We start from the raw sequence: 230686 nt of genomic DNA, 5'->3' as shown, positions 1-230686 counted from the left end.
TCAGATTAAGGTCTTTCTAGGAGGGAAAGACCAGCAGAACTATGTTGGTGCTTTTTATGTTCAAAAGACCAGTATACGTAACAACTGCGAGCTTTCGGTAAACGCGACGGGGATGGATTTTGGTTCCAATATCAAAGAGCGTCGTCACCATCGATATGAACAAATAACCTTGGCTGAGTTGGCGGTCGACATCGCGGCTCGTCACGGGCTGGGGTATAAATCGGATCTCACTGAAGAATTGCATGATATTGATCAGGTAAATGAGTCGGACATTAATTTATTGAACAGAATCGCAAAAGATCATTCTGTCATTTTTAATATAAAAAACTCGATTCTGTACCTAATGAAGCAAGAAGAAGCACCGCCAGAAGTGATGTTGGATATAGATCGCTGTATCGATAGCCAGATCAGTCATTCTAATACGACCTTCTATCGGCGTTGTTCCGTTAAATATCAGGATACTAAACGGAACAAAATGGTCACGGTAAGTGTCGGAAAAGGAGAACCTACCTTGGTAAAACAAGGCCACTTTACCAGTGAGGACGAGGCGAAACTCGAAGCGATCAATGCGTTGAAACGAGCGAATCAGGGTACCGCTCAAGGCAATGCGTCAGTGCCCGGTCAGATCATGTATGCAGGAAGCCGCCTTATGTTAGGCGATGAAAAATACACGATCACCCGCGTGGAGCAGTCAATCAGTAACAGCGGTTGGGTGACTTCGTTAGACTTCAAGAGCAATAACCAAACTGCGCTTTAATGCGGAAAAGTGGAGATGGGCAGTGATGCGTATTTATTGATCTTGAGAAGACAGTTTCTTAAGAATCCCCAACACCCCGTTAGTACGAGAGCTGGTTAGGTAACTGCCTAAGTTAAACTGGGTCAGCTCTTGTACTAAATCCATTGCTTGGATATCTGCTTTGCTCTTGCCTTGAACTAGGCTGAGCACAGCAACTAAGACACCACGCATCAGTTTAGCGTCACTGTCCGCTTTAAAGTGGCACAACCCGTCAATGTGTTCCTCGATTAGCCAAACGGCACTTTCACAGCCTTTCACTTTGTGTTCTTCAGATTTATCGTCGTCTGTTAGGCGCTCAAGCTGCTTGCTTAGGGCAACCAGTTCTTTAAAGGTGGCTTCTTTGCTGGTGCAGGCTTGAAGACGAGATTGGATGGTTTGGCTATCAAGTAAGTGAGTCATGTTTGGGTAAGTCGTTCGTTTTGTAGGGGCTTAATCTGCAAGTAAATCAATGGCTTCTAGTAAGACTTCGCAAAATCGTTTTGCTTCTTGTTTGGTATTATAGCAAGCGAATGACGCTCGTAAGGTACTGCCAACGCCTAATTGCTCCATTAAAGGGTGGGCGCAATGGCTTCCCGCTCGAACGCCAATGCCCTTGCTGTCTAAGTAGCTATTGAGATCAAGCGTGTGAACGTTGGGTACGGATAAAGACACTAAAGTCGTGTTGCTAGACGGAGAGTAGATTTCGATTCTTGGGTCGAGACACAGTTCGTCATAAACCGTCTTGGCTAGCATCTGTTCCCATTTTAACAACTCTGGACGGTCTTGTTTGGTCAAATAGTCGCACGCGGCGGCAAGCCCAATCGCGCCTTCTATATGAGGCGTACCGGCTTCGAGACGATAGGGAAGAACGTTAAATTCCGTCGCTTGGTAAGCAACATGACGCACCATTTCACCCCCTGTTTGATAGGGCAGCAGTGTCTCTAAGGCGCTTGATTTACCGTATAACACACCGATGCCTGTTGGCGCGTACATTTTATGGCCTGAAAAGACGTAAAAGTCGCAATCTAGAGCGGTTACGTCGACTTCATAATGCGCCACGGCTTGTGCGCCATCAACAAGGGTATAAGCGCCTACTTTCTTTGCTTCATTGAGCATGTTGGCAAGTGGCGTAGACGCGCCGATGGCATTGGATATATGGGTCGATGCGAATATCTTCGTTTTATCGGTAAAGTAATTGGCGTATTCGGCTTCCCATTCACCCGTTGAGGTCAAAGGCAGCACTCGAAGACGTGCGCCCGTGCGAAAGGCCAATTGCTGCCAAGGAACAAGGTTCGCGTGATGTTCAAGACTGGTAATCAAGATTTCATCATCGACTTCTATTAAATGCTCCAGTCCATACGCCACCATATTGATGCTTTCTGTGGTGCCTTTTGTCCAAATTACATGACTGTTTTCTGGTGCATGAAGAAAGGCGGCGACGGTATTTCTGGCGCTTTCAAACGCAGACGTCGCACGGTCACTTAAAAAGTGAGCGCCTCGGTGTACATTCGCGTTGCTGTATAGGTAATAGTCCTGAATGCTTTGTAAAACGGGAAGCGGCTTTTGGGTCGTGGCGGCATTGTCTAAGTAGACGATAGGGTGATCATCGGTTGTAACGTTTAAAATGGGAAAATCGGATCGAATGTTGCTGGAAGAAAACGCCATATTGCCCCTATTTTAGCCTTTACCCGGAGATAGAAAAATCAGTATAAAGCGCGATTGTATCTTGTTCGTTGTTTTTTATGAATTAATTGTGCGTTCTTAACGATACGCCGATTTGTGATGTTTGTACAAAGGTCTCAATCAGCCTAAATAAAAGGATAAATACACGCTTAAACGCAGGAACACGCTTGCGTTTTGAGTGGCTACGGTCAATGATTGATAACAGATCTAAAAATTGCAAATCTAAAGGTACACAGCGTGGCAGACTTTCTATACAAAGGGGTCGTGGATTGGTTTTTAAAACAGGTTGCGGAAGGTGAACTCGCAGCCGGGCATAAAATGCCCTCTCTACGGTCATTATCGAAGCAGCTGAAACTCAGTTTAAATACCGTTATTCATGGATACGATATCTTAACCGAAGAGGGCTGGGTCGAATCTCGGCCTAAATCTGGCTATTTTGTTTGTCACCGCTCTACCTCTAAGAACGCGCACGTATTAGCGGGAGATCGGGTCAAAAGACTCACCGACGAAAACGCTAAATTAATCTGGTCAGCTTTGTCCCATCGTGCCGCGTTAGTGGATCAAAGTGATGCCTTTCTATTGCCCGGACCACGCACAGCAGAAGCTGAGCTGCCTGTTCCAGGGAAAGGCCATCTTGCTGTGCGAGAAGCAGTGGCGGATCACCTAAAGCGTTTAGGGATTAAAACACGTTCGGGGAATGTTTGGCTGGCGCGATCGGCCGTCAGTATCTTTAACCAAGTGGTGCAAAGCCTGACGAAAACAGGCGATCAAATTTTAGTGATTACGCCTTGTGACCCACGCTTGCTAGGCGGTTTGCAGAGCTTGCATCGCGATGTATTGTGTCTACAAGCGGGTGATCGAGGTGTGGATTTGGACGAAGCGATTCGTTGCATTAGAGACAACGACATTCGTCTGATTGTCTTCCCGAGTCAGTTTGCTTTTCCCGCAGGACAAGAAATATCGAACTTAAGTCTACGTCGTTGGCTTACGATTATTAATGAAATCAATATCCCAGCGGTGGAGTGGGATTTGGCCTCTCATCTTGGGTATAAAGCGTCTCCTTTGATGAGCTATAAATCGTTGGATACCGAAGACCGTGTGATTTACATCGGTGGTGTCGAGTCAAAAGGTTCTGATCGCAACGCGGCATGGTGTATCCCGAGCCGTTATACGATTTTGGAAGGGGCCTTTTTAAGTGCTGACTTTGCCTTAAACGATTCGCAGCAACAAGCCTTGAGCGACGCCTTATTGGGTACGCAAAAGCATTCATTGAGTAAACGCAGTCGTCAAATTTGGTCATTGTCTGAAAAAGCCAAAGCTATTTTAGAATCAAAGCTAGGTGACAGCATTCGGTTTGCCTACTCCAAAGGCGGCATGGCGCTTTGGATGCAAATGGAGAAGAAACCAAGTGAATCCGATATGGCGATTGTTGCGGCGAAACATCGCCACGCCATTGTGCCGGGAAACCTGATGGCGTTTGAAGCCGACGCGTCCGATTGGTTAGCGATCAACGTGACTTACCCGCAAATGGAAGAACTCGCGGTGATGTTGGCGGCCTTTATTAAAGCTAATGACCAATCCCTTCTTGCGGATCCTGAGCCTGTTTCCGAAGAAGCCGAGCTTGATATAGCGGTAGAACAGGAACAACTCGCTACAGAAAGTGATTCTGATGCTGACGAGGCGTCTATACTTTCAGAAGACGGTATCTCAGAAGGCGATATCTCAGAAAGCCGTGTTGCGGAAGACGGCTCAAGCGAGACAGATGCATTTGAAGCCGATGCGCTTGAGAGCGACGTATTTGAGACGGATACACTTGAGACAAGCAGCATTGAAGATGACACAGCGGGCGTAGAAAGAGCAGAAGACGATATTGCAGAAGGCCAAAGTGTAGAAAATGAAAGCTGCGTTGAAGACGCACTTGAGCCACAAGACGCCGATGAAGCGCTTTTAGAAGAGACAATCGAAGAGTCTCTAGAGGCGTCTTTAGAAGCTCCTGAAGTGGCGCTAGAGGAAGCGTCGTTGACCTCAGAGGAAAGTGAAGCTAGCTCCGAGCAAGTCGCTGATCACGGCTCGGAACAAAGCTCTGAAACAGACTCTCTCGATGTATCAGAAGAAGATACAGAAAGAGCAGAGCAGGCCGATGAAGAAGGCATGACCGATACAGAAAAAAGTCGGGATGCTGCAAAAGAGCCTTTGTATAACCCGATGTTGGATCTTATTAATCACGACTTTGGCTAACAAGCTAAGACGTTAAGAAGCTAAGAAGGAAACGCGCGATGACCTCTTTGGATTTAGAATTTGTTCGGGCTCAGTTCCCCGCCTTTCGTGAGCCAAGCCTACAAGGGCAGGCATTTTTCGAAAATGCGGGAGGCTCGTATGCTTGCCAACAAGTGATAGATCGACTGACGACTTACTACAGAGAGACCAAGCTTCAGCCGTATCATGTGCACCCTGCCTCGCAGAAAGCGGGCGACGCAATGGACATCTCCTACAAGCGCTTTGCTGACTACCTGAATGTGGATGAGCGAGAGGTGCATTTTGGTCCGTCAACGTCGCAAAACACCTATGTGTTGGCTCAGGCGTTCGCTTCTCTTCTTACATCGGGCGATGAGATCATTGTGACGAACCAAGACCATGAAGCGAACAGTGGCGTTTGGCGTCGGTTAGCCAGTCAGGGCATTGTCGTAAAAGAGTGGCAAGTTGACCCAAAAACAGGCTTATTGTCTACGTCTGACTTGGATCGTCTTATTACCGAAAAGACTAAATTGTTGGCCTTTCCGCATTGTTCCAACATTGTGGCGCATATTAACCCTGTTAAAGCGATCTGCGCACAGGCAAGAGCAAATGGCATTGTCACCGTCGTCGATGGCGTGTCTTATGCGGGTCATGGTTTTCCTGATGTCCGCGAGTTAGGCGCGGATATTTACCTCTTTTCCCTTTATAAAACGTACGGCCCACACCTAGGTGTCATGGTAATACGTAACGCTGTCGCTGAACGTCTGGGAAATCAATCGCACTATTTCAATGCTTCCTATCGCAATAAGTGGTTTGTGCCCGCAGGGCCGGATCATGCTCAGGTGGCCGCTGCACAGGGAGTACTGGATTACTTTGACCTGTTGCATGACCATCATTTTCAAAATGAGGCTTCGGTTCTAAAGCGCGCTGAACGAGTACGCGCCTTATTGCACGATGCAGAAGTTGCCTTGCTGCAACCGCTGCTGGATTTTGTTGATCAACACCCTAAATTGCGTTTACTTGGCCCTGCGGATGCATCACAACGTGCCGCGACTGTGGCATTGATGCATTCTGAGATGGATTCAGACGTGCTTGCTAAGCGTCTGGTGGAGAAGGGCATCATATGCGGCGCAGCGCATTTCTACGCCGTTCGATTACTCGAAGCGATGGGAATAGATGCGGATAAAGGCGTGCTTCGATTGTCTTTTGTGCATTACACCACGCCCGATGAAATGACGCAGTTGGTTGATGCTTTGAGTGAGGTGTGTTGAGTTGGGCGACCTATTCTCTTCTTCGCTGTCTATGCATCGTCTCCAAAATTGCTAAGGTATAAAGTAATATCTTCTTTGGTGTAACCTAATATTTCACCAATACGATATTCTTTCTCTTCAAAATCATCGTCATGGGCAGTATAGCCAGACAGAATTATATCTCTTAGTTCTTTTGCTTCTGACTCAAACTCTCTGCGATAGAAGATATACGATTCGCTTTCACTTTCTGGCTGTGAAAATATGAGTGTCTCAGCACCAACCAATTTTGCGGCAGAAAAATGTTCTTCTGGCCATGAGTCCCAATTGAAATAGATTACGTGTTTTTCACCTCGGTCAAAAAGTATAAATTCAATTCCTTCATGTGGGCCGATTTTTCCAGTCATGTTTGTCCTTTTCATGTCTCGTTAGAGGGGCTGACATAGGCGCCCAATTTGAAGAACTTGTCATACATTGACGGTGTTCGAAACTTTTCCGGTAACTGCATTGTCTCCACAGAGAAAAGCACGGCGGATACGGCGTGAAATACAGTGGTAGTAAGGCGTGTCAGGCAAGCTGACTTGTTGCTCTAGTGACCTACATGGATGTAGGTCACTAGAGCAACACAGGAGCAGTTGACGAGCGTACGCGAAACCCTCTTTAGTTCTTGTTAGGAGTATTTTTCACGAATCTTGCGATGAAATTCATTAATATCAATATCTTCTTTAAGTGACTTTAGCTCTTCAAGTAACCAGGGGCGTGTTCCCCTATTGATTGGAGTTTTGCTGGAGCCACCTATGAATATTTGATCATTGACATGGTCTGGTGGACTGCTGTTATCTGAAGGTATAACAATGTATTTCAGTTCAGGCCAAATTTTTAACGCGACGTTAATTGCTCTTATTGCGATATTAGCTTCAACTCTGTAGCCAATCCAAATTCCCTCTTGCTCACCTTTGATCGACTTAAATGGTTCGCGTTTATCATACTCTTTATGTCTGTGAGGATATATCTCTGCGTTAAATCCTTTGTTCTTGAGGGACTCTACAATTTCAGAAGACCCAATAACATCGATAACTGAAACTGATATATTATTAATGTCACTAGTATCAATCACTTGTTCTTTTACAATTTCTTTGTCTTCGAAAGATGTAAAAGTTTCCGCCTGTATAAATTCGCCCTGTGAATATGCTCCTTGCTCTTTTATCCATTCAGCGTACTCTTTTCCATCTTGTAAATGTGGTCTGTACTTGGTTAGCATGAGTAATACGCACCCAATTACGATGATAACCACAACCGTTGGCGATATAACCAAGTACCCAGCAGCCCATTCAGGCTTTTCAATATTTACTGCGGTTGTCAGTAGTACCGTGATCACAGATACCAACATAACAAACCATGCAGCCATAAGCTGAATGGGGCTTTTAATTTTATCTGGCATCAGATTGGAATCTGACATTTATATACTCCTAACATTTTATCAATGCGCATGCTCATTTATCCAGTTGGGTGATTTCATATTAAACACTAACCATTTGAAATATAATAACTTTCTAGTCCTTCTGAAAAAGCGAGTGTTGAAATCGAGTATGCGCTTATGTATTTCTTGGCATGGCACACTAGTTCGCTGCCCATGCACTATACATCTGATACTAATACACTTTTAGAAAGCGTAGTAGACAAAGCGAGAAGGTGAATGTTGTTCACCTCAGAAATAGTGTGCCATTTTTGAGATGGCGCAAAAATAGGTTGGATATAGACCCTGTTTTTCTATTCGGTAATGCTGTGGACGGCTTCGATGTGTGTGCTGTTGTAGACCCCCTCCCAACCTCCCCCTTGGTAAGGGGGAGGAGCTAGATCGAGGTGTTGAGCGCTCCTTTTACTTGGTAAGGGGAGCTAGACCGAAGTATTGAGTGCTCCCTTTGCTTGGTAATAGGGAGGAGCTGGATCGAGGTGTTGGTTATTTCCTCCTCGCTAAAAAGTCAGTCTGTCTCTACAGGCAGTGCGGCTTTTATCGCCTGACGCATGGTTTCATGGTTTTCATAATCAATCGGGATTTCGGTTAGGTGGTCGCCGACGATGACGGCTAAAGACGGAAATGAGTTGAGCCCTAGATGTCGTGCTTGGGTAATTTCATGTTCTAGTGTTTGTTCTTCTTTCACGAGCGCCATGGATTTTTGAAAACCGTCTTCTTTTAATCCTATGTGTTTTGCGCAGCGGGTGAGTGTGTCGAGATCGGATGGGTTTTGAGCGTTTAGGTAGTAGGCGTGTTGTATTTCGGTTGCCATTTCATGTTCTAGGCCAAAGTCTCGGGCGACTAGGCAGGCGCGGCAAGCTGGGTAGGTTGAACGACGTGGTGCGGCTTCTCGCCAAAAATCAAAATTAAACTGCGTGCCAAGGCTGTCTGAAATACGATGCCATGTTGCTTCCAGCTTCGTTTTCATTTCGTCGGGCATGGGGGTATCTGAATCGGGTGCTAGCCCTCCGAGCATGGGTTGTATGCTCAACTTTTGTTTGTCGATTAAAGGCTGTAGTGCTTTTTCAAGCTGATTCCAAACGGGTTTAAAGCCCCAACACCAGCTACACATTGGGTCATAGCAGTAAATCAGAGTGGCGGTCATTCAAGGTGCTCCATCGAGTCTTAGCCAAAACTGGATTTACAAAATTAACAGGTAAAACGAAAAGAGCCAACAGTTTGTTGGCTCTTTGGTCAAGTTTGTATGCTTTTCTCTCGCATACAGCGACGCTTGTCGCTGAGCGGTTGAAGCTGCTATTTCGTTAAGACAGCGGCAATAGCGTCACACAGTGGTTCCATGTTGTCTTTGGTCATGCCTGCGACATTAATACGACCTGAGCCAACGATGTAAATACTATGATCTTCTTTTAGGCTCGCCACTTGATCAGGGTTTAGGCCTGAGAAAGAGAACATGCCCTGTTGCTTGGAAATAAACGAGAAGTCCTGCTCAACCCCTTTTGCTCGCAATGTGTTGACGAACAAGGTGCGCATTTCTTGGATACGCTGGCGCATGCTAGCAAGTTCCATTTCCCAAAGACTACGTAGTTGGTCGTTGGTCAGAATTTCTGTCACAACCGCAGCGCCGTGAGAAGGCGGGTTAGAGTAGTTGGTACGAGCACAGCGTTTAATTTGAGTAAACGCGGCGTTAGCTTGCTCTTCGGTTTCAGCCACAATGGTCAATGCACCAACACGCTCATTGTACAGTCCAAAGTTTTTGGAGAATGAGTTCGCGATCAGCATTTCTGGGGTTTCTTCCAAGAAAGTGCGTAAGCCAACGGCATCTTCTTCAAGGCCGTTGCCGAAACCTTGGTAAGCAAAGTCGAATAAAGGTAAGAAACCTTGTTTGCTAGCCAGTTTTGCAAGTTGTTGCCATTGAACCGCTGTTGGGTCGATGCCAGTTGGGTTGTGGCAGCAGCCGTGGAATAACACAACGTCGCCTTCAGGGACTTGTGACAGGCTCGCTAGCATCGCTTCGAAGTCTAGCGTTTTCGCGTTTGCGTCGTAATAGGCGTAGCTGCCGACTTCAAGGCCAACAGATTGAAAGACGGCCTGATGGTTCGCCCATGTTGGGTTGCTGACCCAGATTGTTGCTTCGGGAAGATGCTTTTTGATGAACTCAGCTGCTACGCGCAATGCACCAGTACCGCCAGGTGTATGGGCGGTATGAGCGCGATTTTTAGAAATCACAGCATGATCTTGACCAAAAAGCAGGGCTTTTACCGCAGCGCGGTAAGCTTCCTCACCTTCAATGCTAAGGTAGCTTTTGGTGTTTTCATCGATAACAAGGCGTTCTTCTGCCTGTTTTACCGATTTAAGGATCGGTGTAGCGCCTTGTTCGTCTTTATAAACGCCAACGCCTAAATTGATTTTATTAGGGTTTGTGTCCTTACGAAACGTGTCGCTTAAACCAAGAATAGGGTCAGCTGGAGCAGCTTGGATGTGTTCAAACATGGTGACTCCCCGATAGGGTTATAATTGTTTTTGTTTTTGTGGGTTGATGATTAAAAAATTTAGATGTAATGGTACTTGAAACGCTATTCGGCTTCTAGGGAATAGATCAATAAGTCGATTATCTTTTTGTAGAGATCGTTGCACGATTATTGCGCTTTCCAATACCATGTTAAAAAGAGACTCAAAATGCTCATTTGTAACGTATAAACTTCGCTTTTTCGTCTATTTTTGCCTCGTCTTGGCTTCGCTCGCGACTTAGTGCAGGGGGCTTTTGTAACTAAAATGAGGGTGAAAGCACTAATTCGAAAGCATTTTGGACAAAAAATAGGGGGTAGCAAACCCTGAACCGGCGTCTATAAAAGTAAGAGGCCAGCAGAAGACAGTCCTATTTAAAATAGGCTGTAAAAATGAGTGTTAGGAGACGTTATATATCAGTCGTCCCAACCGTCGGAAATCGCTTGTATTAAGCGTTGTTCCTCTCGATAATTCTCGATTGCGCGTCGTGCTTTAAGCATTCTGTCGCTATCCTCTTTTTGGGTTCGTTCGTTTTCTTCTTTTTTTAAACTGATGGATGCATGAAGCAATTCAGTTTTGATTTCAGCTACTTCCATAGACGTCATGAGTAATACCTCTCAGACTCTTTTGATGACAGATATGACGAATCACTGTCATCAGCCGTTGAAAAAAGTCAAAATAGATAGAAAGCAAGACTACCTGTATATAAAAACCGCAAAATTGATCAAAAATCAACCATTTTGTGGCTTAATTTTAAAAATGGCGGAGCTCAATGGACGTTTCTTTTATTCTCGATGCCCTAAACGACAAACAGCGTGAGGCCGTTGCCGCGCCACTTCAAAACAGTTTGGTACTGGCTGGCGCTGGTTCCGGTAAAACTCGCGTACTGGTTCATCGTATAGCGTGGCTAATGCATGCCTATGAGCTATCACCTTATAGCCTTATGGCCGTTACCTTCACCAACAAAGCGGCGCGAGAGATGCAAGGGCGTATCGAGCAGCTTGTTGGATTACCACCTCAAGGTATGTGGGTGGGAACCTTCCATGGTTTGGCCCATCGCCTGCTTAGAGCGCATTGGCGCGATGCAGGGTTGAAGGAAAACTTCCAAATCATGGACAGCGATGATCAGCTTCGTCTCGTTAAACGTATCATGCGAGAGTTTAATATCGATGATACGCGTTGGCCGCCTAAGCAAGTGGCTTGGTTTATTAACGGCCAAAAAGACGAAGGTCGACGTGCTGCTCATGTTCCCGACTCGCATGATCCATTTTCAAAAGGGATGCGAGAGCTTTATTACCACTACGAAGAAGCGTGTGAACGCAACGGCTTACTGGATTTTGGTGAGTTATTGTTACGAGCGCATGAATTAATGCTGACAAATCCGGCTTTATTAAAGCATTACCAACAACGCTTTGTGCATGTGCTGGTGGACGAGTTTCAGGACACCAACACCATTCAGTATGCGTGGCTTCGTGTGATGGTTGGTGATACTGGCACGATCACCGCAGTGGGTGATGATGACCAGTCAATCTATGGTTGGCGTGGCGCAAAAATTGAGAATATCCAAAACTTCTCAAAACACTTTAATGACGTGGCGACGATTCGTCTTGAACAAAACTATCGTTCAACTGGGCAAATTCTAAAAGCCGCCAACGGGCTGATTCAGAACAATGATGATCGCTTAGGTAAAGAGCTTTGGACAGACAGCGGCGATGGCGACCCGATTTCCCTTTATGCTGGGTTTAATGAGCAAGACGAAGCGCGCTTTATATTAGAGATTATTAAAAAGTGGCGCGACGACGGAACCGCGTTAAAAGACATGGCGATTTTATATCGTTCTAACGCTCAATCTCGTGTGATCGAAGAATGCCTCGTTAGGGAACAGTTGCCTTATAGAATTTATGGTGGGCACAGATTCTATGATCGTTTAGAGATCAAAAACGCATTGGCGTATGCTCGGTTGGCAGTTGACCCGAATGACGACGGCGCAATGGAGCGTGTAATTAACGTACCACCGCGTGGCATTGGCGAACGCAGTATTGGTACCTTGCGAGAGATCGCTCGAGATCAAGGTTGCTCTATGTGGCAGGCCGCAGAGCATATCGTGCAGCATGGTGTGATGCCTGCTCGCGCTTCCAATGCGATTAAGAACTTCTTACAGATTATTGATGGTATGGGGAATACGTTAATCCAACCTGATCTAGGTTTGGGTGATGTCTTTGAACACATCATTCAAGAAGCGGGTTTGATTCCTCATCATGAGAAGGAGAAGGGTGAAAAAGGCGAAGCCCGTATTGAGAACTTGAAAGAGTTAGTCAGCGCCGCAAGTGGTTTCTCGTGGTCAGAAGATGACGAAGAGTTTAGCTCGCCAATGATGGCATTCTTGGACCAAGCGGTATTGGATGCGGGTGAAGCTCAGGCGGATGAGTATCAGGATTCGGTTCAGTTGATGACGCTGCACTCGGCGAAGGGCTTGGAATTTCCATTGGTCTTTTTAACTGGCGTGGAAGAGAATTTGTTCCCTTCCAAAATGTCGTTTGAGGAACCTGGACGCCTCGAAGAGGAGCGTCGCCTTTGTTATGTTGGTATTACGCGGGCCATGGAGAAGCTCTATATTACCTATGCGGAATCGCGTCGATTGCATGGCAGTGAATCTTTCAATAGTCCTTCTCGTTTTATTCGTGAAATCCCACAAGAGTGTATTGAAGAAGTGCGCCTGCGCTCACAAGTCGCAAGACCTGTTTCGATGCAGCGACACAACTATCAAGGCACACTGCAAAAGCAAAATCAGAGCATATTGCACGGTTATCAAGTACCTGAAACCAACGTTTCAATGGGCGACCGAGTGAAGCATCCGGTCTTCGGTGAAGGGTTGGTTATTAACTACGAAGGACAAGGCCCACAGGCCAGAGTTCAAGTGAACTTCGATACCGAAGGTACAAAGTGGCTTGTGTTGTCTTTTGCTAAATTGGAAGTGCTGTAATATCAAATGATGGCACTTTGAGTTGATTTAATAGAGGCGGTTGTTGCTTCGCTGTCGTTGAGAGTTTGGCGGTCGCTATCGATAACTGCTTTCGTTAAGTTTCGTTCTACATGCTACTTAATTGTTGGTGTTAGACTCAGAGACATTAAGCATGGATGGGGTGCGTAGGGAAGGTGTGGGCTTGTTCACACCTTCCCTAGAGACCTAAAAATCTAGAGATCTATAGAGTAGTACCGTTGTAGAGTTTGAATATATGGCTGATTTCTTTGAGCACATTTCGAGTTTTAATGTCCGTCAGATGTGTATGCAACTCTATCGATGAGGTAGGAAGTGCGGGCAAATTGAACTTACTACGAACGTCTATCAGCCCTTCTGGAACAAGCCGCAAAGCGTAAACACCAATGGCCATTCCCGCTAAAATAGCCGAGTTAACAATGTCGGTATTGCCGCCAATCAGCATTTTTTGAAAAGGGATGTCTGCACTTTTTAAAATAACTGGTGCTTGATCGCGCACTTCACACTTCTCATCAAGCGTAGCCAGTTTTACTGAGTCTCCGACTTTGTACTTGTATTTAGGCGTAGCGAACCAGCTGTAATGTTCGATACAAAGCAGGTGTCCCTGTTTTCTATATTCTTCTGAGTTTACTATGACGGCGTCTAGCGTTCCTTCGTCATATTGCTGTTTTAGTTCGCTGGACAACCCGGTTGATATTTCTAACGTTAAATTAGGGTACTGAGTATTCACTTTGGCTAGAATCGCGGTTAACTCTGAGCCGATAATATGGCAGCCAATACCTAAGCGTAAGCGGTTTTTAACGGTATAGAGTGTTTCAACCGCTTTGTCATGAGCTTCTAGAAAGGCTTTTGCGTTACCAATGAAGGCCTCTCCTTGAGAGGACAGTCTCACGACACGGGGAGTTCGCTCTATTAAACGCCTGTTGATGCGTTGTTCGAGACGTTTGAGTCGAAGACTCAATGTTGCTTGACTGGTTCCAAGCGAGTTTGCTGCAAGTGTAAAACTCTTTAGTTCAGCAATGACTACGAATGCTCTTACTGCTTCGACATCGAGTGAAATTGACATAGCTATCCTTGTTACTCTGTGCGATCCATTTCATTTTGTTATCACTGTCTGTGCGATCCATTTCATTTTGTTATCACTGATATAGACATTATGAGGGTACCACCTCAATGAATCCAGTGCTATTTTGCCTCTCGATGACCAATCAGAAGAAGGAAACTACATCAGTTTTTATTCTTTCAAATGATTATTTAAAGAACGTCTTAATCTTTTTATAAAAAAGAAAAACACGCTTTTTTGACTGAAGTATCAGTCTTGTTGAGGGTGTTTGCGTTTACACAACATTGCATGGAGAGTTATGTTATGAGCACTATTTCGTCGAGAAATAGAATCGCTTTAATTTCGGTGTGCCTATCGGCAATTATGCTAGGGCTTGAAATTACAAGTGTACCTTCTATTTTACCTATCTTAAAAAGTGTCTTACCTGCGGATTTTATTCAGCTTCAGTGGATTATGAATGCATACACTATTGCCATGTGTTCGACACTGGTTGCAATGGGCGCATTTGCCGACCGGTTTGGTCGTAAACGGGTGTTTTCAATTGGTATTTTTGTCTTTTGCGTTGCCTCTTTGATTTGTGGGCTAGCGTCGTCAGCGCCTGTTCTGATCGTTGCGCGCTTTTTACAAGGCACCAGTGCTGCAGCGATGCTTGCATGTCAGGTGGCCGTGCTGTCAAACCAGTTTCAAAATGGCCCCGAGCGAGGCGTCGCGTTTGCTTGGTGGGGGATCATTTTTGGTCTTGGATTAGGCTTCGGTCCTATTGTTGGCGGCTTAATCGTCGCTCATATGAGTTGGGAATGGGTTTTCTTGATTCACGTCTTTATTTCGGTGATTACGTTGATACTAGCGCGTGTTGGTGTGGTTGAGTCGTCTGATCCTAAGGCGGTGAAAATGGATGTCGGTGGCATGATCACACTTTCTGGAGCGGTGTTCGGGCTAGTATTCATGATTACGCAAGGGAAAGATGTCGGTTATCAAACGGTCGAAGGCATTGCAATCATGGCGGCGAGTGCTATTTCTTTTGTACTGTTCATTATCATTGAGCGAAAAGTCGCTCGACCTATGTTTGATTTGAATGCCTTTAAAATTCGTAATTTCTCTGGTGCATTATTTGGTGCAGCGGGCATGAATTTCAGCTTCTGGCCTTTTGTTGTCTACTTCCCAATCTATTTGCAGAGTGTATTAGGCTACGGCGGCGTAACGTCAGGACTTATTATACTTGCACTTACTCTTCCAACGGTTGTTGTCCCTCCGATAGCGGAAAAAATCTTATTAAAAAATGGTCCAAAGATTGTGATACCGCTCGGGCTGTTGTGCATATCTGGCGGGTTCTTCCTATTGTGGGGCGCTGCGTCGGCCTCCAACACCGATTGGTTAATGCTAATGCCTGGCTGTATTTTAGCGGGTATCGGGTTAGGTCTTACGAATACGCCTGTGACTAACATGGCAACAGGGTCCTTACCTCCAGAGCGTGCCGGTATGGCATCGGGGATGGAATTTAGTACGCGTATGATTTCGTTGTCTCTAAATATTGCCATTATGGGCTTTGTGCTTGTGAGCTCGATTGTGTATCAACTTCGTAGCTTACTGCCTATAGATACCGTAGAAGTAGGGCTTTCTCAATTAGCTGACGTACTGGCGTCTGGTAATTTGCAGACGTTAGAAGAGTACGGCGTTCAGTCCTCTGTGGCGCAGAATATCTTGATGACGGGCTTTAGTAACGTCATGTTGTATGGTGCGTGTGCTACCGCAATATTATGTTTACTTGCATTCATCGCATTTGAAAGCAAAAAGGCGAAATCCAGTACAGATAACGATGGGGTGGATTCTGCTGAAACGCTTCCGACAGCCTAACGAAGGTATGAACAAGTCCACTGCTTCATTGTGAGGGTTAGGTCTTTCATCAAAGACGTTTTTGGATAATGGCCATTGCTCGAATGTTTCACATCGAAAACTAAGAGCTTCATGCCTCTATTTTACTGGACGATAGTGTTTATTGTCGTTGTGGACGCCGAAAGTTATTTGCTGGAGGGGTTATGCGTTTTACATGATGTTTATTTGATAACCTGGTAAAGGGAGAAAATATGAATATTGGGATCATTGGAGCAGGCCCTATGGGGCAAGTTCTTACTCAGCATGCTATCAATGCTGGGCACAAGGTTATGTTAAGTAATTCACGCAGTGCTGACTCGCTCACGAGAGTGGCTGATGCCTTACTCTGTGATGTGGGCAGCGCTGAGCAAGCGTCCGAGTTTGGCGAGATTGTTATTATTGCTGTCCCTCTTCACGCTTATGACAAATTGCCGAAAGCGTCACTAAAAGGAAAAATTGTAGTGGATCTACTTAACTACTTTCCGAATAGAGACGGTGCAATCCCTGACCTTTTGAATGAGAAAACGACGACAAGCGAAATGCTTTCTTCTTTTCTCGATGGGGCTATTGTCGTTAAGGCGTTTAACTCTATTACGGTTCAAGACCTTGCTCATGATGCTCGACCAGGACCAAGCGATCAAGAGAGACGAGCGATTCCTGTGGCGAGTGATGACCCGCAGGCTAAAACGAAGATCATGAATCTTATTGAAGCGTTTGGTTTTGATTCAGTGGATGCCGGTGTGCTTTCTGACAGCTGGAAGTTCGAACGTTATCGCCCTGTTTACTGTTGTTCGTTGCATAAAGAGACGATGGAGTCATTGCTAGCGTCTACCACTCGAGAAACCAAAGTACGTGACGGCCATTGGATACAGAATCGCCAAGCATTAGCTTAGCGCATAGTCGCTTGGTCGAATATTTTTCTATTTCTCATTCAAAGGCGATATTCAATGTTTGAGTTTCGCCTTTGAATGAGCGTATTTAACGGCTTGTATCAATGTCCTAACTGTCTTATTGGTCAAATAGTTGAATTTTTGTTCATCCCTCTCTACTATCCCTATCCTCGTTTTATTCTGAAAAACGGCTCGTACAAAGTGACTTAATCGAAAATAACAACATCTATGGTCTAAGTCGGCGAATCAAGGAACATAAAGTCTCAAACGCGCACTGCGTTTTTGCTTTAGTGAGCAGTCATGTTTAGGGACATGGTGGCTTTGAGTGTTCGCCCTGTATCGCGTGAATAAATGATGTAAAACGTAAAATTTGATTAACTCTAAGGAATAACATGAAGAAAGTAATGCAGTTTGGCAAGCTGGCTGCGGCGAGCTTGTTGGCGGTTGTGCTGACCGCTTGTGGTGGGGCTAGTGATAAAGAAGCGACGAAAGAGTCAGCAAAAAGTGCTCAGGTTGAGAAAAAGCCTGAGGTCATTAAATGGAAAATGGTGACCACTTGGCCAAAAAACTTCCCTGCTTTAGGTACGGGTGCTGAATACCTTGCGAAGAACATCAATGAAATGTCTGGTGGTCGTTTGCAAGTGAAGGTGTATGCCGCGGGTGAGTTGGTGCCACCTTTGGAAGTGTTTGATGCTGTCTCTCGTGGCACAGCAGAGATGGGCCATGCCGCGTCTTACTACTGGAAAGGTAAGGTTCCTGCCTCTCAGTTCTTTGCTTCTATTCCATTTGGTTTAACAGCGCAAGAGCTAAACTCTTGGATTTACCATGGCGGTGGTCTAGAGCTATGGGAAGAAATCTATCAGCCATTTAACGTTCTACCTATGGCGGGTGGCAACACGGGTGTGCAAATGGGCGGTTGGTTTAACAAAGAAATCAATTCCGTTGCGGATCTTAAAGGCCTAAAAATGCGTATTCCTGGGTTAGGCGGTGAAGTGCTTAAAAAGGCGGGTGGTGTACCTGTAAATTTGCCTGGTGGTGAAATCTTTACATCCCTGCAAACGGGCGCAATCGATGCGACAGAATTTGTTGGGCCATATAATGATTTGGCATTCGGTCTCTACAAAGCGGCGAAATACTACTATTACCCAGGCTGGCACGAGCCAGGTTCGGCAGTAGAGATTACGGTAAATAAAGACGCATACAATGCTTTACCTAAAGACCTGCAAGCTATTGTTCGTGCAGCAGCTCGCCAAGCTAATGCGGATATGTTGGATGAGTTTACCGCTCGTAACAATGAAGCGTTGCAGACGCTGATTTCTGAGCACGGTGTTGAGTTGCGTGAGTTCCCTGCTGATGCATTGGCTGAGCTTCGTGATGCATCCGAAGAGGTGATCGAAGAGTTAGCTGCAAATGATCCAGCGAGTCGTAAGGTGTATGACTCATTGAAAGCGTTTAAAGAGAAAGTATCCGCTTGGCACACTGTTTCTGAGCGCGCTTATATTAATGCCCGCGACGCAGAATAGAGTCTATTAATATAGCTATTTGATACTTTTATTAGCGTGTATCAGCTTGTATTAGAATGATCAAAAGCCCCAGAGAGTCTTCTCTGGGGCTTTTTTTATGGATTGGTGGCTGTATGACGTTTGAATATAAAGATGAGATTGAGAAGCTGGGATAAGAAAAGAGTTGTTGTTTTGGTTCTCAGTTTTTACACTGTTGCGCGAACGAATAAATCGTTAGTTTAACAATAAAAATAAACCTCCCAAGGAGTAACAATGCTAAAAATAAATACGTGGGGAAAATGGGCGCTTGCGGGCGTCACAGCGGCGGTATTGAGCGCATGTGGTGGGGCTGACAAAGTGCCAGAAACGGCAAAAGTCGAACCGAAACCTGAAAAAATCGAATGGAAAATGGTAACCACTTGGCCAAAGAATTTCCCAGGTTTGGGAACGGGTGCTGAGTATATGGCCAAAAACATTACCGAAATGTCGGGTGGGCGACTGACGGTGAAAGTCTATGCTGCGGGTGAGCTGGTTCCACCACTCGAAGTGTTTGATGCGGTATCACGAGGGACGGCTGAGTTGGGTCATGGCGCGTCTTATTACTGGAAAGGCAAAGTGCCGGCTGCACAATTCTTCACTGCGGTACCTTTTGGTATGACGCCTCAAGAGATTAATTCATGGATTTACCATGGTGGCGGTATGGCCCTTTGGGAAGAAATTTATGAGCCTTTTAACCTTATTCCTCTGACTTCTGGTAACAGTGGAGTGCAGATGGGTGGTTGGTTTAATAAAGAAATTAACTCCCTTGATGATTTCCAAGGTTTGAAGATGCGTATCCCTGGGTTAGGTGGCGAAGTGCTGTCTAAAGTAGGTGGAACGCCAATTAACTTGCCAGGTGGTGAAATCTTTACTGCGTTGCAAACGGGCACAATTGACGCCACTGAGTTCGTTGGCCCTTATAATGACTTAGCGTTTGGTTTATACAAGGCGGCCAAATACTACTATTACCCAGGTTGGCACGAGCCGGGCTCCGAAATGGAGTTATTAGTCAACAAAAAAGCGTTTGAAGCGTTGCCGAAAGATTTACAAGCGATTGTAAGAGCGGCTTCTCGTCAAGCGACTCAAGATATGCTTGATGAGTTTACAGCGAAAAATAACGATGCACTGCAAACACTGGTGACAGAGCATAACGTTGATCTTCGTCCGTTCCCTAAAGATGTCTTAAAAGCGTTGAAGAAAGCGTCTGAAGAAACCTTAAACGAAGTTGCAGCAAGCGACGAAATGAGTAAAAAGGTCTACGATTCCTTTAAAGCGTTTATGAGTAAAGTCTCTGCATGGCATGCGGTGTCAGAGCGTGCGTATATCAATGCGCGAGACGCTGAATAAGCTAGGGAAGTGTTAACTGAAAACGCGCTAGGAGCGATTTCTCCTAGCGCTTTTTTTGTCAGATAGCACTAACGTTGAGTTGTATTTAACACCGCGAACGCTATTCCTGCGTTTTTATGATCGCCTCAGCGGTTTGCAGCCCCGATAGTGTCGCGGACTCCACACAGCCCATATTAAATCCATTTTGAATCCAGTCTCCTGTTAGCAACAGGTTGCTAAAGCCACTTTCGTCGGTTTTTAGGCGGTATTGCGCGGTGCCTGTGATCGCTTGAACATAACGCTCAGAAGGGTCGATATTTGAGCGCCAGTATTGGCTTTGGAACCTACTTTCGCCCTCTGAACCACTCGTATCAGATAGCCAATCCCATTCAAACACGCCAGTCTCTGGATTGGCATTGTTCATAAATGGGTGAAACTTCTGTGTCATCATGGTTTTGGTGAGTTGTTCAACAGACGCTTTCTGTGCCATTGGGTATTGAGGATTTGGCGCTTTTGGCGCCGGGGTAGTTGGTGTAAAGGTACCGCAGAAATAGCTGATGTTTTTTGGTGTGGCATCTGCTGGCCAGTCTTCAACTTTCGTTAAATAGCTCACCGACGCCCAGTTATCGACCTGCTGTGTTGCGTACCCTAGCCACTCGGGCTGTAGCTCTCCTACCTTATCTGCAGGCCAGCCTAGTTCTTTTACGTCTTTATTGAACCAAAGTTGAAACGCCTGAGTGCAGACCGTTTCAACTTTCTCGGTCATCTTAGCCATTTTGGGACTCTTCTCTAATAAAGAAGGAGCAACATAAGGGATTGAAGCGACCGACATGCCTAAAATAACACGGTCAAAGTCTGTTCCAGCGACCAACTCGATTTGAGGTTGATCGTATATTTCAGGCCAGTTTGTCCAAAGCGACTCAAGATCAATTTTGTTAGCGATGAGTTTTTCCGCAATGTCGTCTTCAATTTGGTCGTAGATTGGTGCGGAAGGCCAACAAGGTAAACCTTTTACATCGACAAGCGGGTCATAGCCTTTCGCTTCATCCTTGAGAGGAACTTGTTTTGCAATTTTAATCTTTTCAACAATGGGGTTGCCGCTGGCGTCTGTGCCCGCTACCAACTCTTGAACGTTATGGAAAAACTTAAATTTTACGCCTAACTCGTTCAACACTTCATAGTATGGGCCAAAGACCACGTCCCCCATACCCGCATGCATTCGATAGACGAAGGTACCATTACTGTGTGTTGCGCCGTAAATAATCGCATTCAAAAAGGTGCCTGTTTCTAGATTGTGTTTTTCCATGTCGCCGTTTTGGTAAGCAAAGAAACCACAGTAAACGGTGTTCATAAATGGGCCATCTAGCGTTTCTTGGCTGGCACCATGATTTTTCATCCAGTCGGAAAATTCGATGTCGTTTAGGTGGTCGTAGTGATCGTGACTGCCGCTGTCTTTTAACATACCAATGGCGAGGGTTAGTCCGAAGTCGGCTAATAACCATAATCGGGTCACACACAGCTCTGCTTCATCGACATCTTTTTTTGTGATGTCGATGCCAAGGAGTTTTTTGATGGTGAAGCGCAGAAGAGGGTTGTCTAGTAAGGGAAGAAATTCTTCCGCTTTCTCACAAATTTCAGCAATGACCTTTCTTAGGCCAACCAATATGTCTGCAAGGCCGTCTTCAATGGCTTCTTCGACATAATCTTCAATCTTCTTGAATTGTTTTTCTGCTTTTTCTATCGCCTCAATTAAGCTATCAAATTTTGGATGCTTGTCTAATGTGGTTTTAAGCTCATTAGCAAAAGGCGAAAAGAAGCGTTGGATAACTTGAACGATTTTAATAGCAAACGACTCGTCATTATCGACTTTGCTATCACCATCAAAAAAGGATTGTAAATCAAATACCCAGGGAATCCATTCGTCTTGGTAGTACTGAGCAACGGCGGTTGAATTGTGTGGAACAAAAGCGTCGTTAAAGGTTTGCATAGGGCCGGTTTGACGATTAAGTTCTTGATAGCATTCGCGCATGAACTTGATGGACTGCTGATAAAAGCCAAACCAGACGTGAATGCCATGCTCTTCAATACGTGCATGCTCTGCCATATTACGTCCACTGGCCCCCTTACCTCCGATGCGCCAGCCGAGCTGATATAGGGTGATGTCGTACTTTTCTTTCCAATTTTCTTCTCGCGTTAATCGAAATGCGGCGGTAATGGCGGATACGCCTCCACCTAAAATAGCGATTTTTTCAGGTGATTTTGAATTCAACGATTGCATATAACCTTCCTTCTTATCCTATTATTACGGTGTACGTTCTACACTATTTGTGCCTTTTTCTACTAAATCGACAACCATTGCCCATATTATATGGCTTGGTTATGTTAAATTTGATGAAACGCCTTGCACTGCTTTTGCAATTTACCATAGGGTATGGAAGGTACAAGTAGAACTTTGAAGCAATGAAATCAGCTTCAAATGCTTTTCTTTTAGAACGTTCTCTGAAATTAGGGAAATAGGAAATGATCGAAATTCCTGGCTATCAAGTTCAGTCACTACTCTCAGAAGGGAAAAACTCTCTGGTTTTTAAGGCCTTAAGGGAGTACGACTCAACTCCTGTCGCTGTGAAGTTACTACGGCATGAATTTCCTAGCTCAGACCAAGTGAACAGTTTTAAAAGGGAGTTTTCGATCTGCCAGAGACTCAAGCAGGTAGAGGGGGTTGTTGAGGCGTTTGCATTAGAACGTCACGAAAACTCAGTGTGTATTGTTTATGAATATGCCAGTGGTTTGAGTTTAAATAACTATGTGAAGCAACACTCCGTTGCGCTACGAGAAGCGCTTTCTATCGCATTAAGAGTGGTGACGACGTTATCAGATATACACAACGAGCAAGTGATTCACGGTGACTTAACACCGAGAAATGTTTTGTGGGACAGCCAGCATGGTACGTTGACGTTATTGGACTTTGGTATCGCTAGAGAATTTGGTGAGCAAGAGCTCAAAGCCCAAAGTCAAAAGTTTATGGGGTCGTTGCATTACAGCTCGCCGGAGCAAACGGGGCGTGTCAATCGTGTCTTAGACTACCGCACAGACTATTATTCATTAGGCACCACTTTATATCATTTATTGTCTGGTCGTCCTCCGTTTGAAACAGAAGACCCTGTACATCTAATCCATTGTCATCTTGCCATTGAGCCGACTCCTTTGGTGTCTTTGGATGCAAATATTCCACAAGTCGTGTCTGACATTATACAAAAGCTGTTAGCGAAAACGCCGGAGGGGCGATATCAAAGCGCATCCGGCCTGATTCACGACTTACGCCGCTGTATTGATGAACTCGATCTACATAATGAAGTGTCGAGTTTTATGATTGGGCAGAAGGATCAATCTTCTTACTTTTCGGTGCCGAACAAACTTTATGGGCGTGAAGAGCAGCTCGCCCAGCTCTCTAATGCTGTTGACTCGTGTTTTTCTGGTCAAGCCGTATTTGGTTTGATTAGCGGGTATGCCGGGATAGGTAAATCCTGCTTGATTAATGAGTTACGTCAGCCTATTGAAGCGAAATCAGGTTTTTTCATTCAAGGAAAATTTGATCAATATAATCGTGACCTTCCGTATTCGGCGATTAAAAAAGCGTGTCAGGATTTAATTCGTCAGATACTAATGGAAGACGAAAGTAAGATAGATGTGTGGCGCGCGAGCTTAATTGAAGTGCTTGGTGAGAATGGTCGAGTCATGACTGACTTTATTCCAGATCTCTCTTTAATTGTCGGTGATCAGCCTGAGCTAGTTCACATTTCGGCGATTGAATCTCAAAATCGATTTAATATTATTTTTCCGCGCTTTATCGAGCTATTTTGTAGTGAAAAATATCCTCTAGTGATGTTTTTAGACGACTTGCAATGGGCTGACAATGCATCGCTGCAATTGATTGAGAATGCAACACGTAATAGTCAAATGCACCACCTACTCTTGCTCGGCGCGTATCGAGATAATGAAGTCGCGGCGACGGATAAACTGACGCTTGTTCTTAAAGAGGTGCATCAGCAACAACAATTTCAAGTCGTTGATATAAAACTGAATGCGTTATCGCTTGAACAGGTCGAAGCCTTTATTGGTGATACCGTTAACCGACACGATTCGGATCAGAAAGCCTTGGCGAAACGTTGCTTTAATAAGACTCTTGGAAATCCATTTTTTCTGAATCAATTGTTGGAAGCGCTGCACAAAGAAGCCTTACTCTATTTTGACCGGTTTGAAGGAAAGTGGTCTTGGGACATTGAGCGGATTGATGCGTGGCAAGTATCGGATAATGTGGTGGACCTTATGCAAAGTAAGATTCACCGGTTGCCTAAAGAAACCCAAGAGCTTTGTCAGCTCGCGGCCTGTATTGGCAATGAATTTGACTTAGTGATGCTCGCTAGCTTGAATAATCGCGAGGTTAGTGATGTAGAACAGCACATTCGAAACGCGGCTTCTCAAGGGATTGTTGTCTCCATTGATGACGCTTTATTGTCGACGACGGCACTTAGTATATCTTCATCTAGCTCATCGACGGTTCGATATCGTTTTCTGCATGACCAGGTTCAGCAAGCGGCCTATTTTCTGACGTCAACGAATGACCGTTCGGTTGCACATTATAAAATTGGCAAATTACTGATTGAGCAAACTAAAAGTGATGACTCCTCCGAGAGGTTGTTCAGTATCGTCAATCATTTAAACCGTTCTATTCGTCTGATTGACACCGACGCATTTAGGCTTGAATTAGTGCGTTATAACTTAACTGCGAGTCAAAGAGCGAAGCGTGCTAACGCGTATGATCTGGCGTTGACTTATATTAATGTCGCCAACGATCTACTGGGTGAAGAGGGTTGGAAAACACACAGTGATTTGAAGTTTGAATGTGTAAAAGAAAGTGCCGAAGCGGAACAACTTTGCGGGGATATTGACGCGGCCCACACGTATTGCCGTTCGTTATTGGATCACGCGTCGAATGATCTAGCCAAAGCGGATATCTATGCGCTGCAAACGGAGCTGTATTCTAATCATGGCCGTTTTTTAGAAGCGCTTGAATCCGGTTGTGAGGGTATTCGATTATTGGGCGTTTATTGGCCTGATACGCCGGAAGACCTTGAACAAGCGATGTTAAAAGAGTCTGAGGCGATTCACGGTTATTTGAAGAAAAATACGGCCGCTTCGTTGCTTGAACTGCCGGAAATGACGGATGAAAAGCAAGTAATATTGAGCAAGCTATATGGTCTTATTTGGGGACCTGCTATCAATGTGAACTTGCCGATGAGTACATTGGCCGTTGTCAAAATGGTGGTGCAGTCTATTGAATATGGTAATGGTGACATATCACCATTTGGCTATGTTAACTATGGTTCTATGCTCAGTGCATTTTTTGGTGACTATCAGTCTGGCTACGAGTTTGGTGAACTGGCGGTTAATCTTGTCGAAAAAACCAATAATATTCCGTTCCGGTGTAAGGTTTACACTATGTTTGGTGTCACCAACAGTGCCTGGACGATTCCTGTAAAAGAAAGTATCAAGTTGCTGCGCACTGCCTTAGCGGCTGGAATGGATGTTGGAGACCGTATCTGGATCAGTTACAGTGCTTTCCATATATTGAAACTGATGAAGCTGGCAGGCTTTTCCTTGTCCGACATTCAAGCGGAAACTCGAACCATTCGGCCGATTATTGAAAGTATGGGCGATCCCAATACGCTAGAAGTATTGGAAATATTAGAAAGAAACAATCGGCTGCTGACGGGCGAAAGTGACAACCTTTACGCTTGGGATGAGGATGGCTTTAGCGAAGACAGTTTTGTTCAAAAAATGGCGAGTCAGCAACATGCGTTGTGCTTGAATTACTACCATACGACCAAAATGTTGGAATGCCTGCTTTTAGGGCGTTTTGAGGAAGGCGTATCGATGGCGGAACAAGCTGAAGGAACGCTTCCTGCAACGTTTGGTTGGTTAACCAACGCAGAGTATTACTTTATACAAAGCTTGTTGTTAGCGTCGTTGGAAGAAGGACATGAATTTGTCGAGCGCCGTCAAAAACAGCTTCATAGTAATTTAAGTCGCCTCCAAGATTGGGCCGAACATAATGCTCACAATTTTATGCATCGTGAGCTGTTACTTAAGGCAGAAATTGCGCGGCTTGAAGGTAATGACTCTGAAGCCATTGATTTATACGATAAAGCCATCGAACTTGCGTTAGACAATGGGTTTCAACAACACGCAGCCATTGCAAATGAGTTGGCCGCTCGTTTTTGGGACAACAAGAATAAACGTAAATTTGCGTATTACTATTTACGTGAAGCGCATCATGGCTATATGAGCTGGGGCGCGTACGCCAAAGCGGGGCAGCTAGAAAAAGAATACCCTGAATTAATTCGAAGTCGCGAAACTTACGCTGAGCATTTTACGACACAGAGCTTTACGGATACCACGATCAGCTCTGGAAATTTAGATTTGATGTCGGTAATGAGAGCAGCCCAGATCATCTCTGAAGAGATAGTCTTGGAACAGTTGCTCGAAAAGCTAATGGTCACTATCTTAGCTGAAGCGGGTGCGCAAAAGGGATCGCTTGTATTGAACATGGATGGCCAATGGCGGATTCAAGCGTCAGGGGGCATTCAGGATAGCAAAATACAGGTTATGCAAAACCGAGTAATCTCAGAACAGCTGAGGGACGAAATCCCTTTATCCATCATTACCTATGTAAGGCGTACTCACGCGCCAGTTATTATCGATGATGCCCGACAAAGCAGTAATTATAGTAAAGACGCATATGTCTCCAAATATCAGCCTTTGTCGGTGCTTTGCTACCCTATTTTAAAACGCGGGAAAATAATCGGGTTGTTGTATCTTGAAAACAACCTTGTCCCCGCGGCTTTTACAACCGATCGTTTGCAGGCGCTTAATATCTTAGCGGGTCAAGCGGCCATTTCGATTGAAAATGCGTTGGTGTATGAAACGCTTGAAAAGCGAGTCACGGACCGAACTGAAGAACTGAATGTTGCGAAGGTGCTCGCAGAAGAAGCGAACCGGGCTAAGTCGTTGTTCCTTGCCACGATGAGTCATGAAATTCGCACACCGATGAATGCGATCATTGGATTAAGCCGACTCACACTGAAGACACCATTGAACCTAGATCAAAAAGACTTTATGGACAAAATCCTCGAGTCCGCAGAAGGTCTATTAGGCATTATCAATGACATTTTGGATTACTCCAAAATCGAAGCGCATAAGATGGTACTGGAGCAAACTCGATTTGAGTTACAGTCTGTGATGTCCAGAATCGTTACCATTTGCGCGCTAAAAGCAAAAGAAAAAGCACTAGAGCTTCATGTTGATATTGACTCCGATGTGCCAGCCTTACTGCTGGGCGACCCTTTGCGCTTGCAGCAAATACTGACGAACTTAGTGAGTAATGCCATTAAGTTTACTGAAAAAGGATTTGTTGGAATTCGAGTAAGCTTAGAGCAAACGCAAGAGGGTACGCCGCAAGTCAGGTTTGATGTTACTGATTCAGGTGTTGGTTTAACTCAAGAACATCAAAGGGAGTTGTTTAAACCTTTTACTCAGGCCGATGCTTCCATCACCCGAAAATATGGAGGGACAGGCTTAGGATTGGCAATTTGCCGACAGCTTGTTGAGTTAATGAAAGGGCAAATCTGGGTGCGGAGCCATCTTGGGAAGGGGTCGACGTTTGGCTTCAGAATCCCGGTGCATTCGTATCAGGAAGATAACGATTTGGCTTATAAGCATTTAGACTTTTCAAAAGTGAGAGTCTTGGTGGTGGATGACAGCAACATCGCTCGACGAGCCATCGTTTATATGCTGAAAGAAATTGGCGTACAGTGTGATGATGTGGGCGCTCCTATCGAGGCATTGGAATGTATTCGAGAAGGAAACGGTGCATCCACGAATTACGATGTTCTTTTGATGGAGCGCTACCTAGCGGGCGTGGATTGCTTGGATACGATCCGAAAAATCAAGAAAGAGTCATCGAATAAAAACTTAACGAGTATCATCGTGTCGTCGTTCTCTGACGAAGAGAAGCAACTGCTGAGTGTTGATCGTGACATTGATGATGTGCTTGATAAACCCGTTGATCTGAGTTCATTGCGTCAGGCGCTCGTTGAGCACTACCCAAATCGTCTTGTACCAGCGCATGCTGCCACAGATGAATTGCCTGTCGAAGGTGCGGTTTTGCGTCATAAGCGAGTGCTTTTGGTAGAAGATAATGAACTTAATAGCCGCGTTGTTTTAGGTTACCTCGAAGAGTCAGGTGTCATGTTAGACATGGCTGAAAATGGCCAACAAGCATTAGAAAAAGTACAAGAGGTTCACTACGATGTTGTTCTGATGGATCTGCAAATGCCGATTATGGATGGCATTACGGCAACCCGAAAAATCCGAGCTGTTTTTGATGAAAAAACACTGCCTATTGTGGCAATGACTGCGCATGCCAGTGTCGAAGATAAGCAGCGCTGTCTTGAAGCAGGGATGAATGACTACATTACCAAACCGGTAGACATTGATGAATTGTATGGGGTGATGAAGCGGCATATGTCGTCTGTACCAAAAGCGTTATCGGAAGAGCCTCTAAAGGGTGAGGACAGTGCCGTTAATTTTGTGCATGCCTTGTATAACGAGGTTGGTTTGGATACTTATCGCGCGCTGTCTCGTGTAAAACAGCGTTTGCCTCTCTATATCAGTACGGTGGTTGAGTTTAATAGCTTATACCATAATATCGTGAATGAGCTTAGAGCGTGTGTTGAAAGCAATGATCTCGGTGCGCTCTATATTAAAGTACACTCTCTCAAATCGAACCTTGCTTATATTGGTGCAAAAAACGCATTTGATTTAGCTCAGGACTTAGAGAAGCGGTTAGCGAATAAAGAAGAAGGGAAGCTTGAACTCGAAAGACTGTGCTCTTTACTTACGCCATTGCTGAGTAAAATTGACCAGGTGGTAGGAAATTATACAAATTGCTCGCAAAATGAGCAAAAATTTAGTATATCTTCTATTAATGAACTCGTTACTGAAATTCAAAAACTCCTTGAAAAATCGGATTTCTCAGTAGAAACGCTCTTAAATGAGTTAAAACAGGTTAGTAAAGACCGCTCTTGGTATGAACATGTTTTGGAAGTCGATAAGTTAGTCGACGAAATCGAATTTGAAAAAGCAGCGACTGTCATTACCGAGCTAAGAAAGCAACTAGAGCCCTAAACGTTTTATGATTAGCAAAGAACTGCCTACCGTACTCATCGTGGACGATGAAAAGAATAACTTGCGTATCCTTAGTGATTTATTGAGAGATGAGGTTCACGTTATTCTGGCTAAGGACGGTCAACAGGCAATCGCAAAGGCGAGACAAATGAAGCCCGACATCATCCTGCTTGATGTCATTATGCCAGGCATGGACGGCTTTTCGGTGATCTCTGAGTTAAAGCGATTGCCCGAAACCAGCTCTATACCTGTTATTTTTGTTAGTGCATTGAGTGATGCTGATAGTGAAGCGAATGGTTTAAAGCTCGGGGCATGCGACTACATTCATAAGCCGTTTCATGCTGACATTGTAAAGGCACGAGTTCAATTACATTTAAAATTGCTTCAGCAGCGCTACTTGCTCGAGCGGTTGTCAAATATTGACCCTTTAACCTCGATTGCTAACCGACGTAAATTTGATGGACATCTCAAAGAAACATGGCTACAAAGCCAAGAAAAGCGCGCTTCATTCGCATTGGTCATGATTGATATCGATTACTTTAAGCAATACAACGACACGTTTGGTCATGCCGCTGGCGATATCGTACTTGAGAAGGTGGCGTCAGCCATTAGTTCTAATATTGACTCAGAAAACGATCTTATTGCGCGATATGGTGGAGAAGAGTTTGTATTGATCCTTTCCGAAAAAGACGAAGATCAAGTTCAGAAGCTGACAGAGGCGTGTTGGGTTGCCATTAAAGATCTGAAGATCCCTCATAGTCGAGAAGACGACATAGAGTACGTCACAGTCAGTATGGGAGGGGTCTATTGTTTACCTGAATTCACTCTCGAACCGACTAAAGCATTAGATAAAGCGGATCAGTTGCTATACAAAGCCAAGCAGCAGGGAAGGAACCGAGTTCTTTGGAGTCGGATGGAAGACACAAGCGACAATAAAAAAAGCCTTTCTGTTTAGTTTTAGGGAGGCTAAACAGAAAGGCTAAAGAAAAAGCGACCTGGGTGGGTGCTATTCAGTTGGTATGGTTAGTCGTCGTGGCTACCAAGTGCTAGCAGGCTAGCATTACCACCAATGGCGGTTGTGTTGATACTGACGGTTTGCTCTGTGACAAAGCGAAGCACATAGTGTGGTGCTGCAATAGTAGACAAGTCCTGCGAGTCTATCTCTTCACAAAGTTGAGAAATAAGCCCCGATTTTACTGCCAATCTTTGATTCAAATCCCTTGCAGTACTCTGGTCACATAAGATAGCAATACCTGCTAGATTATCCGCTTCGATTATGGAATCTTGAGCGGATGCCGCGATATTTTGCACGACATTTTCCGGCAAAACCGATGCCATCGCATCCATGATTTTCTGTCCTTCAGGACCAACCGTAATCACAGTATTGCCCGCGATTAACGCTGCGAATACTTGACCAACAAGGCCTACTTTTACTTGCTCGCTGGTGGCATCGGTTGCAGTACATAGAAAGACGCCGCGACCTTGTGTTGCGAGTTCGTTACTTTCGCCAGTCGGCCCAGGCATAATCATTGATTCGCCAATTTGGCGGATCGCATTTTCAATTTGCCATTTCGCCATTAATGCTTGGTTTGCGCTTAGCGTTTGAGCAGAAAGTGTCAATAACTGTGAGCGTCCTTCAACGCCTAGACTGTCCCAGTTCTCAAATACTTCTAACGCGACGTTAATTTGAATAGGTTGTACGATAGACATAATAATCTTCTCCTTCTAACGCCGATTAAACGTATTGCTCAATAGCGAAACGTTGTAAGTAGTGAGGACCGCCTGCTTTAGGACCTGTTCCCGATAAGCCTTGTCCGCCGAAAGGTTGAACGCCTACAACAGCACCGACTTGATCTCGGTTGATGTAAAGGTTACCCACGCGAGCTCGTTGTGCAATGCGAGCGCACGTTGTTTCGTTACGGCTGTGAACACCCATAGTCAAACCAAAACCTGAGTTATTGATCGTATCGATGATGCTATCGAGGTCTTTCGCTTTGTAGCGAACCACATGCAAGATAGGACCGAATTTTTCATCAGTAAGCTGATCAATCGATTTAATTTCAAACGCGGTTGGCGCGACGAACGTGCCCTTGTCTGCAAAGTCTGGCAAGTCGGATTGAGCAATCAATTTACCTGCAGATTTCATATGCTCAATGTGCTCAAGCAACATATTTTGCGCTTTCTTGTCGATAACTGGGCCTACATCTGTGCTGTGTAGGTAAGGTAGTCCAACCGACTGCTCTTTCATTGCCCCTTTGATCATCGGAATGACGCGATCCGCAATGTCTGCTTGAACAAACATGACTCGTAGCGCTGAACAACGTTGACCCGCAGACGCGAAAGCAGAGCGAACAGCATCGCGAACAACCTGTTCAGGTAACGACGTTGAATCAATCAACATGGCGTTCTGACCACCTGTTTCTGCAATCACAGGAACGGGCGCGACGCCGCGAGCAGCCAATGTACGGTTAATCATCTGTGCTGTGCCAGTAGAACCAGTAAAAGCAACACCTGCGATGCGTTTGTCGCAGGTTAACGGTGCACCAACGGTCATTCCGTCTCCTGGTACCAAATGCAGTACATCGCCAGGTACACCGGCTTTATGTAGCATTTGAACAGCACGATAAGCAATTAAAGACGTCTGTTCGGCAGGCTTACAAATAACTGTGTTCCCAGATACCAGTGCCGCAACAACTTGACCAGTAAAGATTGCCAATGGGAAGTTCCATGGGCTAATACACGCAAAGACACCACGGCCTTTTAGTTGTGCTTCTTTCGATTCGCCAAGATAGTTCTTAAACGTCGTTGGGTTTTCAAAATGGTTACGAGCTTCCTGTGCGTAATAACGGCAGAAATCAACCGCTTCACGTACTTCATCGATGCTGTCCTGAATGGTTTTCCCTGCTTCACGATGACAGATTGCCATTAGCTCAGGGTAGTTTTCTTCCATTAGGTCAGCCATTTTGTCTAAACAAATGGCGCGTTCTGAAGCTGGTTTTGCGTTCCACTCAGGGAAGGCTGCTTCAGCTTTATCAATCGCAGATGTCACAACGTCTTTATTGGCCCAATCCATACGCCCCGTGTTTTGGTTGTGGTCATAAGGACTGTCGATTGCATGCGTGTCGTTTGTTTCTACGTTAACACCACCTACAATTGGGAACGCTCGCCATTGGGTGCTTTGTTCCATAAAAGCGTCTATTTCTGCTTTGAATGGTCCCCACTCAGATTCGATCTCGATGTTTGGTCCGTATGAGTTTTTGCGGTCCTCAAACATGTCGATAGGTAATTTGATATAAGGGTTATGCAGGGTTTTGCGACCTTTAAGTGTCGTAACAGGGTGGTCGACAAGGTCTGAAACTGGGTAAGTCGCATCAACAAGACGGTGTACGAACGAACTGTTTGCACCGTTTTCAAGAAGGCGGCGAACCAAGTAAGGAAGCAAATCTTTGTGGCTGCCGACGGGGGCGTAAATACGCACACAAACATCACGGTCTTTTATCAGGCGATTATATAGAGCGTCGCCCATACCATGCAAGCGTTGGAATTCAAATTCGTCTGTTCGCGCGCCTAATTGCTCCGCTAAACAACTGATTGCTGCAATAGTATGCGCATTGTGGCTCGCAAATTGAGGGAAGATATGCTGACGAGTGTGTTCGCTTAGCAAGAAGTGAGCACAGGCCAAATAAGACACATCAGTTGCTTCTTTACGCGTATATACTGGATAGCCGCTCAAGCCTTTTTGTTGACACAGCTTAATCTCAGAATCCCAGTATGCGCCTTTTACTAAGCGTAAAGGGATACGGTCGCCTTGCTCTTTAGAAAGGGCTGCAAGCCAACCTAGAACAGGTAGGGCACGTTTAGAGTAAGCTTGGATAACCAGACCAAACAGGCCCCAACCTTTTGCTACGTCATCGCGGTACAATTTCTCAAACAGATGAAGAGACAATTCCAAACGATCCGCTTCTTCAGCATCGATTGTGATACCGACGTCTAAAGCACGGGCTTTTTTGATCAGGCCTTTGACACTTTCAAAGAGCTCGGTCATTACGCGTTCTTCACTGCCCACTTCATAACGTGGGTGAAGTGCAGACAGTTTGATAGAGATGGTTGGGCGATGTCCTTTGTTGTAGGAATCTTTACCAACGGACTCAACCGCGTCTTCATAAGATTTTAAGTATTTTTTAGCATCGTCTGCGGTTAATGCGGCTTCACCAAGCATGTCGAATGAGTAGGTGTAGCCATCATCACGGTAACTTTTTCCGCGTGTTAGGGCTTCGCTGATACTGCGGCCCAATACAAACTGGTGTCCCATGATTTTCATTGCTTGGTTCATCGCTTTGCGAATAACAGGCTCTGAAACGCGATTAACCATACGATTGACTAGGTTCGCTGGGCTGCCATCTTCTTTTTCACTCATGGTAACGACTTTACCCGTTAGCATCAGTCCCCAAGTTGATGCATTTACAAAGAATGAATCGGAGTTCTTTGCGTGGGAAGCCCAGTCTGCAACGCTAAGACGGTCTTTAATGAAGGCATCTGCCGTTTCTTTGTCTGGAACGCGCATTAGAGCTTCTGCTAAACACATTAGCAAAATACCTTCTTTGGTATCTAAGCTGTATTCCAACAAAAGTGCGTCTATCATCGAGATGGATTCGTCATCTTTACGAACTTGCTCGATTAGATTGGTTGCCGCATCCGTGCATGTTTTTAGTTGGGCGTCAGTCGGCTCCGCCAAAGGCAGTAACTGTTGTAGCCACTGTTCCTCGTTCACTGTGTATAGCGGCGAAATTAGTTGCCAAAGTTCGTTCAGCGGACGCTGTATGAAATTAGGTTGTAACACCTCTAGCGCGTTAAACATGATCAGATTCTCCCACGATAGACAAAAAGCAAATACTTTCAGTAGTAACCGTAATTGTTATAGAGCATGGCATGCGTTTCTAGCGCGGTAAAACATTAGGTGTACATGCCCGGATAATACGTACACTTTAGTGACAAGCGTTGGAATTCGTCTTTCTAAAAAGTCGGTTTTTTTTACAGGATAATCTGGTTGATTGAGCAAAAAAGCACGTATGCCTTAGAAGTGTGCGAGAAAAATCGCGATTTTCGTCGAATGCTCATTTATTGTACGGTTGATTTGAGCGTTATCTGGACCAGAAAAAGGTAAATATGGGGCTCACGTTCTTTTCAATAATGCGATAAGACACGTATGAAATAGTTTGAGTTCTAATGACCTCGGTATTTCTTTTGGTATTTAAGAGGGGTGATCCCCAGTGTTTGAGAAAAGACATTGGTCATTGCGCTTTGGCTCGAAAAGCCGCACATTTCTGCAACCTGAATCGGAGGGTAGCCTTTTTTCAAAAGGCTTTGTGCTCGATCAAGACGTTTACGCACCAAATACTGATGCGGCGTCATGCCTGTGTGATCCTTAAAGCGTTCATGAAATTGACTGACGCTTAAAAAGCAAAAGTTCGCAAGCTGACTAATATGAACCTTCTTGGATAAATTTAGCTCAATAAACTGGTCTAATTTATCGATATCCAAATTGTTACCGCGAATACGTGAATCTTTATTGTTGATTTGATGTCGGATCGCACTGAGTAACGTATTACCGCAAGCGCGCGCTAGAATGGAGTCTTCAGGATACTGCTCTAGCTCACCTGATAAAGCGGACGCTAAAATTTGCAGTCTCGGGTTGAGTTCAAAGTACGCTGCTTGATCAAATAGGCGTGAAACAATTTCGTATTCTTCGTCTGTAATGGCTTTTTGTGGTGGAACCGGCAAGTTAACGACCATGATGCGATTTTTACCAAGACCAGCAAAGGCGTGGCCTTCAGCGGACGGCACAATACAACCCTCACCAAAATGAAGCTGACGGCTGTTGCCCTTGATGTCGAAGTCGGTATTCCCGTCAAGGACAACAACAAGCTGGTGGTAGTCATGGTTATGTGTATCTGCTTCGGTTGGTAAGCTAAATACATCTGAGTCGAAATTGGACAACGAACAACCTATTTTCACGAAGTAAATTAAGGACGCTACACGCCATTACCAGAAAGTATAACTACGTTCGTTAATGTTGAGTAGCACTAATTATGAGAATCGTTCTATTTAGTTTGCTGCGCGAAGTCCGCCTAAAACGCATCCAATCGAGCGTGTTCTTCTAAATATAAGACCTTGTATGGCTCAACTAAGTATTCTTTTAGCTGCTTAAATGCGGGGGATTGTGCGGCTAAATTAGCGAAATTTTGATGATCTTCGATAGAATCCCACTTTTCTATTTCGACGACTCTATTGCGGGTATCCGTGTCTTGCAGTAATGAAACGGTCTGTGCTCCGGCGCTAATCATATTGGATTGATTCGATTCCAGTAGTTTCATGAAAGGTTGAAGCTTATTGGGTTTTACTTTGAAACTGACTACAGCGGTCACGCTCATAATGTACTCCTGTTACAGGCTTTTCTATGAGTGTGGTAAGAGGAAGGGTTTCTTTCAAGAAACTTTTAGCGAAATAGTGTGAAGTTTTTAAGAGGAAGTGTGTACACAGGTTAAAAGTTATCCATTAGAAACGTTTAACCTGTGTTTTGATTGCGAGGTTTATTAGGCATTTATCGTAACAACTAAGTTACCCAAAGCACCGGATTTAAGAATGTCTTTATGGGCGTTTGGAAGCTCTGTCAATGAGTACTCTTTTCGCACGATAGGCTTTAAGACGCCTTTATCAAACAGAGGTTTCATTGACTGAGCGATGCGCTTTAGCTCGTTTGGTTTAACGTTCGCTAATGCAACGCCTACGACAGCGGCATCTTTTGCCATTAGGTCTCTCGGGTTGATCTCGACCGTACCTCGGTTACCAATGACTGCGACAGTGCCGCCGAACGCCAAGGCTTTTAGGTCACGATCAAGGTTATGGTTTGCCAACATTTCGATGATGACATCAAAGCCTGTCTCAAGCGATTGGTACGGCGCTAGGTGGTTCTCCTCATCATGGCGAATGACGCAATGGACGCCTTGTTTCGTCAACAGTTCCGCGCCTGCATCGGTACCCGCTGACGCAGTGACCTTCATCCCTGCGGCAAGAGCAAGTTGCACTGCGGCAATACCTACTGCGCCTGTTGCACCATGAATCAGAACGTGATTGCCTGCTTGCGCATGAGCGCGGCCAAAGAGTGCTCTGTGCGCAGTAGTGTAAGGGATGCCTAGACAGGCCCCTTCTACAAAACTGAGACTGTCTGAAAGAGGAAAGGCATGGGTGGTTGCGCAGACCGCAAACTCCGCTGAAGAACCTGTTAGAGTACGAGAGAAATAGACTCGTTGCCCTACTTCGAATCCTTTGACTTGACTGCCGACCGCTTCAATCGTACCTGCACCATCTGACCCCGGTGTGTGTGGGAACGTCGCTTTATAATTATTGGTGCCTGAGCGAATGTAAGTATCAACTGGGTTAACGCCCGCAGCGCCAACTTTTATTAGAATTTGATCTTCTGAAAAGTCCGGTTGTGTTACTTCTACGAGCTTAAGATCACTCGCACTGCCGTAATCTTCAATTTGCATTGCTTTCATAAAAGAATCCTCAGTGTCATGTCGTTGGCTCACTTCCTTTAGGGCGACCCTGCGGGAAACGGGTTGTTTTTTTATCTCCCATTATTTCTCTCTATTTCACTTTCTAGAAAGTGAAATAGAGAGAAATAATGGGGAGGAGGTTATGATTGATTAATCTGCATAAACCTGTTCTGGAAGCCATGTCGCCAGTTCTGGCCAGATGGCAAGCATCAGCAGTACAAACAACTGTATCAAGATAAACGGAATAACGCCTTTGTAAATTGATTGCGTTTTTACTTCCGGTGGTGCAACGCCACGTAAATAGAACAGAGCAAAACCAAATGGCGGCGTTAAAAACGACGTTTGCAGGTTAATGGCCATCATAATGCCTAACCAAACAGGGTCTAATCCCATCGCCAGTAACACGGGCGCGACAATAGGAACGACAACAAATGTAATTTCGATAAAGTCTAGAATGAAGCCCAATACAAACATGACCAGCATGACGATCACGACGGCGCTGACCACACCGCCAGGTAATTGGTTAAAGAACTCATGAATCAGTTCTTCACCGCCAAAACCACGGAAGACGAGAGAGAACAAAGAGGCGCCGATGAGTATCATAAACACCATCGCGGTGACTTTTGTTGTGCTGCGTACCGTGTCTTTTAGGGTTTCAAAGTTCAGCTTACCAGACAACCAAGCCAGAATTGCTGCACCTAAAGCGCCCACACCTGCGGCTTCTGTAGGGGTGGCGATGCCGCCTAAAATAGAACCGAGCACCGCAAGAATCAATAACAGCGGTGGCACCAAGCCCTTAATTAATTCCGCAGCAAGCGATCCGCCGTTTAAGGACTTTATTAGCTCATCTTTGGGCACCGCAGGGGCTTTGTGAGGCTGTAGCCATGCAACGACCGCGACATAGACGATGTATAAGGTAATCAGCAATAAGCCCGGAATAATTGCGCCAACGAACAAGTCTCCGACTGAAACAGTCTTAGGGGAGAAGATGCCCATTTGCAACTGTGCTTTTTGGAAGGCGTTTGACATTACATCGCCCAGTAATACCAGCGCGATCGACGGTGGAATGATCTGACCAAGTGTGCCTGTTGCACAGATGGTTCCCGTCGCAAGAGCGGGATCGTACCCACGACGTAACATAGTAGGCAGTGAAATCATGCCCATTGTGACGACTGTCGCGCCGACAATGCCGGTACTTGCTGCCATCAGCATACCTACCAGGATGACAGAAATGCCCAAGCCACCTCTTAACGAACCAAACAGCATGGCCATTGAATCCAATAAACGCTCTGCCAGCTTGGATTTCTCTAGCAATACACCCATTAAAACGAAAAGTGGAACGGCGATTAACGTTTCATTGCCCACAATACCGAATAATCGATTTGGAAGTGCTTGTAAGAATACGGGGTCAAATGTCCCAAATAAGACGCCTCCACCTGCAAATAAAAGCGCCGTGCCGCCTAATGAAAAGGCCACTGGGTAACCAAAAAGCAGGCACACACATACAGCGGCAAATAGCCATAAAGGTAAAAATTCTGTCATGATTTAGTGTCCTTCTACTGGGTTATGGCCCGTTATTACCGCAAGGTTTTTTAAAATATCGGCGATGCCCTGAATAATAAGCGTAAGCATCATAATGGGGATCAGGGTTTTCAGTAGATAGACATAAGCCAGTCCGCCAGGTTGGGGAGAGGTTTCAAATACTCGCCAAGACGCCATCACGTAATCTAGGCTCATATACAGGGTGAAGACACAGAAGGGGAGCAGGAAGAATAGCCCGCCTAAGGTATTGACTAGTGCCTTCTTTTTTACGCTGAAACCACGATAGAAAACATCGACTCTGACGTGCTCATCTGCCTTGAAGGTGTAAGCAGCACCAAGCATAAAGACCATTGCATGAAGGTAAAGGACAGACTCTTGCATGGCGATCGAGCCGTAGCCGAAGCCATATCGTAACAAAACGATCACGCAGGTTAGCGCCATCATAAAAAGGGTTAACCACGCAATGCAGCGGCCAGTAACGGTCGATACCGATTCCGCAGCGAGGATAAGTTTGTTTAGCATGTTGTTTCCCACAGGTTTTCTTAGATCAAGCCTACTTTAATCAAGTCGCTTGTTTGAGACGTCATAAAGCACGAGAGCGTTAAGGGCTTTTTACTTTCTTTATAAAGTTTATTGGCCGCTCAGTTTATGTGATATTGCTACAAGAGGGAATAAGAGAGCGCGGTGAGTGGTGGATAAATGCTCATATTTTTTCATTTTGAGACCTTTGCTCGATGACGGTGCTCTTTTAGGCGAAGCAAAGGTCTTATTTTAGCTGAATAACATTCGAGTGAAGTGAATTTGAGTTTAAATGGCGCAACACTTTGAGGATAGGAAGTGGCTTTGAATAATAATAGCCTTGTTGTAAAAAACAGTTCATTTCAGCAAGAATCGACGCTTGCTCTTTGTTTTCGACACCTTCTGCGACAATTCTGAGTGACAGGGCACTGGCCATGCTGACAATGGCACTGACAAAAATACGGTTTTTTGCGTCATGATGAAGATCGCGAATAAACTCGCGATCAATTTTTAAAATGTCCACTGGGAAGCGTTTTAAATAGCCAAGGCTTGAGTAGCCGGTGCCAAAGTCGTCTACGGCGATTTCGACTCCCAATAATTTTAGGTCATTCAGAAGTGAGACGTTACGTTTCCAGTTTTGCATCAAAACGGTCTCGGTAATTTCGAATATAAAGCAGGATGGCACCACATTCTCTTTGTCAAAAACGGCTTTAATTTCGCTCATAAAATCTTGCGATTGCAAATGAGTGGCGCTGATATTAAATGAGATCCTGATATTACTCTCATCGAGTTCCTTGATAAATGAACAGGCTTGATGCAGTAACTGTGTTGTTAACGAACCTATCAAGCCTGATTGTTCTGCTATCGGAATGAAAATGTCGGGCATAATGTCGATTGCATCGTCATTGTGCCAGCGACACAGCGCTTCAAAGTAAGTCACAGTGTGGCTAGAGCTATCAATAATGGGTTGAAAATAAAGAACGAATTCTTTTCTAGGCAAACCTTGGCGCATTTTTTCTTCGATCTCAGCTAACCAAATTGTTTCCTTATCGAATTCGGGCGTATAAAAGCGGTAGTCATTCTTGTTTTTAGCTTTGACGTGGTACATCGCAGCATCAGCATGGCTGAGTAAGGTATCCGCATCACAGCCATTGTCCGGATAAAATGAAACACCAACGCTTACGGAGGTCTGAATATCGTGCCCTTCTATTGTCATAGGACGACAGACGCTTTTGATTAGCTTTCGGCAGAAAGGCTCAAAGGTACTTTTTTCTTCATAATGAGGTGAGATCAGAATAAATTCATCGCCACCAATGCGCGCTAAAAAGTCATTCTCTCTCATAACTTGTTGGATGTTATTCACTGTGTCGATGAGCAATTCATCACCGGCTTTGTGTCCGTATTGATCATTAACGGATTTGAGATTATCGATATCGACAAAGAGAAGTGCGAAGCTCTCTTCTGGTTCAATGTCATCATGAGGGCAGAGTTCTAGCAGCTTGTTGATTAATAAGGCACGGTTTGGAAGTTTGGTTAGCATGTCATGATGAGCAAGATATTCCATTTGGCGAGACATATTACGGTTCTCTGTGACATCTTGAAAAACCATTACGGTTCCCACTATGTCGCCGTTATTATTTTTGATCGGAGAAATGGAATCTTGAATGCAGCAAATTTGTCCTCTGTGATTTTTAATCGCGGCGTCGAATTGATCGATTCTTTGTGTGCTTTCTGATGCCAAAACACGAGAAATTAAATCGTCAATGATGTTTCCTGTACGTTGATCAAATAAGTAAACAGTTTGTTCAAACTTGGTCCCAATTACGTCGTTTTTTGACAGTTGAAGAACTTGTTCGGCCACTGGGTTTAAAAACGTAATACAGCCTTCTTTATCGGTTGCAATAACGCCGTCGCCGATTGAATGAAGTGTAATTTCAAGTAGTTCTTTTTCTTCTGCTAAAGCCTCTCTTAAATGCACCTCTTCTGTAATGTCCTTTAGGGCGGCTATTGCGTGTATTGCACCATTGTTTTTTATAGGATCAACCACCGCTGAGATATCGATATCGATAATAGAGCCATCTTTTTTGATGGCTTGTACCTCTTTGTCTGTTAAATATCCGGTAGATATAAGTTCTGGAAAGTACTCTCGTTTGGCTTTTTCACGGCTGGAGGGCGTTAGAAAATCAATGGATCGTTTACCGATGACTTCCTCTCGTTTGAAACTGAGCATACTGAGCCATCGGTCACTTACATAGGTCATCACTCCCGCGGTATTGATGGTGTGCATCGCGATTGGTGCTTTTTCATAGAGGGCTCTAAAGCTCGCTTCTGATGTTTCGAGATCAGACAGCGTTTTGTTCATCCGCATCGATAAAATCGACAGTAAGGTTGGGGCAAGTAGCGTGAGTAAAAGCGGACTATAGAAAAACACGTCGTTATTTTGGTAGCCAGAGCTTATAGGTGTGTAGAGATTATAAGAGACCGAGAAATAAGACATAACGCCCGTTAAAAATATTGCCGCCGCTAATGTGACAAAGTTGCTGTAAAAAGCAAAAAACAGCAGTGCCGCCGACAAATATGCATAAGGATAGGGGAGCGTAGAAAACACCGAGATAGTCACCAGTACAGCACAACCCACTGCAATGAAGCCTTTGGGGTTTACAAGGTCGTCAAGAGCGCGCTTAAGTGAATGGTTGATTAGGTATATACCTAATGGAAAGAAGGAAACCGCGCTAACTAACATACTAATAAAGCTAAGCAGCCAAATTTCTATTAGGTGTTGATTTGTCGAGCCTGAAAACATCATAGCGGCGACAATAGAACCTAAAAAAGCGGGTGTAACAATGCCTAAATTCAAGACCTTTATGTAGTCGGGTAAGGTTTTGAATGCCCTTTTATAGGCTTCTTTATCCGTCAAAAAGTGTGCTATTAACACGGTTTCGATCAGGTAGGCGGGAAGCGACCTTAATGCGGTTTCGAGTGGCATTGTATAAACATAATAGGCCGAAAAATGGGCGGCAGCAAAAGCGGTTAGCAAGGCTATCCATTCTTTTTTTGGGCGTGCTATGAGTAAAAAGCCAGCGATGGCATTCGCGTACCAAATGATGACGCCAGAGTCGTTCGCTTTGGCAAAACCAAGTGACAGACTCGCAATAATAAAATAGCAGGCGAAGCTTAGGCACACGAAACGCAGCGAGTTTAAAAAGCTAGTGGTAGAGATTCGAGTCATACGCGTTTCTATCCCTGATGCAGTCTTCGTACGGTTGAGGTATCCATTCCTTGTACTGCTCGAAACTAGGAAGAACGGTCTTATCCGTCTATTTTAAATATTTATATTAGGTCTCTGTTTAAAAGCTAGTTAACGCTATGCGTTTTAACTAATGGCATTTTGTATCGATTGTGTAATGACTTTCTTCTTTAATGGCGCCATTGTGCCGTCAAAATAAATTGCATACGGCGTGCAAATATTTCACGGTTTAACATTTTTGTCACATTAGAGCTTTATATTTGGCAAACATCGAACGAGCTGATGGAATAATTCCATCTAAATTGACAATAACCATTGAGGTTTGTGTGATGAAAAAACTAGTTGCAGGTCTAGCGGTAGCAACCCTAGCAGGTGTATCTGTAAATGCGGTAGCGGACGTTGACGCTGGTCTTCACTCTTACAGCAAAGCAAGCGGCGTATCTGGTAACATTTCTAGTGTTGGTTCTGACACACTAGCAAACTTGATGACACTTTGGGCGGAAGACTTCAAACGTCTTTACCCTAACGTAAACATCCAGATTCAAGCGGCTGGTTCTTCAACTGCGCCACCGGCTCTAACTGAAGGTACTTCTAATTTCGGTCCTATGTCTCGTACAATGAAAGACAAAGAAGTGGCTGCATTTGAGAAGAAATATGGTTACAAGCCAACTGCAATTCCAGTTGCAATTGACGCACTAGCAGTATTCGTACACAAAGATAACCCAATCAAAGGTCTTTCTCTTCCTGAAGTAGATGCAATTTTCTCTTCTACTCGTAAAGGCGGACACAGCGAAGACATCACCAAATGGGGTGCCGCTGGCCTTAAAGGTGCTTGGGCGAACCGTGATATCCAAATCTTCGGTCGTAACTCAGTATCTGGTACTTACGGTTACTTCAAGAAAAAAGCCCTATTCAAGGGTGACTACAAAAACTCTGTAAACGAGCAGCCTGGTTCTGCATCAGTTGTACAGTCTGTATCGACTTCTCTTAACGGTATCGGCTACTCAGGTATCGGTTACAAAACGTCTTCTGTACGTGCTATCCCTCTTACTAAGAAAGAAGGTGGCGAGTTAATCGAAGCAACTCCACTGAACGCTGCGACAGGTAAATACCCACTGTCTCGCTTCCTATACGTTTACGTAAACAAAGCACCTAACAAGCCACTTGCTCCATTGCAACGTGAGTTCGTTAAAATGGTTCTTTCTAAAATGGGACAAGAAGTGGTTGTTAAAGACGGCTACGTTCCACTACCAGCAAAAGTTGCTAACAAATACCTAAATGATCTAGGTATTCAGTAACAAAGTCTGGGTCACGGATGACATAAAGATGCTTGTAAGCAGGAGAGATTAATCGCTCTCCTGCTTTTCTTGTCTTGGATACTGTCACAAAATTGTCACATAAAGTTGGGATCGAATGAGTACTTCAACGGATCACAAAATGCCAGAACTGGACTTTGATACGCCTGCTCTAAAGCGTCATCGTAAAGTTCGAGCATTAAAAGACCGCAGTGCCACAGTCGGCATTGCTATTGGGGGCTGTAGCGTCATTTTGGCGGTACTGCTAATTTGTTTCTATTTACTGTATGAAGTTGCCCCATTATTTACGGGTGCGAACATAGAGAAAGAATCAAGCTATGCACTTCCTGCAACCGAATCTGGCCCTAGCCTCTATATCACCGCCGAAGAGCAATCTGAAGTGGGAATGCGCGTCGCGCAAAATGGCGATATTATTTTCTTTGCTGTCGCGGATGGCGCAATCATAAAGCAAGTTAAAAACCCACGCGCAGAGAAAGTAACGGCATTAGCGGTTGAATCGGATGTCAGTCACTTACTGGCGTTAGGGTACGAAGATGGTAAGGTGTTGCTGGTTAAGCACGCTTATAAGATTACCTACCCAGATGGCGTTCGTAAGATCACCCCTCAAGTTGAATATCCTTATGGAGAAGAAGCGGTAGACGCTGCTAACTTCCCGATTACCAAACTTTCTGTTCGTGACTCCGAAGAGAAATTAACCATTGCGTCCATGTCTGAAGGTGGCCGAGCGTCAGTGACGTTATTCGAGAAAGAAGAAGATTTTCTTTCTGGTGAAGTCACGCTGAGTGAAAGCTCTGCACAATTGCCGACGACACAGAACGCGCTTACGATGCTGATCTCAGGCGACCAACGCTATTTATACATCGCGACGCGATCCGGTACGCTTTACGAGTACGATCTTCGTAACTTTAATGATGTTAAATTCAAAGCTGAAATTCCATTGTTAGACGGTGATACGCAGCTTGTGTCAATGACGTATCTAGTGGGTAAATCATCGATCATGGTGGCAGACTCGTCTGGTCGTGTGAGTCAGTGGTTTAATGTTCGCGGTGCTGATAACGAAGAAGTGTTGACGTTCATCCGCGATGTTAAACAACCAACGGGTTTGACTAGCATAGCTATGGAGCATCGTCGTAAAGGTTTCGCAACGCTTGATAAAAACGGCATGGTTGCGATTTACAATGCGACGGCAAGCAGCCAAGTATTGGATGAAAAACTCAGTGACAGCTCTGCACGTCTGATCTCATTTACACCACGTGCAAATGGCCTGTTACTTGAAGACCAATCAGGTATTAGCTTTTTCTACGTCGACAATGAACACCCTGAAGTGTCATGGTCTTCGATATGGGGCAAAGTATGGTACGAAGGCTATCAAGAGCCGACTTACACTTGGCAGTCTTCTGCTGCCAACAACGACTTTGAACCTAAATACAGCTTGATGCCATTGGCGTTCGGTACAATCAAAGCGGCGTTTTATGCCATGTTGATGGCCGTTCCTTTGGCTATTTGTGGTGCGATCTACACGGCTTACTTCATGGCGCCAGCGCTACGTCGTAAAATCAAACCTGTGATCGAGCTGATGGAAGCTCTGCCAACGGTTATTTTAGGTTTCTTAGCGGGCTTGTTCTTCGCGCCTTTCTTAGAAGAAAACTTAGCGGCTGCCTTTAGTGTGTTGGTTGTTCTACCTCTTGGCGTACTTTTGTTCTCTTTCATTTGGTCTCGCATGCCTCAACAAATTCGCTGGTTAGTGCCTGACGGCTGGCAGCCAATGTTGTTGATTCCTGTCATCGTCTTCCTTGGTTGGATGTGTGTTGCCTTGAGCCCAGTGATCGAATTGAACTTTTTTGATGGCAACATTCGCGGCTGGATCACCAATGACCTTGGGATCACCTTTGACCAACGTAATGCGTTAGTTGTTGGGTTTGCGATGGGCTTTGCGGTTATTCCAACCATCTTCTCGATTACTGAAGATGCGATCTTCTCAGTGCCAAAAGCGTTAACTCAAGGTTCTCTTGCCTTAGGTGCGACCTATTGGCAGACCATGGTGCGCGTTGTATTGCCAACTGCAAGTCCGGGTATCTTCTCGGCGGTGATGATTGGTATGGGCCGTGCGGTGGGTGAAACCATGATCGTATTGATGGCGACGGGTAATACTCCGATTATGGATTTCAACATATTCGAAGGAATGCGTACTTTGGCCGCCAACTTAGCGGTAGAGGTGCCTGAATCTGAAGTGGGAAGCTCTCACTACCGAATCCTATTCTTGGCAGCGTTTGTGCTCTTTGTTTTCACGTTTGTTGTGAACACCATCGCTGAAACCGTGCGTCAGCACCTACGTAAGAAATACGGGTCTTTGTAATGAGCAATGAAATGAAAATGAAGAAGCAGTCCGTATCGGAATGGGTCAAATCTGGTGATCCATGGGTATGGCTTAACGCGGGTGCTGTGGCGATTTCGGTCATCATGGTAATTGGTCTTTTACTGTTGATTGCGGTTCGTGGTCTGGGGCATTTCTGGCCAGCAGATGTCGTTGAAGCAACGTATGAGTTGCCAGGCGACTCTGCTTACAACATCGTTGCCGAGCGGGTAGAGAGCGTTGAAGTGCCTGCTGCACAGCTTCGCGAAGCGGGCGTTAATGTCGAAGATCATCACGATATTATGATGCGTACTTTGATGAAAACGGGTAACCGTGATGTTTACGGTTCCGATTTCCGTTGGGTGGTTGATGCTTATGTTACAGACGTAAAGCGTCCAGAAATGTTATTCGTCGCTGAGCGTCATGAGTGGGGTAACTTATACGGTTACCTGAAAGTGATTAAAGAAAATGGCCAAGTTGTTGCTCAAACGAATGACCTGACGCCAACGGATTCTGCACTTAATACTTGGGCAGAATTTGAGCAGCGCATTGATCGTGCCACGGCAATTCATGATGAAATCTACGAGGTAGAGAAGCATGACATTGGTAAGATCAACTATGCGCTGGAGCGTTTACGTTTAGAGCAACGTCGTTACGAATTAAATAATTCGCTAACGCCTGCGCGCCTTGCCGATCTGAATGCTGAGCGAGCTGAGTACGACGAAGAGTATAAAGGCTTACAAAGTAAGCTTGCTGATTTGTACCAACAAATCAATCGCGACTCTTTCATTGTTCAAGCAATGGACGGCTCTGAGCATGAAATTCAGGTTGCGAAAGTAGTACGTGCATACCGACCGAACGCGATGGGTATTTTTGCCAAGCTTGGTTTCTACGGCGCTAAGCTGGGTGAGTTTCTAACCGCGGAGCCTCGTGAAGCCAATACGGAAGGTGGTGTATTCCCTGCGATCTTCGGTACGGTCATGATGGTGATGCTAATGACGGTGATTGTGACGCCTTTTGGTGTTGTTGCCGCAGTCTACCTACGTGAGTATGCAAGCCAAGGTGTGTTGACTCGTACGATTCGGATCGCGGTAAACAACTTGGCAGGGGTTCCTTCCATTGTATACGGTGTATTTGGCTTGGGCTTCTTCATTTACTTCCTTGGATCAGGTATCGATCAGGCGTTCTTCCCAGAAGCGCTTCCGTCTCCAACATTTGGTACAGGCGGTCTAATGTGGGCGTCTATTACGCTGGCTTTATTGACAGTACCAGTGGTGATTGTTGCAACGGAAGAAGGCCTATCGCGCATTCCACGTAATGTTCGTGAAGGTAGCTTGGCATTAGGGGCAACGAAAGCAGAAACGCTTTGGCGTGTTATCTTGCCGATGTGTAGTCCGGCGATTATGACAGGGGTGATTCTGGCGGTAGCTCGTGCTGCGGGTGAAGTTGCACCTTTGATGCTGGTCGGTGTTGTAAAACTGGCGCCTTCTTTGCCTTTGGATGGTAACTATCCGTTTATCCATTTAGATCAAAAATTCATGCACTTAGGTTTCCACATCTATGATGTTGGCTTCCAGAGCCCAAACGTAGAGGCAGCACGTCCTCTCGTATACGCGACTGCATTATTGTTGGTAATCGTCATTGCATTGCTTAACCTTGCAGCAGTAACGATCCGTAACCACCTACGTGAAAAATACAAATCGCTGGAAATGTAAAGCGGCGGAGAAGAGACGATTATGAGCGAAACTAAAACACACTCAATTGATATTTCTGCAATGCAGCGTAATCAACAACCGCTGCGTATCGAAGATGAAAAGGTTTGCCTTTCAGTGGAAGATCTTCACCTGTATTACGGTGAAAAAGAAGCTTTGAAAGGCATCGATATGATCATTCCTGAAAAGAAGGTAACGGCGTTTATCGGTCCTTCTGGTTGTGGTAAGTCGACGCTACTGCGTTGCTTCAACCGCATGAACGACTTGGTTGATAGCTGCCGCATTGACGGCAAAATCAGGCTTCATGAGCAAAATATCTACGAGAAAGGCACCGATGTAGCAGAGCTACGTCGCCGTGTTGGTATGGTATTTCAAAAGCCAAACCCTTTCCCAAAAAGTATCTATGAAAACGTGGCATACGGTCTTCGAATTCAAGGTATCAACAAGAAACGCCTGATTGACGAAACGGTTGAATGGGCGCTTCGTTCCGCTGCACTTTGGGACGAAGTAAAAGACCGTTTGCACGAAAGTGCATTGGGTATGTCTGGTGGTCAGCAGCAACGTTTGGTTATCGCGCGTACGGTTGCGGTAAAACCAGAAGTACTGTTGTTGGATGAGCCTGCATCAGCACTTGATCCGATTTCAACGTTGAAAATCGAAGAGTTGATTCATGAGCTTAAAGAAGAGTTCACGATTGCCATTGTGACACACAATATGCAACAGGCTGCTCGTGTTTCTGACTATACTGCTTTTATGTATATGGGTGATATGGTTGAATTTGGCGATACCAACTCGCTATTCACAAACCCAAGCAAGCAGCAAACTGAAGACTACATCACTGGTCGTTACGGCTAGGTCGAAGGAGAGGCAACATGAGAGAATTAACATCTGATCATATTTCTCAGCAGTTTAACGCTGAACTAGAGACACTGCGCCAACACTTTTTAACCATGGGTGGTGTGGTTGAAAATCAAGTCGCGGACGCCATTCAATCTATGCTAGAAAGCGATGGCTCTCTTGCAGAAGAGGTGAAAGACAAAGACGCGATGGTAAATCAGTTGGATGGCTTGATTGATGAAGAGTGCACACGCATTCTTGCAAAACGTCAGCCAGCAGCGACGGATTTACGTATGATTTTATCCATCGGCAAAGCGGTCGGTGAGCTTGAGCGTATTGGCGATGAAGCGAAGAAAATCGCGCGTCTGACGATCACATTGGTTGAAGAGGGTGAATCACCTCGTGGCTACGTTGAGATCAATCGCATTGGTCAAATGGTGTCTCGTATGGTTCACGATGCATTGGACGCCTATGCGCGCCTAGACGTCGACGCTGCTGTACGTGTCGCGAAGCAAGATCGCAACGTAGACATGGAGTTCAAAACAGCAATGCGCTCTTTGGTTACTTATATGATGGAAGACCCACGTTCGATTACACGCGTAATCAACGTAATTTGGGTGCTTCGCTCGCTAGAACGTATTGGTGATCATGCACAGCATATTTGCCAGCATTTGATCTACTTGGTTAAAGGTCAGGATGTACGCCATGTACCTGTTAGCCAATTGTCAGAAAAAGTATCTGATAAAGAATAATTCTTTACTCTAGATATTTGTTGCCCTCGTCGCTCGTTCGACTACCGTTGGCGAGGGCAACATCTTCATTTTCTATTTCGTATACTTCTTCTAAGCTTTTGTATCTACTCTAACGTCTTACTCTTTAACCCTTACCGTCTATGCTTTATACCTTTAACTTAGTCAGATCTTGTGCCAAAACGTTCTGAGTTTTTTCTGCTTTTTGCTCTTAGTGTGCTGTTCTTGTCTTTCTTTATCTGTTGTCTGCGCATATGATTTTTATATAACGATAAAAATAAGGAAGTAGGCCATGTTTACGATAGAGCTAAGTAATGATCTTACCAAAGCCGAGTCTTACAACACACTAAGCAAACAGTTGTCCGCTTTATTAAGCGGAGAAAGAGACTTGATCTGCAATGCCTCCCAATTTTCAGCCTTTGTTATGCAAGCCTTACCAAACGTGAACTGGGCTGGTTTCTACTTTGCCCGTGGTGAAGAGCTGGTTTTAGGCCCTTATGCCGGTAAAGTAGCGTGTAGCCGTATTCCGTTTACTCGTGGTGTATGTGGCGCAGCGGCTCGTTCTCTGGTTACCCAGCGTATAGAGGATGTACATGCATTCCCTGGACATATTGCCTGTGATAGCGAAAGTGCCTCTGAAATTGTGATTCCAATTGTGGTCAATGGACGTCTTATTGGGGTCTTTGATATAGATAGCCCCGAAAAAGGTCGTTTCACTGAAGAAGACCAATTAGGGCTAGAGAACTGGGTGAATCGTTTTGTTGAAGCGACCGATTTCGATTGGCAATTTTGAGTACGTTATCGTCTCTAACAATAGCAAACCTTAACGAACGTAATGTTCATTCGCTTTAGATACTTAGACACATAGAGCACGTTGAGTTTGGTGGGGGGTGAGTTCTCAGGTTACGATTTGAACTCAGAAAATAAGTCCTCAAGCGCAGTGAGTGAGTTATCTTGCAGTGTTTGGAGTGAGCGCACTTCTTCTAGAAGGCGTTCGTGCTGCTTATTCTCTGAAGCATGTTCAATATAAGCATAGCGTTTGCTTAGTATTGTTAACCCCATATTAGCGCTCGCCGACTTTAGAGAGTGGCTGAGTTCATTGATGAGTGTGAAGTTGTCTGTAGTGGCGTGTTTTAATAACTCTGGAAGTTTGTCTTGCACATCACGAATGTAAGTTTCCTTAATCGCATTTAACGCATCGGCTCCGATAATCTGTAAGAGCGCGGTTAAATGTGTCGAATCAATGAGTGAACTGTCTGGCTTATTCGTCGTTTGGTCACTCATTGTCTTTACTCGCTGTCTTCACTATTAGGCAGCGTTTTTTTGCCTGCATAAAGCTGAACGTTTGATAAAACATCGATTAATGCTTGTTCGGTTTGGTTGTGAATATAAGGGAACTTGATTTGGCGTGGTGCAAGCAGTGAGATACAACGCTCGCTGACATAACGCTTATCCCCAAGGATTGGAATGTCGCTATTGTACAGATCGACGAGATAATCCAAACCATCGCTGTCGACGGCTTGATCTTGTGCCAATAAGACGACATCAATGTCTTCGTCAGACAGTAAACCACCTGTTTCGGAGTGCGTGACATGCATTCCGTACGCCATTAGCAAAATGGAAATGGTACGCGCTAAATGTTTGTCTGAATCAACCAGTAATACGTGCTTGTCTTGCAGTACAGGGTTAGACGTTCTTTTCGTATTGTGTTTGATATGAATGGGGACATCCACCCAGAATTCGGTACCGTTTCGTGACGAGCTGGAAAAATGCAGATTGCCGCCCATTAGATAAATAAGTTTGTGACATAATGTTAGCCCCAATCTCATGTCTTTGGCTGCGTGTTTTTCACTATACGAAGCCTGCATAGGGTTGTTCCTGAGCGCCTTTTGGATGGCGACAGGTAAGCCTGTGCCTGTATCACGCACTGCTATTTGCATCATCTGAGTCATATGTTCATCGTTTTCAGATTGTTGCGTGCTGTTTGGTTCATTGGCAGACATACGAAGTATGACGCTCACCGTGCCTGAAGGCGTAAAGGTCGTCGCGTTTTGAATGAGTGCCAGTACTATCTCTCGTAGACGAGAGAAATCCGCGACAATGCTTTCAGGAATCGAAGAGTCGACTAAAAAGACGGATCGTAGTCCTTTGCGGTTAAGTTGAGGTCCGCTGTTTACAAGGCAGCTTTCCATGTTCAGGCGGATTGCGCCGGATTTAGGTGCAAGTTCCAGTTGTTGGGCGTCGATCAGAGCCAAGTCTTGAAGCATCTCGATACTACCTAAAAGCTGTGTGCCGTATTCTTCAAGCCTGCGTCCGAGATCTTTGCTGCGTTCTGGAGTAGGTCCTTTGGACAAACTTCCTGATACACCCAATACCGCATTGAGCGGTGCACGTACCTCTTGCGAGATCATGGTGAGTGTATCGGTTTTTTCTTCCAGCGCGTCTTGTAACTTAGATTCTAATGCAAGGCATCGGTCGTTCATTTGTTTGAGATTGCGAATTGAGCGATAACTGATGAACAGTAAGAGAAGCAAGCAAATAAGAAAAATCCCGCCGAGCATTTGTATGTAATTCAACCAAGATTTTAATTCTTGTCGTTTGCTGTTGGCGTATTTATTGGCATCTTGATGGGTCAGTACGACAAACTCGTTGATCTGGGGCGTCATACGGTTGAGTCGATTAAGAATTCTTTGTATTGAGGATTTTTCGCTGTTTTCTAAGCGTTCGATGCCTAAACTGATGAGTTCCAATTCGCCATTAATGATGTTAAGCAGTCGAATGGTTCGAGCGTCGGTGTAATTGCGAAAAATAGTACCTACTTGGTTATTGCGAAGTAGGTCGATGCGGCTCATGACAATATCGTATTGATCGTAAGCTTCACCTTGGAGGGGAAAGTCGTCGTCTTTTAAGTTGAGGAGAAATTGCTCGAATCGGAAACTTTGTAACTGGAATTGAAGCGCGTTCCATCGATAGCTTTCAAATATAGTCCGGTTATTGGCGCGTTGGCCATCACTCACGGCGACGATCAGCAAAAAGCATACGATGACCATCATGAGCAACATCGTAATTAGCCCATAACCTAAATACTGCCGCGATCCAAACAGCCATTGTGGTCTTAAAAATTTCCACATTCTGTGAGTGTAATCCTTACTTTACTCGATGAGTTCAATGGACTTTACTTGCCAGACGGCTCTTCCAAAGTAAGTCTCTTTTCTTAGCTCTCGATGCGAGTCAAAATCGTAGATTACAAGAAGTGGGCCCAGTTTACGTACACTGATACGTTTTCCATCCATATGTGATGCAATTATAGCGCCTTTTTCCGTGAAGTCTTCTATGGGAATTTCACTGATGTAATCGTTCAGCGCTGTGACTCGAACGGTGGTTGCTTTGGCATCTAACATATCCATAATATCTTGCAGGTAAAACCCTTGATATTCATGTACCGTTTTGGTCCAAGGCGTATCCGTTGAAATGATGGCTTTGGGCAGGTTCGATAACATCGCTCTATCGAATTGAGCCGCGTTATTGGCATTGGTATTTGTGATGTTGCCAGTCACCGTCAGAATGACTCTGTTTTTTGGTACTTCTAGAGCAAAAATGTTGCTCGAAAACAGGCAAAAAATAAGCGTCAAAAGCCACGTTAACCGGCGTGTTTTAAGGTGGTTTGTGTTTTTTTGCATTAGATTGCCTATATTTTGAATAATATTTGAATTTCGACACTTTATAGCACTATGCTTAATGCTAAACAACGGTTAAAATAGCGCCAATAAATAACAGTGAAATCTGGCTAAGTCCTTCCTTCTAAAAATAATAATTGTCTGGGGGAATTTCCCCAAGTGACTTTTGTTTCATTTGTCGTCCTGATGAATGACGCAATCGCATGCGATGTATTTCACCTTTTAAATCTGTTTCCAATTAAAGTTGCTTTATAAGGGTGTATTTATGGACACTATGACGATTATTGGGTTGCTTGCAGCCTTCAGTACCACGTTCTCATTTGTGCCACAGGTGTGGGCCATCATTAAGACTCGTAATATCGACGGGATTTCGTTGAGTATGTATACAGTCTTCACTAGCGGCGTGTTTATGTGGCTAGTGTATGGGATTTTAGCGAAGGATATGCCAATCATTATCGCCAATGCGATTACGTTTTCACTTGCCTTTACGGTATTGTGCTTGACGATTCGTCTGAAGCGTAAGCTTGAACGTAATACCGCATCAGATGACATGTCTGGTGTTAGTTTGTCTCAGTAAGTTAGGTTCGGAAAGATTTAGCTTAGTACGCTTTGTCTTAATCGTAACGAAAGTAACGAACCAAACATAAAACCGATCAAACAAAAAAAGCAGTGTAGGGGCTCCTACACTGCTTTTTTATTGCGCCCTGCAAAAGGGTTATGCATGGCTAGTAAGGCTTATTTCTTCCAAACGACCACAAGCCGCCATATGGTTTGGCTCAATATCCGTTAAGACCGGTTTCGTTTGCGCACATTGCTCATTCGCGTGGGGGCAACGGGTTCTGAACACACAGCCAGAGGGTGGATTGATCGGTGAAGGCAAATCTCCCACAAGCAATTGAATGTTTTTCTTTCGCTCTTGTTCTGGGTCTGGAATCGGCACCGCTGACAGCAAAGCACGTGTATAGGGGTGTGTCGGCTTTGAGTAGAGCGAGCGTTTGTCAGCAAGTTCGACCGCGTTACCTAGGTACATGACCAAGACACGATCAGAAATGTGCTTTACGACGCTCAGGTCATGTGCAATGAAGACCAAGGAAAGCCCCATTTCTGCTTGTAATTCTTTAAGAAGATTCACAACTTGCGCTTGAATAGACACGTCTAATGCCGAAACGGGTTCATCGCATACGATGAGTTTTGGTTTTAAAATCAGCGCGCGAGCAATGCCAATACGTTGACACTGACCGCCGGAGAACTCATGAGGGTAACGGTTAATCACGTTTGGCAATAGGCCAACACGCGCCATAATGGTCTTTACTTGCTCGCGAACCTCGTCTTTAGAAAGCGAAGGTTTAAACGTTTTAAGAGGTTCTCCAATGATTTCGCCAACCGTCATACGTGGATTTAACGAGGCCAACGGGTCTTGAAAGATCATTTGCAGTTCTTGGCGCTTCTCTCGCATTTGCTTTTTGTCTAGCTGAGTAAGATCTTGCCCTAACCAAACAACATTGCCATCCGTAATGGGCAGCAGCCTTAATAGCGCTCGTGCTAGAGTGGACTTACCACAACCAGACTCTCCGACCACACCGAGTGTTTCGCCTTCATAGATGTCCAGACTGACACCGTCGACGGCTTTCAGCGTGTTGCCTTTGCTCCACGGCAAGGCGTTACTGTTTTTAATATTAAAATGTACTTTCAAGTCTCTTACTTGCATAAGCACTTTTTTGTTAGGCGAATGGCTCACGATGCAACTCCCCAATCTGATGGCTTATGGCAGGCTCTAAGCTTGCCTTCTTCATACTCTGTTAAGCTTGGCTCTTCCTCTAGGCAGCGCGCTTCGGCGTGCTCACATCGAGCCTGAAATGGGCAGCCTGTTGGTAAATTAAGTAAGTTCGGAGGGTTGCCTGGAATGGTTGCTAAGACATCGTCTTCGGCATCCAAACGAGGAATCGCCTCAAGCAGCCCTTTCGTATAAGGGTGAGTAGGACGGTAAAACACATCGTTTGTTTTACCGTATTCCATGGTTCGACCTGCATACATGACCAATACTTTGTCGCACAATCCAGCAACGACACCGAGATCGTGGGTGATCATAATGATGGCAGTATTGAACTCATCTTTTAGTTCATTTAAAAGCGTGAGTATTTGCGCTTGTACTGTAACGTCCAACGCCGTTGTTGGCTCATCTGCAATCAGCAGTTTAGGTTGACACAACAGTGCCATGGCGATCATGACGCGCTGGCGCATACCGCCTGAGAACTCGTGCGGATACATGTTCATGCGTTTGCGTGCTTCTGGCATTTTTACTGCGTCGAGCATTTTGACGGACGCTTCAAACGCGTCGGCCTTACTGTACCCTTTGTGCAGCATCAACACTTCCATCAGCTGTTTACCGACTTTCATGTAAGGGTTTAAAGAGGTCATCGGATCTTGGAAAATCATCGCGATTTTTTCAGCACGTACCCGATTCATGTCTTTTTCGTTGTATCCAAAAATATTTTTGCCTTCAAACAGCGCTTCGCCTTCAACGAGGCCGTTTTTGGCTAAAAGCCCCATGAGAGCGAACGCAGTCTGGCTTTTGCCTGATCCTGACTCTCCTACAATGCCAAGGGTTTCTCCTTGAGCAAGAGAGAAATTCAAGTTATTTACGGCGGTAACGTAGCCATCCGGTGTGCCAAAGTTAACGCGTAGATTGTTTACATCAAGTAAGTTCATTATTTCCCCCTAGCGGTCTTTCGGATCCAGTGCGTCGCGTAGACCGTCACCGAGGAAGTTAAAACAAAAGAGTGTTACGACTAAGAAGCCAAGTGGCCATGCTAATTGCCATACGGCGATTTCCATGTTCACGGCTCCTTCCGAGATCAAAGCTCCCCAACTGGTCATAGGTTCTTGAACACCCAGCCCAAGGAAACTGATAAAGGATTCCAATAAAATCATATTGGGCACAAGCAATGTCGCGTACACCACAACGATACCCAGCACGTTCGGAACAATATGACGTAAGATAATATTCGTCGTTGAAACGCCACAAGCATGAGCGGCTTCAATGTACTCTTTATTTTTCAGGCTTAATGTTTGTCCACGGACGATTCTGGCCATGTCCAGCCAAGAGATTGCGCCAATCGCGACAAAAATCAAAACGATGTGTCGGCCAAATAGCGTCATCATGATGATGACGAAAAACATGAATGGAAATGAGTTCAGGATCTCAAGCACACGCATCATTAAGCTGTCGACTCGGCCGCCGAGGTAGCCAGAGGTCGCGCCATAAAGCGTGCCGATGACAATGGCGACTAAGCTGCCCATCAGGCCAACCATTAGGGATATTTGGCCGCCTTGTAAGGTGCGTACGAAAATATCTCGCCCTAAAGGATCTGTGCCAAAATAGTGACCGTTTTCAATGTTTGGGCGTCCAAGAGTGGCAATATCCGAAAGAGCCTCCCAGTCAATATCATCGTAATTCCATTGGCTGAGTAACGGGCCAAAAAGAGAAATAAGCGCAATTAATCCGAGTATTATTAAACTCACGACTGCTGCATGGTTAGAGAAAAAGCGTCGGCGCGCGTCTTGCCAAAGGCTGCGACCTTCTACTTCGACAACCTGCTCTGCAAATACCTCTACCACATCAACTTTGTCTTTGGTTGTAATCATTGCAAAGCTACCTAGTAACGAATTTTAGGATCGATCAACGCGTATAAAATATCGACGATCGCATTAAAAAGAATGGTCAGTGAGCCGATTAAAATTGTCACGGCCATGACCATGGGGTAATCACGGTTGATGGCACCATTGATAAAGTGTTGCCCAATGCCGCCGGTACTGAAATAAACGTCGACAATGACAGACCCAGTAATGATGCCGACAAAAGCAGGGCCAAGGTACGATAAAACAGGCACGATCGCAGGGCGCAAAGCATGTTGAAGCACGATCTTATAGTTGGGTAAGCCTTTGGCTCTGGCAGTACGAATAAAGTTAGAGTGCATGGTTTCGATCATACTACCGCGAGTAATACGGGCGATTTGCGCAATGTAGCTGGTGGACATGGCGATAACGGGCATGATCAGATAGGGCCAAGCGCCGTCGTTCCAACCTCCCGAAGGCAGCCATTTCAAATAGATTGAAAATAGCAGAATACAAAGTGGTGCCAACACAAAATTAGGCAGAACAATCCCTAAATTGGCAAACGCCATGACTGAGTAATCTATCCATGAGTTTTGTCTAAGGGCGGCGAAGATCCCACATCCCACGCCAATTAAGACTGCGACGATAAATGACCAAATACCTATTTCAGCAGAAACTGGAAAGCTCTGTGCGACTAAGTCATTGATGGTGAAATCTTTATGGACAAACGATGCGCCTAAATCCCCTTGTAATATGTTCCAAAGGTAACGCAAATATTGCGATGTGACGGGTTCGTCCAGATGATACTTCGCTGCGATGTTCGCCATGATCTCTGGAGGTAAACCACGCTCAGTCGTCAGCGGGCTGCCGGGGGCAAAATGCATCAAAAAGAAGGACACGGTAATCAACACAAGCAGTGTTGGGATGGCCTCTAAAATGCGTTTAATAATCAGTGAGAGCATAATAATGTCCGAGGTAATATAACTGATTCTAACGTCAGGTAATTACCAGTGTTTGAAACGTAAAAACAAAGAGTAGAGTAGGTGGCTCAGCATAGTACGCTGAGTCACCCAAACAACGGTCTTACTTAGTGAGCGATGATGTACTGATCACGAGTGTAAGTATTGTCTTCTGGATTTGGCATGTAACCACCAACGTAAGGCTTAACTAAGCGCTTAGTTACATAGGTATAGATAGGCGCAACCGCCATATCTTGGTTGATTAGAACGTTTTCCGCTTTTGTATAGTTTTCAGATGGATCCTGCATTGAAGAGGCAGCATTCATCAACTTATCGTACTTAACGTTGCTGTATTTGCCGTCGTTACTGCCCGCTGTAGTGGTTAGAATTTGTAAGAAGGTAGAGGCTTCGTTGTAGTCACCGATCCAGCCTGCACGTGCAACCGAGAAGTTCTGAGTGTTACGAGAGTCTAGGTAGGTTTTCCATTCCTGATTTTCAAGCGTTGCTGTTACACCAATATTTTTCTTCCACATAGAGGTGATTGCCACGGCTATTTTCTTATGTTGATCATTTGTGTTGTATAGCAGTGGGAATTTCAATGGGTTAGAAGGACCAAAACCGGCTTCTGCTAATAAGGCTTTTGCTTGTTTGTTGCGCTCTGCTTGACTCCATTTTGCGTACTCGGGAGTGACAGGGTCAAAGCCATTGATGATTTCCGGTGTAAAGCCGTACGATGGCACTTCGCCAGTACCCGTTACAAATTTTGTGATGATATCTCGGTCGATGGAATAAGACAGGGCTTTACGAACACGAACATCGTCAAACGGTGCTTTGGTTGTATTGAATAGGTAGTAATAAGTACCAAGCTGAGGCGTGATATGCACTTCATCAGGCGTGTCTTTCATCAGCTGTTTGTAGCGGTTGGTCGGGATGCCTTGATAAGAGGTCAGATCCATTTCCCCCGCTTGATAACGTTTAAATTCAACAGATACATCTGAAATCGGCAAGTAGGTTACTTTGTTGATGACGGTTTCTTTGTCGTTCCAGTACATAGGGTTACGTACTAGTACCATTTTTTCATTCACATTCCATTGATCCAGAACGTATGCACCGTTAAAGACGATGTGGTCTTGTTTGGTCCAGTCATCACCCCATTTTTCGATGACTTTTTTAGGTGCAGGGAAAAGCGTGTTGTGGATCGTCATCTTCGGGAAGTAAGCGTTTGGCTTTTCTAGACGAACAACGAATGTATAGTCATCCGTCGCTTCTACGCCTAACTCTGTTGCAGGTTTTTTACCGTTAATGATGTCGGTCGCATTGATCATACCGGGTAGTTCAGCAAACCAAGCGTAATCGGCTGCTGTTTTAGGGTCAACTAAGCGTTGGAATGCGAAAACGAAGTCGTGTGCGGTTACGGAGTCGCCATTTGACCACTTTGCATCGTCGCGCAGGTGGAACGTATATACGGTGTTGTCTTCATTGGCGTCGTAGCTTGTTGCGACACCGGGAATTAGGTTGCCGCCACCATCTTCGTTAAACAATCCTTCAAACAAATCACGACCACGAAGTGAGCCGGGCGTACCCTGCAGTTTTTGCTGGTCAAGTGTCGCAGGTTCGGATTCACCGCCTTTAACGATTTCTTGAACTGCGGCTAATTTCACTCCATCTGGTACTTTAGCAGCTTGAACGTAGGATGCGCCTAACGCTGCTGCAAGCACAGCGCTGGCAATCAGTGATTGTTTGAGTTTCATACAAGGTTCCTTAACATTTTTTATGTTATTGCTGTTGTGTTGTTTGGCAAAGCTAGAGAAATCGAGGCGTGCCGTGAGTTTCCATAGTTCAATAATTGCCGACTAGCCACAATCGAAATAACGAATCGGGTTATGCGTTTCGTAAAAGTGCGGGTGTGAAAAAAAGAAAAAGTCTTTTAAAATTTTGTTTTTAAAAAACTTTTTTGATGTGTGAAAATACCTTAAAGCTAGTTATTACGAATAAAGGAGTCCATTCCTTCTCTAAAACATGCGCTTAGTGGGATTTTATATACAGATTTCGGGTGTAGACCATGTTCTGAGAGTTAGGCTCGTACCCTCCAACATAAGGCTTCACGACTTTTGCTGAGGTGTATTGATAGATAGGTGCGACAGCCATATCTTCTTCGATTGCGATTTTTTCAGCTGCCTGATACTGCTTAGATGGGTCTTTCATCGTACGCGATTGATTCATTAAATTATCGTACGCTTGACGTTGGTAATGCCCATAGTTATTACCGTGCTCAGAAGTCAGTACATCCAACGTACTGGAAGCTTCGTTGTAGTCACTGATCCACGCATAGCGACCAACCTGAAAATTACCTGCGCTCATGGTGGAGAGTGCTGTTTTCCATTCTTGGTTTTCTAACGTGACTTTTACCCCTAGGGTCTTTTTCCACATAGCGGCAATGGCTAGTTTTTTATGAAACTCATTAGTGTTGTAGAGTAAAGTGAAACTCAAAGGATTGGATTTGGAGTAGCCCGCGTCTTTAAGAAGCGCCATTGCTTTGTTATCACGCTCTTTTTGTGTCCACGCTGAGTAATCAAATTTAGGCGGCGTATCGCCAGCGACGGCTTCTGGAGCAAAGCCGTAGGCAGGAAGCTGCCCAGTGCCTAATACGTATTTCGTGATCATTTCTCTATCAATACTATAAGGTAGCGCTTTACGAACGTGTATATCGTTAAACGGCGCAACGTCAGTGTTGAAAATATAATAGTAGATGCCCAGCATGGGGTCGATGCGAACGTCATTTGGTAAGTCTTTTTTAATCTTCGTAAAGTGCGAGAGAGAGGAAATCCAGAGACGTCTAAACCACCTGCTTGATAGCGTTTAAGTTGAGCGCTTTCATTGGTGATTGGCAAATAGGTAACCTTGTCGATGACGGAATTTGCATGTACCAGGCGCACGGAGAGGCGGTGGCAGGATTAACCGCGCGTTGAAACCATAAACAAAGTCCTCTGCCGTAACTGGTTCACCATTTGACCTCTTTGCATCTTTGCGCAAATTAAAGGTGTAAACCGTATTGTCTGCGTTAACGGCGTAACTGCTTGCAACACCTGGTTCAAGGTTTCCTTCGGGATCTTGACTGTATAACCCTTCAAATAGATCGAAAGCGTGTATCCAGCCTGCATCCTCCTGAATAAGCTGAGGATCGATAGAGGTAGGCTCTTGACCACCGTTTCTAACAATTTCTTGAACTGGCGAAAGAGAGGTTCCCTCTGGGATGGTCGCTGCTTGAAGCGGTAAACAGGAAAGGGTAATTGAGAGTAACGCCGTTAAGCGCCAACGGTTTTGAATTTTTATACTATTCCTTTGCATTTTTTATGTAGTTTGGCAGGCCTCGATATATCAAGGCCTACCGTGCGCTTTCATAGTTCAATAGTTTGCCAATTCGCTACAATCGAAATAATTAATTAGGTTATGCGTTTCATGAAAATACAGGTATGAAAAAAGGCTTTTATTAGTTGTTTTATTAGGTGTTTATTTTCGGTGGTAGCTTGAAATTTAGTATTCAGCTCCGTCAATTTAAGCGCCGCGATAGAGTCTATTTGAGCTTCTTTATAGAGCCAAATATCAAGCCATGGTATTCTTGTGCCATCAAATGGATTCTTTTCGTAAGGTGTAATCGTGCTCATTCAACCTTTTCAAGCCGTCGGTGCTTTCTTTAAGTCACTCCCTGTTATCCTCTCGCCTGGAATGCGTCTGTTTATTCTTGCGCCTTTGCTTGCCAATGTGATTTTAATGGCGCTGTTATACATGGTTGCCTTGTCGTACTTCGGCGTTGTTGTGGACTATATGATGGGCTTTTTACCCGGTTGGATGTCATTTTTAAATTGGCTGTTTTACCTGGTATTTGGTTCGATTGTCGCTGTGGCATTTTTTTACAGCTTTTCAATGGGGGTGAATATTATTGCCGCGCCATTTATGGCGTTTCTCGCAGAAAAGGTTGAGGAACGTGAGACTGGAAGACAGTTTGAATCGACCCTCAATATGGGTGAAGTGATGAAAATTGCGGGGCGCTCGATTCAGCGAGAGTTGCAGAAGCTATTTTACTTTTTACCTAGGCTGATCATCTTATTGCTGCTTTCTTTTGTTCCTGTTATTAACTTTGTCGCGCCTGTCTTATTACTGCTTTTCTCTGCTTGGATGCTTGCAGTTCAGTACATGGATTACTCATTTGATAACCATAAGCTAAGTTTTCGAGAAATGAGAGAAACACTGCGAACTAAGCCTTTGTTGTGTTGGACATTTGGCTTTATTGTAATGGCTGGATTAACGATTCCTCTTTTGAACCTGTTTGTTATGCCGATTGCCGTTGTTGCGGCGACATTGCTTTGGATAGATCAATTTAGCGATCGTTTTGAGCTGGTCAGTGTACCAGTAGCAATGAGCAATGAATAAAACGAGCAACACTCAATAACCGAATATAGAAATAGAAACAGGCGTTTGCATGTCTTTAAAAATACTAGTCGTTGACGACGCGTCATTCACTCGTGATCTGATAAAACGTTCAGTACGAAAATCTTTCCCCGGTACGACAGTGGAAGAGGCTGTGAATGGCCGAAAAGCACAACAATTACTTCAAAAAATTCAATTTGATATGGTGTTGTGTGACTGGGAAATGCCTGAGATGACAGGTGTTGAACTGTTAAAATGGTGTCGTGAACAGCCACAGTATGCCAAAGAAGCCGTGCCTTTTGTGATGATTACCAGCCGTGGCGATAAGTCTCACGTCGTTGAAGCGGTTCAATCCGGCGTAACGGATTATTTAGGCAAACCTTTTTCGGCAGAGCAGCTGAATCAAAAAATCATATCAGCGGCGAAAAAGCATGGAATTGAAAAGAAGTTGAGTGCGGGCGCAAATGGAAAAGCGGCGGCAAAAACGGCGCCAAGCTCAGGCGGCGTTGCGACGGCTTCTTTGGACGTTCTAATGGGCGGTGCGAGTAAAGCTCCTAAGAACAGTTCGCCTAAAATTGTTAACCCTACCGCCCCTACTCCTGACGTAGCAATTAAAGATGTGAAAATCCCCACGTTAGTGCGCTTCGAGGGAAAGCAATTTCGTTGCATGGTGGTCAAATTCTCTAAAAATGAAGCCACTGTGCTGATTAAAAGTGATGATGTCATCCCGCAAGTGCTTGGGCAGGCCGTACTGGACTTGGAATTCGACAAAAAAGTGAACCGCCTGAACTATTTTATCCAATCCGTGGCGACGACTGATAAGAAACATGATTCAGCATTTTTAACGGTGACGCTTGGCTTGATCGATCAAGATGCAGAAAAAGAAGCGTTTGTTAAGGCGCTGTTTGAAAGTCTCTAGCGCCTTAACAACATTGCGCCGCTTCTACATAAATCTCAAGCCTACACCCTCAAAAGCAGCGTCCTCGAAAGTTAGCCCTAAAGACGCTCGGCACCATTGCTAAGAACATTTGTAGTGCGACTAAGAGCCTTTGTCGTGTGCTCTACCTTAGATTACTTGCCAGACGCGTTGTCTAAAGAAGTAATGTTTTTGACTCGGTTGGCTGGAAAGTGGCAAGAGAAGGTGCTTCCATAGTTAGGTTGGCTGCGGATCTGTAGCTTCGCTGAGTGATGTAAAAGAACGTGTTTGACAATGGCGAGGCCTAATCCCGTACCACCTGTTTTAGAACTTCGGCCTTTGTCCACACGGAAGAAACGCTCTGTGAGTCGAGGAATATAACGCGGATCGATGCCTAAACCTTCATCTTGTACTGCGAAACAACCGCTGACGTCGTCAGATTCCCACCTTACGTTAATTTCACCGCCATTTGGCGAGTATTTAATAGCATTTACGACTAAGTTCGAAAATGCGCTGTAGAGCTCGTTGTAGGAGCCATGAACCTGAGCGCCTTCTTCGACAGAGAAGCTCAAAGTATGGTCTGGATGTAAGATAGGCTGCGCCATTTTCTCAATGGCAGTGAAAATATCGGACACCTGAAGCCAAGTGTCATTTTCTCGCTTGTCATTGCTTTCTAGCCGAGACAGTAACAGCAAATCTTCGATGAGGTTTTCCATCCGCTCAGATTGATCGGCCATATTATCAATGCCGCGTTGCATACTCTGAGGCAAATTATCTTTGAACATGCCTAGGGTTTCTAAATAGCCTTTAATCACCGTAAGTGGCGTTTTGAGTTCATGCGAGGCATTGGCGACAAAGTCTTTGCGCATTTGTTCTAGCAACTGTAAACGCGTTACGTCCCTAATAAAAATTAGATGGTCGTTTTGATCGTACAGTGTGGTTTGAATTTCTAGGAACGCCCCTTCTTTGGCTGGGCTTTTAATGATTAAAGGATCGCCAAATCGCTTTTGGGTAAAGTAACGATAGAAGTCTGGGTTTCGGACGATATTGGTAATAGCTTGACTGCGATCGACAGGGCGTACCAAGCCAAGAAATTGTCCCGCTGAATTATTCCACCACTCTAAATTGCCTTGATTATCCGCCATGATTACGCCTTCTTTTAAGGCGGCGGTTGAGTTCTCAATTCGATTTAGAGCTTGGCGCATCTTTCGCTTGGATTTACGTTGTTTCTTTTGCAGACGATAAACCGCGTCGAACACTTCTCCCCAGATACCACTGGTTTCTGGAGGAGAGGCTTTTCCTGAGCGGCGTAACCACGAGTGAAACTGGTACAGCTGATACATCTGCCACGCTAAGCTGATTAAGACATACAGCAGTAACGCAATCGCAATCTGGCTTAACGCAAAACCGATGGCGAAGGTTGCGATTAAGCCAATAAACCAGTTTAGCAGAGCCTGTTTCCAGATTCGTTTCATGTTCGTCTTATAATCCGTTTATCTGTTAATGCGTCTCTAAGCAATCCGTTTAGAGGAGAAGCGGTATCCAGTTCCGCGGACAGTTTGAATCAGGGAGTCGTGAGTGTTGCCAATGGCTTTGCGCAGTCGACGAATATGTACGTCAACCGTGCGTTCTTCAACATAGACATTGCCGCCCCACACTTGATCCAGTAATTGTGCTCGAGAATAGGCGCGCTCCTGATGCGTCATCAAGAACTTGAGCAGCCTGTACTCCGTTGGACCCATTTCAAGTGGTTTATTGCCGATGCTAACGCGTTGGCTAATTGGGTCCAAAAGCAGTCCGTCTACCTCGATTGGCTCGTCGACACCTTGTGGCGTTGCGCGGCGCAATACGGCTTTTAAACGCGCAACTAATTCTCTAGGGGAGAAGGGTTTAGTGATGTAATCGTCTGCACCAACTTCCAGTCCCTGAATTTTGTTGTCTTCCTCGCTTTTCGCTGTCAGCATAATCACAGGAATTTCTGCTGTTGTGCTGTCTTTTTTAAGGCGGCGAGTCAATTCAATACCACTGCCTCCAGGCATCATCCAGTCGACAAGAATCAAGTCAGGACGGTGATCGACTATGATCTCATGTCCATGCTGTGCATTCTCGGCTTCTAGGTATTCGTAGCCAGCCATTTCTAGCGCTACAGCAATCATTTCTCTAATGGGTGCTTCGTCGTCAATGATTAGTACTTTCTTACCGGTCACGGGATTTATCCTCATCTCAGGAACGGTGAATATTTAAACGAGTAAATGTGACAGTTACATTAAAATGTCACAACTATGCCATAATTAAGACACGAATAGACGTAAAAAGAACATGGTTTTAGACTATATAGCTTAAAACCAACCCAATAAAGACCGTATAGCCCACTCGATTGTTATCTAAAAATGAACGAAAGCAAGCTTGGCGATCTCTGTGTTGTCCTTGTTTATATTGCTTAAAGAACCAAAAAACACAAACCGCGAGGCCGATAAAATAGGGCCAGTTTAAGTGGGATGTAATCCCGATCCAAGTTAATAATGACAAGGTTAAACCTTGCAGAACAAGGATCACAAAGAGATCGTATTGACCAAATAAAATAGCAGTGGATTTTACGCCAATCTTCAAGTCATCCGGTCGGTCTGTGATGGCGTAGTAGGTATCGTACGCGACCGTCCAGAAGACATTGGCGACGAACAACATCCACAGCTGCACATCAAATAAACTGCCGCCTTGAGCGCTGTAGGCCATTGGAATTGCCCACGAAAATGCCAGACCTAAAAACACTTGAGGCAGGTGGGTATAGCGCTTCATAAATGGGTACAGTGCCGCTAAGAATAGACCCACGAAAGAAAGCGCAATGGTTTGTAGATCAGTAAACAATACGAGGATAAAACTGAGTACGGCTAAAACAGCAAAAAGCAGCAGTGCTTCTTTCTCACCAACGCGGCCCGATGGGAGTGGACGGTTTTTCGTTCGCTCTACATGCCCATCCACTTTTCTATCTGCGTAGTCGTTAATGACACAGCCTGCGGAGCGCATACTAAACACACCTAATACGAAAATCAGTATTAAGTGCCATTCAGGCCAACCGTTCGCCGCAAGCCATAATGCCCAAAGCGTTGGCCACATAAGCAAAAAAGAGCCAATGGGTCGGTTAAAGCGAGTGAGGTCGGCGTAATCAGAGAGTTTACTCATGGAGTTATACGAGCCCTAGTTGTCATAGTCGGATGCGAACGACCTTATTCAATCGTATTTTATTTAGCAATGATAGCGCGCGATGGTGCTACTCACTGCGACGCTACAGCTGGCCTATGGTAGGGTAAAATGCTTCATTAACCAAGATACCCGGACCATAGCCATAGAAAATAGACCGCCTTGCCCATAAACTCTCTTCCGTGTTTTGCATTAATCCAGCGGGAAGCTGAGTAACTTCGATAGGACTGCGTGAAAGTTGCTTATTCTTGAAAAGGTAGCCACCAAGTGGCTTATCTGCGAGCTTAGACAGACAGCGCCAATGGCCTCGTAACGAGCGTAAAGGAATAATTGAGCGACCATAAATAACAACGTGGTGGTTGCAGTAAAGTAACACGGTACGGATTCTCGCTTGCTCACGAGCGTGTAAGTTGAGTCGGTTACGCTCTCTCTGTGTTGGTAAGCCAATGTAATCGCTAATGACCTCCACCTTAAATGACCCTGCTTGTTGCAGCTTTGCCGTCAACGAGTCTGGCGTACTCACCCAAGGAAGAATGTTACTGGGAATCTGTTGTCGATTGACGCAGCTTAGTGCGTGCCATTCGTAGTCAAATTGTCGGGCAGCGTTTTTATTGAGTAACGTCATGTCTTGCCGTGTATTAAATTTACCATGTCTCTAAGGTCTTTGGAGGCGCTTAAGACCTGCTGGCGACATTGTAACGCGGTTTCTTCGTTTAACCCTAACTGATCCAGTAAATGCTCGCTTATAGGCAGTTGATCCAATAAACGATTTGCCACATAAAGAAGGTTAGCTAAGAGTTTATGCTCTCCTTGATAGCCTTCGTCTTTGCAATAGCGAACGGCGCCGTAAATATCGGCCGGAATGTTCCAGTGTTTTAGCAACCAGGCGCCTAACTGTTCCTTTGTAAAATGCAACACCTGCATCTCAACAACGTTGCTAGGCAAATGTGCATTTGCCTCTAAATTTCGAGACAAAATAGAAAAATGAGGCGGTAAAATAACACTGATCGCCAGATAGCCAAAATTGTGCAGCAAGCCTGCCAGATAAGCATGACCAAGCCGAGGTTTTGGGTGATCTGAGGAGATTGATTTCACCAGAGACTCCATCAGAGCCGCATGTGAAACGGCACTGAACCAAAAGTCGTCGTAGTGTTTAGGACCATCTTTTGGTAGCTCAAACACCCCACCCATTGATAACCCTAGAGAAAGATTCATCACCATATCAAACCCCAGTACACGGATAATGGCGTCTTCAATTGATTCAACAGGATCTGATCCACCGTAGTAAGGCGACGATGCCCAGCTAATCACCTGAGCAGACAAACTTGGGTCTAGATTAACGATTTGACAAAGTTGTTCTGAACTTGCATTGGGGTCGGCACTTAGCTGAATAATATGTGTGCTGGAGTTAGATAATGGTGGGATTTCCAACGTTTCTTCAAGCCGCTGTTTTAGGCGAATAGATTGGAAACGACCCAATGCCGTTTGCATTTGTTTTTCGTCTTCATTCATACCCGCAGCAGGGTAGTGTAGCGCTTCGCCTGCGTAGGTGATGTTTTCAATATACGAGAGTTTACCTTCTAGTTTCTCGGCAAGTTGTTGACCGCTCATTGCCTTTAGAGACAGGTCGCTTTTACTGTGAAATGAGACGGACTCTTCTTTAAGCAATGCTTTATCGATGAAAGTGGGGGTTTTATTTGCGTCCAGTAATGTATCGCCCTCAATTGGTAAACGTGACCAAGGAGTCAGCCGTCTTTTTGTGAGGCGTGAGAGCGTTGTGAGGTCTAAGACACTGTCTTGACCAAAAATGGCTTGAACTTTACCGCTATTGTCCGCGAGATGAATAACGCGTACATGCGTTGGTGTTGGGTCCATCTCTGTTTGTGCCATAGTCAAATTAGCGCATCCTTCTTTGATCTATTGAATTCTCTAATAACTATAGGCTATAAAAAAAGGCCCCAACAGGGGCCTTTATCAAAAGAATGTAAATTCTTTTATATTTTAGTGGTTTAGGATCTGGCTTAAGAACAGCTGAGTACGATCGTGTTGTGGGTTTTCGAAGAATTCATGTGGTGTATTTGCTTCCACAATTTCCCCAGCATCCATAAATACGACTCGGTCGGCAACAGTCTTAGCAAAGCCCATTTCGTGCGTTACACACACCATCGTCATGCCTTCGTCTGCTAACTGAACCATTACGTCCAATACTTCTTTGATCATTTCTGGATCAAGTGCAGATGTTGGTTCATCAAAAAGCATAATGCGAGGCTTCATACATAGGCCACGAGCGATCGCTACACGTTGTTGTTGTCCACCGGATAGCTGACCTGGATATTTACCTGCTTGGTTCGCGATTTTAACTCGCTCAAGGTAATGCATCGCCATCTCTTCAGCTTCTTTCTTAGGCATTTTACGTACCCAGATCGGAGCCAATGTCAGGTTTTCAAGAATCGTCAAATGTGGGAACAAGTTAAAGTGCTGAAACACCATGCCCACATCTTTACGGATTGCCTCGATGTTTTTCAGGTTGTCGTTCATCTCAATACCGTCAACAAGGATTGAACCTTTTTGGTGTTCCTCTAGACGGTTGATGCAGCGAGTCATTGTTGATTTACCTGAACCTGACGGCCCACACACAACAATACGTTCGCCTTTACGGATACTAAAATTAATATTCTTTAGAACGTGGAAGTCACCGTACCACTTATTCACGTCGCTAAATTCAATAATTGCTTCTTCGCCCGGCTCAAGTTGGGCAAGTGCCATGTTGTTATCAGTCATCTTTTTAAAGCCTCAAAATCTATATTATTTCCGCTTGTGTCCGGTATCTAACTTACGCTCAACCGCCATACTGTAGCGGGACATACCGAAGCAGATAATCCAATAAACAAAGCCTGCGAAGGCATAACCTTCGATTGTTGTACCTAACCAGTTAGCATCGTGGTTTGCTGCTTGGATTCGGCCCAGTAGATCGAACATACCAACGATGTAAACCAGAGTCGTATCTTTGAACAAACCGATAAAGGTATTCACGATACCTGGAATAACCAGTTTCAATGCTTGTGGCAAGATGACCAAACACATTGATTGCCAGTAGGTGAGTCCCATTGCATCTGCGGCTTCGTACTGACCTTTAGGTATTGCCTGAAGGCCACCACGAATAACCTCCGCCATATAAGCAGCAGAGAACAATGTAATACCAATGAGTACACGAAGTAATTTGTTGAAGTTCAAGCCTTCTGGCAAGAACAATGGAATCATAACGGATGCCATAAACAAAATCGTGATCAATGGAACAGCACGAATGGTTTCGATGAATACAACACATACTGATTTAACAATCGGCATGTTAGAACGACGACCCAATGCTAGAAGCACACCAAGAGGGAAAGAGGCAACAATACCGACAACCCCAAGTAAGGTTGTTAGGAACAGTCCGCCCCAGTTTGATGTTTCAACTGTCTCAAGGCCGAACATGCCGCCAGAGAACAATATAAAAGCAACAATTGGGTACACCACGATAATTGCAATTGACAAGAAAAGCTTGTTAACCGCTTTTATCGCAAACATACCAACAAGCACAATGAGTAAGATCAATGCGAGGTTGATGCGCCAGTACTCAGTTTCAGGGTACAGGCCGTACATAAATTGCTCAAAGTACGCCCCGATGAAAGCCCAACATGCGCCGCCTGCTGTACACGCTGCTTTGGAAGATCCTTCCCACGTTGCATCAAGAAATCCCCACTGTAAAACAGGTGGGATCATCAAATACAGAACATATACGCTGAACAAAGTCAGAGCAATATTCAAAGGAGAAGAGAAAAAGTTTGCTCGAACCCAAGCTACCGGACCTACCGAATCAGACGGTGGTGGGAGGCTTGGAGATGGTTTAAATTCGATCGCCATGATAATAGCCTCCTTAACGTTCTACTAAAGACATACGTTTGTTGTACCAGTTCATAAAGAGCGAGATAGATAAGCTCAAAGAACCGTAAACAAGCATACATAAGCCAATGGTTTCGATTGCTTGACCCGTTTGGTTCAGGGTCGTACCCATAACAACTGCAACCAGTTCAGGGTAGGCAATCGCTGCACCTAAAGAAGAGTTTTTCGCTAGGTTTAGATATTGGCTAGTAAGAGGGGGAATGATAACGCGTAACGCTTGAGGTAATACGATAAGGCGCTGAGTTTTGCCGTCTGGTAAACCTAATGAGCGTGATGCTTCGGTTTGTCCCCAGTTTACAGATAAGATGCCTGCACGTACGATCTCTGCAATAAAAGAACCCGTGTATGTAGACAGTGCAATAAGCACCGCGACAAATTCAGGTACTAATACCATGCCACCCGTCACATTGAAGCGACTTTTAGACGGTAGATCGAATTCAACAGGGAAACCGGTAACAACAAAAGCAAGTAAGGTGACACCAATAATGGTACCAAAAGAGGCCCAATAGGCAGGGAACCAATTACCTGTCGCTTTTTGACGCGCTTTGGCCCAGCGAACAATAAAAAATGCACCCACGATAGAAAGCAAGAAGGCTGCTAATACAAAGCCAGAACCGTCTTGGAACTGTGGGTTTGGTGAGTAGATGCCGCGTTTGTTGATAAAGAAATCACCGAACACAATACTATTGCGAGGGTGTGGCATGGCAGCCAAAACGGCAAAGTACCAGAAGAACATTTGCAGCAATAATGGAATATTACGCAATGTCTCAATGTAAACAGTTGCTAGTCTTGCAACCAGCCAGTTGTTGGACAGGCGTGCGAGGCCCATTATGACGCCGATAACGGTCGCTAAAATAATACCGAGCAAAGAGATTACAAACGTATTGATAAGGGCTACAGCAAATGCTCGGCCGTATGTATCTGCTTCAGTATATTCAATTAGGTGGATCAGGACTGGGAAGCCCGCTGGTTCATTCAAAAATGAGAAACCAGTAGATATCCCGCGTGTTTCAAGGTTAGCTTGTAGATTGCTGAATAAATAATATCCAACAAAGACGACTACAGCCAACAGAACGGCTTGAAAGATTAGGGCGCGATTGCCCGCGTCATTCAAGAAGCTCGTATTCGTATTAGTATTTTCGCTCATCTTGGTTCAGGCAGTGATATGCTCGTCAGATGTGTTTCAGAAACAAGACTGGCGCAGAGCACTTAAGAGGTGAATCCATGCTGGATATTTTACTAAAGTGGCTGCGCCAGTATATAGGTAGACTTAAAGGGTATTAACGAACTGGTGGAGCGTACATTACGCCGCCTTCAGTCCATAGGTTGTTAATACCGCGAGGTAGACCTACAGGAGTGTTTGGACCAACGTTGTTTTCAAATACTTCGCCGTAGTTACCTACTTCAGCGATGATATCGTATGCCCAATCAGCACCAAGACCTAGAGACTCACCCATGTTACCTTCAGCGCCTAGAAGACGACGGATCGCAGGGTCTTTAGATTCAGCTTTGATTTTCGCAACGTTTTTAGAAGAAATACCCATTTCTTCAGCGTTAACTTGTACGAACATTGCCCAAGTTACGATGTCTTTCCATTGGTTGTCGCCGTGACGAACAACAGGACCTAGAGGCTCTTTAGAGATTGTTTCTGGAAGGATAACGTGTGCACTTGGATCAGCAAGTTTTGAACGGTGTGCTGCTAGACCAGATTTATCAGTCGTGAAAACATCACAACGACCAGAAGCGTATGCTGCTAGTGCTTCGTCTGCTTTTTGAACGATAACAGGAACGTAAGACAAACCGTGCTTACGGAAGAAGTCCGCCATGTTTAGCTCAGTTGTTGTACCTTGCTCAGTACAAACAGTTGCACCGTCAAGTTCCATCGCAGAAGTAACACCTAGGTCGTTACGAACCATGAAACCCTGACCGTCATAGAAGTTTACCGCAGTAAAATCTAGACCCAGCGCAGTATCACGCGTGTAAGTCCAAGTCGTGTTACGAGATAGCATGTCGATCTCGCCAGACTGAAGTGCAGTGAAACGTTCTTTCGCTGATAGAGGTGTGAATTTAACAGCTTGAGCATCACCAAATACTGCAGCAGCAGCAGCGCGACAAGCGTCAACATCGATACCAGACCAGTTACCTGCTTCATCAGCGTTTGAGAAACCAGGAACACCTTGGCTCACACCACACTGAATGAAGCCTTTAGATTTTACGTCGTCTAAAGTTGCTGCACCAGCAGTTGCGCTTACTGTCGCTGCGATTGCAGCAGTGGTAAGGATTTTACTCATATTCGATTTCATTTAAGAGCCTCCCAGGCGTTTCTTTTGTATATATTATCTTTTTTAGCAAAAACGGCTTTTACAACCTTGTGAGCTTGTTAAGCAAATTGTTTGCCAAAATTAGAGTTATTGTTTTTTTGTATATTTTCCAGTGGAATCTTCTATGAGATCCTCACTTCACTTTATAGAACGACTTTTTGTAGGCTAGAGTCAAGAGGAAAGTGTAAAAAAATTAGGGGAAGTTTCGACTTTTTTGCACATTCTTTTTCTTAAAGTCTACTAAAAGTTTTTCTTTGATAGTTTTTATATATTAGTTATTTGCTCTCCTATGCTTGTTATATATTGGTGCATGAAACGTTAGTTTAGTAGAAAAAAAGTGCCTCATTACGACTTTTTTGCCTTTTTTTGGTGCTGAGGTTTGTTTTTGTTCGATATTGGTGCGGAGGTATGTTTAAAACCTTGTTTTATTTAAGGTAATGGGTTTTCTGTTTTCAGACTCGCTCATGTTAGACTTACTCTCTCAAAGAATAAGAAAACAAAAGTTCAAAGGTCCGAATCTATATTAATGTTATATAGATCATAATTTAAGGAGCCCCGTGATTAATGGAAACTTCCGCGAAGCCTCTAGATAGGCTAGACAAGAAGATCCTACGAGAACTTCAAATTAATGGTCGTCTTTCTAATGTTGAACTCGCTAGCCGCGTTGGGCTAAGTGCGACGCCTTGCCTTGAAAGGGTAAGACGTTTAGAACGTAATGGTTATATCACAGGCTATTGCGCACTGGTTGACCCCAAAAAGGTTGACGCAGGTTTATTGGTGTTTGTTGAGATTCGTCTTAAAACCACCTCTCCTGAAGGCTTTCTTGAATTCAAAGAGTCAGTCTCGGAAATACCAGAAGTACTGGAATGTCACCTTATCGCTGGTGATTTTGAATATTTATTAAAAGCACGAGTGTCCAATATGGACGCCTATCGAAGGTTGTTAGGCGAGACGTTGCTAACGTTGCCGCATGTGCGTGAATCTCGTACTTATGTTGCGATGGAAGAAGTAAAGAATACAACGGTTGTTAAGATTCCCTAATTTTATGGGAATGTGAAGAACGACCCTTCTATATCAGTGTTAGGGTTGTAGGTTAAGTGGAAAGGTACGATTATTAGCCGTAATCTTCGTACCTTTCACTGTTCTAGCTCTATTTTATCCGCACATTTTTATTTTGTACTAACTTCCTTTCAGCGCTTTTTTAATTCTTTCCAGTAATTTAGGCCCCACTCCCTTAACGTCTAGTAGCTCTTTCCATTTTTTGAAGGGACGATTTTGAACAATTTCTTTTGCTACTTTTTTGGAGAGCCCCTTCACTTCAAGGATGTCATCGGTTGAGCAGTGATTGATGAGTGTTACCTCAGGTGAATCCGTACGCTTTTCTTTTTTCTTGTTTGCTTTCAGGCCCTTCTCGGGTTTGACGGAGTCCGAGGTCTCTGTTGAGATGGTTTCACACGGGGGAATGTCCGTGTTTGTCGTGTTTGAGCTTGCTGGGCCGATGTCTGATGTTTTTTCAGATGGAAGCGGTTTTGGTACTTCTTTTTTGAGAGGAAGCTCAATGACGTTTTCAATCGTTGTTGGCTGAAAGTCGATGTGCATTGGGATTGGGAAATTAACTTGATCGCAGAGCACATAACCTGCTCCATCCCACTCGCGAATTTCTAGGCTGATGTCCCAAGTGCCCGCAGAGGGTGCGGTATAAATGAGATCATAAAGACAATTTTCTAAATAGTGTTGGCCATTTATTTGTCCAATTGTCGTTGAAGCGAGCAGACAGGATTGATCGTCACGGTGCTGATGTTGACGATACGCTCGCAGCTGTATGGAAACAGTGCCGCTGAGGTTGTTTAATTCTCTGTGGCTACTGACACGCTCTATATTAATTAGAACTCGGTCTTTTCCCTGTTTGTACCCGCACTGACCTTCTAACTGCAGCTTCATCAGTGCTCGACTATCATCGTTTAAAGGGGTGGAAAGTGTATTCAATTTGGAATCCTCAATTACATTGTTGTTCTACCAAATGCATCAAGAAAGCTAAGAGGGTGACTCGCGGCTTCCGTAGGTGCGACGTCTGACTGCACAGGACATATAGTAGCCTGAAAGCGTGACAAAGGGGTTAAATTTTAACCTATATTTGAAGTTTAGAAGGACGCAAAACGCTTCTTTTTGAGGTGTTATACATTTAAATATTGGCTTTGATTAGGAAGCCAACGCTGCAACAGTGGCGAGACGTGTTGAGGGTAGGATTGATAAAGAAGCAGTGCTGCGGATTGAACATCCGTGAGCAGTCCTTTATCTCTTTGTAGGTCGGCGACTTTGAACTCCAGCAAACCAGTTTGGCGTGTGCCTAGTAGCTCGCCTGGGCCACGCAGCTCAAGGTCTTTCTCGGCAATCTTAAAGCCATCAGTATGCTCTCGCATGGTGCTGAGTCGTTCTTTGCCTTGTTGCCCCAGAGGCGCTTTGTACAACAGCACACAATGGCTGGCAGTGGTGCCACGACCCACGCGGCCACGTAACTGATGGAGTTGCGCTAGACCTAAGCGTTCAGGGTTTTCAATGACCATCAGGCTGGAGTTAGGTACATCAACGCCCACTTCGATGACGGTAGTAGCGACCAATAAATCAATCTCGCCCGCTTTGAAAAGCGCCATAATATCGGCTTTTTCCTGTGCTTTCAGACGCCCGTGAACCAAGCCTACCTTTAGGTTGGTCAGTTGCTCCTGAAGCAGTAATGCCGTGTCTTCTGCGGCTTGACACTGCAAGGCTTCGGACTCTTCGATTAGGGTACATACCCAGTATGCTTGACGGCCTTCTGTGCAGGCGTTGCGAACTCTATCGATCACTTCGGGGCGTCTTTGGTCAGACACGACAATTGTATTGATGGGCGTTCGACCGGGTGGTAACTCATCTATGATAGAGCAATCTAAATCCGCATACGCTGACATGGCGAGTGTTCTTGGAATAGGCGTTGCGGTCATGATGAGTTGATGCGGTTGGAAGCCAGCTTGTAAGCCTTTTTCACGAAGCGCCATTCTCTGGTGTACGCCGAATCGATGTTGCTCATCAATGATTGCCAGCGCAAGATTATGAAACGTGACTGTATCTTGAAAAAGCGCATGCGTGCCGACGACGATTTTTGCCTCGCCCGATTTAATCTTTAAAAGCTCTGCGTCACGCTGTTTGCCTTTGAGTTTGCCAATCATCCAAGCGATGGGCACATCAAGCGGCTCGAACCAATTTTTGAAATTCAGATAATGTTGCTCCGCCAGTATTTCGGTGGGTGCCATAATCGCAACTTGATAACCTTTTTGAACCACGGCGGCAGCCGTCATACCTGCAACCAGTGTTTTGCCTGAGCCCACATCGCCCTGAACAAGTCTCAGCATCGGGTGGCCGCTGCTCATATCTGCAAGTACCTCTGAGAAGACGCGACTTTGAGCTCCGGTGGGTGAAAACGGCAGTTGATCGAGTAACTGTTGAGTCAAGTTACCGGCTTCCGTCACCGCGATGGCTTTATCTTCTTTGGCTTTAATACGTTTACCTATGAGTGATAATTGGTGCGCTAGTAGCTCTTCGAAGGACAGGCGATACTGAGCGGGATGAGCACCTGCTTTAAGTTGAGCGAGGTTTACGCCTTTATCTGGGTGGTGTAGAAACTGAATCGCTTCTGCAAGAGCGGGCAGGCTAAATTGATTTAAGATTGCATCGGGAAGCCATTCTTGCAGGTTGAAAGGTGTTAAGCGCTCCAGAGCCTGTTCGCACAAACCGCGAATTTTGTTTTGCGTTAAACCATCGGTTAGCGGATAGATTGGCGTTAGCTGTTGTTGCCCACTGAGCGTATCGTCTTCTTCGATTGAACTGTACTCTGGGTGGTACATCTCAAACCCTGTACTGCCACGACGGATCTCGCCAAAGCAGCGTACTTTCTCGCTGTTTTCGAGCTGCTTTTTTTGGGCAGCGGAAAAGTGAAAAAAGCGCAAGCTGAGGGTGCCAGTCATATCTTTGACGCGACAAATTAGGCTACGACGTTTGCCCATTTTGATCTCGCAACCAATCACCTTGCCTTCGATGACGGCTTCGTCGCCGAATCGAAGTTGCCCAATTGGGACGACGGTTGTGCGATCTTGATACCGAATCGGCAGATGAAACAGTAAATCCTGAACCGTGTGCAAATGGAGTTTAGCGAGCTTATCCGCCATCGCACCGCCGACGCCTTTAAGCTCCTTGATATCTTGTGTGTCTAATCCTGTCTGCATCTTATTTTCAGTGTATGGCTGTTTACTGTTCTCGTTTTTTGGAAAGCTCAGTTCAGGCTTTTTTCGCCTAAGGGCTCGTATGCGCTAGTTTTTACTATTCAAGTTCCAGTTGTTTGCAGGCTTCTCGAATGGATTGGCTCACCGACTCAATCGCTTTAGGTCGTGGGAAGCTTGCACGCCATGCGAGTGCAACCGTACGTTTAGGTACCGGATTGGCAAAGGGGCGCACTTCTAGCGTTTCATGGTCTATGTTGGTTGCCGCGGACTTTGGCAGTACGGTGACACCGAGTCCAGAAGACACCATGTAGCGAATGGTTTCCAAAGAGCTGCCGTTCACAATGGTTCTACCTTCGCCAAACTGATCTTCGTTTATCATAGGGCAGGCTTCGAGCACTTGGTCACTGAAGCAATGTCCCTTACCCAGTAAGAGTAAGTTGTCGGTGGACAATTGTTCTGTCTTAATTTTATCCAGCTTGGCCCAAGCGTGATTCTTTGGCATAAGAACCACAAACTCTTCTTCGTAGATGGGTTGTGTCACGACATCAGGCTCTTTAAATGGCAGAGCGATCACAATCGCGTCTAAATCCCCATTGCGCAATTTCGGACGTAGGTTTTCTGTTAAATCCTCCTCAATAAGCAAAGGCATGCCTTCGGTAATCTTATTAAGGTGCGGGATCATATAAGGCAACAGGTAAGGTGCGATGGTAAAAATAGCACCAATTTTCAATGGGCCTTTTAATTGGTTCTGACCGGACGATGCAAGTTCTTTAATCGTATTAGCTTGTTCGAGTACGCGCTTAGCTTGCTCAATGATTTGCTCGCCCAGTGGGGTGATATAAACAGAGCTTTTACTGCGTTCGAAGATCGCTGCTCCCAGCTCTTCTTCAAGTTTTTTCACCGCCACACTCAACGTAGGTTGCGATACATAGCAACGGTCTGCAGCTCGGCCAAAATGCTTCTCTTCTGCTAGCATTACGATGTACTTGAGTTCGGTTAACGTCATGGGAGCTACCTTTCTTATCATTGTTAATAGCTATGATAATACATATTTTGATAAAGTGTGCGAGAGTATTCCTATTCAATTTTTGCGCGAAGAGAATAAAAATGGTTATTACACGGGTTTTGGTCGCAGGTTGCGGTGATATCGGCGCGTCAATCGCAACGAATTGGGCGGAAAAAGGGGCGCATGTTTCTGCTGTGCGCAGAACAGGAACGGACTTCCCAGAAGGGGTGTCTGGCATTACGGCAGACCTAACAAACATATCGCCGTCGCAGTTACCTGATGTTGATCTGATTTATCTTATCATGACGCCGCAGGGGCGAACGGAACAAGCGTATCGGAGTGCGTATGTGGATACGGCTAAAGCGCTTGAATCTCGTTATGCAAAAGAGGATCAGAAGAGCACACCAAAACTAATTTTTGTTTCCAGCACCAGCGTTTATGGAGAAAATCAGGGAGAGTGGATAGACGAATCTTCTATCGCAAAACCACAAAAAGACACGGCCAAATGCCTTTTACAAGCCGAACAAATATTGTCGGACGCCTTTGGTGCCTGCTCTGCAAGGTGCTCAGGGATTTATGGCCCTGGCCGCTATCGACTTATCGAGAAAGTAAAATCAGCAACCGAATGGGGCATAAACAGCTGGACCAATCGAATTCATCGAGATGATGTCGTGTCAGGGTTAATGTTGTTGGGTGAACGCCTACTTGATGGCGCGGCTCAAGAAAACAAAACCTCACCGCTCCCCCATATCATTCTGACAGACGACACACCTGTTTCTATGTGGGAGGTGAAGCTCTGGATTGCGTCACGCATCGGAGCGACTGTGAATGCGGGTGATGGGTGTGATTTTATCCCTCAGTCAGGTAAGAGGATTCAGGCAAATTATTTGAAGGAATGTGGCTGGATGTTAACGTACCCGAGCTATGTGTTGGGTTACGAGCAACTGCTGTTGGAAAAAGGGGAAGTGGTAAGGTAAACAGGAGGCGAGCTTTCTGTGTGAAAGCAGACTCTTCGTCATACGTGGTTTAATCAGGTACGAATACGCATTAACGAAGAGTCTAGGGTCTTATATTGTTTTAGAAGATTAGTCTTCTAAAACAACGATGCCTTCAATTTCAACAGCAACGTCTTTAGGCAATGCGCGAACACCTAACGCCGCACGAGCTGGGTAAGGCTGTTCGAAGAACTGAGTCATTACTTCGTTTACTTTCGCGAAGTTGCCTAAGTCCGTCATGTAGATGTTCAACTTAACGATGTCTTTCAGTGTTCCGCCAGCGGCTTCACATACGGCTTGAATGTTTTTGAAGACTTGAGCAGTTTGTTCTTCCACACCACCTTCAACAATTTCCATTGTTTCTGGTACGAGAGGAATTTGGCCAGATAGGTAAATAGTGTTTCCTGCTTGAACGGCTTGAGAGTATGGGCCGATAGCTGCAGGTGCATTTTCTGTGTGAATTACTTTTTTAGCCATGATTTTTAATCATCCTTTTCGCTATTAAATAAACTTATCGGCTCACGACGGTTTCGCGCGACACTTTGTCTACACAGCGCACGGCTTTGACGCGTCGCATCACGTCCGCGAGTCCGACGCGGCTTGAAATCGTCACATTTAGACGAAGACGAGAAATTCGTCCGCGCTCGATAATCTTTAAGTCCGATACTTGGAAATCGGTATCACTGATGGACGCTGCGATATCAGCCACCGCGCCACGCTGATTAACGTAAGAGACAATCAGGCTTACATTCAGCTCTTCTTCTATTTCTTTGCCCCAAGTCATGCGAATAAAGCGTTCAGGGCTTTGCAAATGATCTTGGATGTTTGGGCATTGTTCATGATGGATCACAATGCCTTTTTCTACTTGCACAAACCCAACAATAGGGTCACCTGGAATCGGCGAACAGCACTTCGCATAAGAGATCAACATGCCCTCTGAGCCGTTGACTTTAAACGACTTCGGTGTGACTAACTCTTCTTCGTCGTAGTTAGGGAATAGCTCACGTGCGACGACGTAACCCACGTAACGACCTTTACCAATGGATTCTAATAGGTCATCAAACGTTTCTATCTCGTAATGCTTAAGGACGAGATTAATTTGTTCGTCTGTGAGTTCTTCTATTGTGGTTTTGAAGGCATTTAAAGATCGAGTGAGTAAGCGATAACCAATGCTGATTGCATTTTCACGCTGCTTGCCTTTTAGGTAATGGCGAATGTTCGTTCGCGCTTTACCTGTGATCGCAAAACTGAGCCAAGCCACATTGGGTTGCGCGGTTTTCGCAGTAATAATTTCGACGGTCTGACCGCTTTCAAGCTGAGTACTGAGTGGTGCAAGGCGTCGGTTTACTCGACAAGAAATACAGGAATTACCGACTTCTGTATGCACTCCATAGGCAAAGTCGACTGCGGTTGCGCCAGATGGCAACTCGATGATCTTCCCTTTGGGCGTAAAGACATACACTTCATCTGGGAATAAGTCGCTTTTGACATTGTCGACAAATTCCATTGGGTTGCGGGCTTTTTCTTGAATTTCGATTAGGCTCTTAACCCACTTGGTTGCGCGATCGTGATTCGCTGCAATGGATTGCCCTGATGCTTTGTAAGACCAATGTGCGGCAATACCATTGTTCGCGACCGTATCCATCTCGTTCGTTCGGATTTGAACTTCCATCGGCAAGCCATTGGTGCCCATGACCGTCGTATGAAGAGATTGATACCCGTTGGATTTTGGTACCGCGATGTAGTCTTTAAATCGACCTTCGATCGGTTTAAATAGCGTGTGAATTACACCCAATATACGATAGCAGGTGTCGTGCTTGTCGGTCACAATGCGTACACCGACGACATCCATTATTTCTTCGAGAGAGCGACGCTTCTTTTCCATCTTTTTATAGATGCTGTAAAGGTGTTTCTCCCGAATGCTGACTTCAACCTCAAAGTACTCGGATCTTAGCTCAGACTGGAGATACGTTTCCAGCTTTTCCATCGCTTTTTGGCGTTGGCCATACTTCTTATTGATCGCCCGTTCGAGCATATTGGCGCGCATTGGGTAGTAAGCCTGAAACGCAAGAGATTCGAGTGCGAGGCGAACATTATACATGCCAAGTCGATTGGCAATCGGCGCATAGATATCGAGGGTTTCTTTTGCAATACGGCGCTTCTTGTGAGCCGGCATTGCGTCCAGTGTGCGCATATTATGCAAGCGGTCTGCTAACTTCACCATGATGACTCGAATGTCATCCGCCATGGCCATGGCCATTTTTTGGAAGTTATGCGCTTGCTTCTCAAGTTGATCATTGAACTCAAGGTGCGTCAGCTTACTGACACCGTCAACGAGCAACGCGACTTGTTCCCCAAACTGATCAGACAAGGCTTCGCGAGGAATCCCCGTATCTTCGATAACATCATGCAGCAAGGCCGCCGCTAGACCATCACAGTCCATTCGGATGTTAGCAAGAATATCGGATACAGCTAAAGGGTGGGTTACGTAAGGTTCCCCACTTTTTCGGCGTTGGCCGTCATGGGCTTGCTCAGCGTAATAATAAGCACGTTTTACTTTTGCAATCTGGTCGTGAGGTAAGTACTCACTTAGTGAATCTGCAAGACTTTCGATAGTCAACATCGCTCACCCCTTAACAACAACGGTACAACAGAACAGCTTTAGGAGGAGCGACGAATACCATATAGATTAAAACTCAGTAATCGGTTCAACCGCAGGCTTATCCACATTGCCAGCGTTTACTAGGTTTTCAGCGATTTCGCGTAGCGCAACAACGGTCATTTTGTCTTCTTCTAACGCTACTTTTGCTTCTTCACTACCTGTTGCTAACTGACGTGCACGTTTCGCTGCAACCATTACTAATTGAAAACGGTTGTCTACGTTTTCCAAACAATCTTCTACTGTAACTCGAGCCATTTTGACCTCTGAATGTATTTAGCTAATTTCCTGATGTTAATTCTACTGAACCGCCTCTTATAATGACAAGAGATCATTGATCAGATTTGTATGTTTTTCCTTCATTACCGCTGTTTTGGAGCGCATTGCGGTGAAAATTGTCCGAAGCTGAGTAAATGCGTCATCGAAATCGTCGTTCACAATCACGAAATCGTATTCATCATAGTGACTGATTTCATCGACGGCCTTCGACATGCGGCGAGCAATGACCTCGTCACTGTCGGTTCCGCGACCTCGTAATCGGCTTTCAAGTGTTTCAATGGACGGCGGCAAAATGAAAATGCCAATGGCATCTGAGTATTGCTCTCTGATTTGTCGAGCGCCTTGCCAATCAATTTCAAGAATCACATCCAGCCCTTGTTCGAGCATATCGAAAATGGCTTGCTTGGACGTTCCGTAATAGTTATCAAATACTTGGGCGTGTTCGAAAAAGGCTTCCTCTGCGATCATATCCAAGAAATGATCGATATTGGTGAAATGGTACTCACGCCCGTCTTGCTCGCCTTCACGCGCTGCTCGTGTCGTATGAGAAACTGAAATTCGAACCATACTGTCCTCTGCAAGCAACGCTTTATACAGAGAAGATTTACCCGCACCAGAAGGTGCAGAAAGAATAAATAAATTGCCTAGGTGCTTTTTCGCCATTGCCGCCACTTAAGTGAATTGCCAAAAGGGTTGTGACCATTAACTATATCAGAGGATGCCCTGCAACGACTATGCTGGAATGTCAGAAATTGGGGCGCGAAACCTTCCAACCAATCATTGACCACATCACCGCGACCAACCCAAGAATCAACAGGAGTGGATTCCATGTGCCCACTTGATCATGAAGCGCGCCAAAAGTAACCGGACCAATCGCAGCAAGAGAATAACCTAGCAGTTGCGCCATGCCCGATAACTCCGCTGCTTCAAGAGTGTCTTTTGATTTAATGGCAACCAAGGACAACCCAAGAATAAACCCTAAACTGCTGGAAAAACCGAACGTGATTGCCCAAATTACGGCCAATTTCGGCAACAAAAACAAAGCAAAAATAGACAGAGTGCTTGTGCTGGTGGCGAGCAAACAAAGCAGAGGAAAAACACTCTTGCGATTGATAAACGGGGTTAATAATAGAGAAGGTAGGGCGCCCGCAAGTTGCATATAGCCTAGATTCAGCCCTGCGGTTGTTTGGGTGAAATGGGATTCGATCAAAATCGATGGAAACCAAGCTACCATCACATAGTTAAGAAACGAGTTCAGTGCCAAGAAGCCTGAGACCTGCCAAGCGGTAGTCGAGCGCCAAATACTCGTTTTAGAAGGCGGAACAGGCTTGTTATCAGAATGATGAGGTTCGTCTGATTGAGTGTGTTTGGTTGGTTTGTTCTGCTTAATAAAAAAGTAAGCAAGCACAGGTAACAGAACGATACTGGCTTGGCAGAGTAACGCAAAGCGCCACCCTGACTCTGTGTGATTGGATTCTACATACCATAAAGAAAGAGGGACGGATGAGCTGGCAATCACAAATCCGCCGATGCTCATCATCAAAACGTACAGAGCAGTCAATGAAGGGATATGTAACGGGAAATGGCGCTTTAACACACTGGGAAGTAAGGTGTTACCAACCGCAATCCCAGCGCCAATGAGAGTCACCCCGACGACCAATGTGCTGTAACCGTTTGCCGCACGGCACAACATTCCTAATAGAATGAGCCCAGTGCCTACCAACAAAATACGATAAACATCAAAATGCTTCACCAGTTTGGAGGTAAGCAATGCGAATAGAGCAAAGCACACTAATGGAATCGTGGTTATGAGCCCTAACTGGCTGCCGTTTAACGACAGATTTGCTGCAATCTCCGGAATGAGAGGCGAAAAACTGGTAACAGGGCCACGAAGGTTGAGCGCCAGCAGCAAAATAAACGCAAGCAACGCGAGGTTTTCAGAGGTGAATATCCGTGTTTTCGTCGGCATGTGTATCAGGTCTTCTTTTATTGTCACTAATAAAGCAAGCCGATGAACTCGGTCGGGCAAGCAAGAGGGTAATGTCAGTGCAGCGTGTTACCGTCATTGAGGCGTGTGAAAGTATCAAATGGCCGATGAATTGACTACTTTTTATTAGTGTTTATTGGACTTTCTGTGATCACATTCATTTGTTTTAATTCCTCGCCGTGGCGGTAAAAACGCAATAATGATCAGGCACAGCTCGTGTTTTATTGAGACACTGGTTTTGTTCATAACCTCGCTGGGGAGTTGACTGAGACAGTGCGCTATATGGAAAACAATAAACGGAAAAAAAATTGAGAGCGTGTCATGAAAAGTGATCGATACGGCGAGCGAATAAACCTAGCCTGCCGGTATATTGAAGCTAATTTAGATTCAGACCTTACGCTGGATGTGATTTGCGAGAAGGCATTCTTCTCCAAGTATCATTTTTTGCGTTTGTTTTCTGCTTACATGGGGGTTAGCGTTTATCAATTTATTCAGCAAATGAGATTAAAGCGAGCCGCGTATCAATTGGCTTTCTATCCCTCTATGTCTATTACGGATATTGCGTATCAAGCTAAATTTGAGCATGCGGAATCCTTTTCACGTCTCTTTAAAAAACGTTTTCGAATGTCGCCGTCTCAGTTCAGAAAGTCTCCCGATTGGTTGTTATGGCATCGTCATTATCATCATATTGAGAACAGAGCGGAGCCAGATGTGAAAGTAGATATAAGAGATTTGACTGAACTGTCCCTAGCGGTTGTGGAGCATCATGGTTCACCAAAAGCAATCATGGACAGCGTGATGACCATGATACAGTGGCGAAAAAGTACCGGCCTCTCTCCCGTCAAAAAGTCTAAGACCGTTGGTATTGTGTACCATGACCCGAAAAGTGTTCCCGAAAATGAATTTCGGTTTGATATCGGTGCCGAAGTGCAAGCGCCCATTCCGACAAACGAGTTCGGTATCATCAATAAAACGCTTGCTGGAGGTCGGTATGCGATTGCTAGACATTTCGGATCACATGATCAAATAAGCGATACCATCTACGCGATGTACCGTCAGTGGTTACCGCAAAGCGGAGAAGAGCTAAGAGGAGATCCTCTGTTTTTTCACTACCTAAATCGCTTTCCTGACGTCGCTGAGCATGAGTTGATGACCGATGTCTGCTTACCTCTTTCGCCACTCTCGCCCTAATGCCGATGTAAGTTTTCTGTAGGGTGGGTGCTTAATTATCTGAACTTGCGCCGCGGTTTTAGAAAAAAATGTGTAACACCATACAAATAAGCAACTTTATTGTAGCGGAACCGTCTCTAATAGACGGATGCTAATTGAGTATCATGATTATTTTGGAGGATAAATGCGATGATCGGTTCCATTTTAGTAAACACTCCTATTTGGGTTTGGGCATTGTTAGGCGGGCTTCTTTACCTTGGTTGGCTACAGTCCCGTGATCGCCAAGTCTCTAAGTATCGTGCATACCTGATGCCTGTCATTATGGTTACGTGGTCGCTTCACAGTAATGTGTTGAGTTTTGGGGTAAGCAACGACGCGATGGTTTTTTGGGGTGTTGGTCTGGTCACGATGACGTTGGTTGCCAGCCAGTTGTTCCCTGTCAAAAGGGCGTCTTATCACGTCGATGAGCAGACCTACTTTGTGCAAGGTAGTTGGGTGCCCTTGTGTTTGATACTAGGCATTTTTATGACCAAATACGTTGTGGGTGTATTAGAAGCGATGAGGCCTGAATTACTCGCTCAGCCTATAACGGTCAGTCTTCTTTCGATGTTATATGGTGGCTTTAGCGGTCTGTTTGCCTCTAGAGCGGTCAGCATGTGGCGTATAGAAAGAGCAACGCAGCAATTTTAATATGCTTTTTTTGAACACCTGTTTAGTCTTGTATTCTGGTTCAATTGAATTAATCTGTTTGGTAGATAAACAGTTTTGTTTGTCTATGGATTGAAAAGTATAAGTTAAGAAGAAGGAAACAAAAAAGTAGTTGCTTTAAGGTATTAACTTTAAGTTATTAATAGTTTTAGGGTATTAGCTTTAGAAAATACAATTTTTGGCGCAGTAACCAAAATGAAAAATCGAGGAGCTCAAAATGAATTTGGCAGAAAAAGTTAAAAAAATAACAATTGGCCTTACTATGTTAGGCGCTTTTTCCGGAGCAGTGCAGGCAATGGAGCTGATTAAAGACGTTACATATGGTGAGCGTACGCGAAACCAATTGGATATCTATCTACCGGACACCATGAAAGCAGAAAAACCGCCTGTTGTTGTATTTATTCACGGTGGTCGCTGGTTCCGAAACGACAAAACACAATTTGAATTGTATAACCGTGTGCCTCAAGTAACTGATGCAGGTTACGCCGTGGTTGCAATTAATTATACCTACAGCAGCGAAGACATTTGGCCAACGCAACTGCACGATTTACGTGATGCGTTTGATTTCGTCAGAGCCAATGGCGATAAGTATGGTTATGATGCCGATCGCATGGCGGTTTGGGGGCAATCTTCGGGGGCACATTTAGCTTTGTGGGCGGCATTTGATCAGGCGCAAAACCCTGAAACTCAACTTGATGCTTTAGTCTCTTGGTATGCACCTTCCGATCTGATCAGCATCATTCCTGACCGTGCAAACGATGACGTCCCTGACCGTGGAAATATGGCAAAAGAACCGACGCCAGAATCTTTGTTGGTTGGGAAACCCGTACCGGAAAACAAAGCGTTAGCGGATGCTGCGAGCCCTTATCGATTCCTTATGAAATTGCCGCTGAGCACGCCGCTTCCACCAAGCTTGCTGGTTCATGGTGCTAAAGATTTCGTTATTTCTCCGCTGCAAACAGAGCGTCTTTATAATGAAATGAAGAAACGCTCAGGCGTAGAATCGGTTGAGCTTCGTCGTGTTAAAGAAGGCAAACACGGTGGTGATGCGTTCAATGCAGAAGTTCCAGCCGTGATTGAATTCTTAAACAACACGTTTGAAATGTAATACCTGCTAAGGTATTGAATGATAACGGCTGCGTGCAGCGGTGTAGAATGCATCGCATCATCACGCAGCTGTTTTTTTATCGACCTTGCTATCGCTTTTTCTAGCAATACAAATGTTTTATTCTGCTCAGTCTTCTAGGCTTATTAAGGTTTTCTTGTAAAAAGCGAAAGCCTCTGTAGCGCCCTTCACGGCTTCGCTCTCTTGTTCTTCTGTCAGGTTCAACGCATCCAATTGTGCGACAAATTTACGCCAGTGCGGTGCTCGACCTTCCGGGTGTGCTGCTAAGTGTTTAGCACCATGTTCCGCATCAAAATTAAGCTTCTGCGTTTCCTTATACAAAAATGCCGCACCGATGTTGGAGCCTTCAGCGCAATACAACCAACCAATTGCTTGGAAGAGATTTGGCACAGTCGCGAGTTGATAAGATGAGACATTTGGCTCAAGCCCTAGATCTTTTAAATCAGATTCTACTGCTGATAGCCTTGGTAAATCGGCTAATCCAGGGAACCATTCCTGTAAAACATCATTTTGATAAAAAGGCGCGACGCTTAAGTGGAAGATGTGCTGTAGACGCAGAAATTTTGCGTAATTTATGTTGTTCAAAAAGGGTGCGGATTGCATTACAAGTTGATCAACGCTGTCGTGATTGGTTCTGGTTGAAAACTTCAGTCTTTTTGCAAAGGTAAGAGTTTCTGGCTTTTCTTGAATAGTTTCCATTGGGCACCTCGATAACATTTGAAATTCTTAAAATAATAAGAACTGACTGATCAAATAGCCATGAGATTTATATTAAGAAAAACTCATAGTTATTTGCTTTTTTATACACGACTTGGTCGTGACCAAACCCAAATAAAACTAATGCTGATGCCAATTAGACCAAAACTAATCAGATAAATGTGGATGCCGCTATAAAATAAAAAAAAGACACACAGAATCATGCTGATCGATGAGAAAACTTTATTATTGAGTGATATAAATTTTCCATTTTTCCAGTCGTTTAAAACCGGGCCAGTGAAACGATTGGTGTGTAAAAGATGATAAATTTTCGGTGATCCCTTAGCAGAAGACCAAGCGCACAATAATACAAACTCCGTTGCCGGAAAACCTGGGGTAATGACACCAAATATCGCCAGCCCTAAACTAATTACGGCGATTACTTGATACATAAATTGTTTACTTTTTGTCAGCACCTTATTTCTTCGCCCTTATTCTTCATATTCCACACCGACTTCCCCAGAAAGTCTCTTATCCAACACAACAGAATGATAAAGCAGGCGATTTATGGACGTCGATTCCATTTTTTTACTGCCCAACAAACCACTGTTTATTATCAAATCATCATTGTAACGGCATAACTGAATAACTAAAAAGGAGGCCGTATTGCTATCGGGGTCTTCTTCTGGCATTTGATCTGAATAGTACTTCCCAGAGCTCTTTTCAGCACAGACATCGCTTATCTCTCCCCGCCTAATGGGCGACCAATCCATTGATCTATCTATATTGACCTTGGATACAATCAATTCATACTCTTCACCCACTGAGTTATCAATGGTGTGTTCAATTAAATAGTCAAAACTGTCGGCATTCCACTCCTGCTGATTGGCCAAAATAGAAGCAAGATTATGAGATGCCTGCTCCATATCGCCCCTCATACGATTGATGTTGTATAAGTCGGTGCTTACTAACAATATTCCAAACATTATGGGGAGCGACAAAGCAAATTCAATAACGGTTGCCCCGCTTTCGTTGGCTAAAAAGCGTCGACGCATTAGGCTTCGTCTCCTAATAGATCGCCTAAAACGTGTCGGTATTCATGCTGGAATGAATCACCGAGGCCAAAAAACTGAGGCAATGGCGTTATAAAATTCTCATTTAGATACACACTAAAGTTAAGAATTGGCAAAGAGTAGTACGTATTTTCAGACTCTTTGACATCTGCAAATTCATTTAGGTTTGAGAATCGCTGTAATTCAATTTGAATACTGTCTTCATGAATCATATTAAATGAGTGCGCAATGATATTTTCACTTGTCGTGGTTTTTATCTCTTCTTCAGTTAAGGTATTAAACAGAGCATCTTCTCTAAAACTCTGCACACTTTGCTCAATAGAAACGTCGACTAAGGTAATAACAAGTGCGATTCTTGCCAGCTCAAAAAACATCATCAATATAAATAAAATCACGGGGAATATAAGAGCAACTTCGATTGAAACAACGGCATCTTTATTCCTTAAAAAATGCGCAATAGAGCCCATTATTCCAGATCCTTTAATTGAATAGGCGTGTTGCTTAGCGCAAAAAGTTCAGTCTCGATGGCAACGCCATTTTCCACACGATGAAGAGAAGATGAATATTGATCGAGTATTTGTTCCGTGTTCTGTTGAGGCAGTGCTTCTAGTAAAACTTTCCTTGCCATGTCTTCTCTATGGTTAAAAACATACACCAAGGCCAAATTAAGACGAGTCGAAATGGCCATGTTATTGTGTTTTGTCCTTAATAAACTAATGGCTTTTTGATGTTTTCCCAGAGCGAGCCACGTTAGAGATAAGTTATTTACCACCAATTTACTTGATGGGGATAAGTCGATGGCTTTTTGTAGATGTTTTAAGGCTTCAGGAAAGTTTCCCTGCTTATTTAAAACAACGCCCATACCATTCAATGCGACAACACTGTTTGGGTTGGCCTGAAGAGCGCATTGAAAATTAGAGGAAGCCTGTTCGAACTGTGATAGCGCCAGATGAGCACGGCCCATGCCGACGCAAATTGCCTGCGTTTGTTCCGAAGTTATGTTGCCATCTAACGCCAATTCGGCGCGCTTAAACAAGGCAATGGCCTCCAGTGGAGGCAAAAAAGACGCAGATATGCTGGCATATTCCAATACAAAAGCGCCTTCTAATTGGCCTTTTTCATCCATATTTTCGTAGACTTCATAAGCGGCTTTATAGCGGCCATTGTCTCTTAATAAATGCGCCAATTTTAGCGCTTCCTCTGCACTTTCTGCTTCGTAGGGCGCGTTCTCAATCACTGGTTCGCCGTCTTTTATCACTTGGCTGGAGCACCCAGCTAGCATTACTAACAAGAGTGCGGTTGCGGTTAGAGAGCCAAAACGGAATGAATTGTGAGTGTTTTTTATCAGTGACATTGTTAACTTCCTAGCATACGGATAATGCGAATCATGGCGGGCGTTCCCATCATGGCGATTACGGGAGGTAAAATGAAAACCATCAGCGGGACACTTAATTGAGCCGGTAACTTTCCCGCTTTCTCTTCCAACTCTAAAACCATGTTTTTTCTACTTTCTACCGAAATGGTACGTAGAGCCTGAGACAGGGGAGTGCCGTAACGTTCTGCTTGTATCAAGGTCGATACCATGGCTGCGACGTTATCGACACCACAGCGGTCGGCCAAATTCATTAACGCTTTTGATCGATCACTGAGGATTTGTAATTCAGCATGCGTATAACCGATCTCTTCGGCCAATTCCGGTGAGGAAAAAGCCAGTTCTTTAGAAACGGTTTTAAAAATACGCCCTAGGGGCAAACCTGCTTCCGCGCAAATGACCATCAAATCCAATGCATCCGGTAAACTGGATGACAATTTTCCTCCACGGCTGGCTGCGCGCATCTTTAACCAGATTTCTGCACTGAATGACGATAAAAAGAGAATAATCAAACTGCCTGCTAAAGCGCTTAAGCTGAGTCGGTCGCCTTTTTCTAATACAAAAAAGACAAACATTACCGATAAGAAAAGACCCACTGCCAGCTTGCCGAAGGTATAAAGTCCTAAGGATTGAGAATGTCGTAACCCCGCCATCAACAATAACTTTCTCGTTGCAAAACGATCGCTTTCGGTTCCGACCAATTCTTGGCCGATACGATCGATAGGAGCCAAGCATTTACGCCACCATGAGGTGGCCATATTGGCTTCAATCAAAAGGGACGCTTCGTGTGCTGTAGTAGAAGCATGATCTTGCTGTGACGCCAACCGCTCGGCCAACGTCTTAGGTTTGGTTCGCACATACAGAGCCAGTAAAACCATGCCCGCAGCGCACAGAAAAAAACCTATGAGTGCTGGGAGTATCATCTGTTCGTTCATCGAATCACCCGTTTGATCATAAAGTGCGTAATTGCCAATCCAGTCAGAACGCTGCCAAACGCATAGATCAAGACACTGTTTCCCGTGGGGTCGCTTAGCAAAAACTGAAAATCTTTGGGAGAATTGAAATACATATAGGCTAAGGATAAAGGCGCTAACATCGCCACAATCACCGCGGAGGCTCTCACTTCTGACGTTTTGGCGCGGATCTTCAGAGCCAATTCCTGACGTTCGCGTAATGTTTCAGAAAGACGCTCTAACGTATCACTCAGTCGTCCCCCGGCTTCTTGGTTAATCACCAAAATGACCGCAAAAAATCGATATTCATTAAGAGGCACGCGGATGGCGGAATCTTGCATTGCTTGACGCAATGACAACCCTAGCGATAGCCATTTATCAATGAGGGCAAGTTCTTTTGCCAAGGGACCCGGTAAGTTGTTTGCAATGAGTCCAAATGCGTTGGTTGCAGGTACGCCCGCTTTTACGACACGTACAATGGAATCAATGGCCTGTGGTAAGTTTTGCTTAAATTCTTTTAAATGCTTCCCCATCGCATTGCGGTACAACAAAACAATAAGGGCGAAAAAGAACCCTAAGGACAACAACACACTGGCTCCAATGGGGAATTGACTGCTTTTGCCCAAGGTAAAACCCAGCAGCAAACAAGGTGTGGCTAATAGTGTGGCTCTAGAGCGCCATTTTTCTTGCCAACCGAGCAAGGAAAAATCGAGCCAAATACGGTTGATCCAGCCACCGATAATAGGCAAATCAAACCAAAACGATTCTGCATTGTTTCGCTTAATGTTCATCGACTCTTCAACGGCAGCACGTTGGTTCATGGTTAATTGCTGCTTCAATGAAGTCAGAAAGGCTTCGCTCTGTTTCGCTTTCTTGCGACTTTGAACGCCTAAATAGACCAGTAAAAATGCACCGAGAATTAAGCTGAAAATTACAACGGGAAGCAGGTTAAATGCGCTCATTTACTCAACGTCCTGAAAATAATGAGAATGAGTGGCATAGAACGCGGGCCGTTGACCTGAGGATACAAATTCCCCGACAATTTTACCCAACGAATCAACGCTGTCAGTTCGAAAGCCGAATATTTCTTGAGTTTGAATGACATCGTCTTCCATACCACACACTTCTGTCACAGAAACAATTCGACGAGAGCCATCTCGCATTCTTTCAACTTGTACGACCAAATCGACCGCACTCGCGATTTGTCGTCGTATGGCCTCTTGCGGCAACTGCATTCCCGCCATCATCACCATATTTTCAAGCCGCATAATGGCGTCTCGTGGGGTGTTTGCATGTACCGTACAAAGCGAGCCGTCATGTCCGGTGTTCATGGCTTGTAGCATGTCAAAACTTTCGCCACCTCGAACCTCACCCAAAATAATACGATCTGGTCGCATCCGTAACGCATTTCGCACTAAATCGCGTTGATCAACTTTCCCGGTTCCTTCCGCGCTGACAGGGCGAGTTTCTAAGCGCACCACGTGAATTTGTTGCAATTGAAGTTCGGCAGCATCTTCAATCGTGATGATTCGATCATCACCGCTGATCTCTTGAGATAAGGCGTTAAGAAGCGTTGTTTTACCTGCGCCCGTTCCGCCAGAAACAATGATGTTTAATTTACCCTGCATCGCTCTGCGCAGCACTGTCACCATACCAGTAGATAGGGCGTTTCCGCTTTCTAACACTTCTAATGACATGTTGCGGCGCATGAATTTCCGTATCGAAATTGACGTGCCATCAATCGCAAGAGGGTGCGTGATTATATTGACTCGACTGCCGTCCGCCAGACGCGCATCCACCATGGGTTGAGTTTCATCGATACGGCGGCCAACGGCTGCGGCAATCCGTTGCGCAATGTTCAATACATGCTCTTCGTCAATAAATCGGATGGTCGATAACTCAAGCTTTCCGTAGCGTTCAATGAACACTTGCCCAGCACCGTTTACCAAAATATCGTTCACGGAATCATCGGCCAATAAAGGTTCAATTGGACCAATTCCGATCATTTCATGAAACATTTCACGGCAAATGGTTTGCTCATCATCGAGTGATAACTGCAATCGGTTGTGGTCACAGATGCCTCGAATGATCGATTCAATTTGTTGATTCAGTTGCTCGTGGCTTAGAGTGGCCGCTTTAATAGGGTCAATTTGCTCGTAGAGTTTCTGGCGAATCAAACGTTTATTCTTATAGTTTAAGTCGCTGGACTCATCAGCCATTTTATACCGTGAAATTGGCTGATCATGCGGCTTGTCTGTGCTCCCCGATGGAGAGTGTTCGGGCGCTTTCTTTACCGTTTGCTTTTCTTTTAAAGCCGACTTAATGATCACAATCGTGCTCCTTTCAGGCGCAGCTTCTTGCTTGTGTTATTTGGTCGAAGTTTACTCAAAAAAGACGCCATAAAAGGGAGCGAAGAGGAGAGTTCTTGAGGTTCTTTCCCGCATGCCAGATCCGTAAGATGCAGCAAATGTCGTGTTAATTCAGGGAACGCGTCAAATGACAATTTACCTTGCAGTAGACTTTTACTTAAGCCGCCTCCCACAAAGGGCAGTTGCATGTCGATTTTTCGTCCCACAAATTCTTCAAAAGCGGTTTGAGTAATCACATCGACATTCTGTTGGCGACAGGTATTGCGCACTAATAAAATGCGCTGACCGTTTGACTCATCTCCGATTTCGTTGAGTAATCTCAGGGTATTTCTCGCATCGGCCACGGTCAGATCAACCAGAATAATTCGGGCCTGGCTGTGCTTTAAGACTTCCAATGATCCATAGGGTTGAGAAGAAGGTAAATCCCAAATCACTTGATTAAATATACGGCACAGCCCCGCCCCTAACAGCAATAGCTGATCGGTATCGTCGATGTCTTTTGCTTGATAGTTTGGTTGTTGTGCCAGTAGGCTCAAGCGCCCGTCAATTTCTGTCATAGAGCGTTCTAGCAAACGCGAATCGATCTTGTCGGTCTGTAATACGCTGTCTAAGCCAGACTCGCCTTGCGCCCCTAGCATCAGATCAAGACAGCCATTTTTACGGTCAAAATCGACTAAAGCTGATTTAAAGTAGCGTTGATTTGAAAGCAACCTTCCCAATGCGTAGGCAACGAGTGATGTGCCGATTCCACCTGAAGACCCTGTGACAGAAATAGTGCGACCTGTGCCGAACGATTCACTTTCGTCGCCTCTGCGTGCCTTTTGGATCATTTTGGCCATCATGTCTAAAGGGGCGGGTTTCACCAAGTAATCAAACACCCCAATGGAGAGCAATGCGCGGTATTGATCAATACTCTGATCTGACCCCACGACAATCAGTTTGCTGGTGGGACTTGTTCGCTCTATCAGTTCGGCCACGGCGAGCAAAGGCGTGTTCACTTTATCGATATCCGCAAAAATAAGATGAGGAATGGCGTTGTGCTTACACCACTCATTAGCCGCTGAAATACCGCCAGAATGCACCACATCACTGGCGTACCCCAGCCTCACCAAACGATCACAGACGGCCGCTTTTTCTTCTTTTTGCGCAGTAAAATAGACGATTGAAGCCGCTTTCTCAGTTTGCATGTTTATATCACTCATCTTGCATCTCCAAGCTTAGTCTTCATTGAAATCGATATCTAAAAGCGGTGTCACGTCAGATTCGTGATAACGTGTCATCGCTTCAACAGCATGAACACCATCAGCGTCATCCAGTGTCCTGCCACGAATGAGATCACGAGGGTCGGAAACCATCTGCGCAATATTGGCTCGATTGGCACACCCCAGTGTTCCAATTGACTCATATGAATGTACTGACCAAGCTTGTGAATCCTCAATGCTGCAATCCTTTGTCACTACCACCATGGCTTCAGAGGTGAGCGACAGATCCCATTTGTCTTGTTTATCGTTTTCTAAATCAGGCTTGATGGTCGTGGCTTGGTATTGAATGGGCAAAATCTTGAGCTTGCTTTCCTGAACACCCAGCGACAACAACGAATCTTTTAAATGCGAAGCGAATACATTGCCTTTGTCCGTATAAGGCTGAAGCCTAATGACTTGGCTGGATAAACGCCCTTGGTTTCGTAACAAAGCATTCAAACCATCAAGAGCAGACTTTTTTAAACTCCCGTTTTCTTGCAACTGCAATGAAATAGACGAAACCGTTGGCTTTACGACAAACGCTGGAGTGCCTTTTTCCGCTTCAGAAGAACCATTTCGTAGACGATGAACGGTGTGATCACAGCCACTTAAAAAAAGTAAAAACACAATACTTATGGAAAAAATACGCATACTAGAACCCTCTTGATCAATATAAATAACCGGCCGATGCTAAAGGCGGTAAATGCGCGTCAATCGTGCTGATGCCTTGTGCCGGGGATTGAAGATTGTTGGCTGACGTAGGTTCGACAATATACGCCGTTGCAATAATGACCAGCTCCGTTTCTTCCTTTTGATTTATTTCCGTTTCAAACATGCGTCCTAGTACGGGAATACTGCGTAAGCCAGGGACGCCGCTTACCGTTTGACTGACACTGCTTCGAAGCATCCCGGCCAGCGCAAAACTTTGACCACTGGCAAGCTCAACGGTGGTATTCGCCCGTCGAACTTTAAAGGCTGGAATTGTTGTGTCATTAAGCACAACGGATCCATCATCCGATAGGTCACTGACTTCAGGGGCAATGTGCAAACTGATTCGATTGGGTGATAGGAGTGTTGGCGTCATGCGCATAATGACCCCATATTGTTTATATTCAATGGTTACGCTGTTGTTTGTCTGAATCACGATAGGCACTTCTCCGCCCACCGCAAATCCCGCTGTTTCACCCGACATGGCGGTCAAGTTAGGCTCTGCTAAAATACTCGCCATTCCATCATTAGAAAGCGCTGAAAGTACGCCACCCACGTCGCCTATGGTGCCGCCCAACACCCCCAAGGAGATACCACTTCCATCGAAGACACCTGTTGAGGCATCGAATAAGCTACTGCCGTTACGGATAAAACCTGTGTTGTTGTCAAACAATGTATCCCAACTAAACCCTAAGGCGTGAGTTAGGCTACGAGACACTTCAACGATTCGAACGCTGATGTTCACTTGCGAGGACAAGGCAACTTTAAGCTGATTAACAATTCGTAGGCTTTGGTTGCTCTGACCGCCCCGACCGCCCCGACCGTTTGCTGATGTGCTGGCTCCTAGATACGACTCCACACTGCTAATGACTTGTTTAGCTTGCTGCGGAGTTTGAACGGTTCCTCGAACAATTAATCCTTTATCTGTTGCTGGACCGACCTGAACTTCTGTTCCGGGAACCTCTTTTGCTACCTGACGGGTTAATCCCTCTAAGTCATAACCTGATGTTAACGTCACCGCAATAATCACATCGTTGTTTTCATCTAACGCATATAAGGTTGTGTCCCCCGGTGCTTTGGCAAACACGAAGACATTATCCGGTGAAGGCATTTGGAAGCTGGCCACTTCTGGATTGGCGATCAATACCTTTGACGCGGCTTTTGGCAAATTAAGCAATGTGCCTTGGTTTACGTGCAGCTTAACTTGACCACTGACAGCAACTTCTTCGAATCGAGACTCGGCGATACGACTATTGTTATCAGCGGGTTGATCCACATCATAGGTGGCAAAAGCGAGCGTTGACTGAACGCTGCAAACGGCAAACAATGTTAAAAAATAGTATTTGGAAAACATCAAAAAAATTCCATTGTAAAATTAACTAAGCGGTTCATGAGCCGCACTTAATTCATGAATTCTGCGGTATCTTGCTCTTCTCCTCGGAACATCAACACAGAGGTCATATCGTCGTCTTCCATTGGTTTGAAGCTGTCATAAATGTCAGTCACTTGTCCTAACGTGGTGACTTCACTTTGAGATTCTTTTGAATCTTTTTCAGGGGAGGTAGACAAGGCAAGGTCTTGACCTTGAACGCTTCTTAGCGCTAATTGCAATATCCCGACTTCACGCGCAACGGTGAGCCGCTCAACGTCTTTGGGAAGCACTTCTAACGTGACGGTTTCGTAGGATTTACGCTTGTTTGAATCGGTTTTCTTCTCTTTCTTTGATTCGACTTTCTGTACTTTTTCTCGAAAGGCGTCCAGTGTGCCGTTCAGCGATAAGACACGGACATTTCGCAACAAGGTTTGCGAGGCCAATTTTGGAAGCTTAATGGTCGCGAGTGGATTGTTATCAGCCCCTTGCTCATAATCTCTTTTTAAACTCAAAATCACATCGACACGATCGCCACCTGAGATTAACCCTGCATTACTCGTTACTACATCAGCTGGTATCGCCACCGCTCTCATTCCCGGCTTTAATACTGATGCAATGAATCCAGGCTCACCCGGAGATACCAGCAAGTCGCTTTCTAATTCTGTTCCGGCTGGAATCGGTTGCGTTACGGTCGCGCCGTACAGTTGGCTTTTTTCATCCAACCCTTTTAGGAAAAAAGCATCTTCTGGATACTGTTTGTCTGCAGCTCGCCATTCGATGGACGTTGCGTTCATAAAGTCCCCCGGCCTTAACGTATTTGACGCCACTAGCACCGCGCGATAATTGGGCTTTTTCGGCACAACTTTAGTTACCGTTTTTGGCGGTGGCTCTGAAGTCAAAAGAGCACTACCAAGAAGCGCACCGCCTAATGCGAAAATCAGCGCACCAGACACGAAAAAAACAGATGAAGCTTTCATTTAACAATCTCTCTTGTGTTAACGAAATAAGGGGCTTATGAGGACGTAAAAATAACCAACTGATATGGCCAGTCCATAGGGCAGTCCTTTCACACCTTCACGTGAGAACGCGATAGGAGCCGGGATTTTGAAACTTGGATATCGTTCTGAAAGCTGCAATATGGCTTTCGCGCCAGCAAGCTCGATGAGCGAAATAAACGGCAAAAATAAGGCCAGCACGCCGCCCGCTAACGCCGTCACTACTAAAAACGTCAGCTGCTGCTCAACGCCTACCCATAAGCATAAAATTGACATCAACTTAACGTCTCCTGCACCCATTTGACCGACCAAGAACAAGCAGAACCCCACCAGTAAAACGCCGACAGCCCCCAAACTCGTATAACCAAAATCCGCTAATAGCGCAGATCTATTTTCGTCTGATGTAATCAAAGATAGGGCGGCAGAAACCAGCCAAAGCACCAACAGCATCAACACCAAACGATTGTGTATACGTCGGTAAAATAGATCCGTCACAATGACCCACAAAGAGGCAAACGTCAGGATGACTGGCATGGCGAAATCAAACATGAAGGGTGTCAATTGCCTATTCTGTGCCAGGGTTGTTGGTATTTGTAATCTGATCGGCGATCGAAGAAAAACGATCTTTTAGTGCCGTTACAAAGACGCCGTCTGAACCAAATATGACACCGATGGCAGCCGCCATCGCCGCAGCAAGAATGCCGTACTCAATCGCCGTGACGCCGCGCTCGTCAGACAAAAAACGTTTTATGCTTGATTTCATCTCTTCCTCTCAATATCACAATAGTGGTTGTTCCTGAATCGAGACATATTAAGATTGATTCTCATTAGCGATACAATAGGCAAAGCATTAAGAATGCTTAATGAATACAGGCTGGCTCTTGTTGCGTGGCCGTTGGTAGGATGAACCCCTGAATTTCACATAGGACAAACAGGCATCACATTGAAAGTTTACTGCTTGAACTATGGATTCTTTTTGAACAGTTAAGATTAAGTAACGAATGTGAAAGTTAAGTTATGTAACGCTAAGTAAAGATAATGCAGTTGATAATGATTATCGTTTAATTTAAAGTCCAGCAAACTATTGTGTGAAAACCAAAGTTTCAAAACCCATAAATTCAACCCTTGCCGAGATTACTATTATGCGTATTCTGATTGTTGAAGATGATGCCTCTGTCAGTCATTGGATTAGCAGTAAACTGCATACCTCAGGGCACTCGTGTAAATTAGTCGATAATGGGGAAGATGCCCTTAAGCTCATCAAGGAAGAAGTGTTTGATGTCATCTTGCTTGATCGGGTCATTCCCAAGATTGATGGTATTCAGCTGTTGGGTTTGCTGGCAAATGAATCTCATCCACCGGTTTTAATCTTATCCGCAAATGATCAAACTTCAGATCGGATTGAAGGCTTGAGAGCCGGAGCGGATGACTACCTAGGTAAGCCATTTGATTTTGCGGAGTTGCTGTTGCGTCTGGAAAGACTTTACTGCCGTACAAAACAAGTCGCATCGAGTAACTTCATAAAAATCAAAGACATGATCATTAATTTAGAGCGCCATGAAGTGACTCGCTCTGGACATCGAGTAGATCTCACCAACAAGGAATTCAAACTGCTTTATGTGTTGGCTGAGCACCCGGGGCAGACGGTAACGCGCAGTATGTTGCTTGAAAAAGCATGGGGCTACCACTTTGATCCACAGACCAATGTGCTGGATGTTCACTTGTCCAAACTTAGAAACAAGCTCGATGGTGGTTCTAAAAACCCAATTATCCGAACGATACGGTCCGTTGGGTATGCATTAGGGTAAACTGTGTTTATAAAGCCATTACTTCATAGCAGCAGTTTTCGGCAAGCTGCGACCATTGCGTTTATTTGTTTACTTATTTCCTCTGCCGCCATACCCATTTGCGATCATGTTCTCAGCAATATTATGAAAAGCCATGTTCGCGGGATGATTTTTGAAAACCTTGAAAATAAAAAACTTAAAGGACTTTTTAACAACAGTAGATGGCTCGCTAATCAGCTCTCCACCGATTACCAACTAGACACTCGTAAAGACCATTTTTCATTCATTCTGGATAGCCAAGATCAGCTGATATATGGCCAACAGGCGATACTTACGCAAGCTCAAATTCTGATTTTGAGCGACAACCGGTCGAATGCCCCGAAAATTTTATCGTTAAAAAGCCAGCACAGTGAATTATTCGGGTTGTTGACACCTCTGGCTGACGGCGGCCTTTACTTTAATGCCTATAACATTCAACCCATGCTGCAACAAACGCGCATTATTCCTTTGATGACAGGTGCCGGCTTGCTGGCCATCCAATTGTCGATCTTACTGATTAGTCTGCCTTTCAGTCTGCACAATCTCTTTCGCGTAAACCACATCATCGAAGTCTTAGAGCAGTATGCACGAGGCAAGCACGACGTTAGAGTCAACTATAAGAACAACGGTGATGAGTTTGGCCAATTGGGTAAAGAAATTAATTTGGTTCTCAGTCGCACCGAAACATTAATGGGCGAGGTACGTACCATTACTAGCCATGTTGCCCATGAACTGAGAACGCCATTAACCCGCTTACAACATAAACTCATCAACTTGTCTGAAAAAACCGATGAGCACGAGCTTCAGGAGCTGGAAGAGGCGATTAAAGAAACAGAACAAATCCAGAGGTTATTTCGTTCAATTATGCGTTTGTCTGAGGTTGAAACAGGACAAGTCAGTCATCAAAAAAATAAAATAAATGCATACGACATACTCCATGAAGCGTATGAGTACTATCTACCTCTGGCAGAAAACCTCGATATTCAATTAAACATAGTGGCCAATAAAAAATATCATTTTTATGCGGATAAGATCTTAATTTTTCAGGCCATTGCCAACCTATTAGATAATGCTCTTAAGTATGCGCCTGACAGTAGAGTCATCACTCTTAGCTTAGAATCTTCATTAGGTAACACCCTTATCAAGGTGTCTGATCAAGGAAAAGGGATTGCTGAAGAAGATCAATCCGTTGTCACCAAGCGCTTCAAACGGCTCACCAGTAAACAAGATGTTTTTGGTCATGGTTTGGGACTCACTCTAGTTCAAGCCATCACCACTTTGCATAATGGCGAGTTAACGCTAATCAATAATCATCCGGGATTAACCGTCTGCATCGCACTTCACTCTAATGAAATAAACTAGAACGAAGATTCCCTAACGAGGACTGAGACCACTCTCTTTACAAGCTGACTCAATAGGCTTTCTGCCTTGGCATTAATATAGACTTCACCCCGTATTACCCAATTTGGCGAAACCGCATTAGGTTCTGTTGGTGTTAGAAAAGCCCGATAGACCGCTTCCTCAGCGATAGGAATTGGGTCATTTTTAGCGTTGCTAGCCGCCACTCTTCCGCCATAAACCGAAGCTAATTCTGGTGCAGAAGTTAATTTAGTCGAAGCAATATTTTCAACACCTTCTAAGAATAGAGACATCTTCGGATAAGAAAGGCTTTCGGGGATAAAATACGCGGCAGAATCGACCTTAATTCGATTGAGATCGCTTTCCTTTATATAAGCTTCGACGGTATTTGATCGGGTATTAACAAGCATTCCTAACCCTTCCCCTGCGGCCAGCCAATCGCCTTCCTGATGCAGATTGGATTGCGTCATCACGACGCCCTCAAAGGGCGCGGTTAGGGTTAACTGTGCCAATTGTTGGTTGATTAGCGTTAAACGCTGGTTGGCTGTCACAAGCTCCTCGTTAAGCACCTTTATACTGGCGGAAGCGTTCGGACTGAATGGATTCACATCGGCTTGTTTTTGCAATCGAGTAATACGCAACGTCAACCTGTCCGCTTCTCGGTTCAGCTCCGGTGAAACAAATTCAAATAGCTTCTGTCCTTTCTTTACGGCCTGATGAGGCTCAACAAATGAACGATGCAGTTGCGCGTTTGCAGGAACGTATAGGTTAAACTGTTGAGAAGATCGCATCACAGCAGGCGCTCCGACTTGGCTTTGCCATGGGTAGCACAATACAAATAACAGAAGGGCCAACAGTGTCAGACTGCATACGGTGTTTTTATTCCAGCTCATAATACTTCTCTTCTGCTGCCAAACTTTCAATTCTTTGAATACAGGCAATACAATAAACACCCACAATTCCACGATAAATAAAGCAATACCCAATAACTTAAACGCAAAGTGGTAGACCATAAGGGCGATGCCGACGTATAAAAACAATCGATACAACCAGGTGACAAGCGTATAACTCAACAATACTCTCTGCATTTGTACAGAGAAAATCTCGGGTGGCGATTGATTAAACGCAAAAATCCATTCTCTAATCTTCCACCGAGTGAAAGCAAAAGCTCTGGGTTGTAAGTTTGCTATTCCAAGAAAATCGGATAACAAAAAATACCCATCAAAACGCATAAAGGGGCTTAAATTAATCAGTAAGGATAAGATCCAAGTCGTCGTAGCCAACATAAAGGCTAGGCTCTTGCCCGTCCCTTCTGGCATGAAACTCCACAGCAACAGCGCCCAAGCGCCTACTAACAGCTCAACGATGACGCCAGCCGCACCAATCAACATCCTTTGTTTTTTACTTTTTAACCGCCAAGCGCTTGAGGTGTCTGTGTATAAAACCGGCCACAGTACGAGCAAAGCAACGCCCATTGTTGCGACCTTTCCGCCGTAATGTTTGCAAGTATAGGCATGGCCTAACTCATGTAGCGACTTAGTAAAAAAGAGCGCTAGTACAAGGGCTAACATGCCTTCAAAAGAAAAAAAGTGCATATAAGTGTGCGTAAACGCTTGCCATTGGCGGCTCACTAAAAAGAGCCCTAGAACAGCCGCAAGTACAGAGAGAAATATAAATAACCGACTGAAAAAGAACCGCGCTAAAGGCAAGGTAAGCGCTAAAAAAGCATCAGGGCGACATAGGGGAACGCGCATAAATAAATAATGGCGTAACAGCCATCGAATAGGGTTTATTGAATCCCATTTCGCTTCGTTCTCAGGCTTGGCGAGACGCGTATTTATCAATAAATGGCGACCCTGCAAAAAATTATAAAAGGCCTTCACATCCTCTACTGAGACAAGCAAAGTCAAGTGCTGGCAAATATCCTCAGCAATCGCTTGAGCACTGTTCAGCGACCAGCGTGCTAGCATCTCCATTTCATGCCAACCGAGGCGATAAAATTGCCCACTGATTGGATCTTCTAGTGTCCAAGTCGGCGCACCGAATGCATCTTCTGGCGCTTCGAAGAGTTTCAGATCTTCTCTTAACGGAGCCCATTCTGTCGCCGTTGCATCAAGCATGATTGACTACCAACTTAACCAAATACGCAGCTTGGTGAGCGGCTTTCTAAACACATAGTAAAACAGAGACGTTTGCTCCCCATATAACTTTGCTAAGCCCTTTTTTCCTAACCTGAGCGTCGCATTATCATTCACAAATACTGCTGTAAGGTGTAAAGCATATTGCCCATCTTGAGTAGGCCGGGCTTGGTAATCAATGCTCCGAACCTGCGCTTTAATTGGCGCACTAGGGTTGCTATCGAGAAAATATTTCACACTAGAGCCTGCTGTGATTCCAATCACATCTTCAAGGGGTAAGCGCACCTCAAGCTCGATCTCATCCGGATTGGCGATGGTCATGAGAGGTTCACCAAGTGTCATGGGCTTGCCCAGCCAGTCGCCCGCATCATCAAAAATAGCGACGCCACTGTGAGGTGCTCTAAATTCTGTGCGGCGTAGCTGATCCTGCAAGTAGTTCATATCCGATTTTGCTTGCAGAAGTTTGCCTTCTAGAATGGCCAGAGTCGCCTTCCTCTGCTCATCAATGAACGACTGCTGTTGGGCCATTCTCAACTCAGCACCGGTTACCACATAAGTCTGATGTGCGCTTTCTAATTCTTGTGTTAATGCTTGAGCATCCAGCTTAGCGACCAGTTGACCTTGCTTAACCTGTTCATTGGGTTTAACCAATAGCTCGCTGATTACGCCTTCAATGGGGGCTCTTAACACACTTGGCTGCCGCGGTACGATATCCGCCGGAGCGATAACAGATTGTTGAACAGGGAGTGATAAAACCCCAATCGTCGCAAGCAGGCCCAGCAACCACCACAGTGCGGATTTTTTCCGCTGCCCTTTGGGCTTTTTAGCGCCAGTTAACCCAATCCAAGCGTGGCCGTAGGCTTCTAGAAGAAAGCCTAATAGTTTTTTATCTCGTAGGTTTAGCGGGGTTGATCTCGATAATAATAAAGCCCCGATTAAATCCCCCTTGGCAGATTTAATCGGGAGCCAAATGAATCGTGTAGAAAAGTATTCCGAACCTTGTTTTGCATCTTCAGGACTTAAATCTGCCACTTCAATAGCATGGATTCTATCGGCTTTCTCTGTTTTCGCGATCCCAGATAACACACGATTTAACCAGCTGCAAAACGGGGCATTGGAATCGACATCAACTAAGCCTGATGCGCCTTCTACTTTTTTAGAGCCAAACATCCACAACACACTTTGCTGAAAAGGCACTAATAACTGCGTGTCATTAAGGCAGATAAATTGCCATTCTTGTAAATTTTTCGCGCCTCGTATTTTTTGCTCTAACTGCACTAACGTGAGCAGCGTTTCCTCTACCGTAACGGCCTTTTGATCCTTTAGGCTGATCGTCATCTCACGTTCTCAGTTGTTGATGTCCATTGAGACGGATCGAAATAAGCGTTGCCACTCATTCCGGGAATGAGGCGTACATTTGGCGTCTTTAGAATCTCCCCAAACACCGTAAAAGACTGACTAAGCGGGTCTATGACTGCGCCTAAACGCGTTACCTTGGCGTTATAAATTTGTTGAGTTTCGTCCAATTTAACTTGGAAGGCGTGCCCAATTTTTATCTCGCTAATCCAACGAGATGGGACAATTAAAGCGACCTCATAGACTTTGCTGCTATAGACTTCAAGAATAGGTTCGCCTTCCGATACGAACTCGCCTTGCTGTACTAAACGTTTTACCACACGACCATTAAAAGGGGCGTAAACGCCACATCGGCTGACCATTATTTCACCAATGCGACGCTCCGCTTGCGCCATCAAGGTATCGGATTCAGCTTGATTGACTTCCATCACACTGATTGACTGCAAATTGTCTAAGCGCTTAGCAACGGCTCGCTTTTGTTCGGCGGCTTGCGCCGCCGCTTTGGCATAATCCAGCTTGGCTTTATAAATGTCACAATCAAACTCAACAAGCGTTTGCCCCTTTTTAAAACTTTGGCCTTCTTTTAAGGTCAGTGTTTTAATCCGACCAGAGAGCTGGCTGGATAGCACCGCTCTGTCTTTGGCGTTCAACTGCACTCGAATAGTCGGCTGAGATACCCACTTCGCGCCACGTGGTTCATTGTCTTTTAACAAGGTGTTTGCATTTAAGACACCGCTTAACATCATGCCAAGGACAAGCGTAACACGTGACCTTGTTCGACAATAAACACTCATGGCTGGACGTAATTCGTATAATCAATAATGGCCGTTTCTTGTAAAGAATCGCCAGTGGACAGCATCACCAGTTGTGGCTTCGATGCCTCTTCTTTTTTCGGTTCAGTGTCGGCCTTTTCATATTGATCTGACATGCTGCCTAACGCGCTGTTCAGAGCAACACGTGACACAAGCGTTTCGTCTGAAATGCGGCCTTGCTGAAGTAATGCATCTTGATGTGCAATTGACGCTGATAAGGTTTCAACACTGGTGTCTGCAATGGATTTTGGTAATGGATCAAGCCCAGCGGCTTTGTAAATCGCGCCATATGCACTTTGCATCATAGCGAAGCTTTGATCTCGGTTACGTTTCGCCAACACGCTTTCTGTCGCGATGCGGACACGTTCAACCAAAGATTGGGTGTTATTTTGATACGCTCCCGTACTTTGCACAAAAATGGCGTCTTGAATCCTCGACAGCTCAGCCGTGCGTTGAAATTGATTATCGGCCTGTTTGTACTGTTGCCATGCGAGGTTAACCTGAGTTAGAACCGCCATTCTCAATGCTTGACGACGTAAATCTGCAATTTTTTCTTTTGCTTCACCAACGCTTTTTACATCACTATAGGAAAACGCACTGAGTAGATTCCAACTAACTTGGACACCTGCATCGGCCCAATCATTGTTCAAGGAGTAACTGTTACTATTGTAGTGAGCACCGACAAACAAAGATGCGCCGGGCAACAAACGCATTAGTGAAGAGCGCGTCTCTAAGACCGTGTTTCTTGCTCGATAAGCCTCTTCATTGATTTCTGGTCGATTGACCATGGAAAGTGTCTCAAGCTCTTCCAGCTGATAAGGCAGCGCTAAAGGCTGAGTACTTTGAGAGGCTAGCTCATATTGCGTTGCGGGTGGAAGGTTCATTAAACCTGCTAAACGAGATTTGGACGCCGCTAGATCGCCTTCCAGCGTTTCCAAACGACTGATCATTTCGAGCAAGCTTTTCTGATATTGCAAGGATTCTAATGGCGAGATCAAACGCTCAGCGGCGGTTTGCTTGGAGGTTTCTAACGCACTGTAGGCGTCTTTTAACGTACGTTTTACCAGCGGCTGAAGCTCTTGAGCTTTTACTGCTTCCCAATACGCACCTCGTACATTTTGAATAATATCGGCGACCACACTGCGACGTCTTTCTTCTGCGGCAAGGACATTGTTCGCCTGTGCTTTCGAGCCAAAATACCCAATCCCAAAGTCCAGAACATTCCAAGAAACGCTTAAATCCGCCGATGACGATTGCTTATCTTGGCTAGTAGAAGACACCAAGGACTCAGTGCCTGTAGCAATCGATTTACTCGATGATGCGGCTTCGTTATTTCGTGCTGTCCATCCTGCACTGGCGGCCACTTTTGGCAACATATCAAAGCTTTGCAGACCCAAAATATTGTCTTGCGCCAATTTTTCCATCAAGGCGAGACGTTCTTTAAGGTTGTATTTAACGGCTCTCGCCATAGCTTCTTCAAGGCTGATTGGCTGTGTAATTGGCTCTTGATCCTGAAACATGGCTTTTCGGTCTGCGTCCACCAATGCTAATTTTTGCTCAAACGTAATGGGCGTTGGTGTGACAGAGCAGGCCGTCAGACTGAATAAAATGGCACCTGCAACCGCCGTACGATGTAACGTTTTATACTCTAATACTTTGCTTTTTATAGTCACGTTATAAACCTTTTAATTCCATCATTTACAATTTTTAAGATGCCGCCGTCAGATCATTCAATAACAGCTTGTTAATGTTAAAAACACTCAGCGAACTGGCGTCGTTCACCTGTTCAGAGAATGGTGCTGTGTTTACCTGAACATGGCTGTCGGATTCCAATTTCACTTCTACGGGTATCACTGACGTCTCACCATTTTCATCAACAACGAGCACATGCAGCTCTATCTGTTGAGTGTCTCCAAGCACGTCTTTGTCTAGATTCAGCCGACCCGTCTCAAGGTCGTATTCAACGCCTTCTGGCAACCCAATACCATCTGCCGACATCACCGCAAGAATGGCTTTTTCCTCTTCTGACATCACACTGTCTAGTAATGAAAGTTGAGCGTTACTTATGTCTTTCGACCATTCTATGGACGTTGATCTATAGGACTGCAATGACGCTGTAGACTCGGTTTGTGCGCTGTCTAATTGAGTATTTTCAGTAGACGAAAGTGACGTGCTAAATGAATCGGAACCAAGTGTTGATGTGATAAGGGCGGTATTTGCAGAAACATCCATACCGCTTATTTGGTTGTCTAGTGAAGAAATATTTTGTGAATCGAACTGAGTAAAGTACTGCATTGCCGCTTCGCTTGGACTCACTGTCGCGCTACTTGGATTAGCGGTCGTTTCGCTCGTGTCTATTTGAGACGAACTGGGCGATGAGGGAACCACCATAGATTCCACCGTGAGCGTCACTTCAATTTGAGTGCTCTGACCTTTCGTATCGGTGGTTTGTATGACCACTAAAAATTCACCTGACTCGACCGCATTGCCAGAAATGACCAAGGTGTCTGAATTAAAACTTAAACCGTTTGGTAACCCAGTGACTTGCCACGTTAACGCATCATCCGAATCATCCGAATCATCGGAGAACAATGTATTCAGTAGCTGAATACTTACCGATTCTGTTTCCGTGATAGTAGGAAATTGAACGCTTCCTTCAATCTGTGGCGGTAGATTTTGTGCGACATTTAGCGCTATTTCGACAGAATTACTCGATGCGTCGCCGTCATTAATTGAGACGGTAAAAGACAAAGTAGCCGCTTGCGTGAGAGAGGTATTTTCAAAGGTTAGGCTTCTTGCTAGGGCGTTTACTTGATCTTGCGTTAGCGCGGATGAGATCGTGACTGAGAGAGTGCCGTCATCATTTACAAAGCGCCCAACCACCTCGCCTTGATACAATAAATTTTCACCGTCCAGTGTAAACTCACTGTCGCTTGCCAAACCGAAGGTATCGGAGGCATTGATGGTCGAACCTGAAAGCGTAATAGTTAGGCCTGAGTAATTGTCAGAGGCTGACATTTCTTCATCAAAAATGGTCAGTTCAGGAGCCAATACAACTGCATCAAAACCGATTTCATATAAGGACTCTTCACGCCCCGTCGCATCATAAATCGCAACGACATCAGTACCTTGCAGGAACACATGACCCGCATCCGAAATAGAAAGATACGCTCCCTCAGACGACGCTCCTTGCATGATGCCCGCCTGCGTTAAGGATCCGTCTTCACCGATAATATAGCGGTATAAGCTGCCGTCAGAGGTCAATACGAACAACTTCTCGTTATCCGCAGACACGACTAAATCCGATAGGTTTTCGACAAGAATCGCCTCGTCAGTGACTAGTAGAAAGGATTCGCTTTGAGCATCATACGAATAGGTATAAATACTCGTATCGTTCACCACATAGATGTATTCACCGTCGTCTGTTGCCGCCACATGTGTGGTTGAACTCAATATGGCACTATTGCCAGCCGAGTCTTCACTGCCATCACGAATGTAAGCTTTCCATTCAAGGCCGGATTCCTCTTGTTCAAATACAATTAGCGTTGAGGTACGAAAATTAGTGGTTACGAAGACATAATCTCTCGAAACAGTCAGGCTGCTAGGGTTCCACAGGTAGGGGGAGCTCCACGCATCGGCTATCTTTTGCACAAAGCTTAATTCACCAGTTTCGGCGTCACGAGTCATTTCACTTAACGCTGTACTGTTGATGTAATAAAAGTGCAGTCCATCTTCTGATAAGACAATGTCTTGAACGCCACTCACAGTGATTTCGTTGGTTTCATAGTCAGCAACAATCACTTGAGTATTCGACAACACAAGATCTTCTGATAACGAATACACGGCGATGACATCGCCCTCATTGCCAAGCAGATAAAGGTTTTGACCATCGGCCGTGGTAATTAATTTATCCACGGAATCAACACCATCAACGGAGGTTAGGGTGCTTTGATATTCCCATTCGCTGCTTTCATCGTTGAGGGTAAAGACCGCAATGTTGCCACTGCTGTCCGCCACATAAAGCACACCGCCGTCACTCGACACACTGGAGGCGCTAACATCCGTAAGACCTTCGGCCACACTTAACGTCTCAGTTAAAGACATTTCACCCGCCGCAATGGAAGCGTCTTGGGTCACCTCAGGCGTATCGTTGAGCGCTGTAATGTTAATTTGAGCCATCAGGATATTTGACGTTAGGCCAAATTGATCCGACAAAGTCACGGACACATTGACGGTCGACTCAGGCGTTTCGCTGCTGTTTTGGTATTGAATTTGGTTGAGAACATTTTGCACGTCTTCTGTGGTAGGGACAGTGCCGTTATCTTCCGTAAAGGTAATGGTTAAAACCCCATCCTCATTTGAAACAGTGGCAATCACCACACCGTCTTTTGTCAAAGAACTTCCTGTTAAAGCCAGCCCATTTGCCTCCTCAAATACCAGCTGATCGCTCGACGTTACGTCAGCTATAGACACAATTAATTCAGCACCGTGATAATTACCCTCCCCGTCGTTGTAGGCGTCCATTTGCGAATCTGTTAGAACAGCATCGGGGAACACTGACGTGGCGGCACCATTTTCTGTGTAAGCGATCTGATTGGTTGTGCTGGCTATGGTTGGAGCAACATTATCTTCATCTGCGGCGGCTAAGGTGATTGTGGTCGTACCATCGTACAAAGTGGTCGTTTCACCGATATCCGACTGGCTTGTGTACTCGATAATACTGAGGCTTACGGTTCGCTCTCCACTCGTGTCATCTCCCGTATATTTATAAGCAATACCATCAATAACTGACGCCGCATTTTCCGAAGAGTCCATGATATAAAGCGTCACCGTCATGACACCATCTTCTTCTGTGACGGAGTACGATGTATTGTCGACCGTTTGGGATGTTCCTGAAAAAGCTTCTAAGGTGATCTTACCCTTGCCTACTTTTAGTAGGTCATCGGCGGTGGCTCCTGTAATGGCGATCTGAACTTTCCAGATGGTCTGGTCTGCTTCTATGGTTTCGATGCTGGTATCGCTAAACAAGAGAGTGTAATCATCGCCGGTCTGGTAGGTTATCTCACTTGTGGTCGTGGAGACCTCCGCCGGATTATTCACCCCGATCAAATTCACTTGAACATTCATCGAGGTTTCATTGCCGTCCCCGTCATTGACCGTGATTGAAAAACTGGGACTGGCGCCATTCGCTACCGGATCATTACTTGAGTTGGAATAGGTGATTTGACGCAACACTTGTTGTGCCGTGGCTTGAGACGTTGAAGCCGTAAAAGACACGGTTAACACATTGTCTACCACCGTGAATGTCGCGATTTCATTTCCATCCTTGAGAATCTTTCCGTCTTCAAGTGTTAGGCCGTTCGCCTCTTGAAAACCGAATTCATCTTCTTCTAACGCGCCAGATTCGCGGGTGATGGTGTAGCTGGCACCTTGATAGTCATCCAGTGCGTCCAGCTCCGAATCGCTGATGATGCCAGTGGGCAGCAATAGCGTACCTTGTTCACTTTCGGTGTAAGACGCCGCAGGGACATCAAAACTAAACGATAAAATGCCATCACTGATCACCACAAACAGTTTTGAATGATCTGCGCTTAAATAGGCTTGAGTGATGCTAGAAAAGTTCGCACCGAGATCGTTGTCAGAGCCATCAATAGTTTGAACTGCCGTTAGGTCAGCATTGTCATCTTGCAAGAAGACATCTATGTATGCGCCCATAACAAAAACCCCCGTACCGTCTTCCGACACTAAAATGGTTCTGGCTTCATCGGACACAGAATAAGTATCTGCCAAGGTCAATTCACCGGCATCGTCATACGTCATGACCAATAAACTAGAGCCGTCGTTATCATTCAGCGCATAGACGGTTTGACCGTCAGCAGAAATTTTTACCGAATTGATAAAATACTGGTCGTCTTCTCCCGTTACGGAGCTGACGTAGGTAAGTGTGCCGTCGTCGTTTACATCAAAGAGTGTCACCGCATTCGAACCACCACTGGCTCCTACCACCAAACGAGTACCGTCTGCACTAATCGCAATACTGTTTGCGCCTGTTAGCCCAGAAACGCCTTCCGTATCATTACTGTATTGCGCAACAAGAGACAGCGCCCCATCATCATCTGATGATAAAACAAGAACTTGATCGCCTCCCGTGACGTACAAATAATCACCGGAGGTTTCTATATCGAAGACAAAACTGGATACGCCATCAATACCAAAGTCGGTTATTTCAGTACTGCTCAGGCGTGTTAACTCGCCCGTCTGCGTATCTCGACTAAACACAACCAAGCTGTTGTCGTCTTCACCAAACACATAGAGGTAGTTTTGATCAGACGACATACTGATCAAACTGGCACCCGCCAAGCCTTCGTTTTGTACCACTTGGTCGTTAGTATAAGTCTCTAAATTGAACACAGACGTGTAGTTGTAATAGCTTTGCACTAAGGTTAATGAGCCATCTTCCGCCACGCTAAACACACTTAAAACGGAGGAATCAGTGCTCCATGAACTTGAGTTACTGCTCACGGCATAGACAAAATTGCCGTCTTCAGAGACAGACACGTCTTCGGCCGCAGCCAACACATTAGAATACGTGCTTGAATCGTAATCGTTCGTCTCGTCGACATAATCAATGTTGGTTGACTCCACTTCCAAAGTGGCGGCACCAGCAGCATCGAACATCATTCTCTGCTCAAGGGCAAAGACCCCTAATGAACGCGATGGTTTGGCAAACAACATAGCAATACTCCTGCTCAGTGAATCTTTTTCCTGACGTTTTTTACTTTATTAAGCGTACGTAATAATTCTGTCGAATCTCTTCTGCGATCTCTTCAAGTAAGCTGTCGATTTGGCTTTTTCCTTCGACAAAGCTAGATGCGTCAGCGAAATACAGGCCGCCACCGCCACCTGCACATTCTCGTAATCCTGGGCCTGCAATATCTGTAAATAACGTCCTACCAAAATCTGCTGGGTCGCCCGGGCGAACACCGATGAAGAAAAACTTAATATTCTTATCTCTAAAACTCCGGCATACGTCATGGAAGCGCTGCGTCGCAAAGGCTTTAGCAGAGCCTGGCCCCGTTGAATCCAAAGCTTGATCACGGTTGAAGTTATAAGCATCCGTGTCGAACCAATCTCCGGTCGTATTTGCCAACATCACCATCACCTTCACATTGCTCTTGCTTTTACTGAAATCGAGCGGTAATTCGCTGTCCCCCCAGCCAGAGCTTCCTCGCATATTTGGTGAGAGCGCATGGCCGGCCCAACCCATTGCAATGGCATAATTCACGTTGAATCGTGTCGACATTTCATCAAGGCGGGCATCAATCGCGTCTAAGTCATTTGTTAAGGGTAAGAGTGGGGCATTTGGACACCCTTTATCCGCAACAATCCAGCGTACATCCTCAGCCACCGAACTTGGCCATAAGCTGGGGTTAGGGCCTACCCACGAAATGGGCGTCGCGCCGGGACTGCCGTTTTGAGGGAGGTCATGGCGGTAATACACCCCGAATTGACTGTCAGGTTGTTGATCCCAATTGAAATTCTCTCCTGCCCCCAACCCACGATACATACAAAGCAATTTCGCTACGCGATCTGGAAAACGAGGGTCTGCTAAACTGCGGACTTTTCCGGTCTTAAATAAGCTGCGCAATTCAGGTGGGTTCAAGGCTCCGGCGGCTGCCCATCTGGAGATTCGTTCCGGATCATCAGCATCATAGACATTCACGGCCTGACTAAATGGCACTAAAGACAGCCAGACTTTTTGTGCGCTATTAGACGCATCCGTATCTTCCCCAAGAAGGTTTCGAGCAAAACTCTTCCCCAGTTTTCGCAAAGCGACCAGCTCAGGTTCATCCTCTGTTAGGGTATTCGGCAATAACAAGGCGACTTCTGTGGGAGTAGACACCACTTCAACCGTTGAAGAAATAACCTGATCTTCCGTCTGCGCATTCAATAAATCAGATTGAGTATTGAGCGTGACGGTAACGGTAAAAGTAGGGTGGCCATCGTTCGTACCCTGCGTGACAAAAATGGAAGTTGTATCAATTTGATCTATAAGGCCTGAATCCATACCAAGGTTATTCAGCACATAGCCTTGGGCAATGGAATCTAGATCGGTTTCATCATCGTTGTTATTTCGCAGTTGTATCTGACCAATCGCAAGAGCGGCAGCGTCAGTGGCACGTTTTAGCTGTCCGGCAGTATTCACCATTCGAGTCGTATCGAGCGCAAATGAAAACCCCACAAGCGCCCCCACTAAAATCAACACAATAAAAGGTAAAGCCGCGCCAGAATCGCTTCTTAAAAAAGTGTTTAATGCATTTCGTGTGCTCGAAACATGGGTATGCAGACAACGGGTTTTCATCAACAGCGAAACTCTTAAGAGTGATTAAAAATAATGTCGGGAGAGGTTAGTGCAGATGATAACTATTCGCAATAAAATAACGATTTGGCTTTATTAATAATCATTAATATTTGCCCGTTGAAAAAGGAATACTTGAATTTATGTCTACAGTTGAGTAGCAGAGAGGTTCTTTCTGTCCCCCGTACTTCTTAAGGAACGGGTGACCTTTTCGTTTCTTAAAGAGCCCGCCTTTAAATACAGAGTTATCATCTAGCTTGCTTGTTCACGGCGGAATGGATGTCGTTGTATCGCCGATGCAAACAGTGTGATTACATCATGAAATAAAAAAGCGTTCAGACGCTGAGTCTGTGGATATGCGCATAGTAAAAGGTGTTATCTACACTCAGAAGTCAGTGGACTTGTTCATACCTTCCCTAGGAGAACTCTAGCGATTGAGTTGCTTGTTTCTATTCTTAGCAGCTCAGTCGCTATGAGCCAAGTAACCAATTCTGTCGCATATTTGCTGTGCCCTCTCTAAAAATTCTCGCCAAGTTTATTCCTTTTTAGTTCATCGTTTTTTGTCTCTTTGCACTGCCTCTCTTATAGTGCCCTGTTGATTATTGAGTCGAAGATGAGGGCGCTTAGAGCCCTCTATCACTGTTTCAGAGCTGCATCATAATCCTGCTTCCACTTGTTCCAAAAGATCATCAAAAGACACGACCTATGTCAAAACTTGAACAAAAATGCATTGACTCAATTGCATGTGTTATATTTAATTAATCGATTGATTATTTAAAGGAATGAAAAATGGAAGCAACGAAAACGCGCGGACGACCGAGCGACCCTCAAAAAATTGCCATGCAAAAAGTGAAGCTTCTGAAGGCAGCACAAGCGTTGCTCGATCATTACTCTTACAGTCAGATTACGATTAGAGACATTGCCGCTAAGGCAGAAGTAAACTCTGCGATGATTAAGTATTACTTTGAAAACAAAGAAGGTTTGTTTATCGAGTTACTGAATTACGTTGCGACGGAGCACTTTTCTGACCTGCATTTAGCTGCGAACGAAGACAGCCCCGTGTTAACTTTTATTAAGCGATTTTCAGGGCTATTACGTAAGAAACCAGGCTTTTGTCGCCTTCTAAGTGAAGAAGTATTGAATAACGATTCCGCATTGACTGACGTGTTTCTAACACAATTTCCTTGCCGAGTTGCACAGTTTCTGCCGGAGCTGATTCAACGAGAGACGGGCATTACAGATGAAGAAAAAGCGCGCCATGCTGCGTTTCATTTGAGTTCGACGTTAGTTGCGCCTTTTCTGTTAAGAACGGTTCGTATGAAAGCATGGGGAATCAGTGACGACGTTCTCGGTTCTGATGAGTGGGTGCATCAGGTTTACCAACATTTCTTATTTGGTTTTAGGGAAGAACATCATGAAAAAATGGAACTTTCGATCTAAACGTAACCTTCCAATCGCTGTTATTTGTGGCGTCATCGCTGTCGCTACGGTCTTTAAGCTTAAGCCGGATATGGAACATGTCGAGCTGGCAGGCCGAGGGCAAGACGCTCAATATATTCCTCTACAATCTTTTAGTGTACGGCCTGAAATCACCGGGTTTGGCCGTATTCAACCCAATATTAAATTTTCGTCATTGGCGGAAGTAAGTGGCAAGGTGGTGTACTTTCACCCCAAACTCGAAAAAGGGGAGTTGTTGCCAGAAGGAGTGGTGTTATTAAAAATCGACGATAGCACCTATCAATTACAAGTTGCACAAGGTGAAGCGGAGGTCGCTGCGGCAGAGATTAACCTTGCGGAGAAGAAAATCGCATTAAGCAATAACCTCAAAGACCTTGAACTTAGCAGGAAAAAGCTCGTGCTAGCGGAGTCTGAATATCGCCGGATTCAGGGGCTTTATAAAAGTAAGCATGTCTCTCCTTCAACTCTCGATCAGGCTAAGCAAAACCTACTGAGCAAACAACAAGCTCTTCAACAATACCAAAATAAAAAGACACTCTTGCCAATGGAAGTAAAAGCATTGGAAGCTCAGCTTGATGTTGCCCAGACCAATTTGAGCAAAAACAAACTGGATCTCGAAAACACGGTTGTCACTATGCCATTTATGGGACGAATACATTCGGTTTCGGTGGAAGAAGGGCAGTGGGTGTCAGTAGGAGCCTCACTGTTTAACGCCAGTGATATTCGTAAGGTGCAAATTAATGGGCAGTTTCCGTTAGCTCAATTCAAGCAATTTACAGGACTGCTCTCTTCGGAGTTTTCTCTTTCTCAATTGAATGAGCAGGGCATGCAAACCTTTATTGATGAATTAAATCTCTCGGCGCAAGTCAGTTTGTTGGGAGATGAAAACGTGATCTGGAAAGCGGACGTCGAGCGTTTTAGTGATGAGATAGACCCTCAAACTCAAACTGTGGGCGTCATCTTAAGTGTCAGTGAGAGTTACCGAACGATTGATATGGGTAATAGGCCGCCATTGTTAACTGGAATGCGGGCTAAAGTTGACCTTTTTGGCAAAGCTCAGCCGTTTGTTGTTATCCCTCGTCATCTGGTTCACAACAGTGATATTTTAGTCGCTGATGGTGAAATGGCTCTTAGCCGTATTCATCTGACGGCGCCGTTGGCGCAAAATAATGTGGTGTTGACTCAGAACTTCAGTCTAGTGAACCAAAAACTGATTACCTCTGACTTATTTCCGGCTATTGAAGGCAGCAAGGTCCAGATTCGGTTGGATCAGGTGATGAACGACCAGTTACAGACGTGGTTAGGAGGTGGTAAATGATTCGTTACTTTATCAACCACCCAACTGCCGCCAACATCATAATGCTGATTTGCATTGCGCTTGGTGTGGTCACACTTCCGCAAATTAAACGTGAAACCCTTCCAGAAATTAACGCATATACCGTGGATGTGAAGGTTCCTTATCCGGGAGCGACCTCTGAAACGGTGGTACAGAAGGTGTGTCTAACGCTCGAAAATGCCCTTGATGGCATTAGCTTTATGGAAGAGAAACATTGTAAAGCTCAGCAAAACGTCGGTGTCATGTCGGTAAAGATGCTTGAGCAAGGTGACTTTAAGCAATTTACCGACGATGTACGAGACGCCGTCAATACGATTGATAACTTTCCCGATGAAGTTGATCAGTGGACGATTAGCCAACGAGGTCGCACTCAAAATGTAGTGGCAGTGGCGATTTCAGCTGATATGGATAGGGTTGCTCTGAAACAACTGGCAGAGCAAGTAAAGCGTAAACTGCTTATACACCCTGATATCCCTTTAGTCGATATTAACGACTTCTCGACACATCAACTTAGGGTCTCCACATCGCTAGAAACGATGCGTCAGTACGGGTTTAGCTTGGACACGCTTGGACAACGTGTTGCGCAGCAAAATATCGAGTTGCCATTAGGGACTCTACAAACTGAACAGCAAGATATACAGATTCTGTTAAAGGATGAAAGACGTTCAATTGAGACACTTGCTGATGTCCCTGTGTTGAGCGGTGAGCAGGAAAATGATGTTTTACTGCGTCAAATAGCGGACATTCGGGATACATTCGATCTTGAAGAAAAGCAGATTCGTTTTAATGGTAAGCCAACGGCTTTACTTCAGGTCAGTAAAAATTCGGTAGAGGATAGTTTGACCGTGTTGAGTGCGGTCGAAGACGTATTGGATGAGCTACGCAAAACCTTACCGGAGTCGGTATCGCTCACGCTCACGAGTGACAATACCAGCATTGTAAAAGACCGGATTAATTTGCTGATCGACAATGCTTGGCAGGGGTTACTGTTAGTCTTTGTAGTTATGTGGGTATTCTTTTCATTCCGCCTCGCGTTTTGGGTGGTCATGGGGCTTCCTGTGTCATTCTTGGCCAGCTTTTTTGTCATGCAATACCTTGGGCTGTCGATCAACATGTTGTCTATGGTAGCGCTTCTTTTAGCTCTGGGGATTTTGATGGATGACTCAATTGTTATCGTCGAATCGGTAAGCCATATGCTCAACCAAGGGTTGGAATATAGAGAAGCCGTCTACAAAGGCGTGATGATGGTTTTCCCCGGTGTTTTGTCGTCTTTTTTGACCACCTTATGCATCTTTATCGGACTGGTCTTTATCGAAGGGAATTTGGGTCAAATTCTTAAAGTGATTCCCATTGTTTTGATTTCTGTATTGACAGTGTCGTTGATCGAAGCGTTTTTTATATTGCCACACCATCTTGCCCACAGTTTAAAAAAGAGCGAGAACCGTCAAACGTCTCGATTCCATACTTGGTTTGACACTAAGTTTACGGCGCTAAATGATCTATCTCATCGTATTATCATTCGATTGGTACGTGTTAGGTACATGGTATTAGGCCTGGTCGTAGCGAGCTTTATTTTCTCGGTGAGTATGCTGGCATCGGGGATTTTACAGTTTTCTGCTTTTCCAGATATTGATGGCGATGTACTCCAAGCTCGGCTGCTTATGCCAAGTGGAACCCCTTTTGCTCACACAAGGGACGCGGTAGCGCGCATCGAGTCAGCATTGGAAGAGACCAACCTGCTACTCAGTACAGATGAGAGCAGCGACCTAGTGAAGTCGGTTACGGTCACCTATGGGGAGAACCCCGATTACAGTGACGAAGGTGCAAACCTCGCGATGATCTCTGTTGACCTATTAGGTGCTGAACTGCGTAACACCAGCATTCAGCGTTTTGCGGATACGTGGAGAAAGCAAGTGGGGGACTTGCCTCATATGTTGACTTTGACCTTTAAAGAACCTCAATTAGGTCCCCAAGGACGCGCGATTGATATACGTTTGTATGGCGACGATAGTGAACTGCTAGCAAGCGCCGCTCGTGACCTAAAACACTGGTTAGCAGGTTACCCTGGTGTTCAAAATATTCTCGATGATATGCGCCCGGGGAAGGTTGAGTATTCGCTCTCGTTAAAACAGGGGGCTACTGCACTGGGAATTAGCTCGGGAATGATTGCAAACCAATTAAGGGCCGCTTTTCAAGGCAGTACTATGCTAGAAACCTACCGTGGTCTTGAGGATTTAGACATTACGGTGGAGCTGAGCGACGAGTCGAAAAATGATTTTTCAGACTTTGACAACTTTCCGATTATCCACCCAGAAACGAACAAGGCAATCCCGCTATCGGCGCTGGTGGATATTGAACAGACTCGCGGTCTTGCCGTCATTAATAGAATTAATAACCAAAAAACCGTCTCTGTCTTTGCGGATGTGGACGCGACGCACAATACCGCAAAAGCGGTGATAGGAGAGTTGAATCACACTTGGCTGGACCAGTTTTCTGAACGTTACCCGACCCTCACTTATACGATTGAAGGAGAGGTGAAAAACGCGACGATTACGCAAACATCGATGAAACGCGCCTTTATTCTCGGCATGATCGGTGTGTTCTTCCTGTTGTCGTTTCAATTCCATAGTTATGTTGAGCCGATTATTGTACTGGTGGCGATCCCCTTTACCCTGATTGGCGTGATATGGGGGCACTTCCTCATGGGGATTAATTTCTCTATGCCGTCGCTTATGGGGTTCATTTCGCTTGCTGGCATTGTCGTGAATGACTCCATACTGCTTGTACAGTTTGTGAAGAGTCACGTGAAAAAAGGTATGGCTGTGCATGATGCGGCGGCAAAGGCTAGCTACGAACGTTTCAGAGCTGTGTTACTGACCTCGATCACGACCATCGCAGGTATGACCCCACTGCTCTTTGAAACGAGCCTTCAGGCACAGATTATCATTCCTCTGGCAACGAGTATTGTGTTTGGCATTACTGCATCGACGATTCTTGTATTGTTTGTATTGCCATGTATCTACAGTATTCTAGAAGATTTAGGTGTGGCTAAGCCAGAAGCGGGCCATGTGGAAAGCGGCCATTCAGATTCTCATATTAAAGCTGGTCAGACCGGGATCAGTTAAGTTCAATTTGTCTTAGAGCCCCCTGTTTATGCGGATCGACAGTGTAAATTAATAGGGGGCAATCTAATCATTACTAATGCCTACGCTCAGACTATTTATCTTCAAAGTGAAGCCAGTGGACTTGTTTATACCTTCTCTAGGCGCTGAATTCATCGCTTCCTTAGTTTTTGCTGGAGTATTAGCAATGTTGTAAAACTCTTCTGATATTGTTAATTGAAATCAATGTTCTGATTTTTTTAAATAAGCTGTACTCGTTTCTAATCGTATTGATTTAAGTGATTGTTTTATCTGAAAAGAGTTGGTATTACCTTTTTGTATGTATGAAATTCAATTTTTAAAGAAAGCGTAAAATTGCATATTTTAAGTTGATATTACGCTTGCTTTGGTCAAACTCCTATAGTTTAATCACTTGATTAATTAATTGGATAGTTAAACAAATGATTAGTTAGTATCAGGGTGTAGAGCGAGGGATATGTTCTATGGGGAACCTTATTGGGCTCTAGGCTCTTCTGATCTACATGCTGAAGTTAGTGGGCTTATCCGTAGTTTCTCTAACGAAAAAGGAATAACAAGGAGGACACATATGGCGATGTTGATTGAAAAGTCGAATGAGCTTGAAGTGGTATTGCAGTCTATCCAGCAGATCAAGCAGGCAACTTCAGGGGCTTCGTTTAACGAGGTGCTTTTTAATAAATCGGTTGGTTCTATTACTAAAAAAGAAGTCGCTCTTCTGCGTGTAGAGAAAAAAACGTGGCATGTCGACTTCCAGTTAAACCTTTCTTTTCCACCTTCCTTACTCAGTGCATTTTTAAGTGTTGCTAAAGAGTTTAACTTCAATAGTGAAGCAGATATTAAAGCGTTAGGAAGGTCGCTTTGCTCAAATACTGATATTGATATTCAGGATCTAAATAATGCAGACTCTAAGTACTTTACAGTCGTTGCTGCTCGACGTACGTCTTCTCAATGTAACTGTCATTTAATAGAGTTAATTATGCCCTATTTACACAGTGCGTGTTCTGCCGCCTCTCGAATACAGAGGAAATCTAGTTCGCCTATTAATGTACTGACTTCACGTGAGCGAGAGGTATTAAACTGGATCTCATCAGGTAAGACGAATGGAGAAATTAGCATGATTCTTGGTATAAGCCCCAATACGGTTAAGAATCATGTCGCGAGTATATTAGGGAAACTCAATGCGCCGAATCGCTTGGCCGCCACAGCGCTTACTAGGTTGTAGTAGCATGAAAAAGAAAGCCCTTCGCATCATGCATATGAAGGGCTTTTTATTTCGTGTTTGTAGTAAGCAATGTCGAGTTATGAGTCGCTAAGACTGCGACTTTTCGCTTTTATATCGACCTTTTCTGGCACCAGAAATACACCCGATATAGCACGTAGATTAATCGGTTCATTGTTAGGAAGGGAGAACTCAAATCTATGCGCTAAATGAGTGAACAGGGTGTTAATGAGGAACTTACCGAAAAGCTCACCTAAGCAACGGCGCTGACCTATTCCGAATGGGAATGACTTTGCTTGCTGCTTTTTGCTAAAGGTGCCATCTGCTTCTAAGAAACGCTCAGGGATGAACTCATCAGGGTTTTCCCATAGGGCTTCGTCTCGGGTCATTCCGTAGTTGTTCACTATTAAAGGGGTTCCTTTTGCAACGAAGTAGCCGTCAATAAAGGTGTCTTTGCTAGCAGCGTAGTTAGAGGCTGGCATGGACGTGATTGAACAGTGACGAAGTACTTCAGCAATAAAAGCTTGCGTGTAGTGCAGGTCGCCTTTGTGACTTTGCTGTGGCGTTTCATTTTGGCCGATAACTTGATCAAGCTCTGCGTGTACTTGTTTTTGCTTTTCAGGGAAGCTCGCGAGATATAATAGCATCCAACGCAAAGCAAACGCGCCTACACCGCCTCCAGCTCCTGCGACCTGAGTAAGAGAGCCGATTATGATTTCCTTTTCGGTTGCGCCTACTTGTTGTTTAACGTCGTTAGGAATGTCGTCGCAGGCGTTTAGTAAGAAATCCGTTAAGTGGCGATATTGACCTTTGTTGTAGCACTCTTTCTCCTTAAGGACATTCATGGAAACATACGCGTCGAGTCCGTTAAGGTTTGAGGCAAACTTTTCTATTACGTCTCCATAATGAGCGTAGTAGCTTTCTTTGTTGTGTTCAGGCATGAGCTCATATCGCGTACTGTTGATAAAGCCTGCTGGCAACCAACTCAGACTTTTTTCATCGAAGACACTCTCCTCGAATTCACCGAAGCGACGGTCAAACATGACTCTGTGTAAGAAGCTGGCCAGCTTGATTGAAATGTCGCGATTTGGATCAAATACGGCTTGATCACCTTGGCTTTTCCAAGCGGCCTCGATGTCATCTATTTCTGTGACCAGCCACTGATCCATCGTATCCCAACGATCGCGGAAGTAGTCGCGCATTGCCGTTGCAAAGGTTTTTCTATGCAGGCTCCACAGCTCTCCTGCTTCTAATTCTAAGAAGTGCTTTTGTGGCGCAACCTGAAGAATCTCAAGATCCGCTCGAATGTTAAATACATCGCTTTGATTGACCAATGCTTCACGAACAGCGTTGTGATCATTTAACGCGATTAGTGTTGTTTTGCCTGTTTCCAAGGCGTATATAGCCCCGTATTTTTTTGCCATGTTGGTGATGGTGAGATGGAAATCTTCGTTCCACATCATGTCATGATTGTCTTGTGATCCAAGCTTGATTGTAGGAATCAACTTGGGAGCGGCATTCCTATTGGGCGAGTCTGTTACGTTGGCGTCTTCTTCATAGTATCTCATCGTATCTTTCCTGTGCGTGGGGTTGAGAGTTGGCTGGGTAGGTCTGATTAGGCTTTTGAAACCAGGCCATTGGAAATTTTTCAGTAATGAGGAAAATTTTCTTTCCACCTGAGTACACCGAGTAAGTGCGGAACAGTAATAAGGCTTCGCTACTAAGGTTGAAATGCCTCCCTAGCGTGCCTGCGCTTTCAAATCCCCATGCGTCAAGTTCTTTATAGGTTTCTACTCTGTATCTTTCCCATGCTCTGCCGATTGTTATTTTCGAATCGAGCAAGGCTCTAGAAAAGTTCACATTGAGGTTGTCGTGATAAACAATAGAGTTAGCGTATAAATAGCAAAAGCCGGATTTTTGACCCTTAAGTGAGACTATCCTCTTCTGCAGATATCGCTCGTCTTGCTGAAGGCTGGAGGTCTGCGATCGGCTATCAGGAGTTGGGCCTTCAAACAGCTTTTCTGCAATAATAGATTCACCGACGAGATTGCCTACCAGCTGTGTTAAGGTGCCGTCGCTTTCTAAAATCAGTCGCTGAAGCACCGAAAGGCTGTGTTCATTGTATTGGTCTAAATTGAGTTCTTTGTTTTGGTTGCTTTGTTTTTCGCTTGATATGACTATCATGGTACTAAGTCCTTTTGTCGAAAACTCGCTGCCTAAAAAGGCACATCAGCAGGCTACTTTTTTAACTCTCTTAAATTGTCCATGCTCAAAAAACTAAGTAGTTTTTGCATCGCTAATGCGCACTCGAAGTGAATGATTCGAGGCCAAGTGCTGATGTTTGGAAAGTTCACTAGGAAGTCGCGAGAGCTTTCCGACATGGGGTGTGGGCCTTCCAGTCGATACTGGGCGGCAAACTGCGGGTTGTGCAGTAATTTCACTCTTAGCAGCGGGTCTTTTAGAAGAGACGGTGTCTTCGGCATACAGCCAACTAGACGAGCCATTGAGTCCATGTAATGGCAATAATTAACCAGCGACGCCACATGCGGTGTAATGTGATATTCAGTTTCCCAGTGATTGGCATCTTCCATGATGACTTCTTTTTGTTTCTCAAGTGAAGGAAGAGATTTAACTCCACTGGCGAGCTGTGCAAGATAGCGGCTTTGCATTTCCGCTATAACGGGAATACCACCTTGTTGAGGTCTGACAAAACCCACGAACGCAAGGCTACTGCCTACACTCGGTATAAAGATTTGCTTGTATAAGTCCCTCATGCACTCAATTTTATGCTGAAGGAAAGGGAAAGAAAGTTTATAACCTGTGCAAAATACGATGGCATCAATTTCTTCGTGTGTACCATCTTTAAAAATAACCGTGTTGCCTTCAAAGCGTTCTATACCACCGATATTTGGTAATACTTTTCCTTCGGCGATAGGCTTAAACAGGCGCTCATTTTTGGTAACCGCCTGATGGATGGAAGGGCCGGATTTATGCAGCCATTCACCACGAATTCTTAAGTGTAGATTTCGGCTGTTCACGTATTTGTGAAAAATGTTTTTTGTGATTCCCCGGTGGTATGAGAAGGGGAGTTTGTTCACAATTCTGGAGGTCAACCAAGAGGTATCGATCGTGAAATAGGGGTCTTCCTGAAAGGCCATATAGCGCGGCGCGACGGCAGGATATCGGCGCAGTGACAGAATACACTTTTCTGCTACTTCTGATATTTCGGATGTAATATCAGCAGAACTTTCTCCAAGGCCAACGCACATGACGCGTTTGCCTTTAAACGCCATTTTGTCACGATAATCGTTAGAGTGAATGATGTCCCCCATAAAGTCCGACAAGCCTTCTAAATCGGGTGTTTTAGGTTCTTGGAAGTGGCCAGAGCAGACAACAACCATATCAAATTCAGACTCTGTTTCTTCTCCTGAGCCCGATTGAACTTTGACTGTCCATTTGTCCCCATTCTGCTCCGCGTTTACGACCTTATGGTTGTAGACAATGTGCTTTTCAATGTCGAAGTGAGCGAGGTAACGCTTTAGGTATTGCACATATTCCTGTTTCGACCAAAATTTCAGACTTTGCTCTGTGGGTAGGAAGTCGGAGTAGGCCATAAAATAATTGGAAATGGTTAGATGCAGATCTTCGTAGATTTTTTTAGCTGCGAACACGCCACCGAAGCTTTCTGCTTTTTCATAGCAGACAACATGATGGCCTTCATCTGTAAGCTGTTTAATTGCGGCGATTCCAGACAGGCCCGCGCCAATAATTGCGATACGTTTCTTCATAGTGATAATCTCCCTTTTTATTATCAGCCTACTCTGTCGTTGGTTAAGGTAGGCCGTGTCGACTTAGCTCATTTGGACTTTAAGCACTGACTTCTAGTGCGGCGAGGTCTTTGCGCGCGACTTTTCCGTTGCCGTTGCGAGGAAGCATAGGTAGAAAGTGCACAAAGTCTGGCAGCATGTATTTAGGTAAGTGGGCGGAGCAATGGAGCTTTATTTTGATGAGAGAAAGCGCACTGTCATCTTGCTGCACCAAATAGGCATGGAGTGCTTTATCCTCACCAAGTAGCACACAACATTCCTCAATGGCTGGGTGCTTTTCTATTGTCGTTTCGATTTCCCCAAGGTGAATGCGATAGCCTTTGACCTTTATCATATGGTCGTTTCGTCCTACATACATCAGCTCGCCTTTATCATTGAAATAACCAATGTCTCCTGTGTTATAAGCGTCTTCTGTTCGCGCAGTTTTACCCCAATAACCGGAGAAGACACTGGGGCCCTTTATCGTAATAAAGCCCTGCTCTCCGATAGCGACCTTTGTGCCGTTGTCATCAAGTAAAGAGAGGCTGTCGCCGCTACATACGTGCCCAATCGGTAACTTGTCAGGTACCTCGTTGGGTACTTTGTAGTAGGTGCTTACATTGGTTTCTGTCGGGCCGTAGAAGTTATAAAGTGCTTTGTGTGGGAATCGTTTTCGCAGTTCTTTTAGCTTTTTGATTGCGAAAGGTTCACCGGCAAAGATAACGGTGTGTAACGAACTGCAGCGTGTTTCGAGCTGCGGTTCTGCATCCATCATCAAGGACAGCGCGGTCGGCACGGAGTACCAGATACTGATCTGGTTTTTCTCAATAAAATCGACGAGTTGAGCCGGTACGTAACTCACCATCTCCGAGATAAGATAGACGCTGGCACCAGAACCAAGTGCAACATAGATATCGAAAACAGACAGGTCAAAGTGCCAAGGGGCATGATTTGAGAACCGGTCTTCTGGACGAGGCTCGACTTCCTCAATACTCCAATTAATGAAGGCGCAGGCGTTTAGGTGATTAATACAGACTCCTTTAGGCACACCTGTAGAACCTGAGGTATATAAAATGTACGCAAGATCTGTTTCGCTGTAAGTCACATCAAGATCAACATGCTCGCTTGATTGAGAGCGTACGTCTGACCAATTGGCAACATGACTCAAATTGGTATCAGAGTGAATATTTAAGTCGTCTAGACTTAGGTTGTCAGGAATGAGCAAAGGCAATTCACGGTGTTCGGAATCAATAAACTTTGCTAATTTTCCTTGTGATATTACGATTGCCGACATTTGGCAGTCCTTGATAATCGTACTGACTCGAGCAAGCGGGTTCATCGGATCAATAGGCACATAGCTTGCGTTTAAGCGACTGATAGCCAACATACAAGCGATCCCTCGGCAGGATTTTTCTAGCCATAAACCGACTCGATCACCTTCTTTAACACCAAGCAGCTGAAAGGTGCGAACGAGCTGGTTAGTGATGTTATTCAACTCTTTATAAGTCAAAGATTCAGTTGTATCGGAGACAGCGAGGTTGTCCTCTCCTGCTATCATGCCAGCAGAAAAAATATAATTGAGTCGTTTCATAGTAGCCCCAGCCTATTGCAGATTAACTCTCGTTGAATATCGGAGGTGCCAGAAAATAGAACAGATCCTAAAGCGTCTTTAATACTGTTATTCACTCGCCCTTCATCTAGGTAGCCTAATGCACCGTGTACCCTAATACTGTCTATACCGGATTGAACAAAGGCTTCACTGATGGCCAATTTGCTCATCGCAACGGCTTTGGTGTTGTCGACGTCTTGCGATTTTTGCCATGCTGCGTAATAGAGCATTAAACGAGCAGATTCCAGACGAACGCCCATATCCGCAATTCGGTGAGAAACGGCTTGAAATCGGCTAATTGTCTTATCGCCTTGCATACGCGTATTTGCGTACTCGATGCACTGGTTGAGGTCCCTTTGCATAGCACCGACAAAAATGGCAAACAGGCAGCAGCGCTCCCAATCCATAGAAGCCGCGAAGATCCTTGCTCCTTGTCCTTCTCTGCCAAGTGCGTAATCCTTGTGTATCGTACAATTGTCGAAGAAAACCTGATTAAGAGGTGCCGAGCGCAATCCCAGTTTGTGGTAATCGTTGCCGACAGAAATTCCTGGTGTATTTCGAGGTACTACGAACGCGGTTTGGCCTAGGTAGCCATGCTTTTTATTCGTTGTCGCATATACCACGTAATAGTCCGCAATACTGCCGTTTGTGACGTACGACTTACCGCCGTTGAGGACATAGTAGTCACCTTCTTTTTGGGCTGTTGTCGCAAGGTTTGATATATCGGAGCCCGCGGATGCTTCTGAAATAGCATTGGCTGCGATCTTTCTGCCAGTAGCAAGATCGGGTAAAAGTTGGTGTTTTAAGGTTTCGCTTCCGTGCTCTAATATAGGCATGCTGCAAGCGAAAGTGTGTGCAGCGCCAGCAAACAAAAGTCCTGTATCAGTGCAGCTTTGCCCCAACCCTTCTATGATTTTGATTGTGGTGAGTATGTCAAACCCCGAACCATCTTTAGCATACTTTTCTGGGATGGGAAGACCGAAGTAGCCGAAGTCACCAAGTGCGTTCCAGTTGTCGCGAGGGAAGCCGTTATCCTCTTGTAAGGGGGCGCTCAGCTCTTTACCGAAGCGTAAAGCGTGCTCAAAAAGTTCTGCTTGTTCGTGTGTCCATTCGAAATTCATGTTTGTCTCCTTCACTATTGGTTGAAAATCACCACAATGCCATCCGCAAAGATGACTAATGCGACAAACAGCTTTAGCCCAAATCCTTTGTTGTCATTATGACTGTGAGGCTCTTGCTGCTTTTTAACGCCTGCCATTCTTTTACCAAGCAGCGCGCCAGCACGACCGCCTAACAGCACACCCGGAGCAGTGAAGATAAGGTATTCCCAAACAATGCCGCCTTCGTAAATGTGAAATAGAAGACCGCTGATGGAGCAAATCGCCAGTACTGCGACGCCTGTAGCAACGCTTTTCACGATGCTTTGTTTTGCCCTAAATAGCAGCCATAGGGCGACCACTTCGCCAATGCCGATGGATGTCCAAGCGGTAATAAGGCCGCCGAGTAAGGCCCAAATACAGAACTCCACTAGACTGTGGTTCGGCTCGTCAAAGACCGTTTTATCTGTTTTACGGATGTAGATCATCTCGATAAACAAAGCCAGACTCACCACAATGGAGGCGTATCCGAAAATGTTATGGATTAGATGGCCTGGAGGCGTAAATAGGAAGGTGCCTATAAACATGCCGAGCACACCTGCTCCGGCGCCCAGTTTCAGAAAATGGAAGTCGATGACTTTTTTAGACCAGCCTAATGCACCTGACGACATACCAAATGCCTGCGTTGCGAGTGCCAGCTTTAATGCCTCGGCGGCACTTAAACTGTATGCAAACGAAAACAAAGGCAGAAAGATAAAACCGCCACCCACCGCGGTTGCGTTTGCGACTGCGGCACTGGCGAAAGCGATAAAAATGATAGGCCAGTTTTCTTGAAGCAACCAAGTTGGGTTGTCCATTACCCCAAATAACACTGCCAGCCATAGCGATGCGACAATTAGTACAAACCGAGTATTCACGTTTATTCTCCGACTTTGAAAAATACGACGACAGTGGTTCAAGCGCTGTCGTCGTGCCGAGCGTTACGACGCTATCTTCGTTTCCATTTGTTTGCGGTCATATTCTTTGATTGCATTGCTGAAAATGCTGGGTGCTTTCCAGCCTTCGCAATCGAAGCAGCAACCACCAAGTAAGCGAATAACTTCGTCTCGCAAGTCGGGGTTTTGCATCTGATAACCGAAGAAAATAGGATAAATCCAGAAATAACGAATCAGGTCTGCTGCAATCTGCTGGCCTTTGTTACTCCAATCACGGAACGCATAAAATGGAGTTTTCCAGTCACCCGTTTGAATGGACGTCGCGATCGCCTCAGCGGAACGGATCCCTTCTTTCATGCCAAATGACACACCGTAGGAGAAAATTGGATCAAGGAAGCGATGAGAATCGCCAATGCATAGCCAGCCATCACCAACGAAAGGCTCGATGCGATAGGAGAAGTCGGCCATAGACTGAGAGGCTTCTACTTGTTCTGCATTTTTGAAGCGACGTTTCAGTTCTGGACTGATGTTGTTCATTCCCCACTCGATTGCGGCTTCTGGAGAATTGCATTCTTTGTAATAAAGGTCTTTTGGAATAACAACACCAAGGCTGTCGGTAGTGGGGGAAATCGGAATAATCCAAGACCAGTGGTACTGTTTGGAATACAGAATCGTTGTGTTAGTGGAGAACGGAGGTAAATCTCTTTCGACATTTTCAAAGTGCGCGAATGATGCGATCTGTTGAGAGAAGAACTCCACCTTACGTTTACCCGCTACGCCCTTACGAGAGAGAAACGTGGTTTGGCCACTGGCATCGACCAGCACTTTTGAGTTGACGTTTTGGCTGCCCGCGGCGGTTTTATAGGTAGCACCGACGACTTTCTCACCGTCTCTAAGTACATCAGTTACCATCCCTGTTTGATATTCTACACCGTGCTCTAATGCTTTTTCTTTGAGCATCTTGTCGAAACTGCTTCGGCGTACTTGCCAAGTCTTGGCCAGAATCGGAATGAAAAACTCGTTTTTAGATAAGCTGCCGATAACGTTAACCCCCAATTTATTGGGAAACTCAGCTTCTTCCATTTTGTCGTATAGGCCGAGGTCAGTAATGATTTGGCCTGCATTCCCGGTTAATGACTCTCCGATGTGAAAGCGGGGGAATTCGTCCTTCTCGATACAAAGAACGGATAAACCTTTTTTTCGACATTCGATGCCGCACAAACTGCCTGCTGGACCACTACCAATGATAACCACATCGTAATTTGCGTTAGTATTCATGCCATGCTCGCTTCTTGATTGTTCGTTTGACTTGCCATGTTTTGCTTTTGATTGATCTTCATTAAGAAGTCCTCAACGACCCAGATAAATTCTTCAGGACGTTCTGAGGCTGAGAAGTGACCGCATCGAGACAGACGGACTACCGACGCGTCTTCCATGCTTTCAGCGGCTTTTTCACTCCATTCAGGGGGAACGATTTGATCGTGATTACCGGCAATAAAAAGCGTTGGAACCGTAATGCCATCAAAGATATGGCTTATGCGCTCTTTTGCGTGAGTGTCTAGGAAATTATGGTAGGCGGGGCGAGATAAGACTTCGTTTAGTAAGTTGTTTAAGTCTGGTGTGAGTTTCGGCGGGTTATAGTAAGCCGCTTCCAAAAACTCCTCAGGCTTTTTAGACATGGCTTTGAGTCCTTGCCACCAACCTTCAACATCTTCAACAAGGCCAAAGCCTGTGATGACCAAGGCTTTAACTTTTTCTGGGAACCGGCGAGCAACCTCGGCGGCGACCATGCTCCCAGCCGAATTTGCAATCAATACCCACTCTTGCTCTTCAATCGTTTCAAGATATTGAAGGGTGTTGTTTACATGATCTTTAAACGAAGGGTTGTCTTTATTGCTTTGTGTTAAACCGAATCCAGCCAGATCCAGCGCGACTGCATTGTGTCGATTCTGAACGGAACGTAACAACGGTGACCATGAGGTAGAAGGGTTGCCAAGGGCTGGCAACATGACCCATAAAGGACCGTTTCCTTTGACGCGAAGAGCGTGCTGCGTGAGCCCACCACCGACCTCAACCATCTGACTTTCTATGTTGTAGGTTTCTTGTAACTTAACTAGGCGAGCCAGCTCTGACACGTTCTCTTGCTGAGGCATAGCCTCTGCGGTTTCGTCTTTGCTTAACTGGTTAATGAGCGCGGCGAGTGTAGCGACATTTTCAAAATGCTCTGGATTGATTTCATGTTCTGGAATCTTCACTCCGTACTGTTGATCTATGTGTGCTAGAAGCAAAACCATAGACAATGAATCTAGAATCCCCAGTTCCAGTAGAGGGGTGTTCTGATCAAGGTCATCTGCAGCACCTTCTAGTAAATCATTGTTTATAAAGTGAATTAATTTTTCAATCATGGTGACGTCCTAATTATCGTGAGCGAATTTTCATGCTTTCGCTGTACTACTTCGCGACAGCACTGATCTCTAAATTAAGAAGTTTGTGACGTACTCTCAATGGCTCAATTGGGCTATCACTCCACACCAGTAGAGCTAGAGTTTTTTGGGAAAGGGGTTAAATAGGACTAGTAAAAAATGTGCATAGGCTGCATGAGCTATGGTTCAAAAAATAAAACTTCCTATTGTATTAACACTGATCAAAGGAATAGGGAGGATGAAATGACCGATTCAATGAACACCTTAGTAACCCCGCTGCAAAGGAGTGATGCTCCTCAATTAGAGCCTGTATTTCGCGGAATGGAACAAAATTTGGGCTTTTTACCGAATGGCATATTAACAATGGGAAAAAACCCAGATTTAGCGGTAGCGTTTGGTGGTTTGTTCAAATGTATCGATGCATTCAAACATATTCCGACAGAGCTCAAATGGGCGATTGCAATGATCAGTAGCTCAGCTGCGGGCTGCATGTATTGCAAAAGTCATTTCTCTCATATTGCGACCCGAACACACGTCAATCGAAATAAAGTAATGGCGGCCTTTGAATTTCAAACAAGTGATTTTTACAACGAAGCGGAACGGGCTGCACTGGCATTTGCGTTTGCTAATAGCACGTCGCCAGCGCACCTCGACAAAGAGCACTTTGACGAACTCGCCCGATATTACAGCGAAGAGGCGGCTATAGAAATCGCTGCAATTATCGCAATTTGCGGTTTTCTAAATCGCTGGAATGCTGCTATGGATAGTCAGATAGAAGCCGCTCCTAGAGCGACGTTAGATGAGATTGAAAAACAGAACTAAATGCCCGTTTAAGGAGTGAATTATGCCAGATATTACCTTTATCCAACATGATGGTAGCCGTCAGACTGTTTTTGCGAAAGCTGGGGTTACTATTATGCAGGCCGCGATGGAAAATATGGTGGAAGGGCTCGAAGCTGAGTGTGGCGGTTCCGGCAGTTGTGCAACCTGCCATTGTTACCTGAGTTTGGGTTGGCATCAAAAAGTACAGGCTCCAGACAGTAATGAAGAGCAAATGCTCGAAATGGTTATTGAGCCGAAAGAAGGCAGCCGTTTAAGTTGTCAGGTGAAAGTGACCGACGCACATGATGGACTTATCGTTCATTTGCCTGAATGTCAGTATTAAAGGAGTGAGTTATGAAGCAGCGCTGTGTGATTGTTGGTGGAGGGCATGCGGGTGCTCAGGTGAGTACCAGTTTAAGAAAGCTCGGTTGGGAAGGAAAAATTACTGTGTTCACAAACGAATATAGTTTCCCATATCACCGCCCACCGCTGTCGAAGAGTTTTTTACTTGGTAACACGACGGAGCATGAGCTACTAATTCGCCCAGAAATAGCATACGCGAAAGATGATATAGATGTTCTTATTAATCAAGAGGTTAGGGATATTTACCCTGAGCGTCATAGTCTGGTTATGCAGGATGGTTCTAATATTCACTACGATAAACTCGTGCTGTGCATGGGGAGTAAAATGCGACGTTTGGATGTGCTTGGATCGGATCTGCGAGGTATTTTTTACATCAAGACGATACGCGATATTCGTATGTTGAGTGAATACCTTGAGGGTGGGCAGAAAAACATTGTGATGGTAGGTGGTGGATATGTGTCTTTGGAAACAGCCGCCGTATTAAGAAAAATGGGGCACTTAGTGACTATTTTGGTTCGTAGTAACCGAATACTAAATGGCTCAACTTCTGCCCCTGTCTCAGATTTTCTCCTAGAACAGCATACTCGCAATGGCGTCAATATAGTGACTCAGAAAAGTGTGAGTCATTTTGTAGAAGACAGCGACAGTGCAGAACATAAGATGCGCCAAGTGATTTGTACGGATGGATCTCGTTATGGCGCGGACCTTGTTGTTATCGGCGTTGGATCTGATGCCGATAGTGAACTGGCACGGAAAGCGGGGTTAGATGTAACTGATGGCATTGTCGTCGACCAATATGGCCGCACCAGTCAAGAAGATATCTTTGCTGCAGGAGATTGTACTTCTCAATTGCAAAGCAACGGCATTGCTATGCAAATTGCCTCTGTACCGAATGCACTAGAACAAGCGAAAAGTGTTGCATCGACAATCTGTGGTAAGCCGAAAAGCTCGAATGCAGTGCAATGGTTCTGGTCTGACCAATATGAGAACAAACTACAAATGGCTGGCCTGAATCATGGCCATGATCAAACCGTTTTACGCGAGAAAAGCCACGATCAATTTAGTCTATGGTATTTACGCGACGGTAGAGTCATTGCTTCAGAATGCATTAATTCCCCAGCAGACTTTATGCTATCTAAAAGAATGATCGCCGCGAAGACCTGTGTGCCTTCTCACGTGTTAGCCGATGTAAGCTGTTCTCTGAATGAGTATGCCAAACCCGTTAAACGGATGAGTGAAGCTTGAGCGTATAACGGCTTTGGCTTTTTTATTTTCGATGTTTGGCTATGTTATCTCGACGGTTTTCTTTTCCCTGCAGGCTTTGCTGCACTGCGCCCTGCGGGTGCCCGGCCTTTACCATCGGTTCCTGTTTTACCCTTTGGTGCGGGTTTGCCAGAGTGACGATTGCCTTGTGGTTTTGGCTTTCGTTATTTGCTTAGCCTGGGGGGACCTATTTTATCACGAAAGTGATTCGCTCTAGCATGGGCGTGATATTTCATGTGCCAATGGGACTGGACGTGTCTAACGATACCTTGCCAGACTGTTTCTCCAAAATCGGTTGCTTGGGTATGCAAGGCGAACCGTTAAGCTCGCCGGATTTTAAAGCGTGTGATTGCTATATATTCGGCAACGAAGCTCGGGGAGTGCGAGAGGTAAACTTGATGCTTTGAAGGCGCAGCCATTTTTCATTCGAGGTGTGGAGCTCATTGACTCTTTGGACTTAGCGACAGTGCTAAAAATGGATTATTTAATAGTAAGCTTTTTCTCTAGAGCGTGTTGATTTTTGAGGTATGAAAAATAAGCAGCAAGAGGAGCAGTTATAATGGTTTCGCCAAAAGTCAAAGTAACCGCTTCAAATGTGGCTACCCATGTGGGTTGATTGAATTATGTACATAAAAGATCAACACGCTCTAGTAGAAGCCTTATAAACATAGTAATTAGTGTTTTCATTTGTTTTTAACGAAGATAGATTTATTAGCTATTTATCCTGAGGCATTCCTAAAATATATATAAAAATATTAGCTAGATGAAGGGTGATTATGACACTTGGCGATCAATAATTTCGCCAAAAACAACTTACCACCAAAGCCATGAACGCGACCTCTATATTGAACAAAACCCTTCTCATTGCCAGCCCCAATATGCATAAAATTCGACGTAAACCGCTATCCGCTAGCGTATTGAGCTTAGCGTAAGGAAGTCTTTGTATTTTGACCAGTATCGGTCGTTGTATTCAATCAAAAGCCTACGAGAAGCATCGTATTAAGCGATCAGATATTTACTTTCTAATCAAAATCTACGCAGGGAGTTTATCTCTCTTTACGCTTATATCTGTAAGCTCTTTGTGATTCAAATACGGCCTATTATCAATGTGGATTGGTCAGGCTTGGATGCTCGAGGGCAGCACTTTTTGATTCGTGCGGGTACTGCTTTGAAGGTCGGTCTAGTATTCTATACGAAGAAGTTCATGATAGCTCAACGAAAGAAAAACCGAAGACACATCGACAGTTTCTGAATATGCTAAAAGCCTTACTCCCAACCAAGACAAAACCTATTATTGTGACGGATGCTGGTTTTAAGACGTCTTGGTTGGAAGAAGTTGTAAAACAAGGCCAAGACTACACCGGACGCGTCAGAAGGCCTTGAAAGTACTATGATTACTCACTTCAAGCTTGGCGATGCATATCCACTTTGTTTTCAAAAGCGAACCAACGTCTTCAACCCTTAGAATTAACGCACCGTCAATCAAACCTAATCAATTTATGCCTTATAAAAGCTTCCTCAAAGAGCATCACTCTGTGAATCAAAAAGGAAAAAGGCGAGCCTCATCGTCCTTACTTACTGTCGCAAGAGATCTTTGGTAACTTTAATTTAGAGTTGAATTTAAATATTTAATTCGTTATATTTCGCTACCATAAGGAATAGAAGGTTATTTAATCTTCGATGAAGTTTATTGCCTTCTATGGATTGCTGGCGAAGCATGAATAATATTATCAAATACTTTTTTTCTCAAGAGTTAGGGCTTTCTGCTGAACAGGCTGATTACTTAGCGTGTTTATTCTCTAAAAGCTGTCTTCCAAAAGGGAAGTTAGTGGTCGGAGAAGGAGAACGCTGGAATAAAGCGATGTTTATTGACTCTGGCTTATTACGATTTTTTTATTCTACTGGTGAAGGAAAAGAATACAATAAGGGATTTTTCTTTGATCAGGATTTTATTTGGCCTGTTACGCCGTCAGCGCAGAGTGAGCCTTCCCTATTTAGTATTGAAACACTATCATCTACCGTAGTTTATATGTCTGATTTTCATGAATTAAGGTCACATTTAAAAGTGCTTGGTGCTTGGGAAGCATTTGCTCTTCCTTATGTAGAAAAGCTGGTGGAGCAAAAATTTAAACGTGAGTACGATTTTTTAGTTCTTGACGCTCAAACTAGGTTTTATCAATTAACTCAGCGTTTTGGTGAACGCATTGATAAAATCCCCGATTATCATTTAGCTTCTTATCTAGGTATAACCAATGTGGCGCTCTCTCGAATCAGGAAGCGGCTCACTGCTCAGGATGTTTGGCTTACTAATTGATCGTTTAATATTCAGTTTTTATATTATGATAGATCCTGAATTTAAGTTCGACACTTTTCATTTCAAGCCGCTAAGCACATCTCTTTAAATACGGCCGCTGGCTGCTTGAACCCTAAACACTTTTTCGGACGGTAGTTTATTTTTCTTCTGTCACACTTCTTAAATCAATACCTTTAGGCACATATTGCCTAGAAGAGCGTTACTATTTTTTATTGGCTTTACGCTCCCAAGAACTCTATGGGTGAGCAAAATATATCTTTGCATCTAATACTTCAATTATCTCTGCGTGATACGCAAACTTTCGACCGATTGTATGGATGTGGTTTTTAAATGGCTTCAATAGCTCTATCTTAGCTTAACTCACATCTTTGGCTGACTTTGAAGTCACTTTCTTTATTAGGTAAAAACGTGTTTTCCTTTTTAATAAGGTAGTAATAGAACTCCATATATACCTAAAACAGTGTCTATCTCCGTAAGCGCAAATCGAACCCCATCTCCCAATAAGCTCATCCAGCAGGCAGCCTTTTGCTTCTTTTACCCAAGGAGCAAACCATGGCAACCTACCGCAAGTACAACTGCCCCGAGCTATTTGACGACTTTGCGTAATCTGACTTAACCCAAACTGAGTTCTGTCAACAACACAGCATTAACCCCAAATACTTCAATGTAAAATGGAATCAACGTCGACATGTGGTAAATGAGCCGACTGGCTTTACTCGTTTGCAGGTTGCGTCGTCCAGTCATCCTACCTCAACCGCTTCTACAGTCATGATTGAGCATGGACAATATAAAGTTCATTGCCCAGATTCAATGACGCTCTCTGACATGGCTGATTTGGTGAGGTTGCTGGCATGATACACTGGGCTAGTGACATTCCTATCTACTTACATCGTGACCCCGTCGATTTTCGCAAAGCCATTAATGGGCTCTTTGTCATTGTGAGTGACGCCATGGAGTTGGCTCCCTTAACCTATGCTTGCCCATGCTGTAGTAGCCATATCGTGACGGCCAGCAAACCAAAACAACCGATCGAAAAGAGTATTTCCAGCCCAGGATTACTAGCCTTCGTGGCCACCAGTAAATACGCCGATGCGCTGCCTCTATATCGCCAAAGTGACATGTTTAAGTGCATTGGGATCGACATGGATTGAACCAATCTGGCGAACTGGATGATCAAATGCGGAACATTATTCAGCCTCTGATCAATCTTCTGACAGATACCCTACAACAGCAACCGTGTCTGCATATGGACGAAACCACGTTACAGGTCTTGGATGAGCCTGGGAAAACAGCACAAAGCAAAAGCTACATGTGGGTGATGCGCACCACCGGAGCTCAGCCCGCGTGCGTGTTCCACTATGCTGACAACCGATTACAATCAGTACCATTACATCTCCTCTCATCCGACAACCAAGCCATCATGGTGGATGGTTATGAGTGGTATCAAAAAGCCTGTGACGATTATGAGATTAAACGCTTGGGATGTTGGGCGCATGCACGCCGAAAGTTTAAAGAGGCCAAAGACGTTCAGCTTAAAGGCAAAACAGGGAAAGCGGATCAGGCGCTAAACTGCATCCAAAAGCTCTATGTTATCGAAAGAAAGATCAAAGACATGCCCCCAGACAAACGTAAAGATGTGCGTCAACAGGAAGCCGTGCCGATACTCAAGCAATTAAAGAGCTGGATGGGAAAAAGCTTGCCCAACGTTGCTCCAAAAACAGCAATGGGGAAGGCATTATCTTACTTGAATAATCAATGGGATCGACTGGTCGGTTACGTTGAGGATGGCCATTATCCTATTGATAACAATGCTGCAGAGCGAGCTATCCGCCCTTATGCAATAGGACGTAAGAACGGGATGTTTAGTAAAAGTCAGGCGGGCGCGACAGCCTGCGCTAACTTATACAGCTTGAAACGGCCAAGGCCAATGGGCTTAATGAGTACGAGTGGTTAAAGCATATCTTCAAACAGCTCCCCAATGCCGAAAATGTGGAGGGTATTGAGGCATTACTGCCTTGGAATTGCAAGGATGTAGTTGGATAGGCGCTTACCTATTTCCCAATCACTGAAGCGCTTTTTAGTCTCTACAATTAGTGGGCGTTTATCTATTGAAACCGCACTCTTGATCGTTTCCATTTTGGTTCGCTTCTCTTTGCGATAATGCTTTTTTCTTGTCTTAGATGCCGATATAACTCTTCTTTTTCATGAAAATATTGATAAATCCATCATGGCTAACTGAGATACCACACCTTTTTAAAGTATTCGATACTTGCTTAGGGCTCCGCTCCAATCGAACTCAATTAAAGCACTAATATATTCAATCATTTTTGATGATATTCGATACTTAGCTGACGTTTTTCTCCTGATTAAACAAGCTATCTGAACTTTAAGACAATACGACTTTGCATTTCTATTTCGCTTTAACTCATGATGAATCGTGGCTCTATTGAGACTGACATCTTTACTCTTCGGTCAACTGCTGATCGCTCATCTAGTACAGCTTTGTTCTGCGGTAAGAAGAAGTGTACCAACTTTAGTTGCTGGCTTCTTCTCACCTTATTTTCACTGTCGCACTTATTATTTGAATTTAGGGGCTATAAAAATCGGCACGATTTCATTGCATTTTAACCAAACCTTTTTGCAATTTTAACCAACCCTTTTTGTAACTTTAACCAACCCTTTTTGTAACTTTAACCAAACCTTTTTGTAATTTTAACTTTGGTTAATGTTTTAAAAATGAATTCTTTTTATAGTTCTCCCTCTCGCTAAAACTATTTATTAAGTGTGCGAGAGCAATTATAAAATTTTGGAATATCACTACGGATTAAAAGAAGTTACTACTATGGATACGAAAAAGGATGTAGCGATTGTAGGAATTGGTTGTCGTTTTCCGGGTGAAGCAAATAGCCCGAAAGAATTCGCTGATCTAATTTTTAATGGGGTTGATGCAATAAGTGAGGTGCCAGAGGATCGTTGGAATAAAGAGCACTTTTACTCTTCTGAACATGCGTTGGGTAAGGCTCGAACAAAATGGGGTGGTTTTATTAAGCAGCCTTATAAGTTCGATGCCGCATTCTTTGGACTGACGCCTGTTGAAGTCTCTAGCATGGACCCTCAACAGCGATTGTTGTTGGAAGTATTTTGGGAATCATTAGAAGATGCAGGACTCAACCCTTATGAAATGAAAGGGTCAAAAACAGGGGTGTTTATAGGGGCATTTACGCTAGATCACTTGTTGAATGAAACCAGTCATACTAATTGGGATGCATTGAACTCTCATACGGCGACTGGCTCAATGATGACCTTGTTGTCTAATCGAATTTCCTACCTTTTCGATTTAGTTGGTCCAAGTATTACACTAGATACAGCTTGTTCTTCTTCGTTAGTTGCAGTTCATTTAGCTGCAAAAAGCATTTTGAATGGCGAGTGTCATCAGGCTTTCGCTGGCGGCGTTAATTTAATGCTAAATCCTGGGGTTACAGTAGCTGAGTCCAAGGCAAATATGCTTTCACCTACTGGACGGTCTCGTTCTTTTGATGCAAAGGCGGATGGTTATGTCCGTGGTGAAGGAGCAGGACTAGTACTGTTAAAACCTTTGGAGCAAGCGATAACGGATGGCGATCGCATTTACGCAGTTATTAAAGGTTCTGCAACGAACCAAGACGGGAAGAGCAGCGGACAAACTGTACCCAATGGACAGGCTCAACAGACTTTGGTTCGTGAAGCTTGCCTAGATGCAAAGGTGTCACCTGCGTCTATTCAATATGTTGAAGCCCACGGAACGGGAACACCAGTGGGTGACCCTATTGAAGCCAATGCGCTGGGTAATGTGTTATCTGAGGGGCGTGGGGATGGTGACTCTTGTTTAATTGGTTCGGTAAAATCTAACTTTGGTCATACCGAAGCGGCTGCCGGAGTTGCAGGATTGATTAAAACCGCTGTATGTATGCACTATGGTGAATTGTCTCCTGTGGTACATTTTGAGAAGAGTAATCCAAAAATTGACTTTGCTTCCCTGAAGCTTACTCCAGTCATATCGCGCCAACCTTGGCCATTGAGTAATATGCCCAAGTTAGCAGGCGTAAACTCTTTTGGCTTTGGTGGCAGTAATTGTCATGTTGTTCTAGAACAGGCTCCAGTTCGTAAAACGCCAAACAGTGTACAGAACGGCTCTAATAGTCAAGGTTATAGACTTCCTATCAGTGCTAAGAATGAAGCAGCGCTCAAAGCACAGTGCAAAAACTACATACAGTGTTTACAGAATGAAGAGTCTGATATTGCAATAATTTGCGCAAATGCTTCTTTACTCCGTGCTCATTTGGATCAGCGTTTGGTCGTTTCTGCTAGTAACAAGCAAGAAATGATTGAGCAGCTAAACCTATACCTTAATTCTACGGCTTCTGAGCACATTAGCATGAACAAAGTAGTGGCTAAATCAGATGAGCTTATAACGACAATGGTTTTATCTGGTATGGGGCCTCAATGGTGGGCAATGGGTCGATCATTACTTACATCTGAGCCTGTATTTGCCGATATGTTTGAGCGTTGTGATGACGCATTTTCAGAGCTTACCAATGATTGGTCTCTAAAAGATGAGTTTACGGCTAATGAAGAAAAGAGTCGAATGGCAGAGACGCAAATTGCTCAGACCAGCAACTTTGCTTTGCAAGTCTCTCTTGCAGCTCTCTTTCAATCCAAAGGAGTAGTGCCTGATATTATTGTTGGTCACAGCGTTGGTGAAACTGCTGCAGCTTATATTTCTGGCGCGTTAACGTTGAAAGATGCTGCGAAGGTTGTATTTCATCGTAGTCGTTTGCAGCAAACAACTAAGGGAAGCGGTGGTATGCTGGCGGTTGGGCTAAATCACAGCCAGGCGTTAGATATTATCGATTCAGTTGCTGATAAAGTTTCGATTGCTGCTATTAATGGTCCAACAGCGATCACGCTTGCAGGCGATACTGACACGTTAACAGGTATTGCTAAACAATTAGAAGATCAAAAAATATTTCAAAAATTCTTACGTGTTGAAGTGCCTTATCATAGCCCGGCAATGGAGCATCTAAAGGAAGAATTTCTAGCTGCGGTTGCAGATATTAAGCCTCGTGAAACGCATACTAAGTTATATTCTACCGTTACTGGCAAGTTGATTGATGGACGTGACCAAACGCCAGAATATTGGTGGTTAAATTTGAGAGCGCCAGTATATTTTTCTGATGCGATCGAAAAAATCGCGTCGGAGGAAAAAAGTCAACTATTTCTTGAAGTGGGCCCACATCCAGTGTTGGGAGGGTCTATTTCTCAGCAGCTTACGGAGAAGCAATTAACAGGCGTCGTCATACCGACACTACGACGACACGAAGATGAAGTGTTTTTGGTCAACAAATCAGTTAATGAACTTTATGTAAATGGGTACCCGCTTAATTGGAAGTGTTTACAACCAGCCGTTGACAAGTCCGTTTCATTACCTCTGTATCCGTGGCAGCGTAATGAATACCGAAGTGAAACCCACGATTCATTAAATTGGTTACAAGGTGGAAACGTTGACAGTTTGCTAGGACGTCGCCAGCCAACAGCTACCCCAACTTGGGAATTGCAAATCAGAGGGACGCAGTTAGCGTTTTTGTTTGATCATCAGGTTCAGAGCCAATCGGTACTTCCCGCTGCAGCCTATGCCGAAATGGCTTTACAGGCAATGCGTCAGCTGCACCCTAATTTACATGTCAGTGTATCTGCTTTGCAGCTTCAAAAAGCGATGTTCATATCCTCAAATGAACCAATTAATGTACAACTTCTATTCAGTCAAGATCACTCTAGTTTTGAGGTGTATAGTCGTCGCAATGCTATGGAAGATTGGAAACATAATGCGAAAGGTCAAGTCATAGTTTCACGTACTTATCGAGCACATGAGCGCTCACCGATTACTGTAGATAACTGGCAGACTAAAGAGCAGGTGTTCACAAAATTTGAGAAGATGGGGTTCAACTATGGTGATGCTTTCCAGTTGATAGACAGAGCAGCGTTTAATGAAAAGGGAGCTATTGCATCGATTACGCTACCTAGTCAGGTTAGTGAATTTATAGTTCACCCCGCTTTAACTGACGCGTTGTTGCAGCTTATGCTTATTGCCGCAGATCGACGTCAGCAAACCTACTTGCCTACTAAAATTGGCCAATTAACTTTTGATAGACATTTTACCAGAGGCCTTACTGAATCCCTAACCGCTCAATGTGTACTTCATAGCAATAACGACAATGAAGCTTCGGGTGACGTTCATTTGTTTAACAATCGAGGTGAGTGCCTACTTTCATTGACAGGTGTGCAGCTTAAGCCGTTAACGGGCGATATTAATGAAGATGAGTCGACTTGGTTAACTCAAATCGACTGGCAGCGCTACGATTCTCCTTTGACGGATTTGAATAGTAATAAACGATGGTTGGTCGTTGCAGATGGAACGGATTTGACGGCTCAGGTAATTGTCGCGTTGGAGGCTCAAGGTCAGCAATGCCAGCCTGTTGAATTTAATCAGATGTTAGATGCGGTCGAGACAAATACTCTAGGTAGTCTATTAGAACAATTTGGTGGCTATGATCAGTTAGTCTGGTTGCCAAGTATGCATTTTGATGCTTCCTCAATGAGTAAAAGAAGTTTGGAAAAGACTCATCAATTTGGCGTTTATGCATTTCTAGAGGTCATAAAAGAAGTTGAACGCTTCGGCAGGAAGGTGACCATTTGGCCCGTTAGTCGTGGTGCACATCAAATTATTCCAGACGAACCGATGTCACTTTCTGCAGCTCATTTAATAGGCTTTTCTCGAGTAATGGCTTATCAGGAGAGACCTAATAGCTGGCAAAGCCTTATTGACCTACCATTACAAGTAACTTCAGATGATGTAAAAGCATTTGTTGGGACATTGTTGTCCTCATTGTCTGGTAAGCCTGAAGTTGGTATTAGACATGGAGCGCGCTATGTTGCAAAGCTTGTGTCACATAAACAAAGTGTTAACCCGCTTCCTGTACGCTGGAATGCCGATGAAAGCGTGATGTTGACGGGGGGACTTGGTGACCTTGCCATATTGCAAGTGCATCAATTGGTTGATGCAGGTGCCCGTCATTTTATATTGCAAATTAGGCAGCCTCTCCCTCCAGAAGAAGAGTGGCACCGTCTAGAAAGTAGCAGTAAGAGTGCAAATCAAGTACTTAAATTAGCCTCACTAAAGCGTCTTGGAGTAAGTGTCACACTAACTAGCGTGGATATTACTGATGAGCATGCGCTGAAGGCGTTTATTGAGCAATACCAGCAGGAACATCCCCCCATTAAACATTTGTACCACTGCGCTGGTGTTGTGAAAGACAAATTGGTCGGTGAACTAGAAACTAAGGATTTTGAGTCTATATATCAAGCGAAGGTTTATGGTAGCTGGGCACTGAATCAAGCTTTTGGTGATCAACTAGAAACCTTCGTTTTTTATTCTTCCTATGCTTCTGTATACGGAGCGATCGGACAATCTAACTATGCGTCGGCGAACAGCTTCATGGATGGACTTGCACAATGGCGTAGACAATGTGGTCGGGCCGCTCTGAGTATCAATTTCGGGCCATGGAGCGGTCTTGGTATGGCTGAGAACCTAAACCTAGATGACTTCTTTTCACAAAACGGAATGAAACCGATAACGGTGGACAGCGGTAAACGTTTGGCGCATTACTTGTTTCGCTTTGATGCACCTCAAGTTGTTGTTGCTCCAACAGACTGGAGTAAGTCGGCGGTGCTTTTCCCTAACGGAGTCCCCGCACTTGTGGCTGACCTTGTTCCTGAAGACAAGCAAACTGATGACGAGCCACAATTTGATTTGAAAGAAGGGATATTGAGAGCCCAAGGTGAGGAGCGTGTGAAGTTGGTTAGTCAGCTTTTAGTCGAGCAACTAGCGCAGACAACTAAGTTAGATGCCAACGACTTAGATGCTTCAGTCGGTATTTTGGATTTGGGACTGGATTCTTTGCTGAGCACCTCCTTTAAAAATCGAATTGAGTCAGAGCTCCCTGTTACTGTGTCCTTACTCGACTTGTTAAAAGGACCTTCTGTCAACGAGCTAGCTGAGAAAGTAGCTGTCACTCTTGATGATTAGTGACATATCGCTCGTAACTTAAGCATATGCTTAGGTTACGAGCCTTATATAAGGAAATATCTATGAAGAAAATATTTGTCGTTGGTGATTTGTTCGAACGCTTTGCACTCAATAGTGACGTGATGACATTGACGAATTTTATTCAGTCCCATAAAAAGAATCAGCTTATTCGAGAGAATAGTTACTGGGTTGGTCAGGGAGTAAACCAGGATGATCTGTTCAATTTAAGTCAATCGTATCCAGAGTTATTTGAGCTGCTGCAGGGTACGTCGTATATAGAGAAAGACAAGAGTTTAGTACACAAGCAGAAAGCCGAAAATTGTCATCTTGGTATGGTGGAGCAATTAAGCGAGCAACGTTACCGCATCCCTGTGTTGATTGATCAACATTGCGCTGAGCTTTCAGATCATATTACTGGCGAGCACATTAACGGAACTATTTTGATGGAGGCAGTTCGTCAGGCTTGTATTGCCGTGACTGAGAAATACTTTATTAAAGACCAGCAAGCGGTGTATTTCATACTTAAAGAAATGAAGTGTGAGTACACGAGTTTCCTATTCCCTCTCCCGATTACGATGGATTATCAGATTACTCAGAGTGAGATAAAAAGTGCCCATCAGACAGAGTTTGAAGTTGTCGCCCAGCTCTATCATGTCTCAAGCCAACCAGCTTGTAAGATAAATGCAAAGTTTTCGACGTACGAAAAAAACATGATGTCACAGCTAGAAAAGGGTATGGCGCAAGCCAGTCCAGAATTGTTCATTGATTAATTAAGGATGATACGTATGAGTAAAAATTATGTAGTTTTTTCAGATGTTGATGAAACGATTATTAAATTCAAAAGTATGTTGAAGTTTATGGATTACTTTTTGTTTGAAAGTGAGTATTCCTCAAAACCCGCAGCAGAAAAAAAACGAGAAGAATATATAGAGATTAAACGTTTAGTAAAAACACATGAGCATACTCGCGAAGTGCTTAATCGGCGCTTCTATGCCATGTTTTCTGGTATTAGGCAAGCCGAGCTTCAGGACGCTGCAAAAATTTGGTTGGAAGATATATTTGAGCGAGGAGACTTATTTATTGAAAAAACTCTGTCGGAGCAAAAACAGCATAAAGATCAAGGCGCTGAAATCGTGCTGGTTTCTGGATCTTTCAAAGATATTCTGGGCCCGATCATGAAATATATGCACGCTGATTATCTGTTGTGTTCGGATCTTCAAGTCAAAGATGGCGTGTATACGGGTACTTTATTGCAGCAGGTCATTGGCGAAGGTAAATGGCAAGTTATTAGTAAGCATATCGAAGGGAAAGGAATTAATCTTGAGGACTGTTTTGCATACGGAGATCACGAATCAGATCTGTGCTTTATGGAGAAAGTGGGTAATCCTGTTGTTGTTGGTAAATCCGAGTCTATGCAGAAGTTAGCTCATGAACGTAATTGGAAATTGATTCCTGCGTAGTAATTAAGGAGTGGTGATATGAAAATAAACGGACAATATCAGGCGGTCATTGTAGATGATGTATTCACGATGGACCTTACTACTCAGGGCCCGTTTTATCCCCCGAGCGAACTTATGGATAATGACGGCAACTTTGTTGTAATTGGTAAAATCATTGGGGGAGATGGCTCGATTCGATGGGGAGCTGCAACGGTTAGTTCAGATTCGGAAGTGCCTCCATTTGGGCAGGTGGCACCCTATAAAATTGTGAAACACTTAACTCTAGAAGAAGTAAAACAGTCTCAAACTGTATTACATACATTGCCTTTACCACTACCTTGTAACAACTATCCAATGGTCTTTGCACCAGAACAAGTTCCAAATGCGCCAGATATTAAACGACCGTCTTTACCTCTTCATTTAGCACATATTCCTGATATTAGACCTGAAGATGGCCGCAAGGTGACTGCCCCTATTACACTACAACAGTGGTGTCAGGCTCATGGCACTATGCGAGTTCGTATTCCTGAGAGTCAAACAGAGGCGCGCTTTGATTTTGACTTTAGTGGCATGATTCCAAATAGCCTTTATACGGTAATGGCATTACGTACTCATAATATTAATCCAGACAATCCCACACGTCCTGGTGTTCTGGGTGTTCCAAATGTGTTTATCAGTGATGAAGAAGGGAATGCTAAGTATTGTGCGACCATGCCTAACCCGTTTCCTAAAGGCGACGGTGCTGACAGGATTATTGATGTCATTGTTCTTTGGATCAGTTCTCAAATGAGCTTTGGTGGTGCGATAGGTCATTTTGGATTGGGTGGCGATATTCATGCTCAACTTAAATTTAAGCAATCGCCATTCTCTGAGTATACAACCAAAACCTCAGCAGACGAGGCATAAGAATGGCTAATCTTAACCGTATTTTTACGCCTTTTTTTGCATGCAGTGGAATTTTGCTGGCTCTTGGTTCGATCGTCATGGTTCAGCCGATATTTGCCGAAGTTGGATTGAGTTTAGGAGTACCCAGTACGGATGTACGTGTGTCATTTAGTATTGTGAGCCTTAGCTACGCCGTTGCGTTTTTTCTGTTCGGTCCGCTTACTGATCGTCTAAATATAAAATGGCTTGGCGCATTCAGCTCGTTAGCGCTTGCTGTTTCTTGCGCTTTGCTAAGTCAAGGGCAGGATATCTTATTCTTTAATCTCGCTATTTCAGTTGTCGGTATTAGCGCGGCAGGAATCGTCTCGTCCATGTTCCCTTATATGACGAAAATCGCGCAAGAAAAGCAACGTGGAAAATATTTAGGTTACTGTCTAAGTGCGACGGTCACTGGCATCATATTTGGGCGGGCTTATACTGGAGTAGTTGCTGACTATTATGATTGGCAATTAGCTATTCTAACCTATTCAGTTCTCTGCCTTTTTTTATTTGTTGTGATGCTGACGCTTAAGCCCGTTTCTGTTACTCAAAGTCAGCTATCGATGTTAGGGCAGTACTCTCAGTCACTCTCATTGTTAAAAAACACGACTGTTTTATCAAGTTATTTGGCAGGTTTTTCACTCTTTATAGCGTATCTTGGAACGTTAACATTCCTTACCTATCATTTGGTTGAACCGCCATTTTTGTATGCAACCAGTGATATAGGATGGGTGAGTTTTTCGGGTTTTTTAGCTGCCTTTCTAGCACCTATGGCGGGAGGATTTGCGCAAAAATATGGCTTTCAGAAAATGGTCTTGACAGGCGTTTTTCTTGTTTTGTGTGCTTTAGGGGAGCTGTATTTTGCAGAAAATTTTATTGAGTTACTGATTGGGCTGTTGATGCTGTATTCGGGAGTATACATCTGCCAACCAGCTGTCTTTTTTCATATTACTCAATTGATACCTGGCAATAAAGTTGGTGCTGCATCGTCATTTTATCTGCTTTCTTGTCTTGCTGGCGGCAGTTTTGGCAGTTTTATTCTTGGAATGGTTTGGGATCAATGGGGCTGGGCTGGTATTACTCTAGCTAATTGCCTTGCTGTGGTAATTACATTGATACTCACATTACGACGCCAACCGCAACCTAACTTTCAGCCTAAGGAAACATCGATATGATACAGGATATTGAGCTAATCAGCTTTAAGCTATGCCCCTTTGTACAGCGTACTGTAATTATTGCTAAGGAAAAAGGCATTGAGTTAAAGGTGACTTATATTGACCTTGCGAACAAGCCTGACTGGTTTAAGGCCTTGTCTCCACTTGGAAAAGTGCCAGTGTTACGAGTGGGTGATCAAGTGATTTTTGAGTCAAATGTTATTATGGACTACTTTGATGAGGTGACTCCTGGTTTTTTGAGACCATCTAATTCTCTAACAAATGCGGTGAATAAAAGCTGGATGGAGTTTGCAAATGGTCTAGTAATGGACCAGTTTCATTACCTACTCAGCAGCAGCGAGGTCGAGCTTAAGCAGAATCGTCAAAAGTATCGGCAAGGCCTTGAGCGTTTGTCACAGAGTATCGATAAACAGCCTTATTTTAATGGCGATGACTTTTGTTTAGTTGATGCTGCATTTACGCCGTTATTCGAACGGCAGCGTATTTTGACCCAGATTTCGGGTGAAAACCCCATGGAAGGGTTCTCGAATATCCTTCTATGGGGAGAAACGCTTATGGCTAGACCTTCGGTAAAAGCATCATTGGTTGATGATTTCGAGAATCTGTTTATAGGCCGCTTTAGTAGTATGGGCGGTTTGTTATTTAAAGGACCTCAACAGTAAGGAGTAATGAAGAGATGGATAAAATTGCCCTTTTAGGGGGAAAGACGCTGCCCAGAGTAGGACTAGGTTGTATGGGGATGAGTGAGTTTTATGGTGACAATGATCATAAACACAATCTCGACGTTCTTAACCGTTCCGTAGAGTTAGGCTATCGGCACTTCGATACAGCAGATATGTATGGTCAAGGAGCCAATGAACGGCTGATTGGTGAGTTCTTGTCAAATCAATCACGTAAAGATTTGTTTATCGCGTCTAAGTTTGGAATTAGACGTGGGCCAGGCGGTGGTCTGTCCAGAGTGATTGATGGCAGCGCTGCATATGTGAAGGAGGCTTTGTATCGTTCTTTAGAGCGTTTAGGGACGGGTTATATTGATCTCTATTATGTCCATCGTCGTGATCCTAATACTCCTATTGAAGAGACCATTGGAGCGATGGTTGAACTTAAAAAAGAAGGCTTGATTGGCGGTATTGGTTTGTCTGAAGTGTCAGTAGATACGTATCAGACAGCGCATAATGTCCATCCTATCGCTGCAATTCAAACAGAATATTCTCTATTATCTAAAGAGCCTGAAAACGGTATGTTACAGGCATGTAAAGAGAATGGTACTGCATTTGTAGGTTACAGTCCGATGAGCCGAGGCCTATTAACGGGACAACTTAATGCCAGCACGGTTAGCCAAAACGGCGACGCTCGTCAGTTCTTACCCCGTTTTAGTGGTGAAAACCTAGATGCTAACTTAACGTTGGTAGAAGCTCTAACAGAGTTGGCCAAAGATAAGTCATGTTCTCTGGCGCAATTGGCCTTGGCGTGGGTTTTAGCGCAAGAAGAGTTTATTCATATTATCCCAGGAACGCGACGTGAAAAATATCTACTTGATAACTTTAATAGCTTGAATGTTGAATTAACGGCAGCGGAGCTATTATGGCTAAGAGCGCATTTTGACGAAGGGAAAGTAGCAGGCTCCCGCTACCCAGAAGCTGCTATGGCGGGGATTGAAAATTAAATAGTGGTCCATTGATTAAATTCTAATGACCAAATTATAGAAGAAAGGGATATTTTATGAGTGATAAAATCGAAATAACGGCATTTATACAGTCTGTTCCGGGAAAAGCCGCTGAACTCAAGCAAGCTATTATTGAGCTGATTAAAGTGACGGTGGAAGAGCCTGGTTGTGAAGTCTTTAAAATTTTTCAGTGTGCCGACGATCCAGAGCGCTTTGTTCTTTGGGAAGTGTTTAGCGATGCTGAAGCGATGAAGTGGCATATGGAGCAGGAATATACTAAAGAGTATTTTAATCTCGGGCTTGCTCAATCTACCACGGCGACGCGTCATGTAGAGCTTGTCGTATAAGGCTTTCATTGATGTAAAAGACTATTCTGCTGTACAAATTTACGAGCGGAACTCTTCTGACGAGGGTGTAAGAAACTCTTCTATTAAATAGCCCTCGTCTAATTATTCATTATCTTGAGATTTTTATGTATTTTTTACCTTTAAATCAGCCTTCTGAAGCGAAGTTAGCATTAGTTTGCTTTCCTTATGCTGGAGGACACGGACGTATTTTTGCTGACTGGGTAGGAGCGATCGGAACTGATATTGCACTATACGGAGTACAGCTACCCGGGCGCGGTGAGCGATTGCTACAGGCACCAGTGACAGAAATGAAACAACTTGTTAGGAAACTCGTTGTTGCATTTTCTAATATGCCTTCAATGCCTAAAGTGTTTCTAGGACACAGTTTAGGTGGACGTATCGCGTTTGAGCTTATTACTCAGCTTTCTTCGGAACGGAAAGAGTTACCACTGCACTTTATCGCCTCCGGTTGTCGTGCGCCCCACTTACCGCGCCAGAAATACAATATTCATCAGTTGCCGGATGATGAATTTATCGCTATTTTGCGACAAATGGGTGGGACGCCAAAAGCGTTACTAGAAGATGAAGAGTTGTTATCGTTGCTCCTACCCAGTATTAAAGGTGATTTTAAGCTAGCCGAAACGTGTCCTGCGTCAGGAGTGAAAGAGTTACCTGTTCCAATAAGTTTGTTTAATGGTATCGACGACGGTATTGATGTCCGCAGTCAGAGTGAACATTGGCAAAAACACTTTTCGAGTAAAATAGATGAACATTGGTTCGCAGGAGGGCATTTCTTTATACATCATCAGCAAGGCGCTTATCTGACTGAGCTTAGAAGTGTGCTTAAAAAGGTAATGGCTCACTAGAGCGTGTTGATCTTTGTGGTATAAAAAATAATCAGCAAGAGGAGCTGTTATAATGGTTTCGCCAAAAATCAAAGTAACCGCTCCAAATGCCAAGACTAATGCTAACAGATGATAGTTGGACACTGCTATCAAGAATTATGTCCCTAACGGGGCGTGTTTATAACAAACCTGAACATAGAATGACCCTTGAAGGTATTTTGTACAGCATGAGAACAGGCATCCCTTGGCGTGACTTGCCCAAGGAGTTTGGGGTTTGGAACACGATATTTAGGCGCTTCAATGCCTGGTTAAAAAAGGGTTAATGAAGGTTTTTTTTCAGTTTCTTAACCGTTTTAATGACCCTGAATGGCTGTTTATCGACGGAAGTATTGTTAAAACTCATCAAGATGGAGCAAGCGTTAAAGTGCCGTCTGAGTAATCGATAGGAAAACGTCGCGGCGGTAACTCGACCAAAATACAACTCGACCAAAATACATTTAGCGGTAGATAGTGGCGGCCTTCCTGTCTATTTTGAGTTATCTGGCGGCCAAGTGAATGATGTAATTCAGGTACTGTCCCAAAAAGTGTGTCTTTTCTCTCATTTCATTGTTTCACTCTTTATTTAAACAGGTGGCTTTTCTGAAAACGACTAACCGGGTGACGATAAGTCGAACTATTCATATCTATGGCCACTTTGCTTAAAAGCGTTAATACCGACTCGACACTAGGCATCGAATTTCGGATTTTCAACGTCCGTTTGAAGGCTTTATTTAAACGCTCTATCCAGTTCGTTGTATAAATTATATTACGGATATCATATTCAAAACTAAGATACGTTGCATAATAAGATAACCAATCAGCATCCTCTAGCCGCTTTAGATGCGGATAGTAACGCCGCCACTTTATTGAAATGGCTTTGGCTCTTTTTAAGAGAGCATCTTTTGTATCATCTCGATTCTCTAGCTGAAAAATGTCACTGAGATCCGAGACCATTTCTGGACGATGCTGCTTCTTCGTTTTGTTAAGGATAGAACGCTTGAGGTGTAGAATACACTTTTGAATGGGCGCTTTGAAATGCGTCTCAAGCGTGCTGTCTAATCCGGTCAGGTTATCGATAACAAACAAATCTGATTGTTTAAGACCTCTGTTTTTTAAATCAACGCAGATCTCATTCCACACGCTGGCTGATTCTGTCGGTGCATTGTAGATACCAATTACCTCACGTGTCATATCTGGCAACACCGCGAGGGCAATGTAATACGCTTCGCTGGAAACTCGTTCACGCCTCGTTTTTACAAAGGTTGCATCAAGATAAATGATAGGATAATACTCAGCTAATGGACGCTCTCTAAACGCTTGCATGGCTTCTGATAAGCTGGAAGTGATGCGGGATATTTGGCTTTTTGACAGATGTTGTCCGTATATTGTTTCGGTAATGGACTCAATATCACGGGTGGTCAATCCTTTTGCATAAAGCTCAAAGCAAAGCTCATTGAGTGAGTCTGCTTGATCTTTCATGACCTTAAGTAAGGTTGGTTTAAAGCCTCCCAAGCGATCTCTGGGAATTTGCAAAGATAGTGAGTCGCCCACACCATAGCCACTCACAGAACGGTAACCGTTGGCTTTATTACCTTTTGTTGCTGCCTCTAAATAGGCTTACGCTCTGCCTTCATTAGACTGTTCATTGCTATCTCTAGCAACCGGTTTACACCGTCGGGTTGTGATGTGAGTTGATCAACAACGGCTTGTATCTGAGTTTGGTTTAGCTTTAAATGATTCATAGTCTCTCTTTTGTTAAATGGTTTGTTTTTTGGTCGAAACAATGTCATTTAATGAGAGAGAGGCGACTTTTACAGCACCTCGTTAGACACACTTACTGGGACGGTATGATGCGGGATGGTTCTAATATTCACTACGATAGACTTATTCAATTTAGTCTATCGTATTTATGCGACGGTAGAGTCATTGCTTCAGAATGCATGAATTCCCCAGCAGACTTTATGCTATCTAAAAGAATGATCGCCGCGAAGACCAGTGTGCTTTCTCACGTGTTAGCCGATGTAAGCTGTTCTCTGAATGAGTATGCCAAACCCGTTAAACGGATGAGTGAAGCTTGAGCGTATAACGGCTTTGGCTTGTTTATTTTCGATGTTTGGCTATGTTATCTCGACGGTTTTCTTTTCCCTGCGGGCTTTGGTGCACTGCGCCCTGCAGGTGCCCGGCCTTTACCACCGGTTCCTGTTTTACCCTTTGGTGCGGGTTTACCATTGCCTTTGCTGTGCGGCGGTTTAGAGCTTCCTGGTCTTGAACTTCCCGGTTTGGAATTAGACGGTTTTGAACTTCCCGGCTTGCCTTTCCCCGGTGCTGAGGGTCGGCCGCCGCGTCTCGCGCCACCGTTGTTTTTTCCATCGCGCGTGTCAGAGCGACGGTTGCCCGACTCTCTGTTGCCGGAGTGACGATTGCCTTGTGGTTTTGGCTTTCGTGGGTTCTTTGCGGGCGGGTTGGTTGTGTCTGAGTCTTCCGTCAGTTTCACAAGCGTTTGCAGTTCTTTTTGTGTTAGGTCGCGCCAATCTCCAAGAGCAAGCCCTTTGAGCGAGACGTTCATAATGCGGATGCGTTCAAGGCGCGTTACTTCATAGCCAAAATGCTCAGCCATGCGACGGATTTGGCGGTTTAGACCTTGTACCAGCGTGATATTGAATACATAGGTCGACTCTTTCACCACTTTACATTTTTTAGTGACTTGCCCAAGAATCGGAACGCCGCCTGACATGCCGTCGATAAAGGCCTGAGTGATGGGCTTGTTCACGGTAACCAGATATTCTTTTTCATGGTTATTTGCGGCGCGTAGAATCTTATTCACCAGATCGCCATTGTTGGTCAAAAAGATCAGGCCTTGAGAGTCCTTATCGAGGCGGCCGATCGGGAAGATTCGAGCACCGTGTTTGACGAAGCTGACGATATTGGCGGGCTCGCTGGATTCCGTTGTACTGACAATGCCAACGGGTTTGTTTAACGCGATAAAAATCAGGTCTTCGGCTTCTTGCGGTTCGATGATCTGACCGTTGACCTTGACAAGATCACCGGGAGAGACCTGATCGCCCGTTCCGGCGCGTTTACCATTGATGAAGACACTCCCCTGATCGATAAATCGGTCGGCTTCACGCCTTGAACACAAGCCGCTTTCGCTGATGTATTTATTGATCCGAATTGAAGTTTTAAAGTTCATTTAATGGTGTGCCTTCGGGAATGAATAAAAAGTAATGTCGATTGTTTTAGCTGCGATAGCCATTTATTTTGGGTGAAGTCGCTATGTGTTCTAGGCGCAGTCGCTAGCCTTTAAACCCTTTACCAACAAGGTAGACTTCACGCGAACGAGCGCGAGACGAATCTGGCTTGCGAACCACAACCGTTTGGAAGTGTTTACGTACCTCTTTAACGAACGCGTCGTAGCCTTCGCCATGGAACACCTTTACAGCAAAACTGCCTTTGGGTTTTAACACCTGCGTTGCCATGTCCAGTGCGAGCTCAACCAAATAGATTGAAGACGCTTGATCCGACGAAGCAATACCGCTCAAATTAGGTGCCATATCAGAGACTACGACATCAACAGGTGCGCCGTTAACGGCCACCATGATCTCATCAAACACACTTTGTTCAGTAAAGTCACCTTGAATAAACTCAACGCCTGCGAGCGAGTCCATCGGTAAAATATCCGACGCGATCACCTTGCCCTTGTTGCCAACGAGCTTCGATGCGATTTGCGACCAACCGCCAGGTGCAGACCCCAAATCCATCACCAAATTTCCGGGCTTGATCAACTTATCCTTATCGTTTAATTCTAATAACTTATAGCTCGCTCGGGAACGGTAGCCATCAACCTGAGCTTGTTTAACGTAAGGGTCGTTGACATGTTCATCTAGCCAACGGTTGCTGCTTTTGGATCGCGCCATGAGAGTGCCGTATTACTTTCGTTGTGAATTAAGGTGCTCATTGTACCTCAATTAGAGTGAAATGTGGGTAGGGTGTTAGAGAGTCTGTCCCCTTGTCTTTTGGTGTTCTGCGCCTTGATAAGAACACTGACTTACGGCCAATGGGTAGGTATAATGCAGCCTCCAAAACTATTGCTCCCTTATATATTATGAAACTAGACAACGTCAAAAAGCTGCATCAAAAAAAGTACCGTCAGGAGCTGGGACACTGTCTAGTAGAAGGAGAGCATTTGGTACTTGAGCTGGAAAAAGCAGCTCAAAATAACCCTGCCTTGAACGCATCCAAGCTCTACGTCACGCCAGCCTATCAGGATTGGTCGACTCGTTTTGAAAAACAAGATGTCACAGAGCGTCAAATGGCGACCATTGCAGGCACAAAAACACCGCAAGGTATTCTTGCTGTTGTCCCCATGGCAGCGATTCAACCTGAGCAAAACAATACGTTGGCCGCAGTTTATCTGCATGAGATACAAGACCCAGGTAATCTGGGGACCATTCTTCGATCACTAGCTTGGTTTGGTGGTGTTCGCTGTCTACTCAGCCCTGGCAGTGTGGACCCGTTTAACCCGAAAGTGATTCGCTCTAGCATGGGAGCCGTGTTTCACGTGCCAATGGAGTTAGACGTGTCCATCGATACGTTACCTGAGCGTTTCGCTAAGATCGGCTGTCTTGACATGGACGGTGAACCATTAAGCTCACCAGAATTCAAAGCCTGCGATTGCTATATTTTTGGTAACGAAGCGCGTGGCGTCCCTAGAGATAAGCTTGAAGCGCTGAATGCCAAACCATTTACCATTCCGGGTGTTGGCTTGATTGAGTCTTTGAACCTTGCGACCGCTGTAAACCTTAGTATTTACGAACGTCAGCGTTAACTGAATACACATTTAATTTTTATCTTTAAGTCAGGTCGGAGCTTAGGAAATAGATTCGCTATTTTCTAAGCTAGCAGGCTATTATAGGGTATTTACAATATCTAAACACGGATGGTCAGAATGTGTAAGAAAATAGAATAACGTTAATTTACTCTGTTGTAGAAAAGGCTGATTGTTCGTGGTATTGATCTCATTACGCCGACTCATAGTAATTCCTTTTATCGTATTGATGCTGTTTGCTGGTGGCATCATGTACTATTTCTCTACTGTCACCGTTTCGAATGTCGCCGATGGCGTTGGCTTACATTACATCAAAGAAGTTGAAAACAGAGTCTACGATCGCGTTGTCGACTTCATCGCACCGTTAAACGATATTGTCGAGATAAACCGTAAGGCGTTTTCGTTTCGACCTAATCAGCTCAATGATCTATCAAACGTTGCAGGCCGCTTTTATGAGCAGGCGGTTCCCTACACCTACATGAGCTTTATTTCGTTTGCAGCAGAACGTGACGGCAAGTATATAGCGTCCGTGCGCGATCCTTTTGGTCAAACTGATCACCACCTCACATCAAATTACCTTACGAAGCCTTTCTCTCTTGAAGGTTTTGAATATGATCCGCGCCAATATTTTGGCGAAAAAATCACAAGTGCGCCTCCTTACGATGGTTATGATCCGAGAAAACGTCCGTTTTATACCGATGCGGTAAAGCAGGGCGACGCCGTGTGGAGTGACGTTGCGCCTTACTATGGGTATAAAACACTGGGGGTGGGTCTGTCCGCTCCCGTTTATGATCAGCAAGGAAACTTATTGGGCGTGACCGCGACCAGTGTGGCCTTGATAGAGCTCGATAAATTTTTAAAATCCATTGAACTTGGTGACAATTCGTATGCGTTTTTGGCCGAAGAAAATGGTGATTTGATAGCGACCTCGAAAAGCGGCGAACTCTACCGTACCGAAGACGGCGTAACGACGCGTGTTTCGCTAAAGACACATGAAAGCAAAGCCTTTCAAATTGCGAGTAAACAACTTGTGATGGGAGCCCATACACTCGACGTGGACGGGGAACATTATCTATACCATGTTCACGCTATTGCACTGCCACATGGTAAGAAATGGTTAATAGGTGTTCTCATCCCCCAGTCTTACTACTATCGCTTACTCACTGAGTATTCGAATTCCATCCTATTGATTACTTTAGGGTTATTTATTTCCATTGCGTTGATCGGTTCATTGATTGCCCACCATATTGGCAAGCCCATTCGAGCGCTGAACAACGCCGCGAAGGACAGCAAGTTCGAGAGTATTACACGTTTACCTAACCCTTTGAGTCCCATTCGTGAGATCGATTCTCTGAGCCAAGGGCTAAGAGTAATGGCGCACGACCTATCGGACATCATGCAAAACTTAGAAAAGAAAGTCGCGCAAAGAACCTCTGATTTAAAATACGAAAACGAACATCTGCTAGAGCAAAGTAATCAGGATGAACTGACAGGCCTCTATAACAGACGCGGTTTTAACGTGGGATTTGATCGAGCTCTATTGACCGCCCAGCAACAATCGCGGTCCATTGCGTTTGTGATATGCGACATTGATCACTTTAAACGCGTCAACGACTTGTTCGGCCATACAGTGGGAGATCAAGCGCTGCAAGTGGTTGCAGATGTCCTAAAAAGCCAAGTCAGACAGCACGATATCGTTGCCCGATACGGAGGAGAAGAGTTTGCCCTCGTGATGGTTGGCATGTCGCAGGAAGAGATCCTATCGAGGCTAAACAAGGTTCGACAAGCTTTTTTAGAAAGACCTGTTTGTGAAAATCATCACATCACCATGAGCTTTGGCATTGCCTACCGCAACAACAGCGCATCGCACGCCCCACAAACACTAATAACCGAAGCCGATGAAAAGCTGTATCAGGCTAAGAATACCGGACGAGATAAAATTGTGGCTTAGTTTGGGAGGAAATGTTTAACCATGTCAAAACTTTACGTGTGCTACGTTTGTTCAGTAAGCAGAACCTTATGACCTACTACAATTAACACTCTTAGTCGCTTTTGAATATTGGTTTGAAATATGCAACTTTTTTATACTTTAGGTATTAAAGAATTTATTATAGTAAACTTGTGGTTTAAAATAGGCATAATATTCGTACTTTGGGTTTAATAATGTCTTTAAAAATAAACTGGCTGGTTACCCATACCTCTCCTGGTGCTCTTGTGTTACAACAATGGCTGACTGAGAACGGAATAAGCTATTCGTTAGCTCAAAAGTATACAAAGAGTGGCTGGCTTATGAAGTTATCTTCAGGTGTTTATTATCGTCCAAGTGCAAACGGCGACAGCAAGCCAGATTGGACGGAAGCTCTACAAGCAACGGATATACAGCTGCGCCTCCCAGTTCATCTCGCTGGACTAGGTAGCTTGACGCATCAAGGTTTGAGTCATTACCTATCAGTTGGCAAAGAGCAGGTTTGGGTTGGAGTGAAGAGTAAGCAATCATTGCCTAAATGGTTTCGTGAATTCCCTGATCAAAATTGGTTTTATTGTGGCAACCATAAGCTTGAAATTGTTCCTGAAAAGGATCTGAAGGTGATCATGGTTAAGGGGAAAGCACTAAAAGCCAGTTGTCCAGAGCTTGCCGCTTATGAAGTTGTTGACGCAATCGGAAAGCTAATTTCGTTTGAGCATGCCGCAGAGCTTTTCCAAGGGTTGGTAAATCTTAGTCCTAGAAAGGTGCAATCCTTGCTTGAGCGCAGTCGTTCAGTCCAAACCAATAGGGTGTTCTTGTTTCTTTGCCACTTTTATGACCATCAGTGGGTTCAACGCCTCGATGAAACGAAGATAGGATTAGGCTCTGGAAAGCGTCAGGTCGTGGAGAAAGGGCGATTGGATGAACGTTACCAAATAACGGTTCCAGAAAAATTTTTAGCAAAACAAGAAGAACAAAGAAATGGATAGAGAGAGCCCTTACTACAAGCAGCTTTCATTGCTTATTAGAATGTTACCTATCGTCGCAACAGAGTCTGTATTTGCACTAAAAGGCGGTACGGCTATAAACCTGTTTGTGAGGAATTTTCCTCGATTGTCTGTAGATATCGATCTTGCATATCTCCCTCTTGAGCCCAGAATTGAAGCCCTAGAAAATGTAAAAGCAGCGCTTAAAAGGATCGTAGATCTCATCAATGCTCAACCAGATACACGAGCTGTGTTACAGGATCAAAAAGTAGATGAACTTCGTATTGTTGTAACGAGCCTTAATGCAACAATCAAAATTGAAGTGTCTCCGGTAGCAAGAGGTACGCTGCATAAACCGAATAACTTGCCAGTACAAGAGTTAGTCGAAGAAGAATATGGCTATGCGGAAATTTCGGTGGTTAGCCTGCCTGACCTTTATGGTGGAAAGCTATGTGCTGCAATGGACCGCCAACATCCACGCGACTTATTCGATGTTCGTACGTTACTTCTAGAGGAGGGCATTTCTCGAGATATTTTTATTGGGTTTATAACGTATGCGTTAAGCCATCCAAGACCTATCAATGAAGTTATGGCGCCAAACTGGCAACCACTTGATGAGACATTTAAAGCGGAGTTTGACGGAATGACTTTTGAGCCAGTAAACCTAGAGGATTTACTTTCTGTAAGATCTAAAATGGTAAACGAGCTCAAAAAACACTTTACCAAAGAAGATCGTGCGTTTTTATTGTCCTTCAAGCAAGGAAATCCCGATTGGACGTTGTTTGATTACCCTGATGTAGCAAACCTCCCCGCTATACGCTGGAAACTGCAAAACCTAGACAAGTTAGCTAAGAATCAAGCAAAGCATAAAGAGCAACTTACGAAATTAGAAGCCGTGCTTGATGAATGGCTTGAATGAGCGCCTTATTCGTACTTTGTGAATTCCTACGTTGTTTTATGTAGCACAAACATATGGTAGCCAAACTCGCCTAAGTAACGTTCGTAAATCTCAATCTCGCGTTCTAAATCAGCGATGGCTGCTGAATTCGGCATGCTGGCTTTAACATCGGCAACGCGTGCTTTTAGAGGTTGGTAATAGTCAAACCAAGCTCGTTCACTGAGAGTGAAATGATCAATCACGTCAAAGCCAGCTTGCTGCATTTGCGTTAAGCGTGTCGATACGGTTTGCATATCGGCGTATTCGTTCTTCCAGAACGCGATTGAATCGCTGCTTGGGTTATCGGTTAACCAGACTAAATCACTGATCACCATGCAGCCGTGTTCTTTAAGTAACGGTCGCCACTGCGTTAACGCTTGTTCGACTCCCATAACGTAAGCAGAACCTTCCGACCAAACACAATCAAAGCTTGAAGGAGAAAACGGCAGCTCCGTCATACTGGCGCAGAAAAGAGAAACGCGTGCATCTAATGCTTGCTCAGCAAGGCGTTCACCAAGAGTATCGAGAGCGCTTGGCTCGTTATCCACAGCGATGATCTGCGCCTTTGTATGTTGTGCTAACAGGCGGGTAGAAAACCCTTTACCGCAGCCAATATCAATGATGTTTGTAGGCGTGATGGGCAGCATTGATAATGCTTTTAACGAGTCGGCATCGGTGCTTGGCCCCCAACGCTCCAACGTTTGGAACACCGTCATAAAGTCAGCCATGTATTCATCATGCTCATTCATATCGTTCGATAACCTTCTTAGATGCTGGGCTTGTTGTTAATTGAAACGTTAGGGTTATAACGTCAAGTAGAATGAGTATAGCAGGGTGATAAACGATGACGTTATAGACGGGTTGAAGTCTTGATGAAGAACCGCTGTGAAAGTAGGTTGGCTTACGGATGATTTAGAGAATAGATGCGATAGATAAGGTCTACAGATTGTGACCTATAAAGTCACTTTGTGCAGACCTCTAACCGCTGGTTTTTCCTGTTCAGTAAAGCGCATGGATGAGTACTCAACTTGCACTTCACACTTTTACGCGCATAAAAGTGCGAAGTCTTACATTTTTATGCGCATAAAAGTGTGATGAAAATCTAATCGAGTATAAAACTGCCCTCCAATAGCTCTATTTCTTCTTTGCGGATACCTGTTTGTTGGGCAAGGCCTTCCCATTTAGAAATGACCTTTAACAATCTTTGGTGGATAGCCTTGGCTTTACTCGTTATTTTTTATTCAGCAATTGGATGTCTTGCAGCTTTCTTCCCAGCTCGTCATCAAATGCAACTTTGGTTAGGTCGTCCAATAGGCCGAGGGGAGCTAATACGTTGACATAGTGACCAAGCGAAACGGAAGGGTCGCCCTTTAAAATTTTTCGACATGGTTTATCAGGCTAAAGTTTATACATATGCAAAGTGACATGTATAAAAAAACCGTTTTTCTATACATGTTAATTTCTAACGAAATGTAACAGACCAGTGAGGACTGTTTTGAAAAAGAACAGCATGAACCCAGCCATTCAGCGAGGTATGAGCTGAGGCAACAGTGTAAAGCTTGGCGGCTACTTTGGTTTTTATCCTGAAATGAATGAACGCGTTACCCAAAGAGTCATCATTTGAGACTGCATTGGCTACTCCATTTTCTGAACAAAATCTTCCCACAGGATTTGCTTAGTCTGACCAGAAGGTAATCAAAAAAGCGAGATAAATTTGCTTAGAGTACAGACACGCAGATAGAGCTACTTTCTAAACTGGAAGCTGTGTTCGATGGGGGCTTGAATAAGTTTAAAAACTTAGGCTGGCACCTAATAGGCTTTCACCACGAGATCGCATAAAAATGCTGAAACTTATGTTATATATTGTGTGATGATAGAACAAACTAAGGTAACAGTTGATGCCGCTATTTTGTATAGAAATAGTGTGCGACACTACCGAAGCCTGCACGCGGAGAAACACCTCTTTCCAAAAGGGCGTCAGCGAGTTGAAATTAACGTAAAAACGGGTATTTGTTTGCTTAATGACCATAAGCATATAGGAACACGATTGGTGTTCATAAAAGTAATTTGGGTTAGTTTGCTCTAGAATCTTAGGTTAAAGTTTTTATTCGTAACGGTCGACATTCTCAGCTAAAGCGATAATATATACATATTGAAGATAATATTTATTTTTAGGGTTAATTTAGTGAATGCTAAACCAAAAATTGTGGATTTGTTTTGTGGCTGTGGAGGGTTCGGCTTAGGTGCAGAGCTAGCTGGTTTTCAGACAGTTGCGGCGGTAGATATTGATGAAACGTTGCAATCTGCCTACAGATTAAACTTTCCTGAAACGAATGTGTTGACAGCTGATCTGGCTAAGACAGGTAGAAAATTTTGGTCTGAACATCTTAATGGACTTCAAGTTGATGGTGTCATCGGTGGTCCTCCATGCCAAGGTTATAGTCGAATGGGTACTTCTGATGTAGATGACCCGAGGCGGACGTTACTTGGCCACTTCTTCCGAAATGTAAACATAATCAAGCCTAAATTTTTTATTATGGAGAATGTCGAAGGTTTGCTAGATGAAAAGAATAGGTCTGAATTAGATTTAGCGCTTCAAATATTACATAAAAAATACACGATCTTGCCCCCTGTTGTATTGGATGCGTCAGACTGTGGAGCACCAACAAAACGCCGTAGAGTAATAGTTATCGGGTATAATAAAAAGCTAATGCCACCAATCGATATGGACAGTATAAACCGTGTTGTTATACCTAAAGTGACTGTTCAGGAAGCTATCAGTGATCTCGCATCCCCTGTACCGCAGAATAAAGATCCTGGAGACTTTGGATGGGGTAACTATATTTCATCCAACGGGTTATCTAGTTACGCAAAACGTATGAGAACTAAACCGACTGACGGGCTGGGTTGGAAAGTAGCAAAAGAGCATTTGTCAAACGGATTAATAAGTGGCTTTTTTGATACAGCCCACGCTGCAAGTGTTATGAAGAGATATGGCGAGACACCGCAAGGCTCTATAGATAAGATAAGTAGGGCTAAACGATTGGAGTGGAGGGGGTTTTGCCCTACGCTACGAGCGGGAACCGGCAGTGATAAAGGGAGTCACCAAGCTGTTAGGCCGATTCACCCCTCAGCACCACGAGTTATTACCGTTAGAGAAGCTGCAAGATTACAAGGCTTCCCTGACTGGTTTGTTTTTAATCCAACGAAGTGGCATAGTTTTAGAATGATAGGAAATAGTGTTTCGCCACTGATGTCTTATCATTTATTAAAAGGAATATACGATAGCTGCATACAAGAAAGAGGCGAACTTGCAGCTTAGTTTTAGGAGGTAACTAAAGTGTCTCAATTACCACAAGCAAACTTTACACCCACGAAGCGCTTCTTTGTAGATATGCTGACACGAGATATTGATCTTGAGGACGCAATCTTGGATCTGTTAGATAACTGCCTAGATGGAGTTACTCGATCCCAGAATAAAGACCCCGACGAAATTGATTATACTGGGTATTGGGTAAACATTAGGTTTGATAAAAGTTCGTTTTCCATTGCAGACAACTGTGGTGGTATTCCCATCGAAAGTGCTGCCTACGCATTTCGAATGGGTAGACCTAAAGATGCCCCGCAGGATAATCTAGCTACTGTTGGTGTATATGGAATTGGTATGAAACGTTCTATTTTTAAAATAGGTAGATACTGCAAAATATCAACATCGCATATTAATTCAGATTCATTTTCAATAGAAATTGATGAAGATTGGTTAAATAGCGACCATGACTGGGAGATTCCTATCCAGCCTTCGTTAGTCAGTGAAATTGAGCATGGAACAAAAATAGAAATAACTAAAGTGCAAAAGGATATTGCTAACCAATTCAAACAGAACTCCTTTCAATCAACATTAATAAATAAAATAGTTTTTGCATATAGTTACATTATTGACAAAGGTTTTACCGTTAAAGTAAATGATGAACTTATAAACCCTATGCCGGTGAGCATGCGCTATGAAAGAGTTGACACTCAAGGTAAGGCTATTCAGCCTTATATATTCAAGGGGGAGTTTGATGGTGTTGATGTGAAACTCATAGTTGGTTTTTATTCACCTCTCCCAAGCGAAAATGAAGAGGAAAACGATAAGCAGCAAGCAAGACATAATACCAGAGATGCTGGCTGGACTATTGTTTGCAATGATCGAATTGTAGTCTTCAAAGACAAGACTGAACTTACTGGTTGGGGTTCTGACTATGCAAGGTACCACACTCAGTTTATTGCAATCAGTGGTATTGTTTACTTTAAGTCCAAGTCTCCAGAGAAACTTCCGATTACTACAACCAAACGAGGAGTGGATATATCATCACCACTTTTTTTGAAAGTGCGAAAGCATATGGTTGAGGGCACAAAGCTGTTTATTGACTACACCAATAAATGGAAAGGGCAAGAGTTGATTAGTGAGAGTAACAGTAGACTAAATAAGTCAGAGATTGCATCACCATTAAAGGTTATTGAAGAGTTTTCTGCTGTTCCTGACAAGTGGACAAAAGTAAGAAATAGAGTCTCTGAATCCAAATTTAAACCAACACTGCCAGTGCCGAAAAATATAGAGTCCAACAAGCGTATAAGTTTCCAAAAACCACTAGAAAAAGTGGAGGTTGTTTGTGAGTACCTAAATTTAGAATCAGACGCGACGCCAAATCAAATAGGTGAATCATGCTTTGATTTCGTTTATACGGAGGCAACCAAATGAGTGGAGGTAGCGTCCCGTATCATTTGAGGACAAATAAAGCTATTGAGCGAAGAATATTTTTTGACCTACTGGGCAATCTAGCCTTAGGAAGAGATCTAAAAAACTACAAGTATATTAGTCTTGGTGGCCCAATGCTTGCTGATCATCAGGCGTTACATCATGAACTTGGATTAACTAAATTAGTTTCAATTGAGAGAGATTCTGCGGTTCTCACACGTCAAGACTTTAATAAACCTTACTCATGTATTGAATGTTGGGAAGGGGCTACTAGCGACTATATTAATAACTTCAACGAAGACGATCCTGTTATCGTATGGCTAGACTATACCGATACAAAGTGGGGAGCACAGATAAATGATTGTGTAGCTTTGATTGAAAACTTGAAAGAGTACGATATCTTTAAGGTTACATTCAATGCCAACCCAGATAGCCTCAAAGAGAACCCATCAGGAAATGAGTTACAAACATTTCAAAGTAAAGCTAACTGTACCCAGCTTAGTGCTAACCTGACCGCCAATGATGTAATAGGGATGGATAGGTTTGCTTTAACCATATCTGAAATGTTTAAGAGGGCAACTGAAGATGCTTTAGGGTTAGATGGTTTGGAGTATGTGCCGTTGACACAGTTCCGATACATTGATAATCGACACCAGATGTTAACTATCACTGGCATAATTCTTCCTGAAGAAGATGATATTTCACTGAGTAAGCTACTAATTGATTCCCATTTAGAAAGCTGGCCATATATGGCTCAATCGTGGGAGAAAGTTCAAGAAATTAATGTTCCAGATATTACTCAGAAAGAAAGAGCAGAAATTAATAGGTATTTACCATGTCAAGGTCAAGATTTCGATCTGGACGTATTACCCTTTAAGCTAGATAGAAATGCACGAAAGGCGAAAGCAAAAATTGAAAATTATATAAAGTACTATCGTTTTATTCCTAACTTCCAAAGAGTTATAGGCTAGTTAAAATGGATAAACCGCGACAGAACAAAATTAAGCTTATCGTCACTCAGCCGAGCGACGATAAGCTTTGCGGTCTTTTAGTTTAGTAGACCATACCAATAACAGCTTGAGTAGTTTTATTCGACAACGATTGCCATGGGAGCCTGCGAATAAGTTGGCAACATGAGACAATCTCACCGACTTAAGCCGACCAAAATTCCTAATCAACCATGAACCAACTCTTCTTCGCAGATACCGAATTCACCAGTAAACGCCGTAAAACCCGCAAAGAGCTTTTTCTGGGTCGTATGAATAAGCTGATCCCATGGTAAAAACTCGAAGCTCAAATAGAGCCCTTTTAACCGAAAGCAGGTAATGGGTGACATCCTTACCCGCTTGCGACCATGTTACGCATTCACTTTATGCAAAACGGGTACAACATGAGTGATCCCGCGATGGAGGATGTTCTGTATAAGATAACCTCTATACGTTTATTTGCAGGCTTGTCTTTAGAGGGAGCCATTCCTGATCACACAACCATCATGAATTTGCTTGAGAAGCATAAGCTTGGCCGTAAGCTCTTTAAAGAAGTGAATAAATGGTTGCCTGACTCAGGAATCCACTTCAAGGAAGGAACCATCGTTGACGCGACGATTATTGAAGCTGCGAGCTCAACCAAAAATAAATCGAATGCGCGTGATCCTGAAATACATCAAACCAAAAAGGGAAATCAATGGTTCTTTGGATTAAAAGCACATATTGGTGTCGATGCAAAACGCGGCTTAGTGCATAGCTTTACTACTACACCCGCCAATGATCATGATCTAAACCAAATCCATGATATCATACATGGCGACGAGTCATTTGTGTCAGCCGACTCAGGCTACCGTGGTGTAGAAAAACGAGAGGAAACTAAAGGAAAGAAGCTGGATTAGTTGATTGCTGAAATGCCCTGTAAGATACGAGCTTGGAAGAAACGTCCTCGTATAAATAAGAACCCCATCCGAACAAAGTATTTAAAGGCCAGTATCAGAGCCAAAGTCGAGTATCCGTTTAGAATACTAAAATGCCAGTTTGGCTTCCGAAAAGTCATCTACAAAGGCTTGTCGAAGAATGACAACAAGCTTGCCGTCTTATTTGCGCTTGGAAACTTACTGCGAGTCGACCAAATGATACGATCTGCACGGGGTTAGTCCGTCTAGCGTCCCAAAAAATGGGAGTAACAATCTCAAAATGGCGTTAAAAGCGCTCGAAATTTATGTTTATAGAGCGGAAATACAAAACTTCAACGCTGAGCGACTAATAGACTGAGTTATTCGCAGGTTCCCATGGCGTTCATGACGAGCGGTTGCAAATTCGCTTATTATCGCGCCTTGATCATCTAAACGATAAACGCTGATCACACTACCACGATAGTAAGCAACAGCCAAGCACTTACCATTTGGGCTAACCTCAATATGCACGCCGCCATTTGACTGTCCGCCAAGGCGGCTTTGCAGTGTTAAATTGCCGGTTTCATCGAATTGATAAGAACTTACACTGTTATCAGTACTAGACCGATTAGTAGAATGAATAACGTTTAAAGTTGGCTGCTTAGCGATATAGGCTTAGTAAATGTCATTTACAACTTGGCGAGCAGGGGATGTTTTGCCTGTCACTTCATCTAGCTGGCTGGTATAAATTCCATCGGCACCAGCGGCAACCCAAACATTCTTAGTGTCTGCGAAAACCACCTGTGTACACAGTAGTAATGCTGGAAAAATACATTTCAATGAAAAAAACCTTGTCCCTAACAACATATATAATCCTTAGATTAGTAGGTGTGTTGCGGTTTTCACTATGGATGTTCGACGCTAAAAGCTCGGAAAGTAATCCTGCTTTTCTTTCTTAGTTCAAATGTATCGTGGTCACGTGGCTGTACGTCGTGTTTGTATCAAATAAAACGGGCCACGCTAATAAAACAAATAAAACGGGCCAGAGTAAATTAAGCCCTGCATACCTCTGAGCCTTAATAGAGGTGTTACTTTGTTGTGGCAAAATTTTTTAGCGTATCCAAGGCTAACCGTTTCTTTGTTGTAACCCTAGGTATCTTATTCCAGCAATAAAGCCTGTGAAGTTGCCAAGTTTATTTGCTACCACATGCTTTGCGATATCTAAGTCTAGTGTTTGGTAATTGTGAATTGCGGTGTTTCGTACGTTAATACGCTTTACAGTATTTTGAGTAGCGGCGTATTTATGAACAATAGCCTTTCTATTGATGGATACAGTAGTGGCCATTTTTTGTTTATTACCACTATGATGGATATAACTGTATCCACTGAGTCATTGCAGATGAATTTTACCTTACTTGATGATACTGATGTGACCCAAGCCTATGCGGCTTATTTGCGAGAGTTACGCCAACGCGCAAAACTGTCACGAGCGGCATTGGCAGAGCGAAGCTGCGTGTCTGCGGCCACCATTAAGAAATTCGAGCTGACAGGGCAAATTTCATTTCGCCAATTGCTGTTGCTTTGGCAGACTCTCGACTCATTGGATAGGCTTTATCAGCTTACACAACCTACCAAAGAGCGCGTTGCTACACCCACTAGCATTGATGAGGTCCTAAAAGATGAGTTTTAAGCCCATTCAGAAGCTCACTGTAACTCGTACGTTAAGCTCAGGTGATCAGATAGCTGTAGGGGTTTTGGCTCAGAATCGGCAAGGTGTTTTTTTTTCAGTATGCGGACAGCTATTTGAATGTTTTGAGCATTCGATATAAAAGTGCTAATGCTTCAATGGAAAATATGTGGATAGCATCGCTACCCACACCTTAGTCGAAATCACTCAATATTCTGAATCTGTTCTCTCATCTGCTCAATCAACACCTTCAATTCCACCGCGCTCTGCGTTGTTTCCACCACGATAGATTTAGAAGAAAGCGTATTCGCTTCGCGGTTGAGTTCTTGCATTAGGAAGTCCAAACGGCGGCCGATGGGGCCTTTTTGCTTAAGCTGGCGGCGGACTTCTTTGGTATGAGTCACGAGGCGATCAAGCTCTTCGGCCACGTCGGCTTTTTGTGCTAGTAGGACGATTTCAGCTTCGACGCGCATTGGGTCAAGCTCGGCTTTGGCGGCTTCTAGTTTATCCAACAGGTTTTGCTTTTGCGTGGCGATGATGGTCGGCAGTTTTTCTTTTATGTCTGCAACGATGTCGTCGATGCTGTTTAAGCGTTGTTCTATGATCTCGACCAGTTGCTCGCCTTCGCGCAGGCGCATTTGGATCAGTTCATCCACGGCGGTGTTGAACAACTCAATAACGGCTTTTTTCATGGTGTCGGCGTCGTTGCTGCTGTCGCTTAAGATGCCGGGCCATTGAAGAATTTGCAGTGGAGACGGCGTACGAATACCGTCAAACCAGGTGCCGAGCTCGTTTACCGCATTGGCGAGGGCTTGTGCGTTGTCTGGGTTAATCGTCAGGCTGGTCGCGGCTTTGTCGACGGGTTGGAAGCGCAGTTGGCATTCCACTTTGCCTCGGTTTAGTTTTTTACGTAGTACGTCGCGGAAGCTGAATTCTAACTCACGGAAGCTTTCATGTAGGCGAAAATGTGGTTCAAGATAACGTTGGTTGACCGAACGCACCTCCCAACTAATCGTGCCCCATTCGTATACGGCTTCTTGGCGTGAGAAAGCGGTCATGCTTGCGGTCATACGTATCACCTAATTGCAGTTTATTGAAAGGCCGTTAGTGTACCGCAAATGATCTGGATAGGTGAGGCGATTAAGTGTGAAATTTCGGGAAGTAAAATGACTTTTGGTTGGTTATAATGGCGTTTCCATTGATTTATTAAGTAGAGAGACAAGTATGCGTCCAAGTGGCAGAGCAGCAGATCAATTGCGCCCAATGAAGTTCACTCGTAATTTCACCAAACACGCGGAAGGTTCCGTGCTGATTGAGTGCGGTGACACCAAGGTCATCTGTACCGCGACGGTTGTGTCAGGCGTTCCTCGTTTTTTGAAAGGTAAGGGACAAGGCTGGATTACCGCTGAATATGGCATGTTGCCTCGATCTACTCACAGCCGTATGGATCGTGAAGCCGCACGCGGTAAGCAAGGTGGTCGTACGGTTGAGATTCAACGTTTGATTGGTCGCTCTTTACGTGCTGCGATCGATCTTAAAAAATTAGGCGAAAACACCATTACGATCGACTGTGATGTGATTCAAGCCGACGGTGGTACGCGTACTGCGTCTATTTCTGGTGGCTTTGTGGCGCTTGCCGATGCGGTTAAAACGCTTGTTGAGCAGAAGAAGCTAAAAGAAAACCCGATTGTGTCTCAGATCGCGGCGATCTCAGTGGGTGTTTATAAGGGCACGCCTGTTTTGGATTTGGATTACCCTGAAGATTCTAACGCTGAAACAGACATGAACGTGATCATGAACGATAAAGGCGGCTTCATCGAGATTCAAGGCACAGCTGAAGGTGCAGCCTTTGGTGATGAGCAAATGATGGGCATGTTGTCTGTTGCTCGTAAGGGCATCAATGAAATTATGGAAATGCAGCGCCAAGTATTATTTGGTGATGACGAGTAATTGATTACCTTGTTTTAGAGCAATAGCGTGCCGAAAGGTAGGCTGTACAAGGTAAAAACGAAAAGGAGCCGATGGCTCCTTTTTTTGTGTCTGCTGTTGTGTCGCTGTTTTAAATGGATTGTGTTGGTTTGATTGTTTTTCGACCTGCTTCTGATTAAATATGTCAGCCAGTTTGATGTTTTTTGCGCCTAAACTTAAGGCGAGTCTGTGTCAGACTGGTTGAGGTTAATCGACGAAAGCCAACAATAAAAATAAGAGGTGAAAAACAATGAAACGCATGTGTTTCGCAATGGCGGTAAGCTCTGTTGTTACAATGAGTTCGTTTGTCTCAGTAAACGCATTGGCGGCACCGCCGATAGAAGGGGCTTGGCAGTTGAGTCAAGCGGGTGATATTTCCAAACAGTTGGAAAATGCGGTTGAAGAAGTCGTGTCAGATATGAACTTCTTTGTACGCTCCTTTGCGCGTCCGGTGCTCAAAAAAGAAACCAAAGTGTGTCAGACATGGCAGATATTGCTCGATAGCAAAACAGTGCTCTGGCAATGCGATGATGAGTCAGCGTCTGAGTTGCCTGCCAATGCTCTTCGCTATGAGACGAAGGCAGAAGATGATAAGGACAGAACAATTTACAATACCGTCCAGTTTGATGAAAAGAGCCTCACCATCGAACTTGCTTCTGAACGAGGAACGCGCACCAATTACTGGCTGCTGACGGATCCCAATACATTGGAATATACCGCGACACTGGAGTCGGAGAAATTACCGAAACCGCTTACTTGGACGCTTACTTATAAGCGCTGATATAAAGACCCTCTCCCGACCTCCCCCTTAAGTAAGGGGGAGGAGCTGAATTGCCATCATCTTTGCGACATGTCCCTTAGTATTCGCACAAATCGAAATCACAAAGCACAAATTGAAATAGCGAACACAGGTCTTTTATTCGACACTTGAGAGGTTAAAAAAGGCGAGTGTCGGGTTCTGTTGCAAAGGCGTGTCGGTGCTTTGCTTATGAGCCTTCCAATAAAAAACAAGAATAAGGATTTTGTATGAAATACGGCTTACCTCTCATCGCGCTTACGTTCAGTCTGAATGTATTAGCAGACGATCATATCATTCCAGCGGCCCCTTCCAGCTTCGAAAATTTTCCGTACAGCACAATGTCAGCAGACGGTATTGAAACGTTGAACGCTCAAAGAGAGCGACGTTCTTTGCATACGTTTACTAAAGTGAAGTATGCGCATAAATCGGATATGGATTTGCACCTTACTATTATTCGACCAGAGCTGAGGCAAGAACTCGGCGAAACCGAAGAGAATAGCCAATACCCTATGATTGTTTATGTGCCGGGCTCAGCTTGGTTTAAACAAGATATGGACCGTGGATTAGCACAACTCGCTCGTTTTGCAGAGCGTGGGTACGTGGTGGCGATGGTGGAGTACAGGCCGTCACCTCTTGCTCCGTTTCCTGCTCAGGTGGAAGACGCAAAAACCGCGATTCATTATATGAAGGCGCATGCCAAGCAATATTTGGGTGACCCTAATAATATGATCGTGTGGGGGGATTCATCCGGCGGCCATACGTCAGCGATGGTGGGAGCGACGCTGGATACGCGAGATTTTGATGATACAACAAAACCTACGATTGCTTTAAAAGCGGTTGTGGATTATTACGGACCCACCGCGATCGATCAGATGAACGAAGAGCCTTCCACTTATGATCACATTCAGCCGAATTCGCCAGAAGGTATGTTATTGGGTGGGGTGAATGTTCTGGAAAACCGAGACAAGGCTAAGTTGGCTAATCCAATGCACTATGTTTCCAGTGACGAAAGCATGCCGCCGTTTTTAATTGTTCACGGGGACAAAGATCGGTTGGTTCCGTTTGGGCAGAGTGTGATGTTGTTCGAGACGTTGAAGCAGCATAATCAGCCGGCTCGTATGATTCGATTGCACAATGCCGATCACGGTAGAGCGCCGTTTTGGCAAGATGATGTGCTCGATATAGTGGATAACTTTATACAACGCCATATTGATTAGGGCGTTTTGACAGAGTGTTGTTTTAGCTTAAAGCATTGATTTAAAGACCCCCTCCCAGCCTCCCCCTTAAGTAAGGGGGAGGAGCCGAATGTCGACCATGTCTGGTACACAATCATCTCCGGTACATGCTCCCTTAAGCAAGGGGAGGAGCTGAATGTTGACCATCTCTGGTACATGTTCCCTCCCCTTAATAAGGGGAGGGTTAGGGAGGGGTCTTTGACTTCTTGATTAGACGAAAAGACTAACGCTTAACCGCACCAGATGGCGCGAACGCTGCAACGTCAACGGGAGAGTTGCTTTGGAAGTATTCAACCAATACGTCTGCATCAACGTAGCCAGAGTTCACGTAGTTAGGATGATCCGTTACTTTAGGGTAACCGTCGCCGCCTGTTGCTACGTAGCTGTTAATCGCGATGCGGTACGTTTTACCTTCATCTAAAGGCGCACCGTTTACTTGAATCTCAGTTGCACGGCCGTCTTTAAGCGTTAGAGCAACACCAGCGAATTGAGCGAAAGCACCGCTTCCTTGTTGCTTCGCAGCAACAACAGATAGGTAATCTTTAAGCTCTTCAGCCGTTAGATCAACGTAAGAGATTGCGTTACCGAAAGGCTGTACTTTCAATACGCTTTTGTAGGTGATGTCGCCTGCTTCCATGTTGTCGCGAATACCACCAGAGTTCATGATACCGATGTCTGCGCCAACTTTGTCCATCATTGCAGTGGCAATCAAGTTACCTAGGTTAGTCTCGTTGCTACGAACAACTTTACGCTCACCTACTAGGTCAGCCGTTGCGTAACCGATTTTAACATTAAGCTCTGCTTGGCCTTTTTCTTGGAAAGGTGTCAGCATCTCTAGCATTTCAGCGTTTTCAGGAATTTCTTTCTCGATGAAAACGCGCTTTTTAGTGCCGTCAGCTTGCTTAACTTTTTTCTTCAGGTTAACCGGAATCAAGCGGTAGTCAGGCGCTACGATTTCGCCATTTTTGTAAGTGAAGTCTAAACGACCTACGTACTTACCCCATTCGTATGCTTGAAGAATCAATGTGCCGTTCTGCACATCAGGCTCAAACAATGGGTTTTGAGAGTGACCACCAACAATGATGTCGATACCAGGAACAGAGCGTGCAAGCGTCACATCACCCGGTGCGTTACCGCCGTAGTTTCCGTTTGCGTAGTGACCCATGTGCGTTGCTGCGATCACGATGTCAGCTTTTTTACGTAGTTCAGGAATCAGCGTTTTCGCGACTTCGATAGGCGATTTGATTTCTAGGCCTTCAAGGTATTCTGGGTTACCAATACGAACCGTGTCGTCTGTGGTAAAGCCAACAACGGCAACACGAAGATCTTCAACTTGGAAGATTTTGTACGCGTCGAACAAAGGTTTGCCCGTTGCTTTGTCTAGGATGTTTGCTGACAGGAACGGGAAGCCCGCCCATTCTTGCTGTTGCTTCAATACTGAAATTGGGTTGTCGAATTCGTGGTTACCCAATGCCATTGCGTCGTACTTAAGCATGTTCATGCCGCGGAAGTCGGGTTCCGCATCTTGTAGATCGGATTCAGGAACACCAGTATTGATGTCGCCTCCTGAAAGCAACAGGGTATTGCCGTCTTCCAACGCCACTTCTTCACGAATATTGTCGATCAGTGTCTTACGAGCGGCCATGCCGTACTCGCCTTTACTGTTTTGCCAGAAGCGACCGTGGTGGTCGTTCGTGTGAAGAATGGTTAAGTGGTACTCTTTATCCTGTTCCCACATTGGGCCTTCAGGTGCACCTGACATAACTGAACAACCAGCGATTGCCAGAGCAACACCGGATACAGCTATATGCGTTAAATAGCGAGTCGCTTTCATGATTACTTACCTTGCAGAGTTATTGTTGATCCGTTTAACACGTATTTGAACCAATTTTTAATTATGCGTTTTTTGTTTGGTACAAATCGACGTCATATCACTCTATCTGATAATTGTTTCAAGTTCGAGTGCATATGGCACACTTTTTAACCATTTGATCAAAATTAGTAAACCTTAAGGCTGTTTTAAGGAAATAATAGGCATAAAAAAGCTCTATACCTTTAGATAGATATAGGGCTCAAGGGTGAATGGTTCTAGTGTGGCTTAGAATGGGTATTTAGGTGGTGCGCTTTTTTCAGTTACCCATTGCCAGTGTGTGTAAGTATCTAGGTCGTTTGGACCACAGACACCTTGCCCATTACCAGAAGCACCACAACCGCCGAATGGGTTGTTACACTCATCGTTCACGGTTTGGTCATTGATATGTAACAGTCCCACGTGCAGCTGGCTGCCGATTTTCTTCGCGCGGGCAACATCTGGAGAGATAACCGCACCGGCTAAGCCGTATTCGGTTTGTGTCGCCAGTGCGATGGCTTCTTCGTCTGTTTTGAACGTTACGATGGTCGCAACTGGGCCGAAGATTTCCTCGTCGAATGCGCGCATACCCGGTTTTACACCTGATAAGACAGTTGGTTTATAGAATAGCTTCTCATAGCTGCCGCCAGCTTCTAGCTTCGCGCCTGCTTTTACGGCGTCTTCGACAATGCTGTGAACACGCTGTAGCTGTCTTTCATTGATAAGTGGGCCTAGTGCAACTTGCTCTGTGGCTGGGTTGCCAACAGGAAGATGAGAGGCTTTCTCTGCCATTTTGGCAATCAGTTGGTCAGCAATGGATTCGTGCACAAGCACGCGTCCTGATGCCATACAAATCTGACCTTGGTGCATGTAAGTGCCCCAAGCGACGTTGCTGGCTGCTAGTTCTAGGTCCGCGTCTTCAAGAATGATCAACGAACTTTTGCCACCTAATTCAAGGGCTACTTTTTTAAGGTTTCGGCCACACGTTTCACCCACTTTACGACCCGCAGCGGTTGACCCAGTGAAGGCAACCATAGCGACTTCAGGGGCTTCACAAAGTGCAGCACCCGCATCGGCATCTCCCGGTACCACTTGGTAAATACCTTTAGGGAAACCTGCGTACTCAAGCGCCAGTGCGAGTAAGTAGCCTCCCGTCATTGGCGTTTGTGGGTCGGGTTTTGACACGACGGCATTGCCTAAGGCTAACGCGGGTGCTACCGAACGGGTAGAAAGAATGAAAGGGAAGTTGAACGGTGAAATAACGCCGATAACGCCTAGAGGGATACGTTGAGCGTAAGATTGTTTGTTAATGTCAGTCGCCAAGGTGTAACCGGTGGGCTGCATTGCAAGGCCAGCAGCAAGACGTAGGATAGTCGCGACTTCGCGTACTTCGTGTTGGCCTTTTGGAACGATACCGCCTGTTTCTCGGGCGATGATCATCGACAACTCATCAAAATTTTGATCTAGGTAATCGGCGGCTTTTAAGAATAGGGTGGATTTTTCTCGGGGTGGTACAGCGGCCCATTCTTTTTGCGCTTGTTGGGCTTGGTGGCAAGCGGTTAATACATCGTCTGCGGAGGCGATGCCCGTTTGTGTAATCGGCTCTAGAGTGGCTGGTTCTATTACATCGCGCACCTGTGATGCGGTTTGCCATTGACCATTGTATAGCTTGCCTTTCCACGGGGCTTGTTCTAGTAAGTTGCTCATTTGCTTGTTCTCCGGAGTTATTATTTTTTTAGTTATGATTTTTTCTTATAGCTTAACCATGAGAATTGGGCGGGTTTACGTCACATTTCTCTTTTTATAGTAGGCTATTTATGGGTTTCCTCTGCAATCTGTCAACGAGCAGGTTGAGAATTTGATGGAGCGTGCAAAAAATGAATGCCCTTTGAGGAACGTGCTTTATTGAGCGCTCGAGAATCCCTGAGATGACGAAGGTTTCAACTGGGGGGTCATTTATAGTGACCTTGGCACGACGACTACGTTCTCCAATACAGTGTTAAAAATAGACTCAAAATACTCATTTATAACGCAAAAACTACACTTTTTCGTCTATTTTTGCCTCGTCTTGGCTTTGCTCGTGACTTCCTACAAAGGTCTTTTGTAAATAAAAAAACCAGCCCGAAGGCTGGCTGAAGGGTGAAGAAAGACCAACGTAAGGTCGTTATTTGTCCAAACGTTCCTCTGTGTCTTTATCAAACACGACGGCTTTAGACGTATCGAACATCATTGAAATGACGTCGCCGGGCTGCGCTGAGTAGGCGGGATTAGAGCGACAATTTACTTCCGCGTCTTGGATGCGCGTGATGATCATGGTATCCGCGCCCATGGGTTCGGTTACTTCGACTTCGATATCTGCTTTGACAACGAACGTTGCGCCCTCTTTATGAGGTTGTGGTTCTGTGATCATTTCTGGGCGTAAACCAAGCAGAACCGTATTGCCGACATGAGAAGACAATGCGCCAGGTTTAGGGAACGGCAGCACAACGTTGGATTTAGTCTCAAGCGACAGCGCGTAGGTACCATTTTGTTGAACCACTTTAGCGGGTATGAAGTTCATGGCAGGGGAGCCCATAAAACCGGCAACAAAAAGGTTCGCTGGGTCATCGTAGATTTCTTGAGGTGTACCAAGTTGCTGTACTTCACCGTCTTTCATGACCGCGATACGGTCTGCTAATGTCATTGCTTCGATCTGATCGTGAGTTACGTAAACAATGGTGGTGCCCAGCTTTTGATGGAGCTTTTTAATCTCGGTACGCATTTCAACACGCAGCTTAGCGTCAAGGTTGGACAGCGGCTCATCAAATAGGTACATCTTTGGTCGGCGTGCGAGTGCGCGACCCATGGCCACACGCTGGCGTTGACCACCAGATAATTGCGCCGGTTTGCGTTTGAGCAAGTGACCGATCTGCAGCATTTCTGCAACGCGTGTTACTTCTTTTTCGCGCTCTTCTTTCGGCACTTTGCGCATTTCTAAACCGAAGGAAATATTTTCGGCAACCGTCATATTGGGGTACAGCGCGTAAGACTGGAAGACCATCGCAATGTCGCGATCTTTGGGGCTTGCAAAGGTGACGTCTTGCCCATCGATCATAATGCGACCATCGCTTACTTCTTCTAGACCAGCAATCGAGTTCATAAGAGTCGATTTACCACAGCCTGACGGGCCGACTAGAATTAGGAACTCACCCGTCTCGATGGAAATATTAATGCCTTTTAAGATCTCATTTTGACCGTAACGCTTTTTAACATTTTCAATGACTAAATTTGCCATGTTTTTACTCCAGAATACTGTAACGAGCGTGCCGTCTTGTTGGCTCAGCTCTCATGAAACTCACCTGAATCAGTCAGCGTGTGCTTCGAATAAAATGTGATTAACCTTTTACCGCACCAGCGGTTAAACCGCGGACAAAGTATTTACCTGCCAATACATAGACGAGTAAGGTTGGCAATGCGGCGATGATGGCAGCGGCCATGTCGACGTTGTATTCCTTACCGCCAAAGCTGGTATTTACCAAGTTGTTCAGTGCGACCGTTACTGGTTGAGTATCAAACCCTGAGAAGGCGACACCAAATAGGAAGTCGTTCCAGATTTGAGTGAACTGCCAAATGATCGTTACAACGATGATTGGCGTCGAAATTGGCAAGATAATGCGGTAAAAAATCGTGAAGAATCCCGCACCGTCGAGACGAGCGGCTTTTACCAATTCAGCAGGAACCGCTTGGTAAAAGTTACGGAAAAACAACGTTGTAAATGCGACACCATATACCACGTGTACGAAGACCAATCCGGTAGTTGTATTAGCGATACCTAACCAGCCCAGTGTTCTCGCCATTGGCAGAAGAATCACTTGGAAAGGGATAAAGCAGCCCAATAGCAACGCGGCGAAAAACAGGTTGCTGCCACGGAATTTCCAGTGCGAAATGACATAGCCATTCAGCGCGCCGACAATCGTAGAGATCAACACGGCAGGAATAACGATCTGGAAGGAGTTTAGAAAATACGGCGCAATGCCTTCACATGTACCACCAGTACACGCGCCAGACCATGCTTTGCCCCAAGCGTAAAAATCAAGACTTGCAGGCAATGACAGTAACGTTCCTGAACGGATCTCTTCGACGTCTTTCAACGACGTTAGTAGCATAACCACGAAAGGAGCCAGATAAACGAGTGCCATGGCAAGCAATGTTACATAAAGTGCAATGCGCAGTACTTTATCGAGTGTAGAGGTTTGGCGTTTTGCAATATTACTCATGGCGCTCACCTCGCAGTTCAGAGTACAAGTAAGGGATAAGAATCGCTAGTACGCATCCCAACATCACCATAGCGGATGCGGAGCCGAGACCCATTTGGCTGCGGTTGAAAGCGTGCGTGTACATAAAGTTGGCAGGCAAATCGGAAGAGTAACCGGGGCCGCCATTGGTTAACGATGCGACCAAGTCGAAGCTCTTAATGGCGATGTGTGACAAGATCACCATTGCGCTGAAGAAAACGGGCTTCAATGACGGCAGTATGATGCGGCGATACGTTGTGAAAATACCCGCCCCATCAAGCTGAGCGGCTTTGATCATTTCACCATCGACGCCGCGAAGGCCAGCAAGGAACAACGCCATGACAAAGCCAGACGCTTGCCATACGGCAGCAATCACCAGACAGTAAACCACCATGTCGGGATCACTTAGCCAATTGAAGCGAAAGTCTTCAAAGCCAAGTTCGATCATCATTTTCTCGATGCCGTTGGTTGGGTTGAGCAGCCATTTCCAAGCGGTACCGGTAACGATAAATGAAATCGCCATCGGGTAGAGGTAAATGGTGCGAATGGCGCCTTCTGCGCGAATCTTCTGATCTAGGAAGATGGCCAGCATCACGCCCAGCACCAAACAGATCAGGATAAACAATCCACCAAATACGCCAAGGTTCGAAAGCGCGACCAGCCAGCGGTCGTTGTCGAATAGACGTTCATATTGTGCTGTGCCCACAAACTTGTACGTTGGCAGCATGCGAGAATTGGTAAAAGAGAGTACGGCTGTCCATATCATGTAACCGTATATACACACTATCGTCGTGACGACGGTAGGTGCCATAACCAGTTTTGGCATCCAGTCGGCCAAGCTGAGGCGTGCAGGACGTCCTGACTGAGTCGTTCGTGACCCAGAATTGGCGGATTTAGTAGTCATAATTGATGTTTCTTCGCTATGAAAGAGGGTGATGGAAAACGATCTGCCTAAGGCATTCGCTTTGCTGTTGTCTCTTTGAAAGAATGAATTCAGCTAACGAAAACGCAGGACGGTCTAGTTATTACTGCTTTACGGTCTAATAACGACAGTAAAGCAGTGGTGTTCAGATTGTCTGCGTTTTATTTAGTTAGATCACTTTGTAAAAAGGCTTCAACGCGTTTGCGTTGGAAGCCTTGATTACGAGTGAATTACATATCGGCCGCTTTTACTGCGCGTGCCAATTTGTCAACGGCTTCTTCAGCGGTGATGGATTCGCTGTTGAAGAAGTTCGTTACAACGTCGTTGATTGCACCCTGAACCATCGAGTTCACCGCCATACCATGTGCGTAACTTGGGAGAAGGTCACCGGTTGTTGAACTGGCTAGGAACGCATCCATAGACGCGTGTGCACACGTATCGAACTTGTCACGAGGCATGTTCAAACGAGCAGGGATTGAACCTTTATTTAGGTTGAACGTTTCTTGGAATTTCGGCTCAAGAATGAGACGAGCAAGATCTTGCTGCGCGGCTTGAGCGTCATCGCCGTCCACTTGGAACATCGCCAATGAGTCGATGTTAAAGGTAAACTGGCCGCTTGTGCCTGGCGCTGGGTAACAAACGTAATCGATGCCTGCTTTTTTACCTGCTGCCGTAAACTCGCCTTTGGCCCAGTCTCCCATGATTTGCATAGCGGCTTCGCCGTTGATAACCATGGACGTTGCAATGTTCCAATCACGGCCAGAGAAACCTGGGTCTACGAATTCACGCATGGCTTTGAACGTTGTGAAAACGTCGATCATGTCTTGGCTACGTAGTGTGTCGTCCGACAAAGAAAGGAAGGCGCTGTTGTAAAATTTAGAGCCTTTTGCCAATGCAATGGCTTCGAATAGCGTTGCGTCTTGCCAAGCTTGTCCACCGTGCGCAAGTGGCGTGTAACCTGCCGCTTTGATTTTTTTCGCTTCAGTGATGAATTGATCCCATGTCGTCGGGATGCTTGCGCCTGCTTTTTTGAAGACTTCAGGGTTCGCCCACATCCAGTTTACACGGTGTACGTTGACGGGCGCTGCTACGTAGTGACCATCGTACTTCATGGCACTGCTAACGACGCTTGGTAGAACAGAGTCCCAATCGCCTTGTTTAGCAACGTCGTCTAGATTCGTAAGGAAGCCTAAATCGCCCCATTCTTGAATCGTTGGGCCTTTGATTTGAGCACTAGCAGGAGGGTTACCAGCAATTGCGCGAGATTTAAGAACGGTCATCGCAGATTCGCCACCGCCGCCAGCAACAGCGAAATCTTTCCAGGTATGACCTGCATCGGTCATTTCTTGTTTTAGAACATTAATTGCAGCTGCTTCACCGCCAGATGTCCACCAGTGTAGTACTTCAACTTCGCCTGCTTGCGCCGTCGCTGCAGCCAATGATAACGCCACGGTGGATAAACCGAATGCAATTTTCTTCATGATAATAACCTTTGTTATTGTTATCTGTCTTAATCACGTATTTTATGATTTTTTGGTAAGCGCTCACTCAGATACTTGTTTAAAAATCGTGTTTCAAACAGAGCATTTTGCTACTAAAAATTAGCTTAAGTGAGGCTCACCATGAAGATAGCAAAAGCCTTGTTAGTGTGGGAGTAAAGTAGAGCAACCTAGTGTAACAAAGTCTTGCATAGAGTATCTTATTGACCTTTAATGGTTTTAGTTGCAAGTTAGACTCGGCACACGGATTCTTCGCTTTGTAACATGCGAGTTACATTGTGGAAGTAAGGTTAAATTTTGTACGAATGTTGGCCGGCTCATCTCAAGTGGTATGCTTGCACTATAATGACAGAACTGATCAAAACCTTTCATTATGAGCGTCAATGTTTCAAGGACTAGACGGTGTGAAAGGGACGAGAACGTTTAGGACTCATCTTAAATAAATGCTAAGTCGAGAGTGAATGTTAATGGAGAAACAGCACTATAAGTTACTACTGGTGGAGGGCGTGCAGCAACCTCCCAGCATTGTTCGAACGTTTTTGGAACAATGCCAGAAAACAGACTTTTCGACTGAAGTCGCGATTGGTTTTCACGAATCTGTCGCGCGGCTAATGCATGAATCTTATGATATGGTCTTGCTTGATATGTCCGTAGATGGGCTTATTGCGACGGACTTTCTCAAGCATGCGAACATTGTGGGCTTTGAAACGCCCGTGATCGTATTGAATGATAACCGCTGTACAAAAGAGGTCTCGGAATTGGAAGAGGCCTTGCTTCAACTCGGTGCTTCTGACTTTATTCCTCAATCTGAACTCACTCGTGGGTTGCTCGAACGCAGCATTCGTCATGTTGTTGAGCGAAAACACATCGAAACGCAAATTGCACAACTTCTCAAGAGAGACCCGCTTACAGGGTTAGGAAATCGGCTGATCTTCGAAGAGCATGCCGAGTTGGCCATCGCGAGAGCGAGACGTAATGCGCATCAGATCGCTGTGATCTTCATGGATTTGGATCGCTTTAAACAAGTCAACGATTCACTAGGGCATCACGTCGGCGACTTGTTGCTTACCTTGATCTCTCAGCGCCTAGACCGTTCCATTCGAAAGAGTGATGTCGTTGCACGTATTGGTGGCGACGAATTTGTCCTATTGTTAGATAACATTGATCGACCTGATAATGGCAGTTTAATTGCCGCCAAAATTTTGCATGCCGTTACCCGCCCTGCCGTAATTGGAGAACACTCGATACAAGTCAGCGCGAGCATGGGGATTGCGATGTATCCTCAGCACGGACAAAACTGCACAGAGTTGATGCAAAAAGCCGACATGGCGCTTTATGAATGTAAGCAGCAGTTGGATCAGCACTTTCTGATGTTTAACGAGCGTATGCAAGAAAAATTAAAGCATATCATGACGTTAGAGCGCGAGCTGAACCAAGCGGTCGAGATGGAAGCGTTTGAGTTATATTATCAGCCTAAAATTGATTTGAAGAGCGAACTCATTACTGGCGTAGAAGCTCTAGTGCGCTGGCCTATGCCGGATGGTTCGATTCGTATGCCGGGTGATTTTATACCCGAAGCCGTGCGTACCGGTGCGATTATCCCGATCGGCGAATGGGCGCTGGAAACCGCATGCAAACAAATTGCGCAGTGGCGTGATTTAGGGGCTCGAATCCCTATCGCTGTTAATATCTCCCCTCGACATTTAAAGCTGCCTGAATTTACGGATCGATTATTGGAGAAAGTGGGGCGTTATAATATTGACCCCGGCCTGCTTGAGTTAGAGCTAACAGAAGAAGCCTTGGTCGAAACGGGCGCGAGCAATATCTTTATTCTTCAAGAGATCCGAAATGCAGGCGTGAAAATTGCCATTGATGACTTTGGGACGGGCTATTCGTCGATGCGTTATTTAAAAGTCTTACCCATTGATTGTGTGAAGATTGATAAAACCTTTATTTCGGGTGGAGAGGGTAATGACCTATCTGATCCAACGATTATCGAAGCCATTGTGTTTCTTGCAAAAGGCCTGTCTTTAGATGTGGTCGCAGAAGGTGTTGAGACCGAAGCGCAAAAAAATGCGCTGGCCGAAATAGGATGTGACAAAGCACAGGGGTTTGTCATTAGCCCTCCGATCCCCTCTCGATTATTGAATCAATTGCTGTTTCCAAGTTCAGCACTGACTTAATGTCGGGGTAGCAACAGTTTGGCTTCTAGCCCTTTTTTAGGACGGTTGCTAAGAGATACTTCGCCACCGTGCGCTCGTGCAATATTACGAGCAATACTCAATCCTAGCCCCATGCCTGTTGGATGATGCCCTGAATGTTCTGGCACGAGTCGAGTGTAGGGCTGAAATACTTTATCGATCTTATCGAGCGGGATCCCTGGCCCTTTATCGCAGATACGAATGCACAAGGTGTCTTCCGTATCTTCGATAAAAATTTCTGCGGTGTTGCCATAGTAAAGCGCATTGTCTATTAAGTTGCCTAGACAACGTTTGATTGCTAATGGTTTACCAACATAAGGGTGCTGTAACTGACCAAAGACTTGTACTTTGGTGATGTGTATATTGGCCGAGCTTTGTATGTCTTTTAACAGTCTTTCTAGATCTAGTTCGACGCGATTTTCATGAATATCGGTTTCTTTTACGCTCTGAAGAGCGCCTTTTACCAGCATGTCTAAATCTTCTAAATCTCGCACCATGGCGTCTCTTGCTTCGTCTTCATCCAGCATTTCTGCTCGTAAACGTAAACGTGTAATAGGGGTTTTTAGGTCGTGTGAAATCGAGGCAAACAGCCGCTCTCTATCATCTACGTAGCGTTGTATGCGTTTTTGCATGTCGTTAAAAGCATGAGCTGTTTTTCGGACTTCGAGTGCGCCATCTTCTTTTAAGGGTTTCCAGTCGCCTTTACCAAATTGTTCAGCCGCATGAGCGAGCAAAGCAAGTGGTCGAGTCGTTCGTCGAATGAACAATAGAGTGAGCAGCAAAACGGTAATCACCGACGCGGTCAATGAAAATAAGCGATCGGCGGTCAGTAGCGACGACTCATCGAGAAAATAGGGCGCAGGCATGAGGCTCGCTAAATACAACCATTCGGACTCACTGACTTGTATTTGGATGATGACAATAGGTGGCGTAAGCGGCTTCATCATTAAACTATGATGGCCCCAACGTTCGGGTAAATCCGACAGTTTGGTTTGGTTATTAATAACGCGTAGATTGTCTGGGCTGGAAAAGGAGATGTCGGCGGTATGAATGCCGAGCTGTCGGGACAGGGTATTGTGGATTTCATCTTTTACGATGCGCTTAAGTTTTGACTCCGGAAGCGCATCAATGGTGATGTATTCTTTGTTAAGCGTGACAAAAAAGCGTGTGCCACCCATGTCCTGTAATTGGTCTATGACAATATGACGATAGTTTTGGGGCAGAGAGCTAAAGTAGCTGACGGTTGCCGCAATACGAAACGCCATATGAGTTGAGACTTCTTGAACGTTTTTCTCGGTGTCTGCTTGAAGTTGGCGCAACCAAATGGCAGAACTGACCAACTGTGCACTTGCGACACCGAACGCCATGATGATGAGAATTTGTCCGGTTAAGGACTGAGACCAGCGTTTGAGGCGGCTATTCAGCAAGTTCATCGAATGTCTCGACGGTCGCGGTCATGATGTACCCTTCACCCCTTACTGTTTTGATGAGTTGAGGGTGACGAGCGTCTTCTTTTAGTCGTTGTCTAAGTCGGCTGACGTGTACGTCGATAAAGCGGTCAAGCGGCGCGCTGTCTCGGCCTCGGGTGTTTTCGGCAATGTAATCTCGGCTTAGAACGGCTCCGGGGCTGGCTAAGAACAGCATGAGTAAGTTGAAATCGGCGCCTGTAAGCGCCTCTTTACTGTCTTCGTGGTGTAACTCTCTAGACAGGGTATCGAGCGTAAACTGTGCGAACTGATAGTAACGGCTGGCTTTTGCTTTTTCTTGTTCTTCCTTTATCGGGTCATTGGGTTCTATTCGACGTAGGATAGCCTTCATCCTCGCCAGTAGCTCTCTTGGATTAAAAGGCTTGGCGAGATAATCGTCGGCCCCAATTTCCAAACCAATAATACGATCCATTTCGTCGGAGTTCGCGGTCAGCATAATAACCGGTACTTCAGATTGTGTTCTTAAGGCACGACAGACGGCGAAGCCATCTTGGCCAGGTAACATGACGTCTAATATGACCAATTCCACGTTTAAGTCAGCATGGAAATCCTCTAGAAATGCCTCGCCTGATTCCGCGGTTAACACCTGAAATTGATGTCGTTCAAGATAGGACTTTAACAACGAGCGAATATCATTGTCGTCGTCAACTACATATACATACCTTGATTTCGTCATAACGTGCCCTAGCCAATTAGGTTTCGCAAATAATACTGTAAAACCTGATCTATGATATAGAGGAGCTAAAAATAAGTGGAACTTACCATACACCTTTCTATTAAATAAATTTAGTTGATTTAATAGAAAGGTGTCCGCATAATTTTTCACCAAATTTCCGGTCAGCCTCTGAATATTTGAGACAAACAATTATGACAACAAAAATACTATCTTTCGGTGAAGCGTTAATCGACTTCCTTTCCAATGGCGCGATTAAAAAGGGCGAATTAGAGACCTTTACAAAGTTCCCCGGTGGCGCGCCTGCCAATGTGGCTGTTGCTGCGGCGTTGCTGGGTGGCGACAGTCATTTTGTTGGGCAAGTGGGCGACGATGCTTTTGGCCATTTCTTAAAAGACGAACTTGAAGGTTACGGCGTTAAAACCGATTCAATGCTCATGACAAGTGACGCCAAAACGGCGCTGGCATTTGTTAGCTTGGACGAAACGGGTGAGCGCAGCTTCGAGTTCTACCGCAATCCGTCAGCGGATATGCTGTTTAAAAGTGAGGATTTTTCGTCTGCTTGGTTCGAAAGTGCTAAAGGGGTCTTTCATACCTGTTCTAACACATTAACGGATGAAAACATTACAGCGGCGACCATGACGGGCATTGAGCTTGCGAAAGCGGCGAATTGGGTGGTCAGCATTGACGTGAATCTACGCACGAACTTGTGGCCAAACAATACCGTTGATACAGCACGCGTGATTACGTGGATGCAAACGGCAGACGTAGTAAAAGCAAGTCTTGAGGAGCTCAGTGTCTTGGCTTCCGATCCCTATGCCTTAATTCAAGAATCGCTTGAAAAAGGGGTCGCTGTCTTTGTTCTGACCGATGGCGGTAACCCGGTCAGATATTACACATCGACCGATAAGGGCGAGGTGCAAACACCTAAAGTGGATGTGAAAGATACAACCGCAGCAGGTGACGCGTTTGTTGGCGGTTTGCTGTATCAACTGGCAGAACAAGGCGGTGATCGTGCTTCGGTTCAGTCATTAAGTCAGGCGCAATTGCATAACATTGTTCGCTTTGCGGTAGCCTGTGGTGCTGATTCTGTCACGCGTTTAGGGGCATATCCCTCTTTACCGAATTTAGAGCAAGTTGAAGCGCGCTTGACTCAAACCTAAACGATCACACGCATTCTCGATTACAATCAAAACCATCACAGCGAATTTCATTCGCAGTGATGGTTTTTTTATGCCTCTTAAAACGATTAAGCGCTCTTTAAGAGACTTTTAAGCGCTAAGCTCGTTTAGAATAGATGATCGATAAATGGTCTTTTTGGTCAAAAGTGACGACGACGCGATTGTTTGAATATTAGTCAAAAAGGATTTCTGATCGCCACTTTTGCCTGAATTGTGTTCATTTTTGGTTGTTTTATAAGCGAATTATCTGTTTTTCGAGGTGGTTAGCCGTCTAATATTGTACTGTGATAGATTAAAATTAAGACAAATTTAAGAGCGAGTTCTGCTTGATGTAGTGAGATTGATTGACAATAATTCTAAGTCATCTTAATGCATAAAGACGATGTGTTAAGGTTTTACATAAACCTATCCCCAGCTGATAATAACAACAAGGTTTTGCGCTCTAGTGCATGAAGCCGATTTGAGGAGTGAAGATGAAAAAGCGTCTCGTGTCTGCAGCGATTGCAGCAACTCTAAGTGTCCCTTTCTCCTATGCGGACGGTCACGATGGTTTGATTTTCGAACCAGGACAAGATTCCCGTTTCCATTGGTCTAGCTATGAAGATCTAAAGTCAGTTGACCTTTCTGGTCAGTCATTGACTGTATTTGGCCCTTGGCTAGGCTCAGAAAAAGAGCGTTTCGACAAAGTGATTGCGTACTTTTCTGAAGCGACAGGTGCAAAAGTAAGCTACGCGGGTTCTGACTCGTTTGAGCAACAAATTGTGATTGATGCTCAAGCTGGCAGTGCTCCAAACATTTCGATATTCCCACAACCGGGCTTGGCTTCGGATCTGGCGGCAAAAGGTTTGCTAACCCCACTTGATGCTGAAGATGAAGCAGCGGTTAAAAAAGACTATGCTGCTGGGCAGTCGTGGGTCGATCTTGCTTCTTTTAAAGACCAGAATGGTGAAAAAGAATTCTACGGTGTTTTTTACCGTGCTGACCTGAAATCATTGGTGTGGTACTCGCCTGATAACTTCTACGACGCAGGCTATGACGTGCCGCAGTCTATGGAAGACCTAAAGTCGTTGACTGAACAAATCGTTGCTGATGGCGGTACGCCATGGTGTATTGGTTTGGGTTCTGGTGCTGCGACGGGCTGGCCTGCAACCGATTGGGTTGAAGACTTAATGCTTCGTACACAACCTGCTGATGTTTACGACCAGTGGGTATCCAATACCGTGAAATTTGACGATCCACGTGTTGTTGGGGCGATCGAGGAATTTGGTTGGTTTGCACGTAATGATGCGTTCGTAGATGGTGGTACTAAAGCCGTTGCTGCGACGGATTTCCGTGACAGTCCTAAAGGCTTATTCGCGTCTCCGCCAAAATGTTACTTCCATCGTCAAGCCTCGTTTGCTCCTGCATTCTTCCCTGAAGGTGTCGAGCTTGGCATTGATGCAGACTTCTTCTACTTCCCATCGTACGCCTCTAAAGACTTAGGTAATCCTGTCTTGGGTGCTGGTACTTTGGTCAGTATCACAAACGATTCTGAAGCCGCTCGTGAATTCATCGACTTCATTCGTTCTCCTATTGCGCACGAACTTTGGATGGCTCAAACCGGCTTCTTGAGTGCTCACTTGGGTGCTAACCCTGAGTTGTACGCAACAGAGACAGCTAAGAAGCAAGGTGAAATTCTGCGTTACGCGACGACGTTCCGTTTCGATGCATCCGATCTTATGCCAGGTAAAATTGGTGCCGGTGCATTCTGGACTGGAATGGTCAATTACGCCGACGGCGAAAGCGCTGAAGACGTAGCGAAAGACATCCAAAAAACTTGGGATGCTCTTAAGTAATAAGGCTCTAAAAAAGTATAAAGCGTCAGACTTTCGTGGTCTGACGCTTTATTTTTAGTCGCCTTAAAAGTATCGACAGACGATCGAATACTCACTTTTTGTGACTCCACGTAATCAAACATTGTAAAACGGAGGCTCTATGGGACAGCTCGCTATAGCGTTTTTGACCATGACCCTAGGTGTCCTTGCTTGTGCCGGCTACTTTTATGGCTCAAATGCACTCTTGGACATCCTCTTTCCATCGAAAAACCGCCCAGCGAACGTGGTTGCCCGCAACCTACGTATTGTGAATCAGGTTCGCCCCTGGTTGTTTTTAGGGCCTGCTCTATTGCTATTGGTTTTTTATCTGTTTTATCCAGTAGTACAGTCAGCCATTTTATCTTTATATGGAAGAACGGGCGAAGAATTTGTGGGATTAGCCAACTATGCTTGGCTGTTCCAGAGCGGTGAATTTTTAGAATCGTTCCGCAACAATATGTTGTGGTTGATTGTTGTGCCGACCTTGTCGACTTTCTTCGGTTTGATCATCGCAACGATGACGGATCGTATCTGGTGGGGCAACATCGCGAAAAGTTTGATTTTTATGCCGATGGCGATCTCTTTCATCGGCGCGTCGATCATTTGGAAGTTCATCTATGAATACCGCAGTGGTGGTGATGAGCAAATTGGTCTATTAAACGCATTGGTTGTTTTCTTTGGCGGTGAGCCTCAGACATGGATTCAAATCCCATTCTGGAACAACTTTTTCCTTATGATCATTCTGATTTGGATTCAAACTGGTTTTGCGATGGTTATCCTGTCTGCCGCGTTGCGCGGTATTCCTGATGAAACCATTGAAGCGGCAGTATTGGATGGCGCGAACGGTTTCCAGATCTTCTATCGCATTATGGTGCCGCAAATCTGGGGCACGATTGCGGTGGTTTGGACCACCATAACCATATTAGTACTTAAAGTCTTTGATATCGTGTTGGCGATGACAAACGGGCAGTGGGGTACGCAAGTGCTTGCCAATCAAATGTTTAGTTGGTTGTTCCAAGGCGGTGGTGATTATGGCCGAAGTGCTGTTATTGCTTTGGTTATCATGGTGTTGGTTGTGCCTATCATGATTTGGAACATTAGAAATGCCAATGCTGAAATGGAGGGCCGTTAATCATGGTAACGTCTAAAAAAGGCTCTGCGTTGAACATGGTCGTACATGCGACCGTGCTTTTCTTGGTCATTATGTGGACCATTCCGACGGCTGGGTTGTTTATCTCATCCATTCGGGATAAAGATCAGCTTTCGGTTTCTGGCTGGTGGACGGCTTTGTCTTCTTCTGAGCAGAAAAAGGTCTATCGTACGCCCAGTGCCGAAGCAGAAATACGCGAAAATGACCTTTATATTCTTCGAGGTAACCTACTAGAAGGTGGCCCAGGTGAAGTCATTAAGTTCGGTATTAGCTCATTAAAGCCGGAAGCGTTTGAACCCGGTACAGAGACGAAGAACCGACGTGGTGTCACATTCAATGTGATGGCAAACGGCGATTACGAATTAAGCTCTGATAAATCATTCCGCCGCGGTGTCCGTATTTTTTATACGGCAGAAACACCGCCACGTTTCACGTTAGATAACTATCGAACCGTCTTAAGTTCCGAAGGGTTAGGACAGTCGTTTATAAACTCTCTGACGGTGACGATTCCAGCAACGATTATTCCGATATTGATTGCGGCGTTTGCGGCGTATGCACTTGCTTGGATGAAATTCCCGGGGCGTGCGTTGTTGATTGCAGGTGTCGTTGGATTGTTGGTGGTACCTCTGCAAATGTCTCTGATTCCTTTGCTTTCTGTTTACAGCAAAATTGGGGCGTTCTTCGGGGTGGAAGCGAAAGGCTACGTCGGGATATGGCTCGCTCATACTGGTTTTGGTTTGCCGCTGGCGATTTATTTGCTACGCAACTACATTTCTGGATTGCCAAGTGAAATCATCGAATCGGCACGGGTAGATGGTGCGTCCGATTTCGTTATCTTTCGTAAAATCATTTTGCCATTGTCATTTCCGGCTTTAGCGTCGTTCGCTATCTTCCAGTTCCTTTGGGTATGGAATGATTTGTTGATCGCGACGGTTTTCCTAGGGAACACCGAGGAAAGCCTGGTACTGACAGGCCGTTTGCGTGAACTGCTTGGATCGCGCGGTGGCAACTGGGAGATCCTGACGGCATCCGCCTTCATCACGATTATTATCCCGCTGTTAGTATTCTTTGGCCTGCAACGTTATTTGGTTCGCGGTCTGTTAGCGGGTTCTGTTAAGTAGTAAAACAGCAAAAAATAACTGAATGCCTTCCACGTCTCAACATTTTATATAATTGACTGGAAGGTATGACGCTCACTGTGAGCGACAACGGAGTAAGATTAAGATGGCAAATGTAAAATTAACCAACGTAAAGAAAGTCTACTCGAATAATGTCGAAGTCATGCGCGACATTAACTTAGATATTAAGCAAGGCGAATTCATTGTATTCGTTGGTCCATCCGGTTGTGGTAAGTCCACACTTTTACGCATGATCTCAGGGTTGGAAGAAATTTCGTCTGGTACATTGGAAATTGATGGTCAAAATGTGACCGATGTTCCGCCTTCTCTACGTGGTGTAGCAATGGTTTTCCAAAGTTATGCCCTGTACCCACACATGACGGTGTATGACAATATGGCGTTTAGCCTTCAGATTGCGAAGGTGAATAAAAAAGAAGTCGACGCTCAAGTACGTCGTGCTGCGGAAATGTTGCAGTTAACGCCTTTCCTTGATCGTCTGCCAAAAGCACTGTCAGGCGGACAACGTCAGCGCGTAGCGATTGGTCGAGCGATTGTTCGTCGTCCTAAAGTATTCTTGTTCGATGAACCGCTTTCTAACCTTGATGCGGCGTTACGTGTTGCGACGCGTATGGAAATCGCGAACTTAAAAGAGAGCATGCCAGACTCTACTATGATCTATGTAACACACGATCAGGTAGAGGCGATGACACTTGCGGATCGCATTGTCTTGCTGTCCGCTGGGAATATCGAGCAAGTAGGCTCTCCTCTTGAACTATATGCCAACCCAGAAAATGTATTTGTGGCGAAGTTTATTGGCTCTCCTGCTATGAATGTGATGCCATGTATGATCGAATCGACTGGCAGCAATACACAAATAAAAGTGGCGAATACCTTCTCGATTAGCACACCTATTGCTTCTCCAGAAGGCGATGCTGGCAAACCGGGTTTCTTCGGAATTCGACCTGAAGACTTAGCTCTGGCGAAAGAAGGCGAAGCCGCTCTGCTTGAAGGCGAGGTTTCTTTTGTTGAATCGCTAGGGGAAGCAACCCTTCTGTATGTGACGATTCCGGGTGTAGAAGACGCGGTTATCTCTAAGCAACAGGGTACGGTTGATATCCATAAAGGCGACACGCTGCGTTTAACCGCTGTGCCTGAAAAGCTGCACCTCTTTAATCAAGATGAGCAGTCTTATCGCTGTTTGTAATCGATACTGAGTCGTTAATTTTGAGTCGTTAATTTTTTGGAGACGGTAATGACATCCAATCTGAATTGGTGGAAAGGCGGGATTATCTATCAGATATACCCTAGAAGCTTTATGGATTCTAACGGTGATGGTGTCGGCGACCTGAAAGGGATCACGAAGAAGTTAGGTTACGTCGCTTCTTTGGGGGTCGACGCGATCTGGTTGTCGCCTATTTTTACCTCTCCAATGAAGGACTTTGGTTACGATGTCTCTGATTATCGAGATATTGACCCCATGTTTGGCTCGCTTGCCGACTTTAAAGAAATGACAGACCACGCACATGAGTTGGGTTTAAAAGTCATGATTGATCAGGTGATCAGTCACTCGTCTGACTTACATCCGTGGTTTGAAGAGAGCCGACAAGATAAAACCAACCCAAAAGCCGATTGGTATGTGTGGTCTGACCCTAAACCGGACGGCTCTCCACCAAATAACTGGTTGTCTATTTTTGGTGGCAGTGCTTGGAAATGGGACAGTCGTCGTCTTCAGTATTACTTGCATAACTTTTTGGATACTCAGCCCGATTTGAATTTCCATAACCCAGAAGTGCGTCAAGCTAACCTTGATAATATGCGCTTTTGGCTGGATCTAGGCGTTGATGGTTTCCGTTTGGATACCGTGAACTTCTATTTCCACAGTCAGGGCTTAGAAGACAATCCACCAGTGCCGCCAGGCGAGCCTAAAACCAAGGGCGCGCCAGAGGACAACCCTTATTCTTATCAGCGTCACGTATATGATTTAAGTCGTCCTGAAAACCTCGATTTTTTGAAAGATTTGCGCGCGATGATGGATGAATATCCGGGTACAACGACTGTTGGTGAAATCGGAGACGATTTCCCATTAGAGCGGATGGCAGAATACACGTCAGGTGGCGACAAGCTGCACATGGCGTATACCTTTGATTTTTTAAATAAGCCTCACTCACCAGAATACATTCGTGATGTGCTGGCGAATATGAATGAGATAGTCGGAGACGGCTGGCCATGTTGGGCGTTGTCGAATCATGATGTGGTCCGTTCGCGTACTCGTTGGGGAGCGGGAGAAGATCCGATTGCTTACCCTCTGGTTGCTATGGCACTTATTATGTCGTTACGCGGCAGTGTGTGTATGTATCAGGGAGAAGAATTAGGGCTGCCTGAAGCAGATGTTCCTTTTGAACGTATTCAGGACCCTTACGGTATTCCTTTGTGGCCCGTGTTTAAAGGTCGTGATGGCTGTCGTACTCCTATGGTTTGGGATAACACACCGTTAGGTGGTTTTTCGAATGTTGAACCTTGGCTCCCCGTTGATTCTGACCATTTACCGTTGAGTGTGGCGGAGCAAGAGAAAGATACCACAGCACTTCTGCATAAGATTCGTCAGTTTATTAAGTGGCGTCAGCAGCAGCCAATATTGGTGAACGGCTCTTTAACGCTTGAAAACGTAGAGAACGAGAAACTTGTGAGCTTTATTCGTGAGTTTGAAGGCCAACGCTGGTTAGTGGTATTGAATATGACAATGGACACCCAGACGAGTCCAGTTGCGCATGCTGTTGATCAGCTGGTAGAAGGGCACGGCTTTGATGTGTCGCTATCTGGCGACATTTTGACAGTCCCCCCTTATCAAGCCGCCTATGTTAAACTCGCTTAATTGAACTGTAACAAATGAGCGGCACGCATCGGAAGCGGCCGCTTGTTTCGTTGGCTTTATGGTTGAGAATAGTATGAAAAAGAATAGTAAAAAACTGACTCTCAAGGACGTGGCCGCCCACCTTAATGTGTCTACCGCCACAATCTCCAATGCCTTCAATCGCCCTGATCAGCTATCGGCGAACCTTCGACAGAGTATTCTTAACGAATGTGAGCAAATGGGCTACTTTGGTCCAAATGCGGCCGCGCGCAGCCTGCGTACGGGACGTACAGGCATCGTTGGTATCGTACTGTCTGATGATCTGAGCTACTCACTTACCGATCCCGTTGCTAATCAGTTTCTTAAAGGCATGGCCGAGGTACTGAGCGAAAACGATTACAATATGTTGCTCTTGTCTGCTTATGAGTCTGAGCAAGACGCGAAGTCGAGAATGCAGGCGTCGATGGTCGATGGCTTTGTCGTCTATGGTCATAAACCACAGCAGTGTAAAAACGCACCTTGGTTGGTCTCGAATAAGAACGTCATCACGGTCGACAGCTTTATTAAAGGCATGACGTCTGTCAACGTTGAAAACTCAGAAAGTGCCTACAGAATTGCTCGCCATGCTTTGTCTCATAAACCTTCCAGCGTCGCTATCATGGGACTGGCTTTGTTGGATACTGACCGTGTTTGCCGTATTCGCGAAGATGAGCTTTGGGATGCCGCCGCTTCGATCTCGATTCAACGCTTGAAGGGTTACGAAAAAGCCCTGAAAGAACACGGAATGAGTTTACCTTCCGAGCGGGTTTGGCATATTCCGGTGAACAATCATAAATTGGCGTATCAAGCTGCTCGTGAAGCACTCACGATGGCGGATCGTCCGCAATTGCTCATTTGTATGAGTGACCGAATTGCCATAGCGGCGGTCCAAGCAGCGCTTCAAATGGGCATTAGAGTGCCTGAAGAGTTGCAGGTCGTCGGTTTCGACGGGATTCCAGAAAGCGGTAACTTCCATCCTTCTATTACTACTGTCCATCAGCAAACTGTTGAGAAAGGGCGTGTCGCGGCAGAAGTGTTTCTCGGGCTTCGAGAAGAGAAGGACGTTGTTCTGGAAACAGAGATCGTGATTCGTGAAAGCTGCCCTTCCATAGAGTAAAAGGTATACGATGTTAAAACGCGCTCGGTTTCTCCCTGAGCGCGTTGTTTGTCAAACAAGTTGAAGAGTGCAAGACTCCAATAAACACACTCACCAGCTCCCATTCCACCAAGTTAGCACCCCAATAGCGATAAAAAATAGACAGGCAATGATATGCGCCTTGGCAGGGTTAAACTTGTTCATAATATGTTGCCCAGCTAAGACAACAGGGACGTTGGCAATCATCATTCCGAGTGTAGTACCTACCGTTACCAGAAATATCGATTGATAATGAGCGCCTAGCAGTACGGTCGCCACTTGTGTTTTATCACCAATTTCAGCGATGAAGAAGAGTAAAAAAGTGGCGATAAAAGCGTTGTTCTTGGTTTTCGTGTTTTCATCGTTGTTGTCTTTGTCGGGTATCAATAACCAAAGTCCGACGACGAAAAAGCTGATCGCAATGATTTTATTCATTCGATCTTCTGGAATCCAATCAGCAAGGGCTAATCCAAGCCAAGCGGATACCGCGTGATTCAGCAATGTCGCGGCTAATATGCCTAAGATGATTTGGTACTTTGATGCAAAGCGAGCGGCCAGAAAGAGAGCCAGAAGCTGCGTTTTATCGCCTATTTCAGCGAGAGCAACGGTAAAAGTGGAGGTTAGAAGCGATTCCATATAATTATAATCTTGGCGGGCATTACGACATATAAGACAAGCACTCAGGCCCGCCTTTCGAACCAAGTGTCTGTCTTAAGTCTCATCAACCGCTTTAACGATAGTGCGCTAAATTGGCTTTTCTACCATGAGCATTGAGGCTCAATTATGTTGATAGAAAACCTTCTTTTCTCATCGAATATTGAATGAAAATAAGAAAGAGATTACTCCCCTAAGATTCGGATCATCATAACTAAGTGCCTGTGAAATTGCAATTGCCCTCACCAGCTTGAGGCGAGGGCAATTGAGAGGCTTTGCTGTACTTTATTTTATTAAATGCATATCAGAACGCAGGCCTTTCCATAGGCTTACGCACATTAGTAGCATCAATAGGGTAAACGGCAATCCAATTGTGATGGCAGCTGCTTGAATCGCGGTGAGGGCTTCTGAGCCGCCACCTACGAGCAATGCAACCGCGATAACACCTTCTAATACCGCCCAGAATATACGTTGTGTCATCGGTGCGTCAGTCTTACCGCCTGCGGTGATACCGTCGATCACTAATGAACCAGAGTCAGACGAGGTGACGAAGAATACAAGCACAAGCACGATCGCAACAAAGGAAATAATGGACGTGAGAGGCAGCTGCTCAAACATTTGGAACATAGCCAGTGATGCGTCGGAAATGCCATTTGCTAACGCGCCAACGCCATTTTCCACTTGTTCAATTGCCGAACCACCGAAGATGGCCATCCAGACAATGGATACTAGTGTAGGTACAAGCAAGACCGCAATAATAAATTCGCGTACGGTACGTCCGCGAGACACGCGAGCGATAAACATGCCGACGAATGGAGACCAAGAAATCCACCAAGCCCAATAGAAGACGGTCCAACCGTGGTAGAAGGTTGTATCGTCACGACCGATCCAGTTACTTAGAGGGATAATGTTTTCAACATAGCCTACAAACAGAGTGCCAACGGAAGCTAGAATCGCGCCTGTGTTACCTACGATTAGGACAAAGATAGCAAGCAAAGCCGCAATGATCATATTGACGTTAGATAGCAACTTAACGCCGCCTTCTAAACCGCGAGCCACGGAGATAATAGCAACCGATGTCACAACCGCAATGACCACGATTTGGGTCGCTAACGTATTTGGAATTCCGAACAGGAAGTTCAAACCGCTGGTGGCTTGCTGTGCACCAAATCCCAATGACGTTGCAAGACCAAAGATGGTTGCGATCACGGATAGAATATCAATGAAGTGGCCGAGTGCGCCCCAAACTTTATCGCCAAACAACGGGTAGAAGGCTGAACGAATGGTAAGAGGTAAGCCCTTGTTGTAAGCGACAAAGGCTAAAGACAGTGCCACGACACCATAGATGGCCCAAGGGTGTAGACCCCAATGGAACATCGTTGCACCCATCGCGAGGGATTCTGCATCCGGTGTCTTCGCTTCGACATTTAACGGGGTGCCGTACCAGCCAGTGTAGTATGCGACGGGTTCTGCGACACTCCAGAACATTAGACCTATACCCATGCCCGCAGCAAATAACATACAAAACCAAGTAAGGGTCGAATGTTCTGGCGTCGCTTTGCTACCGCCTAATTTTATTTTACCTAATGGTAGAACAATCAAAGCGAGGCAAAATAGAACGAAGATATTGCCGGCAATCATGAAAAACCAATCGAAGTTATTAATCGACCAGCCGCGAGCACTGAGTAGTGTTTCTTTTGCTTCGTTTGGGAAGGCAATAGCGCCAATGATAAATACAAGTATCAGCAGGGCGCTAATACTAAAGACGGGGTTATGGACATCGAGGCCCATAAATTGGACATTGTCCTGCCCAATTTTATATTTTGTATCGTATTCTTCTCGGCCCGAGTTGGGCTTTGACTGATCCATACTTGTCTCCTTTTACGAGAGTGTTAAAACATGAGGCCGACGAGACGTTGTCGAGCTAGTGTTATAACACTCTTAGCATGCTAGAAGCATCGGCTTTGGGTTGATAGAGTCCTCTCTTAGAAGCAATAAAACTAAAAGAACACTCTAAAGAAGAAGGGCGGAAGCACCTTCATAGTTTGATAGTATTAGAGCTGGGCACAATGATTTAACTTTTTGCGACAAAAACGGTTCTATTTGAACGTTTTTTAAACAAAGCAACAGCGGTTCGGCAAGCAACCAGAAAGAGAGTAGGTTGCTAATTTGCTTGATCTACAATACTTATCGGCGCGTAGTGTATAACAAATAGTTAGATCTCTAATTAAATGGATAACGCTTACTTATTATTTGCGCATTTTGGATGACGCTACGGAAGAAATATTTCCAGTAATTCGTTTAGAAACAGTTTGCCTTTTGAGGTCGTTTTTACTTTGCATTCATGCCACGCATCTTGATCTATGAACCCTAATTCTAAGGCTTTCTGACAACCTGCTATCAGCTTTTCAGGTGCTTCTCGGTAGGTAAACCGAGAAAAGTCGGCTAGGTCAAATGTCTCGAATAAACGTAACCGATTCATCATAAATTCAAGCGGAAGGTCTTCGGTTTCAATTTGTTCTTTCGTACCGAGTGCTTCCGGTAAGTTAGACAGATAGTGGTTTGGGTGTCGGGTCTTTCGAGTTCTAAATATTTCGCCATTTTCAAGGGTAATCTTTCCATGTGCGCCTGCACCAATGCCTAGGTAATCACCAAAACGCCAATAGTTTAGATTGTGCTGGGCGTGTTTGCCTGCGCGTGCGTTCGCAGACACCTCATATTGTTGATAACCTTGGGATTCTAATAGGGCTAATCCCTCATCTTGTATTCCCCAAAGCGTATTATCCTCAGGTAATTCGGGCGGGCGACGATAGAATTCGGTATTCGGTTCAATCGTTAATTGATACCAAGATAAATGCTCAGGTGCTAGATCCATAGCCAGTTGTAGGTCTTTGAGCGCCATATCAACGGACTGATCCGGTAAACCATGCATTAAATCTAGGTTGATATTGTCGAACCCCGCAAGCCTAGACTTTTCCACAGCCATAATGGCTTCTTCGCGGTTGTGGATTCTTCCTAGGGTTTTCAACAGGTTTGTGTGGAAACTTTGAATACCAATAGATAGGCGATTGATTCCAGCTTGTCTAAAATGAGCGAATTTTTCTTGCTCAAAGGTGCCGGGGTTGGCTTCCATTGTGATCTCAGCATCATCCACCCACGCCAGTTTGCTTTTGAGTGCTTCCATAAGCCGATAATAGAAATCGGGGCTCATCAAACTTGGTGTTCCACCACCAATAAAGGCGGTTTGGATCGGACGATTGGCAACGTAGGGCAAATCGACTTCTAGATCGGCTAATAGCTGATCTAGGTACGCGTCTTCAGGGAGTTTCCCATTTTCTTCAAAGCGGTCTGCCTGGTGGGAGTTAAAGTCACAATACGGACACTTTCGCACACACCAAGGAGCATGAATGTATAAGCTAAGAGGCGGAAGCGTTAGATTGCTCATGCTAGAACGCTTTTTTCTTTAAACGCTGCCATGAGTAACTTTAACGCTTTCGCTCTGTGACTAAGCGAATTTTTAACCTCTTTTGGGAGGCTGGCAGAACTGCACCCTTGCTCAGGAACGAAGAAAATTGGATCGTAACCAAACCCTTCTACTCCTTCGTTGGATTCAAGGATTCGACCTTCCCAGCTGCCTTGAACGACAATCGGGGTTGGGTCATCTTTGTGGCGCATATATGCGAGCACACAATGAAAACGTGCGGTACGTTGCTCTGTCGGAACACCATCTAGTTTTTCAAGTAACAGCGCATTGTTAGCGTCATTGTCGCCGTGTTCGCCGGCAAAGCGTGCAGAATAGATGCCCGGAGCGCCGTTGAGGTAATCGACTTCGATGCCCGAGTCGTCCGCAATGGCGGGTAAATTAGTGCGCGCGCATGCGTTTCGAGCCTTAAGAATGGCATTTTCTATGAAGCTAAGGCCTGTTTCGTCTGCCTCTTCGACATTAAACTCGCCTTGTGGTTTTACGTCTATGCCGTATTGAGAAAACAGGCTATTAAACTCTTTGATTTTGCCTGAGTTATTGCTGGCTAGCACAATGGTTTTGTTCATAATGAGTTGTCCTGAATCGCTTAGCAGAGTGTATTTAATAGCCGTTATAAAACGGGGACTAGAATATCTCCGAATGTCTGTCAGTGTGATTATTTAGCGGGTAACGTGAAAAATGGCCGTTTCGCTAAATAAATTAGGCATCAAACGGGTCCATAGGTGTCCTTTTAAATTTCCATCTACAGCGGCCCAACGTACAATGGTTAAACCTTTGTCATTGCAAAGGCGACGAAAGTCTTCAAAGGTACAAAAGTGAATGTTGGGCGTGTCATACCAATTGTAGGGCAGAAACTCGGATACGGGCATATGACCTTTTAATCCAAGATGGATGCGGTTGCGCCAGTGGCCGAAATTTGGAAAAGTAATGATGCATTCTTTACCAATACGTAGCATTTCGTCTAGTAGTAGATCAGGACGTCGGAATTGCTGTAGTGCATGCGTCATGACGACCATATCAAAGCTTTGGTCGCCGAAGTTTTGTAGGCCGTTGTCGATGTTTTGCTCAAGGACGGGAACGCCTTTTTCGATACAGGTGTTTATTTGGTCGGCATCGATCTCTAAACCGTAGCCTTTCACTTCTTTTTTGCCGATTAAGTGGTTGAGCAGTTCGCCATCACCGCAACCTAAATCGAGCACTCTCGTGTTCGGCTGTATCCAGTCGTTGATTAATATCAGGTCCGTACGCATGTTACTTCGCCTCCTCTTGAATTTGTTTGCTCACTCGGTTTAACAAGCCTTTTAACGCGGCCATATAGCGAGGAATAGGGAAGAGGAAGGCATCATGACCTTCATCGGCTTCGATTTTTGCATACGATACTTTTTTGCCTGCTTTTACGAGTGCATCAACAATTTCTTCACTCCGTGCTGGCGAGAAGCGCCAGTCCGTTGTAAATGAAACCAATAGAAATTCGCACGTCGCTTTTTCAAGTGCTTTGGCTAAGTCACCTTCTGTACGCGCTGCTGGATCGAAGTAATCCAGTGCTTTGGTCATTAACAGGTAGGTATTGGCGTCAAAGCGATTGGTAAACGCTTCACCTTGATAGCGTAGGTAACTTTCAATCTCAAATTCGATGTCATAGTTATACTGGAAGGTATCATGGCGCATCTGTCGGCCAAACTTCGAGTCCATTGAATCGTCAGATAGGTAGGTAATGTGGGCGAGCATGCGCGCTAGCCCAAGTCCATTTTTGGGTAAGGTCTCTTCATTGAGGTAGTCACCGTCTCGGAAATCTGGATCTCGGCTAATGGACTGACGAGCGACTTCATTAAACGCGATGTTTTGAGCGGACAGCTTAGGCGCGGATGCAATAATGACCGCTGCCTTTAAGCGGTCTGGAAAGCGAATACTCCACTCTAATACCTGCATTCCACCTAGGCTTCCGCCAATGATGGCAGCGAACGTGGTAACGCCCAGTTTATCGGCAAGTCGAGCCTGACTTTCTACCCAGTCTTCAACGGTGACAATTGGAAAATCGGCCCCCCATATTTTTCCTGTGTCTGGGTTAATGCTGGTCGGGCCGGTACTTCCGCAACATCCGCTTAGGTTATTTAAACTAATAACAAAGTGCTTGTTGGTATCAATGGCTTTGCCGGGGCCAATGGCGGAATCCCACCATCCGGGTTTTTTGTCGTCTTTTGAGTGGTAGCCCGCCGCATGATGATCACCACTAAGAGCATGGCAAATCAAGATTGCATTGGATGCATCCTGGTTTAGCGTGCCATATGTTTCATAAACAAGTTGATAACTTGATAGCGATTTACCACATGCAAGTTCCAATGGCTCTGAGAAATGAGCGATTTGTGGCGTAACAACGCCGACAGAATCAACCGGAATGACATCTGGCATAAGTAGCAACTATCCTGACGAATAAAAAAGTGATTAAAGGCCCCGTTATCAGGCTAATAGACGATTGGCCGCTGGGTTGTGGCTAGGGGCGGTAGTAACCTGATACAGATAATGTGGCACAGTCTATCTTGTGCCGAATGTTGCATCAAGTGCCTGACTAAGACGAGAGGGTATTCAGGTAGTGATCTTTGCACAACGACTGTGCTCTCGTAAAATAAGCAGCACGCTTTCGAGGCCTGCTGCTTATTTTAAATATCACACGGCGGCGCTGGGCAGAGTGAATACCTGAGTTTTTCCTGCAAGATCTGACGAAATTCCGCTAATTTGTTCCGTCTTGCTTACAATAATTTCAATGGAGTCGCTGTCGTTTCGCAGTTGCTCTGCGATTTGATCCATATCGCCACTCATTTTAAGCGCAGTGTCTGCCACGTTATGTATGGACTGAGCCATAAGGTTCGATGCATCTGAACTGGTCATGGCGTTTTGTTCAATGGTTTTGATGGCGTCTTCTGCTTGGCTGCCACTCGCTTCGATGCGTTTCAGGCTGTTTTGTCCTTGCTCCATTGAAGCGATTGCAGACTTCGTTGAAGTTTGAATCGTACCGACTATCGACGTAATCTTTGACGTAGCATCGACCGTTTTTTCAGCAAGAGAACGAACTTCGTCAGCCACTACAGAGAATCCTCGACCCGCTTCGCCCGCTCGTGCCGCTTCAATCGCAGCGTTAAGCGCAAGCAGGTTCGTTTGATTTGCCAAATCGTTGATCATTTCAATAACGTTGTCGATGTTGCTTGAGAGTCTACCAAGCTCATCAAGCTGTTGGCTGGTAATGTCTACCTGCGTTACGGCCTCATTTAGGTTATTGAGTACATCTTGAATGGTTTTTGCACCCGCTTTCGCGGATTCGTACGTTTCGTTCGAATGCCCGCGTAATTCTTCTGTCGTATCAGATAATGAGGCAATTCGATTAGAGATATCATCGGTTGAGGTGGCGATGTCATTCGTGCGGTCTGTGGTAGATCTGTTGCTACTCGCGATATTGCTAATCGTGTTGTTTAACTCGGTTACCATGCTGGTCACTTCGGAAGTCGAGCTGACCACATCAGATAAGACACCGCCCAAGCCGTTGGTCATTTCATTAAGTGATTGGCCTAGTGTATCGAATTCATCATTACGTTTTTTATTCACCTCAGCAACCGCGGTCATATCACCTTGTTTTACCTTGGTTAAATCCGCGACCACTTTTTGTAGGGTGTTGCGTGCATTCTTGCCGATAGAGAGCATAAGAATAGCGGCAAATACTGCGACTAATAGACTGATACTAATCAAAGCGCTCAATGATTGTTGGGATTGCGTGTTTGCTCGGTCTTCTGCGGTTTTAACTGCGTCTGCGATTAATGTCATCGCTGCGTCTCGATATTCATCGTAGACGGTTTTTTCTTGCTTGAAGCTTATGCTTAATGCAACGAGTTTATCAAACTCAACTCGATAAGCGTTAAGCGCGGCGTAGTACTCGTCCGATTGCTTTCCTATTGTGTCGGTAAAGCCAAAGTTATCGACGCGTACTTTGAAGCGTTCAAAGCTCTTTGCGATGGGTTGCATGTTTTCATCGGTAGGCGCAATGAGGTAAGTCGTTTCTGCCTTTTTAATATTAACAAATTCTCGCTTAAGCAAGCTTAACTTGGCGATAGAGGTGGTGATCTGATCACTTAACGAAATGACTTGTCCTTGTAAGCCTGATTGCGTGGTAAATCCGACTTTCCCTTTTTGTGCTACGTACTTTTCCAGTGCGATCTCATAGCTTACTAAGTGATCTTTGAGATCAACAAGGGCGCCTTTAATGCCTTCATCTGGAATAAGTTCTATTTCGGTTGTGAGTAACGTACCGTATTCGGTATAGCTGTTGGCCAAATCTGTCTGGTAGTCATCATACGTTGTATCGGTTAACGCCCAGAGTCTATCGCCAAGTTCTAGCATCCCCATCGACAGTCGGTTAACAGAGGCTTGACTGCTGAAGTATTGTTTTAACGTATTGCTTGCTTCTTGTTGTGACGTTAACGCGATGACCGCCACACTAGCTAAAATCGCAAAACCTAAGATTGCGCTAATAAGCAGGCTTATAAGCTTGGTTCTGAACGAAAGATTGTTGAACATACTGAACATCTCCGTTGTAATCATAAATTCATATAAAGATATTGTTAAAAAACGACATGCAATATATGTACACATTAACCCACTGAAGTTACGCAAAGCAAACAATAATCAAGGGAATCTTTGGGGCGAGAACACACTTCTTAACATGTTGAGCGCGCCTTATTGGTGCTACTTGGTTTTGATTTTGCCTTTGGTGGTCGGTGTTTTGAGTTGGAAAGGGTATAAGGCGATGAGATCACATCCTTGTGATCAATGCTTAATATGCTGCTTCTCTGATAAGACTGAAGCTCATAAGACTTATTCGTACCTTCTCTAGTCTCTTTTGTATAGGCTGTAGGTAAGTTGACCCGCTGACTTTTCTTTTATTAGTTCCCAATGAGATGGGAAGTCGAATGAGGATTCGCTTTCACGTTCAATGTAAATCAGTGCCTGCGGCGCAAGCCAACCTTTTTCTTCTAATAAAGGCAGAATTTTTTCAAGCCAGCCTTTGCGAAAAGGGGGGTCGAGAAAAACGATGTCTAGCGGTCGTTTTGGACCTTGATCAAGGTAGGTGAGTGCACTGGTGAAGTGTACTTCGGCATTGGTTGCGTTTAATGTGTTGAGATTGCTTTTAAGCTGTTGGGCAGCGGCTCTATTTGCATCGACGAAAATGCAGCTGGCGGCTCCTCTTGATAAGGCTTCTAAACCGAGTGCCCCCGTGCCACAAAACACGTCTGCGCAATGTGCGCCCGCAATGTCAAAGTTTAACCAATTGAAAACGGTTTCACGCACTCTATCAGGGGTGGGGCGCAGGCCTTCTACTTCAGGAATAGGCAGCTGTCGTGAGCGCCACTCCCCACCAATAATACGAAGTTTGGCATTTTTATTTGTTACAGCGTTTGGTTTTCGGGTGTTCTTTTTCATTGATTAACTTGAATATCCTGATAGCGGTCTAAATAGATCAGCTTAGCTAAATGGTCTTTGTAGTTCTCTATAGTAAATGAATTCAAAGCATCGCTATAGGTTTCTATAAAAGTTTCGAGCGTCAACGACGATGTAGGAGTGGTAATTTGCGTGCTGATGTAAGCCCACCAATCTGGCGTAAGTGTGCGAGATTCGAGCTGCATCAACAATTGTTCTTTTAGTAATATAAACTGCTTTTCATCAGTATAAGACGGGAGCGTGTTGTACTGCTTCCATTGATCCGGTGCAGGTGCTATGTCATCGTTTTGTGTTGTATTTTCTAGAGGAGGTTGGTATTGCTGGCTCCACCATACGTAACTTGGCGCGGTGGTTAGGCTAAGGTGCCACTGCATAAAGTTGATATGAGGGTTCTGATTTGCCGTCGCCACGGAATCTCGCGCCCAGATTAGATAGGTTGCCCAATCTTCCACGCTTTGTGGTGGTTTGACTGAAAGGATACTGTGGCTTTCATGTAATGTTCCTTCATTCATAACGTGATGTGAATGGGTTTGGAAGCCGCTGCTGTTTTCTTCTCTCGCTTCTCTTTCGTCGATGGCTTTTGCATTGACTGTCATAGGTTGGAAAGACTCTGACAATGAATCCAAAAACACATCGATACGTTGTTTTGATGTGTCGTCTAAATGTCCCACAATGCTGATGTGTGATGTCGAGTGTTGAATGCTTTGGTAATGCGCGTTTATGTTTTCTAATGAGACTTGCTTCGTTTTAGTTCCATCGTTTACCAGCAGCATATCGAGTAGTCGCTGCTCCTCATTGCCTAATTCTCGGTGTCTTTGTTGCCAGTTGACTAAGGAGCGAGGTTTAAACGTTGCTTGCTGCAACCAGGTTTTTATGACGGACAAACTGGGAGGTAAGTAATTACTCTCTGAATTGAGTGTGAGTTGCAGTGTTTGCTGTAATGGTGTGATGTAGCTTTCTGCTTTTGCTGACAGCGGAGCAAGGCGTTGATTAATGGTCGATCGACTGAGCGGTAAGCTATCGCCCATTAAGAGGTCAAATGTGGCTTCGGTGAGTTGGCTGTTGGTGTGCTTGGATTCAAATACAAATTTAATGATGACTTTATTGCCGTTTTGCCAGTCTTCCATATTGACCCAGTTAACGGGAATGCCACTGGTTGTTTTCCAAGAGACGACATTGGGTGCGGGTAGGGCAGTATTGGAATAAATAAGGTTAAGAAACCAAATGCCGAGCGTAGAGAGCACCATGATTGCAGCCAAAACGGGGCGGCTAAAAAGCGGTTTATTTCGATCAAACATAGTCCGTATTAGGTTCCGTTATCGTTGTTAGTACATTTTTCCATGAATCTAGGGCTTTTTGCCAATCAGAATGATGATAAAATCACCATTTTATGTGTCTTAGAGCCACATCCGCATTACATGGACTGTGCCTTTAAGCAAAAGATGGGTTTAGCCAAGAGAAAATTTAATGGAAATAGTGAATCAGATTATTGCGTTCTTTACGCCATACCTAGGCGAATACGCTCGCTTTGCCCCGATTGCCATTGGTGTCATTTTAGCGTTGCTTGCGATTTTAGTGAAACGCCGTACTGTAAAAAGTATGGATGCAGATATAAAGTCGGCACAGAAAAAGGCGACAGAAGCTCAGAGTGAGCCAGATTATGATGATCAAGCTTCGAGCGTTGATAGTAAAGCAGAATCAAAGTTTGAGTCTCAAGGCATTGAAGAAGAGCAATCTGACGCCTCGACGCAATCCGTCGTGGATACGGTAAAAACGGTTGATGCTGAGCCTGTTTCTCAAAAGTCAGACTCTGCCGAATACAATCAAGAAGTGCCTGATGAAAAGCCGACGCTATCATGGCGTGAACGTATTCAATCAGGTCTTGCTAGAACCCGAAGCGGATTAGGAAACGGTTTGTCGTCGCTTGTGTTGGGTAGCAAGAAGGTCGACGACGATTTGCTAGAAGAGCTGGAAACCCAGTTGCTGACGGCTGATGTCGGTATTGATGCAACTCAAACGCTTATTGATGGTCTGACAGAAAAGCTCAATCGAAAAGAGCTAAAAGACTCAAATGCTCTGATGTCGTCTTTAAAAGCCGATATGAATGACATTTTGGAGATTTCAGAGAAGCCGCTATCGTTAGACAAAGCGGATGGCCCCTTTGTGATATTGATGGTAGGGGTAAATGGAGTGGGCAAAACCACCACCATTGGTAAACTGGCGAAAAAATATCAGGCAGAAGGTAAGAGTGTTATGCTGGCGGCAGGCGATACCTTCCGAGCCGCCGCCGTTGAACAATTGCAAGTCTGGGGTGATCGAAACCAAGTGCCTGTTGTTGCTCAGCACACAGGTGCAGATTCAGCATCAGTTATTTATGACGCGATAGAATCGGCCAAAGCGAAAAGCGTTGATGTTGTTATTGCGGATACCGCAGGTCGTTTACAGAATAAAGCCAACTTAATGAGTGAACTTGAAAAAGTCGTTCGTGTCATGAAAAAACTCGATGTCTCGGCACCACATGAGGTTATGTTGGTGTTGGATGCGGGTACGGGTCAGAATGCATTGAGTCAGGCGAAGTTGTTTACCGAAGCCGTTGGCGTTTCAGGTATTACCTTAACCAAGCTTGATGGCACCGCAAAAGGCGGGATTATCTTTGCGATTGCAAAACAGTTCGGTTTGCCGATTCGATATATCGGTGTAGGCGAGCAAGCAGAGGACTTAAGACCTTTCGTCGCGCAAGAATTTGTTGACGCTCTCTTTGAAAATGAGTAACAGTGATACACACCATCCAACCTATACATAATAAGGACTTGCTCTGACGTGGAAATCGAATTTCAGCGAGTAGGTAAAAAGTACGACAGTGGTCAAGAAGCTTTGTCACAGGTGAGTTTTCATCTGAGGCAGGGAGAAATGGCGTTTCTAACTGGCCATTCTGGGGCTGGTAAGAGTACTTTGATGAAGCTGATCATGATGATTGAACGTCAGAGCTATGGCCAGATTTTAGTGGATGGTGTGGATCTTAGGACGTTGGGGCGTAAGTCCATTCCGGCCCATCGTCGTCGTGTGGGCGTTGTATTTCAGAATCACCAACTTTTATTTGATCGTAGTGTATTTGATAACGTTGCGCTCCCATTGCAAGTCAGTGGTGCCGACCCTATGCAAATTGGTAAGCGAGTGCGCGCCGCTTTGGATAAAGTCGGGTTGTTGGGAAAAGAAAAGTTTAATCCCATGGCCTTGTCTGGAGGTGAGCAGCAGCGTATCGGCATCGCCCGTGCGGTAGTCAATAAGCCTCAGCTTTTATTAGCCGATGAACCGACAGGTAACTTGGACCCGCGTCTTTCTGCTGAAATTATGAATTTGTTTCAGGAGTTTAATCGTGTCGGTGTGACCGTGATGGTTGCCAGTCACGACTTGGCCTTGATTGCTCGTATGCGCCATCGCGTGTTGACCCTTAACCAAGGGCGGATCGTAAACGACGGGGGCTTTAATTAATGAGTCCTAAGCAGAATCGTCGGGGGGCGACACGTCAAACTGTCACAGGGGTAACCACAACATCTAAATTGGCGAGCGCTAAAGGGTTTAGTCTCTCTCGATATTTTCGCTTGCACCAACAAACCTTGCTCGAAAGCCTTATTCGTTTATTTGCCTATCCGCTTGCTAGTATCATGACGATCGTTGTGATTTCGATATCGCTTGCTTTGCCTGGTGGCTTGTTTGTGATGTTAAAGAACGTTGAGCGTGTGACGGACCAATGGGAACGCCAGTCTGTCATTTCCCTGTATTTGTTTTCTAACTTTGATGACACCGAAGCGCTGTCACTGTCGCATCAGTTGTCTGCTAGAGCAGACGTAAGCTCCGTTGAATACATTTCAAAAGAAGAGGGCTTACGATACTTCGAGCAATCGAGTGGTTATGAAGAAATCCTGTCTGCGCTACCTGAAAACCCGCTGCCTATCGTATTAAAAGTCATACCGACGGCGCCCGTCTCTTTGGCAACATTGCAATCTTTGACCGACTTAAAAGAGGATTTGTCCGAGTTACCGCAGGTTGAGTATGTAGAATTGGATGCGCAATGGTTGCAACGTTTGGCGACCATTCTGAACTTCGGACAGCGCTTCGTTTATGCGTTGTCCGCTTTGCTGATTGCCGCCGTTTTGTTGATAGTGGGCAATACCATTCGAATGGCGGTGGAAAGTCGTCGAGAAGAAGTGCTGGTGATGAAACTGGTTGGTGCGACGGACGCGTATATAAGAAGGCCCTTTTTATATATGGGGTTTTGGTTTGGCGCCTTGGGCGGCTTGCTCGCTTGTATCATGATTTTGCTGTTGAGCTGGTGGGTGAGTACACCAGCAGAGCGTCTCATTGAGTTGTATCACAGCGGTTTTGAGTTGCAGACTTTTAATGCGGGCGAAGTCGTTTTATGCTTAACTATTAGCGCTATTGTCGGTACGGGTGGTGCTTGGATAGCAGTCAGCCGTCATATTGCCGACATTGAATTGCAGTAATAAGGAAGAATTGTTCCTCAATCAGATGAAAAGGTCGCAATTTAGCGCTTTTTCATCTTTACAAGAGTGGCATTTTGATTCATATTTTTGCCACAAAATTTTGGAACGAAGTTGTTAGTATTTGGTCATATAGTCTTGTATGAACAATTTAGAGGTGAATACAAAAATGGGTAAAGCTCTTCAGCCAATTGACATGATGATTCCTGGTCAACATTTGGAATCCTATGTTCAGGGCGTCAGCACAATTCCAATTCTGACTGCAGAAGAAGAACAAAAGTTAGCTGAACGTCTGTACTATGATGGCGACCTAGAAGCGGCTCGCGCATTGGTTATGTCGCACCTAAGATTTGTTGTCCACATTGCTAAAAGCTACTCAGGATACGGATTGTCTCAGGGCGACTTAGTTCAAGAAGGTAACGTAGGCTTAATGAAAGCCGTAAAACGATTCAACCCAGAAGTTGGTGTTCGTTTGGTATCGTTCGCAGTACATTGGATTAAAGCCGAAATACACGAGTTTATTCTTAAGAACTGGCGTATTGTGAAAGTTGCGACAACGAAAGCGCAACGAAAAATGTTTTTCAACTTACGCAGTGCGAAGAAAACATTGTCTTGGTTAAACAATTCCGAAGTGGATGCGGTTGCCAATGATCTTGGCGTTTCTCCTGATGTTGTTCGTCAGATGGAAGGGCGCATGAGCTCGACAGACATGGCATTTGATGCGACGACTGATGACGATGATGATAGCGCCTTTCAAGCGCCAGCCAGTTATTTAGAAGATGGTCGATATGATCCTGCCATGTTGCTTGAAGATGGTAACTGGGAAGCCGATTCTAATCGCCGTTTGCAGCAGGCAATGTCTGATTTAGACGAGCGCAGTCGTAATATATTAGTTCAGCGCTGGTTATCGGAAAATAAGTCAACCTTACATGATTTAGCCGATGAATATGGCGTTTCAGCTGAGCGTATCCGTCAGCTTGAGAAAAACGCGATGAAGAAAATTCGCGTGGCAATGGGCGAAGAGCGGTTTCAATAATCTGAACTGAGACTCTGAGTCCGTTTGTTCTAAAAAACGCTGAATCGACAGAATGCTAAAAGCTCTCATAACATGAGGGCTTTTTTTATGGGTTTTGTTTGGCTTATCTGATCTGAAAATTATCGACTTTGAAGTTGATTGCCTGGCACAAACTTCCAAGTGCGGATGATTTCTAGCTTGTCGACTTCCTTTTTCATTTCAATTGGGAAGGGGGCAAAGGGTTCGGAGAGTCGAACAATTCTCATCGCAGCGTCATCTAGAATACGTAGACCAGACGATTGCAGCACGTCTATCTCATCAACGTAGCCATTGGGTTGTAGAATTACGGCCAAGCGTAATTGACCAAATAGGTTTTGGCGCTTTGCCTCAGAGGGATAATGGATATTGCCAATCCGCTCGATGCGCTTACGCCAATTATCTAAGTACTCAGCATCCAGTGCTGACTTGGCTGATACGGATGTTAAGCGACGAATGCGGGGCCTTTTTGCATAGGCTTGACGTTGCTGATCTAACAAGGCTTCAAGAGACGCTATGTCACTGGATAGGCGGCTCGGGATTTGCGTTTCACCGAGAAATTGCTCTTCCAGTGTTTTTAGCTCCTGTTCCATGTCATTGTTAATAACAAGCTTGGCCTCGGTGTGTTTGCTAATAATGACATCAGGCTGATCGACAGGCTGTTTTGATGCTAATTGAGGTTGAACAGGTGGCGTGATGTCTTGAATTTCATCGGCAATAAATTGCGCTGTTTCCGTGGTTGTGAGCTTCTGTTTACGAATTTCGGTGCCACTGGCGAGCTGATTGGCTTGCGCCAAAAAGTCCGCTTCTTTTGGTGCGTCTGTTTTATGTTGGACAAGTGTGATCTCCAGAGTGCGCGGATGAGGAGGCGTACCCAATGAAAAGTCAAAACTAACCAACGTCACCGCCACCACATGTAATGTGATGGCAATGAACAAGGCAACAGAGAAACGATCAGCAGTTCGCATTATGGGCGCTTAGGTTCGTAGATTATTTATAGGCTTCATAAATAATAGTCACTTATGCCAATTTATCTTCAATAGCATCCATAAGTTGTTTGGCAATATTCAGCCCAAATTGATTGTCTAACTCTCTTACACAGGTGGGGCTGGTGACATTGATTTCTGTTAGATAGTCGCCAATTACGTCTAATCCAACAAACATAAGGTCTTTTTCTAATAATGTTGGAATCACCTGGTCGCAAATCCAGCGATCTCGGTCTGATAAAGGTCGTCCTTCACCGCGTCCCCCTGCGGCTAAGTTGCCTCGGGTTTCGCCACTCGCAGGAATTCGTGCTAAGGCGTAAGGAATGGGCTCGCCATTGACGATAAGAATTCGTTTGTCCCCTTCTTTAATTTCAGGAATAAACTTCTGCGCCATGATTTGTCGGCTACCCATTTCAGTTAGCGATTCAATGATGACACTGACGTTAGGGTCATCTTGTTTGAGTCGGAAGATCGATGTGCCGCCCATGCCATCAAGTGGTTTAAAGATGACATCGTTGTGGGTTTTGTGAAACTCTCGGAGTAAATCTGGGCGACGAGTAACGAGGACCTCAGGGCAACATTGTGGGAACTGAGTCGCAAATAGTTTCTCATTGCAGTCTCTTAGGCTCGCTGGGTTGTTCACCACCATCGCTCCGTCCCTTTGTGCTTGTTCAAGTATCATTGTGCTATACATGAACTCGCCATCAAATGGAGGGTCTTTACGCATTAAAATGACGTCTAAATCGCCTAATGCTAGCGATTGCTCTTCACCCAACTCATAAAAGGATTCTTCGTCTTTAAAGACAGTAAGGGGGTGTGCAATTGCATAGGCTTTGCCTTGCTGCAAAAACAGATCTGATTGCTCCATGTATATCAGATCCCAGCCTTTGTCTGCTGCTGCCCATAACATCGCGAGAGAAGTGTCTTTTTTATAAGTAATGGATTGAATTGGGTCCATTACGATGCCGAGTTTGATGGTCATCTTGATTGTTCCGTCCGCCAAAGGATAGTGCTAGATGCGCAAAGGCACGATCTAGTGAATATCGAAATTAATGTAGTAGATGCTATAGAAATATAAGGGCTAAGAGAAGGATTAATAGAGTGAGTGCGTGGAAAGATTTAACTTTAGCGTCGGTCAACGCTGTAAATTGTCCAACGTTCGACATCCGCAACCTTATTGGCAAAGACCTCGGCAACGACTCGACGGTTAGTTGCGCGGCCGTCTATGGTCTCGTTGTCCGCAATCGGTTTGCTTTCACCATAGCCAATGGCTTCAACCCGTTTTCGGTCAATTTTAAAGCTGTTGATTAAAACATCGGCAATAGCGTCTGCGCGGTTTTGCGACAGTGCTTCGTTGTAGTCGGCCGCACCGACGTCATCGGTATGACCTTCAATGACAACGCTGCTCCCCGCATTACTCTTCATGAAGTCTGCAAGCTTTTTGACTTCGCCGTAAAAACGAGGTTTAACGACGTACTTTCCTGAGTCGAATAGAATGTTCAACTCGACAGAAAGCAGTCGCTTGTTAACGGTCGGACATCCATAGTTGTCCACTTTTGCGCCGCGAGGAGTATTTGCGCATCGGTCTCGAACATTGATTACGCCATCTTTGTCGTTATCGGCAAGCTGGCTTGCTTTAATTCTATCGCCATAGACAGAGCCTGCCATGCTCGGTGTGTGCATTAACACACCGAGAAGCCCAAACAATAAGACAGGCAGGACACGCATCATTACCAGTTGCCCCCTTCTTCACCCGAATCAAGGAATAGCTCATCTTCAGATGTCGAGTCGCTCGATTCAGGCTGTGTATTGGTAGGAGTGACATCTGGTGTCGTCACGACGTCAGGCGCAGTGGTTGGCTCCGCCGGTGCGATCTGAGTCTCAGCATTTTGCAGTTCTTCGATGGCTGTTTGTCCTGTCGGTGGCTCGTCGTCAACAAACTCATCTTCAAACCCTAAAACGGGCGGACGATAAATTCGGAAGGCGCGCATTAAGTCGCCTTTAGCGTTGAACAATCGAAACTCGGAGAACAGTTCATCATAGTCTGTATTGACATAATCCTGTCTCGCTTGAAACAGCTCGTTTTCACTGTCTAGGACGTCGAGTAATGTTCTGCGTCCTAAGCGGAATTGTTTTTCGTACGCGATTTGCGACTCTTTGGTTGCAATCACATACTCACGAATGTGCTCTTTTTGTTCTAGTGTGGCTTCATAAGCCGCCCATGATTGACGAACGGTAAGTTCTGTTTCACGTTGTGTGCGACGTTGAACTTCACGTGCTTGAGTATTTTGTTCGTTTGCGACTTGAGTTCGACGTTTTGTAAGTCCACCACTGTATAAGTTATAGGTGAGTCGGAACATTGCCGTTAAGTCTTCCGATGGGTTTTCATTACCATCTAGATTGTTGTTAAACGTACGTGCAAGCTCAAAGTTGATGGTGGGGAGGTTGTCTGCTTTTGTTGCGCTAATGAAGCTGTCTGTTGCTTTAACATCCCAGTAAGCACCTTCAATGGCTGGATTCTTAGTCATTGCTTGATCCAGAGCATCGTCGAGATCTTTAGGGAGCTGTTCTCTATCTGGCACAGGGTAAATCATTTCTTCTTGAGGTAACTCACCAACGACTTTCTTGTACTGACTTTCCGCATTGCGTAAGTTATTTACCGCAGACAAGCGATTTGATTTTGCTTTTGCAAGTCGTGCCGTAATTTGGCTTAGGTCAGATTGACGTCCGACCCCCGCATTACTTTTTAGCCTGATTTGTTTGAAAATTCGAGTGTGTGTTTCTAGGTTTAAATCGGCCAAGTCGACCAGTTCACGAAAGCGTAGTACGTTCGCGTAGGCTTCTGCGACTTCCAAAGCGGTGTTCTCGACCGCTGAAAGCGCTTGCCAACGTGAGGCTTCAGTCTCTTCCGATAGCCTTTTGGTTTCATTCTTTGAAAGCGACCCATCATAAATAGGCTGAGTCAACGACAAGGATAGCTCCCTGCGTGTCAGGTCGACATCTTCCCCAGATTGCTGAAAGTCATACGTTGTTTCATGACCTATCCCAGCGGAAAGGTCTATACGAGGGTATAGTCCTCCACGTCGTGTGATTTCAGTATTAGTTAACCCTTCCCTGTAGGACGATACGGCTTGCCGCACTTCGGGGCTATTTTCGATGGCTATGTAGGTAGCTTCCTCAAGCGAAATCGCACTGGCATTCGCACTAAGCGATGCTAGAGTTATAGTGCACGCACTAGAGAGCAGTAATCTTTTTAGCAGCATATTACACCTGTATCCAAATTGAACCGCCTTTATAGTCTTCCTAACCATAAAGTATGCAAGACAGTGTTGGCTATCTCACAAGATTTTTAATAGGTATTCGTCTTACTCTTATTATGGCGTTAAATGACACAAACTTAGCGTAAATATTTGTTGCTATTGTTGGCTAAAGGTCGCCCCACATGAGGTTTAATGTAGTCAGGGCGACAACTGGGGCCGTTTCTGTTCTTAAGACTCTTGGGCCAAGTGCGATGGATTGAAAGCCAAATAAACTTGCTTTTTCTACTTCTATATCCGTCAAACCGCCCTCAGGCCCGATTAATAAAGCAATGCTGTTTTCGGGTGGTCGTTCGAAATCGTGAATAGGTTTGGCGCTATGATGATGCAGTGTAATCTTTAACATTTCGTTACACTTTTCTACCCAATCTAACAAGTTAATGGGCTCCAGTATCTTGGGTACAACACCTCGACCACATTGTTCTGCCGCACTTATTGCAACTTGTTGCCAATGCTTTAGTCGTTTTTCCATTCGATCCTCTTGAAGCTTCACTTCACAGCGTTCACTAAAGAGTGGCTGTATCCGAAATACTCCAGACTCAACCGCTTTTTGAATGGCATAATCCATGCGTTCGCCACGGGAGAGAGATTGACCAATGGTCACTTTTAGTGGGGATTCGTTTTCTAGTACTCGATAAGTGGTTAACTGAGCACTCGCAGCTCTTTTTTGGACATTATAGAGGGTTGCGTCGTATTCACCTCCATCGCCATTAAATAATATGATGGCGTGCCCTTCTTTTAATCGAAGTACTTTGCAGCAATGTTGAAAGGCCGAGTCCGGCAAAATGATCTCGGTGTGTTCAGTTAAATCAATGTCGACATAAATTCGCGGTATACGCATATAAAAAAAGCCCTCTCACGTGAGAAGGCTTTTATAACGGAATTAAAGAGAATTATAAACCTGCAGATGTGCGTAATGCAGCTGCTTTGTCCGTTTTCTCCCAAGTGAAGTTGTCACCCGTGCGACCAAAGTGGCCGTAAGCAGCGGTTGGCAGGTAGATTGGTCGTTTTAAATCAAGCATCTCGATTAATCCAGCAGGACGCAGATCAAAGTGCTCGCGTACTAGCTCAATAATTTGAAGGTCGCTGATTTTTCCAGTGCCAAATGTATTAATGCTGATCGAAGTCGGCTCAGAAACGCCGATCGCGTAGGACACTTGAATCTCGCACTTGTCGGCCAAGCCTGCAGCAACGATGTTTTTCGCTACATAGCGTCCGGCGTAAGCGGCTGAGCGGTCTACTTTTGATGGATCTTTACCGGAGAATGCTCCGCCACCATGTCGAGCCATGCCGCCGTAAGTGTCAACAATGATTTTACGGCCAGTTAGTCCACAATCGCCTACAGGGCCACCAATGATAAATTGACCTGTTGGGTTAATGAAATACTTCGTCTCTTTCGATAACCATTCTTCAGGAAGAACAGGTTTAATGATTTCTTCTAGTACCGCTTCTCTTAAGTCAGCTTGTTTTACGGCCGCGCTGTGTTGCGTTGACAGGACAACGGCGTCGATAGCGCAAGGTTTGCCGTTTTCGTCATAGCGGAATGTCACCTGACTTTTTGCATCTGGGCGTAAGAAATCCAATTTGCCATTCTTACGTACTTCAGCTTGGCGCTCTACAAGGCGGTGAGCGTATGTGATTGGGGCTGGCATAAGAACGTCTGTTTCATTGGTAGCGAAACCAAACATTAACCCTTGGTCGCCTGCGCCAAGTTCTTTTTCATTTGCTTCGTCTACGCCGACAGCGATGTCTGCTGATTGTTTGCCGATGGCATTCATAACCGCACAAGATTCCCAATCAAATCCCATGTCGGAGCTGTTATAGCCGATTTCGCGGATGACGCCGCGTGCAATTTCTTCTATATCAACCCAAGCGTTGGTGCGTACTTCACCAGCGACTAAAACCATGCCGGTTTTTACGAGTGTCTCGCATGCAACGCGTGCATTGCTATCTTCCGCTAGGATAGCGTCAAGGATGGCATCAGAAACTTGGTCTGCGATTTTGTCTGGGTGACCTTCGGAAACAGATTCTGATGTAAATAAAGAGTAGTCTGACATGTTCAGTGCCTCTATCGAATAAGATAAAAAAGCGCCAAACAGGCATAAAAAAACCCGCTTAGCATGAGTGTAGCTAAACAGGCATTCTGCTGCTTCTGTTTAGCTGATTTTATATAGCGTCCGCAAGCCGAAACAAATCGACGCTGTAAGACGAATTTTGAATTAAATTTGCCCAACATTCAAGTGTTTTCTAAGAATGATTGTTATTTACGTGAGGTTTGTGAGATCCATAGCTTCTAGGGAAGGTATGAACAAGTCCACTGGCTTCAGCGTGTGGATAACTCTTCTTTATTCGAGGCAAGTTTCGCTGTCCAATATTGAGCATATTGGCAAGAAAGTTAACAAAGAATTAAAGAAAGCTTAGCCCACGCCCATTGGGTCTTTCAGAGAAAAAGCCTATCTTCGTTAAGAGTGATTGAAAGGTATTAACATTCCTGCTCACTCTCGCCTTAATAAGCTGTTTCTCTGATAAGACTGAAGCTCATAAGACTTATTCGTACCTTCCCTAGATAGCCCACTGCGTCGTAAGTCTAAAATTTAGAGCAATAATTATTCGAATGTTGGCATTATAGGGAGGGATTTTAATGACTTTTTTGCTACCATGGTGCCTATAAAAGCAATGCGTAACCACTATCTTAAAAAATAGGGCTCTAGAGCCTCAATATTCTTCGTCAAGTAACTAGGAGTAGAATAAAAATGCCTTCTCGTAAAGAACTCGCTAATGCCATACGTGTTCTCAGCATGGACGCTGTACAGAAAGCCAAATCAGGGCACCCTGGCGCACCGCTGGGTATGGCTGATATTGCAGAAGTTCTGTGGAATGACTTTCTAAAGCATAACCCAGTCAATGCAAAATGGGCTGATCGTGACCGTTTCGTCTTGTCAAATGGCCATGGTTCAATGCTTATTTATTCTCTTCTTCACTTGTCTGGCTACAATTTGCCAATGGAAGAGCTTAAGCAATTCCGTCAATTGCACTCGAAAACACCTGGGCATCCAGAATACGGTTACACAGACGGTGTTGAAACAACAACCGGACCGCTTGGTGCTGGCATTAGTAATGCTGTTGGTATGGCGATCGCTGAAAAAACACTAGCGGCTCAATTTAACCGCGAAGGCCACGATATCGTAGACCACTTCACATACTGCTTTATGGGTGACGGCTGTATGATGGAAGGTATTTCTCATGAGGCTTGTTCTCTAGCAGGTACGCTAGGTCTAGGTAAGTTGGTTGCGTTTTGGGATGACAATGGTATTTCCATTGATGGTCATGTTGAAGGTTGGTTCTCAGATGACACGCCAAAACGCTTCGAGGCGTACGGTTGGCATGTTATCTCTGACGTGGATGGCCATGACGCTGCGGCGATAAAAGCGGCTATTGAAGCGGCGCAAGCAGAAACGAATAAGCCGACTTTAATTTGCTGTAAGACAGTGATTGGTTACGGTTCTCCTAATAAGTCTGGCAGCCACGATTGTCATGGCGCGCCTCTTGGCGACGAAGAAATCGCTGCTGCTCGTGAGTTCCTTGGTTGGCCTCATGCACCGTTTGAAATCCCAGCTGACGTTTACACTGGTTGGGATGCGAAAGAGCAAGGCGCTGCAAACGAAGAAAAGTGGAATGCGGGATTTGAGGCATATAAAACGGCTTACCCAGAATTGGCAGCAGAATTCGAACGTCGAGTTCTAAACGGTGAATTGCCTGCGGACTTCGAAGAAAAAGCCCAAGCTTTTATTAAAGAAACACAAGAAAAATCTGAAAATATTGCCAGCCGTAAAGCATCACAAAATGCAATCGGCGCATTCGGAGCAATGTTGCCTGAGTTGCTTGGTGGTTCAGCGGATTTGGCTGGTTCAAACTTAACGCTTTGGTCTGGTTCTAAAGGGATCCAAGATGAAGCGGATGGTAACTACATTTACTACGGCGTTCGTGAATTTGGCATGAGCGGTATCATGAACGGTGCTTCGTTACACGGTGGTTTTATTAACTACGGTGCGACCTTCTTAATGTTCATGGAATATGCACGAAATGCGGTACGTATGTCTGCTCTAATGGGTATTCAAAACGTATTTGTCTATACTCATGACTCAATCGGCCAAGGTGAAGATGGACCTACTCACCAGCCAATCGAGCAAATCGCTAACTTGCGTATGACTCCGAATATGGCGCTTTGGCGTCCAGCGGATGCAGCTGAAACAGCTGTGGCTTGGAAGGCTGCAATTGAACGTCGCGATGGGCCTTCTTCTCTTGTTTTCTCTCGTCAAGGTTTACCTGCGCAAGCGCGTACAGACGAGCAGTTGGCAAATGTTGCTAAAGGTGGTTATGTACTTGCTGATTGTGAAGGTACTCCTGACGTGATTCTTATCGCAACGGGCTCTGAAATCGCGCTTGCGCAAGAGTCTGCTAAAGCACTTACTGAAAAAGGTCATCAAGTGCGTGTTGTGTCGATGCCTTCTACAAATGTGTTTGATGCACAAGACGCGGCTTATAAAGAATCCGTACTTCCAAAAGCGGTCACGAAGCGTATTGCTATAGAAGCTGCGCATGTTGACTTCTGGTACAAGTATGTTGGCTTTGACGGTGATGTTGTAGGTATGACTACATTTGGTGAGTCAGCTCCAGGTGGCGCACTCATGAAGCACTTCGGTTTCACCGTTGACAATGTTGTTGAAAAAGCTGAGGCTATCCTCAAGGCTTAGTGTCTGACGGCGTTTAGTGTAAAAAAGAGGAGTGTCTGCTCCTCTTTTTTCCGTTAGAACTTATCGTGCGTATAACCAATGCCGAGTGAGTAAAATAAGGGATGTCGCTATTACTCTATAAAAAGGTTTTATGGGTCTCTCTAAATCGCGTGGTGAGTTTTCTTACCTTATATTACTGAAGTAGTTGAACTATGTTGCGAATTGCAATTAATGGATATGGTCGTATAGGTCGTTCATTGCTTAGGTCAATTTATGAAAGTGGCTATCGACAGCATTTCCAAGTTGTTGCTATCAATGAACTTTCTGATATTGATACGATGAGCTACCTTACTCGCTATGATACAACTCATGGTAGATTCCCCAAGCCTGTTTCGGTAGATGGCAGTAGGCTTGTAATCGGGGAAGACGTTGTCCAATGCTTTTCAGAAAAAGACCCTGCTAATATCGACTGGCAATCCTTAAATATCGATTTGCTATTGGAATGTTCGGGCAGTTTTTCAAGCCGTTATGATGCGCAAAAGTATCTTGATTCGGGGGCTCCAAGATTGCTGTTGTCTCAGCCAGCTTCTGCAGATGTCGATGCTACCATCGTTTATGGCTTCAATGAAAAAGACATTTCAGCAACACACACTATTGTCTCTGCGGCATCTTGTACCACTAATTGTGTTATCCCTATATTTGATGCGTTGCAATCCCTATGTGGTTTAGAGCATGGTACGACGCAAACTATTCATTCGGCGATGAACGATCAGCCAGTGATTGATGCATACCATACAAAAGATCTTCGGCTAACACGAGCCGCATTAAGCTCCATTATTCCTGTCGATACTGGGTTGGCTAAAGGGATAGCAAGGCTCATGCCTATGTTAAGTGGAAAGATAGAATGTAACGCCGTTCGTGTTCCAACGCTTAACGTCTCAGTGATTGATATGGTAGTGCGTACGAGTACTGAAGTGACCGTCGAGCAGGTTAATGCCGCGCTTAAAGAGGCTGCTATGGGTAAATACGCGGGGATTGTCGGTTTTACTCAAGAGCCGCATGCCTCTGTTGACTTTAATCATGACCCTCGCTCTGTCATCATTGACGGCACTCAAACGAAAGTAGTTGATGGTCGAATGGTTAAGTTACTTTGTTGGTTTGATAATGAATGGGGGTATGCGAACAGAATGTTGGATGTAGCCTCTCATTGGGGCGCTATTTTAGAGCGCACTTCTCTAACTAACGAATAGTTCTGCACCTTGCTCAGTATTGTATGAGCAGTCTGCTGTATTAAGTTATATCTTATAATAAAGTTATATCTCGAAACTGGAATTTTAAAACGACGAGGAATCGTGCATGACCGTAATTAAAATGACTGATTTGGACTTGGAAAATAAGCGAGTTCTGATTCGTGAAGACCTAAACGTACCTGTAAAAGAAGGCAAAGTGACCAGTGATGCGCGTATTCGTGCGGCACTGCCTACGATCAAAGCGGCCTTAGAAGCGAATGCAAAAGTCATCGTTATGTCTCACCTTGGGCGCCCAACTGAAGGTGAATATGCGCAAGAGTTTTCCATGCAGCCTGTTGCCGATCATTTAGGTGGGTTGCTTGGGCAAGAAGTGCCATTAGTTAAAGACTGGCTAGACGGCGTTGATGTTGAAGCAGGACAGCTTATTATTGTTGAAAATGTTCGATTCAACAAAGGTGAGAAGAAAGACGATGAAGCGCTTGCGAAGAAAATGGCGGCGCTTTGCGATGTTTACGTGATGGACGCTTTTGGTACTGCGCATAGAGCCCAAGCTTCAACGCATGGCGTGGCAAAATTTGCACCAGTCGCCTGTGCTGGCCCATTGCTAGCCGCTGAATTGGATGCATTAGAAAAAGCACTAGCGACGCCAGCTCGCCCAATGGCAGCTATTGTCGGTGGTTCAAAAGTATCAACAAAACTGACTGTTTTAGAGTCGTTGTCTGATAAAGTTGATCAGCTTATTGTTGGTGGCGGTATCGCGAATACTTTCTTAGCGGCAGCAGGGTTTCCAGTTGGTAAGTCCTTGTATGAAGAAGGTCTGATCCCGCAAGCAAAAGCGTTAATGGAAAAAACGAATATTCCGTTGCCTGAAGATGTTGTAGTGGCAACAGAGTTTTCCGCAACGGCGCAAGCGGTTGTTAAAAGTGCGGCGGATGTAGGTCCAGATGACATGATTTTGGACATTGGTCCTAAGGCCGCTGCAACATTGTCTGCGTTGCTGGAAGACTCGAAAACCATTATCTGGAATGGGCCCGTTGGTGTGTTTGAATTCGATCAGTTTGGCGAAGGTACCAAGACGCTTTCATTGGCGATTGCTAAAAGCGAAGGGTTCTCTATCGCGGGCGGCGGTGATACGTTAGCAGCAGTCGACAAGTATGACATTGCAGAGCAAGTCTCCTATATTTCTACAGGGGGAGGCGCGTTCCTTGAATTTGTCGAAGGGAAAGTACTTCCTGCGGTTGCTATGTTAGAATCTCGCGCATAATACCGATAGCGTGCTATGCTTGCGTGTATTCGCAAATAGACTTAATGTCGCGTAAGAAATAAAAGCAACTTAGATTGCGTGAGGTACTCAGGTTATGCCTAAGTACCTCAAAAAAATTAGAAAAAGGCGTAAAGCCGAGTCACACTCTTTAAGTATTGAGTTCGATATTAAGTGTTGAATGCAATGGTTAAAGAATGAAAATAATAAACGGTATCTGTTTGATACAAGCAAGATTCCAGAGAGAGTGACCGAGTCTACTTAAAGATAGACATGACAATTATAAGGCGTAAGCCACATGTGACACACATGCACATGCATTAAAAAACCAGAGAGTTGAAATTAACTCAGTTTCTGCTTTAACAGTAGAAGCACTTATTGTCAGAGGAAACCTTTATGCCTTTAATTAGTATGCGTCAGCTGCTAGATCATGCAGCAGAACACAGTTACGGATTGCCTGCATTCAATGTGAACAACATGGAGCAGGTTAAAGCCATCATGGAAGCCGCAGATGAGGTAAATTCACCTGTCATCATGCAAGCTTCTGCTGGTGCGCGTAAATATGCAGGGTCGCATTTTTTGCGTCATTTAATTGCTGCGGCAATCGAAGATTTTCCGCATATCCCGGTAGTCATGCACCAGGATCACGGGACGTCACCTGCAATATGTCAACGTTCAATTCAATTGGGCTTTTCATCAGTTATGATGGATGGCTCTCTTATGGCAGACGGAAAAACGCCGGCTAGCTACGAATATAACATTGATGTGACACGAAGAACGGTTGAGTTCGCACACGCTTGTGGTGTTTCTGTTGAAGGTGAACTTGGCTGTCTTGGTTCCCTTGAAACGGGTCAAGCGGGTGAAGAAGATGGTGTTGGTGCAGAAGGTATATTGTCTCATGCACAAATGCTGACAGATCCTGATGAAGCGAAAGAGTTCGTGGAAGCGACAGGCGTTGATGCGTTAGCTGTGGCGATCGGTACTAGTCATGGTGTTTACAAGTTTACACGTCCGCCAACAGGTGACATTCTGGATATTGATCGTATTAGTACGATTGCAGAGAAACTGCCGAACACACATATTGTGTTGCATGGGTCGTCGTCAGTTCCACAAGATTGGCTGTCGGTTATCAATGAGTATGGCGGCGAAATTCCAGAAACGTACGGCGTACCAGTAGAAGAAATCGTGAAAGCGATTCGCTTTGGTGTACGTAAGGTGAATATCGACACCGATTTGCGTTTGGCTGCAACAGGTGCAATTCGTCGTAGCTTAGCTGAGCACAAAGGTAACTTTGACCCACGTAAGTATTTGACAGAAAGCATCAAAGCGATGAAAGCGGTTTGTATTGATCGCTATGAGGCATTTGGTTGTGCTGGGCAAGCGTCACGCATTACTCCAATTGACCTAGAAGAAATGGCTGTGCTTTATGAGCAAGGTAAATACAGCCAAGGCCGCAAGTTCTAAACGAGCGTTAAAACACGAGTAGCGAGCATTTTTTTCAAAATAATGAAAAAAAAGGTTGACCCATAAACTGGTTCACCTATAATGCTCGCCATTCCAAGCGGGAGTGGTGGAATTGGTAGACACGCTGGATTTAGGTTCCAGTGCTTCACGGCGTGAGAGTTCGAGTCTCTCCTTCCGCACCATATTTAAAAAGCTGACTATATGTCGGCTTTTTTTATGTCTTTTTTTTATCTCAGATTATTTTTCCTCAGCGATAAGGTTAGAATGTACTTTTAGTGCGTTTAATGGATCTATCAATGCTGAAAGCCTTTCACCCTGTTAAAGCTCTTGTTTCACTGTGTATTTTGCTACTATCGAGCATTGGGGTGAGTGGGAACCTAAATTCATATCTGGTGAGTACGGAAGACTTTTTTAATCAGTTTCCTGCTGAGAAAGTTCTATCCGATCAATTTTCTACGCGAGCTAGCTCTCCTCCTTCGCCTATTGTAATTAATCAATCAAAGCCTATTCGAATTGTCTTGGTGGTTTCATCACCGCTTGACGATATAGAAAACAGAACGTTCCTATACAGCTTTAAGAAGCGCCTTCAGGAGCTTCGCATTAATTATCGCCTTGAACTTTTCCCAGTACCCCCGTTGGAGGGCGTTCTGCTTAGCGAGCATTTTTATGGCAGTGATGCGATAACAGCAGACTATCTTGTGTTTGACCAATTATCTCCGACTTTTTTGCCTTTGATTGAGCGCGCATTAAAAACGAAGTCTCCAAAAGTCATACTTAGAAATGTCGTTACGCCGATAAAAAGCTGGTTAAATCATTCCCCTTTGCTTTACTTGGGAGTCGATGAAAATAAATCAATGGATCAGCTTGCAAGCTATCTTGCTCGTCAAGTCCCTGATGGCGCAATGATCGACGCTTTGACGGTTCAAGGAAATGCATTGGCTCAATTGAAGTGCGATTATTTCTTTGACGCATTGCAGAAACGCGGTATTCGGGTCCGTCAGTCTTTAGAGGTTGAGAATACGGTCGCTGAAGCAGAAAAGGCGGCTGCGTATTTGCTTAAGGGAATGCCTGCACCTTATTTTATATTTGGGTGTACGGAGAACATGTCTCGGGGCATTGTTGAGGCAATTAGACATAATCCTCAAGCGATTGTAACGACAAATAGTTGGGGAAAAGACGCTCATGAAATTGAGTGGTTAGAGCAGGGGTATGTCTCTGTGATTGTTTTACCGATGCAAGATAATCTTGCCATAGCGCTTGCTGAGGCACTCAAGAATGAACTGAATTTCGATCTTGTTCCTAAAATATACATTGCTCAGACGTCGCTTCTAACACAAGATATGGACTCAGAAAGTGCAAATTTAATGTTTCAACAAGCGTATCAATACGCATCATTATTATGGCAGCAGGAATGAGGCTAAATGAAATGACAGGAATGTGTCGCTAACGTCATGGTAAAACTAAGTTTAAGAAAGCTGTTTCTATCCCGTTTGTTTGTATTGTGCGCTGTCTTCGCTGTTGCAACGACCGGTGTGACGTATTTCTATATGCAGCAGGGATTAAAGAGAGAAGCACACGACGCATTGCATGAACGTCTTGAGCGTGTACGACAAAGCTTTGTATCGTATCTCGATAGGGCTGAGTTTGAAGTCGGCTATCTAAGTTTACAGATGCAGCTTGGTAACCCCAAGAAGGGAGAAGAACTTGATCTCTTGTTTGCACAGCACGATATTCTTTTTTTCGGTGGCTTGGACTTCTTTTTAATACAGCATTCTGACGGTAGGGTATTGGCTGACCCAAGAGCGCGTCTTTATACGACAGAAAAAATCGAAGAGTTAATTGGAGTGAGTCGCACAAATGACTGGGCGACAGTAAAAACTCAGGATGGCGCAACTTTTTTTATCTATAAAAAGAAGCTTGCAAGAGCGAATGCTAATAGCCTTGGTTATTTGTATGGTTTCATTTCATTAAACAGCAACTTAACGTTAGCCAGTGAATTATTAAAGACGGCTGATGCCGATAATATTGTTATTTTGGATGAGAAAGGCAATAAGCTGTTAGATGAGTCCACGCCGGAGTTCATTCTTTACCCTGAGCAAGCTGTGGTCAGTGCCGACCTAGACTTGCCTGTCCGGGGGACCCACTATCGCGTCCAGTTAACGAATACGGAAGCGCCCTCGAATGATTTGGTAAAGCGTATTGCTAAATTATTTGGCGTTAGCTTCGCGCTTTTCTTATTCGTTTATATGGTCGTGCGTGCTCTAGTACAAAGAGTGATTTTTGATCAACTTGATCGCTTGCCATACTACAGTGGTGATGCGCAGAATACCTTTACAGAGTTTCAGGCGACTGTTTCTAGGATTAATGTTAGTCAAGCCGAGTACTCTGCATTAGATCGCCGCTTTCAGCTTTTACTTGAATCAACGCATTGTGCAATCATTTTTTGTGATGAGCTTGCTGGAATAGAAAGCATGAACAAAGAGGCAAAGCGTATTTTTCCTGAGTACGAGAATGCAAAAACGATCTTTGACTTCACGCCTTTAGATTGCCATCAGCCGATACAGAAAGCGTTAAAAGGAGAGTTGTGGGTAAGCTTTCCGATGGAAATACCCTCTATTGATACGATATACGAATGGCAGCTTATTCCCTTTTTTAATGAAAGCTCCTATCGTGGCATTGTTATGATAGGCAAAAATGTGACACACGAAAGGCGTTTGTCATGGCAGTTAGAACAGCTTCAACCTGCGCTTGCGATTAATCGTCCTCAATTAGATATCAATATATTGTTGGAAGAGCTGATGCACCTTGCCTCGCATCATGAATACAGTGAGTATGATATTCGCTTTTGGCTTACTGCATTATTGGGAACGTTTAAGGAGATCCGAGAAGAGCCAGAAGAGGTTATGGAAACTCGACCTTTTGGTGAATTGGTTGAGCAAGAATGTACTTACATTGAGAGCTTGCTTGTCGGCTTAGAGACGTTGGGCGTTGAAATTGATTGCCCGTTAGCGCATGCGCATATCCAAGGCTATTGGAATCGAGATATGTGTAATCTAATTCGTTTATTTTTATTGATGGCGGCGGATAGCAAGAAAGACGCTAAAAAAGTGTCGTTCCGCTTTAGTTCCGATCGGCTTCAGGTCAGTTTAAATGATGGAGCCAATGCACGTGCTCTTTATCCATGGATGACTCAAAAGCTCGCTGAGGCAATGAGAGGAGAAGTAAAAACATCTCGTCACAAAACATTGTCAGTCAATATCCCGGTCAATATTCAGTCTAGAAGTGGTGGGCATAAGCCTTTACCAGCGGACTTAACATTAGCCATCGTTGACTTTGATGCAGATACTGAGCGCGTTATTCGTAATATTTCGACTAAGCTTAATGTTAAATTAATTGACTTTGAAAGCGCGGAATCATTTTTTAAATTGCAGCGCAGAGTAGACAGCAATATTGATGCGTTGTTGATCGGTCATCATGCGGTTGTTGAAAATGATAAAAATTTTGTTGAAGTGCTTCAGACTCAATATAACCGGACTGATTTGCCGATTGTAAATATTGGGAAGCAAGTGTACCTATCAAATAGTATGCTTGAGCGATACCCAAATTTAACTGGGACGCTGTTTGATTATAACGTGTTTAAAGCCGTTGAACGTTGCTTGCTTAGACCACCGATTAACCCTCTTCAGTCGGAGTTTATGCAAACGCATGAAGACGAGTGCTATCTTGTGGGTGGGTCGAGAGTGACGCAGGCTGTTTGGCAAACAGAGTTAGAGAAGCTGAAAGTCGCTTCTCATTGGGTTGCCAGCATTGAGGATGTAGAGGCGCTCGTAATGTATCGTGATAAAGTGCGTATTATTTTGTTAGAACCTGTTGAGGTTGATACATTGAAGACGCTTTGTAAAAACTACCCGAATAACAAGTGGGTCACGATTACACCTCAACCTCATTTGCCAAAACCTGTGATACTAAGCGAAATGCAAGTACCATACACCGATATAAAAATAGGTCGGCTCATCACACGACTAAAAAAGTTAAAAAATAGGAGATAAATTCAGTGAGTAAAATTGGCCTAATTGGCGCAATGGATGAAGAAGTAGCCGTTATAAAAGAGTGGATGACGGACATTCAACAAGAGAGTGTCGCAGGCTGTGAGTTTTTTGTTGGGAAGTTGGATGGCGTTGATGTTGTTCTGCAGAAATCTGGAATTGGCAAAGTAAATGCCGCATTGTCTACGACATTGTTGTTGAATAATTATGCTCCAGACAAGGTTATCAATATTGGTTCTGCTGGCGGCTTCGGTCCAGACCTTGAAGTGGGCGACGTCGTGATTTCGAGTGATGTAGTACATCATGATGTTGACGTAACCGTATTTGGTTACGAGTTAGGTCAGGTGCCAAACCTCCCTGCGACTTATGAGGCGGATGCTCAACTTAAGACCTGCGCTGTAAATGCAGTTGAGACACTTGGAAAAGTGAAGGCGAAAATAGGATTAATTGGATCGGGCGATGTTTTCATGTGTGAAGCAGGTCGCGTTGCACAAGCGAGGGAAGCTTTTCCAACCATGATCGCGGTTGAAATGGAGGCCGCTGCTGTTGCGCAGGTATGCTACAAATTTGAAACTCCTTTTGTCGTTGTGCGTTCGTTGTCTGATGTCGCAGACAAAGAATCTCCTGCAAGCTTTGAAGAGTATTTAAAAGTGGCGGCGGAAAACTCGTCTAGAATGATCCGTGAAATGATTAAAGAGTTGTAACTCTGTGAGTAGATGTCTTAACCGAAATATTGCCTTTTGTTTTTCTGTTTTAGGTGCCAGTGTTCTCTCTGGCATCGTTGCGGCCGAAGATAATGTCTCCCCTACTAAGAGTGACGATACATTTTGGTTGAACAGTACTCATGAAAGTGTCTCTCAAACTATTGGGCAGTGGTCTAATGGATTGGATGCGTTCTTTTCTGGTCATGAAAGTCGAGCGCAAAGTCAGAGCTATGTCAGTTTTAGGTTCGGCCCTATTATCGGCGAAGAGAGCACAACGGGTTTTTTTGATTTTCAGACGCGTCTCCGGTTACCGAATACAAAAGATCGCTTAAAGTTAGTGATTGAATCCGATGCAGATACGCTTACACAAACGAACCAAACTGGTGAATCCTCGCAAGACCGATCTGTCACGGATTCGGCGATTGATACTCAGGTTTCCGCGGCGATACGTTATGTTAAGCGTGAATGGAATGCAGATATTGATGCAGGGGTCTTGCTGGATTTTCCGTTGGACCCGTTTGCTAGAATACGGTTTTATCAATCAGGCCGTCTGGGGCGTTTTGATTGGGCTCAAAACCAATCCGCGTTTAGTTATTATTCCAAAGGTGAAGGTGCCGCTTATAAATTCGGTATATCGACGCCTTTCATAGGAGAGACTCGAACGGGTTTTGACCTTGGTGTATCTTGGTTAAGGAAAGAGACGACCTATTTTCGTCAGGATATCTATGTAAACCAATCACTGAACGAAAAATCCAAAGTTCGCTATCAACTGAGCTTTTTGCAATCTGGGGGGCAAGATCCCGAGCTCGATTCTTACCTCTATTATGTAGAATATCAGAAGCTTTTATATAAAAACTGGCTAATTGGCCGAGTAAAGCCGCAGATGACTCACCCTGAGGACGATGATTTTAAGGGATCCGCTTCACTGACTTTGTCTTTGGAAGTCTTGCTTGGTGAAGAGTACCTATAAGCATTCGTTAGTGCTCAGAATATTCCTTTTCTATGGGCGAACAGATCGCAATAGATCAACGAAATTCGTATAATGCCTCAGTTTAAATACCAGTAACCGCATATTTGAGTGATACCATGAGACCTGACCAAATTCAGCCTGAGCTCTATGAGCAGCAGTTAGATGAGAAAGTAGATGCTCTTAAAGCCTTAATGGCCGAATTTTCTATGCCCGAGCTTAATGTATATAAAAGCGCTGAAACACATTATCGAATGCGTGCAGAATTTAGAGTTTGGCATGATGGCGATGACATGTACTACGCCATGTTTGATTCTAAGGACCCGAGAACGCCGATTCGAGTCGATCAGTTTCCGGTGGCATCAAAGCTCATTAACGAGTTGATGCCCGCTTTGCTTGAAGCGGTACGACATGTACCTATATTGCGACATAAGTTGTTTCAGGTGGACTTTTTAACGACTCAGACGGGTGAGGCTCTAATCAGTCTGTTGTATCACAAACCTATTGATGATGAATGGGAAGACGCCGCAAAAGAGCTCAATAAGTCTTTTCCAGCATGCCACTTTATCGGGCGAAGCCGTAAGAAGAAAAAGGTTCTAACGCGCGATTTCGTAATGGAAACGTTGACGGTGAATGGTCAGAAATATCATTATCAACAAGTGGAAAACAGCTTTACCCAACCGAATGCAGGCATCAGTGAAAAAATGCTTGAGTGGGCTATGGACGTAACACAAGGTTGCTCCGGTGACTTGCTTGAAATGTACTGTGGTAACGGTAACTTCTCTATTCCTCTGGCGCGCCGCTTTGATCAGGTCATTGGTACGGAAATCGCCAAGGTCTCAGTAAATTCTGCGTCATTAAATATCGCGATGAACGGCATGAAGAACGTGCAAGTTGTAAAAATGGCCAGTGAGGATGTTTCCGCCGCTCTGAATGGAGAGGGTGAATTACCTAAAGCCTTGGTTCAAGCTGGAATGGCCAATCTATCGCCATCCGTTGTGCTTGTGGATCCACCGCGTGCGGGGTTGGATGACGCTACTGTAGAACTCGTTCGAAAAGTCGATAAAATTCTATACATTTCTTGCAACCCTGAGACGCTAAAAAATAACATGCAAGCACTTAGTTCTACTCATGACGTAACGCGTTTCGCGCTATTCGACCAGTTTCCATATACTCATCACGTAGAGGCGGGTGTATTTTTGGAGCGACGCTAGTTTCGTTATAACCAATAACTATTCGCTACGGCCTCCAAGTGCAGGTAGTATTTTATTAGAAGTAGAGGCGAATAGTTTTGAGCGTCTTAAGCGTTAACGCTGATTGTCTGACCTAAAGCTGCTTCAGGGCTAATATTATACTGCGTTACGACGCTGGCGCTCTGAGTAGAGTTGGCAGCAGGGTCAGCAGATTGGCTTCCAGCATTAGGAGAAGCCAGTGTTTGGGTCGTATCGGCATCGTCCACTTCCTCTGTTTCGCTAGACTCGTTTTGCTGAGGTGGAGGCGCTGCGACAACTTGTTCAGCAATTTCTGCTTTGTCCCTTTCTATCGGCGTTTGTGTGGACTCAACGGCTGAGTTTGTTGGTTGTGAGACCTCTCTAAGCTCAGCCTGGTTGGTTTCAGCTAAATCTCGTTGTTCGCTCTGTGCCTGTGACGAGTCGGTTTCATTGGATTCGGCAACCGTTGTGCGCTGTTGAGTCTCTAAGGCGAGTTGTCTTCCGGTGTCTGAGATGGCAACCTGTACATCTGGTGAGGATTGTAAGGGACTATCGCTGTCAATTGATGTCTCTGAAATCGCAGGCGCAGACGTAGGTGACGCGACAGGAGAGATTGCTTGATTTGAGATTGCGTCGATAGTCATAACGCACCTGTGCCTTTGTTGATCAAATAATAGTCATTCTAGGGCGTTTTTTATGACTTCGCTAGTTAAATTGCGCACGAAACGTGTAAATTAATGTGTCTTGCGGAGAATTCATATCATATTTCTAAACATTCATATGTCGTAAATACGACAAATTTTCATGTTGTGGTATCATAACGCGCATAATTTGTCCCCACCACCATAGAGAAGTCAGAAAAGCTATGAGCAATACCTCATTAGACAAAGCAAAAATTAAAATTTTGTTATTGGAAGGCGTGCATCAGTCAGCACTGGATGCTTTAAATGCGGCTGGTTACCAAAACATTGAATATCATAAAACAGCGCTTGCTGAAGATGAGCTAATCGAAAAAATTTCGGAAGCGCATTTTATTGGTATCCGTTCTCGTACTCAACTTACTGCAAAAGTTCTTGAGCATGCTAATAAACTGGCTGCTATTGGTTGCTTCTGTATTGGTACTAATCAGGTTGACCTAGAAGCAGCGTCTGCCAAAGGTGTTGCTGTTTTCAATGCGCCTTACTCAAATACTCGCAGTGTTGCAGAGCTTGTGATCGGTCAGCTGATCTTGTTGTTGCGTGGTGTGCCTGAGAAAAATGCAATCTGTCATCGTGGTGGATGGATGAAGTCTGCGGTGGGTTCCTACGAAACGCGCGGTAAGCGTTTGGGTATTATCGGTTACGGTAGCATTGGTACGCAGCTTTCTGTGCTTGCTGAGTCGTTGGGTATGGAAGTGTGTTTTTATGACATCGTTACTAAGTTACCACTGGGTAACGCTCGTCAGGTAAAATCGCTGAAAGAGCTTTTGTCCACAAGCGACGTGATCAGCTTGCATGTTCCTGAAACGGTTTCGACCAAAATGATGATTGGTGAAAAAGAAGTCTCTCAAATGAAAGAAGGGGCAATCTTCATCAATGCATCACGCGGAACGGTTGCAAACCTAGATGCGGTTGCTGAGTCGATCAAAGCGGGCAAACTAAGGGGCGCTGCTGTCGATGTATTCCCTGTTGAGCCTAAGAGCAACACAGAAGAATTCGTTTCTCCGCTTCGTGGGTTAGACAATGTGATTTTGACGCCTCATGTCGGTGGTTCGACAATGGAAGCTCAGGAAAACATTGGTGTAGAAGTCGCAGAAAAACTAATTCAATTCTCCGATGTGGGTACGACGATTGCAGCTGTGAACTTCCCAGAAGTGGCTTTGCCTGCGCAAGCTGATATGCATCGTATTCTTCATATTCATGAAAACCGTCCTGGCGTATTGTCTAAAATCAACTCTGTATTTTCAGACAATAATATTAATATTTCTGGTCAGTACTTACGTACGACGGAATCTTTGGGCTACATGGTAATGGATGTAGACGCAGAGATGGGCGAACTTGCTCTTGAAAAAGTAAAAGAAGTAGATGGCACGATTCGCGCACGCGTATTGTTCTAATCATACTTGGTCGTTTAAAAATGACATAAAAAAACCAGCTGAGGCTGGTTTTTTTATGTCTGACTATTTTTTCAGCGCTTAGCGTTAGCCCGGTATACCTTTTAGCTCTGTATACCTAAGGTGGAGGTAATATCGCTAATTTTTTGTTTGATCTGGTTTGCCATATTGGAAAGGAACTGTTCCGACTCTTCCGCCTGAGTTCGAATTTTTTCGACTGAGGTGTTTAACGAATTCATACCCAGTTTTTGGTCCGCAGCGTACCCTGTTGCTTTCTGTGATAAGCGTGATGATTGTTGTGACTTCTCAAGCACTTCTTCTGCTGAGTGACCTAGGTCGGTCGTTAATCCGCGTTGCTCACTCGTAGCAGATTCAATCAAATCTAGATTTTTTCTGAGGGAGTCTGTTGAGGTCGTTAGGCTGCTGAATATCGCTGTAATCTCTTCCAAGGATTGTTGGGTACGACTAGAAAGGCTTCGTACTTCAGACGCGACAACAGCGAACCCTCTGCCGTGTTCACCTGCTCGTGCAGCTTCAATGGCAGCATTCAAAGCCAGTAAGTTAGTTTGCTCGGATATGTCACGAATGCCTGTCACTATCGAGTTCGCATTGGAAACGGATGACTCTAGGCTCATCAAAGCGCCTTTACTGGTCTGCAGGCGTGATACCGTCGTGTTGTTGGCCTCTGCTAGAAGGTGGGCTTGCTTTCTACTTTGTTCCATAGAGGAGCTGGTATCTTTTGCGTAGCTCTCAACCTCTTTTGCTCTAACCTCTGCCTTGCTCGCTAAGACATCAACTTGAGCGGTAAGCTCCATTGTTTCATCTAAGGCTTGGCGAGTAGATAAGCTGGTTTCGTGAACTTTACCAAAGGCATGCAGCATTTCGTTCAATGACGTTGATATATTTCTTAGTTCTACTTCTCGTGTGGATTTTTGTTGTTCAATTTGCTCTAAATATTTGTTTAGATAGCGAGTTACATCCGCAAGTTCATTGTGGCGCTTTGGTTGTTTCAAAGACGTCGTATTTTCATCTTCGGTTAGTGATTTTACTGCGTTATAGAGGTTTTTAGCGCTGTTAACCACGACTTTGCTTTGGAATAAGTGAGTCAGAATGGTGGTAGCAAGCATGATAATCACGAAAACACTAAAGGCGATAATAGTGTGTTGCTGCGTTTTTTGAGCCGACAGTTGTATCGTACTTACTCCCGCCGCGAGTGCATCTTCCAATTTACGAATCTGCTTGCGAATCAGATCTTGCGTTTTAGCGACTTGGTTGACGGTGTTTTGACTGCTTTCAACATCTTTTAAATAACGCTTCGACCAA

Annotated in this window: 187 protein-coding genes, 1 tRNA gene, 4 pseudogenes and 2 riboswitches (2 of these 194 cut by a window edge); of the genes and pseudogenes, 85 read left to right on the top strand and 107 right to left on the bottom strand. The window is 44.8% G+C overall.

Annotated elements, in window-relative coordinates; genetic code table 11:
• Positions 1-757: the 3' portion of a phage late control D family protein gene (locus tag MARME_RS21045; protein WP_013663290.1), read on the top strand. 164 nt of this gene lie to the left of the window's left edge; only the last 757 of its 921 coding nucleotides appear in the window; its start codon lies beyond the left edge, outside the window; it ends in the stop codon at positions 755-757.
• Between the two features lie 33 nt (positions 758-790).
• Here MARME_RS21045 and MARME_RS21040 read toward each other — a convergent pair whose 3' ends face one another.
• On the bottom strand, positions 791-1195 hold the full coding sequence (locus tag MARME_RS21040) for a SufE family protein (RefSeq protein WP_013663289.1): 405 nt from the start codon (positions 1193-1195) through the stop codon (positions 791-793).
• A 30-nt stretch (positions 1196-1225) separates the two neighbouring features.
• Positions 1226-2440 (bottom strand): aminotransferase class V-fold PLP-dependent enzyme, encoded by a 1215-nt coding sequence (locus MARME_RS21035; RefSeq protein WP_013663288.1) that lies wholly within the window; start codon positions 2438-2440, stop codon positions 1226-1228.
• Between the two features lie 255 nt (positions 2441-2695).
• On the opposite strand from MARME_RS21035, the gene MARME_RS21030 reads away from it, so the two are divergent.
• Both MARME_RS21030 and MARME_RS21025 read left to right on the top strand, forming a co-directional pair.
• Complete coding sequence (locus tag MARME_RS21030) at positions 2696-4696, top strand: GntR family transcriptional regulator (RefSeq protein ID WP_013663287.1); 2001 nt, start codon at positions 2696-2698, stop codon at positions 4694-4696.
• 38 nt (positions 4697-4734) lie between these two features.
• The gene (locus MARME_RS21025) at positions 4735-5964 is read left to right on the top strand and encodes an aminotransferase class V-fold PLP-dependent enzyme (protein WP_013663286.1); all 1230 of its coding nucleotides are present in this window, start codon (positions 4735-4737) and stop codon (positions 5962-5964) included.
• A gap of 29 nt (positions 5965-5993) precedes the next feature.
• On the opposite strand, the gene MARME_RS21020 is transcribed toward MARME_RS21025, so the two are convergent.
• From MARME_RS21020 to MARME_RS21000, 5 genes are all read right to left on the bottom strand, one after another.
• Positions 5994-6347, bottom strand: coding sequence for a hypothetical protein (locus MARME_RS21020; RefSeq protein WP_013663285.1), 354 nt, complete (start codon positions 6345-6347; stop codon positions 5994-5996).
• Positions 6348-6610: 263 nt separating this feature from the next.
• The gene (locus MARME_RS21015) at positions 6611-7399 is read right to left on the bottom strand and encodes a hypothetical protein (protein WP_013663284.1); all 789 of its coding nucleotides are present in this window, start codon (positions 7397-7399) and stop codon (positions 6611-6613) included.
• Between the two features lie 523 nt (positions 7400-7922).
• Positions 7923-8561 (bottom strand): DsbA family protein, encoded by a 639-nt coding sequence (locus MARME_RS21010; RefSeq protein WP_013663283.1) that lies wholly within the window; start codon positions 8559-8561, stop codon positions 7923-7925.
• A 149-nt stretch (positions 8562-8710) separates the two neighbouring features.
• Positions 8711-9907 (bottom strand): amino acid aminotransferase, encoded by a 1197-nt coding sequence (locus MARME_RS21005; protein WP_013663282.1) that lies wholly within the window; start codon positions 9905-9907, stop codon positions 8711-8713.
• A gap of 431 nt (positions 9908-10338) precedes the next feature.
• On the bottom strand, positions 10339-10527 hold the full coding sequence (locus MARME_RS21000) for a PA3496 family putative envelope integrity protein (RefSeq protein WP_013663280.1): 189 nt from the start codon (positions 10525-10527) through the stop codon (positions 10339-10341).
• A 167-nt stretch (positions 10528-10694) separates the two neighbouring features.
• Between MARME_RS21000 and uvrD the strand changes: the two genes are divergently transcribed.
• Entirely contained in the window at positions 10695-12905 is a 2211-nt protein-coding gene (gene uvrD / locus MARME_RS20995; RefSeq protein ID WP_013663279.1) for a DNA helicase II, read from the top strand.
• A 220-nt stretch (positions 12906-13125) separates the two neighbouring features.
• Here uvrD and MARME_RS20990 read toward each other — a convergent pair whose 3' ends face one another.
• On the bottom strand, positions 13126-13986 hold the full coding sequence (locus MARME_RS20990; protein ID WP_013663278.1) for a LysR family transcriptional regulator: 861 nt from the start codon (positions 13984-13986) through the stop codon (positions 13126-13128).
• A gap of 300 nt (positions 13987-14286) precedes the next feature.
• Here MARME_RS20990 and MARME_RS20985 point away from each other — a divergent pair, with 300 nt between their 5' ends.
• From MARME_RS20985 to MARME_RS20970, 4 genes are all read left to right on the top strand, one after another.
• On the top strand, positions 14287-15837 hold the full coding sequence (locus MARME_RS20985) for an MFS transporter (protein ID WP_013663277.1): 1551 nt from the start codon (positions 14287-14289) through the stop codon (positions 15835-15837).
• A 230-nt stretch (positions 15838-16067) separates the two neighbouring features.
• Entirely contained in the window at positions 16068-16748 is a 681-nt protein-coding gene (locus MARME_RS20980) for an NADPH-dependent F420 reductase (RefSeq protein WP_013663276.1), read from the top strand.
• Between the two features lie 389 nt (positions 16749-17137).
• Positions 17138-18268 carry a TRAP transporter substrate-binding protein gene (locus MARME_RS20975; protein ID WP_013663275.1) on the top strand — a complete coding sequence of 377 codons (1131 nt, stop codon included), beginning with the start codon at positions 17138-17140 and terminating at the stop codon, positions 18266-18268.
• Between the two features lie 252 nt (positions 18269-18520).
• Positions 18521-19633 (top strand): TRAP transporter substrate-binding protein, encoded by a 1113-nt coding sequence (locus tag MARME_RS20970; protein ID WP_013663274.1) that lies wholly within the window; start codon positions 18521-18523, stop codon positions 19631-19633.
• A gap of 100 nt (positions 19634-19733) precedes the next feature.
• On the opposite strand, the gene MARME_RS20965 is transcribed toward MARME_RS20970, so the two are convergent.
• Positions 19734-21890, bottom strand: a complete 2157-nt coding sequence (locus tag MARME_RS20965) for an NAD(P)-binding protein (RefSeq protein ID WP_013663273.1) — start codon at positions 21888-21890, stop codon at positions 19734-19736.
• A 242-nt stretch (positions 21891-22132) separates the two neighbouring features.
• Here MARME_RS20965 and MARME_RS20960 point away from each other — a divergent pair, with 242 nt between their 5' ends.
• Together MARME_RS20960 and MARME_RS20955 are read left to right on the top strand one after the other, a co-directional pair.
• Positions 22133-28858 (top strand): response regulator, encoded by a 6726-nt coding sequence (locus tag MARME_RS20960; protein WP_013663272.1) that lies wholly within the window; start codon positions 22133-22135, stop codon positions 28856-28858.
• Between the two features lie 7 nt (positions 28859-28865).
• The gene (locus tag MARME_RS20955; RefSeq protein ID WP_013663271.1) at positions 28866-29813 is read left to right on the top strand and encodes a diguanylate cyclase domain-containing protein; all 948 of its coding nucleotides are present in this window, start codon (positions 28866-28868) and stop codon (positions 29811-29813) included.
• Positions 29814-29881: 68 nt separating this feature from the next.
• On the opposite strand, the gene MARME_RS20950 is transcribed toward MARME_RS20955, so the two are convergent.
• The 8 genes from MARME_RS20950 to MARME_RS20915 form a co-directional block, all read right to left on the bottom strand.
• Complete coding sequence (locus MARME_RS20950; protein ID WP_013663270.1) at positions 29882-30568, bottom strand: 1-pyrroline-5-carboxylate dehydrogenase; 687 nt, start codon at positions 30566-30568, stop codon at positions 29882-29884.
• Positions 30569-30593: 25 nt separating this feature from the next.
• On the bottom strand, positions 30594-33716 hold the full coding sequence (gene putA, locus MARME_RS20945; protein WP_013663269.1) for a bifunctional proline dehydrogenase/L-glutamate gamma-semialdehyde dehydrogenase PutA: 3123 nt from the start codon (positions 33714-33716) through the stop codon (positions 30594-30596).
• Positions 33717-34081: 365 nt separating this feature from the next.
• The gene (locus MARME_RS20940; protein WP_013663268.1) at positions 34082-34855 is read right to left on the bottom strand and encodes a helix-turn-helix domain-containing protein; all 774 of its coding nucleotides are present in this window, start codon (positions 34853-34855) and stop codon (positions 34082-34084) included.
• 131 nt (positions 34856-34986) lie between these two features.
• Positions 34987-35289: a putative quinol monooxygenase gene (locus MARME_RS20935; RefSeq protein WP_013663267.1), complete on the bottom strand. Its 303-nt coding sequence runs from the start codon at positions 35287-35289 to the stop codon at positions 34987-34989.
• A 162-nt stretch (positions 35290-35451) separates the two neighbouring features.
• Positions 35452-36414 (bottom strand): NADPH:quinone reductase, encoded by a 963-nt coding sequence (locus tag MARME_RS20930; RefSeq protein WP_013663266.1) that lies wholly within the window; start codon positions 36412-36414, stop codon positions 35452-35454.
• Positions 36415-36564: 150 nt separating this feature from the next.
• Positions 36565-37956 (bottom strand): TRAP transporter large permease, encoded by a 1392-nt coding sequence (locus tag MARME_RS20925; protein ID WP_013663265.1) that lies wholly within the window; start codon positions 37954-37956, stop codon positions 36565-36567.
• A gap of 3 nt (positions 37957-37959) precedes the next feature.
• Positions 37960-38478: a TRAP transporter small permease subunit gene (locus MARME_RS20920; protein ID WP_013663264.1), complete on the bottom strand. Its 519-nt coding sequence runs from the start codon at positions 38476-38478 to the stop codon at positions 37960-37962.
• Between the two features lie 244 nt (positions 38479-38722).
• The gene (locus tag MARME_RS20915) at positions 38723-41704 is read right to left on the bottom strand and encodes a bifunctional diguanylate cyclase/phosphodiesterase (protein WP_013663263.1); all 2982 of its coding nucleotides are present in this window, start codon (positions 41702-41704) and stop codon (positions 38723-38725) included.
• A gap of 347 nt (positions 41705-42051) precedes the next feature.
• On the opposite strand from MARME_RS20915, the gene MARME_RS20910 reads away from it, so the two are divergent.
• The 6 genes from MARME_RS20910 (at position 42052) to MARME_RS20885 (ending at position 49482) form a co-directional block, all read left to right on the top strand.
• Entirely contained in the window at positions 42052-43020 is a 969-nt protein-coding gene (locus MARME_RS20910; protein WP_013663262.1) for a PstS family phosphate ABC transporter substrate-binding protein, read from the top strand.
• A gap of 115 nt (positions 43021-43135) precedes the next feature.
• Entirely contained in the window at positions 43136-45394 is a 2259-nt protein-coding gene (locus MARME_RS20905; protein WP_041648055.1) for an ABC transporter permease subunit, read from the top strand.
• Positions 45395-45405: 11 nt separating this feature from the next.
• Positions 45406-47106, top strand: coding sequence for a phosphate ABC transporter permease PstA (pstA, locus tag MARME_RS20900; RefSeq protein WP_013663260.1), 1701 nt, complete (start codon positions 45406-45408; stop codon positions 47104-47106).
• 21 nt (positions 47107-47127) lie between these two features.
• Positions 47128-47958, top strand: coding sequence for a phosphate ABC transporter ATP-binding protein PstB (gene pstB / locus MARME_RS20895; RefSeq protein WP_013663259.1), 831 nt, complete (start codon positions 47128-47130; stop codon positions 47956-47958).
• A 17-nt stretch (positions 47959-47975) separates the two neighbouring features.
• On the top strand, positions 47976-48692 hold the full coding sequence (phoU, locus tag MARME_RS20890) for a phosphate signaling complex protein PhoU (RefSeq protein ID WP_013663258.1): 717 nt from the start codon (positions 47976-47978) through the stop codon (positions 48690-48692).
• 289 nt (positions 48693-48981) lie between these two features.
• Positions 48982-49482 (top strand): GAF domain-containing protein, encoded by a 501-nt coding sequence (locus MARME_RS20885; protein WP_013663257.1) that lies wholly within the window; start codon positions 48982-48984, stop codon positions 49480-49482.
• Between the two features lie 110 nt (positions 49483-49592).
• Here the strand turns inward: MARME_RS20885 and MARME_RS20880 are convergent, their stop codons facing one another.
• The 3 genes from MARME_RS20880 to MARME_RS20870 are packed head-to-tail and all read right to left on the bottom strand — an operon-like array spanning position 49593 to position 52369.
• Positions 49593-49973: an Hpt domain-containing protein gene (locus MARME_RS20880; protein WP_013663256.1), complete on the bottom strand. Its 381-nt coding sequence runs from the start codon at positions 49971-49973 to the stop codon at positions 49593-49595.
• Positions 49974-49978: 5 nt separating this feature from the next.
• The gene (locus MARME_RS20875; RefSeq protein WP_013663255.1) at positions 49979-51820 is read right to left on the bottom strand and encodes a sensor histidine kinase; all 1842 of its coding nucleotides are present in this window, start codon (positions 51818-51820) and stop codon (positions 49979-49981) included.
• 21 nt (positions 51821-51841) lie between these two features.
• On the bottom strand, positions 51842-52369 hold the full coding sequence (locus tag MARME_RS20870; RefSeq protein ID WP_013663254.1) for a molybdopterin-dependent oxidoreductase: 528 nt from the start codon (positions 52367-52369) through the stop codon (positions 51842-51844).
• A gap of 262 nt (positions 52370-52631) precedes the next feature.
• Here MARME_RS20870 and MARME_RS20865 point away from each other — a divergent pair, with 262 nt between their 5' ends.
• Positions 52632-52943 carry a SemiSWEET transporter gene (locus tag MARME_RS20865; protein ID WP_013663253.1) on the top strand — a complete coding sequence of 104 codons (312 nt, stop codon included), beginning with the start codon at positions 52632-52634 and terminating at the stop codon, positions 52941-52943.
• Positions 52944-53081: 138 nt separating this feature from the next.
• Here the strand turns inward: MARME_RS20865 and oppF are convergent, their stop codons facing one another.
• From oppF to MARME_RS22630, 8 genes are all read right to left on the bottom strand, one after another.
• On the bottom strand, positions 53082-54104 hold the full coding sequence (oppF, locus tag MARME_RS20860; RefSeq protein WP_013663252.1) for a murein tripeptide/oligopeptide ABC transporter ATP binding protein OppF: 1023 nt from the start codon (positions 54102-54104) through the stop codon (positions 53082-53084).
• A complete protein-coding gene (gene oppD / locus MARME_RS20855) occupies positions 54101-55075 on the bottom strand; it encodes an oligopeptide ABC transporter ATP-binding protein OppD (protein WP_013663251.1) in 975 nt (324 codons plus the stop codon). Before oppD ends, oppF begins: the two co-directional genes overlap by 4 nt.
• Positions 55076-55084: 9 nt before the next feature.
• The gene (gene oppC, locus MARME_RS20850; protein ID WP_013663250.1) at positions 55085-56011 is read right to left on the bottom strand and encodes an oligopeptide ABC transporter permease OppC; all 927 of its coding nucleotides are present in this window, start codon (positions 56009-56011) and stop codon (positions 55085-55087) included.
• An 11-nt stretch (positions 56012-56022) separates the two neighbouring features.
• Entirely contained in the window at positions 56023-56943 is a 921-nt protein-coding gene (gene oppB / locus MARME_RS20845) for an oligopeptide ABC transporter permease OppB (RefSeq protein ID WP_013663249.1), read from the bottom strand.
• Between the two features lie 125 nt (positions 56944-57068).
• Positions 57069-58691, bottom strand: a complete 1623-nt coding sequence (locus MARME_RS20840) for an ABC transporter substrate-binding protein (protein WP_013663248.1) — start codon at positions 58689-58691, stop codon at positions 57069-57071.
• Between the two features lie 274 nt (positions 58692-58965).
• Complete coding sequence (locus tag MARME_RS22640; protein WP_223295067.1) at positions 58966-59739, bottom strand: peptide ABC transporter substrate-binding protein; 774 nt, start codon at positions 59737-59739, stop codon at positions 58966-58968.
• Positions 59740-59814: 75 nt separating this feature from the next.
• Positions 59815-60288: an ABC transporter substrate-binding protein gene (locus MARME_RS22635; protein WP_049787799.1), complete on the bottom strand. Its 474-nt coding sequence runs from the start codon at positions 60286-60288 to the stop codon at positions 59815-59817.
• 95 nt (positions 60289-60383) lie between these two features.
• The gene (locus MARME_RS22630; protein ID WP_041648052.1) at positions 60384-60605 is read right to left on the bottom strand and encodes a hypothetical protein; all 222 of its coding nucleotides are present in this window, start codon (positions 60603-60605) and stop codon (positions 60384-60386) included.
• Between MARME_RS22630 and cysZ the strand changes: the two genes are divergently transcribed.
• Complete coding sequence (cysZ, locus tag MARME_RS20825; RefSeq protein WP_013663247.1) at positions 60598-61371, top strand: sulfate transporter CysZ; 774 nt, start codon at positions 60598-60600, stop codon at positions 61369-61371. The two genes, MARME_RS22630 and cysZ, sit on opposite strands and share 8 nt — an antisense overlap.
• A gap of 49 nt (positions 61372-61420) precedes the next feature.
• Complete coding sequence (locus MARME_RS20820; RefSeq protein WP_013663246.1) at positions 61421-62287, top strand: response regulator; 867 nt, start codon at positions 61421-61423, stop codon at positions 62285-62287.
• Positions 62288-62439: 152 nt separating this feature from the next.
• Here MARME_RS20820 and phoR read toward each other — a convergent pair whose 3' ends face one another.
• From phoR to MARME_RS20775, 9 genes are all read right to left on the bottom strand, one after another.
• Positions 62440-63759 carry a phosphate regulon sensor histidine kinase PhoR gene (phoR, locus tag MARME_RS20815; RefSeq protein WP_013663245.1) on the bottom strand — a complete coding sequence of 440 codons (1320 nt, stop codon included), beginning with the start codon at positions 63757-63759 and terminating at the stop codon, positions 62440-62442.
• A gap of 36 nt (positions 63760-63795) precedes the next feature.
• Positions 63796-64491, bottom strand: coding sequence for a phosphate regulon transcriptional regulator PhoB (phoB, locus tag MARME_RS20810; RefSeq protein WP_013663244.1), 696 nt, complete (start codon positions 64489-64491; stop codon positions 63796-63798).
• A gap of 118 nt (positions 64492-64609) precedes the next feature.
• Positions 64610-65464, bottom strand: a complete 855-nt coding sequence (gene ubiA, locus MARME_RS20805) for a 4-hydroxybenzoate octaprenyltransferase (protein WP_013663243.1) — start codon at positions 65462-65464, stop codon at positions 64610-64612.
• Positions 65465-65567: 103 nt separating this feature from the next.
• Complete coding sequence (locus MARME_RS20800) at positions 65568-66107, bottom strand: chorismate--pyruvate lyase family protein (RefSeq protein ID WP_013663242.1); 540 nt, start codon at positions 66105-66107, stop codon at positions 65568-65570.
• Positions 66104-67372: an HDOD domain-containing protein gene (locus MARME_RS20795; RefSeq protein WP_013663241.1), complete on the bottom strand. Its 1269-nt coding sequence runs from the start codon at positions 67370-67372 to the stop codon at positions 66104-66106. The genes MARME_RS20800 and MARME_RS20795 overlap by 4 nt, the downstream gene beginning before the upstream one ends.
• 111 nt (positions 67373-67483) lie before the next feature.
• A complete protein-coding gene (locus MARME_RS20790) occupies positions 67484-68263 on the bottom strand; it encodes an amino acid ABC transporter ATP-binding protein (protein WP_013663240.1) in 780 nt (259 codons plus the stop codon).
• A gap of 24 nt (positions 68264-68287) precedes the next feature.
• Positions 68288-69388: an amino acid ABC transporter permease gene (locus tag MARME_RS20785; protein WP_013663239.1), complete on the bottom strand. Its 1101-nt coding sequence runs from the start codon at positions 69386-69388 to the stop codon at positions 68288-68290.
• 13 nt (positions 69389-69401) lie between these two features.
• Positions 69402-70574, bottom strand: a complete 1173-nt coding sequence (locus MARME_RS20780; protein ID WP_013663238.1) for an amino acid ABC transporter permease — start codon at positions 70572-70574, stop codon at positions 69402-69404.
• 133 nt (positions 70575-70707) lie between these two features.
• Positions 70708-71730 carry an amino acid ABC transporter substrate-binding protein gene (locus MARME_RS20775; protein ID WP_013663237.1) on the bottom strand — a complete coding sequence of 341 codons (1023 nt, stop codon included), beginning with the start codon at positions 71728-71730 and terminating at the stop codon, positions 70708-70710.
• Between the two features lie 582 nt (positions 71731-72312).
• On the opposite strand from MARME_RS20775, the gene MARME_RS20770 reads away from it, so the two are divergent.
• On the top strand, positions 72313-72789 hold the full coding sequence (locus MARME_RS20770; protein WP_013663236.1) for an Lrp/AsnC ligand binding domain-containing protein: 477 nt from the start codon (positions 72313-72315) through the stop codon (positions 72787-72789).
• Between the two features lie 138 nt (positions 72790-72927).
• Here the strand turns inward: MARME_RS20770 and MARME_RS20765 are convergent, their stop codons facing one another.
• The 3 genes from MARME_RS20765 to MARME_RS20755 form a co-directional block, all read right to left on the bottom strand.
• Entirely contained in the window at positions 72928-73734 is an 807-nt protein-coding gene (locus MARME_RS20765; protein ID WP_013663235.1) for a ComEA family DNA-binding protein, read from the bottom strand.
• A gap of 188 nt (positions 73735-73922) precedes the next feature.
• Positions 73923-76055, bottom strand: coding sequence for an ATP-dependent DNA helicase RecG (recG, locus tag MARME_RS20760; RefSeq protein ID WP_223295066.1), 2133 nt, complete (start codon positions 76053-76055; stop codon positions 73923-73925).
• 43 nt (positions 76056-76098) lie between these two features.
• Positions 76099-77007, bottom strand: a complete 909-nt coding sequence (locus tag MARME_RS20755; protein ID WP_013663233.1) for a hydrogen peroxide-inducible genes activator — start codon at positions 77005-77007, stop codon at positions 76099-76101.
• A 101-nt stretch (positions 77008-77108) separates the two neighbouring features.
• Between MARME_RS20755 and MARME_RS20750 the strand changes: the two genes are divergently transcribed.
• Positions 77109-77984 (top strand): NAD-dependent epimerase/dehydratase family protein, encoded by an 876-nt coding sequence (locus MARME_RS20750; RefSeq protein WP_013663232.1) that lies wholly within the window; start codon positions 77109-77111, stop codon positions 77982-77984.
• Between the two features lie 108 nt (positions 77985-78092).
• On the opposite strand, the gene MARME_RS20745 is transcribed toward MARME_RS20750, so the two are convergent.
• From MARME_RS20745 to MARME_RS20725, 5 genes are all read right to left on the bottom strand, one after another.
• Complete coding sequence (locus MARME_RS20745; RefSeq protein ID WP_013663231.1) at positions 78093-78479, bottom strand: RidA family protein; 387 nt, start codon at positions 78477-78479, stop codon at positions 78093-78095.
• 34 nt (positions 78480-78513) lie between these two features.
• Positions 78514-80625, bottom strand: a complete 2112-nt coding sequence (locus MARME_RS20740; RefSeq protein ID WP_013663230.1) for a RelA/SpoT family protein — start codon at positions 80623-80625, stop codon at positions 78514-78516.
• Positions 80626-80691: 66 nt separating this feature from the next.
• On the bottom strand, positions 80692-80919 hold the full coding sequence (gene rpoZ, locus MARME_RS20735; protein ID WP_013663229.1) for a DNA-directed RNA polymerase subunit omega: 228 nt from the start codon (positions 80917-80919) through the stop codon (positions 80692-80694).
• Positions 80920-80976: 57 nt separating this feature from the next.
• The gene (gene gmk, locus MARME_RS20730) at positions 80977-81603 is read right to left on the bottom strand and encodes a guanylate kinase (protein WP_013663228.1); all 627 of its coding nucleotides are present in this window, start codon (positions 81601-81603) and stop codon (positions 80977-80979) included.
• 82 nt (positions 81604-81685) lie between these two features.
• Positions 81686-82909: an MFS transporter gene (locus MARME_RS20725; RefSeq protein ID WP_013663227.1), complete on the bottom strand. Its 1224-nt coding sequence runs from the start codon at positions 82907-82909 to the stop codon at positions 81686-81688.
• A gap of 339 nt (positions 82910-83248) precedes the next feature.
• Between MARME_RS20725 and MARME_RS20720 the strand changes: the two genes are divergently transcribed.
• The 3 genes from MARME_RS20720 to MARME_RS20710 all read left to right on the top strand — a co-directional run bounded on the left by MARME_RS20720 (position 83249) and on the right by MARME_RS20710 (position 85913).
• Positions 83249-84118, top strand: coding sequence for an AraC family transcriptional regulator (locus tag MARME_RS20720; protein ID WP_013663226.1), 870 nt, complete (start codon positions 83249-83251; stop codon positions 84116-84118).
• Between the two features lie 168 nt (positions 84119-84286).
• Positions 84287-84787, top strand: a complete 501-nt coding sequence (locus MARME_RS20715; protein ID WP_013663225.1) for a DUF6622 family protein — start codon at positions 84287-84289, stop codon at positions 84785-84787.
• A 235-nt stretch (positions 84788-85022) separates the two neighbouring features.
• A complete protein-coding gene (locus tag MARME_RS20710) occupies positions 85023-85913 on the top strand; it encodes an alpha/beta hydrolase (protein ID WP_013663224.1) in 891 nt (296 codons plus the stop codon).
• A 126-nt stretch (positions 85914-86039) separates the two neighbouring features.
• Here the strand turns inward: MARME_RS20710 and MARME_RS20705 are convergent, their stop codons facing one another.
• The 14 genes from MARME_RS20705 to MARME_RS20640 form a co-directional block, all read right to left on the bottom strand.
• Positions 86040-86630: a biliverdin-producing heme oxygenase gene (locus tag MARME_RS20705; RefSeq protein WP_013663223.1), complete on the bottom strand. Its 591-nt coding sequence runs from the start codon at positions 86628-86630 to the stop codon at positions 86040-86042.
• A 101-nt stretch (positions 86631-86731) separates the two neighbouring features.
• Positions 86732-87079, bottom strand: a complete 348-nt coding sequence (locus MARME_RS20700) for a YbaN family protein (protein WP_223294995.1) — start codon at positions 87077-87079, stop codon at positions 86732-86734.
• 39 nt (positions 87080-87118) lie between these two features.
• A complete protein-coding gene (locus MARME_RS20695; RefSeq protein ID WP_013663221.1) occupies positions 87119-87682 on the bottom strand; it encodes a TadE/TadG family type IV pilus assembly protein in 564 nt (187 codons plus the stop codon).
• Positions 87682-88167: a TadE/TadG family type IV pilus assembly protein gene (locus MARME_RS20690; protein ID WP_013663220.1), complete on the bottom strand. Its 486-nt coding sequence runs from the start codon at positions 88165-88167 to the stop codon at positions 87682-87684. Before MARME_RS20690 ends, MARME_RS20695 begins: the two co-directional genes overlap by 1 nt.
• On the bottom strand, positions 88167-89054 hold the full coding sequence (locus MARME_RS20685; RefSeq protein WP_013663219.1) for a tetratricopeptide repeat protein: 888 nt from the start codon (positions 89052-89054) through the stop codon (positions 88167-88169). The genes MARME_RS20690 and MARME_RS20685 overlap by 1 nt, the downstream gene beginning before the upstream one ends.
• A gap of 2 nt (positions 89055-89056) precedes the next feature.
• Positions 89057-90007: a type II secretion system F family protein gene (locus tag MARME_RS20680; protein ID WP_013663218.1), complete on the bottom strand. Its 951-nt coding sequence runs from the start codon at positions 90005-90007 to the stop codon at positions 89057-89059.
• On the bottom strand, positions 90004-90987 hold the full coding sequence (locus tag MARME_RS20675; protein ID WP_013663217.1) for a type II secretion system F family protein: 984 nt from the start codon (positions 90985-90987) through the stop codon (positions 90004-90006). Before MARME_RS20675 ends, MARME_RS20680 begins: the two co-directional genes overlap by 4 nt.
• Positions 90988-92355 carry a CpaF family protein gene (locus tag MARME_RS20670; RefSeq protein ID WP_013663216.1) on the bottom strand — a complete coding sequence of 456 codons (1368 nt, stop codon included), beginning with the start codon at positions 92353-92355 and terminating at the stop codon, positions 90988-90990. It abuts the gene before it with no gap.
• The gene (locus MARME_RS20665; protein ID WP_013663215.1) at positions 92352-93596 is read right to left on the bottom strand and encodes an AAA family ATPase; all 1245 of its coding nucleotides are present in this window, start codon (positions 93594-93596) and stop codon (positions 92352-92354) included. The genes MARME_RS20670 and MARME_RS20665 overlap by 4 nt, the downstream gene beginning before the upstream one ends.
• A 15-nt stretch (positions 93597-93611) precedes the next feature.
• A complete protein-coding gene (locus MARME_RS20660; RefSeq protein WP_013663214.1) occupies positions 93612-94286 on the bottom strand; it encodes a CpaD family pilus assembly protein in 675 nt (224 codons plus the stop codon).
• A gap of 16 nt (positions 94287-94302) precedes the next feature.
• Positions 94303-95697 carry a type II and III secretion system protein family protein gene (locus MARME_RS20655; RefSeq protein ID WP_013663213.1) on the bottom strand — a complete coding sequence of 465 codons (1395 nt, stop codon included), beginning with the start codon at positions 95695-95697 and terminating at the stop codon, positions 94303-94305.
• Between the two features lie 47 nt (positions 95698-95744).
• Positions 95745-96692 (bottom strand): Flp pilus assembly protein CpaB, encoded by a 948-nt coding sequence (gene cpaB / locus MARME_RS20650; RefSeq protein ID WP_013663212.1) that lies wholly within the window; start codon positions 96690-96692, stop codon positions 95745-95747.
• A gap of 18 nt (positions 96693-96710) precedes the next feature.
• Positions 96711-97259, bottom strand: coding sequence for an A24 family peptidase (locus tag MARME_RS20645; protein ID WP_013663211.1), 549 nt, complete (start codon positions 97257-97259; stop codon positions 96711-96713).
• Positions 97260-97275: 16 nt separating this feature from the next.
• A complete protein-coding gene (locus MARME_RS20640; RefSeq protein ID WP_013663210.1) occupies positions 97276-97473 on the bottom strand; it encodes a Flp family type IVb pilin in 198 nt (65 codons plus the stop codon).
• Positions 97474-97852: 379 nt separating this feature from the next.
• Here MARME_RS20640 and MARME_RS20635 point away from each other — a divergent pair, with 379 nt between their 5' ends.
• Positions 97853-98518 carry a response regulator transcription factor gene (locus tag MARME_RS20635; protein ID WP_013663209.1) on the top strand — a complete coding sequence of 222 codons (666 nt, stop codon included), beginning with the start codon at positions 97853-97855 and terminating at the stop codon, positions 98516-98518.
• Between the two features lie 3 nt (positions 98519-98521).
• The gene (locus MARME_RS20630; RefSeq protein WP_013663208.1) at positions 98522-99898 is read left to right on the top strand and encodes a sensor histidine kinase; all 1377 of its coding nucleotides are present in this window, start codon (positions 98522-98524) and stop codon (positions 99896-99898) included.
• Here MARME_RS20630 and MARME_RS20625 read toward each other — a convergent pair.
• The 6 genes from MARME_RS20625 to MARME_RS20600 are packed head-to-tail and all read right to left on the bottom strand — an operon-like array spanning position 99895 to position 112563.
• Entirely contained in the window at positions 99895-102015 is a 2121-nt protein-coding gene (locus tag MARME_RS20625; RefSeq protein WP_013663207.1) for an HlyD family efflux transporter periplasmic adaptor subunit, read from the bottom strand. The genes MARME_RS20630 and MARME_RS20625 overlap by 4 nt on opposite strands.
• Before the next feature lie 6 nt (positions 102016-102021).
• A complete protein-coding gene (locus MARME_RS20620) occupies positions 102022-103371 on the bottom strand; it encodes an efflux RND transporter periplasmic adaptor subunit (protein WP_013663206.1) in 1350 nt (449 codons plus the stop codon).
• Positions 103368-104183 (bottom strand): efflux RND transporter periplasmic adaptor subunit, encoded by an 816-nt coding sequence (locus tag MARME_RS20615; protein ID WP_013663205.1) that lies wholly within the window; start codon positions 104181-104183, stop codon positions 103368-103370. The genes MARME_RS20620 and MARME_RS20615 overlap by 4 nt, the downstream gene beginning before the upstream one ends.
• Positions 104180-105874: a TolC family protein gene (locus tag MARME_RS20610; protein ID WP_013663204.1), complete on the bottom strand. Its 1695-nt coding sequence runs from the start codon at positions 105872-105874 to the stop codon at positions 104180-104182. The genes MARME_RS20615 and MARME_RS20610 overlap by 4 nt, the downstream gene beginning before the upstream one ends.
• Positions 105875-105908: 34 nt before the next feature.
• The gene (locus MARME_RS20605) at positions 105909-110936 is read right to left on the bottom strand and encodes a beta-propeller fold lactonase family protein (protein ID WP_013663203.1); all 5028 of its coding nucleotides are present in this window, start codon (positions 110934-110936) and stop codon (positions 105909-105911) included.
• A 40-nt stretch (positions 110937-110976) separates the two neighbouring features.
• Complete coding sequence (locus tag MARME_RS20600) at positions 110977-112563, bottom strand: TadE/TadG family type IV pilus assembly protein (RefSeq protein ID WP_013663202.1); 1587 nt, start codon at positions 112561-112563, stop codon at positions 110977-110979.
• Between the two features lie 786 nt (positions 112564-113349).
• Here MARME_RS20600 and MARME_RS21705 point away from each other — a divergent pair.
• From MARME_RS21705 to MARME_RS21700, 4 genes are all read left to right on the top strand, one after another.
• Positions 113350-114000, top strand: a complete 651-nt coding sequence (locus MARME_RS21705; RefSeq protein WP_013663201.1) for a TetR/AcrR family transcriptional regulator — start codon at positions 113350-113352, stop codon at positions 113998-114000.
• Positions 113975-115336, top strand: a complete 1362-nt coding sequence (locus MARME_RS20590; protein WP_013663200.1) for an efflux RND transporter periplasmic adaptor subunit — start codon at positions 113975-113977, stop codon at positions 115334-115336. The genes MARME_RS21705 and MARME_RS20590 overlap by 26 nt, the downstream gene beginning before the upstream one ends.
• Positions 115333-118479: an efflux RND transporter permease subunit gene (locus MARME_RS20585; RefSeq protein ID WP_013663199.1), complete on the top strand. Its 3147-nt coding sequence runs from the start codon at positions 115333-115335 to the stop codon at positions 118477-118479. Before MARME_RS20590 ends, MARME_RS20585 begins: the two co-directional genes overlap by 4 nt.
• Before the next feature lie 583 nt (positions 118480-119062).
• On the top strand, positions 119063-119716 hold the full coding sequence (locus MARME_RS21700) for a response regulator transcription factor (protein WP_049787798.1): 654 nt from the start codon (positions 119063-119065) through the stop codon (positions 119714-119716).
• Between the two features lie 77 nt (positions 119717-119793).
• On the opposite strand, the gene MARME_RS20575 is transcribed toward MARME_RS21700, so the two are convergent.
• From MARME_RS20575 to MARME_RS20540, 8 genes are all read right to left on the bottom strand, one after another.
• Positions 119794-121281, bottom strand: coding sequence for a cytochrome P450 (locus MARME_RS20575; protein ID WP_013663197.1), 1488 nt, complete (start codon positions 121279-121281; stop codon positions 119794-119796).
• Positions 121268-121897 carry a chorismate--pyruvate lyase family protein gene (locus MARME_RS20570; RefSeq protein WP_013663196.1) on the bottom strand — a complete coding sequence of 210 codons (630 nt, stop codon included), beginning with the start codon at positions 121895-121897 and terminating at the stop codon, positions 121268-121270. The genes MARME_RS20575 and MARME_RS20570 overlap by 14 nt, the downstream gene beginning before the upstream one ends.
• Positions 121898-121950: 53 nt before the next feature.
• Complete coding sequence (locus MARME_RS20565; RefSeq protein WP_013663195.1) at positions 121951-123501, bottom strand: flavin-containing monooxygenase; 1551 nt, start codon at positions 123499-123501, stop codon at positions 121951-121953.
• A 79-nt stretch (positions 123502-123580) separates the two neighbouring features.
• On the bottom strand, positions 123581-125110 hold the full coding sequence (locus MARME_RS20560; RefSeq protein ID WP_013663194.1) for an amino acid adenylation domain-containing protein: 1530 nt from the start codon (positions 125108-125110) through the stop codon (positions 123581-123583).
• Entirely contained in the window at positions 125107-126249 is a 1143-nt protein-coding gene (locus tag MARME_RS20555; protein ID WP_013663193.1) for an acyl-CoA dehydrogenase family protein, read from the bottom strand. Before MARME_RS20555 ends, MARME_RS20560 begins: the two co-directional genes overlap by 4 nt.
• A gap of 14 nt (positions 126250-126263) precedes the next feature.
• A complete protein-coding gene (locus MARME_RS20550; protein WP_013663192.1) occupies positions 126264-127142 on the bottom strand; it encodes a sulfite exporter TauE/SafE family protein in 879 nt (292 codons plus the stop codon).
• Between the two features lie 63 nt (positions 127143-127205).
• The gene (locus MARME_RS20545) at positions 127206-128438 is read right to left on the bottom strand and encodes an NAD(P)/FAD-dependent oxidoreductase (protein WP_013663191.1); all 1233 of its coding nucleotides are present in this window, start codon (positions 128436-128438) and stop codon (positions 127206-127208) included.
• The gene (locus MARME_RS20540; protein ID WP_013663190.1) at positions 128435-129565 is read right to left on the bottom strand and encodes an alpha/beta fold hydrolase; all 1131 of its coding nucleotides are present in this window, start codon (positions 129563-129565) and stop codon (positions 128435-128437) included. The genes MARME_RS20545 and MARME_RS20540 overlap by 4 nt, the downstream gene beginning before the upstream one ends.
• A 261-nt stretch (positions 129566-129826) precedes the next feature.
• Here MARME_RS20540 and MARME_RS20535 point away from each other — a divergent pair, with 261 nt between their 5' ends.
• The 5 genes from MARME_RS20535 (at position 129827) to MARME_RS20515 (ending at position 134345) form a co-directional block, all read left to right on the top strand.
• Positions 129827-130405 carry a carboxymuconolactone decarboxylase family protein gene (locus MARME_RS20535; RefSeq protein WP_013663189.1) on the top strand — a complete coding sequence of 193 codons (579 nt, stop codon included), beginning with the start codon at positions 129827-129829 and terminating at the stop codon, positions 130403-130405.
• A gap of 22 nt (positions 130406-130427) precedes the next feature.
• The gene (locus MARME_RS20530) at positions 130428-130748 is read left to right on the top strand and encodes a 2Fe-2S iron-sulfur cluster-binding protein (RefSeq protein ID WP_013663188.1); all 321 of its coding nucleotides are present in this window, start codon (positions 130428-130430) and stop codon (positions 130746-130748) included.
• Between the two features lie 11 nt (positions 130749-130759).
• The gene (locus tag MARME_RS20525; RefSeq protein WP_013663187.1) at positions 130760-132013 is read left to right on the top strand and encodes an NAD(P)/FAD-dependent oxidoreductase; all 1254 of its coding nucleotides are present in this window, start codon (positions 130760-130762) and stop codon (positions 132011-132013) included.
• Between the two features lie 236 nt (positions 132014-132249).
• Positions 132250-132438, top strand: coding sequence for an RNA methyltransferase (locus MARME_RS22355; RefSeq protein ID WP_190273413.1), 189 nt, complete (start codon positions 132250-132252; stop codon positions 132436-132438).
• A 1310-nt stretch (positions 132439-133748) separates the two neighbouring features.
• Positions 133749-134345: a Crp/Fnr family transcriptional regulator gene (locus tag MARME_RS20515; RefSeq protein WP_013663186.1), complete on the top strand. Its 597-nt coding sequence runs from the start codon at positions 133749-133751 to the stop codon at positions 134343-134345.
• A gap of 62 nt (positions 134346-134407) precedes the next feature.
• On the opposite strand, the pseudogene MARME_RS22625 reads toward MARME_RS20515, so the two are convergent.
• Positions 134408-134831, bottom strand: a pseudogene (locus tag MARME_RS22625) (IS30 family transposase); the annotation flags it as partial.
• A 204-nt stretch (positions 134832-135035) separates the two neighbouring features.
• Between MARME_RS22625 and MARME_RS22350 the strand changes: the two are divergent.
• The 4 genes from MARME_RS22350 to MARME_RS22930 are packed head-to-tail and all read left to right on the top strand — an operon-like array spanning position 135036 to position 136388.
• The gene (locus MARME_RS22350) at positions 135036-135200 is read left to right on the top strand and encodes a hypothetical protein (protein WP_190273412.1); all 165 of its coding nucleotides are present in this window, start codon (positions 135036-135038) and stop codon (positions 135198-135200) included.
• A complete protein-coding gene (locus MARME_RS22760; RefSeq protein WP_263053294.1) occupies positions 135197-135496 on the top strand; it encodes an IS66 family transposase in 300 nt (99 codons plus the stop codon). The genes MARME_RS22350 and MARME_RS22760 overlap by 4 nt, the downstream gene beginning before the upstream one ends.
• Entirely contained in the window at positions 135472-136299 is an 828-nt protein-coding gene (tnpC, locus tag MARME_RS20510; RefSeq protein ID WP_263053293.1) for an IS66 family transposase, read from the top strand. The genes MARME_RS22760 and tnpC overlap by 25 nt, the downstream gene beginning before the upstream one ends.
• On the top strand, positions 136248-136388 hold the full coding sequence (locus MARME_RS22930; protein WP_223295065.1) for a transposase domain-containing protein: 141 nt from the start codon (positions 136248-136250) through the stop codon (positions 136386-136388). Before tnpC ends, MARME_RS22930 begins: the two co-directional genes overlap by 52 nt.
• On the opposite strand, the gene MARME_RS22755 is transcribed toward MARME_RS22930, so the two are convergent.
• Positions 136353-136481, bottom strand: coding sequence for a hypothetical protein (locus MARME_RS22755; protein WP_263053292.1), 129 nt, complete (start codon positions 136479-136481; stop codon positions 136353-136355). The genes MARME_RS22930 and MARME_RS22755 overlap by 36 nt on opposite strands.
• A 706-nt stretch (positions 136482-137187) precedes the next feature.
• On the opposite strand from MARME_RS22755, the gene MARME_RS20505 reads away from it, so the two are divergent.
• The 10 genes and pseudogenes from MARME_RS20505 to MARME_RS20460 all read left to right on the top strand — a co-directional run.
• Positions 137188-142467, top strand: a complete 5280-nt coding sequence (locus tag MARME_RS20505; RefSeq protein WP_013663185.1) for a type I polyketide synthase — start codon at positions 137188-137190, stop codon at positions 142465-142467.
• A gap of 62 nt (positions 142468-142529) precedes the next feature.
• Positions 142530-143237: an AfsA-related hotdog domain-containing protein gene (locus MARME_RS20500; RefSeq protein ID WP_013663184.1), complete on the top strand. Its 708-nt coding sequence runs from the start codon at positions 142530-142532 to the stop codon at positions 143235-143237.
• A 15-nt stretch (positions 143238-143252) separates the two neighbouring features.
• The gene (locus MARME_RS20495; protein WP_013663183.1) at positions 143253-143927 is read left to right on the top strand and encodes an HAD family hydrolase; all 675 of its coding nucleotides are present in this window, start codon (positions 143253-143255) and stop codon (positions 143925-143927) included.
• An 18-nt stretch (positions 143928-143945) separates the two neighbouring features.
• Positions 143946-144812 (top strand): hypothetical protein, encoded by an 867-nt coding sequence (locus MARME_RS20490; RefSeq protein WP_013663182.1) that lies wholly within the window; start codon positions 143946-143948, stop codon positions 144810-144812.
• Between the two features lie 2 nt (positions 144813-144814).
• Positions 144815-146005: an MFS transporter gene (locus MARME_RS20485; RefSeq protein WP_013663181.1), complete on the top strand. Its 1191-nt coding sequence runs from the start codon at positions 144815-144817 to the stop codon at positions 146003-146005.
• Positions 146002-146667 (top strand): glutathione S-transferase family protein, encoded by a 666-nt coding sequence (locus MARME_RS20480; protein WP_013663180.1) that lies wholly within the window; start codon positions 146002-146004, stop codon positions 146665-146667. The genes MARME_RS20485 and MARME_RS20480 overlap by 4 nt, the downstream gene beginning before the upstream one ends.
• 14 nt (positions 146668-146681) lie before the next feature.
• Positions 146682-147671 carry an aldo/keto reductase gene (locus tag MARME_RS20475; RefSeq protein WP_013663179.1) on the top strand — a complete coding sequence of 330 codons (990 nt, stop codon included), beginning with the start codon at positions 146682-146684 and terminating at the stop codon, positions 147669-147671.
• 56 nt (positions 147672-147727) lie between these two features.
• A complete protein-coding gene (locus tag MARME_RS20470) occupies positions 147728-148018 on the top strand; it encodes a putative quinol monooxygenase (RefSeq protein WP_013663178.1) in 291 nt (96 codons plus the stop codon).
• Between the two features lie 125 nt (positions 148019-148143).
• Positions 148144-148884, top strand: a complete 741-nt coding sequence (locus tag MARME_RS20465; protein ID WP_013663177.1) for a thioesterase II family protein — start codon at positions 148144-148146, stop codon at positions 148882-148884.
• A gap of 86 nt (positions 148885-148970) precedes the next feature.
• Positions 148971-149426: pseudogene (locus tag MARME_RS20460) on the top strand (IS5 family transposase); the annotation flags it as partial.
• A gap of 55 nt (positions 149427-149481) precedes the next feature.
• Here MARME_RS20460 and MARME_RS20455 read toward each other — a convergent pair.
• Positions 149482-150644 (bottom strand): annotated as a pseudogene (locus MARME_RS20455) (IS256 family transposase).
• Here MARME_RS20455 and MARME_RS22925 point away from each other — a divergent pair.
• Positions 150636-150980 (top strand): oxidoreductase C-terminal domain-containing protein, encoded by a 345-nt coding sequence (locus MARME_RS22925; RefSeq protein WP_083799830.1) that lies wholly within the window; start codon positions 150636-150638, stop codon positions 150978-150980. The pseudogene MARME_RS20455 and the gene MARME_RS22925 sit on opposite strands and share 9 nt — an antisense overlap.
• A gap of 44 nt (positions 150981-151024) precedes the next feature.
• Here MARME_RS22925 and rluF read toward each other — a convergent pair whose 3' ends face one another.
• Positions 151025-152092 (bottom strand): 23S rRNA pseudouridine(2604) synthase RluF, encoded by a 1068-nt coding sequence (gene rluF / locus MARME_RS20450; protein ID WP_013663176.1) that lies wholly within the window; start codon positions 152090-152092, stop codon positions 151025-151027.
• 103 nt (positions 152093-152195) lie between these two features.
• Positions 152196-152816 (bottom strand): 23S rRNA (uridine(2552)-2'-O)-methyltransferase RlmE, encoded by a 621-nt coding sequence (gene rlmE / locus MARME_RS20445; protein ID WP_013663175.1) that lies wholly within the window; start codon positions 152814-152816, stop codon positions 152196-152198.
• 188 nt (positions 152817-153004) lie between these two features.
• On the opposite strand from rlmE, the gene MARME_RS20440 reads away from it, so the two are divergent.
• From MARME_RS20440 to MARME_RS20425, 4 genes are all read left to right on the top strand, one after another.
• Entirely contained in the window at positions 153005-153727 is a 723-nt protein-coding gene (locus MARME_RS20440) for a TrmH family RNA methyltransferase (protein ID WP_041649062.1), read from the top strand.
• Positions 153728-153905: 178 nt separating this feature from the next.
• Positions 153906-155678, top strand: a complete 1773-nt coding sequence (locus tag MARME_RS20435; RefSeq protein ID WP_013663173.1) for a sensor domain-containing diguanylate cyclase — start codon at positions 153906-153908, stop codon at positions 155676-155678.
• Positions 155679-155890: 212 nt separating this feature from the next.
• Positions 155891-156682 carry a type IV toxin-antitoxin system AbiEi family antitoxin gene (locus tag MARME_RS20430; protein ID WP_013663172.1) on the top strand — a complete coding sequence of 264 codons (792 nt, stop codon included), beginning with the start codon at positions 155891-155893 and terminating at the stop codon, positions 156680-156682.
• Entirely contained in the window at positions 156675-157598 is a 924-nt protein-coding gene (locus MARME_RS20425) for a nucleotidyl transferase AbiEii/AbiGii toxin family protein (RefSeq protein WP_013663171.1), read from the top strand. Before MARME_RS20430 ends, MARME_RS20425 begins: the two co-directional genes overlap by 8 nt.
• A gap of 26 nt (positions 157599-157624) precedes the next feature.
• On the opposite strand, the gene MARME_RS20420 is transcribed toward MARME_RS20425, so the two are convergent.
• Positions 157625-158365, bottom strand: coding sequence for a class I SAM-dependent methyltransferase (locus MARME_RS20420; protein ID WP_013663170.1), 741 nt, complete (start codon positions 158363-158365; stop codon positions 157625-157627).
• 1436 nt (positions 158366-159801) lie between these two features.
• Between MARME_RS20420 and MARME_RS20415 the strand changes: the two genes are divergently transcribed.
• The 4 genes and pseudogenes from MARME_RS20415 to MARME_RS20400 all read left to right on the top strand — a co-directional run bounded on the left by MARME_RS20415 (position 159802) and on the right by MARME_RS20400 (position 164497).
• A complete protein-coding gene (locus MARME_RS20415) occupies positions 159802-160938 on the top strand; it encodes a DNA cytosine methyltransferase (RefSeq protein WP_013663169.1) in 1137 nt (378 codons plus the stop codon).
• An 18-nt stretch (positions 160939-160956) separates the two neighbouring features.
• Complete coding sequence (locus MARME_RS20410; RefSeq protein ID WP_013663168.1) at positions 160957-162357, top strand: ATP-binding protein; 1401 nt, start codon at positions 160957-160959, stop codon at positions 162355-162357.
• Positions 162354-163325: an O-methyltransferase gene (locus tag MARME_RS20405; RefSeq protein WP_013663167.1), complete on the top strand. Its 972-nt coding sequence runs from the start codon at positions 162354-162356 to the stop codon at positions 163323-163325. The genes MARME_RS20410 and MARME_RS20405 overlap by 4 nt, the downstream gene beginning before the upstream one ends.
• A 209-nt stretch (positions 163326-163534) precedes the next feature.
• Positions 163535-164497 (top strand): annotated as a pseudogene (locus MARME_RS20400) (IS5 family transposase).
• A 69-nt stretch (positions 164498-164566) separates the two neighbouring features.
• Here the strand turns inward: MARME_RS20400 and MARME_RS22920 are convergent.
• Together MARME_RS22920 and MARME_RS20390 are read right to left on the bottom strand one after the other, a co-directional pair.
• Positions 164567-164905, bottom strand: a complete 339-nt coding sequence (locus tag MARME_RS22920; RefSeq protein ID WP_083799828.1) for a beta-propeller fold lactonase family protein — start codon at positions 164903-164905, stop codon at positions 164567-164569.
• Positions 164906-164911: 6 nt separating this feature from the next.
• Positions 164912-165103 carry a hypothetical protein gene (locus MARME_RS20390; protein WP_013663166.1) on the bottom strand — a complete coding sequence of 64 codons (192 nt, stop codon included), beginning with the start codon at positions 165101-165103 and terminating at the stop codon, positions 164912-164914.
• A 499-nt stretch (positions 165104-165602) separates the two neighbouring features.
• On the opposite strand from MARME_RS20390, the gene MARME_RS20385 reads away from it, so the two are divergent.
• Entirely contained in the window at positions 165603-165926 is a 324-nt protein-coding gene (locus MARME_RS20385; protein ID WP_449560088.1) for a helix-turn-helix domain-containing protein, read from the top strand.
• 200 nt (positions 165927-166126) lie between these two features.
• Here the strand turns inward: MARME_RS20385 and MARME_RS20380 are convergent, their stop codons facing one another.
• The gene (locus tag MARME_RS20380; protein WP_013663164.1) at positions 166127-166993 is read right to left on the bottom strand and encodes a YicC/YloC family endoribonuclease; all 867 of its coding nucleotides are present in this window, start codon (positions 166991-166993) and stop codon (positions 166127-166129) included.
• 154 nt (positions 166994-167147) lie between these two features.
• Here MARME_RS20380 and rph point away from each other — a divergent pair, with 154 nt between their 5' ends.
• From rph to MARME_RS20365, 3 genes are all read left to right on the top strand, one after another.
• Entirely contained in the window at positions 167148-167873 is a 726-nt protein-coding gene (rph, locus tag MARME_RS20375; RefSeq protein WP_013663163.1) for a ribonuclease PH, read from the top strand.
• Positions 167874-168141: 268 nt separating this feature from the next.
• Entirely contained in the window at positions 168142-168672 is a 531-nt protein-coding gene (locus tag MARME_RS20370; protein WP_013663162.1) for a hypothetical protein, read from the top strand.
• A 245-nt stretch (positions 168673-168917) separates the two neighbouring features.
• A complete protein-coding gene (locus tag MARME_RS20365; protein WP_013663161.1) occupies positions 168918-169907 on the top strand; it encodes an alpha/beta hydrolase in 990 nt (329 codons plus the stop codon).
• Positions 169908-170148: 241 nt separating this feature from the next.
• Here MARME_RS20365 and ushA read toward each other — a convergent pair whose 3' ends face one another.
• The 6 genes from ushA to MARME_RS20335 form a co-directional block, all read right to left on the bottom strand.
• Positions 170149-171759, bottom strand: a complete 1611-nt coding sequence (gene ushA, locus MARME_RS20360; protein ID WP_013663160.1) for a bifunctional UDP-sugar hydrolase/5'-nucleotidase UshA — start codon at positions 171757-171759, stop codon at positions 170149-170151.
• 264 nt (positions 171760-172023) lie between these two features.
• Positions 172024-173481, bottom strand: coding sequence for a benzaldehyde dehydrogenase (locus MARME_RS20355; protein ID WP_013663159.1), 1458 nt, complete (start codon positions 173479-173481; stop codon positions 172024-172026).
• A 457-nt stretch (positions 173482-173938) separates the two neighbouring features.
• Positions 173939-175048 carry an ABC transporter ATP-binding protein gene (locus MARME_RS20350; RefSeq protein WP_013663158.1) on the bottom strand — a complete coding sequence of 370 codons (1110 nt, stop codon included), beginning with the start codon at positions 175046-175048 and terminating at the stop codon, positions 173939-173941.
• 100 nt (positions 175049-175148) lie between these two features.
• Complete coding sequence (locus tag MARME_RS20345) at positions 175149-176030, bottom strand: carbohydrate ABC transporter permease (protein ID WP_013663157.1); 882 nt, start codon at positions 176028-176030, stop codon at positions 175149-175151.
• Entirely contained in the window at positions 176023-176952 is a 930-nt protein-coding gene (locus tag MARME_RS20340; RefSeq protein WP_013663156.1) for a carbohydrate ABC transporter permease, read from the bottom strand. Before MARME_RS20340 ends, MARME_RS20345 begins: the two co-directional genes overlap by 8 nt.
• Before the next feature lie 248 nt (positions 176953-177200).
• Complete coding sequence (locus MARME_RS20335) at positions 177201-178451, bottom strand: ABC transporter substrate-binding protein (RefSeq protein ID WP_013663155.1); 1251 nt, start codon at positions 178449-178451, stop codon at positions 177201-177203.
• Positions 178452-178936: 485 nt separating this feature from the next.
• Between MARME_RS20335 and MARME_RS20330 the strand changes: the two genes are divergently transcribed.
• Positions 178937-180652 (top strand): EAL domain-containing protein, encoded by a 1716-nt coding sequence (locus MARME_RS20330; protein ID WP_041649054.1) that lies wholly within the window; start codon positions 178937-178939, stop codon positions 180650-180652.
• On the opposite strand, the gene MARME_RS20325 is transcribed toward MARME_RS20330, so the two are convergent.
• Positions 180649-182103, bottom strand: a complete 1455-nt coding sequence (locus MARME_RS20325; protein ID WP_013663153.1) for an ATP-binding protein — start codon at positions 182101-182103, stop codon at positions 180649-180651. The genes MARME_RS20330 and MARME_RS20325 overlap by 4 nt on opposite strands.
• Positions 182087-182833, bottom strand: a complete 747-nt coding sequence (locus MARME_RS20320) for a response regulator (protein WP_041649049.1) — start codon at positions 182831-182833, stop codon at positions 182087-182089. Before MARME_RS20320 ends, MARME_RS20325 begins: the two co-directional genes overlap by 17 nt.
• A 191-nt stretch (positions 182834-183024) precedes the next feature.
• On the opposite strand from MARME_RS20320, the gene MARME_RS20315 reads away from it, so the two are divergent.
• The 7 genes from MARME_RS20315 (at position 183025) to MARME_RS20285 (ending at position 192139) form a co-directional block, all read left to right on the top strand.
• Positions 183025-183993: a carbohydrate kinase family protein gene (locus MARME_RS20315; RefSeq protein WP_013663151.1), complete on the top strand. Its 969-nt coding sequence runs from the start codon at positions 183025-183027 to the stop codon at positions 183991-183993.
• A 491-nt stretch (positions 183994-184484) separates the two neighbouring features.
• A complete protein-coding gene (locus MARME_RS20310; RefSeq protein WP_013663150.1) occupies positions 184485-185846 on the top strand; it encodes an ABC transporter substrate-binding protein in 1362 nt (453 codons plus the stop codon).
• 139 nt (positions 185847-185985) lie between these two features.
• Positions 185986-186996, top strand: coding sequence for a carbohydrate ABC transporter permease (locus tag MARME_RS20305; RefSeq protein WP_013663149.1), 1011 nt, complete (start codon positions 185986-185988; stop codon positions 186994-186996).
• Positions 186997-186998: 2 nt separating this feature from the next.
• On the top strand, positions 186999-188135 hold the full coding sequence (locus MARME_RS20300; protein WP_013663148.1) for a carbohydrate ABC transporter permease: 1137 nt from the start codon (positions 186999-187001) through the stop codon (positions 188133-188135).
• Positions 188136-188238: 103 nt separating this feature from the next.
• Positions 188239-189336, top strand: coding sequence for an ABC transporter ATP-binding protein (locus MARME_RS20295; protein WP_013663147.1), 1098 nt, complete (start codon positions 188239-188241; stop codon positions 189334-189336).
• Between the two features lie 48 nt (positions 189337-189384).
• Positions 189385-191004 (top strand): alpha-glucosidase, encoded by a 1620-nt coding sequence (locus MARME_RS20290; protein ID WP_013663146.1) that lies wholly within the window; start codon positions 189385-189387, stop codon positions 191002-191004.
• Between the two features lie 73 nt (positions 191005-191077).
• The gene (locus tag MARME_RS20285) at positions 191078-192139 is read left to right on the top strand and encodes a LacI family DNA-binding transcriptional regulator (protein ID WP_013663145.1); all 1062 of its coding nucleotides are present in this window, start codon (positions 191078-191080) and stop codon (positions 192137-192139) included.
• A gap of 90 nt (positions 192140-192229) precedes the next feature.
• Here MARME_RS20285 and MARME_RS20280 read toward each other — a convergent pair whose 3' ends face one another.
• From MARME_RS20280 to MARME_RS20240, 9 genes are all read right to left on the bottom strand, one after another.
• Positions 192230-192793 (bottom strand): TMEM165/GDT1 family protein, encoded by a 564-nt coding sequence (locus tag MARME_RS20280; RefSeq protein ID WP_041648044.1) that lies wholly within the window; start codon positions 192791-192793, stop codon positions 192230-192232.
• 60 nt (positions 192794-192853) lie between these two features.
• Positions 192854-193017: riboswitch (yybP-ykoY riboswitch) on the bottom strand.
• Between the two features lie 79 nt (positions 193018-193096).
• On the bottom strand, positions 193097-194680 hold the full coding sequence (locus tag MARME_RS20275; RefSeq protein WP_013663143.1) for a BCCT family transporter: 1584 nt from the start codon (positions 194678-194680) through the stop codon (positions 193097-193099).
• 403 nt (positions 194681-195083) lie between these two features.
• Complete coding sequence (gene hemW / locus MARME_RS20270) at positions 195084-196256, bottom strand: radical SAM family heme chaperone HemW (protein ID WP_013663142.1); 1173 nt, start codon at positions 196254-196256, stop codon at positions 195084-195086.
• Positions 196253-196861 carry an RdgB/HAM1 family non-canonical purine NTP pyrophosphatase gene (gene rdgB / locus MARME_RS20265; protein ID WP_013663141.1) on the bottom strand — a complete coding sequence of 203 codons (609 nt, stop codon included), beginning with the start codon at positions 196859-196861 and terminating at the stop codon, positions 196253-196255. Before rdgB ends, hemW begins: the two co-directional genes overlap by 4 nt.
• Before the next feature lie 93 nt (positions 196862-196954).
• Entirely contained in the window at positions 196955-197545 is a 591-nt protein-coding gene (gene metW, locus MARME_RS20260; RefSeq protein ID WP_013663140.1) for a methionine biosynthesis protein MetW, read from the bottom strand.
• Position 197546: 1 nt separating this feature from the next.
• The gene (gene metX / locus MARME_RS20255) at positions 197547-198704 is read right to left on the bottom strand and encodes a homoserine O-succinyltransferase MetX (RefSeq protein ID WP_013663139.1); all 1158 of its coding nucleotides are present in this window, start codon (positions 198702-198704) and stop codon (positions 197547-197549) included.
• Positions 198705-198959: 255 nt separating this feature from the next.
• Positions 198960-200858 (bottom strand): methyl-accepting chemotaxis protein, encoded by a 1899-nt coding sequence (locus MARME_RS20250; RefSeq protein WP_013663138.1) that lies wholly within the window; start codon positions 200856-200858, stop codon positions 198960-198962.
• Between the two features lie 312 nt (positions 200859-201170).
• Positions 201171-201761: a 16S rRNA (guanine(966)-N(2))-methyltransferase RsmD gene (rsmD, locus tag MARME_RS20245; protein ID WP_013663137.1), complete on the bottom strand. Its 591-nt coding sequence runs from the start codon at positions 201759-201761 to the stop codon at positions 201171-201173.
• Entirely contained in the window at positions 201758-203077 is a 1320-nt protein-coding gene (locus MARME_RS20240; RefSeq protein ID WP_013663136.1) for a hypothetical protein, read from the bottom strand. The genes rsmD and MARME_RS20240 overlap by 4 nt, the downstream gene beginning before the upstream one ends.
• Before the next feature lie 169 nt (positions 203078-203246).
• On the opposite strand from MARME_RS20240, the gene ftsY reads away from it, so the two are divergent.
• The 4 genes from ftsY to rpoH all read left to right on the top strand — a co-directional run bounded on the left by ftsY (position 203247) and on the right by rpoH (position 207317).
• Entirely contained in the window at positions 203247-204551 is a 1305-nt protein-coding gene (gene ftsY, locus MARME_RS20235) for a signal recognition particle-docking protein FtsY (protein ID WP_013663135.1), read from the top strand.
• A gap of 48 nt (positions 204552-204599) precedes the next feature.
• Entirely contained in the window at positions 204600-205271 is a 672-nt protein-coding gene (gene ftsE, locus MARME_RS20230) for a cell division ATP-binding protein FtsE (RefSeq protein ID WP_013663134.1), read from the top strand.
• Positions 205271-206284, top strand: a complete 1014-nt coding sequence (ftsX, locus tag MARME_RS20225; protein ID WP_013663133.1) for a permease-like cell division protein FtsX — start codon at positions 205271-205273, stop codon at positions 206282-206284. The genes ftsE and ftsX overlap by 1 nt, the downstream gene beginning before the upstream one ends.
• A gap of 166 nt (positions 206285-206450) precedes the next feature.
• Complete coding sequence (gene rpoH, locus MARME_RS20220) at positions 206451-207317, top strand: RNA polymerase sigma factor RpoH (RefSeq protein ID WP_013663132.1); 867 nt, start codon at positions 206451-206453, stop codon at positions 207315-207317.
• A gap of 119 nt (positions 207318-207436) precedes the next feature.
• Here rpoH and MARME_RS20215 read toward each other — a convergent pair whose 3' ends face one another.
• The 6 genes from MARME_RS20215 to metK all read right to left on the bottom strand — a co-directional run bounded on the left by MARME_RS20215 (position 207437) and on the right by metK (position 213692).
• Positions 207437-208300 carry an energy transducer TonB gene (locus tag MARME_RS20215; RefSeq protein WP_013663131.1) on the bottom strand — a complete coding sequence of 288 codons (864 nt, stop codon included), beginning with the start codon at positions 208298-208300 and terminating at the stop codon, positions 207437-207439.
• Positions 208301-208352: 52 nt separating this feature from the next.
• On the bottom strand, positions 208353-209300 hold the full coding sequence (gene gshB, locus MARME_RS20210; RefSeq protein ID WP_013663130.1) for a glutathione synthase: 948 nt from the start codon (positions 209298-209300) through the stop codon (positions 208353-208355).
• A gap of 143 nt (positions 209301-209443) precedes the next feature.
• Positions 209444-210049 (bottom strand): OmpA family protein, encoded by a 606-nt coding sequence (locus MARME_RS20205; RefSeq protein ID WP_013663129.1) that lies wholly within the window; start codon positions 210047-210049, stop codon positions 209444-209446.
• A complete protein-coding gene (locus MARME_RS20200; protein ID WP_013663128.1) occupies positions 210049-211581 on the bottom strand; it encodes a TolC family outer membrane protein in 1533 nt (510 codons plus the stop codon). The genes MARME_RS20205 and MARME_RS20200 overlap by 1 nt, the downstream gene beginning before the upstream one ends.
• A 163-nt stretch (positions 211582-211744) precedes the next feature.
• A complete protein-coding gene (locus MARME_RS20195) occupies positions 211745-212476 on the bottom strand; it encodes a 16S rRNA (uracil(1498)-N(3))-methyltransferase (protein WP_013663127.1) in 732 nt (243 codons plus the stop codon).
• Between the two features lie 52 nt (positions 212477-212528).
• Positions 212529-213692, bottom strand: a complete 1164-nt coding sequence (gene metK / locus MARME_RS20190) for a methionine adenosyltransferase (protein ID WP_013663126.1) — start codon at positions 213690-213692, stop codon at positions 212529-212531.
• Positions 213693-213770: 78 nt separating this feature from the next.
• Positions 213771-213846, bottom strand: a riboswitch (SAM riboswitch).
• Positions 213847-214388: 542 nt separating this feature from the next.
• Between metK and tkt the strand changes: the two genes are divergently transcribed.
• From tkt to trmA, 10 genes are all read left to right on the top strand, one after another.
• The gene (gene tkt, locus MARME_RS20185; RefSeq protein ID WP_013663125.1) at positions 214389-216389 is read left to right on the top strand and encodes a transketolase; all 2001 of its coding nucleotides are present in this window, start codon (positions 214389-214391) and stop codon (positions 216387-216389) included.
• Between the two features lie 191 nt (positions 216390-216580).
• Entirely contained in the window at positions 216581-217618 is a 1038-nt protein-coding gene (locus MARME_RS20180; protein ID WP_013663124.1) for a type I glyceraldehyde-3-phosphate dehydrogenase, read from the top strand.
• 106 nt (positions 217619-217724) lie between these two features.
• Positions 217725-218882: a phosphoglycerate kinase gene (locus tag MARME_RS20175; RefSeq protein ID WP_013663123.1), complete on the top strand. Its 1158-nt coding sequence runs from the start codon at positions 217725-217727 to the stop codon at positions 218880-218882.
• 393 nt (positions 218883-219275) lie between these two features.
• Entirely contained in the window at positions 219276-220343 is a 1068-nt protein-coding gene (fba, locus tag MARME_RS20170; RefSeq protein WP_013663122.1) for a class II fructose-bisphosphate aldolase, read from the top strand.
• Positions 220344-220440: 97 nt separating this feature from the next.
• Positions 220441-220525 (top strand) — tRNA-Leu (locus MARME_RS20165).
• Positions 220526-220639: 114 nt separating this feature from the next.
• A complete protein-coding gene (locus MARME_RS20160) occupies positions 220640-221758 on the top strand; it encodes a type 1 periplasmic-binding domain-containing protein (RefSeq protein WP_013663121.1) in 1119 nt (372 codons plus the stop codon).
• Positions 221759-221794: 36 nt separating this feature from the next.
• Positions 221795-224392 carry a nitrogen regulation protein NR(II) gene (locus tag MARME_RS20155; protein WP_013663120.1) on the top strand — a complete coding sequence of 866 codons (2598 nt, stop codon included), beginning with the start codon at positions 221795-221797 and terminating at the stop codon, positions 224390-224392.
• 5 nt (positions 224393-224397) lie between these two features.
• Positions 224398-225093 (top strand): 5'-methylthioadenosine/S-adenosylhomocysteine nucleosidase, encoded by a 696-nt coding sequence (mtnN, locus tag MARME_RS20150; RefSeq protein ID WP_013663119.1) that lies wholly within the window; start codon positions 224398-224400, stop codon positions 225091-225093.
• Positions 225094-225097: 4 nt separating this feature from the next.
• Positions 225098-226063, top strand: a complete 966-nt coding sequence (locus tag MARME_RS20145; protein WP_013663118.1) for a hypothetical protein — start codon at positions 225098-225100, stop codon at positions 226061-226063.
• Positions 226064-226179: 116 nt separating this feature from the next.
• Positions 226180-227274 carry a tRNA (uridine(54)-C5)-methyltransferase TrmA gene (gene trmA, locus MARME_RS20140; protein WP_013663117.1) on the top strand — a complete coding sequence of 365 codons (1095 nt, stop codon included), beginning with the start codon at positions 226180-226182 and terminating at the stop codon, positions 227272-227274.
• An 86-nt stretch (positions 227275-227360) separates the two neighbouring features.
• On the opposite strand, the gene MARME_RS20135 is transcribed toward trmA, so the two are convergent.
• Positions 227361-227915, bottom strand: coding sequence for a hypothetical protein (locus tag MARME_RS20135; protein WP_013663116.1), 555 nt, complete (start codon positions 227913-227915; stop codon positions 227361-227363).
• A 221-nt stretch (positions 227916-228136) separates the two neighbouring features.
• On the opposite strand from MARME_RS20135, the gene serA reads away from it, so the two are divergent.
• Positions 228137-229366, top strand: a complete 1230-nt coding sequence (serA, locus tag MARME_RS20130) for a phosphoglycerate dehydrogenase (protein WP_013663115.1) — start codon at positions 228137-228139, stop codon at positions 229364-229366.
• Between the two features lie 101 nt (positions 229367-229467).
• On the opposite strand, the gene MARME_RS20125 is transcribed toward serA, so the two are convergent.
• Positions 229468-230686 carry the 3' portion of a methyl-accepting chemotaxis protein gene (locus MARME_RS20125; protein WP_013663114.1) on the bottom strand. Its footprint extends 761 nt past the window's final position, so 1219 of the gene's 1980 nt are visible here — the last part of the coding sequence; its start codon lies off the right edge, out of view; the stop codon is at positions 229468-229470.

The sequence above is a fragment of the Marinomonas mediterranea MMB-1 genome (assembly GCF_000192865.1).
GTDB lineage: Bacteria > Pseudomonadota > Gammaproteobacteria > Pseudomonadales > Marinomonadaceae > Marinomonas > Marinomonas mediterranea.
The sequence above is the reverse complement of the archived record's forward strand: the minus strand, read 5'-3'. Positions and strand labels throughout refer to the sequence as shown.

Coding starts and splice junctions, on each gene's coding strand:
- MARME_RS20315 (WP_013663151.1), top strand. CDS start 183,025: ATGACAACAAAAATACTATCTTTCGGTGAAGCGTTAATCGACTTCCTT.
- MARME_RS20660 (WP_013663214.1), bottom strand. CDS start 94,286: ATGCGTATTTTTTCCATAAGTATTGTGTTTTTACTTTTTTTAAGTGGC.
- MARME_RS20875 (WP_013663255.1), bottom strand. CDS start 51,820: ATGTGGAAATTTTTAAGACCACAATGGCTGTTTGGATCGCGGCAGTAT.
- MARME_RS20365 (WP_013663161.1), top strand. CDS start 168,918: ATGAAATACGGCTTACCTCTCATCGCGCTTACGTTCAGTCTGAATGTA.
- MARME_RS20155 (WP_013663120.1), top strand. CDS start 221,795: ATGGTAAAACTAAGTTTAAGAAAGCTGTTTCTATCCCGTTTGTTTGTA.
- MARME_RS20645 (WP_013663211.1), bottom strand. CDS start 97,259: ATGTTTGATTTCGCCATGCCAGTCATCCTGACGTTTGCCTCTTTGTGG.
- MARME_RS20685 (WP_013663219.1), bottom strand. CDS start 89,054: ATGTCACTGATAAAAAACACTCACAATTCATTCCGTTTTGGCTCTCTA.
- MARME_RS20250 (WP_013663138.1), bottom strand. CDS start 200,858: ATGTTCAACAATCTTTCGTTCAGAACCAAGCTTATAAGCCTGCTTATT.
- MARME_RS21025 (WP_013663286.1), top strand. CDS start 4,735: ATGACCTCTTTGGATTTAGAATTTGTTCGGGCTCAGTTCCCCGCCTTT.
- metX (WP_013663139.1), bottom strand. CDS start 198,704: ATGCCAGATGTCATTCCGGTTGATTCTGTCGGCGTTGTTACGCCACAA.
- MARME_RS20555 (WP_013663193.1), bottom strand. CDS start 126,249: ATGAATTTCGAATGGACACACGAACAAGCAGAACTTTTTGAGCACGCT.
- MARME_RS20240 (WP_013663136.1), bottom strand. CDS start 203,077: ATGTTTGATCGAAATAAACCGCTTTTTAGCCGCCCCGTTTTGGCTGCA.
- MARME_RS20625 (WP_013663207.1), bottom strand. CDS start 102,015: ATGCTTGATGCAACGGCGACAGAATGGGCTCCGTTAAGAGAAGATCTG.
- MARME_RS22760 (WP_263053294.1), top strand. CDS start 135,197: ATGATACACTGGGCTAGTGACATTCCTATCTACTTACATCGTGACCCC.
- MARME_RS22635 (WP_049787799.1), bottom strand. CDS start 60,288: ATGCAAAGGAATAGTATAAAAATTCAAAACCGTTGGCGCTTAACGGCG.
- gmk (WP_013663228.1), bottom strand. CDS start 81,603: ATGGCGAAAAAGCACCTAGGCAATTTATTTATTCTTTCTGCACCTTCT.
- MARME_RS20780 (WP_013663238.1), bottom strand. CDS start 70,574: ATGAGCGAAAATACTAATACGAATACGAGCTTCTTGAATGACGCGGGC.
- MARME_RS20525 (WP_013663187.1), top strand. CDS start 130,760: ATGAAGCAGCGCTGTGTGATTGTTGGTGGAGGGCATGCGGGTGCTCAG.
- MARME_RS20700 (WP_223294995.1), bottom strand. CDS start 87,079: ATGTATCAAGTAATCGCCGTAATTAGTTTAGGGCTGGCGATATTTGGT.
- MARME_RS20950 (WP_013663270.1), bottom strand. CDS start 30,568: ATGTCTATCGTACAACCTATTCAAATTAACGTCGCGTTAGAAGTATTT.
- MARME_RS21700 (WP_049787798.1), top strand. CDS start 119,063: ATGGCGATGTTGATTGAAAAGTCGAATGAGCTTGAAGTGGTATTGCAG.
- MARME_RS20690 (WP_013663220.1), bottom strand. CDS start 88,167: ATGGGCTCTATTGCGCATTTTTTAAGGAATAAAGATGCCGTTGTTTCA.
- tkt (WP_013663125.1), top strand. CDS start 214,389: ATGCCTTCTCGTAAAGAACTCGCTAATGCCATACGTGTTCTCAGCATG.
- MARME_RS22355 (WP_190273413.1), top strand. CDS start 132,250: ATGGGCGTGATATTTCATGTGCCAATGGGACTGGACGTGTCTAACGAT.
- MARME_RS20475 (WP_013663179.1), top strand. CDS start 146,682: ATGGATAAAATTGCCCTTTTAGGGGGAAAGACGCTGCCCAGAGTAGGA.
- MARME_RS20935 (WP_013663267.1), bottom strand. CDS start 35,289: ATGAGCGTGACCGCTGTAGTCAGTTTCAAAGTAAAACCCAATAAGCTT.
- MARME_RS20635 (WP_013663209.1), top strand. CDS start 97,853: ATGCGTATTCTGATTGTTGAAGATGATGCCTCTGTCAGTCATTGGATT.
- oppD (WP_013663251.1), bottom strand. CDS start 55,075: ATGAACTTACTTGATGTAAACAATCTACGCGTTAACTTTGGCACACCG.
- MARME_RS20990 (WP_013663278.1), bottom strand. CDS start 13,986: ATGTCAATTTCACTCGATGTCGAAGCAGTAAGAGCATTCGTAGTCATT.
- MARME_RS20675 (WP_013663217.1), bottom strand. CDS start 90,987: ATGAGCGCATTTAACCTGCTTCCCGTTGTAATTTTCAGCTTAATTCTC.
- rdgB (WP_013663141.1), bottom strand. CDS start 196,861: ATGAACAAAACCATTGTGCTAGCCAGCAATAACTCAGGCAAAATCAAA.
- pstB (WP_013663259.1), top strand. CDS start 47,128: ATGAGCGAAACTAAAACACACTCAATTGATATTTCTGCAATGCAGCGT.
- MARME_RS20905 (WP_041648055.1), top strand. CDS start 43,136: ATGAGTACTTCAACGGATCACAAAATGCCAGAACTGGACTTTGATACG.
- MARME_RS20205 (WP_013663129.1), bottom strand. CDS start 210,049: ATGATGCGTGTCCTGCCTGTCTTATTGTTTGGGCTTCTCGGTGTGTTA.
- MARME_RS20505 (WP_013663185.1), top strand. CDS start 137,188: ATGGATACGAAAAAGGATGTAGCGATTGTAGGAATTGGTTGTCGTTTT.
- MARME_RS20370 (WP_013663162.1), top strand. CDS start 168,142: ATGAAACGCATGTGTTTCGCAATGGCGGTAAGCTCTGTTGTTACAATG.
- MARME_RS20350 (WP_013663158.1), bottom strand. CDS start 175,048: ATGGCAAATTTAGTCATTGAAAATGTTAAAAAGCGTTACGGTCAAAAT.
- phoU (WP_013663258.1), top strand. CDS start 47,976: ATGAGAGAATTAACATCTGATCATATTTCTCAGCAGTTTAACGCTGAA.
- MARME_RS20705 (WP_013663223.1), bottom strand. CDS start 86,630: ATGGAAACTATTCAAGAAAAGCCAGAAACTCTTACCTTTGCAAAAAGA.
- MARME_RS20695 (WP_013663221.1), bottom strand. CDS start 87,682: ATGCGTCGACGCTTTTTAGCCAACGAAAGCGGGGCAACCGTTATTGAA.
- MARME_RS20310 (WP_013663150.1), top strand. CDS start 184,485: ATGAAAAAGCGTCTCGTGTCTGCAGCGATTGCAGCAACTCTAAGTGTC.
- MARME_RS22630 (WP_041648052.1), bottom strand. CDS start 60,605: ATGAGCACGATTACACCTTACGAAAAGAATCCATTTGATGGCACAAGA.
- MARME_RS20530 (WP_013663188.1), top strand. CDS start 130,428: ATGCCAGATATTACCTTTATCCAACATGATGGTAGCCGTCAGACTGTT.
- MARME_RS20615 (WP_013663205.1), bottom strand. CDS start 104,183: ATGAGTGTTTATTGTCGAACAAGGTCACGTGTTACGCTTGTCCTTGGC.
- MARME_RS21000 (WP_013663280.1), bottom strand. CDS start 10,527: ATGACGTCTATGGAAGTAGCTGAAATCAAAACTGAATTGCTTCATGCA.
- MARME_RS20720 (WP_013663226.1), top strand. CDS start 83,249: ATGAAAAGTGATCGATACGGCGAGCGAATAAACCTAGCCTGCCGGTAT.
- ftsY (WP_013663135.1), top strand. CDS start 203,247: ATGGAAATAGTGAATCAGATTATTGCGTTCTTTACGCCATACCTAGGC.
- MARME_RS20470 (WP_013663178.1), top strand. CDS start 147,728: ATGAGTGATAAAATCGAAATAACGGCATTTATACAGTCTGTTCCGGGA.
- ftsX (WP_013663133.1), top strand. CDS start 205,271: ATGAGTCCTAAGCAGAATCGTCGGGGGGCGACACGTCAAACTGTCACA.
- hemW (WP_013663142.1), bottom strand. CDS start 196,256: ATGAGCAATCTAACGCTTCCGCCTCTTAGCTTATACATTCATGCTCCT.
- oppC (WP_013663250.1), bottom strand. CDS start 56,011: ATGATTACAACCAAAGACAAAGTTGATGTGGTAGAGGTATTTGCAGAG.
- phoR (WP_013663245.1), bottom strand. CDS start 63,759: ATGAAACGAATCTGGAAACAGGCTCTGCTAAACTGGTTTATTGGCTTA.
- MARME_RS20880 (WP_013663256.1), bottom strand. CDS start 49,973: ATGAGTGACCAAACGACGAATAAGCCAGACAGTTCACTCATTGATTCG.
- MARME_RS20885 (WP_013663257.1), top strand. CDS start 48,982: ATGTTTACGATAGAGCTAAGTAATGATCTTACCAAAGCCGAGTCTTAC.
- MARME_RS20755 (WP_013663233.1), bottom strand. CDS start 77,007: ATGACGTTAACCGAACTCAAGTACATCGTAATGCTAGCAGAAGAGAAG.
- MARME_RS20285 (WP_013663145.1), top strand. CDS start 191,078: ATGAAAAAGAATAGTAAAAAACTGACTCTCAAGGACGTGGCCGCCCAC.
- MARME_RS20870 (WP_013663254.1), bottom strand. CDS start 52,369: ATGCAAAAAAACACAAACCACCTTAAAACACGCCGGTTAACGTGGCTT.
- MARME_RS21015 (WP_013663284.1), bottom strand. CDS start 7,399: ATGTCAGATTCCAATCTGATGCCAGATAAAATTAAAAGCCCCATTCAG.
- MARME_RS20985 (WP_013663277.1), top strand. CDS start 14,287: ATGAGCACTATTTCGTCGAGAAATAGAATCGCTTTAATTTCGGTGTGC.
- metK (WP_013663126.1), bottom strand. CDS start 213,692: ATGTCAGACTACTCTTTATTTACATCAGAATCTGTTTCCGAAGGTCAC.
- MARME_RS20920 (WP_013663264.1), bottom strand. CDS start 38,478: ATGCTAAACAAACTTATCCTCGCTGCGGAATCGGTATCGACCGTTACT.
- ubiA (WP_013663243.1), bottom strand. CDS start 65,464: ATGAGTAAACTCTCTGATTACGCCGACCTCACTCGCTTTAACCGACCC.
- MARME_RS20160 (WP_013663121.1), top strand. CDS start 220,640: ATGCTGAAAGCCTTTCACCCTGTTAAAGCTCTTGTTTCACTGTGTATT.
- MARME_RS20620 (WP_013663206.1), bottom strand. CDS start 103,371: ATGACGATCAGCCTAAAGGATCAAAAGGCCGTTACGGTAGAGGAAACG.
- MARME_RS21020 (WP_013663285.1), bottom strand. CDS start 6,347: ATGACTGGAAAAATCGGCCCACATGAAGGAATTGAATTTATACTTTTT.
- putA (WP_013663269.1), bottom strand. CDS start 33,716: ATGTTTAACGCGCTAGAGGTGTTACAACCTAATTTCATACAGCGTCCG.
- MARME_RS20590 (WP_013663200.1), top strand. CDS start 113,975: ATGAAAAAATGGAACTTTCGATCTAAACGTAACCTTCCAATCGCTGTT.
- MARME_RS20490 (WP_013663182.1), top strand. CDS start 143,946: ATGAAAATAAACGGACAATATCAGGCGGTCATTGTAGATGATGTATTC.
- MARME_RS20330 (WP_041649054.1), top strand. CDS start 178,937: ATGGAGAAACAGCACTATAAGTTACTACTGGTGGAGGGCGTGCAGCAA.
- MARME_RS20320 (WP_041649049.1), bottom strand. CDS start 182,833: ATGACGAAATCAAGGTATGTATATGTAGTTGACGACGACAATGATATT.
- MARME_RS20915 (WP_013663263.1), bottom strand. CDS start 41,704: ATGACTCGAATCTCTACCACTAGCTTTTTAAACTCGCTGCGTTTCGTG.
- MARME_RS21005 (WP_013663282.1), bottom strand. CDS start 9,907: ATGTTTGAACACATCCAAGCTGCTCCAGCTGACCCTATTCTTGGTTTA.
- MARME_RS20280 (WP_041648044.1), bottom strand. CDS start 192,793: ATGGAATCGCTTCTAACCTCCACTTTTACCGTTGCTCTCGCTGAAATA.
- MARME_RS20540 (WP_013663190.1), bottom strand. CDS start 129,565: ATGATTGAAAAATTAATTCACTTTATAAACAATGATTTACTAGAAGGT.
- MARME_RS20605 (WP_013663203.1), bottom strand. CDS start 110,936: ATGTTGTTTGCCAAACCATCGCGTTCATTAGGGGTCTTTGCCCTTGAG.
- MARME_RS20440 (WP_041649062.1), top strand. CDS start 153,005: ATGAAACTAGACAACGTCAAAAAGCTGCATCAAAAAAAGTACCGTCAG.
- MARME_RS20960 (WP_013663272.1), top strand. CDS start 22,133: ATGATCGAAATTCCTGGCTATCAAGTTCAGTCACTACTCTCAGAAGGG.
- MARME_RS20175 (WP_013663123.1), top strand. CDS start 217,725: ATGACCGTAATTAAAATGACTGATTTGGACTTGGAAAATAAGCGAGTT.
- MARME_RS20300 (WP_013663148.1), top strand. CDS start 186,999: ATGGTAACGTCTAAAAAAGGCTCTGCGTTGAACATGGTCGTACATGCG.
- gshB (WP_013663130.1), bottom strand. CDS start 209,300: ATGACCATCAAACTCGGCATCGTAATGGACCCAATTCAATCCATTACT.
- MARME_RS20970 (WP_013663274.1), top strand. CDS start 18,521: ATGCTAAAAATAAATACGTGGGGAAAATGGGCGCTTGCGGGCGTCACA.
- MARME_RS20305 (WP_013663149.1), top strand. CDS start 185,986: ATGGGACAGCTCGCTATAGCGTTTTTGACCATGACCCTAGGTGTCCTT.
- MARME_RS20665 (WP_013663215.1), bottom strand. CDS start 93,596: ATGAGTGATATAAACATGCAAACTGAGAAAGCGGCTTCAATCGTCTAT.
- MARME_RS20335 (WP_013663155.1), bottom strand. CDS start 178,451: ATGAAGAAAATTGCATTCGGTTTATCCACCGTGGCGTTATCATTGGCT.
- MARME_RS20405 (WP_013663167.1), top strand. CDS start 162,354: ATGAGTGGAGGTAGCGTCCCGTATCATTTGAGGACAAATAAAGCTATT.
- MARME_RS20425 (WP_013663171.1), top strand. CDS start 156,675: ATGGATAGAGAGAGCCCTTACTACAAGCAGCTTTCATTGCTTATTAGA.
- ushA (WP_013663160.1), bottom strand. CDS start 171,759: ATGAAAGCGACTCGCTATTTAACGCATATAGCTGTATCCGGTGTTGCT.
- rph (WP_013663163.1), top strand. CDS start 167,148: ATGCGTCCAAGTGGCAGAGCAGCAGATCAATTGCGCCCAATGAAGTTC.
- MARME_RS20560 (WP_013663194.1), bottom strand. CDS start 125,110: ATGAAACGACTCAATTATATTTTTTCTGCTGGCATGATAGCAGGAGAG.
- MARME_RS20795 (WP_013663241.1), bottom strand. CDS start 67,372: ATGGCACAAACAGAGATGGACCCAACACCAACGCATGTACGCGTTATT.
- MARME_RS20975 (WP_013663275.1), top strand. CDS start 17,138: ATGAAGAAAGTAATGCAGTTTGGCAAGCTGGCTGCGGCGAGCTTGTTG.
- MARME_RS20820 (WP_013663246.1), top strand. CDS start 61,421: ATGTCTTTAAAAATACTAGTCGTTGACGACGCGTCATTCACTCGTGAT.
- MARME_RS20745 (WP_013663231.1), bottom strand. CDS start 78,479: ATGGCTAAAAAAGTAATTCACACAGAAAATGCACCTGCAGCTATCGGC.
- MARME_RS20740 (WP_013663230.1), bottom strand. CDS start 80,625: ATGTTGACTATCGAAAGTCTTGCAGATTCACTAAGTGAGTACTTACCT.
- MARME_RS21035 (WP_013663288.1), bottom strand. CDS start 2,440: ATGGCGTTTTCTTCCAGCAACATTCGATCCGATTTTCCCATTTTAAAC.
- rpoH (WP_013663132.1), top strand. CDS start 206,451: ATGGGTAAAGCTCTTCAGCCAATTGACATGATGATTCCTGGTCAACAT.
- MARME_RS21010 (WP_013663283.1), bottom strand. CDS start 8,561: ATGACCGCCACTCTGATTTACTGCTATGACCCAATGTGTAGCTGGTGT.
- MARME_RS20800 (WP_013663242.1), bottom strand. CDS start 66,107: ATGACGTTACTCAATAAAAACGCTGCCCGACAATTTGACTACGAATGG.
- MARME_RS20485 (WP_013663181.1), top strand. CDS start 144,815: ATGGCTAATCTTAACCGTATTTTTACGCCTTTTTTTGCATGCAGTGGA.
- MARME_RS20600 (WP_013663202.1), bottom strand. CDS start 112,563: ATGAAAACCCGTTGTCTGCATACCCATGTTTCGAGCACACGAAATGCA.
- MARME_RS20785 (WP_013663239.1), bottom strand. CDS start 69,388: ATGGCGATCGAATTTAAACCATCTCCAAGCCTCCCACCACCGTCTGAT.
- metW (WP_013663140.1), bottom strand. CDS start 197,545: ATGCGTACGGACCTGATATTAATCAACGACTGGATACAGCCGAACACG.
- MARME_RS21705 (WP_013663201.1), top strand. CDS start 113,350: ATGGAAGCAACGAAAACGCGCGGACGACCGAGCGACCCTCAAAAAATT.
- MARME_RS20545 (WP_013663191.1), bottom strand. CDS start 128,438: ATGAATACTAACGCAAATTACGATGTGGTTATCATTGGTAGTGGTCCA.
- MARME_RS20500 (WP_013663184.1), top strand. CDS start 142,530: ATGAAGAAAATATTTGTCGTTGGTGATTTGTTCGAACGCTTTGCACTC.
- MARME_RS20535 (WP_013663189.1), top strand. CDS start 129,827: ATGACCGATTCAATGAACACCTTAGTAACCCCGCTGCAAAGGAGTGAT.
- MARME_RS20980 (WP_013663276.1), top strand. CDS start 16,068: ATGAATATTGGGATCATTGGAGCAGGCCCTATGGGGCAAGTTCTTACT.
- MARME_RS20345 (WP_013663157.1), bottom strand. CDS start 176,030: ATGAGTAATATTGCAAAACGCCAAACCTCTACACTCGATAAAGTACTG.
- MARME_RS20770 (WP_013663236.1), top strand. CDS start 72,313: ATGGAAACTTCCGCGAAGCCTCTAGATAGGCTAGACAAGAAGATCCTA.
- MARME_RS20715 (WP_013663225.1), top strand. CDS start 84,287: ATGATCGGTTCCATTTTAGTAAACACTCCTATTTGGGTTTGGGCATTG.
- MARME_RS20385 (WP_449560088.1), top strand. CDS start 165,603: ATGGATATAACTGTATCCACTGAGTCATTGCAGATGAATTTTACCTTA.
- MARME_RS20340 (WP_013663156.1), bottom strand. CDS start 176,952: ATGACTACTAAATCCGCCAATTCTGGGTCACGAACGACTCAGTCAGGA.
- MARME_RS20925 (WP_013663265.1), bottom strand. CDS start 37,956: ATGACAGAATTTTTACCTTTATGGCTATTTGCCGCTGTATGTGTGTGC.
- MARME_RS20655 (WP_013663213.1), bottom strand. CDS start 95,697: ATGTTTTCCAAATACTATTTTTTAACATTGTTTGCCGTTTGCAGCGTT.
- rpoZ (WP_013663229.1), bottom strand. CDS start 80,919: ATGGCTCGAGTTACAGTAGAAGATTGTTTGGAAAACGTAGACAACCGT.
- MARME_RS20930 (WP_013663266.1), bottom strand. CDS start 36,414: ATGAAAGCAATGCAAATTGAAGATTACGGCAGTGCGAGTGATCTTAAG.
- MARME_RS20865 (WP_013663253.1), top strand. CDS start 52,632: ATGGACACTATGACGATTATTGGGTTGCTTGCAGCCTTCAGTACCACG.
- MARME_RS20750 (WP_013663232.1), top strand. CDS start 77,109: ATGGTTATTACACGGGTTTTGGTCGCAGGTTGCGGTGATATCGGCGCG.
- serA (WP_013663115.1), top strand. CDS start 228,137: ATGAGCAATACCTCATTAGACAAAGCAAAAATTAAAATTTTGTTATTG.
- MARME_RS20390 (WP_013663166.1), bottom strand. CDS start 165,103: ATGTTGTTAGGGACAAGGTTTTTTTCATTGAAATGTATTTTTCCAGCA.
- MARME_RS20955 (WP_013663271.1), top strand. CDS start 28,866: ATGATTAGCAAAGAACTGCCTACCGTACTCATCGTGGACGATGAAAAG.
- MARME_RS20515 (WP_013663186.1), top strand. CDS start 133,749: ATGAATAATATTATCAAATACTTTTTTTCTCAAGAGTTAGGGCTTTCT.
- MARME_RS20195 (WP_013663127.1), bottom strand. CDS start 212,476: ATGCGTATACCGCGAATTTATGTCGACATTGATTTAACTGAACACACC.
- MARME_RS20775 (WP_013663237.1), bottom strand. CDS start 71,730: ATGAAATCGAATATGAGTAAAATCCTTACCACTGCTGCAATCGCAGCG.
- MARME_RS20910 (WP_013663262.1), top strand. CDS start 42,052: ATGAAAAAACTAGTTGCAGGTCTAGCGGTAGCAACCCTAGCAGGTGTA.
- MARME_RS20200 (WP_013663128.1), bottom strand. CDS start 211,581: ATGCTGCTAAAAAGATTACTGCTCTCTAGTGCGTGCACTATAACTCTA.
- MARME_RS22755 (WP_263053292.1), bottom strand. CDS start 136,481: ATGGAAACGATCAAGAGTGCGGTTTCAATAGATAAACGCCCACTAATT.
- rlmE (WP_013663175.1), bottom strand. CDS start 152,816: ATGGCGCGATCCAAAAGCAGCAACCGTTGGCTAGATGAACATGTCAAC.
- MARME_RS20180 (WP_013663124.1), top strand. CDS start 216,581: ATGTTGCGAATTGCAATTAATGGATATGGTCGTATAGGTCGTTCATTG.
- MARME_RS21040 (WP_013663289.1), bottom strand. CDS start 1,195: ATGACTCACTTACTTGATAGCCAAACCATCCAATCTCGTCTTCAAGCC.
- MARME_RS20710 (WP_013663224.1), top strand. CDS start 85,023: ATGAATTTGGCAGAAAAAGTTAAAAAAATAACAATTGGCCTTACTATG.
- pstA (WP_013663260.1), top strand. CDS start 45,406: ATGAAAATGAAGAAGCAGTCCGTATCGGAATGGGTCAAATCTGGTGAT.
- MARME_RS20325 (WP_013663153.1), bottom strand. CDS start 182,103: ATGAACTTGCTGAATAGCCGCCTCAAACGCTGGTCTCAGTCCTTAACC.
- oppB (WP_013663249.1), bottom strand. CDS start 56,943: ATGCTCTCACTGATTATTAAACGCATTTTAGAGGCCATCCCAACACTG.
- rsmD (WP_013663137.1), bottom strand. CDS start 201,761: ATGAAAAAGAACACCCGAAAACCAAACGCTGTAACAAATAAAAATGCC.
- MARME_RS20420 (WP_013663170.1), bottom strand. CDS start 158,365: ATGAATGAGCATGATGAATACATGGCTGACTTTATGACGGTGTTCCAA.
- MARME_RS20295 (WP_013663147.1), top strand. CDS start 188,239: ATGGCAAATGTAAAATTAACCAACGTAAAGAAAGTCTACTCGAATAAT.
- fba (WP_013663122.1), top strand. CDS start 219,276: ATGCCTTTAATTAGTATGCGTCAGCTGCTAGATCATGCAGCAGAACAC.
- uvrD (WP_013663279.1), top strand. CDS start 10,695: ATGGACGTTTCTTTTATTCTCGATGCCCTAAACGACAAACAGCGTGAG.
- cpaB (WP_013663212.1), bottom strand. CDS start 96,692: ATGAAAGCTTCATCTGTTTTTTTCGTGTCTGGTGCGCTGATTTTCGCA.
- MARME_RS20680 (WP_013663218.1), bottom strand. CDS start 90,007: ATGAACGAACAGATGATACTCCCAGCACTCATAGGTTTTTTTCTGTGC.
- MARME_RS20495 (WP_013663183.1), top strand. CDS start 143,253: ATGAGTAAAAATTATGTAGTTTTTTCAGATGTTGATGAAACGATTATT.
- trmA (WP_013663117.1), top strand. CDS start 226,180: ATGAGACCTGACCAAATTCAGCCTGAGCTCTATGAGCAGCAGTTAGAT.
- MARME_RS20275 (WP_013663143.1), bottom strand. CDS start 194,680: ATGGATCAGTCAAAGCCCAACTCGGGCCGAGAAGAATACGATACAAAA.
- MARME_RS20430 (WP_013663172.1), top strand. CDS start 155,891: ATGTCTTTAAAAATAAACTGGCTGGTTACCCATACCTCTCCTGGTGCT.
- MARME_RS20585 (WP_013663199.1), top strand. CDS start 115,333: ATGATTCGTTACTTTATCAACCACCCAACTGCCGCCAACATCATAATG.
- MARME_RS20380 (WP_013663164.1), bottom strand. CDS start 166,993: ATGACCGCAAGCATGACCGCTTTCTCACGCCAAGAAGCCGTATACGAA.
- rluF (WP_013663176.1), bottom strand. CDS start 152,092: ATGAACTTTAAAACTTCAATTCGGATCAATAAATACATCAGCGAAAGC.
- MARME_RS20480 (WP_013663180.1), top strand. CDS start 146,002: ATGATACAGGATATTGAGCTAATCAGCTTTAAGCTATGCCCCTTTGTA.
- MARME_RS22925 (WP_083799830.1), top strand. CDS start 150,636: ATGATTCATAGTCTCTCTTTTGTTAAATGGTTTGTTTTTTGGTCGAAA.
- MARME_RS20290 (WP_013663146.1), top strand. CDS start 189,385: ATGACATCCAATCTGAATTGGTGGAAAGGCGGGATTATCTATCAGATA.
- MARME_RS20640 (WP_013663210.1), bottom strand. CDS start 97,473: ATGAAATCAAGCATAAAACGTTTTTTGTCTGACGAGCGCGGCGTCACG.
- MARME_RS20355 (WP_013663159.1), bottom strand. CDS start 173,481: ATGAGCAACTTACTAGAACAAGCCCCGTGGAAAGGCAAGCTATACAAT.
- MARME_RS20135 (WP_013663116.1), bottom strand. CDS start 227,915: ATGACTATCGACGCAATCTCAAATCAAGCAATCTCTCCTGTCGCGTCA.
- MARME_RS20725 (WP_013663227.1), bottom strand. CDS start 82,909: ATGCCGACGAAAACACGGATATTCACCTCTGAAAACCTCGCGTTGCTT.
- MARME_RS20465 (WP_013663177.1), top strand. CDS start 148,144: ATGTATTTTTTACCTTTAAATCAGCCTTCTGAAGCGAAGTTAGCATTA.
- MARME_RS20215 (WP_013663131.1), bottom strand. CDS start 208,300: ATGCGAACTGCTGATCGTTTCTCTGTTGCCTTGTTCATTGCCATCACA.
- MARME_RS20570 (WP_013663196.1), bottom strand. CDS start 121,897: ATGATAGTCATATCAAGCGAAAAACAAAGCAACCAAAACAAAGAACTC.
- MARME_RS20575 (WP_013663197.1), bottom strand. CDS start 121,281: ATGAGATACTATGAAGAAGACGCCAACGTAACAGACTCGCCCAATAGG.
- MARME_RS20790 (WP_013663240.1), bottom strand. CDS start 68,263: ATGACTGATAACAACATGGCACTTGCCCAACTTGAGCCGGGCGAAGAA.
- MARME_RS20565 (WP_013663195.1), bottom strand. CDS start 123,501: ATGAAGAAACGTATCGCAATTATTGGCGCGGGCCTGTCTGGAATCGCC.
- MARME_RS20965 (WP_013663273.1), bottom strand. CDS start 21,890: ATGCAATCGTTGAATTCAAAATCACCTGAAAAAATCGCTATTTTAGGT.
- MARME_RS20840 (WP_013663248.1), bottom strand. CDS start 58,691: ATGAAACTCAAACAATCACTGATTGCCAGCGCTGTGCTTGCAGCAGCG.